A 227,849-nucleotide genomic window follows, 5' to 3' on the forward strand; every position below is an offset into this window, starting at 1 on the left:
GAGGCGGCCAAGGACCCGCAGGCCTTCGCGAACTCCTGCTACGACCTGGTCGAGAACTCCAAGTGGAAGGACGTCTTCGACGGGATCGACATCGACTGGGAGTACCCCAACGCCTGCGGCCTCACCTGCGACACCAGCGGCAGCGAGGCCTTCGAGGACATGATGGCGGCCCTGCGCAAGCGATTCGGCAAGAAGGAGCTGGTCACCGCCGCGATCACCGCCGACGCCAAGCCGGGCGGCAGGATCGACGCGGCGGACTACGCGGGCGCCGCGAAGTACGTCGACTGGTACAACCCGATGACGTACGACTACTTCGGCTCATGGGACGCGACCACCGCCCCGCACTCGCCGCTGTACCCGTACCCGGGCATCGCCGACAAGCACTTCAACTCCGCCGCGACCATCAGGAAGCTGCGGGGCCTCGGCATCCCGGCCTCCAAGCTGCTGCTCGGCATCGGCTTCTACGGGCGCGGCTGGACCGGCGTCACCCAGTCGGCGCCCGGCGGAACCGCGGCCGGCCCGGCGGCGGGGACGTACGAGGCGGGCTACGAGGACTACAAGGTGCTCAAGAAGACGTGCCCGGCCAACGGGATCGTCGGCGGCACCGCGTACGCCAAGTGCGGTGACGACTGGTGGAGTTACGACACCCCGCGGACCATCAAGGGGAAGATGGCGTACAAGGACGCCCAGGGCCTCGGCGGCACCTTCTTCTGGGAGCTGAGCGGCGACACGGCGAACGGTGAGCTGATCAAGGCGATCAAGTAGCCGACGCTACGGGGGACTTGGGGTGGGGGTCGGTCGGCGGACCCCCACCCCCGGTGCGTTTCCCGGGTGTTGTCCGGCCGGCGGGGCGCCGGCGGGTCAGGTGTCGCGGCGGGCGGGCGCGGGGGCGAGATAGGCCGGGGCCAGTTCCTCGATGGCCCGCAGGGAGCCGCCCAGCATCTTGACGAGCAGATCGCGCATGGTGTCGCGGGGCAGCTCCGGGCGGTCGATCCAGTCGAGCGTGGCACCCTCGACCGCGCAGACCCAGCCGAACAGGCCCATCCGGACCACCGGTTCGATGTCGCTCCTGCCGTACGCGCCCTCGGCGATGGTGGTGACGATCGCCTCGCGGACGCCGTCGCGGATCGCGTGCACCTGGGCGTCGAAGCCGACTCCGCCACTGACGATCGTGCGGTAGGCGGCCTGGTTGTCCTCCGCGTACCGCAGATAGCACTCTATGGTCCGGTGCACCCGCTCCACGGACGGGAGTTGGAGGCCGCTCGCGGCGAACGTGATCAGATCGGCCACCGAGTCCTCGACGATGGCGAGGTAGTAGCCGCGCTTGGACTTGAAGTAGTAGTAGATCAGTCCCTTGGCCACCCGCGCCTGCCGCGCGATGTCGTCCATCGACAACGTGTCGTACGACGTGTCGGCGAACAACTTGCGCCCGATGGAGATGAGTTCGGCGCGGCGCGCCAACGATCGGTCGGTGCCGCGCGCCCGCGGCGGTTCGACTCCACGCTGTTGACTACTATTCAATTTCGGTCCTGGTCTCCAACTGCCAGCGGGACAACCGCAGTATGGCAGACCCTCACCACCAGCTTGTTCGACTCTGATCGACAGAATCGGCCGGTGGATCAGGTCACAGCAGACCCAGCTGGGTCACCAGCATCGCGACGACCACGACCAGGACCCAGCCCGCCAGATGTTCGACGACCTTGGGGCCGTCGTCCTTCGGGCCGCCCGTGCCGGTGCGGACGCGGGCGGTGGGGGCGGAGGTCGCGGTCATGGCAGCTCGTTGGTGTGATCGGTGTGTGGTGGGCTCCCCCGTTCCGTCCACCTTGCCACCGCGTGGGCGGTTCGCGGCCGAGAGCTTGGTCACACGACGCCCACCGCGGCGAGCGCCGCACGCTGGCGGGACGTGGGCCGCGCCGGGAAGTACAGATAGCAGACGCCGCCGGTGCCGGAGACGATCTTGCCCGCGGCGTTGTACCGCTTGGTCCGCAGCCAGATGTTCTCCCACTCGCGCCGCCGGTAGACCCGGCGCACCGCCTCGTTGGTCGGGGAGTTCGGGTCGTTGGCGATGATGTCGCCGTCGGCGGTGAAGCCGATCACCGTCATCAGATGCCCGGCCGTGCCGTAGCCCGCGCCCGTCAGCTCCTCCGCCAGGAACGACTGGGAGGTGATCGCCGGGATGCCCGCCGCGATCAGGGTCTCCAGCTCGGTGAGCGAGCCCAGCCGGGTCACCACGCCCTGGATGTCCTGGTAGGTGGCGGCGTACGCGGCGTTGAACGGCCAGTTGCCACAGCCCTCGTACTGGTAGTCGAAGGTGAACCGGGCCGCGTGGCACACCTGCGGGTCCGCGAACGCCGGGTTCACCCAGGCCAGCTCCGCGGCGCTGGGCCTGCGGCCCCAGAACTCTATGATCATCTGCGAGGAGGTCGGGCTGCACCAGGCCTCGCCCCCGTTGTCGTACTCGGGGTACTGGCCCTTGTGGGTCTCCTGGGAGTAGCGCGGGACGTTCAGCTCCCGGGCGAGGCCGGGCGCCGAGGCCGGGACGGTGAAGCGGTCGGGCACGTCGGAGCCCATCGCGCCGAGCCGCCACACCGTGGGGGTGAGCCGGGTGCCGGGTGTGCGGTGGAGGGTCAGCCGCAGCCGGTAGGAGGCGAGACGCAGGCCCGTGGCCGGGTCGTCGATCGCGAAGGTGTCCGTCCAGACACTGCTCCTGCCGTCCTCCTGGCCGTCGACGGACGTCCTTCTGATGTCCTGGTCGCCGGCCGCCCACCGCCCCAGCACGTACCAGGGCGTGTCCGAGCCGTCGGAGTACGTGCCCTTCATCTCGACGGCGATCCAGGTGCCGGCCGGGGTGCGGGCGTTCCAGGACGCGATGACCTCGACGGCGGGCACGGTGAGCGTGTGGACCGGTGAGGTCCAGGTCGCGTACTCCCAGGCGGCCGTCCGCCCGGTGTGCGGGTCGGTGTAGTCGGTGGTGCCGAGCGGCGCGTCGATCACCAGCCCCGGCCGCTCCCCCGCCTGGGCGCAGGTGCCCTCGGCGCCGCCGGAGCGCCAGTCGGCGTACGAGGTCCAGAAGCGGTTGTCCACGAGGCGGGCCGGTGCCCGGACGGCTCCGGCGGGAGCGTCGGTCCGGGCGCTCGTGGTGTCGGCGGCGGCCTGCGCCGTCGGTCCTCCGGCCGCCGCGGCGGCGGTGGCGACGGCTGCGGTCAGGACGGTTCTGCGGGACGGCTCGGAAAGGCTCGTCATCTGCGGGAGACCCCCAGTGATCCGGAAGAAACGGTTCAGACGCACGGCTGTTCGCCCACTATGGACGTCGGGCGAGGACTTCTGCCAGCACCTCGCGCATCGGCGCGCCCACCGATATTGGTCGACACCACTGGCGTGCGCCGGGATCTCCCGGCACGGTGTTCAATCCACGTATGCACGCCTTCCCCGCCCCCTCGGACTCCAAGGATCCCGCCGTCGAGGACCTCGCCTCCCGGCTCCGCACACTGCCGCCCTCCTGCGGGCCGGTCCGGCTGATGGGGGTCGACGGGCACGCCGGGTCCGGGAAGAGCACCCTCGCCGGGCGCCTGGCCGTCGCGCTCGGCGGTGCCCCGGTGCTGCACCTCGACGACATCGCCACCCACGAGGAGCTGTTCGCGTGGACCGGACGACTCCTGGACCAGGTCATCGAGCCGCTGCGGGACGGGCGGAGCGCGCGCTACGCCCCGTACGACTGGCGTGCGCGCGGTTTCGGCCCCGCGCGCACGCTGCCGGCGGCGCCCGTGATCGTGGTCGAGGGGGTGGGTGCGGGCCGGCGTGCGCTCCGGCCGTATCTGGCGCGGCTGGTGTGGATGGAGGTGCCGGAGGAGCGTGCCTGGGCGCGAGGGCAGGCGCGGGACGGGGAGGAGCAGAGTGAGTTCTGGGCCGGGTGGGTCAGGGCGGAACGCCGGCATTTCGCCGAGGATCCTTCTCGGCCGTTCGCCGATCTTCTGATTCGGCCGGGAAACACGGGGTACGAGGTGCTGGCGGGACCTGCGACGACTCCCGGATCGGCATCGCATCTCACTCAGGGTGACGGACCATCCGCAATGTGCTGAACTTGTGAAGACGACTGTCCGGGAAGTTCCGCGAGTGCCCCAACTCGGCTTGACCGGGGGGCCGTACAGGTCTTACGTTCTGAATGTGCGGTGATTCTTCACCGCCCAGAGACGCGAAGCCCCCGGTTGTTCCCCCGTGATCGGGGGCTTCGTTCTGCCCTCTTCCGGCTTTTCCGGAACTGCTGGGACACGATTTCTTCACCCTCGGTCACCGTCCGCAATGCGCCCCGTCTGCTCCCACCTCGTAAGACGAGGGCTGCGGCACCCTTCGAAGGGCGACCGACCCGCAGGTACGATGCCCAAGGTGCGACCTTCGGACGGCAGCGGCAGCGCGTCGGCGCAACTCCCGTCCGCGGCACAGCGGTTCGACGAAGGCTGCCGACGGGCACCGGCCCGTTCGGTTTCCAGCGGGGGCACGGTTTGTGGGGGACGGGATGGACTTCGGCTCGCGGGGCCCCGAGGCCCCGGCCGACCTCGCCTGGCTGCGAGGCGTGGACGCCTACACGATGGGCGCCTATCCGCAGGCGGAGGAGGAGTTCCGCACCGCGGTGCGGATGGACCCGGGGATGGCCGACGGCTGGCTCGGGCTGCACGCGCTGCGCGTGGACACGACGACCGCCCTGCTGCGGATGTTCCGGCACCGGGAGCGCTTCGGGGAGCAGCGCTCACGGCACCGGCGCACCCTCAACTCCTGGTACTGGCTGGGCTGGTGGGTACAGCCCGTGCTGGAGAGCCCGCGTGATCTGCTCCTCGCGCACGCCTCGCACTGGCTGGACGGGCGCCATGTGCCCGAGCTGGACCGGGCGCTCGCGGGGCTGCCGCCGGTCGACGCGGACCACCATGTGCGCTTTCTGCACGCCTGCCGCGCCTATCTGGTCAAGGACTGGGAGCAGTTGGTCCGGCACACCGATCCGCTGATCGACGATCCCCTGCTGGGCATCGAGGCCGGCCTCTTCGGCGGGATGGCCCGGGTCCGGCTGGAGACGTACGGACAGGCCGAGCCACTGCTCTCCGCCGCGCTGATGCGCTGCCGCAGCGAGCAGCCGCAGCGCAAGGAGCTGCGGTACTGGCTGGCCCGCGCCCACGAGGGCACCGGGCGCAGCGCCGCCGCGCTGCCGCTGTACCGGGCGGTGCACCGGGTCGACCCCGCCTTCATGGACACCTCCGCGCGGCTCGCGGCGATCGCCGAGGGCGACGGGTACGACGACGACGCGAGCGACTTCGCGGCGATCGCGCTCGCCGGGATCGGGCAGGACGTGCTCGACGGCGACGGGCTGGAGCCGTTCTTCGACCCCGAGGGCCGGGACCTGAAGGTCTCCGATCCCGGGCTGCCGCCGACGGGCGGGCTGCCGCCCGAGGCCGGCGACACCTTCGTCCGGGAGAAGTCCGTGGTGCCGGTGGAGCCGCTGTCGCTGCCGACCGGGCCGACGGATCCGGAGCTGCTGGAGGAGGCGCTCGCCGAGCTGGAGCGGATGGTCGGTCTCGAACCGGTGAAACGGCAGGTCAAGGCGTTGTCCGCGCAGCTGAACATGGCGCGGCTGCGGGCCGGGCAGGGGTTGCCGGTGCAGCCGCCCAAGCGGCACTTCGTCTTCTCCGGGCCGTCCGGGACCGGGAAGACGACCGTGGCGCGAATACTGGGCCGGGTGTTCTACGCGCTCGGGCTGCTGGGCGGCGATCATCTCGTCGAGGCGCAGCGGGCGGATCTCGTGGGCGAGTATCTCGGGCAGACCGCGGTGAAGGCCAACGAGCTGATCGACTCGGCGATCGGTGGGGTGCTGTTCGTGGACGAGGCGTACTCGCTGTCGAACACGGGGTACGGGAAGGGCGATGCGTACGGGGACGAGGCGCTTCAGGTGCTGCTGAAGCGGGCCGAGGACAACCGGGATCATCTGGTCGTGATCCTCGCGGGGTATCCGGAGGGGATGGATCGGCTGCTGGCCGCGAATCCCGGGCTGTCGTCTCGCTTCACGACGCGGGTGGATTTTCCGTCCTACCGGCCGTTGGAGCTGACCTCCATCGGGGAGGTGCTCGCGGCGGAGAACGGGGATGTGTGGGACGAGGAGGCGCTCGACGAACTGCGGTCCGTCGCCGGGCATGTCGTCGAGCAGGGGTGGATCGACGAGTTGGGGAACGGGCGGTTCCTGCGGACCCTGTACGAGAAGAGCTGTGCGTATCGGGATCTGCGGTTGTCGGGGTATCCGACGATTCCCACGCGGGATGATCTGTCGACGTTGCGGCTGCCGGATCTGATGCAGGCGTATGGGGAGGTTCTGTCGGGGCGGGGGCCCGGGGGGCCGTCGGCGGTGTGACTTCCGCCCCCGCCACCCCTACCCGTCCCATCCCCAGGGGCTGCGCCCCTTCGACCCGCCAGGGTGGTGCGTGGTCGGGTGCGGGTGGGTGGGGCTTCTCGCGCAGTTCCCCGCGCCCCTGACAAGCAGGCGCGGGGAACTGCGCGACCAGCCCCCGCCGGACCCGCGCGTACCCGCCCCCGGCCGCCCCTGGCCGGGGCGGCCGGGGGCGGGGTCAGCCGGCCAGGGCCTCCTCCGGGGTTTCGCTGGCTCGTGGTTCTGTCACCCGGGTCGGCGGGACCTCTCGGTGGGCGGGGTCCCGGACCTCGCCGACCAGGAGTTCCAGCACGTCTTCCAGGGCGACCAGGCCGAGCACCTTGCCGGAGGCGTCCGCGACCTGGGCGAGGTGTGTGGCGGCGCGGCGCATGACCGTGAGGGCGTCGTCCAGGGGGAGTTCCGCGCGCAGGGTGGTCATGGGGCGCCAGATCTGCTGGGGGACGGCGCGGTCGGAGTCCTCCAGGTCGAGGACGTCCTTGACGTGGAGGTAGCGGCCCATGAAGGCGCCGGTCTCCGCGACCACCGGGAAACGGGAGTAGCCGGTGCGTGCGGTCAGGGCGACGACCTGGGCGGGGGTCACGGAGGGGACCACCGTCACCAGGGAGTCGCGCTTGAGGAGGACGTCCGTCACCGGGCGGGAGCCCAGCTCCAGCGCGTCCTCCAGCCGTTCCTGCTCCTCCGGGTCGAGCAGCCCGGCCTGCCCGGAGTCCTCGACCAGCCGGCCCAGCTGGACGCTGGTGAAGACGGCCTCGACCTCGTCCTTGGGCTCGACGTGGAAGAGCCTGAGGACGACCCGGGCGCAGGCGCCGAGGCCGACCGTGACCGGCTTGCAGAGACGGGCGAAGGCCACCAGCGCGGGGCTCAGCCACAGCGCCGTCTTCTCGGGCGCGGCCATCGCCAGGTTCTTCGGCAGCATCTCGCCGATGACGAGGTGCAGGAAGACGACGACGGCCAGGGCGATGACGTACCCCAGGGGGTGGATCATCCCGTGCGGGAGGTGGATCGCCTCGAACAGCGGCTCAAGAAGCTTCGCCACCGTCGGCTCGGCCACCGCGCCCAGCGTCAGCGAGCAGACGGTGATGCCGAACTGGGCCGCCGCCATCATCTGCGGCAGGTTCTCCAGGCCGTAGAGGACCTGGCGGGCCCGCGCGGTCCCCAGCGGTTCGATCTGGCTGCGGCGGACGGAGACCAGGGCGAACTCGGCGCCGACGAAGAAGCCGTTGGCAAGCACGAGGAGCAGGGCGAACAGGAGTTGGAGCACGCTCATCGGGCCGCCTCCACCACAGGGGCGGGGGTGGTGCGGACGAGGCGTACGCGCTCCGCCCGGTAGTGCCCGACCTGCCGTACCGCGAGCCGCCAGCCGGGCAGCTCCGCCCTGTCGCCGGGCGCCGGGATACGGCCGAGGAGGTCGGCGACGAGACCGGCGACCGTCTCGTACGGGCCCTCCGGGACGTCGAGGCCGATGCGCTGGAGCAGGTCGACCCGGCAACTGCCGTCGACGTCCCAGGCGGGGCGGCCGTCCTCGGGCGGGGCCGCGGCCAGTTCGGGCAGGTCGTGCCCGTCGTGCTCGTCGCGGACCTCGCCGACCAGTTCCTCGACGATGTCCTCCAGGGTGACGACCCCGGCCGTGCCGCCGTACTCGTCGACGACGACGGCGATGGGCTGCTCGCTGCGCAGCCGGGCCAGCAGCGGCTGCACGGGCAGCGACTCGGGGACGAGGAGCGGGGACTTGGCGATCCGGCCGACCGGGGTGTGCAGCCGGTCCTGGGCCGGGATCGCGAGGGCGTCCTTGAGGTGGGCCATGCCAACGATCTCGTCGATCCGCTCCCGGTAGACGGGGAAGCGGGAGAGGCCGGTGGCCCGGGTCAGGTTGACCACGTCCTCCGCGGTCGCCGAGGACTGCAGGGCGCTGACCTTGACTCGGGGCGTCATCACGTTCTCCGCGGTCAGGTCGCCGAGGGAGAGGGTGCGGACGAAGAGGTCGGCGGTGTCCTGCTCCAGGGCGCCGGCCTGGGCCGAGTGCCGGGCGAGGGAGACCAGTTCGCCGGGGGTGCGGGCGGAGGCCAGTTCGTCGGTGGGCTCGACGCCGAAGGCGCGGACCAGACGGTTGGCGACCGCGTTGAGGGCGGCGATGACCGGGCGGAAGAGACGGGAGAAGACATGCTGGGGTCCCGCGACGAAGCGGGCGACCTGCATCGGCTTGGACACCGCCCAGTTCTTGGGCACCAGCTCGCCGATCACCATCTGCACGGCGGAGGCCAGCAGCATGCCGACGACGACGGAGACTCCGGAGACGGCTCCTTCGGGTATGCCGACGGCGGTGAAGGGGCCGTTCAGTATCTCCGCGAGCGCCGGTTCGGCGAGCATGCCGACGACCAGGGAGGTGATGGTGATGCCGAGCTGGGTGCCGGAGAGCTGGAACGACAGCTCCTTGAGCGCGCCCACCACCTTGTGGGCCCGGCGGTCGCCCTCGGCGGCGGCCTTCTCGGCCTCCGGCCGCTCGACCGTGACGAGGCCGAACTCGGCGGCCACGAAGAAGCCGTTGGCGAGGATCAGCAGGAACGCGGCTCCGAGGAGCAGCAGGGGGATGGTCATGCCGCCGCCTCGATAGGTCGGGAGGGGGCGGCGCAGGTACTACAGGACGATCCGTCCATCGCTGGAGGGAGTCACTCCTCGAATAGCAGGGAGCCCCCGCCTTCCGGTGGTGCTGTGGAAGCGGAGGCGGAGGCGCAACGAAAACGCCTCCGCCAACAGATTAATCAAGACAGGGCCCGGTGCGGCAGGGGCGGCGGCCCCGAGTCGTCCCCGATCTTGTCCGGGGTCAGCCCTGGGGCCGCTCGGGCTCGGTGACCGACCGGGCCTCCACCAGCGCACGGAGGGCCCGGGCGTCCTCGATGGCACGCTGCCTGGCGATGCCCGGCTGGATGCCGAGCGCGGGCAGGCTGGTGCCGTCGGTGAGGTCGAGGAAGACCCAGGGGTCGCCGACCCGCAGGTTCACCTGCACGATCTCCGCCCACCCCAGCTGCCGCCTGGCGGTGATGTTGACCACGGTCACCCCGGACTCGTCGGCGACCACCCGGGGCCGGGAGAGCAGACCCAGCACCCCGGCGAGCAGGGCCGCCGTGAAGACGAAGCTGAGGCGCTCCCCGGGACCGAGCGTCGGCAGCAGCAGCGCGACCACCGTGATGACCACGAACATCGCGCCCGCGGCGGTGAGCAGCACGGCCCGGGTGCGGCCCGGCCGAAAAGTGACCGGCAGGGCGGGCAGGGAGGAGTGGGTGGGCAGGGAGGACTGGTCCGGCATGGCGTACGACTCCCCGGCCGTCAGAGGCGGCAGGCGTGGATGGCGGTGGTCAGGATGGCCCGCGCGCCGATGTCGTACAGGTCGTCCATGATCCGCTGGGCCTCCTTGGCCGGGACCATGGCGCGGACGGCGACCCAGCCCTCGTTGTGCAGCGGGGAGACGGTCGGGGACTCCAGGCCGGGGGTGAGCGCGACGGCCTTCTCCAGCTGCTCGACGCGGCAGTCGTAGTCCATCATCACGTAGGTCCGGGCGACCAGGACACCCTGGAGACGGCGCAGGAACTGCTGCACCTTGGGCTCGTTCTCCGAGTTCTCCTCGGAGGTGTCGGCGCCGACGCGGCGGATGACGATGGCCTCGGACTTCATGATCGGCTCGCCGAAGACCTCCAGGCCCGCGTTGCGCAGGGAGGTGCCGGTCTCGACGACGTCGGCGATGACCTCGGCGACCCCCAGCTCGATCGCGGTCTCGACGGCGCCGTCGAGGTGGACGACGGAAGCGTCGATGCCGTTGTCGGCGAGGTGCCTCGCGACGATGCCCTCGTAGGAGGTGGCGACCGTCTTGCCCTTGAGGTCGGCGACACCGGTCGCCGCGCCGGGCCTGGAGGCGAAGCGGAACGTGGAGCGGGCGAAGCCGAGGGGGAGGATCTCCTCGGCCCGGGCGCCGGAGTCGATCAGCAGATCGCGGCCGGTGATGCCGATGTCGAGGCGGCCGGAGGAGACGTAGATCGCGATGTCGCGGGGGCGGAGGTAGAAGAACTCCACCTCGTTGACCGGGTCGACGATCCGCAGTTCCTTGGACTCCCGGCGCTGCTGGTAGCCGGCCTCATGCAGCATCTCCCCCGCAGGTCCGGACAGGGAACCCTTGTTGGGGACGGCGATGCGCAGCATGAGGTCGGCTTCCTTTGCGTGGGGCGTGGGCGGGGAGGGTGCGGAACGGACTGGCTTACAGGTGGGCGTACACGTCGTCCAGGGAGATGCCGCGGGCGACCATCATCACCTGGACGTGGTAGAGCAGCTGCGAGATCTCCTCGGCGGCGGCTTCCTTGCCCTCGTACTCGGCGGCCATCCAGACCTCGGCGGCCTCTTCGACGACCTTCTTGCCGATGGCATGGACGCCCTTCCCGACCAGTTCGGCGGTGCGGGAGGTGGCGGGGTCGCCGGTGGCGGCCTTCTGCTGGAGCTCGGTGAAGAGCTCCTCGAACGTCTTCTTGGACATGGTGACGCTCAGCCTATGCCACACCCGCGTTTCGTCAGCGCCACGGTTCAGATACTGAGCGGAGGGTGGCCGCCGTCGCCACCGCCGCCGTCACCGCCTCGTGGCCCTTGTCCTCGTTCGAGCCCTCGATGCCCGCGCGGTCCAGGGCCTGTTCCTCGGTGTCGCAGGTGAGGACGCCCATCCCGATGGGGACGCCGGTGTCGACGGAGACCTGGGTGAGGCCCTGGGTGACGCCCTGGCACACGTACTCGAAGTGGGGGGTGCCGCCGCGGATGACGACACCGAGGGCGACGATGGCGTCGTAGCCGCGGCCCGCGAGGACCTTGGCGACGACCGGGAGTTCCCAGCTGCCGGGGACCCTGAGGAGGGTCGGCTCGGTGATGCCCAGGTCGCGCAGGGCGCGCAGGGCGCCGTCCACCAGACCGTCCATCACCTTCTCGTGCCACTGCGCCGCGATGACGGCGACCCGGAGGTCGCCCACGTTGCGTACGGACAGTTCGGGTGCGCCCTTGCCGCTCACGTTCTCTTGTCTCCTCGACGTGCGATTGCTCTGGGTACTTTTACTGGTTGCCGCAGGTGGACGCGGTGGTCGTGTCCAGCCACGGCAGATCGTGGCCCATCCGGTCCCGCTTGGTGCGCAGGTAGCGGAGGTTGTGCTCGCCCGCGCGGACGGGCATCGGCTCGCGGTCGGTGACCGTGAGGCCGTGCCGGACGAGGGCGTCGGTCTTCTCGGGGTTGTTGGTCATCAGCCGGAGGCTGCGGACACCGAGGTCCTTGAGGATCTGCGCGCCGGCGCCGTAGTCCCGGGCGTCGGCGGGCAGGCCCAGCTCCAGGTTGGCGTCGAGGGTGTCGCGGCCGCGCTCCTGGAGTTCGTAGGCGCGCAGCTTGGACAGCAGTCCGATGCCGCGGCCCTCGTGGCCGCGCAGATAGACGACGACGCCCCGGCCCTCGGCGGCGATGCGTTCCAGGGAGGTGCCCAGCTGGGGACCGCAGTCGCAGCGCAGCGAGTGGAAGATGTCGCCGGTGAGGCATTCGGAGTGGACGCGGACGAGGACGTCCTCGCCGTCGCCGATCTCGCCGTGGACGAGGGCGACGTGCTCGACGCCGTCGACCGTGGAGCGGTAGCCGTACGCGGTGAAGTCGCCGTACTCGGTGGGGAGTTGGGTCCTGGCCTCACGCTCGACGGTGGGTTCGGCGGAGCGGCGGTAGGCGATCAGGTCCTCGATGGAGATGATCGTCAGACCGTGCTTGCGGGCGAACGGGATCAGCTCGGGCAGGCGCAGCATCCGGCCGTCCTCGCCGGCGATCTCGACGATCGCGCCGGCCGGGCGCAGCCCCGCGAGGCGGGCGAGGTCGACGGCGGCCTCGGTGTGGCCGTCGCGTACGAGCACCCCGCCGGTACGGGCGCGCAGCGGGAAGATGTGGCCGGGGCGGACGAAGTCGCCGGGCTCGGCGGTGCCGCTCGCCAGGAGCTGGAGGGTGGTGGCGCGGTCGGCGGCGGAGATTCCGGTGGTGACGCCGTACTGCGGGGCGGCGTCGACGGTGACGGTGAAGGCGGTGCGCATGGACTCGGTGTTCTGCTGTACCATCTGCGGCAGTTCGAGCCGGTCCAGCTCGTCCGCCTCCATGGGGGCGCAGATCATGCCCCGGCACTCGCTCATCATGAAGGCGATGATCTCGGGGGTGGCCTTCTCCGCGGCGATGACGAGGTCGCCCTCGTTCTCGCGGTTCTCGTCGTCGACGACCACGACCGGGCGGCCGGCCGCGATGTCGGCGATGGCCCGCTCGACCGGGTCCAGCGCGAAGTTCTCGATGTCGCTGGTGCTGTAGAGGATCGGCGCCGTGGTCATGCCGGGGCTCCTTCCAGGGCGGGCTTGCGGGAGCGCAGCCACCAGTCGCGCATGCCCCACAGGACGAGCGCGCCGTAGATGATGTAGACGAATCCGGAGAACGCGTAGCCGTTGGCGAAGTTGAGGGGGACGCCGACCAGGTCGACCAGCAGCCAGGCGAACCAGAACTCGACCATGCCGCGCGCCTGGGCGTACATGGCGACGACGGTGCCGGTGAAGATGTACGCGTCCGGCCAGGGGTCCCAGGACAGGGTGGGGAAGGCGGTGAAGAGTCCGCCGACGGCGAGGGTGCCGAGCACCGCGCCGGCGATCAGGTAGCCGCGCTCGCGCCAGGTGGCGAAGCGCGGGGCGATGGCGCCGTCCGCCGTCTGCTTCTTCGTACGGTTCCACTGCCACCAGCCGTACGCGGCGACGGCCATGACGATGACCTGCTTGCCGGCGCTGCCGGTGAGGTGGCCGACGAAGGCGCCGAAGAGGACGAGGCCGGAGAGGAACTGCACGGGCCAGTTCCACAGGGAGCGGATCGCGCCGAGGGCGAGGGCGACCAGTCCGAGGACGTTGCCGATCATGTCCGACCAGAGGATCTGCTGGCCGAAGGCGGTGAAGGCGACGGTGTTCAGGGAGTTCACCGTCCCGCTCCCTCGGTGTTCGCCGCTCCCTGGTGGCCCAGCAGGCGCTCGACGTACTTGGCGATCACGTCGACCTCGAGGTTGACCGGGTCGCCGGGCTGCTTGCGGCCGAGCGTGGTCAGGTCGAGGGTGGTCGGGATGAGGCTGACCGTGAAGTGGTCGGGGCCGGCGTCGACGACGGTGAGGCTGATGCCGTCGACGGTGATGGAGCCCTTCTCGACGACGTACCGGGTGAGCTCCGCGGGGAGCGAGATCTTGACGATCTCCCAGTTCTCGGAGGGCTTGCGCTCGATGACCTGGCCCGTGCCGTCGACATGGCCCTGCACGATGTGGCCGCCGAGGCGGTCGCCGACGGCCATGGGGCGTTCGAGGTTGACGCGGGAGCCGACGCCGAGGGCGCCGAGGCTGGAGCGTTCGAGGGTCTCCGCCATGACGTCGGCGGTGAACCAGTCGTCCTCGTGCTCCACGACCGTGAGACAGACGCCGTTGACGGCGATGGAGTCGCCGTGCTTCGCGCCCTGGGTGACGACGGCGCCGCGCAGACGGAAGCGGGAGGAGTCGCCGAGATTCTCTACGGCGGTGACCTCACCCAGCTCTTCGACGATTCCGGTGAACACTTCCCGGGTCCTCCTGCCTCGTGGGGCACGGACTCCGGGGCTGTCGAAGACGACAGAATTCAGCGGACAGCGGCACAGGGAGCGACGCCGTGTGTGGACCCACCTCTGTCGAGGTAGGCCGAAAACAGACGGCGGCGCGCACGAATGCCCGCCCGCCGCGCACTGCCTCCCATCCGGACTTTAACCGTCGGTCCAGGAATTCCACCTGGTCAACCGGTCGCTGGAAGCGACCGGGTCGCGGACTATAACCGCCGGTTCGGACTTTCACCGACCCCGGAGTGCGCTGCTTCTGGTACATGGCCAGTGTGCCACGCCCGGTCGGCACCCATGCGGGTGAGCACTGTGGGGTGGCTCACAGAGCGTGTCCCTGGACTTCCCCGGCGGGCGCCGACCTCTTTCGGCTATCACTGACCAAGGGTCAACTTCCGCAGCGGTGGACCCACTCGAACGGGTAAGGACCATTGACCAGCTTGGTCTAGTCCTTTTAAAGTCTGCGGTCGCGGTACCCGCCTCGAACGGCCCGGCGGCGGTGACGACGGCCCTTGCCCCGTCGCCGGGTCCCACCTCCGTGTCCGCGGTGACCACCGGGAGGGCGCGGACGGGCCCTCCGAGCGTGCGCGGGCGGGCTCTCTGGGAGGGTGGGAGGCGTGACGACCACCACCACCGCCGACGAGTTCGAAGCACACCGACCCCGCCTGTTCGGCCTGGCCTACCGCATGCTGGGCTCCGCCGCCGACGCCGAGGACGCCGTACAGGACGTGTATCTGCGCTTCAGCGGCGCGGACCGTACGGTCATCGAGCAGCCCGCGGCCTGGCTCGCGAAGGCCGTCACCAATCTCTGTCTGACCCGGCTGACCTCCGCTCGGGCCCGCCGGGAGCGGTACACGGGGACCTGGCTGCCGGAGCCGGTCCTCACCGGCGACGGCACCCTCGGCCCGCTGGAGTCGGCCGAGCAGCGCGACGCGGTCTCCCTGGCGCTCCTGGTGCTGCTGGAGCGGCTCACCCCGACCGAGCGGGCCGTGTACGTGCTGCGGGAGGCCTTCGCGTACAGCTACCGGGAGATCTCGGGCGTCCTGGATCTGACCGAGGCCAACTGCCGTCAGCTGCACCGGCGGGCGACGGCCCGGCTGGAGGTGCCCGAGGCCCGGTTCGAGCCGACGCCGGAGCGGCGGTCGGGGCTGGTGGAGTCCTTCCTCGCGGCGGCCCAGGAGGGGGACATGGCCGGACTGGAGAAGATCCTCGCCGAGGACGTGGTCTGGTGGTCCGACGGCGGTGGCAAGGTCAGCGCGGCGGTGCGGCCCGTCGAGGGACGCGAGAAGGTGCTGCGGCTGCTGGTCGGGGGCTGGGGGAAGTGGGCGGACGGCCTGGACTTCTCCCTGGCCGAGGTCAACGGCTCCCCCGCGCTGCTCGCCCGGTCCGGGGACACGCTCGCGTTCACCGTGTCCTTCGCGTTCCGGGGCGGTGTCGTCACGGACGTGCGGGCCGTGCTGAATCCGGACAAGCTGGAGTTCGCGGGACGGCAGCTGACCGACGCGTGACCGGACGGGCGCGCCGGCGGCCGTAGGGCGACTCCGGCCGGGAGCGTCGGGGTGTACGAAGGGCGGGACAGCATGAGCACGATCCTGGTGACCGGTGGCACCGGCGTCCTCGGCCGGCCCCTCACCGAGCGGCTGCGGGCCGCCGGGCACGAGGTGCGGGTGCTCAGCCGGCGCACCCAGCCGTACGCCGTCGATCTCGTCGCGGGCGGGAGCGGGCTGGACACGGCCGTGGCGGGGGTCGACACGATCGTGCACTGTGCGACGTCGCAGCACCGGGGTGACGACGAGCGGGCCGCGGCACATCTGATCGCGGCGGCGCGGCGGGCCGGGGTGCGGCACCTGGTCTACATCTCGATCGTCGGGGTGGACCGGGTGCCGTACGGCTACTACCGGTCCAAGCTGGCCGTCGAGCGGCTGGTCGAGGGGTCGGGGCTGGGGTGGACGATCCTGCGCGCGACCCAGTTCCACGACCTCCTCGTGCTGCTCTTCCAGACCCTCGCCAAGCCGCCGGTCATGATGCTTCCCGCCGGGGTGAGCGATCAGCCCGTCGCCGTCACCGAGGTCGCGGCGCGGCTGGCGGAGCTGGCCTCGGGCGCCCCCGCCGGCCGCGTCGAGGACCTCGGCGGCCCCGAGGTCCTCACCCTCCCCCAGCTGGCCCGCGCCTACCTGGCCGCCACCGGCCGCCGCCGTCCCCTGCTGAACGTCCCCCTGTTCGGCAGGGCGTACCAGGCCTTCAGGGCCGGGCACCATCTCGCTCCGGGGCGGGCCGTGGGGAGGGGGACGTTCGGGGAGTACGTGGGGGAGCGGTTCGGGGAGGTGCGGGAGAAGGGGAAAGGGTGACCCCTTAGCGCGCGGGCGGTGCGAACAGCTCGTCCTGTGCCGCGTCCCTGGCCATGAGCAGCGCGCCGCGCAGTACGGCGGCTCCGCCCAGGCCACTGGCCCGGACCTCGGTGGGCAGCGGCGACATGGCCGCCAGCCGCGCCCCCACCCGGACGGCGAACTCCTCGCCACCGGCCTGCCCGACCTCACCCCCGAGCACCACGCGACCGGGGTCCAGTACGGCCACGACCGAGGCGGCGCCCACGGCCACACGGTCGGCGAGGGCGTCGAGGAAGCGGGCCTCGGGCGCCGCCGAGGCGTGGGATCCGTCCGCCGGTGTCACGCCCGGGGCGGCCGTCGACGCGGCTGAGGCGGCGGTCGGCAGCCCGGCCGCCGCCGCTCGTACCAGCGTCGCCGCGTGCGGTTCGCTCGGGGTGGCCTCGGCCGTGATGCCGTGGGCGGTGGCCAGGGCGGTCACCGCCGCCGCGCCGGCGAGGGAGTGGAAGCCGCCCTCGCAGTCGGTGGCCGAGGGGACCGTGGGCGTGCCCGGGACCGGGAGGAAGCCGATCTCGCCGGTACCGCCGGAGGCGCCCCGGCGGAGGTGACCGTCGAGGACGACGGCGGCGCCGGTGCCGAGGCCGAGCCAGAGGAGGACGAAGGTGTCGCGGTCGCGGGCGGCGCCGTCCCGCTGTTCGGCAAGGGCGGCCAGGTTGGTCTCGTTCTCGACGAGGACGCGGGCGCCGAGCCGTTCGCCGAGCGCGGCCGCCAGGCGGCGGTGCCACTCGGGGAGGCCACTGGAGTTCCGGAGTTCACCCGTGGCCGGGTCGATCAGGCCGGGCGCGCCGATCGCCACCGTGTGCAGCCGGTCGGCGCCCGCCTCCTTCGCGGCCCGCTCCACCAGGGTGACCGCCTGCTCGACCGCGGGGCCGGTGCCGGTGTCGTCCGCGATCGGGACGGACGCCCTCGCCAGCTCCGTACCGACCAGGTCGGCGACGACGACCGTGACGCCCTCGGTGCGCACATCGAGCGCGGCGAGGTGCGCGCGGTCCGCGACGATGCCGTGGAGGCGGGCGTTGGGCCCGCGCCGCTGTTCCCCGGACTCCCCCACGACCTCGATCAGCCCGGCGGCCGTGAGGCGCTCCACGAGGTCGGCGACCGTCGGCCGGGACAGACCCGTGAGCCGCTTCAACTGCCCGGCCGTCAGCGGTCCTTCCTGCTGCAGCAGCCGCAGGGCGAGCCGGTCGTTGATGGCTCGGGCGGTGCTGGGTGATGCGGGCATGCCGGGATCCTTCCAGATCGGCGCCGCCGTACGGGCGTGGGGCCTCGGGCTCAGGCTCTCTTTCTATCAGGCAGGGTTCCTGATAGTTTACGGCGTCGTGACGGGGGCGGGGTGGGCCGAGCCCCTCGGGGAACCGGGAATCCGAGACCCCCTCGGGGCCCGACATCAGGGAGGCGGAGAATGAGTGCGGTGGTCTACGAGCAGCGCGAGGTGAGGCGGGCACGGTACGCCGTGGCGGCCGTGTTCGCCGTGCACGGCGCCGTCACCGGCTCGTTCGCGACCCGCGTGCCGTGGATCGCGGACCACTCCGGGGTCAGCGCGGGTCAGCTGGGCCTGGCTCTGGCGTTCCCGGCGATCGGCGCGTCCCTGGCCATGCCGCTCGCGGGCCGGATCAGCCACCGTTTCGGGGCCCGTGCCGCGCTGCGCGGGCTGCTGTCGATGTGGACGCTCGCGCTGATCCTTCCGTCGCTGGCGCCGAACCTCTGGACGCTCTGCTTCGCCCTGTTCGTCTACGGCGCCTCGGCCGGTATGGCGGACGTCGCCATGAACGCGCTCGGCGTGGAGGTCGAGAGCCGCCTCGGCAAGTCGATCATGTCCGGTCTGCACGGCATGTGGAGCGCGGGCGCCCTCGTCGGCTCGGCGGCCGGCACCCTCGCCGCCCATCTGGGCTCGGACGCCCGGCTGCACCACGCGCTCGCGGCGGCCGTGCTCACCGCCCTCGGCCTCGTCTCCTGCCAGTGGGTGCTGGATCTGCGGCCCACCGAGGACGAGGAGCCGCCGCCCCGGTTCGCACTGCCGCCGAAGTCGGCGCTGCTGATCGGCGCGGTCGGGTTCTGCGCGGTGTTCGCGGAGGGGGCGGCACTGGACTGGTCGGCGGTCTATCTGCGGGACCAGTTGGAGACGTCGGCCGGGCTGGCGGCGGCGTGCACCACCGGCTTCATGCTGACCATGGCGGTGGCCCGGCTCGCGGGCGACGCGGTGGTGAACCGCTTCGGCTCGGTCCGTACCGTGCGGGCGAGCGGGGTCCTGGCCGCGCTCGGCGGGGTCCTCATCGTCGTCGCGGAGCAGCCGGCGGTCGCGATGGCCGGGTTCGCGCTGATGGGCCTCGGTATCGCGGTCGTCGTACCGCTCTGCTTCGCCGCCGCCGGCCGCAGCGGGCCGAACCCCAGTCTGGCCATCGCGGGCGTCGCGACCATCACGTACACCTCCGGGCTGGTGGCGCCGAGCGCGATCGGCGGTCTGGCCCAGCTGACCAGCCTGGTGGTGTCGTTCGGCCTGGTGACCGTGCTGGCGTGCGGTCTGGTCGCCTTCGCGGGCGTGCTGCGCACCAGCGACCGGGACCGCCCGCGGGTGACCCGGACGGACCTGCCCGTTCCGGACCCGAAGCCCTGACGACCCGAAGCCCTGACACGGCCGGGCCGCTCCTCGTCGCCCGGCCGGCTCACCCCCGCGCCAGCTCGTACGCGTACCCCGGTGAGAAGGCCCCCGCGCTCCCCCGGCACCCGTCGGACTCGCCCGGCAGTTTCACCCACAGGTAGGCGTCGATGCGGGACTCTCCGGTGCCGAGGGTCGGTGGGCGGCCGAGGCCGCGGCCGGCGGGGTCGCACCACTCGCCGTCGGCCGGGGCTCCGTTGCCGTTGCGGCTGGTGTCGATGACGGCGCCGAGACCCGCGGGGCCGCCGAGCGCGTCGAGGACCCGGCGGTCGTAGGCGACCTCGGCCTCGGTGCGGTTGAAGTTGGAGACATTGCTGAAGACGCCGTCGGAGCCGTCCGGCGAGGCGGCGCCCGCGCGGCGGAGGAGAGCGGCCTGCTCGGCGGGGGTGTTCCATTCCGAGTGCCCGGCGTCGTAGTAGACGCGGGCGTCGCGGTTGGCCGCCTTGATGACGCGGCCCGCGCGGGCGAGCGAGGCGAAGCGGTCGGCTCGGGCGTCGGCGGAGAGGCAGTCCGACTGGGCGATCGCGTCCGGCTCCAGGATCACGATGACGTCGTCCGAGCCGAGCCCGGCGGCGAACGCGTCGATCCAGGTGTCGTAGGCGGTGAGGCTCGGCGCCCCGCCCTGCGAGGCCCCTCCGCAGTCGCGGTCGGGGATCGCGTACGCCACGAGGACGGGCACCTGGTCCCGCGCCGCGCCCCCGGAGGCGACCGCCGCGACCCGGGAGGTGGTGGTGGCCGGGTTGGGGTCGGTGAACCAGACGGCGGCCGGCCGGTCCGCGATCCCCGTCTCGATGGCGGTGCCGCGCGGGTCGTCCGGGTGGTCCCGGACCCAGTCGAGGACCTGCGATTCCGGGTGGCGGTACAGCTCACCGGGCTCGGCCCCGGGCCCGGTCCCCGGCGCCGTCCGCCGTTCGGTCCGCTCCGCCGAGGGCCGTACCCCGGCCGTCCTGGAGGGTTCGAACACCTCCGACCGGGAGGGCGGGACGGCCGACGGCGAGGGCGAGCCCGGCGTGGGCCCGGTGGGCCCGCCCCGGTCCGACGGGTCCGACGGGAGTCCCGTCGAGCGGCTGGTCAACGGACGGGCCTCGTCCGCGGCGCCTCGCTCGCCGCCCATCGCGGCCACCATCCCGGTGACGGTTCCGACGACGGCCACGACCGATGCCGCCGCCAGCAGGGCGCCGCGCCTCGCCGCCCGCCTGCGCTCGGCCCGGCGTGCGGCCAGACGCTGGGCGCGTAAGCCTGACACGTGGTGCTCCCCCTCTGCTCCCCGGGCCGCGCTCCTTCGGCTTCCCGGTCCCCTCCCGCCGGTCCCGCGTTACCCCGTTCCGGGGACGCGTCGGGCACGGCGGCACCGGCATCAGCGTAGGACTGGGACCCTGCCCCCTATGGCGCAGTTGGAACATTTCACCAATTCTGTGGACTCGTCCACCGAGTCAGTGGACACGGTCGTCTCCCGTATGCGCGCCATCGACGCGCTCCTGCCGGACGGGGACGGGATCGCCGTCTTCAACCGTGTCTATCTGACCGTCACGGAGGACATCGACCGGCGGCTGGACGCCGGTCACTTCCCGGACGCCGAGGCCGCGATCACCCTGGACGTGCTCTTCGCCGAGCGGTATCTGCGGGTCGCCGAGGGCGGTGGCGCGCCCGCCTGCTGGCGGCCCCTGCTGCAGTTCCGGCGCCATCCCGGGGTACGGCCGCTGCAGTTCGCCCTCTGCGGCATCAATGCGCACATCGGGCACGATCTCGCGCTGGCCGTCGTGGACACCTGTCGTACGCTCGGCTGCGAACCGGCCGATCTGGAGGACGAGTTCGAGCATGTGGGCGATGTCCTCGTGTCGCTGGAGGAACGTATCCGCGAGGAGTTGATGCCGGGTCCCGATCTCCTCCAGATCGCCGATCCGCTGACGCATCTGCTCAGCGCGTGGAGCCTGGAGCGCGCCCGTGAGGCCACGTGGTCCTCCGCCCGCGCGCTGTGGGCGCTGCGCGGACTGCCCGCTCTCGCCGAGGAGTTCGCCCGCCATCTGGACGCGGCGGTGGGGCTGACGGGCCGCATGCTGCTGACGCCCCTGCCCGAGTGACGCCTCCGCCCGGCCGCCCCTCTCCGGCCGAGCCGCCTGCCGTACTCCCGTGTGAACGTATTACGTTCGACTTGAGAAGATCCCTCGCAGAGGAGCACACGGCATGGCGTTACGGCTCGGGCTCGCCCTTCCCCAGATGCGGCAGTACGACATCGGAAAGGACGTGCCCGACGTGGCGCGGGCGGCCGAGGACATCGGCTACGACAGCCTGTGGGTCTTCGAACGGGCCCTGTTCCCGGAACCACCGTCGCAGGGTCTGTACGGCCTGGAGGGGCTGCCCTGGCCGGACCACTACCGGCATGTGGCCGAGCCGCTCGTCACGCTCACCCTGGCCGCGGCGGTCACCGAGCGGGCCCGGCTGGGCACCAGCCTGATCGCCCCGCTGCACGTGCCGTTCCAACTCGCCAAGTCGCTCGCCTCGTTGGACGCGGCGAGCGGCGGCCGGGTGGTCGCGGGCCTCGGCACCGGCTGGTCCCTCGACGAGTACGCGGCGGCGGCCGTCCGGCCCTTCGAGGAGCGCGGCCAGGTGCTGGAGGAGCTGATCGGGGTCTGCCGCGCGGTCTGGGGCCCGGACCCGGTGTCGTACGACGGCAGGATCACGAAGATCACGTCCGCCGTGGTCGGCCCCAAGCCCCGCCGGCCGATCCCCATCCTGCTGTCGGGGTCCACCGCGCGCGCCCGGCGGCGGCTCGTCGACCACGCCGACGGCTGGCTGCCGGTCGGGCTGGGCGTCGACGAACTGGCCGCCCAGTGGCGTCAGTTGCGCGCTCTGGCCGCCGAGCGCCGCCGTATCGGACCGCTGCGCTCGGTGCTGCGGGTCAACGTCCAGTACCAGACCAAGCCCTACGAGGGCACCGACCGCCACCCCTTCCAGGGCAACGCGGAGCAGCTCGCCGAGGATCTCGCCTCCCATGCCGCGATCGGCCTCGACGAGATCTTCCTCGACCTGCAGTACGGCCTGCGGGACGCCGGCGAACTCAAGGACGTGGCCGCCGAGGTGTACGCCGCGGCACGGGCGGCCGGAGTGTAGGCGACTTCAACTCGCCCTAGTCCTCCGGGAGTTCGACGGGCGCGATCTCGTCGTAGACGTCCCCGGGGCCGGGGTTGGTCGCGTCCGTGGCGCCGCCGAAGTGGTGCATGACGCCCCAGACCGCGTTGAGCGCGGTCTGGATCGCGCCCTCGGCCCAGCCCGCCGTCCAGGAGATGTCGTCGCCGGCGAGGAAGATGCCCCGCTTGTCCTCGGGCAGCCGGTCCTGCATGAAGTGGGTGAACAGGCGGCGCTGGTAGCGGTAGTGGCCGGGCAGGTTGGCCTTGAACGCGCCCATGAAGTAGGGCTCGTTCTCCCAGGAGACGGTCACCGGGCTGCCGATGATGTGGCTGCGGATGTCGACCTTGGGGTAGATCTCGCCGAGCGACTTCAGCATGACCTCCATCCGCTCGTTCGCGGACAGCGGCAGCCACTTGAGGCTGTCGTCGCACCAGGTGTAGGAGAGGCAGATGACGGCCGGCTTGTCCGGGCCGTCGTCGAGGAGGTACGTCCCGCGCGTCATCCGGTCGGTGAGCGTCATCGACATCACGTCCCGCCCGGTCGGGTCTCCCTTGTCGTCGACGGCCTTGTCGAGCCAGAACGGCCGGTCGACGGGGACGAAGAGCTTGCTGGACTCCATGTAGTGGGTGCGCTCGATGGCGGTCCAGTGGTCGATCGGGAAGAGCGAGTCGTCGCAGGCGATCTTCGACAGCAGCATCCAGGACTGGGCGGTGAAGACCGCCGCCTGGTACGTACGGATGTCACCGGCGGCGTCCGTCACGGTGATCCGGTTGCCGGCGGTCCGGTGCAGCCGGGTCACGGCGGGCCGGGGCTCGCCCAGGGCGTGCAGGGACTTCAGGGAGGTCCCGTACGGCCAGTGCACGATCTTCTCCGGCTCGCGCTCCCACAGCCGCAGCGGGAGCTGCTGGCTGCCGCCGACGATGCCGCGGTGGTGGTCGTCGGCCTCGGTGTAGACGACCCGCAGGATCTCCAGGATGGAATTGGGGAAGTCGGTGTCCCAGCCGCCCGTGCCGAAGCCGACCTGCCCGAAGATCTCGCGGTGCCGGAAGGACTTGAAGGCCTCGGAGTCACACAGGAAGCCGTAGAAGGTCTGGTTGTCGAGCCGCTCGACGAGCTTCGCCCAGATCTCCCGGATGCGGGGCACGTCCCGCTCGCGCAGGGCCCGGTTCATGTCGGAGAAGTCGGCGCCCTCTTCGAGACAGGCGTTCCAGGCGGCGGCGACGTCCCGGTAGACCTGCGGCAGGTCGTCGATCGTCTCGGCGTAGTGGGACTCGCCCTTGAGGTCGACGACGGTCGAGGGCGTCGTCTCGGCGAGGGGGTTCGGGAAGGGCCTGGTCTCCAGGCCCGCCAGGTCGATGTAGTGCTGGAGCGCGGTGGAGGACGGCGGGAACCGCATCGCCCCCATCTCGGCGGTGAGCGCCGGATCGCACCCCTCGAACCCGACGGTCCGCAGCCGCCCGCCGATCCGGTCGGCCTCGTACACGACCGGCTTGAGCCCCATCTTCATCAGCTCGTACGCCGCCACGATGCCGGACAGACCGCCGCCGATCACCGCGACCTCGGTGCCGTGCTCGGTCGCCGGTATCTGGCCGAGGCCCGCCGGGTGGGCGAGGAAGTCGTCGTACGCGTACGGGAAGTCCGGACCGAACATGGTGATCGGCGGCTGCTGCTCGTCTGCGTGCTCGATGGCGTTGGGCACGGTGGACGTCATGGGGTACGGACTCCTTGCGAAAGCTGAGGGGGAGGGAGGTTCAGACGAGGGACCGGTAGAGGCCGGGGCGCCGGTCCTGGAGGTACGGGTTCGTCTCGCGTGAGGCGGCGAGGAAGGCGGGGTCGACCTCGGCGAGGACGAGTTCCTCGTCGCGTCCGGCGCGGGTGCGGGCGACGCCGTCGGGCCCGGCCAGCGTGGACAGTCCGACGAACTCGAACTCCCCCTCGTGGCCGGTCCGGTTGACGTAGGCGACGTACATCTGGTTCTCGAAGGCCCGCACCGGGATCATCGACTCGGCGACGAACTGGAACGGATGCATCTGGGCCGTCGGCACGAGGAGCAGGTCGGTGCCGGCGAGGGCGTGGGCGCGGACGTTCTCCGGGAACTCCACGTCGTAGCAGATCAGGAGGCCGACGCGGAGCCCGCCCAGTTCGGCCTGGACGACGGACCGCTCGCCGGGGGTGAAGTGGTCGCGTTCGAAGCAGCCGAAGAGATGGGTCTTGCGGTAGTTCGCCAGCCGGACGCCCTCGGCGGAGACGAGCTGCGCCGAGTTGAAGACCGCGGCACCGTCGCGCTCGGGGTACCCGTAGGCGATCGCGACCCCGTGCCGCCCGGCGATCTCGGCGACCGCGTCGGCCGAGTCCCCGTCGGCCGCCTCGGCGATCCGCGCGATGTCGTCGCCGATCGCGTACCCGGTCAGGAACATCTCCGGCGCCACCAGCAGCCCGGCTCCGGCCGCCGCGGCCCGCGCCGCCGCCTCGTCGAGCACCTTGAGGTTCCCGACGACCGAGCCGGGCAGACCGGAGCTCTGGAGCAGGGCGGTACGCATGCGTGATCCTCACCGGGACAAAGGGGGTTCGGGGGCCACATGAACGGTACGGTCGTCGCGCCGACCCGGACAAGCGGCCGCCATTGCGCACCGACGAACGATTCATTGCGTGCGGCCGGGCCCGCACGACGATTCGTTGCGCGCCGGGCGAAGGGTGTCATCCGCGCCCCTCCGCACCACCAGCACCGCCGCCGTCACCAGATACGGCACGGCGAACACGGCGAACACGACCCCGTGCGCGAAGGACGCCCCGATCGTGGCGTACAGGGCGAACACGGCGACGGTCGCCGTCTCGGTCCCCATGCTCGCCACGGACGTGAGCGTCGCCCGCCGGGCCCCCTCGATCCGGTCCTGCAACCGCGCGTCGGCGAGCACATTGACCAGCTGGAAGCCACCGAAGGCGACGGCGACGAGCCCGATCCCGGCCGGCGTCCCCATCAGCGCCCCCACGGCCAGCGCGCACGCCGACCCCGCCAGCACCACCCCCAGCCCGGCGGCGCGCAACCGCTCCGCCGCCCCGGTCAGCAGGCTGCCGATCGCCGGCCCCACCCAGATCAGCAGCAGCAGATACGGCACCGTCCGCTCAGCCACCCCGGTGTCCCGGGCCAGCAGCGGCGTGTACTCGTCGAGCGCGCCCCACACGGCGCCCACGGCGGGGACGAGCAGCATCGCGCCCCGGATCGACCGGTCCCGGCGCACCTCGGCGAGCCCGGCGCGCAGCGTGGCGAGGGTGGAGGCCGCCGCGTCCTCGCCCGGGGCCACGGGCTCGCGGTGCTCGGGGAAGCGGACGGCGACCAGCGAGGTCAGCACACAGACGAGCACGCTGGCCGCGCCCACGGCCGGATAGCCGCCGAGGTCGAGGACCGGCCCCGCCAGCCCCATCGCCGCCATCACGGCGACCATGCCGACCGCCTGGGCCCGGCCGTTGATCCGGGCGTACCGGTCGGCCGCGCCGAGCCGGTCCAGCTCGTCGTAGACCAGCGCCTCCAGCGCCCCGGAGCCGAGTGCGCCGCGCACGCCCCAGAGCACGAAACCGAGGGCGAACGCCCAGTACGACGGGACGATCACCCACAGGGCGAAGCCGGCGGCGGTGAGCAGCGGCCCCACCCACAGCAGCAGCCGCCGGGAGACGGTGTCGGCCCAGGCACCGGAGGGCACCTCCAGCACGATCCCGGTGATCGACCACAGGGCGAACAGCGAGGAGATCTGCCAGATGGACAGTCCGGTGTCGCTGAACAGCAGCGCGTACACCGGGTAGAGCAGGACGAAGTCGTCGAGGAACGCGTAACCGTACAGCGTGGCCGTGAGCCGTCGGACACCACTGGTCCGGACACCGGGCACGCGCGCGGGTGAGAGAGTCATGAGGCCTTCCCGAGGGGGCGGATCGGACGTCGGGGACACGACGTCCGAGGCGGTCCTCGGGCGGCACGGCTGGTGGATCAATGTCGCCAGGTCATGGCACCGATGCTAGCCGGGGCAACCCGTCCGGCCCAGCGGAATACGGGGATCAGTCCCGGACGTGGGCCGGTACCGGCGCGAACGTGGTGATCACCGCGGCGTGGTCGGACGGCCAGTCGTTGTCCTCCACCTCCGGCCAGGGGCGGGGCGTGCCGCTGACACAGGTCCGGGAGTCGAGGACCGCGAGGCCCCGGTGCAGGACGAAGTCGATGCGGTCCTGCGGCTCGGGCCGGCCGCTGCCGTCCTCGTGTTCGGCGTGGACCGGCGACCAGGTGTGACCGGGCTCCCGCACCGGGTCGGGGTGGGCCTCGCGGTAGGAGTCGCGCAGGCCGCTCGCCTCGGCGGCCCTGGTCACCGGCCAGTCGACGTCCGGCCGGTCGAGGTGCGAGGGGCTGTTGAAATCGCCGACGAGCACGACCGGCACGGCGGGCACGCTGCCGTCGATCCGGCGCAGGCAGTCCCGCAGCTGGGCGAGCCGCACCTCCTCGTGGGCGATCAGCTCGGCGGCGGGCAGCCCGTCGAAGGCGGCCTCGTAGGGCCCGTACGGCGTGTAGTCCAGGTGGACGGTCCAGATGTCCACCTCACCGCCGGAGTCCGTCCGGATCCGTACGCCCGCCGCGCCGTAGAACCCGACGTCCGGGTCGCCGAGGCGGGCCGTGATCGGGTGGCGGCTGATGATGCCGAGGTTGTCGCCGGCCCGGTGGTGGTACCAGCCGAGGGCGTCGGCGAGTTCCTGGGCGGCGGTGCCGTACGTCTCCTGGAGGCCGACCACGTCGACGCCGGTCTCGGTGATGACCTTGAGCTGCTTGGCCCGGTGGTCGCGGACCTTGGTGCCGCCGTGCCAGAGGTTCCAGGTCATCACCCGCAGCGGCGCCCCGTCGGGGGCGGGTCCCTCGCCGGCGACCAGGCGGCGCAGGCTCGCCGGGGTCACGTCCTCCAGGCTCTCCCGTACGGTCCGGCCCGGGGCCTCGTCGATGGGCGCGAGCGAGGGCACGGCCAGCACCGCGCAGCCCGCCGCCTCGGCGGAGGTGACACCGGTCCGGGTGTCCTCGACGGCCACACAGGCGGCGGGGTCGACGCCGAGGGCCCGGCAGGCGGCGAGGTAGGGGTCGGGGGCGGGCTTGGTGTGCTCGGTGTCGTCGGCGGTGACGGAGACGGCGAACAGGTCGCGGCCGAGGACGTCGAGGACGGTGTCGGCGACGGCGCGGGGGGACGCGGTGACCAGGGCGGTGGGGACGCCCTCGCGGGCCAGCGCCCGCAGCAGCTCCAGCGCGCCGGGCCGGGGCACGATCCCGGTGCGGACCCGGTCGGCGAACTCCCGGTGCAGTGCGGCGGCCAGGGTCTCGTCGGAGGCGTCCGTGACGGCGGCGAGCCAGGCTGCGGTGTGCTCGACCGGGCGGCCCAGGACGTCCGGCTGGTCGGCCTCGGTCAGCGCGTGCCCGAGGCCGGCGGCCACCTCGTCCACCGCCTCCCACCAGAGCCGCTCGGTGTCGACGAGCGTGCCGTCCATGTCGAACAGGGCGGCCTGGAGCGGGGGTCGGGACACGGGTTTCCCTTTCCGTGGGGGGTGCGGGGATGTCGGGTGCCGCCCGGCGGTGGGAGCCGGGCGAACGGGGGCGGACGGTCAGCGGGGGGCGCGCTCGGCGACCAGCACGGGCCGTTCCGGGAGGCTCACGGTCACCGCCGCTCCCGCGCCGAGCGTCGCCGCCTCGTGCGTGGGCAGGTCGGCCTTGACCTCGGTGCCGTCGGCGAGCCGTACGGTGAGGCGGGTGGCGGCGCCCAGGAACGCGGTGGCGACCAGCCGGGCCTGACCGGTGGCGTCCGCCCGTACCTCGACCGCCTCCGGCCGCACCAGCACGTCCACCTCGGCGGCGGTGGGCGCCGGCCCGTCCACGGGCAGCCGCCGGCCCAGCACCTCGACCGTGGTGCCGTCCAGCCGTCCCGGGATCCGGCTCATCGTGCCGACGAACTCGGCGACGAAGGCGGTGGCCGGGCGGCCGTACAACTCGACGGGTGTCGCGCACTGTTCGAGCCGTCCGGCGCGCATCACGGCGACCCGGTCGGCCATGGACAGCGCCTCCTCCTGGTCATGCGTGACGAAGAGGGTGGTGATGCCGAGCTCCCGCTGGAGCCGGCGGATCTCCTCGCGGAGGGTGAGCCGTACCTTGGCGTCCAGGGCCGAGAGGGGTTCGTCGAGCAGCAGGACCCGGGGGCGCAGGGCGAGCGCGCGGGCGAGGGCGACGCGCTGCTGCTGGCCGCCGGAGAGCTGATGGGGGTACTGGGGACCCTTGTCGGCGAGGCCCACCAGGTCGAGCAACTCGGCGGCCCGGGACCGCCGTTCGACCGTGCGCACCTTGCGCATCCGCAGCCCGAAGGCCACGTTGTCGAGGGCGCTGAGGTGCGGGAAGAGGCTGTACGACTGGAAGACCATCCCGGCGTCGCGGCGGTGGGCCGGGACGCGGGTGACATCGGCCCCGTCGACCAGCACCTCGCCGGAGTCGGGGTGTTCGAAGCCGGCGAGCATCCGCAGCGCGGTGGTCTTGCCGCAGCCGGACGGGCCGAGCAGGGCGAGCAGTTCTCCGGGCCGGACGGTGAGGTCGAGTCCGTCGAGGGCGACGGTCGTACCGAACTCCCGGCGCAGACCCCGGAATTCGACGGTCGCGGCGGTGTCGGTGGCGGTTTTCGCGGGATTCTCAAGCACGGTCATGGTTCATCCCCGGGAGGCGGAAGCGGTTCGGGTACGGCCGCCGAAGGAGGCGAGCGCGAGGAGCATGGCCCAGGTGACGAGCAGGCTGAGCACCGAGACGGCGACGGAGAGCTGGGCCTGTGAGCCGCTGACGTTGACGATCCACACGGCGAACGGCCGGAAGCCGAGCAGCTGGGCCACGGTGAACTCGCCCAGCACCAGCGCCAGGGTGAGGAACGCGGAGTTGAGCAGCGCCCCGCGCAGATTGGGCAGCACGGCCCGCACCAGCGCCTGCGGCCAACTCGCCCCGCAGCTGCGGGCGGCCTCGACGAGGGTGCGTACGTCCATGGCGCGCAGCCCCGCGTCCAGCGCCCGGTACACGAAGGGCAGCGCCATCACGACGTAGGCGAGGACGAGCACCACGGGGAAGTCGGGGTTCTGGACCGCCACGAAGGTCTGGAACAGCGGGGTCCGGGAGAGGTGTTCGGGCCCCCACTTCAGCACGGTCCCGAGCCCGGCGACGAACGCGATCGGCGGCACCACCAGCGGCAGGGAGCACACCACCTCGACGACGGGCCGCAGCCGGGGCGCGCCGAGCCGCAGGGCGACCATGGCGGGCACCATCAGCAGCAGCACGACGGCGATGGTGGCGGCGGCCAGCTCCAGCGAGAGCAGCAGACTGGTGGTGAACCCGTCGGTGCCGAGGATCTGCCCGTAGGCGGCGAAGGTGATCCCCTCCCCCGGCACATCGACGGTGAAGATCACGGAGGCGGCGAGCGGGACGAGGAAGTACAGCCCGGCGCAGACGAGGACGAGCGGGCGCCAGAGAGCCGTCCGGCGCGGGGCCGGGCGTACCGCGTTCAGGCCAGCCATCGCGCACTCCGTCGTTGCAGGGGCAGGTAGACGGCCATGACCAGTCCGGCGATCAGGACCATGTCGAGGCTGAGGGCGAGCGCCACGTTCTCCTGGCCGACGAGGACGTTGCCGGAGATGGCGTCGGCGATCTGCAGGGTGACCAGCGGGATCGAGCTGCCGACCATGGCCGCGGCGGTGGCGTACGCGGCGAAGGCGCTGCCGAAGAGCAGGACGAGCCCGCCGAGCAGCGAGGGGGCGAGCACGGGCAGGGCGACATGCACCCAGTACTGGAGGCCGGTGGCGCCGTTGTTCCGGGCTGCCTCCCGCCACTGGACGCGCAGTCCGTCGAGGGCGGGGGTGATGGTGAGGACCATCAGCGGGATCAGGAAGTACAGATAGACGATGACCAGTCCCCAGAAGCTGTAGAGGTCCCAGCCCTTGTCGGTCAGCCCGAACTGCCGGGTGAGGACGCCCGCGTTGCCGAGGGTGGCGACGAACGCGAAGGCGAGCGGGACGCCGCCGAAGTTGGCGAGCACCCCGGACGCGGTGAGGACGGCCTCGCGCAGCGCCGGGAAGCGGGAGGTCACCACGGCCTGGGCGAGCGGCAGCCCCAGGAGGGCCGCGAGCCCGGCCGAGACGGCGGACAGCTTCACACTGCCGAGGAGGGCGGTGAGGTAGGCCCCCTGCACGGAGGCGGTCATGTTCGCCGTGGTGTACGAGGTGGCGCCGGTGGCCGGGTCCTTGACGGTGAAGGCGCCGTTCAGCATGGCGACGGCGGGCAGTCCGAAGGCGACCGCCACGAAGGCCAGCAGCGGGAGCACGGCGAGCCAGCCGCCGGGGCGGGGCCGCCGCTTCGGGGAAGCGGCGGCCACCGGTCGTGGGTCGGCCTCGGTGACGACGGCGGTCACCCGGAGACCGCCTTGGCCCAGCCCTGGCCGAGCACGTCCTTGGCCTTGGTCTGCTGGTCCTCGGTCGGGAACTCGGGGGTGCCGGACACCTTCGGCAGCTTGGCCGCGGCCGTCGCGTCCAGCGTGCCGGCCTTCTCCATGGCGGGCATCAGGGCCGGTCGGGCGTACCCGGCGAGCCACAGGTTCTGTCCCTCGGCGCTGTAGAGGTACTCCTGCCAGAGGCGGGCGGCGGCCGGATGGGGCGCGTCCTTGTTGATGGCCTGGGAGTAGTACTGCGAGAACTTGCCGTCCTCGGGGACGACGACCTTCCAGTCGACGCCCTTGGACTTGAACTCGTCGGCGTACCCGGCGTTGAGGTAGTCCCAGTCGATGCTGATGGGCGTCTCGCCCTTCTCGACGGTGGCCGGGGTGGACTCGACGGGCGTGTAGTTGCCGTTCTTCTTCAGCTTGGCGAAGAAGTCGAGGCCGGGCTGGATGTCGTCGAAGGAGCCGCCGCTCGCCAGCGACGCCGCCCACACCCCGCCGAAGGCCGAACCGGACTTGGTGGGGTTGCCGTTGAGCGCGACCTGCCCCTTGTACTTCGGCTTCAGCAGGTCGGCGAAGGTCTCCGGGCACTCCTTGACCCGCTTGGCGTCGCAGCCGATGGATATGTAGCCGCCGTAGTCGTTGTACCACTGGCCCTTCGGGTCCTTCTGGCCCTCGGGGATGTCGCCGAACGCGGCCACCTTGTACGGCGCGAGCAGGCCCTGCTGGGCGGCGCTGATGGCGAAGGAGCTGCCGAGGTCGAGCACGTCGGGCGCCCGGTCCTGGCCCTTGCGGGAGGTGACGGCGTTGATCTCGTCCTGGCTGGCCCCGTCCGGGTTCTCGACCTCGATCTTGATCCCGTACTTCTTCTGGAACCCGTCGATCAGGGCTCCGTAGTTGGCCCAGTCGCGGGGCAGGGCGATCGCGTTGAGCTTGCCCTCCTTCTTGGCCGCCGTGACGAGGGCGTCCATCCCGCCGAAGTCCTTGGCCGAGGTCGCGGTGGCCGCGCTCTTGCCGGTGGTGGTGGTCGAGGTCTCGGGGGCGGCGCCACAGGCGCCGAGGGTGAGTGCGGCGGCGACGGCGAGGCCGCCGCCGAGAACGGCGGTTCTCGGCAGGAAGGGGGTCACTGGCTCTCCAGGGGTACGCGCAGGGACGATCTGGGTGGAGCACTTGTCCGAACAAGTTGGCCTCATTAGGTCCGCGCTTCATATCACGCACGTAAACTCCGGCGAAACACTCGTGCACGATTCCCTGTGCAATCAAAGGCCGTCCCCAGGATGCGGCGGCCCCTTCCCCGGCTGGTTAGGCTGGTCACGCTGTAGACAGTCGGAGTGCGGGACGGACGGAGGGGCCATGGCGGCGCGACACGAGGAGATCGCCGAGGCGCTGCGGCGCGCGATCGACCGTGAGGACTACACGGTGGGCAGCCTGCTGCCCCCGGAGACCGAACTCGCGGCCCGCTACGGCGTCTCGCGCGGCACCGTACGGCAGGCGGTGGCGACCCTGACCGCCGAGGGACTCATCGGCTCACGCCAGGGCGCCCGCCGGGTGGTCCTGGCCGGCCGCCGCAGCCAGAGCTTCGAGGAGCTGCGCAGTTTCGCCCAGTGGGCGCGCGCGATGGGCCGCGAGGCGACGGGCCGGATGATCACCCAGGAGTACCGGACCGCGACCGCCGAGGACCGGGTCCGTCTCCAACTCGACGCAGGCGCCCGGGTACTGCACGTGCTCCGGCTGCGCGGTCTCGACGGACAGCCGGTCCTGCTGGAGCGCACGGTCTACGCCGACTGGATCTCCCCGGCCGTCGAGCCCATCGAGGCGGACTGCCCGTCCGTCACCCAGCGTCTGCTCGACGACACCGGTCTGGTCTTCGCCTACGGCGAGCATGTCATCGACGCCGTGGGCGCCGGCGCCCGCGACGCCGAACTGCTGGCCGTACGCCGGACCAGCCCCCTCCTGCGCGTCCGCCGCGTCACCACCACCCGCGAGGGCCGCCCGGTGGAATGGTCCGACGACCGCTACCGCCCGGACGCGGTCACCTTCAGCGTCCACAACTCGATCGGCAACAACGCCCTGGCGAGAAAGACCGCGGAGTGACTCGAGACCCCGCGGCCGTTCAAGGGGCGCGGGGAACTGCGCGACAAGCCACGACGAACCCGCACCCGCCGACGAACGGAACCCCCCGAGCTCTCAGGCGGGCGACCCGGAAGAAAACCGCCGCAGCAGAGGCGAGAGAACGAGCACGGACTTCGTCCGCTCGACGAACGGCTCCCCCGCGATCCGCTCCAACACCCGCTCGAAGTGCCGCATATCAGAGGCGAACACCTGAACCACCGCGTCGGCCTCCCCGGTGACGGTCGACGCCGCCACCACCTCCTGGTACCGCTCCAGCCCCCGCTGGATCGTCTCCGGAGAGGTGTTCCGCCGGCAGTAGATCTCGACGAACCCCTCGGTCTCCCACCCGAGCGCGGCGGGATCCACCCGCACCGTGAACCCGGTGATCGCGCCGGTCGCCCGGAGCCGGTCCACCCGGCGTTTGACCGCGGGCGCGGACAGCCCGACGAGCTGGCCGATGTCGGAATAGGAGCGGCGGGCGTCCTCGGCGAGGGCGTGCACGATGCGTTCGTCGAGATCGTTCAGCACTGCGGGTGGATCACTTCTCTGGAGTCGCGACGGGGTTCGGGAGAGGGTCTGCGAGACGGGACCGGCGATAGCCGTAACTGAAGTAGAACACGAGCCCGGCGGCCATCCAGACCCCGAAGACGACCCAGGTGACGGTGTCGAGGCTGCCCATCATCCAGACGCAGAACGCGAATCCCAGCGCGGGCAGCACCGGCGACAACGGCACCCGGAACGTGCGCGGCATCTCCGGCCGGGTCCGCCGCAGCACCACGACGGCCACATTGACCAGCGCGAACGCGAAGAGCGTACCGATGCTCGTGGCGTCCGCGAGCTGCCCCAGCGGGATCGCGGCGGCGAGCACACCGCAGAACAGCGAGACGATCACGGTGTTGACGCGCGGCGTGCCCGTCTTCGGGTGTACCCGTGAGAACACCTTGGGCACGAGCCCGTCGCGGGACATGGCGAACAGGATGCGGGTCTGCCCGTACAGCACCGTCAGCACCACGCTGGCGATGGCGATGACGGCCCCGGCCGCCAGCAGCGTCCCCCAGAACGCGTCCCCGGTGACGTCCTCCATGATCCCGGCGAGCGCGGCCTCGGACTCGCCGAACCCCTCCCAGGGCCGCGCCCCGATCGCGACGGCGGCGACCAGGACGTACAGCGCGGTGACGATGACCAGCGACAGCATGATGGCGCGCGGCAGATCGCGCTGCGCGTTCTTCGCCTCCTCACCGGCGGTGGAGGCGGCGTCGAAGCCGATGTACGAGAAGAAGAGCGTGGCCCCGGCCGCGCTGACGCCGGCCATGCCGAGCGGCATGAAGTTCTCGTAGTTGCCGGACCGGAAGCCCTGGAGGCCGATGAGGCAGAAGAGCAGCAGGGCGGCGATCTTCACCACGACCATGACCGTGTTGGCCCGCGCGGACTCCCGGGCGCCGCCCAGCAGGAACGCCATCGCGAGCAGGACCACGATCAGCGCGGGCAGGTTGAAGATGCCCCCGTCGCCGGGCGGCGCGGAGAGCGCGGCCGGAATGGTCACGCCGAGGGTCCCGTCCAGCAGCTCGTTGAGGTACTCACCCCACCCCACGGCGACCGCCGACACCGACACCCCGTACTCCAGCACCAGACACCAGCCGCACACCCAGGCGACCAGCTCGCCCATCGTTGCGTACGCGTACGAGTACGAGGAGCCGGAGACCGGGATGGTGCCGGCCAGTTCCGCGTACGACAGGGCCGAGAACAGCGCGGTGAGACCGGCGATCACGAAGGAGAGGGTGACGGCGGGCCCGGCCTTGGGGACGGCCTCGCCGAGGACGACGAAGATGCCGGTGCCGAGCGTGGCACCGATGCTGATCATCGTCAGCTGCCACAGTCCGAGGGACCGCCGCAGCGCCCCTCCCTCGCCCTGGCCACCCTCCGCGACCAGGCGTTCCACGGGCTTGCGGCGCATCAGCCGCGCCCCGACGCCTCCGGAGGGCGGGGCGGGCCGATTCTCTCGCTGCGGGGGTGCGCCTTGGTCGAGCACGCGTGGCTCCTTCATCGCTGCCGGTCAGGGCGGGGTGAGGACCGACAGCACCGAACAGCAGGGGGCCACCGAGCAGGAGGTCCCCGCCACGCCACGTACAGCGCCTGACCCTATGGGTCAGAGGTTCACGAGCGTAATGCGGCAACCTTGCGCGCCGACGCAAGATCGTTGCGTTACTCCCGGGTGCGCGACGCTTCGTTGCACGGCCACTTGGAACAATTGCGCGCCACCGGCGGAGTCAGGGGCGCGGGGCTGCATCGGATGTGCGGCTCCGCCGTGTGAGCGCGACAAGCCACAACGAACCCGCATCCGCCAACGAACCGACCGCCCCGCGCTCAGGCGCCGCCCAAGCCCTAACTCCAGCTCGCGTGCAACGGCTTGCCCTCCGCATATCCCGCCGCGCTCTGGATCCCCACGACCGCCCGCTCCGCGAACTCCTCCAGCGACCCGGCCCCGGCGTACGTGCACGACGACCGCACTCCGGCGATGACCGAGTCGATCAGGTCCTCGACCCCCGGCCGCGCCGGATCGAGGTACATCCGCGACGTGGAGATGCCCTCCTCGAACAGCGCCTTGCGCGCCCGGTCGTAGGCCGACTCCTCGCTCGTACGGTTACGGACGGCCCGCGCCGACGCCATCCCGAACGACTCCTTGTACAGCCGCCCGCTCGCGTCCTGCTGAAGGTCCCCCGGCGACTCGTACGTCCCGGCGAACCAGGACCCGATCATCACGTTGGACGCGCCCGCCGCCAGTGCCATGGCGACATCGCGGGGGTGCCGTACGCCCCCGTCGGCCCACACGTGCTTGCCGTACTTCTTCGCCTCGGCCGCGCACTCCAGCACCGCGGAGAACTGCGGGCGTCCGACGCCGGTCATCATGCGGGTCGTGCACATGGCACCCGGCCCGACGCCGACCTTGATGATGTCCGCGCCGGCCTCGATCAGGTCCCGCACACCCTCCGCGGCGACGATGTTGCCGGCCACGAGGGGGACGTGGGGGTCGAGGTCGCGGACCTGCCTGATCGCGGTGATCATCGACTCCTGGTGGCCGTGCGCGGTGTCGATGACGAGCGTGTCGACGCCCGCGTCGAGCAGCTGCTTGGCCTTGCCCACGAAGTCGCCGTTGACGCCGACGGCGGCGGCGACCCGCAGCTTGCCGTTCCCGTCGACCGCGGGGCTGTACAGCGTGGCGCGGAGCGCGCCCCTGCGGGTCAGGATGCCCGCGAGACGGCCGTCCTTGTCGACGGCGGGCGCGTACCGGCGGTTGGCGGTGTCGAGGCGGTTGAAGGCCTCACGCGGGTCGATGTCGGCGTCGAGGAGCAACAGGTCCCGGGACATGACGACTTCGAGCTGGGTGAAGCGGTCGACCCCGCTGAGGTCCGCGTCGGTGACGACACCGACGGGCCGGAGCGCCTCGTCGACCACGACGCCCGCGTTGTGCGCGCGCTTCGGCAGCAGGGCCAGCGCGTCGGCGACCGTCTGGTGCGGGTTGAGCACGATCGGGGTGTCGAGGACGAGGTGCCGGCTCTTCACCCAGGAGATGACGTCGGTGACGACCTCGATCGGGATGTCCTGGGGGATGACCACCAGACCGCCGCGGCGGGCGACCGTCTCGGCCATCCGGCGGCCCGCGATGGCGGTCATGTTGGCGACGACCAGCGGGATGGTGGTGCCCGTGCCGTCGGGAGAGGACAGGTCCACGCCCTGCCGCGATCCGACGGCGCTACGGCTCGGGACCATGAAGACGTCGTCGTACGTCAGGTCGTACGGGGGCTGGATGTCATTGAGGAAACGCACGTGCCGCACATCCCGGTCGATCAGAGGTGACCCCCTGACAGGACCGCCAGGGGGAAGAGCACGTACCTCATTGTCCCATGTCGGCGGGTATGAGCGTCCCCGACGGATCATCCAGAGGGGCGGTGGGCCGCCTAGGAGGATCCTCCGAGCGCCAGCACGATCCGCAGCTCGACGCCGGTGAGGGCGCTGCGGCCGGAGGCGTCGGCGAACACCTCCCGCGCGATGCTCCAGTCGTTCGGCTCGGCCCCCGCGTACTCCTGCCAGCCGGTGACCTCGACCAGCCGCCCGCGTACGGGCGGGGCCCACGACAGGTCGGTGAGGCAGTCCGCGAGGGCGTCCCAGTTGCGGCCGAAGTAGTCGGGCAGGTCGAAGGCGCGGGTGCAGCGGTCCATGAAGGCGGGCTTGTCCGTGACGCCGGTCAGATCGAGCCCGATGTGCGCCCAGCCACCCGCGGCCAGCGCTTCGGCGAGTGTGCCGTCACCCATCGCAACACCGTCCTGTACGTGTCGTACCTGTCACCTGTCACCTGTCACCCGTCGCCGCGGTCGCCCGTCGCCGGCCGGGCCGTGCCCTGAGGGGCGCGTGGAGCGCCCCGTCAGGGCCCGTCAGGATCCGTCCGGGTCCGCCCGGTTGAGCGCCGGCCTGGGCGTCTGACCGGCCATCAGCAGATAGTCCGCCGCGGACGTGTCGGTGACGAGGCTGGTCACCAGCCCCGACCGCAGCACGGCGTCGATCGCCGCCGCCTTGCGCTGCCCGCCCGCGATCGCCACGACCTCGGGGATACGGCGGAGCTGGTCGGCCTTGACCGTGATGCACCGCTCGCCGAGGTCCCGCCCGACGCGGCGGCCGTCGGCGTCGAAGAGGTGCGCGGACATCTCGGCGGCGACCCCGAGGGAGGCGTAGTGGCTGCGCTCCTCGTCGCTGAGCATGTCGTGCACCGTGGAGATGCCCGCCTCCCAGGAGCCGATGGAGACACAGGCGACCGTGACCTTGTCGAAGTACTCGAAGGCCCGCGCGATCCCTGTCTGGTGGCGCAGCGCGGCGGCGGTGGCCGCGTCCGGCAGCAGCATGGGCGCGTAGATGGGGTGGGCGTCGCCGCCCGACACCTGCGCGGCCCGCCGTACCGCCTCGACCGAGCCGCGCTCGGCGGTCCCGGCGTCGTACACCCCTGTCAGCTGCACCACCGTGCAGGGCGGCAGCCGGTCGAGGGCCGCCGCCATGTGGATGGTGGAGCGGCCCCAGGCGAGGCCGAGGATGTCGCCCTCGGTGACCAGTTCGCCGAGCAGGTCCGCCGCGACCTCGCCGAGGTTCTCCGGGTCGGGCGACTCCTCGGCGTCGGCCGGGGACTCCACGACCACGGCGTGCCGGAGCCCGTACCGGGCGCGCAGCGCGTCGGAGCGCTCGGCGTCCAGTTCCGCGGGGACACGGATCTCGATGCGTACGAGATCCCGTTCGAGGGCGGTCTCCAGGACCCGGGCCACCTTGAAGCGGCTCACGCCGAACTCCTCGGCGATCTGGATCTTGGACTTGCCCTCTAGGTAGAAACGGCGTGCCATGGCCGCCGCCTGAACCAGCTCAGCGGGTCCCATCCGCATGGCTGACCGGCCCGCCGACATACCCGACACGGTCATCTCCTCACTGCTCTTTCACACATGGATACGCCGTTCATCCTTGCAGATCCGACGTTTTCGATCAGCCTGAAGGAACGCCGTTCACGTTCCCTTGGTTCTCTGGACGCACGACGTGCCCCGCTCGCCTCGGCGTTCGCACAGTCGTACCCCATTCGGTCAGTGGGCGCAGGCCCAGCCGGCGGTCGCCGTCACGGCGTCCGCCCGCGCCCGCAGCGCGCGTACGGCCTCGGCCGGGTCCTCCGCCCCGTACACCGCGGAACCGGCGACGAAGACGTCGGCGCCCGCCTCGGCGCAGCGCTCGATGGTGGAGGCGGCGACGCCGCCGTCGACCTGGAGCCACAGGTCGAGGCCGTGCTTGCTGATCAACTCGCGGGTCCGGCGGATCTTGGGGAGCATGATGTCGAGAAAGGCCTGGCCACCGAAGCCCGGTTCGACGGTCATGATCAGCACCATGTCGAGTTCGGGCAGCAGGTCCTCGTACGGCTCGATCGGCGTCGCGGGCCTGAGCGCCATGGAGGCCCGGGCGCCCTTGGCCCGGATCTCACGGGCGAGCCGCACCGGTGCGGCGGCCGCCTCGACATGGAAGGTGACGGAACCGGCACCCGCTTCCACGTACTGGGGCGCCCACCGATCAGGGGCCTCGATCATCAGATGACAGTCCAGCGGCGTCTCCGTCGCACGGGCCAGGGACTCTACGACCGGCACACCGAGCGTGAGGTTCGGGACGAAATGGTTGTCCATCACGTCTACATGGAGCCAGTCGGCGCCTTCGACCGCCTTCGCCTCGTCGGCGAGACGGGCGAAGTCGGCGGACAGGATGCTGGGGTTGATCTGCGCGGCCATGGGCCAAGCCTGCCATGCCCTCCGGGGGTTGCGGGCATCGGTCCGGGGTGTAGACGGTGGTTCGTCGGCCGCGGGCCCATCGTGGTTGCTCGCGCAGTTCCCCGCGCCCCTCACAGGGCGCGACCCTGGAGGTGGGCATGACAGGCAACCGGGGCATCGGTCATCTCGTCTGCGGGCGGCGGGCGAAGTGGGTCGTACTGGGGCTGTGGCTGGTGGTGCTGTTCGTGGTGGCGCCGTTCGCCACGAAGCTCACCGACGCGCAGGACAACGACGCGGCCTCCTGGCTGCCGGGCTCGGCGGAGTCCACCCAGGTCCTGGAGATCTCCGAGGGCTTCCGGCCCGAGCAGATCCCGGCCGTGGTCGTGTACGCCCGCGAGAGCGGTCTGACCGCCGAGGACCGGGCGACGATCGAGGCGGACGTACGCGAGCTCAAGCAGCTCACCGCCCACGGGATCATCGGCGACCAGACACGCGGCCCGGTCTACGACCGTGCGGTGGACCCGAGGGCCGCCCAGGTCCTGGTGCCGATCACCATGGACGAGAAGGGCTGGGAGCGGATCGCGCCGGCCGTCGACTCGATCCGCGACGACGTCGGTGAGGGCGACGACGGGATGTCCGTGCACATCACGGGCCCGGGCGGTACGTCCGCCGACTTCTCGGAGGCCTTCGAGGGCATCGACTCCACACTGCTGATGTCGGCGATGGCCGTCGTCATCGTGATGCTCCTGCTCACCTACCGCAGTCCGACGCTGATCCTGGTGCCCCTGCTCGCGGTCATCGCCGCCCTGTTCACGGCCCAGGCCCTGATCTATCTGCTGGCGGAACACGCCGGCCTGACCGTGAACGGCCAGAGCGCGGGCATCCTGACCGTCCTGGTGTTCGGCGCGGGCACCGACTACGCCCTGCTGCTGGTGGCCCGCTACCGCGAGGAGCTGCGCCGTCACGAGGACCGCCACGAGGCGATGGCCCTCGCCCTGCACCGGGCGGGCCCGGCGGTGCTGGCGTCCGGTGCCACGGTCGTCCTGAGCATGCTGGTGCTGCTGGCCGCCGAGATGAACTCGACGAGCGGCCTCGGACCGGTGGCGGCCATCGGGGTCGCCGTCGCCCTGCTCGCGATGATGACGCTGTTCCCCGCGCTCCTGGTGATCTTCGGCCGCTGGATCTTCTGGCCGGTGATCCCGCACCTCGGCAGCCCCGATCCGACCGAGAGCGGTGTGTGGTCCCGGATGGGCCGCCGCTTCGCCCGCCGGCCGCGCACGGTCTGGGTCGCCACGGCCGCCGCCCTCGCCCTGTGCTCGCTGGGCCTGATCCAGCTCCGCGCGGAGGGCATCGGCAACGCGGACGCCTTCACCGGCAAACCGGACTCGATCGTCGGCCAGGAGGTCTCCGCACGCTACTTCCCGGCGGGCAGCGGCGACCCCCTCGTGATCATCAGCAACCAGGAACAGGCCCGGGAGGTGGGACGCGTCGTCGCCGACACGGAAGGCGTCGTCGCGGACTCGCTCGGCCTGCCGCCGGGCACGAAACCCGCCCATGACGGCCAGGTCCTCTTCGAGGCCACGATGTCCGACCCCGCCGACAGCGAGGCCGCGAAGCAGACCGTGGAACGGGTCCGCGACGCCGTGCACGCGGTGCCGGACGCCGACGCCCAGGTGGGCGGCGGTACCGCGGCCCTGCTGGACGCGGACGAGGCGACCACCCACGACAACATCCTGATCATCCCGCTGGTGCTGCTGGTCGTCCTGCTGATCCTCTGCGCCCTGCTCCGCGCCCTGATCGCCCCGCTGCTGCTGATCGGGACGGTGATCCTGTCCTTCGCCGCCGCACTGGGCATCAGCGCGCTCGCCTTCAGACACATCTTCGACTACGCGGGCGAGTCGACCGACTTCCCGCTGTTCGTCTTCGTGTTCCTGGTCGCCCTGGGCATCGACTACAACATCTTCCTGACCACCCGTATCCGCGAGGAGGCCGCCCGCCAGGGCACCCGCAAGGCCGTGGTGACGGGCCTCGCGACCACGGGCGCGGTGATCACCTCGGCCGGCCTGGTGCTCGCCGGCACCTTCGCCGCCCTCGGCACCCTCCCCATGGTCGCCTTCGCCGAGATCGGCTTCGCGGTCGCCCTGGGTGTCCTCCTGGACACCTTCATCGTGCGGTCCGTGCTGGTCACCTCGCTGTTCCTGGACATCGGCCCGAAGGTCTGGTGGCCCCACCGGCTCGCCCACGAGGACGGCGGCGCCGCCCCGCCCGCGCCCAGGGAACCGGTGGCTACGCCACCCGGCGGATGAGGGCCAGATACATGGCGTCCGTGCCGTGCAGATGCGGCCACAGCTGGACGTCCGGCCCCTCGCCCAGCGCCGGGACGCCCTCCAGCAGCGGCCGCGCGTCGATGAGGTCGGCCGCGTCGCCGTAGCTCTTGAGCACGTCGTCGACGACCGCGCGGGTCTCGGCGAGATGCGGCGAGCAGGTGGCGTAGCCGACGACTCCGCCGACCCGTACGGACTCCAGCGCGGTCCGCAGCAGCGCCCGCTGGAGCGGGGCGAACCCGTCCAGGTCCTCAGGCCGCCGCCGCCAGCGCGCCTCGGGCCGCCGCCGCAGGGCGCCCAGCCCGGTGCAGGGCACGTCCATCAGCACCCGGTCGAAGGACCCCGGCCGCCAGGGCGGACGGGTCCCGTCGGCGGCGATCACCTGGTACGGCCCGGGGTTGCCGTGCAGCGCCTTCGCGACCAGCCCCGCCCGGTGCGGCTGCTTCTCGGAGGCGAGGAGTACGGCCCCGCGCTCGGCGGCGAGGGCGGCGAGCAGCGCGGCCTTGCCACCGGGCCCGGCACACCCGTCGAGCCATGCCTTGTCGGGACCCTCCAACGGAGCGTTGGCGAGGGCGATCGCCACCAGCTGGCTGCCCTCGTCCTGCACCCCGGCACGGCCCTCCCGTACGGCGTCCACGGCACCCGGTTCCCCGCCCTCGGAGAGCCGCACGGCGTACGGAGACCAGCGCCCCGCCACCGCGGCCTCCTCCCGCAGGAGTTCCTCGGCGGTGGACCGGCCGGGACGGGCGACCAGGGTGACCTCGGGCCGCTCATTGTCGGCCTCCAACAGATCCTCGATACCGGCCCGTCCGCCGCCCAGGGAGTCCCAGAGCGCGGAGACGACCCAGCGGGGATGCGAGTGGACGACGGCGAGGTGGTCCTCGGGGTCCTCGTCGTAGGGCGGCGCGACCCGCTCCAGCCAGCCGTCGAGGTCATGCTGTGCGATCTTGCGCAGCACGGCGTTCACGAACTTGGCCCGCCCGTCCCCGAGCACGACCCGCGCGAGATCCACCGAGGCGGACACGGCGGCATGGGTGGGAATCCGCGTCCCGAGCAACTGGTGCGCGCCGAGGCTCAGCACATCGAGCACCGGCGGGTCGACCTCGCGCAACGGCCGGTCCACACACTCCGCGATCACCGCGTCGTAGGTGCCCTGCCGCCGCAGCGTCCCGTACACCAGCTCGGTCGCCAGCGCCGCGTCCCGCCCGTCGAACTTCTCGGGCCCCTCCTTCTCCCGCGCCCGGCGCAGCAGCGGCGGCAGAACGAGGTTCGCGTACGCGTCCCGTTCGTCGACGGCCCGGAGCGCCTCGAAGGCGAGCATACGGACGGGGTCCCTGTGGGGACGGCGGTACGGCTTGCCCGGCTTGCGCGGACGGGACTGCTCACTCACGAAAAAGGTGCTCCGGGTACGGGACGAGATGCCAGGCCCAGGGTACGCCGCGGGGGCGGACTCACCGGGCGGCGGTCTGACGGTGCCACGGCCTGCGGGCAGGGAGGCGGCTGAGGGGATGGGAACCGGGGCGGCCCCGCGCCCTCGATCGGGTCAGTCCCCGACGGACTCGCCGGACTCGATGCGCACCCCGCGCGCCCAGTCGGCGGCCCGCATCGGCTTCTTGCCCTGCGCCTGCACCCAGAGCAGTTCCACGGCGTACGACCCGGTACCGGCGTACACGTGGTTCTTGCCGACCTCCAGCGCCCCCGGGGCGAGTTCGGCGTGGTCGGGCACGGGCGCGACCTGGATGAGCTTCAGCCGTTCGCCGCGGAACGTCGTCCAGGCGCCCGGCGCGGGCGTGCAGCCGCGCACCACCCGGTCGACGCGCAGGGCGGGGGCGGCCCAGTCGATCTGCGCGTCCTCCACGGTGATCTTCGGCGCGAGGGTGATCCCGTCCCCGGGCTGGGGCACGGCCTTCAGGGTCCCGTCCTCGATGCCGTCCATCGTGGCGGCGAGCAGCCCGGACCCCGCGAAGGCGAGCCGGGTCAGCAGGTCGCCGCTGGTGTCCGTCGGCCGGATCACCTCGGTGACCGTCCCGTACACCGGCCCGGAGTCGAGCCCCTCCTCGATCAGGAAGGTGGACGCGCCGGTGATCTCGTCCCCGGCCATGATCGAGTGCTGTACGGGGGCGGCGCCCCGCCAGGCGGGCAGCAGGGAGAAGTGCAGGTTGACCCAGCCGTGGGCGGGGACGTCGAGGGCGACACGGGGCAGGAGCGCGCCGTACGCGACGACCGGGCAGCAGTCGGGCGCGATCTCCCTCAGCCGCGCGAGGAACTCCTCGTCCCGGGGCCGGTGCGGCTTCAGCACCTCGATGCCCGCCTCCTCGGCCCGCTGCGCCACCGGGCTCGCGACCAGCCGCCGCCCCCGCCCCGCCGGCGCGTCCGGCCGCGTCACGACCGCGGCCACCTCATGCCTTCCCGACGCGATCAACGCGTCCAGCGCGGGAACAGCGACCTCTGGGGTACCAGCGAAGACAAGCTTCATGGATGACTGACGGCCTCTCACACGGAATTTCGCCCGCCCCGCACACGACGCGGGACAACACCCCAGTCTATGTTCCGCCCCCGACGGCCCGCAGACTCCGGCGGCGAGGCACCCCCACCGGAGACCCGTACCCGTCGGCCCACCCACATGGCGGCGCGCGGGTGGCAGGACAAGGCGAAATCCCCGCGGCAGCGGGGGCGCACCCCCACCCACGCGCCCCACGCATATGCCCCCACGCCCCCACCCCGTTACCAGCGGAGCGAATTCGCGTTGGTCAAGAAAGAGTTGACCACTACGGGCCGCACATCGCGGCACCTCCCCTTTTTCAACGCCGGTTCGAGAGGCTTGTTCATGGCCGACCACGCAACCCACGACGCCCAGGCTCGGGCCAGCCTGCACTTGCTGGTGCGGGACATCGAGCGGGTCCGCCGGCAGGTGGACGCACTGCGCACCCTCACCGCCCAGTTGGGCAACGTCTACCGCCCGCGCCGCTCCGGCCCCTCCACGGGCTTCGTCGTCTACGGACGTGCCCCCGCCCCGACCGTCCGCCTCGCCCAGGAGCTGCGGGACAGCGTCGAGACCCTGGTCACGGCCGCCGTGGACTTCGACCGCTCACTCGGTTTCTCGTGGGACGCGGTGGGCTCGGCCCTCGGCGTCACCAAACAAGCCGTACACCGCCGTTACGGCGCCCGCCGCGCCGCCGCCCAGGCCGCGGCGGAGGCGGAGCGCACGGGAGAGCCCCAGGGCACCCGGACCGTCAACGTCGGCGGCGGCATCCCCACGGTCCCCGCGGCCCGCTCGATGCCCGCTCCTCTGCCGGCCTCGATGCCCGCTCCGATGCCCGCGCAAATGCCGACCCAGCCGACGGCCGGCAGTCCCACCCTCCGCGAGGACGTCAGACCGACGGCCTTCCCCGGTCCGCGCAACGGCTGACCCGTCCCGAACTGCCTCCCGGTGTCCGACCGGGAGGCAGTCGCACACCGACGGCACCCGTCCTCCCGCACCAGGCATGGGGACGTCGCACTGCCGTCGGCCGATGGTTGAGCGGCTCACCCGATGTCCGAGGGATCCACTCGAATCCGTACCCGCGCCTCCTCGCTCATCCCCCGCGCCATCCGCGCCGCCTGCGCGCTCTTCAACGCACCGGCCAGCGCCGCCCCGCTCCCGGGCGGCACCCGGATCAACGCCCGCTCCCACGGCTCCCCCGCGGGCGGCGCCCCGCCCCGCCGCGCCCTCCGCGCGCCCGCGCCCTCACCCGCGACGGGCCCGGCCCCCGCCCCCACTCCGGGGAGCGGCGGCGCGGCCACCGGCACCGGCCCCAACACCTCGGCGTCCGACGGCAGTTCGACCGCGCCCAGAAAGTCGACCACGGCCCGGGCCGGCCCGGACACCGCCGCCATCCTCGACACGGGCGGGAACCCCAGCTCGGCCCGCTCGGCGAGTTCCCGTACCGCATGCCCCACAGGATCCCAACGCACCAGTGCCTGCACGGGCCGCAGGGTCGGCTCGGCGACCACGACGACCGTGCCGCCCGCCCCCTGGTTCCGGACGAGCGCGGCGGCGCCGATCCACCGGCGCAGCGCGTCCTCCCCGGCCCGCAGATCGGGCCGTCCGAGCATGGCCCAGCCGTCGAGCAGCAGCGCGGCGGCGTACCCGCCCTCGGCGACCGGCTCGGCCCCCGGCGTGCTCACGACCAGCGCGGGCGTCCCCGGGACGGTGTCGAGCACATGCTCCCGCCCGGAGGTCCGCACGGGCACGGCGGGAAAGGCCCGCCCCAGCTCCTCGGCGGTCCGCCGCGCCCCCACGATCTGTGCCCGCAGCCGGAAGCCACCGCACTCGGGGCAGTGCCAGCCGGCCTCCTCCCGTCCGCACCACCCGCACAGCAGGGCCCCGGCGCCGTCCCGGGCCTCCAACGGCCCCGCGCAGTGCCGGCAGCGGGCGGGCTCCCGGCACCGCGCGCAGGCCATCCGCGGCACATAACCGCGCCGGGGCACCTGCACCAGCACGGGCCCGTCCCGCAAGCCGTCCCTGGCGACCTGCCAGGCCAGGCTGGGCAGCCGCGCCGCCCGGGCCGCCTCGTCCCGCGCGAGATCCCCGTCCCCCACGGTCCGCACCCTCGGCGCGGCGGCCCGCACCTGCTCCCGGCCGGCGACGATCGGCGCGGCCCAGCCGCTCTCGACGAGCTGCGCGGCCTCGACCGTGCAGCTCCAGCCGCCCAGCAGGAACGCGCACCTGTCCCGGGTCGCCCTCAGCTCCAGCACCTCCCGCACATGCGGGAACGGGGCGTTGTCATCACTGTGACCGGCGTCGCCGTCGTCCCAGACGACGACCAGCCCGAGGTCACGCACGGGCGCGAACATGGCCGCCCGGGTCCCGACCACGGCCCGGACGGCGCCCCGCCGGACGGCGAGCCACTCCCGGTACCGCTTCTCCTGCCCGGCGTCGGCGGTCAGCAGCGCGTGCCGTCCCTCGCCGAGCAGCGCCCCGAGCGCCTCGTCCACCCGGGCGGCGGGCCGCCCGGCCGGGACGACGACGAGCGCCCCGCGCCCGGAGGCGAGCGTCGCCTGCACGGCACGCGCGATCTCCTCGGCCCACTCCGGCCCCGGCAGCGCGGTCCACACGGCCCGGGGCGCACCCCCGCCGGCCAGTGCCCGCAGGAATCCCTCGCCCCGTCCGTACCGCAGCCATGTCCCCGGCTCGGGCGCGCCCGGAGGCGGCGCCGGCTCCCCCGTCTCCACGGCCTCCGCCCGAGCGTGCCGGGGCGGAACGGCCAGCTGCAGCACGTCCGCGAGACTCCCCGCGTACCGGTCGGCCACCGCCCGCGCCAGCCCCAGCAGCTCCGGCCCCAGCACCGGCTCCGGCGAGACGACCTGCGCGAGCGCGGCCAAGGGCCCGGAGTACTCCGACTCGGCGACCCGCTCGACGAGAAACCCGTCGATCAGCGAGCCGCCCTCCCGCCGGCCCTCCCTGACATTGCGCCCCCCGGCCCCGAACCGCACCCGCACCCGCACCCCGGGCTGCGCGACGGCGTCCAGCTCCTCCGGCACCGCATAGTCGAAGTACCGATCAAGATGCAGCACCCCCTTGTCGACCAGCACCCGGGCGACCGGCAACTCCTTCGCCAGCGCCGCCCCCCGCCAGGTCCGCGGCTTGGCCCGCGGCACCTTCGCCTTCCGCACCGCCTCCCGCACGAGCGCGAGCTGCTCCGGCACCGCGTCCCCCACCGCGCCGCCACCCCTCTGCCCGTCCTCGTCGCTCACACCACGCATTCTCCCAAACACCACTGACAGCCGACGCCGTCCGAGATCACGGAACACCGATCGCGAAACACCGAGGCCCGGCGTCCCCAGGGGGACGCCGGGCCTCGGTGAGGTGAAGCGGCAGAGAGCCGTGGGCCCTACAGCCCCGCCGCCGTGCGCAGCGCCTCGACGCGGTCCGTGCGCTCCCAGGTGAACTCGGGGAGCTCTCGGCCGAAGTGGCCGTACGCGGCGGTCTGGCCGTAGATCGGGCGGAGCAGGTCGAGGTCGCGGATGATGGCGGCCGGGCGGAGGTCGAAGACCTCGTCGATCGCCTTCTCGATCCGGTCGGTGTCGACCTTGGCGGTGCCGAAGGTCTCGACGAAGAGACCGACGGGCTCGGCCTTTCCGATCGCGTAGGCGACCTGGACCTCGCAGCGCGAGGCGAGACCGGCCGCGACCACGTTCTTGGCGACCCAGCGCATCGCGTACGCCGCCGAGCGGTCGACCTTGGACGGGTCCTTGCCGGAGAAGGCGCCGCCGCCGTGGCGGGCCATGCCGCCGTAGGTGTCGATGATGATCTTGCGACCGGTGAGGCCGGCGTCGCCCATCGGGCCGCCGATCTCGAAGCGGCCGGTCGGGTTGACCAGCAGGCGGTAGCCCTCGGTGTCCAGCTTGATGCCGTCGTCCAGCAGGGCCTTCAGTTCCGGCTCCACGACGAACTCGCGGATGTCGGGGGCGAGGAGGGACTCCAGGTCGATGTCGCTGGCGTGCTGCGAGGAGACGACGACCGTGTCCAGGCGGACCGCCTTGTCACCGTCGTACTCGATGGTGACCTGGGTCTTTCCGTCGGGACGGAGGTAGGGGATCGTGCCGTTCTTGCGGACCTCGGAGAGGCGCTTCGACAGGCGGTGCGCCAGGAAGATCGGGAGCGGCATCAGGGTCGGCGTCTCGTCCGACGCGTAGCCGAACATCAGGCCCTGGTCGCCGGCGCCCTGCTTGTCCAGCTCGTCCTCGTCACCCTCGACACGTGACTCGTAGGCCGTGTCCACACCCTGCGCGATGTCCGGGGACTGTGCGCCGATCGACACCGACACACCGCAGGAGGCGCCGTCGAAGCCCTTCTTCGAAGAGTCGTAGCCGATGTCCAGGATGGTGTCGCGCACCAGCTGGGCGATCGGCGCGTACGCCTTGGTCGTGACCTCGCCGGCCACGTGCACCAGGCCGGTGGTGATGAGCGTCTCCACTGCGACACGGGACGTGGGGTCCTCGCGCAGGAGCGCATCGAGAATGGCATCGCTGATCTGGTCAGCGATCTTGTCGGGGTGACCCTCGGTCACGGACTCCGAGGTGAACAGACGACGGGACACAACGCTCCCTGGGTTTGCAGCGGCTGCTGGCTGATCATGGGCGGACGGGCTCGGGGGCTGCGCCCGGCGTCGTCCGAGAACAGTTTATCTGTCGGGCTCGGCCACCGGCTCACCTGTCTCGCCTCTCGGGAGCCCTGTGACCTGCGGCACGTGCATTCTGCCCAATGGCCGTCGCTGTCCGCCAGGGTCGCCACGCCTCAATGTGCGAGGTTCGACGCGGACGTGACGCGAATGGCACTGTCAGCCGAGCCGGTCCGCGACCAGGTCCCACACCGTTTCGGCCAGGGCCTCCTTGGGGCCGTACGGCACGGGCGTGTCGCTTCCGTCGGCCCCCAGCACCACGGCCTCGTTCTCCTCGGAGCCGAAGGTCTTGCGCTCCCCCACCTCGTTCACCACGAGCAGGTCGCATCCCTTGCGTGCCAGTTTGGCGCGGCCGTTGGCGAGGACGTCGTCGGTCTCGGCGGCGAAGCCGACGATCACCTGGCCGGGGCGGGGGCGATCCGCCGAGATCTCCGCGAGGATGTCCGGATTACGCACCAGGACGATCGGCTCGGGCTCCTGTCCGTCCTTTTTCTTGATCTTGCCGGATGCGTACGTCCGGGGACGGAAGTCCGCCACCGCCGCCGCCATGACCACGACGTCCGCGTCCGGTGCCGCCTTGAGCACCGCCTCGCGCAGCTGGACCGCCGTGCCGATCCGGACGATGTCCACGCCCGCGGGGTCCGGCAGTCCGGTGCCCGCCTCGATCAGGGTGACCCGGGCGCCCCGTGCGGCGGCCGTGCGGGCGAGGGCGTACCCCTGTTTGCCGGAGGAACGGTTGCCGAGGAAGCGGACCGGGTCGAGGGGCTCGCGGGTGCCCCCGGCGGTGACCACGACATGCCGGCCGACGAGGTCGGGCTCGGTGACACCGCGGGCCAGCACCCGGCGGCAGACCTCGAAGATCTCCACGGGGTCGGGCAGCCGTCCCTTGCCGGTGTCGACGCCGGTGAGGCGGCCCACGGCGGGGTCGATGACGAGGGCGCCCCGGCGGCGGAGCGTCGCCACGTTCTCCTGGGTGGCCGGGTGTTCCCACATCTCGGTGTGCATCGCGGGGGCGAAGACGACCGGGCAGCGGGCGGTGAGCAGGGTGTTGGTGAGGAGGTCGTCGGCGAGGCCGTGCGCGGCCTTGGCCAGCATGTCGGCGGTCGCGGGGGCGACGACCACGAGGGCGGCCTCCTGCCCGATGCGGACGTGCGGCACCTGGTGGACGCTGTCCCAGACCTCGGTGGAGACGGGGTTGCCGGAGAGCGCGGACCAGGTGGCGGCGCCCACGAAGTGCAGCGCGGAGTCGGTCGGCACGACCCGGACGTCATGCCCGGACTCGGTCAGTCGGCGGAGCAGCTCGCACGCCTTGTAGGCGGCGATCCCACCACTGACCCCCAGAACGACCTTGGGCTTGCCCACTGTGCCTCCCCGCACTCGGAAAACGTCCGGCTCCGTACGACATGAACGTCCGACTCCGTGCGACGTCCGACTCCATGACACACCACAGGCCCGGCAGGAGCACTGCCGGGCCTGTGGAAAAACCCACTGCGATCTGCAAATAAGACTTACGCGGGGCCCTCGACGGCCTCGGACGTCAGCAGACCCGCGTTGATCTCGCGCAGGGCGATCGAGAGCGGCTTCTCGTGGACGTGGGTGTCGACGAGGGGACCGACGTACTCGAGCAGGCCCTCGCCGAGCTGCGAGTAGTACGCGTTGATCTGACGGGCACGCTTGGCCGCGTAGATCACGAGGCTGTACTTCGAGTCGGTGGCCTCAAGCAACTCGTCGATCGGCGGGTTGATGATGCCCTCGGGCGCGGAGATGGAAGAGGACACGCTCTACCTTCCGATGGATGGGAAAAGATCGGTCGTGATCACAGATCGGTCGCGATCACGGAAAACGGACAGATGCCGTGATCACACAACATCCATCAAGGCTAGCAGCTCGCGGGCCACGTCCTCGACGGAGGTGTTGACCAGGGTCACGTCGAACTCCGGCTCGGCCGCCAGCTCGATCTTGGCCGCCTCCAGGCGGCGTTCGATCACGTCGGGCGGTTCGGTGCCCCGCCCGGTGAGCCTGCGCACCAGCTCCTCCCAGGAGGGCGGGGCCAGGAAGACCAGTTGGGCGTCCGGCATGGTCTCGCGGACCTGCCGTGCACCCTGGAGATCGATCTCCAGCAGGACCGGCTCGCCCCGCTCCAGGCGTTCGAGCACGGCAGCCCGGGGTGTGCCGTAGCGGTTGCCGGCGAACTCGGCCCACTCCAGCAGTTCGCTGTTGGCGATCAGCTTGTCCATCTCGTCGTCGGAGACGAAGAAGTAGTGGACTCCGTGCTGCTCGCCGGGGCGTGGCTTGCGGGTCGTCGCCGACACCGAGAGCCAGACCTCGGGGTGTGCCTTGCGCATATGGGCGACGACCGTGCTCTTACCGACCCCTGAGGGGCCGGAGAGCACGGTCAGCCGCGGACGTACGTCCGGGGGCTCGGGGGTCGTCCCCCGGAATGTTGCAGCCATGCAGCGATTATTCCAGCAATCCCGGACTGTCCGGGACTCCCTTCCCGCCAGGGGGCGGGATCAGGAACCGGTGCTGCCGAATTCACGCTCCAGGGAAGCGATCTGGTTGGAACCGAGGCCGCGAACACGACGGCTCTCGGAGATGCCGAGTCGCTCCATGATCTGCTTGGCGCGGACCTTGCCCACGCCGGGCAGCGACTCGAGCAGCGCGGAGACCTTCATCTTGCCGATGACGTCGTTCTCCTGGCCCTGCTTGATGACCTCGTGCAGGGAGGCGCCGGAGTGCTTGAGTCGATTCTTGACCTCGGCCCGCTCCCGGCGAGCCGCGGCGGCCTTTTCGAGCGCGGCTGCGCGCTGTTCAGGGGTAAGGGGCGGAAGAGCCACGCCTACGTCACCTCGGATGTCGAACTGTCGGATACGGACCGGTGAGGAACCTAGTCGCCCCACACCTGGGGAGCCACGAGCAACACGCTTGCCCGTTCACCCTGCTCGGAGACTAGCGGCCAAGTCCGCCAGAGTCAGCGAGAACAGCGGAAAAGTCCTGGTCAGCCTCCATGGAGTCGGACATAAGCCTCATATCGCCCCGGATTTGAGAATGTATTCAGACTCGAGGCGGCCGGGAACCGACCCCCGGGCACTCATCGGAGGTCTCGGGCGGCCTCCGTCGCGGTGCGGATCTGGTCCGCGAAACGATCCGAGGCGTCACGCAGCGCGACAATGTAGGGACCGTGACGAAGGACACCCCGGCTGACGTTCGGCACCACATGGCGCACGGCGGCCCCGAAGACCCCCGGAAGATCGGCCGGCGTGGCTCCCTGGGCGCCGATCCCGGGCGCGAGGAGAGGTCCGTTGATGTCGAGGTCGTACGACGACAGGTCACCCAGCGTGGCGCCGACGACCGCGCCGAAGGACCCCAGGGGCTCCTCCCCCGCGTTCTCGGCGGCCAGGTGCGCCAGCATGGTCGCGCCGACGTTCCGCCCGTCGCCGCGCACCGCGTGCTGCACCTCGCCGCCCTCCGGGTTGGAGGTGAGCGCCAGTACGAAGAGCCCGGCGCCGTTCTCGCGGGCCAGGTCCACGGCGGGCTTCAGGGAGCCGTAGCCCAGGTACGGCGAGACCGTCAGCGCGTCCGAGAACAGGGGCGCGTCCTGGTGCAGGAAGGTCTCGGCGTACGCGGCCATGGTGGAGCCGATGTCTCCGCGCTTGGCGTCCATGACGACCAGCGCCCCGGCCGCCCGCGCCTCCTGGACCGACTTCTCCAGCACGGCCACGCCGCGCGAGCCGAAGCGCTCGAAGAACGCGCTCTGCGGCTTGAGGACGGCCACCCGGTCCGCGAGTGCCTCGACGACCGTGCGGCTGAAGCGCTCCAGTCCGGCGATGTCGTCGTCCAGGCCCCAGTCGGCGAGCAGGGAGGCGTGCGGGTCGATGCCGACGCACAGCGGCCCCCGCTCATCCATGGCACGGCGCAGGCGCGCGCCGAAGGGCTCGGTCATACCGTCTTCCTCACGTCGGCGCCGACCGCGTCGGCGAGGGTGGCGTACGGGCTCGTACGGAGGCGGGCGGCGAGGCCCTTGTGGATGGCGCGCGACCAAAAGGGGCCCTCGTAGACGAAGGCGCTGTAACCCTGGACCAGCGTGGCGCCCGCCAGGATGCGCTGCCAGGCGTCCTCGGCGTTCTCGACGCCACCGACGCCGACCAGGGTGATCCGGTCGCCCACGCGCGCGTAGAGGCGGCGCAGGACCGCCAGGGAGCGGGCCTTGACGGGGGCGCCGGAGAGCCCGCCCGTCTCCTTCACCAGGGTGGGTTCGGATGCCAGACCGAGTCCCTCGCGCGCGATGGTGGTGTTGGTGGCGATGATGCCGTCCAGGCCGAGTTCCACGGCGAGGTCGGCGACGGCGTCGATGTCCTCGTCGGCGAGGTCCGGCGCGATCTTCACCAGCAGCGGGACCCGGCGGGTGCGGACCGTGCGGTCGGCGGCCTCGCGGACGGCCGTGAGCAGGGGGCGCAGCGCCTCGGTGGCCTGGAGGTTGCGCAGGCCGGGTGTGTTGGGCGAGGAGACGTTGACGACCAGGTAGTCGGCGTACGGCGCGAGGCGCTCGGTGGACGTCACGTAGTCCCCGGCGGCCTCGTCCTCCGGGACGACCTTGGTCTTGCCGATGTTGACGCCCACGACCGTCCTGAAGACGGGCGTACGGGAGGCCAGACGGGCGGCTACGGCGAGGGAGCCCTCGTTGTTGAAGCCCATGCGGTTGATCAGGGCGCGGTCCGCGACCAGGCGGAACAGCCGCTTCCTGGGGTTGCCGGGCTGGGCCTCGCCGGTGACCGTGCCGATCTCGACGTGGTCGAAGCCGAGCATCGACATCCCGTCGATCGCGACGGCGTTCTTGTCGAAGCCGGCGGCCAGCCCGAACGGGCCGTGCATCCGCAGACCGAACGCCTCGGTGCGCAGTTCCTTGTAGCGGGGCGCGAGCGCGGCGGCCACGAAGGTGCGCAGCACGGGGACGCGGACGGCGAGACGGATCCAGCGGAAGGCCAGGTAGTGGGCCTTCTCGGGATCCATCCGGGTGAAGACGAGCCGGAAGAAGAGCTTGTACATGTTCATGTCCTCGAAGGAGCGCCTCATGGAGAGGTCTCGCGAAGAGGGGGACACCGTTTCCGGTGTCCCCCTCAGGGCTGCTAGTCGCGGGCCGCGATCAGGTGTTCGGCGTGTTCCTGCAGCGAGCGCACGCCCACGTCGCCGTGGTTGAGCGCGTCGATGCCCTGGACGGCCGCCGCGAGCGCCTGGACCGTCGTCAGGCACGGCACGGAGCGGGCCACGGCCGCCGTACGGATGTCGTAGCCGTCGAGGCGGCCGCCGGTGCCGTACGGGGTGTTGACGATGAGGTCGACCTCGCCGTCGTGGATGAGCTGGACGATCGTCTTCTCGCCGTTCGGGCCGGTGCCCTCGGACTGCTTGCGGACGACGGTGGCGTTGATGCCGTTGCGCCGGAGCACCTCGGCCGTGCCGGAGGTGGCGAGCAGCTCGAAGCCGTGGGCGACCAGCTCGCGCGCCGGGAAGATCATCGAACGCTTGTCGCGGTTGGCGACCGAGATGAACGCGCGCCCCTTGGTCGGCAGCGGCCCGTACGCGCCGGCCTGCGACTTGGCGTACGCCGTGCCGAAGACCGAGTCGATGCCCATGACCTCGCCGGTGGAGCGCATCTCCGGGCCGAGGATGGTGTCGACGCCGCGCCCGTGGATGTCGCGGAAGCGCGACCAGGGCATCACGGCCTCCTTGACGGAGATCGGCGCGTCCAGCGGCAGCTCGCCGCCGTCGCCGACCGCCGGGAGCAGCCCCTCCGTCCGCAGTTCGGCGATGGTCGCGCCGAGCGAGATCCGCGCGGCGGCCTTGGCAAGCGGCACCGCGGTCGCCTTCGAGGTGAAGGGGACGGTGCGGGAGGCGCGCGGGTTGGCTTCGAGGACGTAGAGGATGTCCCCGGCCATCGCGAACTGGATGTTGATCAGACCGCGCACCCCGACGCCCTTGGCGATGGCCTCGGTGGAGGCGCGCAGCCGCTTGATGTCGAAGCCTCCGAGGGTGATCGGGGGCAGGGCGCACGCCGAGTCGCCGGAGTGGATGCCGGCCTCCTCGATGTGCTCCATGACGCCGCCGAGGTACAGCTCGTGGCCGTCGTACAGGGCGTCGACGTCGATCTCGATGGCGTCGTCGAGGAAGCGGTCGACGAGGACCGGCCGGGAGGGGCTGATCTCGGTCGACTCGGCGATGTACGACTCCAGTCGCGTCTCGTCGTACACGATCTCCATGCCGCGGCCGCCGAGCACGTACGACGGGCGGACCAGGACCGGGTAGCCGATCTCGTCGGCGATGGCCTTGGCGCCGGCGAAGGTGGTCGCGGTGCCGTGCTTGGGCGCGGGGAGCCCGGCCTCGGCGAGGACCTGGCCGAAGGCGCCGCGGTCCTCGGCGGCGTGGATGGCCTCCGGAGGGGTGCCGACGACCGGGACGCCGTTGTCCTTGAGCGCCTGCGACAGGCCCAGCGGGGTCTGGCCGCCGAGCTGGACGACGACGCCCGCGATCGGGCCGGCCAGCGACTCGGCGTGGACGATCTCCAGCACGTCTTCGAGGGTCAGCGGCTCGAAGTACAGGCGGTCGGAGGTGTCGTAGTCCGTGGAGACGGTCTCGGGGTTGCAGTTGACCATCACGGTCTCGTAGCCGGCGTCGCTGAGCGCGAAGGAGGCGTGGACGCAGGAGTAGTCGAACTCGATGCCCTGGCCGATGCGGTTGGGGCCGGAGCCCAGGATGATCACGGCCGGCTTCTCGCGGGAGGCCACCTCGGTCTCCTCGTCGTACGAGGAGTAGAAGTACGGCGTCTTCGCCGCGAACTCGGCGGCGCAGGTGTCGACCGTCTTGTACACCGGGCGTACGCCCAGCGCGTGCCGGACCTCGCGCACGACGTCCTCGCGCAGTCCGCGGATCTCGGCGATCTGCTGGTCGGAGAAGCCGTGCCGCTTGGCCTCGGCGAGCAGCTCGGGGTCGAGCTTGTCGGCGGCGGCCAGCTCGTCGGCGATCTCCTTGATCAGGAACAGCTGGTCGACGAACCACGGGTCGATCTTGGTGAACTCGAAGACCTCCTCGGGCGTGGCGCCCGCGCGGATGGCCTGCATGACCGTGTTGATGCGCCCGTCGGTCGGCCGGACCGACTCCTCCAGGAGCAGCGCCTTGTCGCCGGGCTCGCCGACGAACGTGAACTGGCTTCCCTTCTTCTCCAGCGAGCGCAGCGCCTTCTGCAGCGCCTCGGTGAAGTTGCGGCCGATCGCCATGGCCTCGCCGACCGACTTCATGGTCGTGGTCAGGGAGGAGTCTGCGGAGGGGAACTTCTCGAAGGCGAAGCGCGGGGCCTTGACGACCACGTAGTCGAGCGTCGGTTCGAAGGAGGCCGGGGTCTGCTCGGTGATGTCGTTGGGGATCTCGTCGAGCGTGTAGCCGACGGCCAGCTTCGCGGCGATCTTGGCGATCGGGAAGCCGGTCGCCTTGGAGGCCAGCGCCGAGGACCGCGACACGCGCGGGTTCATCTCGATGACGATGACCCGGCCGTCGTCGGGGTTGACCGCGAACTGGATGTTGCAGCCACCGGTGTCGACGCCGACCTCGCGGATGATCGCGATGCCGACGTCCCGCAGCACCTGGTACTCGCGGTCGGTGAGGGTCATCGCCGGCGCGACCGTGATCGAGTCGCCGGTGTGCACGCCCATGGGGTCGAAGTTCTCGATGGAGCAGACGACCACGACGTTGTCGTTCTTGTCGCGCATCAGCTCCAGCTCGTACTCCTTCCAGCCGAGGATGGACTCCTCCAGGAGCACCTCGGTGGTCGGCGAGAGGGTGAGGCCCTGCCCGGCGATGCGGCGCAGCTCCTCCTCGTCGTGCGCGAAGCCGGAGCCGGCGCCGCCCATGGTGAAGGAGGGGCGGACGACGACGGGGTAGCCGCCGAGCGTCTCGACGCCGGCGAGGACGTCCTCCATGGAGTGGCAGATCACGGACCGGGCGGACTCGCCGTGGCCGATCTTGGCGCGGACGGCCTCGACGACGTCCTTGAAGAGGTCGCGGTCCTCGCCCTTGTTGATGGCCTCGACGTTGGCGCCGATCAGTTCGACGCCGTACTTCTCCAGCGTCCCGGCCTCGTGCAGCGAGATGGCCGTGTTGAGGGCCGTCTGACCGCCGAGGGTGGGCAGGAGCACGTCGGGGCGCTCCTTGGCGATGATCTTCTCGACGAACTCGGGGGTGATCGGCTCGACGTAGGTGGCGTCGGCGATCTCCGGGTCGGTCATGATCGTCGCCGGGTTGGAGTTGACGAGGATCACGCGCAGGCCCTCGGCGCGCAGGACGCGGCACGCCTGGGTGCCGGAGTAGTCGAACTCGGCGGCCTGGCCGATGACGATCGGGCCGGAGCCGATGACCAGGACGGACTGGATATCGGTGCGCTTAGGCACGCTGGCCCTCCATCAGGGATACGAAGCGGTCGAACAGGTAGGCGGCGTCGTGCGGGCCCGCTGCCGCTTCGGGGTGGTACTGGACGCTGAAGGCGGGGCGGTCGAGGAGCTGGAGCCCCTCCACCACGTTGTCGTTGAGGCAGACATGGGAGACCTCGGCGCGGCCGTAGGGGGTCTCGGAGACCTGGTCAAGCGGAGCGTCGACGGCGAAGCCGTGGTTGTGCGCGGTGACCTCGACCTTGCCGGTCGTACGGTCCTGCACCGGCTGGTTGATGCCCCGGTGGCCGTACTTCAGCTTGTAGGTGCCGAAGCCGAGCGCGCGGCCGAGGATCTGGTTGCCGAAGCAGATGCCGAAGAGCGGGGTGGAGCGCTCCAGGACCGCCCGCATGACGGAGACCGGGTGGTCGGCGGTGGCCGGGTCGCCGGGGCCGTTGGAGAAGAACACGCCGTCGGGGTTCACGGCATAGACGTCCTCGGCGGTCGCCGTGGCGGGCAGCACGTGCACCTCGATGCCGCGCTCGGCCATGCGGTGCGGGGTCATGCCCTTGATGCCGAGGTCGACGGCGGCGACGGTGAACTTCTTGGTGCCGATCGCGGGGACGACGTACGTCTCCTTGGTGGCGACCTCGGCGGAGAGGTTCGCGCCCTTCATCTCGGGGGCCTCGCGGACCTCGGTGAGCATGACGCCCTCGTCGGGCAGCGCGTTGCCGGAGAAGATGCCGACGCGCATGGCGCCGCGCTCACGGAGGTGGCGGGTGAGGGCGCGGGTGTCGATGCCGGAGATCCCGACGACGCCCTGGGCGCGCAGTTCGTCGTCCAGGGAGCGCCGGGAGCGCCAGTTGGAGGACACGCGCGCGGGGTCGCGGACGACGTAGCCGGAGACCCAGATCCTCTTGGACTCGGGGTCCTCGTCGTTGACGCCGGTGTTGCCGACGTGCGGGGCGGTCATGACGACGACCTGGCGGTGGTACGACGGGTCGGTGAGCGTCTCCTGGTAGCCGGTCATCCCGGTGGAGAACACGGCCTCGCCGAAGGTCACCCCCACGGCCCCGTAGGCACGGCCGCGGAAGATCCGGCCGTCCTCCAGGACGAGTACGGCGGGAACCCTGGTGGCTCCCCGGGTGGAGGTCGTCATCGTGCGCCTTCCGTTTCCGTCTTGTTGATCATCTGGTTCAGGGTCTCGACCCACTCGTTGTGCTCGGCCGCGCGGTCGGAGCGGAACCCGGAGTCGAGCGGCTTGCCGCCGTGCTCCCAGGTGACGACCAGCAGTCCGCCCTCGGTGAGCACCTTGCCGGCGATGCCCTTGTCGAGCCGGGCCTCGCGCAGGGCCTCGGCCGGGACGAAGAAGTCACTCGCTCCGGGGCGTACGACGTCCAGGCCCGCGTCCGTCAGCGTCAGCTCGACCCGGCTGCGGGTGCCCAGGCCGTGCGCCACGATCCGGTCGAGCCAGTGCCCGGCGGTGGTGGAGCCGTGGTAGCGGCCGTTCATGCTCAGTCTCACCTCACCGGGCTCGTCCGGCATTCCAGGCAGCGGCGGCTTGCCGCCTCCGTTGAGGGTGGTGGTGGGCGACGGGCGGGTGGGCAGCTCGGGCAGATCGCCCTGGAGCGTGCCCCGCCACTTCCAGCCCTCGCGCATCAGCCAGTAGACGAGCGCGACGAAGAGAGCGAGTCCGACGACCCAGCCGATGCGCGCGGCCCAGTCGGTGACCTCGGCCGATTCCTTCTCGGCGGCCAGCAGAATTACAGGTGTCACGTGAGCTTCCCGTCGACGAGCGTGGCCTTGCCCCGCAGCCACGTGTGCGTGACACGGCCCGGCAGCTCGCGGCCCTCGTAGGGGGTGTTGCGGCTGCGCGAGGCGAAGCCCGCGGGATCCACCGACCCACGGTATGCCGTGTCGACGAGGGTGAGGTTGGCGGGCTCACCTGCCGAGACGGGACGTCCGTGACCGGACGCCTGTCCGATCTTCGCGGGCTTGACGGACATGCGGTCCGCGACGCCCGCCCAGTCGAGCAGACCGGTGGTGACCATCGTCTCCTGGACCACGGACAGCGCGGTCTCCAGGCCGACCATGCCCATGGCGGCGGCGGCCCACTCGCAGTCCTTGTCCTCGTGCGGGTGCGGGGCGTGGTCGGTGGCGACGATGTCGATGGTGCCGTCGGCGAGCGCCTCGCGCAGGGCCAGCACGTCGCGCTCGGTGCGCAGCGGCGGGTTGACCTTGTAGACCGGGTTGTAGCTGCGCACCAGCTCGTCGGTGAGGAGGAGGTGGTGCGGGGTGACCTCGGCGGTGACGTCGATGCCCCGGGACTTGGCCCAGCGGACGATCTCCACCGACCCGGCGGTCGAGAGGTGGCAGATGTGGACGCGGGAGCCGACGTGCTCGGCGAGCAGGACATCCCGGGCGATGATCGATTCTTCGGCCACCGCCGGCCAGCCCCCGAGGCCCAGCTCGGCGGAGACGATGCCCTCGTTCATCTGGGCGCCCTCGGTGAGGCGCGGCTCCTGCGCGTGCTGGGCGACGACCCCGCCGAAGGCCTTCACGTACTCCAGGGCCCGGCGCATGATCACCGCGTCGTCGACGCACTTGCCGTCGTCCGAGAAGACGGTGACCCCGGCGGCCGACTCGTGCATGGCGCCCAGCTCGGCGAGCTTCCTGCCCTCCAGGCCGACGGTGACGGCGCCGATGGGCTGGACGTCGCAGTAGCCGTGCTCCTGTCCGAGCCGGTAGACCTGCTCGACCACACCGGCGGTGTCGGCGACGGGGAAGGTGTTGGCCATGGCGAAGACGGCCGTGTAGCCGCCGGAGGCCGCCGCGCGCGTGCCGGTGAGCACGGTCTCGGAGTCCTCGCGGCCGGGTTCGCGCAGATGGGTGTGGAGATCGACGAGGCCCGGCAGCAGCACCTTGCCCTCGGCCTCGACGACCACCGCGCCCTCGTCGGACAGCCCGGCGCCCACCTCGGCGATGATCTCGCCGTCGATCAGCACGTCCTGCGGCTCGCCGCCCAGCACCTTCGCACCACGGATCAGGATCTTGCTCATGGACTTACTTCTCCTCGGTGGTGCGGGTGTGGGTGACGGCGGGCTCGTTGCCGCCCAGCAGGAGGTACAGCACGGCCATCCGGATGGAGACGCCGTTGGCTACCTGCTCGACGACGGTGCAGCGGTCGGAGTCGGCGACCTCGGCGGTGATCTCCATGCCGCGGACCATCGGGCCGGGGTGCATCACGATGGCGTGCTCGGGCATCCGCGCCATCCGGTCTCCGTCGAGGCCGTAGCGCCGTGAGTACTCGCGCTCGGTGGGGAAGAACGCGGCGTTCATCCGCTCCCGCTGCACGCGCAGCATCATCACCGCGTCGGACTTGGCGAGCGTGCTGTCGAGGTCGTAGCTCACCTCGCAGGGCCAGGTCTCGACGCCGACCGGGACCAGGGTGGGCGGGGCGACGAGGGTGACCTCGGCGCCGAGGGTGTGCAGCAGGTCGACGTTGGAGCGGGCGACCCGGCTGTGCAGGACGTCGCCGACGAGCGTGATCCGCTTGCCGGACAGGTCCTGCCCGAGCCCGGCGTCCCGGCCGACGAGGCGGCGGCGCATGGTGAAGGCGTCCAGCAGGGCCTGGGTGGGGTGCTGGTGGGTGCCGTCGCCCGCGTTGATCACGGCGGCGTCGATCCAGCCGGAGGTCGCCAGCCGGTACGGGGCCCCCGAGGCGCCGTGCCGGATGACGACGGCGTCCACGCCCATGGCCTCCAGCGTCTGGGCGGTGTCCTTCAGGGACTCGCCCTTCGAGACGCTCGATCCCTTGGCGGTGAAGTTGATGACGTCCGCCGAGAGGCGCTTCTCGGCGGCCTCGAAGGAGATCCGGGTGCGGGTGGAGTCCTCGAAGAAGAGGTTGACGACGGTGCGGCCGCGCAGGGTCGGCAGTTTCTTGATCGGCCGGTCGGCGACCCGGGCCATCTCCTCGGCGGTGTCGAGGATCAGGACGGCGTCGTCACGGGTGAGGTCGGCGGCCGAGATGAGATGACGCTGCATCTTTCAGGCTCCGTAAGGCAGTTCGGGAGATTACGGGCAGTCAGGGGCATCACGAGGAGACGTACGGCGCGAGGCCGCACGCGCGCGTGCTACTGCTGGGCGGTCCGCTTCGCACCGAGCAGGACGGTGTCCCGACCGTCCTCCTCGGCGAGCTGGACCTTGACCGTCTCCCGCAGCGACGTGGGGAGGTTCTTGCCGACGTAGTCGGCGCGGATGGGCAGTTCGCGGTGGCCCCGGTCGACGAGGACCGCGAGCTGCACCGCGCGCGGCCGGCCGATGTCGTTCAGCGCGTCGAGCGCCGCGCGGATCGTCCGGCCGGAGAAGAGCACGTCGTCGACGAGGACGACCAGTCGGCCGTCGATGCCGTCACCGGGGATCTCGGTGCGGGCCAGCGCACGCGGCGGGTGCATGCGCAGGTCGTCGCGGTACATGGTGATGTCGAGCGAGCCGACCGGGATCTTGCGGTCGGTGATCTCCGCGAGCTTGGCGGCGAGCCGCTGGGCGAGGAAGACGCCCCGGGTCGGAATGCCGAGGAGCACCACGTCGTCGGCGCCCTTGGCGCGCTCGACGATCTCGTGGGCGATCCGCGTCAGTACGCGCGCGATGTCGGGGCCTTCGAGAACGGGCCGCGCATCGGACGACTGCGGTTCCTGGGGCAGGTTCTGCCCCGAGGGCAGCGGGTTCTGCGGGTCTTGCGTGTCCATACGAAACGGACCTCCTTCTCCGCCTCACGGGACGGACCTTAAAGGACGTCGGATTTGCGCCGTCAACGTTAGCAGGCCCCGGCAACGCCCCTGATCACCCCCCTGGCCCAAGGGAACGCGGTTACCACGGAAGAGTCGGTCCGGACCATTCGGCTTGACGGGGCAGAGTCACGCTGCGTAACCTCACAGTGAGTCACCAGCCTTCGTCCGGGGAGCTATATGTCCAGCGAATACGCCAAACAGCTCGGGGCCAAGCTCCGGGCCATCCGCACCCAGCAGGGCCTTTCCCTCCACGGTGTCGAGGAGAAGTCCCAGGGACGCTGGAAGGCGGTCGTGGTCGGTTCGTACGAGCGCGGCGACCGCGCCGTCACCGTGCAGCGCCTCGCGGAGCTGGCGGACTTCTACGGGGTCCCTGTGCAGGAGCTGCTTCCTGGGACGACCCCCGGCGGCGCCGCGGAGCCGCCGCCGAAGCTCGTCCTCGACCTTGAGCGCCTGGCCCATGTGCCGGCGGAGAAGGCGGGCCCGCTGCAGCGTTACGCGGCGACGATCCAGTCCCAGCGCGGTGACTACAACGGCAAGGTGCTCTCGATCCGCCAGGACGACCTGCGCACACTCGCCGTCATCTACGACCAGTCCCCCTCGGTCCTCACCGAGCAGCTGATCAGCTGGGGCGTCCTGGACGCGGATGCGCGTCGCGCGGTCTCCCACGAGGACAGCTGACACGGCCGACGCTCCGGGCAGCACCCAGCAGAAACGTGCCGCCGGTGTGCTCCGAACCGATTGGTTCGGAGCACACCGGCGGTTTTCTGCTCTTTGGGGGCTCCCCCGCGGTCGTACCTGCGCGGCTGTCGCCTCTACGCGTCGTCCCTGCGCAGCGAGGGCTTCAGGTCCTTCAGACGCCCCAGCAGGCCGTTCACGAACGACGGCGAGTCGTCCGTGGAGAACTCCTTCGCCAGCTGCACCATCTCGTCCAGCACCACCGCGTCGGGAGTCGCGTCGACCCAGATCAGTTCGTACGCCCCGAGGCGCAGGATGTTCCGGTCCACGACCGGCATCCGGTCGAGCGTCCAGCCCACCGAGTACTGCGCGATCAGCTCGTCGATCCGCTTCGCGTACTCCGCATAGCCCTCGACGAGCTGCATCGTGTACTCGCTGACCGGCGGCTGCCGGGTGTCGCTGTGGGCGTGCCGGATCCAGTCCGCGAGGACGGTCAGGACGTCGACCCCGCGCTGGTCGCCCTCGAAGAGGATCTGGAAGGCGCGCTTACGGGCCGTGTTACGGGCAGCCACGGTTAGCTGTTCACCCGGCCGAGGTAGTCGCTGGTACGGGTGTCGACCTTGATCTTCTCGCCGGTGGTGATGAAGAGCGGCACCTGGATCTGGTGGCCGGTCTCCAGGGTGGCGGGCTTGGTGCCACCGGTGGAGCGGTCGCCCTGGACGCCCGGCTCGGTCTCCTGGATCACGAGCTCGACGGCGGCCGGCAGCTCCACGAAGAGCACCTCGCCCTCGTGCTGCGCGACGGTGGCGGTGAAGCCCTCGATCAGGAAGTTGGCGGCGTCGCCGACGGCCTTGCGGTCGACCATGAGCTGGTCGTAGGTCTCCATGTCCATGAAGACGAAGTACTCGCCGTCCATGTAGGAGAACTGCATGTCGCGCTTGTCGACAGTGGCCGTCTCGACCTTGACGCCGGCGTTGAACGTCTTGTCGACGACCTTGCCGGAGAGCACGTTCTTGAGCTTGGTGCGCACGAAGGCCGGGCCCTTGCCGGGCTTGACGTGCTGGAACTCGACGACGGACCAGAGCTGGCCCCCGTCGAGCTTGAGCACCAGGCCGTTCTTGAGGTCGTTCGTGGAAGCCACGGTTGCGGAATCTCCTGGACTGACGTGGACGACCCCGGGCCACGCGCCCAGCCGATGAGCTAGAGCGCGAGCAGCTCCTTGGTCGTGATGGTGAGTAGCTCGGGTCCGCCGTCCGCCTCGGGGCGTACGACGAGCGTGTCATCGATCCGGACACCGCCCCGGCCCGGGAGGTGGACCCCCGGTTCGACGGTGACCGGCACGCAAGCGTCCAGTTTACCCATGGCCGCGGGGGCCAACTGCGGGTCCTCGTCGATTTCGAGTCCGACCCCGTGCCCCATCAGTACCGGGAGGCCTTCTCCGTACCCCGAGGAGTCCAGCACCTGGCGGGCCGCGCGGTCCACGGCACGGTAGGCCGCGCCGGGCGCCAGTGCCTCCCGTCCGGCCCGCTGGGCTGCGAAGACCAGGTCGTACAGCTCGATCTGCCAGTCGGCGGGCGAGGTCCCGATCACGAACGTCCGGCCGATCTCACAGCGGTAGCCGCGATACGTCGCGCCGAGGCAGACGGAGAGGAAGTCGCCCTCCTCGACCCTGCGGTCGGTGGGAATGTGACCGGGACGACCGGAGTTCGGCCCGGCGGCGACGGAGGTCGCGAAGGCCGGGCCGTCGGCGCCGTGGTCGACGAGGCGGCGCTCCAGCTCCAGGGCCAGATGGCGTTCGGTGCGGCCGACGAGGATCGATTCGAGGAGTTCGCCCAGTGCCTGGTCGGCGATCTCCGCGCCGATCCGCAGACAGGAGATCTCCTCCTCGTCCTTGATCACTCTGAGCTGCTCGACCGCGCCGCCGAGATCGGCCAGCCGCAGCCGGGGCGCGACCGAGCGGATCGCCCGGTGCCGGCCCACGGTGAGGTGGTGTTCCTCCACGGCGAGCGACTCGGCGCCGAAGGCCGTGGCGAGGTCGGCGGCGGCGACCGCCGGGTCGCCGCCGGGACTCGGCAGCACGTGGACGCGTACGGCGTCGTCGGGGCGGCCCTCACCGATCTCGCCGCTCGGCGGGGCACCGCAGACGAGGATGTCCTCGCTGCGGCCCAGCAGCAGCACGGCCCCCTTGGGCGCCGCGCCCGCCAGGTACCGGACGTTGGCGGGGTGGGTCACCAGGGCGGTGGCGCTGCCGCCGGAGTGACAGCGTTCTCTCAGCCGAGCGCGGCGGGCCGCGTACACCTCTGACATGTGCCGAGCGTATGAGCTTCGCTGGTGGGGCGCCGGTCGAGTGCGGCCGAGTGGGGGGCGCTCCGCGGGGAACGGGGGGCGTACTTGAGGCCGTGTTCCGAGTACGCGCCGGTGGGGGTTGTTCGCGCGGTTCCCCGCGCCCCTGAAAGGTCGGCTCAGGCCGTCGAGGCCACCAGTGCCGTCCGCTCCCGTCCGACTACCACTTCGGGGGGCTGGCGATCGATCGTGCCAGGACCTCGTCCAGGACCCTCGCCGTGGCCGGGACATCCAGCTGGGAGTTGTCGATGATCGGCAGTCCCGAGCCGTACCAGCCCGCCATCCGGCCGTGGATGCGGGCGACCTCTTCGTCGGTCAGGCGACGGTTGCCCGAGCGCTCGGCGTTGCGTTCGAGGACAATCTCCAGGCCCGGGAGGAGGACGACGGGCAGCAGGCCGGGGCCGACGTGCCGCTTCCAGCCGCCGAGGCCGACGACCGGGCGGTCGGGGAACACGGCGTCGTCGAGGATGCAGGAGATGCCGTTGGCCAGGAAGTTCCGGGCAGAGAAGCCGCAGGTGCGGCGGGCGAGACGATACTGCGCCTCGGAGTTGTCGTTCCAGCCGGACTGCGGGTCAGCGAAGCCCGAGCGCACCCACTCCCGTACGTCGTCCAGGCTGATGTGCGCGGTGGGCACCCGGCGGTGGTCCGCCCAGTACTTGGCGACGCTGGTCTTGCCCGCCCCGGCGGGGCCGATGAGCAGCACCGCGAGGGTGGTGGTCGTGACGTCGGGCGCGCCGGTGGCGGGCGGCGGCATGGTGACGGGGCCGCCCGGCGGCAGTTGCACGTGTCCGGTGGTGTCGCGCGGGACACCCGGCTGCTGCGGGGCCGAGGTGGGCGGATGCCCGGGGCTGCCGGCGAAGCCCGGCGCGGGCGGAGGCGCCGGGACGGGCGGTCCGGCCGGAGTGGGCGGGGCCATGGGAGCGGGCGGGGGCGGCGGCACCGGGCCGGGGTGCGAGCCCGGGGGTGGCGGGTGGCCGGCGCCCGGGTGTCCCGGAGGGTTCGCGCCCGGCGCTCCCGGGTGAGGTGGCGCCGGGTGTCCCTGCTGGTTCGCGGGTGGCGACCAGGGGGCCGCCGGGTCCTGCCCCGGCCGATGGGGCGGCGGCAGCGGAGCTCCCACTGCGTGCTGCATCCGGTGCCACTCCGTCTCGTACAGTCACATCGACACTGGCGGGCGGGGCCTTTCGACCCCGCCCTTACCGAACGGTACCGTCCCCGGCCACCGTTTGGTGAACGGCCGGGGGCAGCCCGAAGTGCCCAAGTGGCCATGGACACAAGGCGAATCGGGCAAGTCATGCCCGAGCGGGCGTTACTGGCCCACTTCGCCGTAGGCGGCGAGGAGGATCGCCGGGTCGGGCCCTTCGAGGACGGTGGGCTTGGCCAGTCCGTCCAGGACGATGAAGCGGAGCAGATCGCCCCGGGACTTCTTGTCGACCTTCATCGTCTCCAGCAGCCGGGGCCACTGGTCGTAACGGTAGGTCAGCGGCAGCCCGACCGCTTCGAGGACCGTGCGGTGGCGGTCGGCGGTCGCGTCGTCCAACCGGCCCGCGAGACGGCCCAGTTCGGCCGCGAAGTGCATCCCCACCGACACCGCCGCGCCGTGCCGCCACTGGTAGCGCTCGTTCTTCTCGATCGCGTGCGCCAGTGTGTGCCCGTAGTTGAGGATCTCCCGGCGCCCCGACTCCTTCAGATCGCCGGAGACGACCTCCGCCTTGACCCGGATCGACCGCTCGATCAGCTCCGAGGTGTGCGGCCCGGCCGGTGTACGGGCGGCCTGCGGGTCGGCCTCGATCAGGTCGAGGATCACCGGGTCGGCGATGAAGCCGGCCTTGATGATCTCGGCGAGGCCGGAGACGTAGTCGTTGACGGGCAGTGAGTCCAGCGCGGCCAGGTCGCACAGGACACCGGCCGGCGGGTGGAAGGAGCCGACCAGGTTCTTGCCCTCGGCGGTGTTGATCCCGGTCTTGCCGCCCACGGCCGCGTCCACCATGGCGAGGACGGTGGTGGGGATGGCGATCCAGCGGACCCCGCGCAGCCAGGTGGCCGCCACGAACCCGGCGAGGTCCGTGGTGGCACCGCCACCGACGCCCACGATCACATCGGTGCGGGTGAACCCGGACTGCCCCAGCGCCTTCCAGCAGTACGCGGCGACCTCGGCGGTCTTGGCCTCCTCCGCGTTCGGCACCTGGATGGCGACCGCCTCGAAGCCCTGCTCCGCCAGATCGGCGCGCAGGGCCTCACCGGTGTCGGCCAGCGCCTCCGGGTGGACCACCGCGACCCGCTTGGCCCGGTTGCCGATCAACCCGCCCAGTTCGCCGAGGAGTTGACGCCCCACCAGGACCTCGTACGGCTCGGTGCCCGCCGTACCGCCGACCTGGATACGGGTCACTGTCTCGCTCATGCTTCCTTCAACTCCAGTGCGTCCAGGGCCGCTCGGGTGACTTCCTCGGGTGTACGGCCGTCGGTGGCGACGACGGCCGTGGCGACCTCCTCGTAGAGGGCGCGCCGGGCCTCCATCAACTCCCGCCACTGTTTACGGGGGTTGACCGCCAACAGCGGGCGGGCGGCGTTGAGGCCGGTGCGCTTGACCGCCTCCTCGACGTCCATGGAGAGGTAGACGACCCGCTGCCCGGCCAGCAGGGCACGGGTGTCGGCGTCGAGGATCGCGCCGCCGCCGAGGGCGAGGACGCCGTCGTGGCCGGCGAGTGCGGTCTGCACGGCCCGCTTCTCGATGGCACGGAAGGCGGGCTCGCCCTCGTCGACGAAGATCTCCGCGATCGTGCGGCCCTGCTCGGCCACGATGTCGTCGTCGGTGTCGCGGTAGACGACGCCGAGACGCTCGGCGAGCAGCTGTCCGACGGTGGACTTGCCGACGCCCATGGGGCCGACGAGGACGACCAGAGGAACCGGGCTCACCGGATCGCGAGGTGGTCGAGGTAGGAGCGGACGTTGCGGGCCGTCTCGACGACGTTGTCGCCGCCGAACTTCTCCGCGACCGCGTCCGCGAGGACGAGGGCGACCATGGCCTCGGCGACGATGCCCGCGGCCGGGACCGCCGAGACGTCGGAGCGCTGGTGGTGGGCCTGCGTGGCCTCGCCCGTGGTCACGTCGACGGTCTGCAGGGCGCGCGGGACGGTGGCGATCGGCTTCATCGCCGCCCGTACGCGCAGCAGCTCGCCCGTGGTCAGACCGCCCTCGGTGCCGCCGGAGCGGCCCGAGACGCGCCGAATGCCCTCGGGGGTGTTCACGATCTCGTCGTGCGCCTTCGAACCCGGGACACGGGCGAGTTCGAAGCCGTCGCCGATCTCGACCCCCTTGATCGCCTGGATGCCCATCAGCGCACCCGCCAGGCGGGCGTCCAGCTTCCGGTCCCAGTGCACGTGCGAGCCGAGGCCCACGGGCACGCCGTACGCCAGGATCTCGACCACGCCACCGAGGGTGTCGCCGTCCTTGTGGGCCTGGTCGACCTCGGCGACCATCGCCTTCGACGCGTCCGCGTCGAGGCAGCGCAGCGGGTCCTCGTCCAGCTTCTCCACGTCGGCCGGGGTCGGGTAGACGCCCTGCGGGGCCTTCACCGAGCACAGCTCGACGACATGGCTGACGATCTCGATCCCGGCCGTCTCCTTCAGGTACGACCGGGCCACCGCGCCGAGGGCCACACGGGCAGCGGTCTCCCGCGCCGAGGCGCGCTCCAGGACCGGCCGGGCCTCGTCGAAGCCGTACTTCTGCATACCGGCCAGATCCGCGTGCCCGGGGCGGGGGCGGGTGAGCGGGGCGTTGCGGGCGAGCCCGGCCAGGATCTCGGGGTCGACCGGGTCGGCCGCCATGACCTGCTCCCACTTCGGCCACTCGGTGTTCCCGACCATGATCGCCACCGGCGAACCCATGGTCAGACCGTGCCGCACACCGCCGAGGAAGGTGACCTCGTCGCGCTCGAACTTCATCCGGGCACCGCGTCCATAGCCCAGGCGCCGCCGGGCCAGGTGGTCCGCCACCATCTCCGTGGTGATCGGCACGCCGGCGGGAAGGCCCTCCAGCGTCGCGACAAGTGCGGGACCGTGGGACTCCCCCGCGGTCAGCCAGCGCAACCTGCTCAACGGTGCTCCTCAGTGCTCGCGCCCGGTACTGCGTCCTGCCTGCGTGTACGCGCGTCCTCGCGTACGGCGACGGATACCGGGTGCGCGGCCCCGGCCCGCCGTCTCCGATCCTCCCACGTCCGGGGCGTGACCCGGTCATGGGTCCAGCAGACGGACGGGTGGGCTCCGGGGCCGGGCAGGGGCTCCGGGCACCGGGCGGCGTCACGCCGTCTTCGCCGCCGCGCTCCTGATCATCCCGCGGACACGGACGTACGTGCCGCGGCGGCGCACCCTGACGCTCAGCCCCGCTCGGCCAGCGCCCGCTCCCCCGCCGTCCGCATCGCCGCCACCGGGGCCGTCTTGCACCCGGTCATCTGCTCGACCTGAAGCACCGCCTGGTGGACCAGCAGATCGAGCCCGCTGACCACGGCACCGCCGTACGCGGACCAGCGCGCCGCCAGCTCCGTGGGCCAGGGGTGGTACAGCACGTCGAACAGCGTCGTCGGCCGCTCGGGCACCGTCCCGGAGAGCGCGTCCGTCGCCCCGGCCGGCGTCGTGGCGATGACCAGCGGAGCGTTCAGCGCCCGCTCTGCCTCGGCCCAGTCCGCCGTACGCACCTCGACGTCCAGCCGCTCGCCCCACTGCCGCATCTCGGCGGCACGGGCCTCGCTGCGTACGTACGCCACGACCTCGCCGGTGCAGATCCGGGCGAGCGCGGCCAGCGCGGACGACGCTGTGGCGCCGGCGCCGAGAATCGCGGCCGACTCCACCTGCTCGATGCCCCGCTCCCGCAGGGCGGCGACCATCCCGGGGATGTCGGTGTTGTCGCCGACCCGCCGCCCGTCCTCGGTGAACACCAGCGTGTTGACCGCCTCGACCGAGGTCGCCGTCTCGCTGATCTCGTCCAGCAGCGGAATGACCGCCCGCTTGAGCGGCATCGTCAGCGACAGCCCCGCCCACTCCGGCCCCAGTTCCTCGACGAACCCGGGCAACGCCTCCTCGTCGACCTCGAAGCGGTCGTACGACCAGTCGGCGAGCCCGAGTTCGGCGTACGCGGCGCGGTGCAGCACCGGGGAGAGCGAGTGGGCGATCGGCGAACCGAGCACGGCGGCGCGGCGGTTGGTGGTGGTGCGGCTCATCTATCCGTTCTGCGCTTCCTGGTACTTCTGGCGGTTCCGGTTGTGCTCCGCGTTGGTGACCGCGAAGAGCGTCTCGTCCTTGCTGATCGACACGAAGTAGTACCAGTCACCCTTGGCGGGCTTGAGAGCTCCCTCGATCGCCTCGCCACCGGGGTTACCGATCGGTCCGGGCGGCAATCCGTACACCTTGTATGTGTTGTACGGGTCATTGATCTGACGCAGCGAGTCGACCGATCCGGTGGCCAACTTGGATTCACCACGCAGGTAATTGACCGTCGAGTCGAAGTCGAGCAGGCCGGCCGTCTCCGCATTGTTGGGCTCAAGCCGGTTGTAGACGACCCGCGCGATCTTCCTGTAGTCCTTCTTGTTGTTCCCCTCGGCCTGCACGAGGCTCGCGACAGTGAGCACCTGAAGCGGATTCTCCAGCTTCAGCCCCTTGGCCTTGCCCTCAAGGTCGAATTCCTTGTACTTGACCTTGGCGAGGTCGATCATTTCCTTCAGGACGGCTTCGGGCTTCATCCCCTTGGCGACCGGATAGGTCGACGGGTAGAGGAATCCTTCCAGCGGGTCCTTGATGTCGTCGTTGTCGTTCGCCCAGTCGGGGAGGCCGAGGGAATTCCACTTCTTCTCGGCGATGTCCTCGGTCGTGCCCTTCTTGAGCCCGAGTTCCTTGTCGATCTTTGCGTAGACCGCGTTGTTCCGCTCGCCCTCGATGACAGTGAAATTGTTCTGGCTCTTCGGGTCGAGCATCAGGGCGATAGCGCTTTCAGCGGACATCTCCTTCTTAAGGAGATAGACACCCGCCTGAATTTTCTTATCCGGGTTCTTCGCCAGTGCGGCGGTGAAGGCATCCACGCTCTTCACAACCCCGGCCGCCTTCAGTTTCTGCCCGATCACCGAGCCGAATTCACCCTTGGCAACCGTGATCGAGGCAGTCTCGTCCGTGCCGTTACCCGAGTAATCAGGAGCCTCGCCGAAGCGGCTCTGGAAGAACTGGTACCCGAAATAGCTGACCCCGGCGAATCCACCGCCGAACACCATCACGACCACCAGGCAGGCACACCCGCTGCGGCGCTTCTTGCCGCCCTTGCCCGGCTTCTTGGACTTTCCGCCGCGGCCTTTGCGATCACCTCGGCCGGTACGCCCCTCCGACTCGTCCTCGTCATCGTCGTCATCCGCGCCGCCGGCGAAGAACGCGTGTTCGCCCTGGTCGGGCCCGGGGTCCCAGTCGGTGCGCTCGGCGGTCGGCGGCTTCTCCGCCTCGGGCTCCGGGGCGGGTGTGGCCGCGGGCGTGGTCTCCGCGCGGCGGCGCGAGGGCGGCTCCGGCGGTGGGTACGCGTCGGGCGTGCCGTAGAAGTCCTGCTGGCCGGCGCCGTAGGCCATCGCCTGCTGCTGACCGTAGGGGTCGGCCGGGTCCGGGACGTAAGCACCCTGCGCGTGCTGGTGTGTTCCGTTGTTCCAGCCGCCGTTGGCCTGGTCGTACTGCTGCTGGCCGTGACCCGTGTACTGCTGCTGATGCTGGTTCTGGCCGGGGTACTGCTGCCCGGGGTCGCCGTACTCCTGCTGGTACTGCTGCTGGGCGTAGGCGTCCTGATGGCCCTGGTGCCCCTGGTGACCGTTGTTCCAGCCGCCGTTGCCGTTGCCGTCGGTGTACTGCTGCTGGTACTGCTGCTGCTCCGGGTAGTGCTGGTGCGGCTGGCCGCCGTAGCCGGACTGCGGGCCCCCCTGGGCCTGCTGTCCGTCCCATCCGCCGTCCCCGTACAACGGGTCGTCCGGATGCCACGGTTCGGAGCCTGGGCCCCGGCCATACTCAGTCATCGATCCCCTAGAGCCGCGAGGCGGCGGTCACGCGGGGCCTGTGGCTCGGCTTTCGTCCCCGCCTCTTTTTGTGCGGTGGCTGTTCGAAGGCCACCACATCGCGCGGAACGTTACCGTATCGCGATCAGATGACCACTTCGACGCCCTCGCCCGGAGCTTTACCTGACACCCGTTCGGATTCCAGCGCCTGTTGCAGGATGATCACGGCTGCCGCCTGGTCAATGACCGACCTGCCCTTTTTGGATTTCACACCTGAGGCACGCAGTCCTTGACTCGCCGTCACCGTGGTCATCCTCTCGTCGAGAAGTCTGACCGGAACGGGCGCGATCATGCGCGCCAACTCCTGGGCGAACCCCCGCACCTTGACCGCGGCCGGGCCCTCTCCTCCCTTGAGGGAGCGCGGGAGTCCGATGATTACCTCGATAGGTACGTACTCGTCGATCAATTGTCTCAATCGACGCTGAGCTGCGGGGACATCGCGCCCCGGTACGGTCTCGACGGGGGTGGCGAGGATCCCGTCGGGGTCGCAGGAGGCGACCCCGATCCGGGCGTCGCCGACATCGAGCGCGAGCCGACGGCCGCGGCGCATGACCGGGCCGCCGTCTTCGCTGCTGTGATCGTTCGTACTCACTTGGCCGTCTCGGCGACCAGGCGTTCGACCGCATCCACGGCCTCGCCGATGGCGGCCGGGTTCTGGCCACCGCCCTGGGCGACGTCCGGCTTGCCGCCACCGCCGCCGCCGAGGGTCTTGGCGGCCGTACGGACCAGGTCACCGGCCTTGAGACCACGCTCGCGGGCGGCCTCGTTGGTGGCGATGACCGTCAGCGGCTTGCCGTTCACGGCGGTGAACAGGGCGACCACGGCGGCCCGTCCGCCCTGGATGCGTCCGCGCACGTCGAGCACCAGCTTGCGCAGGTCGTCGGCGGTGGTGCCGTCCGGGACCTGGCCGGTCACCAGGGCGACTCCGGAGACGTCCTTGGCGGACTCGGCGAGCCCGGCGGCGGCCTGCAGCACCTTCTCGGCGCGGAACTTCTCGATCTCCTTCTCGGCGTCCTTCAGCTTGCCGAGCATGGCGGAGACCTTCTCCGGAAGCTCCTCCGGACGGCCCTTGATCAGCTCCTGGAGCTGGGCGACGACCGTGTGCTCACGGGCCAGGAAGTTGTAGGCGTCCACGCCGACCAGGGCCTCGATACGGCGCACACCGGAGCCGATGGAGGACTCACCGAGCAGCTTGACCAGGCCGAGCTGCGAGGTGTTGTGGACGTGTGTACCGCCGCACAGCTCCTTGGAGAAGTCGCCGATGGTGACGACACGGACGCGCTCGCCGTACTTCTCGCCGAACTCGGCGATGGCACCCTGCTTCTTGGCCTCGTCGATGCTCAGGATCTCCGCGTGGACGTCCAGGTCGCGGGAGAGCACCTCGTTGATCTTCTGCTCGACGTCGGTCATCACGGCCGTCGGCACGGCGGACGGGGAGCCGAAGTCGAAGCGGAAGCGGCCGGGCTGGTTCTCGGAACCGGCCTGGGCGGCCGTCGGGCCGAGGGCGTCGCGCAGGGCCTGGTGGGTGAGGTGGGTGGCCGAGTGGGCGCGGGCGATGGCCGTACGGCGGCGGCCGTCGATCGAGGCCTGGGCCTTGGCGCCGACGGTCACCTCGCCGACCTGGACGACGCCCTTGTGGACGTAGACGCCCGGGACGGGCTTCTGGCAGTCGCGGATCTCGATGACGGCACCGGAGTCGACCTTGATCCGGCCGGTGTCGCCGATCTGGCCGCCGCCCTCGGCGTAGAACGGGGTGCGGTCGAGGACGATCTCGACCTCGTCGCCCTCGGTGGCGGCGGGCGAGGCGAGGCCGTCGACGAGGATGCCGACGACCGTGGACTCGCCCTCGGTGCTGTCGTACCCGAAGAACTCGGTCTCACCGGCGGTGTCGGCGATCTCGCGGTAGGCGCCCAGGTCGGCGTGGCCGGTCTTCTTGGCCCTGGCGTCGGCCTTGGCGCGGTCCCGCTGCTCCTTCATCAGGCGCCGGAAGCCGTCCTCGTCCACGGAAAGGCCCTGTTCGGCGGCCATTTCGAGAGTGAGGTCGATCGGGAAGCCCCAGGTGTCGTGGAGCAGGAAGGCCTTGTCGCCGGAGAGGACCCGGCCGCCGGCGGCCTTGGTCTCGGTGACGGCGGTGTCGAGGATGTTGGTGCCGCCCTTGAGGGCCTTGAGGAAGGCGGCCTCCTCGGCGAGGGCCACGGTCTCGATGCGCTTGCGGTCGGTGATGAGCTCCGGGTACTGCTGGCCCATCGTCTTGATGACGACGTCGACGAGGTCGGCGACGACCGGTCCGGAGGCACCCATCAGGCGCATGTTGCGGATGGCGCGGCGCATGATGCGGCGCAGGACGTAGCCGCGCCCCTCGTTGCCGGGTGTGACGCCGTCGCCGATGAGCATGACGGAGGTGCGGATGTGGTCGGCGACCACGCGCATGGAGACGTCGGAGTCGTGCTTGTCGCCGTAGCGCACACCGGTCAGCTCGGTGGCCTTGTCCATGACGACGCGCAGGGTGTCGGTCTCGTACATGTTCTGTACGCCCTGCAGGATCATGGCGAGTCGTTCGAGGCCGAGACCGGTGTCGATGTTCTGCGACGGCAGGTCCCCGAGGATCGGGAAGTCCTCCTTGCCCTCGCCGGCCCCGCGCTCGTACTGCATGAAGACCAGGTTCCAGATCTCCACGTACCGCTCGTCGTTGACGGCCGGGCCGCCCTCGACGCCGAACTCGGGGCCGCGGTCGTAGTTGATCTCGGAGCAGGGTCCGCACGGTCCGGGGACGCCCATGGACCAGAAGTTGTCCTTCTTGCCCAGGCGCTGGATGCGCTCGGCCGGGACGCCGATCTTCTCGCGCCAGATCTGCTCGGCCTCGTCGTCGTCGAGGTAGACGGTGATCCAGAGCTTCTCGGGCTCAAGGCCGTAGCCACCGTCGGCGACGGGGTTGGTGAGCAGGTCCCAGGCGTACTTGATGGCTCCTTCCTTGAAGTAGTCCCCGAAGGAGAAGTTGCCGCACATCTGGAAGAAGGTGCCGTGCCGGGTGGTCTTGCCGACCTCTTCGATATCGGGCGTGCGCACGCACTTCTGCACGCTGGTGGCGCGCGGGGCGGGCGGCTTCGTCTCACCGAGGAAGTACGGCTTGAAGGGGACCATGCCGGCGTTGACCAGGAGCAGAGTCGGGTCGTCCGCGATGAGCGACGCCGAAGGGACAACGGTGTGACCGCGCTCCTCGAAGAAGCTCAACCAGCGGCGACGAATCTCGGCCGACTCCATCAGTGGTCCTCATTCCGGTTGTACGGGTAAGTCGAGGTCTCGATGTACCTCGTGGGTGTGCGGTTCTCGATGGCGGTGTACCGCCGGGGGGCGGGGAGTTCGGGGGTCTCCTGGATGCCGAGCGCGTCCGAGAGTTCCGCCTCGCGCTGCGCCATGTTGTCGCGGACGTCGAGTGCGAAGCCGACCGCGCGGTCCTTGAAGCGCGTCCCCGTCTCCAGTGCCTTGTTGGCCGCGGTCGCGGCGAGGCTCTCGGGGGTCAGCTGCTTCAGCTTGCGGTTGACCTTGGTGGTGGCCCAGACGCCGGCGGCGACGCCGGTGGTGAACCAGAAGGTGCGACGGAACATGGCTGGCTCTCAGTCCCTCTTTCCACGGGCGCCGCGCTTCTCCCGCCGGGAGAGGGTCCGGCCCACGATCACGGTGCTCCGGGGCTCCCTGGCGGGCGCTTCGTCCTTGCGGCCGAGGGCGCGGCGGACGCCGTACCCGAAGGCGGCGACCTTCACCAGGGGGCCGCCGAAGGTGGACGCGACGGTCGTGGAGAGCGCCGAGGCGTTCGACGTGACCTCCTGGACGTCGGTCGCGATGGCGTCGACCCGCTCGATCTGGGTCTGCGCGGAGCGGACGGCGGTGGACGCCTCGGCGAGGAGGGGGACGGCCTGGTCGGTCACGTCCGCCACGAGCTTGGTGGTCGCCTTGAGCGTCTGGGCCAGCCTCGCCAGCGCGACGGCGAGGAAGGAGACCAGGATCGCCCAGAAGACGGCCACCAGGATCCCGGCCACCTCGCCACCGGACACTGTGCGCACCCGCTCCCTGGAACTCGCCTGAACGTCGGAAAGTCGTGCCCCGAGCCTATCGCGCCGGGGCGATCGCTCAGTACCGCATTAATGCCGACCGGAACACCGGCCGCAGCAAGGCGAGAGCCCGCCGCCCCGCCCGCCGGAAGGGGCGGGGAGACGACGGGCTGACGCTCGGTGCGTGTGTTCTACGACCGGTGAAGACCCTGGGAAGGGATCAACGGGCGTAGTACTCGACGACGAGCTGCTCGTCGCAGATGACCGGAACTTCCTTGCGGTTCGGCTCGCGGTCCAGGCGGAACGCCAGGGCCTTGAGGTTCACCTGGAGGTAGCGCGGGGTCTCACCGTCGGCGGCGAAGCCACCCTCACGGGCGACCTCGAACAGCGGCTTCTGACGGCTGCGCTCACGGACCATGACGACGTCGTCCGGCTTGACGCGGAAGGACGGCTTGTCGACCTTGTGGCCGTTGACCTCGATGTGGCCGTGGACGACCATCTGGCGGGCCTGGTAGATCGTGCGGGCGATGCCCGAACGCAGGACCAGGGCGTCGAGACGACGCTCCAGCTCGATGATCAGGGCCTCACCGGTCTTGCCCTGGACCTTGGAGGCACGCTCGTAGGCGCGGACGAGCTGGCGCTCGGACACGTCGTACTGCGCGCGCAGACGCTGCTTCTCGAGCAGACGGACCTTGTAGTCCGAGTTCTGCTTGCGGCCGCGGCCGTGCTCGCCCGGCGGGTAGGGGCGGGCCTCGAAGTACTTGACGGCCTTCGGGGTCAGCGCGATGCCGAGGGCACGCGACTTCTTGACCTTGGGGCGGGACTGGTTCGCCACTTCTTTTCCTTTTCCTTTTCGGCTGCCTCAGGGTTACGGGAGGTCGCATCCGCAGCCGGGGAATCCCGTCAGGTCCACGAGGGACAGGTCGGGTAGCCGCTCCCCTGGTCTGGGCACATACGTGCAGCACACGAACGGCCCACCGACCGGTCCCGGGAATCCGAGTGGTGGTGGGCTGCCCGCGACACCTACGACGGTGCGCGACGCTCCTGGATCATGAAGATCCGGCTGGATGTCCCGCCTGAGGCGCCGACCGGGGCCGGACACGGGACGCAGCACTGTGGAGGAGTCTACAGGGGGTTCAGGACTGCTTCCGACCGAGGTTCTTCCTGGTCCACTCGACCGCGTCGGCGTACCGGGCCTCGGCGCCGTGTCTGGTCGGGGTGTAGTACTCCCGCCCGTCGATCGCGTCCGGCGCGTACTGCTGGGCGGCGATCCCCTCGGGCAGGTCGTGCGGGTACACATACCCCTGCGCGTGCCCCAGCTTGGCCGCGCCCTTGTAGTGGCCGTCCCGCAGATGCGCGGGCACGGGCCCGGCGAGGCCCTTGCGTACGTCCTCCATGGCGGCGCCGATGGCGGTCGTCGCGGCGTTGGACTTCGGGGCCAGGGCGAGGGCGATCGTGGCGTGGCTGAGGGTGAGCGCGGCCTCGGGGAAGCCGATCATGGCGACGGCCTGGGCGGCGGCGACGGCTATGGGCAGCGCGTTCGGGTCGGCGAGGCCGATGTCCTCGCTGGCGGAGATCATCAGCCGGCGGGCGATGAAGCGGGGGTCCTCGCCCGCCTCGATCATGCGGGCCAGATAGTGCAGGGCCGCGTCCACGTCCGAACCGCGGATGGACTTGATGAGGGCGCTGGCCACGTCGTAGTGCTGGTCGCCGTCGCGGTCGTACTTCACGGCGGCGCGGTCGACGGTCTCCTCCAGGGTGGTGAGGGAGATCTCCGGCTCGGCCTTGTCCAGGGCGGCCCCGGCGGCGGCCTCCAGGGCGGTCAGGGCGCGGCGGGCGTCGCCGCCGGCGATGCGCAGGAGGTGGTCCTCGGCCTCTTCGGGGAGGCCGACCGTGCCCTTCAGGCCGCGCTCGTCGGTGAGCGCCCGCTTCAGCAGACCCCGCAGGTCGTCGTCGGTGAGGGGCTCCAGGGTGAGCAGGAGCGAGCGGGACAGCAGCGGCGAGATCACCGAGAAGTACGGGTTCTCCGTGGTGGCCGCGATCAGGGTGACCCAGCGGTTCTCGACGGCCGGGAGGAGGGAGTCCTGCTGGGCCTTGCTGAAGCGGTGGATCTCGTCGAGGAAGAGGACGGTCTCCTTGCCGTACCCGCCGGTGGCGCGGCGGGCGCCCTCGATGACCGCGCGGACCTCCTTGACTCCGGCGGTGATCGCGGAGAGCTCCACGAACCGCTTGTTGGTGGCCTTGGAGACGACGTAGGCGAGGGTGGTCTTGCCGGTGCCGGGCGGGCCCCAGAGGATCACCGAGGAGGGGCCGGCCGGGCCGCCGCCGGACTCGCCCACCAGTCGGCGCAGCGGGGAGCCGGGCTTGAGCAGGTGCTGCTGGCCCACCACCTCGTCGAGGGTGCGCGGGCGCATACGGACGGCCAGGGGGCTGCTCGTCGGGTCCTTCTCCTGGCGTTCTTCGGCTGCGGCGGTGAACAGATCGGGCTCCACGCCTGAAACCCTAAATCACCGCACTGACAATCCTCTCCGGGCCGTCGGCCGCTCCGGTACGGGCCGGTCCGGTACGGGTTGTCAGCTGGTCCAGAAGTCCCACCAGCGGGTCAGGATCAGCATGCCGATGATCCCGATGTGCATCACGGGCAGGACCCAGGTGAACTCGCCGAAGAAGTTCCTGAGCCAGTTCGGCGCGGGCAGGAAGCCGTTGCGGATGTTGGAGGAGGTGACGTACCAGAACATCAGGATGGTGGCGACCCAGGCGAGGCAGCACCACAGGCAGAGCGAGTTGATGTTGTACAGCGACTGGTACTGCAGCCAGGTCACGAAGCCGACGCCGAAGAGGGTGCCCGCGTTGAAGGTCAGCCAGTACCAGCGGGGGTAGGTCGCGCGGGCGAGCAGGCTGACGCCGACGCAGATCACGATGCCGTAGGCGACGAGGCCGAGCATCGGGTTGGGGAACCCGAAGGCCGAGGCCTGGTCGCTCTTCATGATGTTGCCGCAGGAGACGACCGGGTTGAGGCTGCACCCGGGGGTGAAGTTCGGGTCCTCCAGCAGCTTGAACTTGTCGAGCGTGATGACCCAGGAGGCGAGCAGTCCGGCCGCGCCGGTGATCAGCAGGAGCACCGCGAACGCACGACTGCCGCCGACCGTGCGCGGGACCTCGGTGTGTTCCCGCCGGGCGGCCGGGACGTCCTTGACTGTCGTCTTGCTCATCACGTCGATTCCGTAGCGTCGAAGGGGCCGCGGGGGCACGGCCATTGTGCCGTACACCCTCATGTATCCGCCGTTCACTACGCATAAGTTCCTCGCCCCCGCCGCCCCTGCCCGTCCCATCCGCGGGGGCTGCGCCCCCAGACCCCCGCTTCGGCCTGAACGGCCTCGTCCTCAAACGCCGGACGGCTGGAGATGCTCGCCTTGGCTGCGAGAAATCCAGCCCCTCCGGCGTTTGAGGAGCGGGGTCCGGGGCGGAGCCCCGGGGATGGGACGGGTAGGGGCGGCGGGGGCGAGGGAAACCCGGGCTCAGCCCAGGCGTACTTCCAGTTCCGCCACGATCTCGTTCACCCCGATCGCCACCTGCTCCCCGGACTCCATGTCCTTGAGCTGGACGACGCCCTCGGCGAGGTCTCGCTCGCCGGCCACGAGCGCGTAGCGGGCACCGGAGCGGTTGGCCGCCTTCATCGCCGCCTTCAGCCCCTTGCCGCCGAACGAGAAGTCCGCCGCGATGCCCACCTTGCGCAACTCGGTGACCTTGGCGAAGAGCAGACGGCGGGCCTCGTCGCCGAGGGGGACGGCGAACACGCTGGTGGCGGCGGGGAGTTCGAGCTCGACGCCCTCCGCCTCCAGGGCGAGGACGGTGCGGTCGACGCCGAGGGCCCAGCCGACCGAGGGCAGCGCGGGGCCGCCGATCATCTCGGAGAGCCCGTCGTAGCGTCCGCCGCCGCCCACCGCGGACTGGGAGCCGAGACCGTCGTGGACGAACTCGAAGGTCGTGCGGGTGTAGTAGTCCAGGCCGCGCACCAGCTTGGGGTCGTCCTCGAAGGCGACGCCCGCGGCCTTGATCAGCTCGCGCACCTCCTCGTGGTACGCCTTGCAGGCGTCGCAGAGGTAGTCGCGCAGCAGCGGGGCGTCCCCGAGCTGCTTCTGGACCGACTCGCGCTTGTCGTCGAGGACCCTCAGCGGGTTGATCTCCGCGCGAGCGAGGGTGTCCTCGTCGAGGTCGAGGCCGCGCAGGAACTCCTGCAGCGCGGCCCGGTAGACGGGGCGGCACTCCTTGTCGCCCAGGCTGTTGAGCAGGATGCGGAAGTTCCTGAGGCCCAGCGAGCGGTACGCCTGGTCGGCCAGGATGATCAACTCGGCGTCCAGGGCCGGGTCCTCGGCGCCGATGGCCTCGGCGCCGACCTGGGAGAAGTGGCGGTAGCGGCCCTTCTGGGGGCGCTCGTAGCGGTAGTACGAGCCGGAGTACCAGAGCTTGACCGGGAGGTTGCCGAGCTTGTGGAGGTTGCCCTCCAGCGCGGCGCGCAGGACGGAGGCGGTGCCCTCGGGGCGCAGGGCGAGCCGGTCGCCGCCCTTGGTCTCGAAGGCGTACATCTCCTTGGTCACGATGTCGGTGGACTCACCGACCCCGCGCGCGAACAGTTCGACGTTCTCGAAGCCGGGCGTCTCGACGTAGCCGTAGCCGGAGTCGCGCAGCGGGGCGGCGATGGCCTCGCGGACGGCCAGGTACTTGGCGCTGTCCGGGGGCAGCAGGTCGTACGTGCCCTTGGGGGCCTGAAAGGTGCTCACGGAAGGTCTCTCGTCACATTCCTCGTCGGGGAGGGGTCGTCGGACCCGCTCCCTGGCTGCCAGCGGCCACCTGCCGCAGATACGGGTTGGTGGCGCGCTCCTGGCCGATGGTCGTCTGGGGGCCGTGGCCGGACAGCACCACGGTCGAGTCGTCGAGCGGCAGGCACACACGGGCCAGCGAGTCGAGCATCTCGGCCATGTCACCGCCGGGCAGGTCGGTGCGTCCGATGGAGCCGGCGAAGAGCAGATCCCCGGAGAAGAACACGGACGGGATCTCCGTGTTCTCGGGCATCCGGAACGTCACCGACCCCTTGGTATGGCCCGGCGCGTGCGCGACGGACAGCTCCAGACCGGCCAGCTCCAGCCTCGCACCGTCGGTCAGCTCCCTGACGTCCCCGGGCTCCCCCACGGTCAGCTCGCCCATGAGCGGCATGCCGATGGAACGGCCGAGCGCCTTCTCGGGGTCGCTCATCATGTACCGGTCGTCGGGGTGGATCCACGCCGGTACGTCGTGCGCGCCGCACACGGGGACGACCGAGGCCACATGATCGATGTGGCCATGGGTGAGGACGACGGCGACGGGCTTGAGCCGATGCTTCTTCAGCGTCTCCTCGACACCCTGGGTGGCCTCGTGGCCCGGGTCGATGATCACGCACTCCTCACCGGCGGCGGGGGCGACCAGATAACAGTTGGTCCCCCAGGCCCCGGCTGGGAACCCGGCAATGAGCACGATCGTCCTTCTTGTGTCGTACGAGGGTGGTGGGTTGCTGTGGATCAGAGCCTACCGGCGCTGCCGTTTCCTCAGCGAACCCATATACGGTACGGGTCACACGCAAACAGTCGACTCAATGGACGCGCGACGCACCCGTCGACGTACGAGACGTATGAGGAGAGAACCCCGTGGTCAGCCAGGATCAGCGGCGGCGTCAGCTCGCCCGGGAGAAGTTCTTGCGGCAGCAGCAGCGGCGGACGTCCGCGCGGCGCAAGGCACGAGTCCGTAACGCCGCTATCGCTTCGGTGCTCGGTGTGATCCTGGTGGGCAGCGTGGCGCTGTACACGACCGACGTCCTCAAGGGCGACGACAAGAAGGACAACGTGAACGCGGAGGCGAGCCCCAGCGCCTCGCCCAGCAAGGCACCGGACCCCTGTGAGAAGGCGGCCGCGGGCAAGGTGAAGGAGCTCACCTTCAAGAAGGAACCCGCGATCACCATCGACAAGACCGCGAAGTACACGATGGATCTGCAGACGACCTGCGGTTCCATCCCCATAACGATGGACGCGGCGAAGGCCCCGCACACCGTCAACTCGTTCGACTTCCTCGTCAACAAGGGCTACTTGGACCACACCAAGTGCCACCGGCTCACCACCCAGGGCATCTACGTCCTGCAGTGCGGTGACCCGCAGGGCACCGGCATGGGCGGTCCCGGCTACACGATCCCGGACGAGAACCTCAAGGACTCCCGGCTGAAGGGCGATGTGTACCCGGCGGGGACGGTCGCGATGGCGAACCAGTTCAACGCGCAGACGGGCGAGGGCAAGAACAGCGGCGGCAGCCAGTTCTTCCTGGTCTTCCAGGACAGTCCGCTGCCGGCCAACTACACGCCGTTCGGCACGATCTCCAAGGCCGGTATGAAGGTCCTGACCAAGATCGCCAAGGCCGGTGAGAACACGGGGATGGGTGATGGGACGCCCAATGCGACCGTGGTGATCAACAAGGCGACGGTCAAGAAGTCCTGACCCTCAACAGCGAAATTTCGGTCGCGCGGGATGCGGACAGGCAACCCGCCGGTCGCCTATGTTGGCCGTGACGAAACTGTGGACGATGCCCGGGGGCGCTGAGGCCCCTTGCAGGCATCATGTGGAGGAGGCGCTGTGAGCAGCGACCCGTGGGGCCGCGTCGACGAGACGGGGACCGTGTACGTGCGTACGGCCGACGGCGAGCAGGTCGTCGGTTCCTGGCAGGCCGGCTCCCCTGAGGAAGCGCTGGCCTACTTCGAGCGCAAGTACGAGGGCTTGGTCGTCGAAATCGGCCTCCTCGAGAAGCGGGTGAAGACCACCGACCTGTCGGCCAAGGACGCGCAGGTCGCGATCGACCACATTCGCGAGCAGGTGGACGCCCACCACGCGGTCGGTGACCTGGACGCGCTCAAGGTCCGGCTGGACAAGCTCGTCTCGACGGTCGAGGCGCGCCGCGAGGAGCGCAAGCAGCAGCGGGCGAAGCAGTCGGACGAGGCCAGGCACGCCAAGGAGGCCCTGGTCACCGAGGCGGAGGAGCTGGCCCAGTCCGACCAGTGGCGGTCCGCGGGTGAGCGGCTGCGGGCGCTGGTGGACACCTGGAAGGGTCTGCCGCGACTGGACCGCAAGTCCGACGACGAGCTGTGGCACCGCTTCTCGCACGCCCGCTCGGCGTTCTCCAAGCGTCGCAAGGCCCACTTCGCGCAGCTCGACGCACAGCGCGAGGACGCCCGCAAGACCAAGGAGAAGCTGGTCGCGGAGGCCGAGTCGCTGTCGAACTCGACGGACTGGGGTCCGACGGCGGCGCGCTACCGCGAGCTGATGGCCGACTGGAAGGCCGCCGGCCGCGCCCAGCGTGAGCACGAGGACGACCTGTGGAACCGCTTCCGCGGGGCCCAGGACGTCTTCTTCGCCGCCCGCAGCTCGGTGTTCGCCGAGCGTGACGCGGAGCAGACGGAGAACCTCAAGCTCAAGGAGGAGCTGGCCGGGGAGGCGGAGAAGATCCTGCCGGTCACGGATCTGAAGACGGCCCGTGCCGCCTTCCGCTCGGTCAACGAGCGCTGGGAGGCCATCGGCCACGTCCCGCGTGACGCCCGCCCGAAGGTCGAGGGCCGGATGCACGCGGTGGAGCGGGCGATCCAGGAGGCCGAGGAGGCCGAGTGGCGCCGTACCAACCCGGAGGCCCGCGCCCGCGCGGCCGGTCTCACGGGCCAGCTCCAGGCCGCCGTGGACAAGCTGACGGCCCAGATCGAGGCGGCCCGTGCCCAGGGCAACAACGCCAAGGCCGACAAGCTCCAGCGTGAGCTGGACGGCCGCCAGGCCCTGCTGGACCAGGCGCTGAAGGGTCTGCAGGAGTTCGGCGGCTGACGCCGACGGCACGACACGAGAGGGGCTCCCGTACGGTGCGTACGGGAGCCCCTCTCGTGTGTGTCGTGGTTACGGCCTGCGCGCCGACGTCACCCGGTACACGTCGTAGACGCCCTCCACGCCGCGTACGGCCTTCAGGACGTGGCCCAGGTGTTTCGGGTCGCCCATCTCGAAGGTGAAGCGGGAGGTGGCGACGCGGTCGCGGGAGGTCTGGACGGCCGCCGACAGGATGTTGACGTGCTGGTCGGACAGGACGCGGGTGACGTCCGAGAGGAGTCGGCTGCGGTCCAGGGCCTCGACCTGGATGGCGACGAGGAAGACCGAGGACTGGGTCGGGGCCCACTCGACGTCGAGGATGCGCTCGGGCTCACGGGACAGCGACTCGACATTGACGCAGTCGCTGCGGTGAACCGATACGCCACTGCCTCGGGTGACGAACCCGATGATGGGGTCGCCGGGGACGGGCGTGCAGCAGCGGGCGAGCTTGACCCAGACGTCGTCGACGCCCTTGACGACGACACCGGGGTCGTTGCTGCCGCGCCGCTTGCGGCTCCGGCCGCGGGTGGGCGGTACGGCCTCGTCGATCTCCTCGGTGGCCGCCTCCTCGCCGCCGAGGGCCTGGACGAGTTTCTGCACGACGCTCTGCGCGGAGACATGGCCTTCGCCGATGGCCGCGTAGAGGGCGGAGATGTCCGGGTAGCGCATCTCGTGCGCGAGGGTGACGAGGGAGTCGCCGGTGAGGATGCGCTGGATCGGCAGGTTCTGCTTGCGCATCGCGCGGACGATGGCGTCCTTGCCCTGCTCGATGGCCTCGTCGCGGCGCTCCTTGGAGAACCAGGCGCGGATCTTGTTGCGGGCGCGCGGCGACTTCACGAAGCCGAGCCAGTCGCGGGAGGGGCCCGCGCCGGACGCCTTGGAGGTGAAGACCTCCACCAGGTCGCCGTTGTCGAGGGTGGATTCGAGCGGGACGAGGCGGCCGTTGACGCGGGCGCCTATCGTGCGGTGACCGACCTCGGTGTGGACCGCGTACGCGAAGTCGACGGGGGTCGCGCTGGCCGGCAGCGCTATGACGTCGCCCTTCGGGGTGAAGACGAAGACCTCGTTGCGGGACAGGTCGAAGCGCAGGGACTCCAGGAACTCGCCGGGGTCCTCGGTCTCCTTCTGCCAGTCCAGCAGCTGGCGCAGCCACGCCATGTCGTTGAGGTGGTCGTCCTTGCCGGAGGTCCGGGGAGCGTCGGTGCGGACCTTGGAGGCGCCGGCGACGGCCTCCTGCTTGTACTTCCAGTGCGCGGCGATGCCGTACTCGGCGCGGCGGTGCATGTCGAACGTACGGATCTGGAGTTCGACGGGCTTGCCGTTGGGGCCGATGACCGTCGTGTGCAGCGACTGGTACATGTTGAACTTGGGCATCGCGATGTAGTCCTTGAACCGCCCCGGAACCGGGTTCCAGCGGGCGTGGACGGTGCCCAGGGCCGCGTAGCAGTCGCGGACGGTGTCCACCAGGACGCGGATGCCGACCAGGTCGTAGATCTCCGCGAAGTCTCGGCCGCGGACGATCATCTTCTGGTAGACGCTGTAGTAGTGCTTCGGGCGGCCGGTGACCGTCGCCTTGATACGGGCCGCGCGCAGGTCCTGCTGGACCTCGTCGGTCACTATGGCGAGGTACTCGTCGCGCTTGGGCGCGCGCTCGGCGACGAGGCGGACGATCTCGTCGTACATCTTCGGGTAGAGGATCGCGAAGGCGAGGTCCTCCAGCTCCCACTTGATGGTGTTCATGCCCAGGCGGTGGGCGAGCGGCGCGTAGATCTCCAGGGTCTCGCGCGCCTTCTTCTCCTGCTTCTCGCGCTTGAGGTAGCGCATGGTGCGCATGTTGTGCAGGCGGTCGGCGAGCTTGATGACCAGGACACGGGGGTCCTTGGCCATGGCGACGACCATCTTGCGCACGGTCTCGGCCTGGGCCGCCTCGCCGAACTTCACCTTGTCGAGCTTGGTGACGCCGTCGACGAGGAGGGCGACGGAGTCGCCGAAGTCGCGGCGGAGCTGGTCGAGGCCGTACTCGGTGTCCTCGACCGTGTCGTGCAGGAGACCCGCCATCAGGGTCGCCGGGTCCATGCCGAGCTCGGCGAGGATCGTGGTGACGGCGAGGGGGTGGGTGATGTACGGGTCGCCGCTCTTGCGCTTCTGGCCCCGGTGCCAGCGCTCGGCGACCTGGTAGGCCTTCTCGATCTGGCGGAGCGTGGCCGTCTCGATCTTCGGGTCGTTGCCGCGGACGATGCGCAGCAGGGGTTCGAGGACCGGGTTGTACGGGTTGGAGCGCTGGACGCCGAGGCGGGCGAGCCGGGCTCGTACGCGGTTGGAGGATCCTCCGGTGCGCGCGGGCTGGCCGGTGGGGGCGGGGCAGGGCGGGGGTGCCGGGGCGGGGCTCTCCGCGGGGTCCGGCTTGGGGCGCGAGGGGCCTGCGGTCTTCTCGGCGGGCGCGGACTGGGCGTGCTCGACGGAGCCCTGCGCGGACGGCGCGGGGGTCGCGGGGTTCGCCTTCGCCGTGTTCTGCGCGGGCTTGGCCGCGGGGCCCGAGGCGGGCTCGGGCTTGGCGGCGGTCAGGTGCTGGGCCTCGTCTGCCAAGAGGGCTCCTCGTGCGCGATCCGGGTCCCCCGGTCAGGCTCCGGAGCACCCATGGTAGCGATCCCGGGGCTGGGGATCGCCTTCAGGCCACTGTGAGGGCGGTCTACCTGTGGAACACGAGGGGTGTGCGGTGGATTCCTGCGGTCGTCTCCGGGAGTGCGCCCGCCGCGGCGACGGGGGGCGTCCGCATGGTGGGTCGGGGGCGTGCCGGGGGGTGTCCGTCCTCGGAACGGCGCGGAATCGGTTGGCTGGGAAGTGGGACGGGTTGACGCGCCAACCGCTGCGGGCGGACACCCCCCGGCACGCCCCCTTCTCGCCGTGCGCCGCTGTCCCGCCGTCGGGGTGCTGATTGAGGGGATACGGCGACGGGCGCCCCAGGTGGTCCCGGGGCGCCCGTCGGATGGTGTGTCGTCTGTCAGACGGTGATCAGGGCCTCCAAGGGGGCTCCTGCCAGTGCGGTCTCCAGGCGTTGGCGGCCCGGGAGGAAAGAGAGCTCCATCAGGACCGCTACGCCGGCCACCTGGGCGCCCGCGCGGCGGATCAGCTGGAGGGAGGCCTCGGCGGTGCCGCCGGTGGCGAGGACGTCGTCGATGACCATGACGCGGTCGCCCGCGCTCAGGTCCTCGGCGTGGACCTCGATCTCGGCGGAGCCGTACTCCAGGTCGTAGGCCTGGCTGAGCGTGGCTCCGGGGAGCTTGCCCGCCTTGCGTACGGGGATGAAGCCGACGCCCGCGCGGACGGCGGCCGGGGCGCCCAGGATGAAGCCCCGGGCCTCCAGGCCGACGATCTTCGTGGCGCCGTGCCGCACGGTCAGCTCCGCCAGCGCGTCCGTCAGCGCGGTGAACGCCGCCGGGTCGGCCAGCAGCGGGGTGATGTCCTTGAACAGCACGCCCGGCTCCGGGTAGTCCGCGACATCGCGGATACGGCTGAGCAGCAGCTCCTTGATGTCCGTCATCGCCGCTTACCGCCCCGGCCGCGGCTGCGGCTGCCGGACTGGGCGCGCGGGCCGACCACCGCGGGGGTGGCGTCCGCCGGCTCGTCGTCGTACGAGCCGTCGGCCTCCGGCTCCGCGTCGTCGTGCTCGGCCTGGGCCCGCTTGGCGAGGACGCGCTTCTTGAGGGCCTTCAGCTGCGGCTCGCGCTCCTTGAGGTCGGCGACGAGCGGTGTGGCGATGAAGATCGACGAGTACGCGCCGGCCGCGAGACCGACGAACAGCGACAGCGAGATGTCGTTGAGCATGCCCGCGCCGAGGACGCCGCCACCGATGAAGAGCAGGCCGGCGACCGGGAGGAGAGCGACCACCGTGGTGTTGATGGAGCGCACCAGGGTGCTGTTGATCGAGCGGTTGGCGATCTCGGCGTACGTCCAGCGGCTCTGCTTGGTGATGTCCTTCGTCTGCTCCTTGAGGCTGTCGAAGACGACGACCGTGTCGTAGAGCGAGTAACCGAGGATGGTGAGCAGACCGATCACCGTGCCGGGCGTGACCTCGAAGCCCACGAGGGCGTAGATGCCGATCGTGATGGTGATGTCGTGGATCAGGGCGACGAAGGCGGCGATGGCCATGCGCAGCTCGAACGCGATCGCCAGATAGATCACCACGAGGACCAGGAAGATCGCGAGGCCCTGCCAGGCCTTGCTGGCGACCTGCTCACCCCAACTGGGGCCGACCAGATCGGCGTTGATCGTGTCCGCGTCGACCTTGAGGTCCTTGGCCAGCTGCTTCTGGATCTCGTCGGACTTGGCCGTGTCCACACCGGAGATCTGGATGCGCAGGGTGTCGTTGCCGAGCTTCTGGACGATCGCGTCGTGGCCGGAGGCCTTCTCCGCGTAGGTCTCGGCCTGGCTGACCGAGACACTCGTCTTCTCCGTGGTGAAGACCGCGCCGCCCTGGAACTCGATACCCATGCTGAGGCCGCGGACGGCGAGGCCCACGATGGCCGTGATGGTGATGAGGATCGAGACGCCGTACCAGATCTTGCGGTTGCGGACGAAGTCGTAGCCGATCTCGCCGCGGTGGAGTCGGGCTCCGAGGTCACCGAGCTTCGACATCTCAGGCCTCCTTCGGGTCGGAGGGGACGGCGGGACGGCGGGTACGGCGCAGCGGGGGCCGGGCACCCAGTCGCTGGGGGTCGAGGCCGGACCACTTGTGGCCACCGCCGAAGAACTTCGTACGGGCCAGCAGCGTCAGCAGCGGCTTGGTGAAGAAGAAGACCACCACGACGTCGAGCAGCGTGGTCAGGCCCAGCGTGAACGCGAAGCCCTGGACCTTGCCGACGGTGACGACGAAGAGCACCGCGGCGGAGAGGAACGACACGAAGTCGGAGACCAGGATGGTGCGCCGGGCACGCGGCCAGGCACGCTCGACGGCGGGGCGCAGCGAACGGCCTTCGCGGATCTCGTCCCGGACGCGTTCGAAGTACACGATGAACGAGTCCGCGGTGATGCCGATCGCGACGATCGCGCCGCAGACCGCCGGGAGGTTCAGCGCGAAGCCGATGGCCGGGCCGAGCAGGGCCATGAGGACATAGGTCAGGGCCGCGGAGACCAGCAGCGAGGCGATGGCGATCAGCGACAGGCCGCGGTAGTAGACGACCAGGTAGATCATGACCAGGGCCAGACCGATCGCACCGGCGATCAGACCCGCGTGCAGCTGGTCGTCGCCGAGCGCGGGGCTGACGGTGGTGACGCTGGACTCCTTGAAGGTCAGCGGGAGCGCGCCGTACGACAGCATGTTGGCGAGGTTCTGGGCCTCCTCCTGCGTGAAGCTGCCGGAGATCTCGGCCTTGCCGCCGGTGACCGCCGCGCGCACGTAGGGGTGGGAGACGACCTCGTCGTCGAGGACGATCGCGAACTCGTTCTGCGGGGAGGTCTGGGTCGCCAGCTGGCCGGTGATGTCGGCGAACTTCTTCTCACCCTTGGAGTCGAAGTCCATGACGACCTGCCAGCCGGTGCCGCTCTGGGTGTCCAGCAGCGCCTGGGCCTTCTCGACCTCGGTGCCGTCGACGCCGACCGGGCCGAGCACGAACTTGCTCCAGCTGCCGTTGTCCTGGCCACAGGCCACGACGACGTCGCTGGTCTTGCCCTTGCCGGCGGCGGCGCGCTGCTTGGGGTCGTTGCAGTCGAGGGCGGCGAACTTGGCCTGGAGCGCCTGGGTCTCCGGGTCGACGCTGGGGCTCGCCGAGGGCGAGGCGCTGTCGGAGGCCTTGGCGGAGGCGGAGCCGCTGCCGGAGGGCGTGGGGTCGGCCTTCAGCGCGTCGGTGAGCGCACGGCCCTGGGACGTGGCGGAGGACGACGGGCTGGCGGAGTCATCGGCGGGCGGGTTCGCCTCGTCCTTGCCGTCGGAGCTGGACGGGCTCGGTGACCCGCTGCCACTGGCGCTGGTGCTCGGCGAGGCGCTCGGCGTCTCGGTCGCGCCGGAGCCGACCTGGCTCTGCAGGACCGGACGGAAGTACAGCTTCGCGGTGGTGCCTACCTGATCCCTGGCCTCTTCGGAATCCGTGCCCTTGGGAATGTTGACAATGATGTTCTCATTGCCCTGGGTCTGGACCTCCGCCTCGGACACGCCCAGACCGTTGACACGGCGGTTCATGATCTCGACCGCGGTGTCCATGTTGGTCTTGTTGATCGCGTTGGGCTGGCCGGGCTCGTTGATCGCCGTGAGCGTGATGCTCGTACCACCGGCGAGGTCGATGCCGAGACGCGGCTTGGTGTGTCCGGAGGCGAACATTCCCCCGGTGAGCGCCACAAGGGCGATCAGGATGAGGGCCAGCGCGCGCCCAGGCTTGCTCTGGGCGCTCGCGCTCCGGCCCTTCTTCGGTGCTGCCACCTTCTCGTACTCCCTCTCGGGCCGCCGGGCGCGGGGTCAGCGCGGGGACGGCCATGACTTGTGTCGGGAAGCCGGGCGAAAACGGCACGTGCCCGGGGCGCGGGCGGTTCTCGCTCGCACTCCCGGGACGTGACTACTTCGCGTCGGACTCGCCGTCGGTCTTCTTCGGCTCTGCTTCGACGGACTTGGTGTCCTCGGCCTTGACCTCGTCGGTCTTCGACTCGGCGGGCTCGTCGGCGGCGTCGTCGGCCGCGTCCTTCTTGCCGAGGTCGATGGGCTTGTCGTCGGAAGCGGCGGAAGCGTCGTCGGAGGGCTCGTCGGTCTCGGTGAGGGAGGAGGCGTCGTCCGGGACGACGTCGGACTTCAGGTCGTGCTCGATGCCGTGGACGATGCGGTTGTACTCCTCGTCACTGAGGACGGCACCGATGGAGTTCTTGGCGAACAGCAGCTCGACGCCCGGCCCGGCGTCGAGGAGGACCGTGTCCTCGCTGACCTCCTTGACGGTCGCGTACATGCCCCCGATCGTGCGGACGCCGGAACCGGGCTGCATCTGGTTCCGCATGTCGACGGCCTGCTGCTGCTTCTTCTTGGCCGATCGGGTCATCAGGATCATGGCCCCGATGAGCACGATGAACGGGAGGAGGGTCACGAGACTCACGGGTCGGAACTTCCTTCACACGACCGCGATGGCGAGCGGCCTGATGGTTGGGGGTATGTGTGCTGCCGACAAGGGCGGCATCGGCGGAGTCTAAGCGAGTCCGCCGCAATGGAACAACGCACAGCATGTCACCGGGGTTCCATGCCGGGCGAGTACCGCGCCGTCACGAGACGGTCACGCCCCGAACAGGTCCTGTTGTCCGTTTCCGCCGGTCGTACCGCGTGGCGGGGTGAGTCCGAGGTGGGCCCAGGCGGCGGGGGTGGCGACCCGGCCGCGGGGGGTGCGGGCGAGCAGTCCCTCGCGGACGAGGAAGGGTTCGGCGACCTCCTCGACGGTCTCGCGCTCCTCCCCCACGGCGACGGCGAGCGTGGACAGGCCGACCGGTCCGCCGCCGAAGAGCTTGAGCAGGGCTTCGAGGACGCCCCGGTCGAGGCGGTCGAGGCCGCGGGCGTCCACCTCGTAGACGGCGAGGGCGGCTCCGGCGATGTCACGGGTGATGAAGCCGTCGGCCTTGACCTGGGCGTAGTCCCGTACGCGGCGCAGCAGACGGTTGGCGATACGGGGGGTGCCGCGGGAGCGGCCGGCGATCTCGGCGGCGCCGGCCGTGTCGATCTCGACGTCGAGGAGGTTCGCCGAGCGGTGGATGACGCGCTCCAGTTCGGCGGGCTCGTAGAACTCCATGTGCGCGGTGAAGCCGAAGCGGTCGCGCAGCGGCGGGGGCAGCAGGCCCGCGCGCGTGGTGGCGCCGACCAGGGTGAAGGGCGGCAGTTCGAGGGGGATCGCGGTGGCGCCGGGGCCCTTGCCGACGATCACGTCGACGCGGAAGTCCTCCATGGCCATGTACAGCATCTCCTCGGCGGGCCGGGACATGCGGTGGATCTCGTCGAGGAAGAGGACCTCGCCCTCCTGGAGCGAGGAGAGGATCGCGGCGAGGTCGCCGGCGTGCTGGATGGCGGGGCCGGAGGTGATGCGGATGGGGGCGCCCATCTCGGCCGCGATGATCATCGAGAGCGTGGTCTTGCCGAGGCCGGGGGCGCCGGAGAGCAGGACGTGGTCGGCGGTGGCGCCACGCGCGCGTGCCGCCCGCAGCACCAGGTCGAGTTGCTCACGGACCTTCTCCTGGCCGATGAACTCGCCCAGGTCCTTGGGGCGCAGGGCGGCCTCGACGGCCTGGTCCTCACGGTCGGCGACAGAGCCCACCAGCCGGTCGGGGGCGGTGTCGTCGGTCGTGTCGTCCCAGTTCATTGCGTGTGCCTCGTGGTCGCGGTCGGATGGGCGGAGCTGCGGTGGGTGGGGCGGGATTCGCCGAGGACCCCGGTCTTCGGCGGCCGACCTCAGCGGGTCCTGTTGAGGGTCTGGAGTGCGGCCTTCAGCAACTGGCCCACCTGGGGCGTGCCTTGGGCGGCCTCCGCCTGGGGGGTCACGGCCGACACGGCCTCGTCGGCCTCACGGGTGGCGTACCCGAGGCCGATCAGGGCGGCGTGCAGCTGGTCGCGCCAGCCCTGGGTGACCGGGGCGCCGATCGCGGGGGCGCCGACCGGTTCGCCGAGGCGGTCCTTCAGTTCGAGCAGCAGCTTCTGGGCGCCCTTCCTGCCGATGCCGGGGACGGCGATCAGGGCCTTCTCGTCGCCGGTGGCGACCGCGCGGCGCAGGGCGTCGGGGGTGTGCACCGCCAGCATCGCCTGGGCCAGGCGGGGGCCGACGCCGCTCGCGGTCTGGAGCAGTTCGAAGACCTGGCGCTCGTCGTCGTCCACGAAGCCGTAGAGGGTGAGCGAGTCCTCGCGGACCACCAGGGACGTGGCCAGCTTGGCCGGCTGTCCCATGCGCAGCCCGGAGAGGGTGTTGGGCGTGCACTGGACCATGATGCCGATGCCGCCCACCTCGACCACGGCGGAGTCGGGGGCGAGGGCGGCGACCGGGCCGGTGAGAGAAGCGATCATGCCGTTCGGCCTTTCGAAGCGTGCAGGGCGACGGCCTGCTGCAGGCGGTTCTGTGCGGGGGCCCGCCAGATGTGGCAGATGGCGAGGGCGAGGGCGTCGGCGGCGTCCGCCGGCTTCGGGGGTGCGTCGAGCCGGAGGAGACGGGTGACCATGGCGCCGACCTGGGCCTTGTCGGCGCGGCCACTGCCGGTGACGGCGGCCTTGACCTCGCTGGGGGTGTGCAGGGCGACGGGGATGCCGCGGCGGGCGGCGCACAGCATCGCGACGGCGCTGGCCTGGGCGGTGCCCATGACCGTCCGTACGTTGTGCTGGCTGAACACCCGCTCCACGGCGACGCATTCGGGACGGTGTTCGTCGAGCCACTGCTCGATGCCCTGCTCGATCGCGACGAGCCGGTGGCCCAACTCGGCGTCGGCGGGCGTCCGGACGACTCCGACACCGATCATGGTGAGCGGCCGTCCGGCGACGCCCTCGACGACACCCACGCCACACCGCGTGAGTCCGGGGTCCACCCCGAGTACGCGCACCGCGCCCCCTCCCCTCTTTGCGGCTAAACCGCCGCCGCTCTCGCGGACCTGGCTGAGCACCGTCGGGGTCCTCAATTGATGGCTGCGGCCCGTGGGCGGCGATCACTGACTGCCGTCAGGCTATCCGCTGCCACCGACAACGGCGGCGGGCCGGTGGGTGTGTCCCCACCGGCCCGCCGAATCCGCTCGGTTCGCGGCAGCGCTACGCGTCGACCTTGGCCATCACGTCGTCGCTCACGTCGAAGTTGGCGAAGACGTTCTGGACGTCGTCGCTGTCCTCCAGCGCGTCGATCAGCTTGAAGATCTTCCGGGCGCCCTCCTCGTCCAGCTCGACCTGCATGGTCGGGACGAAGTTGGCCTCGGCGGAGTCGTAGTCGATCCCGGCGTCCTGGAGGGAGGTGCGGACCGCGACCATGTCGGTGGCCTCGCTGAGCACCTCGAAGGACTCGCCCAGGTCGTTGACCTCCTCGGCGCCCGCGTCGAGCACGACCTCCAGGACGTCGTCCTCGGACAGCTCGCCCTTGGGGACGATCACGACGCCCTTGCGGTTGAAGAGGTACGAGACGGAACCGGGGTCGGCCATCGAGCCGCCGTTGCGGGTCATGGCGACGCGGACGTCGGAGGCGGCGCGGTTGCGGTTGTCGGTGAGGCACTCGATGAGCACCGCGACGCCGTTCGGGCCGTAGCCCTCGTACATGATCGTCTCGTAGTCGGCGCCGCCGGCCTCCAGGCCGCCGCCGCGCTTGACCGCGGAGTCGATGTTCTTGTTCGGGACCGACTGCTTCTTCGCCTTCTGGATGGCGTCGTAGAGCGTCGGGTTGCCCTCGATGTCGACGCCGCCCATCCGGGCCGCGACCTCGATGTTCTTGATGAGCTTCGCGAAGAGCTTGCCGCGCTTGGCGTCGATCACGGCCTTCTTGTGCTTCGTCGTAGCCCATTTAGAGTGGCCGGACATCTGCCTGTCTCCTTCGCGTAACCCATCTCTGCAACGAACCCCAGAGATCCTACAAGGACTCCGCCGGCTGGTTCGCGCGCACCATGTCGACGAACAGCGCGTGCAGCCGGTGGTCGCCGGTCAGCTCCGGGTGGAACGACGTGGCGAGGGCGTTGCCCTGGCGTACGGCGACGATGTGGCCCTCGTGCTCGGCCAGCACCTCGGTCTGCGCGCCCACGGACTCCACCCAGGGGGCGCGGATGAAGACGCCCTCCACGGGGTCGCCCTCGACGCCCCTGACGTCGACCGCCGCCTCGAAGGACTCGTTCTGGCGTCCGAAGGCGTTACGGCGCACGATCATGTCGATGCCGCCGATCGTCTCCTGGCCCGAGCGCGGGTCGAGGATCTTGTCGGCGAGCATGATCAGGCCGGCGCAGGTGCCGTACACGGGCAGACCGCCGCGCACGCGCGCGCGGAGGGGCTCCATCACGCCGAACAGAACGGCCAGCTTGGAGATGGTGGTGGACTCGCCGCCGGGGATGACGAGGCCGTCCACCTCGGCGAGTTCCTCGGGGCGCCGCACCGGCCTGGCCACGGCGTCGGCCGCGGCCAGGGCGACGAGGTGCTCCCGTACGTCGCCCTGGAGGGCCAGGACGCCAATGACGGGGGTGTCGCTCATGGGTGCCTACCAGCCCCGGTTCGCGTAGCGCTCGGCCTCGGGGAGGGTGTCGCAGTTGATGCCCACCATGGCCTCGCCCAGGTTGCGGGAGGCGTCCGCGATGATCTTCGGGTCGTCGTAGAAGGTGGTGGCCTTCACGATGGCGGCGGCGCGCTTGGCCGGGTCGCCGGACTTGAAGATGCCGGAACCGACGAAGACGCCCTCGGCGCCGAGCTGGCGCATCAGCGCGGCGTCGGCGGGGGTGGCGACGCCACCGGCGGAGAACAGCACCACCGGGAGCTTGCCCAGCTCGGAGACCTCCTTGACCAGCTCGTACGGGGCGCGCAGCTCCTTGGCGGCGGCGTACAGCTCGTTGTTGTCGAAGCCGCGCAGCCTGGCGATCTCGTTCTTGATCTGGCGCAGGTGGCGGACGGCCTCGACGACGTTGCCGGTGCCGGCCTCGCCCTTGGAGCGGATCATGGCCGCGCCCTCGGCGATACGGCGCAGGGCCTCACCGAGGTTGGTGGCGCCGCAGACGAAGGGGGTGGTGAAGGCGAACTTGTCGCTGTGGTTGACCTCGTCGGCCGGGGTGAGGACCTCGGACTCGTCGATGTAGTCGACGCCGAGGGACTGCAGGACCTGGGCCTCGACGAAGTGGCCGATGCGGGACTTGGCCATGACCGGGATGGAGACGGCCTCGATGATGCCCTCGATCATGTCCGGGTCGGACATCCGGGCCACGCCGCCGTCCTTGCGGATGTCGGCCGGGACCCGCTCCAGGGCCATGACCGCGACCGCGCCCGCGTCCTCGGCGATCTTGGCCTGCTCCGGGGTGACGACGTCCATGATCACCCCGCCCTTGAGCTGCTCGGCCATGCCGCGCTTCACACGGGCGGTACCGGTCTCGGGGGTCTGGGCGGTGGGGTTGGAGAGCGTGCTGGACACGGGGTTGACCTCGCTCGGGGAAGAGGGTTCGTGCGATCTGTGCAGTCACCGAGGAAACGCGAGAGGTGCGGGCCACTGCAAGGGCCAATGGGGAGGCGGTGGATCGTTTTGGCCGGGCGAGTGGTCAGCTGCGGGCCGGTGGGGCTTCTCGCGCAGTTCCCCGCGCCCCTGAAAGACCAGGCCCCTGCAGGCCTGAAAAGCACGGGGCGCGGGCGTGGAAGGCTACGGGTGGGCGGGGGAAAAGCACGGGGCGCGGCCCCTGCTTTTCAGGGGCGCGGGGAACTGCGCGACCAGCCCCCACCGGGCCGGCGGTCGCCGGCGAACCCACGCCCCCGTCCCATCAGGCGCCCGGAGCCAAAGAAACCGGCGGCTCGTCGTCCATCTCGAAGGCCATCGGGAACGGCGCGTGCCCGGCGAGCCGGAACCACCGGACCTTGCGGTGCCGCCGCAACGCCCGCGCCGCCCGCACCGCGTCGTTGTGGAAGCGCCGAGCCATCGGCACCCGGCGAACCGCCTGCGCGAGCTCGTTCGCGGCGTCCTCCCCGCCCGGCGCCTCGCGCACCACCTCCACCTGCTGCGCGTCCGCGAACACGGCCCGCAGGGCCTGGCTCAGCTCGCTCTCGGCGACCTCGCGCTGCTCCTCCTCGGCCTGCCGCGCCGCGTGCGCCGCCTCGTAGAGGACGATCGAGGCGGCCGGGTCCAGCACCCCGGAGGTGGCCAGCTCCTGGGCGACCGACGCGCGGCGCAGCAACTGCGCGTCGAGCGCCGCGCGGGCGGCGTCGATGCGCGCGTGCAGTCGGTCCAGTCGTCCCGCGGTCCAGCTCAGGTAGAGACCGATCGCGAAGAGGACGACCGCGATCCAGATGAGTGTCGAAGTCACGGGCGGCAAGGCTACTACCGGCCCCGCTCACCTCCGCCGCCCCGACTCCCCCCTCAGTCCCGGACGAACCCCAACCGCGCCCGCAGCCCCGCCCGTTCGTCCGCCGCCACCGATGCCGCGCCCTCGGTGACCGTCTCGTAGACACCGAGGATGTCGGCGCCGACCGTCGACCAGTCGAAGCGCCGGACGTGCGCGCTGCCGCGTTCGCTCAGCTCGGCGCGGCGGGCCGGGTCGCCGAGCAGCCGTACGGCGGCGGTCGCGAGGGCGTCCGCGTCCTCGTTGGCGAACAGTTCGCCCGCGCTGCCCTGGTCGAGGACCTGGGCGAAGGCGTCGAGGTCGGAGGCGAGGACGGGCGCCCCGGCGGACATCGCCTCGACGAGGATGATGCCGAAGCTCTCGCCCCCGGTGTTGGGGGCGACATAGACGTCGACGCTGCGCAGGAAGCGGGCCTTGTCCTCGTCGCTGACCATGCCGAGGAACTCGACGCGGGAGCGCAGCTCCTTGGGCAGGGTCTCGACCGCCTCCTCCTCGTCCCCGCGCCCGGCGACCAGCAGCCGGGCCTTCGGGCGCTCGGCGAAGATCCTCGGGAGGGCCTTCATCAGCACCGGCAGTCCCTTGCGGGGTTCGTCGATGCGGCCGACGAAGCCGAGGGTGTCGCCCTGCCAGTCGGGGTTGGGCTTGGCGCGGGCGAAGAAGTCGACGTCGACGCCGTTCGGGATGACGACCGCGTCGCCGCCCAGGTGTTCGACGAGGGTGCGGCGGGCGTACTCGCTCACCGCGATCCGCGCGCTGATCTTCTCCAGGGCGGGCTGGAGGATCGGGTAGGCCGCGATCATCGCCCGGGAGCGCGGGTTGGAGGTGTGGAAGGTGGCGACGATCGGTCCCTGCGCGGCCCAGCAGGCGAGCAGACCGAGCGACGGGGAGGCCGGTTCGTGGATGTGGATCACGTCGAACGTGCCGTCGTGCAGCCAGCGCCGTACCCGGGCCGCCGACAGGAAGCCGAAGTTGAGGCGGGCCACCGAGCCGTTGTACGGCACCGGGACCGCGCGGCCCGCGGAGACGACGTACGGCGGCAGGGGTGTGTCGTCGTCGGCGGGGGCGAGCACCGACACCTCGTGGCCGAGGCGGATGAGGTGGTCGGCCAGGTCGCGGATGTGGAACTGGACTCCCCCGGGCACGTCCCAGGAGTACGGGCAGACGATCCCGATCTTCACGGGCGTCCCTTCTCGGAGTCCGTCGCGGCATCGGTCGGCACGGCTGTCGGCTCGTCCGTCGGCGCGCCCGGCGCGGGGACGTCGGGGCGCTTCGCGGGGTCCAGGTCCGCGAGCCACAAGCGCTGGAGCATGTGCCAGTCCTCCGGGTGGTCGGCGATGCCGGTGGCGAAGGCGTCGGCCAGCGCCTGTGTCATGACAGACGTCTTCTCGGCCCGGGTACCTGCCTCGGGTACCTCGATCGGGGCGTGCACGCGGCCGCGCATGACGGGCGAGTCGTCGTACCAGAGCGTCACCGGCAGCAGCAGAGCTCCGGTCTGCTGGGCGAGGAGGGCCGGTCCGGCGGGCATCCGGGTCGGCTCGCCGAAGAAGTCGACCTCGACGCCGGACGCGGAGAGATCGCGGTCGGCGACCAGGCAGACCAGGCCGCCGTCGCGCAGCCGCCGGGCGAGGGTGCCGAAGGCGGAGGCGCCGCTGTGCGGCAGGACCTCCATGCCGAGGCCCTCGCGGTAGGCGACGAAGCGGTCGTAGAGCGTCTCGGGCTTGAGGCGTTCGGCGACCGTGGTGAACGGGGTCTTCAGCTCGGTGGTGACCCACGCGCCGGCGAGGTCCCAGTTGGCCAGGTGCGGCAGCGCGAGGACGACGCCCCGGCCGGAGGCGAGGCCGTCGGTGAGATGGTGCAGGTCCTTGGGGTCGAAGCCGGTCCTGACGCGCTCCTCGCTCCAGGCGGGAAGCCGGAACGACTCCATCCAGTAGCGCAGATAGGAACGCATGCCCGCGCGGGACAGCTCGGCCAGGCGCTCGGGGCTCGCGTCGGGGACCACGCGCGCGTAGTTGGATTCCAGGCGGCGTACGAGGGGGCCGCGCCGCTTCCAGGTCGCGTCGGCGATCGTCCGGCCGAGGCGTACGGCGACGGGCTCCGGGAGCTTCTTGACGGTGCCCCAGCCGAGGCCGTACAGCCCGTCGGTCAGCCGGTCCCGCAGAGCGCTCACGGAGTGGCCTCGCTGTTGCGGGCGGTGTCCGGGGCCTCCTGGGCAGCTGCCGCGGCGGCCTCCGCCTCCGCCTCGGCGGACTCGCGGCGGACCGTGACGACCCGCTGGATCAGCGTGACGAAGCTGCCGACGGCGACGATCCACAGGGCGACGGGCAGCAGGACGTCGATCCCGGGCACACCGAACGCGTGCAGGCCCGCGAGCCCGGCGGCGACCAGCGAGATCACCAGGCGCTCGGCCCGCTCCACCAGGCCGTTCACCGCCACCGGCAGTCCGATCGACTCACCGCGCGCCTTGGTGTACGACACCACCTGGCCGCTCGCCAGACAGAAGATCGAGACGGCGCACAGCACGTTGTCGTTGCCGTTGCCCGCGTACCACAGGGCGAAGCCCCCGAAGATCGCGCCGTCGGCGACCCGGTCGAGCGTGGAGTCGAGGAAGGCGCCCCAGCGGCTGGAGCGGCCCATCTGACGGGCCATGTTGCCGTCGACGAGGTCCGAGAACACGAAGAGCGTGATGACGATCGTGCCCCAGAAGAACTCCCCCCGGGGGTAGAAGACCAGCGCGCCCGCGATCACTCCGGCGGTGCCGAGGAGCGTGACCGTGTCGGGGCTGACGCCCCTGCGGATCAGAAACGCGGCGAACGGTGTGAGGACACGCGTGAAGAATGCACGCGCGTACTTGTTCAGCATGGCCTTCCCGAGGGTCGGTGTCGCCGCGTGGCCCCTGCTGGCCATCCGGCTGGCCCATCGTAGCCACGCGCGCGCGTGTGCGACCGTCGGGCACCAGCCCGCCGTGTCCCTGTCCGGATCGCGTCGGTGGCGGGTGCGTCGCGACGCCGGCGCCCTAGGGCCTGTCTTCAAATTCCCGCCTGCCCCGCGACGCCATGCACGCTCCCCACTCTCGGCTTCGCTCGAGCGGGAGGTACCCCACCGCCGCACCGGGCCCTGACCCGAGTACGTCCAGTACGCGGATCAGGGCCCGGCACGCCGAGAGCACGCACCTGACGCCGCGGGGCCGCCCTTCGGGCGACGACGGGAATTTGAAGACAGGCCCTAGCCCTCGCCCGCCGCGCCGAGCGATCGCGTCCCTCGTATGGACGCGCGGTGACGCGAGTGCAAAGCTCGAAGACACCGCGGGCGTCATCGGAGCCGCCACCGCGGATCCGCATGTCCGCGCCCACAGTGACCTCACCGTGCACGGGAGGCAGGACCATGGGCGACAAGGCGAACGCACATCCGGAGCCGCCGGCAGGGCAGACTACGGCGGCCGACCACCCCGCGTCCGTACGGAATGTGGTGCTGGTCGGCCACTCCGGTTCGGGCAAGACGACTCTGGTGGAGGCTCTCGCGCTGACGGCGGGAGCGGTGAACCGGGCGGGCCGTGTGGAGGACGGCGGCACCGTCTCCGACTACGACGAGATCGAACACCGGCAGCAACGCTCGGTGCAGCTCTCCCTCGTCCCCGTCGAATGGGGCGGGTACAAGATCAATCTGCTGGACACTCCCGGATACGCCGACTTCGTCGGGAACTCAGGGCCGGTCTGCGAGCGGCGGACGCGGCCCTTTCGTCGTCTCGGCCTCCGACGGCGTGGACGGCTCGACCCGCATGGTGTGGGAGGAGTGCGCGGCGGTCGGGATGCCCCGGGCGATCGTGGTGACGCATCTGGAGGCCGCGCGGGCGGACTTCGAGGAGATGACCAGGATCTGCGCGGAGACGTTCGGCGGGGACGACCCCGACGCCGTACTGCCGCTCTATCTGCCGCTGCACGGCCGCAGGGGCCGGACGGGCACGCGCCCGTGACCGGCCTGACCGGGCTGCTGTCGCAGAAGCTGTTCGACTACTCCTCCGGTGAGCGCAAGGAGTCCGAGCCGGGCCCCGAGCAGCTGCCGGCGATCGAGGAGGCCCGTAACCGGCTCATCGAGGGGATCATCGCCGAGAGCGAGGACGAGACCCTCATGGACCGCTATCTCGGCGGCGAGGAGATCGACGTCAAGACGCTCGTCGACGACCTGGAACGGGCCGTCGCGCGCGGGGTCTTCCATCCCGTGCTGGCCGCGCCCGCCGCCGACGGCGCGAAACAGGGCCTCGGCACGGTCGAGCTGCTCGAACTGGTCACCGGTGGCTTCCCCACCCCCTGGAGCGCGAGACGCCCGCGGTCACCACCCCCGAAGGCCTCCCCGTGAGATCCGGGCGACCTGCGATCCGGACGGCCCCCTGGTCGCCGAGGTCGTGAAGACGGCCAGCGACCCCTATGTGGGCCGTATCTCGCTGGTGCGGGTCTTCTCCGGGACCCTGCACCCCGACGAGACGGTGCATGTCTCCGGGCACGGGCTCGCTCGCCGACCGGGGGCACGAGGACCATGACGTCGACGAACGGATCGGCGCCCTGTCCACACCGTTCGGCAAGCAGCAGCGGACCCTCACGCACTGCATCGCGGGCGACCTCGCGTGCGTGGCGAAGCTGAGCCGCGCGGAGACCGGGGACACGCTCTCGGCCAAGGACGACCCGCTGCTCATGGAGCCGTGGGAGATGCCCGACCCGCTGCTACCGCTCGCCATCCAGGCGCACAGCAAGGCCGACGAGGACAAGCTCTCCCAGGGGCTCGCCCGGCTGGTCGCCGAGGACCCGACCATGCGGCTCGAACAGAACCAGGACACCCACCAGGTGGTCCTGTGGTGCCTGGGCGAGGCACACGCCGACGTGGCCCTCGAACGGCTGCGCAGCCGCTACGGCGTCCAGGTCGACGTCGTCCCGCACCTGGTCTCCCTGCGCGAGACGTTCGCCGACAGGTCGGCCGGGCGCGGCCGGCATGTGAAGCAGTCCGGCGGGCACGGGCAGTACGCGATCTGCGAGATCGAGGTGGAGCCGCTGCCCGGCGGCTCGGGCATCGAGTTCGTGGACAAGGTCGTCGGCGGCGCGGTGCCGAGGCAGTTCATCCCGTCCGTCGAGAAGGGCGTACGGGCGCAGGCCGCCAAGGGCGTCGCGGCCGGCTATCCGCTCATCGACGTCCGGATCACGCTGCGGGACGGCAAGGCGCACTCGGTGGACTCCTCCGACGCCGCTTTCCAGACGGCGGGCGCGCTCGCGCTGCGCGAGGCCGCGGTGGACGCGAAGATCCATCTGCTGGAGCCGGTCGCCGAGGTGTCCGTGCTGGTCGGGGACTCGTACGTGGGCCCGGTGATGAGCGATCTGTCCGGGCGGCGCGGCCGGGTCGTCGGTACCGAGCAGGCCGGCGGCGGACGCACGCTCGTCCGGGCCGAGGTACCGGAGATCGAGATCGACCGGTACGCCGTCGATCTGCGCTCCCTCTCCCACGGCACCGCGCGCTTCGGCCGCCGGTACACACGGCACGAGCCGATGCCCTCCCACGTGGCCGAGAAGGTCCGCGAGCGGACGAAGGAGCACTGAGGAGTACTGAGGGGCACGGAAGAGGCACGCGGGACCCGGTGGGCGGCGGCCCCGGCCGTCCGCCACCGGGTGCGGGCCCAAGTACCGTCCACGGCCGGTGGGTTCCGTGAATGTCCGTTCTTCGCACCGCGCGATGTCTCCTGCTGCGGATACGCTGATCACCTGATCGACAAGTATGGCTCGATCAGGACCGGATCGGGTTATGACCTGATCAACAGGTGTGCGGAGCACGGAAGTCGGGAAGAGCCGCAGGAGCGAGTGTGCGGCGATGGGGGCGGCGGCGGTGGCGGACGAATTCGATTTCACTCCCGGGGCACAGGTGCCGCTGACGGGCACCGCGGGCCAGACCGCGGCGACGTACGCCCTGGCGTCCGCGGCCTACCGGGACAACGAGATCGCGGAGATCCTCAAGGCCAACAACGACTGGCACAAGTCCACGGTCAAACCGGGCCGCAAGTGGGCGACCATCTTCCGGCCGAACCTCGGGGAGGCGTTCTCCAACGCGGTCCGGGACCGCATGGTCGGCGCCGGCCGCAAACCGCTCATCCAGTCCTTCGGCATGGAACCCCAGGTCGTCGTCGAGCACTGCCTCGCGGCGAACAACATCCGCCGGGACCGCGACAACTGGCTGTCGGCGGTGATGGTCCTGTGCGGACTGCTCTTCCTGCCCGGACTGCTGCTGTGGCTGCTGGTCTTCCAGATCCGTACGACGATCGCCAAGCGGGACGACAAGCGGGCCGGTGCCCTCGGCACCACTCTGCTGGTCGCCGTGGGCGCCCTCGCCGTGATCTTCCTGCTCAAGATGCCGTTCGACGGCTTCTGGGCCTGGTACGCGCGTGCGTGCGTCGTGCTGCCCGTGGTCGGCTGGTTCTGGGCCAAGCAGATCTGCGAGCGCGCCGCAAGGACCTGCGGGAGCGCTGGTCCGCCCTGCTGGCCGGCGGCGGCATCGGCGCCAAGATCCCCGAGGCCGTGCCCGGCAGCCCCGGCGAGACCAAGGCCGAGCAGCTGCGCAAGGAGCTGGCCCGGCTCAGCGCCGAGCAGCGCTCCAACCTCGTCTTCTACGCCGGCCCCAAGGGCATCCTCGGCATGGGCACCCGCTGGGGCGCCTGGCAGCTCGCCGAGGATCTCGTACCGGCCGACTCCGGCAAGGAGATCCACCCGTTCCGCAGCTGGGACGTCATACGCGCCATCCACGATCAGCTGCGGATGCTGGAGCGCACCCCCTCAACACCGGTGGTTTCACGGCGCCTTCCATCAAACACTGGATCGTCAGCCCCATCGGCGAGGGCGCCGGCGGTGTGGCCCGCCCCGACAGCACCGACGTGGACGCCTACCAGTACAAGAACCACGCCATACAGGAGATCTGCAACAAGCAGCACTTCGGCAGCGGCAACCGCCACTACCTGGGCGTCCAGTGGACGCTCTGGGACGGCCAGTTGATCATCACCATGCTGGTCACGGTCACCGTCCTGCACCAGACGCTCCGCATCGAGGTCACCGGGCACGCCCTGGGCCCGGTGCACGGCCTGTTCACCACCGGGCGGCCGCCAAGGAGAAGGAAGTCCAGAAGTCGGTGCGGTTCTGGGAGACTCGCAAGATCAAGCTCCCCCTCGTCGACACCGACGAGGTCGTACAACTCGCCGCCGCGCGCCCCGCTGACCTGGTACCCGCCGCTGCTCAACTGGCTCGGCGGCTCCATCGGGCTGCCCGAGCCGTTCGGTCTGCGGCACGCCTGGGCCGACCAGCCGTGGCGGCACCGCTTCATGGCCGACGACGCGCTGCGCGCCGCCACGCCCGTGCTCCGCGTGGTGCACAACGCCGCGATCAAGGTGCTGAAGGAGAACGGCGTCGACACCGACAAGTTCGGGTCGCGGGCCGGGTTCCTCAGCGGGGCGGTACAGGACGCTTCGCCGCGGAAGGCTGACCTCTACGACGCGTGAGCGCTGCGCTCGCTCGGGCGGGGGTGCGTGGGGGTGGGGGCCGTTTTCGTCCGCGGGCCCGGTGGGGGCTTCTCGCGCAGTTCCCCGCGCCCCTGAAAGAGGCCTGCGGCCCTTTCGGGACGAAAGCACGGGGCGCAGCCCCTGCTTTTCAGGGGCGCGGGGAACTGCGCGGCCAGCCCCCACCGGGCCGCGGACGAAGAACGAGTGAACCCGTGGCTACGCCGTCGGCCAGGCGTCCGCGAGCATTTTCCTCGTGTCGGCCAGGAGCTGCGGCAGGATGCGGGTGTGGCCGACGACGGGCATGAAATTGGTGTCGCCGCCCCAGCGGGGCACGATGTGCTGGTGGAGGTGGGCCGCGATGCCCGCCCCGGCGACCGTCCCCTGGTTCATGCCGATGTTGAAACCGTGCGCGCCGGAGGCGGTGCGCAGGGCCGTCATGGACTGCTTGGTCAGCTCGGCCAGCTCGACGGTCTCCGGTCCGGTGAGATCCGTGTAGTCGGCGACGTGCCGGTAGGGCACGACCATGAGGTGGCCGCCGTTGTACGGGTAGAGGTTGAGCACCGCGTACACATGCTCCCCGCGCCTGATGACCAGGCCGTCCTCGTCCGATTTCGCCGGGATCGAGCAGAACGGACAGCCGTCGTCGGCGCCGGGGCCGGTCGGCTTGTTCTCACCCTGGATGTACGCCATCCGGTGGGGCGTCCACAGGCGCTGGAACGCGTCCTGCGTTCCCACTCCGATCTGCTGCTCCGGCTCACTCGTCATGCAGTGCAGCATATGGCTTCGCCCGTTCGCGGCGTGTCGCCGGGTACCGGGGCGGCAGGGGCGGGGCGAAGCTGAGGCGATGGACCACGACAGCCGCGCGTTCCGCTGGGAACAACGCCACGGACGCCTCCTCGCCGGAGCCTCGGGCCTCTTCCTCGCCTCGTACGCGGTAAGGGTGCTGGCCCACGATCTCCCCCAGGGCTGGCTCGACCTCTGTCTCGCGGTGACCCTGCTGTGCTGGGCGGTCTTCGTCCTCGACTACGGGGTGCGCTGGCGGCTGAGCGGGCTCGGCCCGAAGTTCGTGCGCGTTCACTGGCTGGACACCGTCGTGCTGGTGCTGCCGCTGCTGCGACCGCTGCGCGTCGTGCAGATCCACGACGCCGTACAGCGTCACCACGAGCGGCCCCGGCTCTCGCTGCACGCGCGCGTGGCCGTCTACGCGGGCCTGTCGGTGACCCTGCTCGGGTTCACCGGCGCCCTCGCCGTCTACCAGCAGGAGCACGACGCACCGGGCGCGACGATCCTGACCTTCGGGGACGCCGTGTGGTGGACCTGCTCCACGCTCGCCACGGTGGGGTACGGGGACGTCACCCCCGTGACCCCGATGGGCCGGACCATCGCCGTGTTCCTGATGGCCTGCGGTCTCGCCCTGCTCGGCACGGTGACGGGGTCGTTCGGGTCGTGGCTGATCCAGGTGTTCGCGCGGGAGGACGAGCGGAGGCCCCCGGAGAGCTGAACTCTCCGGGGGCCTCGCCCCAGCCGCTGCGGCGCGGGTACGCCTCAGATCTGGACGCGGTCCGCCACGACCTTCGCGATCTTGGCGATGGCCTCCTCGACGGGGATGCCGTTCTCCTGGGAGCCGTCGCGGTAGCGGAAGGAGACGGCGCCGGCCGCCATGTCCTCGTCGCCCGCGATGACCATGAAGGGCACCTTCGACTTCTGGGCGTTGCGGATCTTCTTCTGCATACGGTCGGAGGAGGCGTCGACGTCGACCCGCAGGCCCTGCTTCTTCGCCTCGGCGGCGAACTTCTGCAGGTACTCCACGTGCGCGTCGCCGATCGGGATGCCGACCGCCTGGACGGGCGCCAGCCACGCCGGGAACGCGCCCGCGTAGTGCTCCAGGAGCACGGCGAAGAACCGCTCGATCGAGCCGAACAGCGCGCGGTGGATCATGACCGGGCGCTGCTTGGAGCCGTCCGGGCCGGTGTACTCCAGGTCGAAGCGCTCGGGCAGGTTGAAGTCGAGCTGGACCGTGGACATCTGCCAGGTGCGGCCGATCGCGTCCTTGGCCTGGACGGAGATCTTCGGCCCGTAGAACGCGGCGCCGCCCGGGTCCGGGACCAGCGGGAGACCCTGCTTCTCGGCGACCTGGCGGAGCGTCTCGGTGGCCTCCTCCCACGCCTCGTCCGAGCCGACGAACTTCTCCGGGTCCTTGGTGGACAGTTCCAGGTAGAAGTCGGTGAGGCCGTAGTCGCGCAGCAGGTTCAGGACGAAGGTGAGCGTCTTGTCCAGCTCGTCGGCCATCTGCTCGCGGGTGCAGTAGATGTGCGCGTCGTCCTGGGTGAAGCCGCGGGCCCGGGTGAGGCCGTGCACGACGCCGGACTTCTCGTAGCGGTACACGGTGCCGAACTCGAAGAGCCGCAGCGGCAGTTCACGGTACGAACGGCCGCGCGCGTCGAAGATCAGGTTGTGCATCGGGCAGTTCATGGGCTTGAGGTAGTAGTCCACGCCCTCGTCGAGCTGCATGGGCGGGTACATGCCGTCGGCGTACCAGTCCAGGTGGCCCGAGACCTCGAAGAGCTTCCCCTTCGTGGCGTGCGGGGTGTAGACGAACTCGTAGCCCTCCTCCTCGTGCCGGCGGCGCGAGTAGTCCTCCATGACGCGGCGGATGATGCCGCCCTTGGGGTGGAAGACGGCGAGGCCGGAACCGATCTCGTCCGGGATGGAGAACAGGTCGAGTTCGTTGCCCAGCTTGCGGTGGTCGCGCTTCTCGGCCTCGGCGAGGAAGTCGAGGTGCGCCTTCAGCTCCTCCTTGGAGGGCCAGGCGGTGCCGTAGATGCGCTGGAGCATCGGGTTCTTCTCGCTGCCGCGCCAGTAGGCGGCGGCGTTGCGCATCAGCTTGAACGCCGGGATGTTGCGGGTGGTGGGCAGGTGGGGGCCTCGGCAGAGGTCCTTCCAGCACAGGTCACCGGTCTTGGCGTCGAGGTTGTCGTAGATCGTCAGCTCGCCGGCGCCGACCTCGACGTCCGCGCCGTCGTCGGAGGAGGCCGAGCCCTTCAGGCCGATCAGCTCCAGCTTGTACGGCTCGTCCGCCAGTTCCTCGCGGGCGGCCTCGTCGGTGACGACGCGGCGCGAGAAGCGCTGGCCGCGCTTCTGGATCTCCTGCATCTTCTTCTCGACGGCCTTGAGGTCCTCGGGCGTGAACGGCTTCTCGACGTCGAAGTCGTAGTAGAAGCCGTCCCGGACCGGCGGGCCGATGCCCAGCTTCGCCTCGGGGAACAGCTCCTGCACGGCCTGGGCCATGACGTGCGCGGTGGAGTGGCGGAGGATGTTGAGGCCGTCCTCGGAGGAGATCTCCACGGCCTCGACGGTCTCGCCGTCCCGCACCTCGTACGCGAGGTCCTTCAGCTCGCCCGCCACCCGGGCGGCGACGATGGTCCGCTCGCCGGCGAAGAGGTCGGCGGCCGTAGTGCCCGTCGTCACCACACGCTCGTCCCGCTCGGAATCGCGTTGGATGATCACACGGACGTCGGACACCGGTCTCTCCTGACTGAAGGGGACCACCTCCGGATTTCCGGAGGTGGTCCCCGAATCGTACCGAGCCGGGGGTGCCCACTGCGAAACGGTTACGGGCGGAGGCGGTCAGTCCCCTCCGCAGGCCTCCTCGAAGAAGGCGGTGATCTCCGCGGTCTCCTGGAGCGACTTCATCAGCCGGTCCCGCTCGGCCTCGTCGACCTGTACGGGCGCGACCCCGTCGGCGTCGGTGAGCCGCCGGAAGCCGCCCCGGCTCTCCAGCCTGCCGTGCACCCGGACCGGCAGTCCGACGAGATGGGCCTGGCCCGCGATCCGGTACGCCTCCTCGTCGAGGGTCATCCGGACGTGCGGGACCTCGGCGCCGGCGATGACCCGCAGCCGTACCGTGCCCTCGCCGCGCGCTGCCGACCGGCGCATCCGCACGACGGCCCCGGTGATCCGGACCGGCATGGAGGGCTCCTCGCGCAGATAGCGGGCCCCGGCCTCGCGCAGCACGGGCAGGTCGCCCGGGGAGAACTCGACGGGCTCGGCCGGGGGCGCGCCGCCCTCGGGGATCCCGGCGGCGGGCGCCCAGTCGACGGCGACGCGGGCGCCCTCGGTGCCGCGGACCAGGGCGACGAGGGCCTCGGTCAGTTCATGGCTGACGCCGGCCTCGACGGCTCCGTCGAAGGCGTCCATGCCGCCGGTGGCGCGTTGGTAGTCGATGGCCTCACGGGTGGCGTACAGGGCCTGGTGGAGGCGTAAGGCGAGGGGGCGGCCGGTGGCCACGGGGACGAAGGCGGTCAGGCGGCGACCGCCGGGGGCGGCGCCGACGAGGACGCCGTCGAGGGAGGCGGCGGCGGGTCCGCGGTGCCGGGCGCCGTAGTAACCGGCGCGGGCACGGGTGGCCAGGGCCGCCGCGAGGAGCATCTGGCGGGCGGCCGAGCGCAGTTGGTCCTCGACGACCCAGGAGGCGGTGCCCAGCGGGCCGGTCGGCACGTCCCGCCACCAGTGGATCTCGTCGCTGGGCACGGCGAGGGCGACCAGTACGTCCCGGGCGGCGGGCGAACCGCTGCGGGACAGCGCGGTGAGGGCCTCGCCGAGCAGGTCGTCGCTGTCGGGGAAGGCCCGGTTCTCGGGTACGAGCAGGCTCACGCCCCGCCCGGTGGGCCCGGGCGGGGTCCAGCGGCCGTACCGTCCGGCGGCCCCGCCGCGCCGTTGCCAGCCGTGCCGGCGCAGCAGGGCGCCGAGGACGGCCGGGTCGACCTGGGCGGGGTCGGGCGGCTGGGTCCAGGTGGGCTCGACGGGGTGGGGGCGCACGGGACGTACGGGCTCGCCGATGGGACGGCGGACGGACCGGTCCTCCCCGTGCGGGCGTCGGCCGGTGTCGTCGTCGATGGGGCCGTGGATCACGGTCTGCCTCCCGTTCCGACCCGCGTCATGATCTCGCAGAGCGCTCGGTCGTCGAAGATGCGCGAGGTCGGTATGCGCACGGTGGTGCGGCGCCTACCGGTGATCGGGTGTCCGGCGAGGTTGACCCAGTAGCAGCAGTGCCGCAGGTCGAGCCGGTCGTGGCCGGCGCGCAGCCACTGCTCCTGTGACCTGGGGACGATCATCACGACCAGGATCTTGTGCACCGAGACGGGGGTGCGGGCGAGCTTCGCCAGGTGCTGGTTGTCCAGGGTGAAGGAGAAGGTCCTGCCCGGCGGGTCGGGCGCGAGCTGGTAGGTGGCCTTGAGCTGCACCTTGATGGTGACTTCGTCGTCGACGGTGTGGCCGGGCGAGCCGTGGCTGACGTGCCAGTCGATGCCGTTGTCCGGAAAGGGCTGGGAGAGCGAGCAGCCGGCCGCGGCGGCCACGGCGTGCAGATAGCCCACCTGCAGGGTCTCCATGCAGGCGGTGGTGGCGAGGGAGCCGCGGTGCGGTGCCGCGTGCTCGGGCAGCAGCCCGCCCCGCTCGGGCTGCGCAATGGCCATGACCAACAGCCTTCCCCTACTGGCGCTTCCCCGTGCCGGGCCTCTGAACTGCACGGACCCGTACTTCTGTTGTCTCCTTCCGGCGTACGGCGCAAACAGCCCGGGTATCACCAAACAGGCAGAAGACGGGACGTCAGCTGCCGTGGGTGAACGAGGAGTTGTGGACACATGACGTGTTGGTACGAGGGGCCCTTGGCGGCGTTCGACACGGAGACCACCGGCGTGGACGTCGAGACCGACCGGATCGTGTCGGCCGCCGTCGTCGTCCAGGACGCGCCCGGCAGCCGCCCCCGGGTGACCCGGTGGCTGGTGAACCCGGGCGTGCCGGTGCCCGCCGGGGCGACGGCGGTGCACGGGCTGACGGACGAGCGGTTGCAGCGCGACGGCCGGTGGCCGGCGCCGGTGATGGAGGAGATAGCCAGGGCGCTGGCCGAGCAGGCGGTGCGCGGCCGTCCGCTGGTCGTGATGAACGCGCCGTTCGATCTGACCATGCTGGACCGTGAGTTGCGGCGGCATCGCGCCTCGTCGCTGGATCGCTGGTTCGAGACGACGCCGTTGCGGGTGCTCGATCCGCGGGTCCTGGACAAGCATCTGGACCGCTACCGCAAGGGCCGGCGCACACTCACCGATCTGTGCGCGCACTACGAGGTCGTGCTGGAGGGCGCGCACGACGCGGCGGCCGACGCTCAGGCGGCGATGGACGTCGTCCGCGCGGTCGGGCGCCGCTTCACGACCCGTCTCGAACGTCTCTCCCCCGCCGAACTGCACACCTTGCAGGCCGTCTGGCACGCGGCACAGGCCCGCGGCCTCCAGGCCTGGTTCGCGCGGAGCGGCACGGAGGAGGCGGTCGACCCGGCGTGGCCGTTGCGCCCGGAGCTGCCGGCGGCGGCCTGAGCGTGCCGGTATCCGGCACTCGGCATGAAAAAAGCCGGTCCGCTCGATGCGGACCGGCCTTTACCCGGTGGGCGATACTGGGTTCGAACCAGTGACCTCTTCGGTGTGAACGAAGCGCTCTCCCACTGAGCTAATCGCCCGGGAACGGACTGAACAATACAGGCCCCGACGGGTCTGGTTCAAACCGCTTGGCCCTGGGCCGTGAGGTACGTGAGGAGTCCTCGTCGTCCCGCCCGCATCATCAGCGCGTGGTTGGCGCGGAACACGGGCCGCCCCGGCACGGCGAACCGTCTCATCAGGGGCTTGGTGACGTCGACCTCCTGGTCGTAGCGGGCGTGGGTGCGGGTCCCGTCGGCGGTGAGCGTCCAGCGGGCCCAGCCGTCCAGGTCGCCGCTCATCTCGATCTCCAGGATGCCGGCGGCCTGGTCACGCCGTACCTCCCGCGCGGTGAAGACGAGGTCGTACGGCAGGAAGGAGCGGATCCGGACGGTGCCGGTGGTGTCGTCGATCCGGGTCACCTCGCGGACCTGGGGCCACCAGCGCGGGTAGTCGTCGGCCCGCCGGAGCACGTCGTACACGGCGGCGGGCGGCGCGGGCAGGTTCCAGTGGGCGCGGAAGCGGTAGTGGCACCAGTCCATGGGCGGATTCTGCCTGCACAGGGGCTGTTCGCGCGGGATCTGAGTACGTCCTCTGAGTATCCGCACTCATGCTCGTCACGCGTGACCGGGGCCACACTGCGGCGCATGACGCATTTTCCGTCCCCTGCCGAGGAGTTGCGAGTCCTCGACGCCGAACTGCGGCAGCTCGACGCCCGCCGCGCCTTCCTGCTGGCACGGCGCGCCTGGCTGGTGAACGCGCTGTACGCGGCGCGGCCCGCGCCCGTCGCGCCGCCCGCGCGGCGCCCCGAGGCGTCGGCGCCCGGCGTCCAGAATGTGCTGCTGGTGCTCGGTGGCGTGCTGCTGGCCGTCGCGGCGCTCGCGTTCACGCTGGTCAGCTGGGGGCACATGGGAATCGCCGGCCGGGCGCTGGTGCTCGGCGCGGTCACCGTGGCCGCGCTCGGCGCTCCCGTACCGCTGCTCCGTCGTGGTCTGCGCTCGACCGCCGAGGCGCTGTCCGGCCTCGGGCTCGCGCTGACGGTCCTCGACGCGTACGCGCTGCACGAGGTCGCGTTCGCCGGGGCGGACGGCACGGCGTACGCGGCGGCCGCGGCGGCGGTCCTCGCGATGACGTGGGCGGCGTACGGGCTGGGCCTGCGCGCGCCGGCGCCCGAGCCGGCGGACACCGGCACGGCGCTCCCCCGCACCGCCCTCGCCCTGCCCCTCCCCCTGGCCCTGATCTCCGCTCAACTCCCCCTGCTGCTGTGGTCGTTCGCGGTGAACGCGAGCGTGGAGACGGTCACGGCCGTGCTGCTGGTGACAGCGGCGGCCGACACCGCGATCGCGCTCCGGGTGCCCCTGAGGCCGGTACGGATCGTCGCCACGGTGGGCGGGTTCGGCTGGGGTGCCTGGGGTGTACTGGCGGCCGGGTGGCTCTCGTGGGCCGCCGACGGCCCGGGCGCCGCCGCCCGTGCGGCGGCGCTCCTCGCCCTCGCGGCGGCGCTCGCCCTGACGGTCGCCCGGCTCACCCCGAAGCCTTCCCTGGCCCTCGGCGCCGCCCTCACCGGCGGACTCCTCGCGGTGGCCGGTCTCGGTGGCATCGCCCGCGCGGTCCTGCCCGAGGGATGGACGGTCCCCGGCTATCTCCTCTGCGGGCTGGCCCTGTTGACAGCCGTACGGGCCCACGCCCCCGAGCCCGTACGGCGCGGTCTCCTGCACGCCTCTGCGGTCGTCCAGGGGCTCGCCCTGGTCACCGCGCTGCCGGTGGTGGCCGTCGCGCTGCTGGGGCCGGCCGGCCTGCTGGAGCGCGTCTGGTCCGGTGCGCCGGCCGACGCCCGCGCGGCGGTGACGCTCGACGCGCCCTGGCCGCCGGACACGGCGCCCGTGCCCCTCGTGCTCGCCGTCGTCGCCGGGGTGCTGGCCCTGTCCGCGCGGAGCGTGGCCGCGGGCACCGCGCCCTGGCGTACGCCGGCCCGGGTCGGCGCCCTCGTCCTCGCCTGGGCGACGGCTCTGGTCCTCCCCGCGGTCCTCGAACTGCCGTACGCGGCCGGTCTGGTGACGGACGGTCTGCTGGTCGTCGCGCTGCTCGCCTTCGCGGGATGCGCACGCTCGACCGAGTCCGCCTCGCACCAGCCGACCGGACCCGGCCTCGCCAAGTCGCCGCGACCCGGGCCGCTCACGTCGGCGATCCCCGCACGCCTCCGGGCGCCCCTCCCCCTCACCGCCACCCTCCTGGCCCTGGTCACCTCCCTGAGCCTGGCGCTCGCCTCCCTCGCCGCGGAACCGGCGACCCTGACGGTCCTCGCCCTGTCGACCGCCCTGTTCGCGACGGCGTCCTGGCTCCGGCGCACGGACCTCGGCGCTCTCACCGGGCCCGTCGCCCTTGTCCACGCCACCGCCCTGACCTGCGCGATCGGTGCCTCCGCCGGCTGGGAACCACAGCACACGGCCCTGCTCGTCCTCACCGTCCCGACCGTCGCCGCGCTGCTCGCGGCCCGCCTCGGCGACTCGCCCATGACCGTCCCGGTCGAGGCGACCGGCGCGGCGGCCGGCCTTCTGGCCATCGCCCTCTCCGCAACGCACCCGCCCCTGCTGGCCCTGACCCTGGCGCTCTGCGGAGTGATCGTCACGGGAACGGCCCTGCGACCGGACCGCCGGCACCTCGGTCACGTGGCCGCCGCGCTCTTCGTCCTGGCCTCCTGGGTGCGGCTCGCGGTCTGGGAGGTCGGCTCACCGGAGGCGTACACCCTGCCGGTGACCGTCCCGGCCCTGGTCGTCGGTCAGCTGCGCCGGCGCCGGGACCCGGCGGCCTCGTCCTGGACGGCGTACGGCCCGGGGCTCGCCGTCACCCTCGTCCCGAGCCTTGTCGCGGCCTGGGGCGACACCCACTGGCTCCGCCCCCTGCTGCTGGGCATCGCCGCCCTGGCCGTCACCCTGCTCGGCGCCCGCCACCGCCTCCAGGCCCCGCTCCTCCTCGGCGGCGCCACCCTCACCCTGGTCGCCCTGCACGAACTGGCGCCCTACATCGCCCAGGTCGTGGACGCCCTCCCCCGCTGGGTCCCCCCGGCCCTGGCCGGCCTGGTCCTGCTCACCCTGGGCGCCACGTACGAGCATCGTCTGCGCGACGCCCGCCACCTACGGGACCGGCTCGGAAAGCTCAGCTGAAGAGCGCCCCGTAAGGGGCGCGGGGAACTGCGCGACCAGCCACGACGATCCCGCAGTTCCCCACCGACCCCAGGCACCCCAAAGCCCCCCGCTCGACCCAGCGGAGCGCTACGGCATCTTGTCGCCCACCAGCGCCAGGTTCTGGATCGCCGCCAGCCCGTACAGCGCCGTCGCGTTGGTCGACACCCAGGCCGCCTCGCTGCCCGGTACGAGCGCCGTCGGCCCCTCGATCTTCTTCGTGGACCAGTCGGTCGACTCCTTGTAGTCCCAGGTGTCGGCGCTGTTGTAGAACTGCCGCCACGCACGGGCCGCGAGCTTGTCGTCCTTCAACTGCACGGCGGCGTAGGCGTCCTGACGCGAGTGGCCCTGGAACAGCAGCAGGCTCCCGAAGTTGGAGCCGTACCGCGCGGCCTGCTCCGCCTTCGTCGCGTTGAAGTAGCGGCAGTAGTCGAGCCAGGCCTCCTTGAACCTGGGCATGTCGATCTGGTCGAGGAGTTCCGCGCACATCTCGACCAGGCCGAACATGGCCGACAGATGCGAGACCCCGACGACGGGCTTGTCCGCGACGGCGAACTTCCCGGTGTCCAGGTCGTACAGCCCGCTGCCCTGGACGAAGCCGTTGGGCTGGGCGGCGATCGTCTCCATGGTGGACAGGACGCGCGCCTTGGCCTTCTCCCACTTGGGGCCGCGCCGCTCCCACTCGGTGAGCCACGCCGAGACCAGGCCCGACCAGTCGGTGCCGAAGCCGATCGACAGCGCGTTGCGGTCGGGGGTGTAGGGCTCGGTGCGGATCTTGCGGATGGGGTCGAGGACGAGGAAGGTCTCGTCGGAGTCGACGTTGGCGTGCATGAGGTCGCCGACGCGTTCGTCGGCGGTGAGGAAGTAGTAGTAGCGGCGGTAGGTGGTGTTGGCGATCCGCTGCTGCTTGGCGCTGTCGGCGTAGTGCTGGACGCCGTGGCGGGTGCCGAGGCCCGCCCACTTCCCCAGGTGGTAGACGTCGACCTCGCCGGTGTGGCGGGTCATGGCCTCGGCGAAACGGAAGACGTCGGCGCGGCCGGAGCGCATGTACGCGAACCACAGCCACAGGTCGGGCGAGAGCTCGGAGTTGTCCCAGGCGTAGCCGCCGACGTCGTAGCACCACTGGTGGCGGCTGGGGTCGTAGCTGTGCATGATGTCGCCGTAGTCCCAGAAGCCGTACCACCGGCGCATCTCCACCTGGTCCTTGTAATAGGTGAAGAGGAAGTCGAGGTGGTCCTCGATCTTGGCCTTGGCGGCGGTGGAGCGGTCCGGCTCGGCGAACAGCCGGCCGAAGACGCCCGCCTTGACGAGCTGCTTGGGCGGGGCGGCGAGCTGCGGGGGCGTGCGGACGGCCTCGACCTGCTTGGCCATGTCCTCGGCGCCCGGGGTGGAGTCATGGGCCCAGAAGAGGAGTTCGCTGGTACGGGCGATGCCGTAGGGGGTGCCGAACCCGGGCTCGTAGTCCTCGTAGGTGATGTTGAGGCCTTCGAGCTGCTCGGGGTAGGTGTCCTGGCCCATGCCGTCGTGGTAGAAGCGCAGGTCCATGGGCTGGGACTCGGGCGACCAGAGCCAGAGGGTGACCTCGGCGGCGTCGGTGTGGGCGTCGCGGATGTCGAGCTGGGCGGGGAACTTCTCCCAGAAGTCCCGCAGCCCGAAGGCGAACCCGCCGGACGCGCCGCCGACGTACCCGAAGCCGCTGGCCCGCCTGCCGCCGCCGGCCGGGATCCAGCCGTGGCCCTTCTTGGTGCGCTTGCGGACCCCGAAGCCGTCGGCGGACAGCTGCGAGAGCGTGTAGTCGCCCCACTCCGGGATGTACTGGAGTCGCGTGGTGACCCGCTGGTCCCAGGTGGAGGGGTCGGGCAGCTTCTTCCCCTCGAACTGGGCGGTGCGCACGGCCGCGCCCGGGTCGCGCCGCAGCCCGGTGATGCCCTTGACCGCCTCCCGCAGCAGACCCGTGCCCTCGCCGCCGATCCGGATGTGCCGGTCGTACGCGGCGTCGCGCATCGGCACCTCGAAGCGGACGCCGATGCCGCGGACGAAGTCGCCGCCGGCCTTTCCGGGCTCCTGGTTGCCGTCGAAGGTGATGGTGTGCACCATGCGGAACGACTCGGCGCCCGCGTAGAAGTAGAGGCGGATCGAGAAGGGCAGCCAGCTGTGGCTTCCCTTGCGGTGCTTGCCGTCGATGCGGACCACGGCACGTACCGGGCCCTCCTGCTCGACCTCGGCCTTGTCGATGAGGCTCTCGTAGCGCTGGGTCTTCTCCGTGCCCTGGTCGCCGTCCTCGATCTCGGGCTGGCGCAGCAGCACCAGATGACCCTTCTGAGCGATCTCGGTGGAGCCGCGCAGCACGGACTTCACGAGCGTCGAGCCGGACTTGCCGATCTTGACGGTGATGACACCGGTCGACACGTCGATGGTGCCGCCGCTCTTGTCGACGGTGACCTTCTTCTCCGGCGCGGCCGCCGTGCCCGCCGCGAGGGTGAGCTTGCCGGAGCCGGCGCCCGCGCCCACCGCGTGCGCGGTCCACTTCACGGAGCCGTCGGGCCAGTAGCCGATCGGCCAGGACTGCACGGCCACGGCCTTGCCGTCGCCGTCGGTCAAGGAAAACGACTGTTCTTTTTCGTACGCGCCCTTCGGCCAGGGCACACCCACCGTCGAACCGGGCGCGGCGCCGAGTCCGCCGTCCTCCAGCCAGTCCAGCGTCACGGGCTCGGCCTCGGCCGTCTCGGCTCTGGGCGCGGCCTGTGCGTTCGAACTCCCTAGCGCCCAGCTGAACTGCGTGGCGGCTCCGGCGACGGCGGCCGCCTTGAGAAGGGACCTGCGGTCGATGGGGGACATGGCCTTTCCTTTCCGAACGGGAAGTCGTACGTGCGGGTGGTCAGGGGCATGACAGAGAGAGGTTCGGCGTCTTCCGGAGACGCCGACCCGGGTGCGGGGCACCGCCGCGGTCAGCGGCGGCGCCGCTGCCGCTCCTCCACGGCGAGGGCCGCCGCCGCGACGGCCCCGAGGACCGGGACCGCCAGCGGGGCGACGAACCAGGCGGAACAGGCCACCACAGCCAGCCCGCCGACGAGCAGAAAGGATCCGGCGGGGTCGAGCACGGTCCGCCGCCCGGCCGCGCCGAGCAGCGCCCGCCAGGTGGTGCCGGGCCGCCACACCGCCGCCGCGCGCAGCCCGGCGACGACGGCGCCGATCAGCGCGAGCACCCCGATCGCGCCGACCAGCGGCCCGCCCGGGAGTCCGGCGCGTACGGCCCGGACGTCCACCCAGACCGCCGCGAGGGCCGCCCATCCGGCGAGCCCGACGAGCCAGCCGCCGCGCACCGCCGCCCGGAAGTCGGCCACGAACTCCCGCCAGCCGCCGCCCTCATGCACCGTGCGGCGTCTCAGGTGCCGGGCCCCGGCGGCGAACGCGGCGGGGTACGTCACCAGCGGCAGCGAGGCCAGCGCGATCCACACCCCGGTGAGCAGACACTCGGCGAACAGCGCGAACCGCTGGGCGAGCAGGGACTCCTCACGGGGTGCGGCGGACTTCGCGGGGATCCGGGTACGGCTACGGGTGCGGGCCAGGGCCATGGTCAGCTCACCTCAGCCCTTCAGGCCCGAGGTGGCCATGCCGTCGATCAGATAGCGCTGGAAGGCGAGGAAGAAGGCGAGCACCGGCAGCAGTGCCACCAGCGACATCGCGATCATGCCGCCGTAGTTGGCCACGGCGTCCTGGTCCACGAACATCTTCAGCCCGAGCGAGACCGTGTACTTGTCGGGCTCGTTCAGATAGATCAGCGGGCCCATGAAGTCGTTCCAGGCGTTGATGAAGGTGAAGATCGCGCTGGTGATGAGTGCGGGCCGGCACAGCGGCAGCACGATCGACCAGTAGATCCGGAAGTGCCCGCAGCCGTCGAGCCGGGCCGCCTCGTCGAGCTCCCTGGGCAGGTTCCGCATGAACTGCACCATCAGGAAGACGAAGAACGCCTCCGTGGCCAGGTACTTCGGCAGCAGCAGCGGGGTGTAGGTGTTGATCAGGTCCATGTTGCGGAACAGCACGTACTGCGGGATCAGCAGCACGTGGTAGGGCAGCAGGAGCGTGCCGATCATCAGCGTGAAGAGCAGATTGCGCCCGGCGAACTTGATCTTCGAGAAGGCGTACGCCGTCAGCGAGCAGGACACCAGGATCCCGACCACCGAACCGAGCGCGAGCGTGAGCGAGTTGACGAAGAAGGTGGAGATCGGGATGTCGGCGATGCCGTCGGAGAGCCGGGTGTAGTTGGCGATGATCGGGTCGCTCGGGAGCAGATCCAGGCTGCCGACGATGTCGTCGCTGTCCTTGAAGGAGCCGCCGATCACCCAGATCACCGGGTAGAGGATCACCGCGAGGATCAGCAGGGAGCCGATGTGCCAGGCGAGGGAGCCGGGCAGCTTGCGACGGAGGGCGCCTCCCTTCGTGGACCGGCCCGGGGCCGGGCTGATCTCGGTGGCCTGTGCGCTCATCGGGCACCCTCCTCGTAGTGCACCCAGCGCTTCTGGGACCAGAACAGCACCGCCGTCACCAGGGCGACCGCGACCAGCAGCACCCAGGCCATGGCGGAGGCCATGCCCATGCGGCTGTTCTCGAAGCCCTGGACGTACAGATAACAGGTGTAGACCATCGAGCCGTCGGCCGGACCGCAGGCGCTGCCGCCGGCGCCGCCACCGACGATGTACGCCGAGCTGAAGATCTGGAAGGAGTGGATCGTCTCCAGCAGGACGTTGAAGAAGAGGACCGGGGAGATCATCGGCAGGGTGATGTTCCAGAACCGCCGGAACGTACCCGCCCCGTCGACCTCGGCCGCCTCGTACAGCTCGCGCGGAACCTGCTTGAGACCGGCCAGGAAGATCACCATCGGGGCACCGAACTGCCAGACGGTGAGGGCCACCAGGCTGTAGATGATCAGGTCCGGGTCACCGGTCCAGCCGCCGGCATCGATCCCGAAGAGCTTCTGCGTACGGTCGACGATGGCGTCGTCCGAGAAGATCGCCTTCCACACGATCGCGATGGAGACGCTCGCCCCGATCAGCGACGGCGCGTAGAACGCGGCCCGGTAGAACGCCTGCCCGCGCCGCTTCTGCGCCAGCAGCAGCGCCACGCCCAGGGCGGCGACCAGCTTGATCGGCGTGCCGACGACGACGTACCAGAGCGTCACCTGTACCGAGTTCTGCCAGCGGGGATCGGCGAACATCTCGGAGAAGTTGTCGAGGCCGATCCAGCTGGGCGCGTCGAACAGGTTGTAGTCGGTGAAGGCGAAGTAGAGCGAGGCGACCATCGGGCCCGCTGTCAGCAGCAGGAACCCGGCGATCCACGGGGACATGAAGAGATAGCCGGCCAGGTTCTCCCGGCGGCCCCGCCGCTTGAGGGCGGCGGGGCGCGGAGACTTGGCCGGACGGTGCCGCGGCTCGGAGTCCTTGGTCAGGTCCTCCATCGCAGGGGCGTGTGTCACGGCGGTTCCCATCAGCTGCCGAGAGCCGTCTTCGACTCGGTGAAGAACTGCTTGACGGCGTCGTCGACGGACCGCTTGCCCAGGGCGAGCTCCTCGGCGATGCGCATGAAGGCGGCCTCGCAGATGTCCGCGCCGTTCGGATGCGGGGTGATGGGCTCCAGGACGCCCGCCGCGACGAGGGACTCCTCGTACTCGGCGATGGCCTTGTTCACCGGGTCGGTCGGCTTGAACGCGTCGTACTGGGCCTGTGTCGCGGGAACACCGCGGTCGTAGCCCATGATCTCGGCGACCCCGGGCTCGTGCACCATGAAGTCGATGAACTGCGCGACCTCCTTGGGGTGCTGGGTGCGCTTGGAGGCGCTGAGCATGAGGGAGCCGAGGTACTGGCCGGTCTTCTTGCCGTCGGTGGTCGGGATGGGGGCGAGGCCGTACTCGCTCTTGCCCTCGGAGGTGTAGCGGACGGTGAAGTTGTCCCAGGTGAACTCACCGGCGGCGAGTTCCGCGGCGACCGCCGACTTGGGCTTGGTCTGGGCGACCTTCTTCGGGTCGGCGTAGATGCCCTCCTCCAGGCCCTTCTCGGCCTTCGTCCACCAGGCCTTCAGATCGGCCTCGGCGAAGCCGAGCCCGTCCTCGGTGAAGAACGCCTTGCCGTTCTGGCGCAGATACAGGTCGTAGAGGTACATGACGCCGTACATGCCGCTGTCGCCGGCCCGGCCCGCCTTCTCCCGGATCTTCTTCATCGCGGCGTCGAAGTCGTCCCAGGTCCAGCCCTGCTCCGGCTTCACACCGGACTTGGTGTAGACGGGCTTGTCGATCACCAGGGCCATCGAGTTCGAGCCGACCGGGACGCCGAGCAGTTTTCCGTCGACCTCACCGAACTTCTCCAGGCCCGCTCTGAAGCCGTCCATGGAGAGGTTGCCCGCCTCGACCTGTGGGCTCAGATCGAGCAGCACATTCTTCGCGTCATATTTCCGCAGGAAGCCGATGGCATTCTGGAACACATCCGGCGGATTTCCACCGGAGGCCTGGGTGTTGAACTTCTTCCAGAAGTCCGGATAGACCTGGAAGTCGGTCTTCACCTTGATCTTCGGGTACTTCTTCTCGAAAAGCGCGATGGTCTTCTTGATGCGCTCCGCACGGTCCTCGGCGCCCCACCAGGCGTAACGGATCGTCACCGTCCCGTCCCCCGCGCCACCTGCTCCGCCACAGGCCGTGGCCGTCGCTCCCAGCCCCGCGACGGCGAGCGAGGCTCCCGCCGCCTTGAGGACCGTTCGCCTCTCAACGTTCCTGTTTTGCTGCATGGTTGAGCCTCCCCGCGACGCCGAGTCCCGCGCCATGAATCGTTTCAAGTAAGCGCTTGCTGGCACAAGGTACGGAGCCCCTCAGGTGACGTCAATGATTCGGACAGGAATTGATGGAAAGCGGAGCGTCCGCCACGCAGGGCCCGACGGCACCGCAGGTGACGGCAGCTCAACCGAAAGCCCAGGTAGGGGAGTTGCGATCGACAGGCCGAACATGACAGGGGCCGAAGGACCACGAACGGACGAGGCTGAAAGGAGTCAGTGGGAACACCCCCGGCCGCCCCCGCCGAACCATGCCCGAAGCCCGACGGCCTGACCGGACGCGGCGCCGGACCGGGGGTATCGAAGCACCGGATCCGGCCAAATGACGACGGATCCGAAGGCGCCAGCGCGGCCTCTCACGGCCACCGGCCGGCCCGTTCAGCCGCCTGTCGGTCCGCGCCGGCCGCCGGGCCGCCGGGAGGCGCACGGCCCGGCCGGCCGCCCCGGGCACCACGGCCGGACCCCGACGAAAAAGCGGCCCGGTCCACGTTTCCGTGGACCGAGCCGCCATCATCCGGTGGGCGATACTGGGTTCGAACCAGTGACCTCTTCGGTGTGAACGAAGCGCTCTCCCACTGAGCTAATCGCCCGGACGCAGGAAGAACATTACCCCATGTCAGGGAGTGCCCCCGACCACGTTCCGGGTCCCCGCGCCGACCCGTCCGGGATCACTGCTCCTTGATGTTCCAGGGCATCTCGAAGCCGAACTTCCAGACATAGAAACCGACGAGAACGGCCACGATCACCAGGCCGATCGACGTCAGGATGATGTTGCGCCGCCGAACCCTGGGATCGAGTGCGCGCTCGGTGGCCTCGCTGACCTTGCGCTTGGTCCAGCGGAGCACCAGCTGGGCCCAGACGAATTCGGTCGCCCAGATCGCCATACCGGCGAAGATCACAAGCCAGCCGGGGCCGGGCAGCACCAGCATCATCACACCGGCGGCCACCACCGCCAGCCCGACGACGAAGATGGCCACCTGCCAGCTGAGGTGCAGCATCCGCCGGGCTCTGACGAATTCCGGCGCACGAGATCCGAGCGGCGCTTCGTTCTTGGCCACATCGGCCTCACTGTTCGCTACGTTTGTGTCACTCTTCGTTCCTTCGGTCGCCACGGCGACCTCCCCCGTTCCGTAACTCCCCGTGTCCATACGGCCAAACCCTACCCGAGAGAAACCGGTCACCGGAATGGTCGTACCCACAGAAGACGGTCTCGGCCGGATGAGCTACCAAAAGCGACGCAAAACTCCCAGAGGGGTTTACAACGGCACCGTAGGTGGCATGTCGATTTCGCCGACGTGCGAATCCCCGAGCGCACACTGAGCGAAAGGCCTTGGCGCTTATGAACACCACGGTCAGCTGCGAGCTGCACCTGCGCCTCGTTGTGTCGAGCGAGTCCTCACTGCCTGTTCCCGCGGGACTGCGGTATGACACGGCCGATCCCTACGCCGTGCACGCCACCTTCCACACCGGAGCAGAGGAAACGGTCGAATGGGTGTTCGCCCGCGACCTCCTCGCCGAGGGCCTGCACCGGCCCACCGGCACCGGCGACGTCCGTGTCTGGCCGTCGCGCAGCCATGGCCAGGGCGTCGTGTGCATCGCCCTGAGCTCCCCGGAGGGCGAGGCCCTCCTCGAAGCCCCGGCGCGGGCCCTGGAGTCCTTCCTGAAGCGCACAGACGCCGCCGTGCCACCCGGCACGGAGCACCGGCACTTCGACCTCGATCAGGAGCTCTCGCACATCCTGGCCGAGAGCTAGGGCGAGGCCCACAGAGCCGCCCGGCGCCGTCCACTCGGGGAGACGGCTCGGGCCAAGACAACCGAATACGGCTTCAGGCCGACCCAACGACGCCGTCGTCGCGGACCCACCGCGCGGCGGCGTCGCCCTGTCGTCACCGAGCGCGACGATCGGGCACCGATCGCGCCTCTGGCCCGTTCCGCACGTAGCAGGGTGTCCCGGGGCCGGTCCGTACCGGTCCACCGCCGCGCCGAGCGATTACCATCGGCCAGCATCGGCGGGCGCCCGCCCGACCCTCGCAGGCCAGGGAGCGAAACGTGCTGATCACCCACGACACCCGGTGTTCCCTAGACGCCGTGGTGGATCTGGTGAACACCGTGCCGGAGAACGACACGGCGACCGACGGGCTCGCGACTGTCGCGGCGCTCGCCGACTTCGTACGACAGCACGACATCAGCGAGGTCGGTGCGCTGTCCGAGTTCGACCTCGCGGCCGTGCGCAAGATCCGCGGTCGGTTCACGGAGGTGTTCGCCGCCTCCGACGCGACCTCGGCGGCTTCGGTCATCAACGATCTGATCGCCGCGGCGGGCACCACGCCCCGGCTCACCGATCACGACGGCTACGACTGGCATGTGCACTACTTCGCGCCCGGCGCGTCGCTGGCCGACCATCTCGCGGCCGACTGCGGCATGGCCCTCGCCTTCTTCGTGGTCGCCGGTGAGCAGGAGCGGCTGCGGCGCTGTGAGGCCCCCGACTGCCGGCGCGCTTTCGTCGACCTCTCCCGCAACCGCTCGCGCCGCTACTGCGACAGCCGCACCTGCGGCAACCGTCTGCATGTGGCCGCGTACCGGGCACGCCGCAAGGAGGCGGCGGGCTGAGGCGACGGCCGGCCGGGTGGGTGGAGTGTGAGGGTGCGGGGCTGACGGAGCCCTCGACGGGTGGCGTCAGGGGCTCCGTTTACGGCTCAGAGCATCAGCAGATCGTGCAGTGACGCCATGAGCAGCAGGCAGCCGATCACCGCTAGGAAGATCATCAGCGGTGGCTGGGAGAGAGCGAAGAGACAACCTCGCCGCTCCTCCGGTGGGACGACGGTGTCGCTCTGTGTTGTTGTGTCCAGCATCTCGCCGTGATGATGACGCAGCGGAGGCCCTCCGCGCGATCAACCCACCCGGAATGACGGAGAGTTCGCCGATATCCACAACGTACGGAGCGAACGTGATCACTTCGGCGTCGTGGCCCGACCTACTGTGTCGTTTCAGTCCGCGGGCGCCCCGGCGGCCCGACCACGTGTCTCTTCGAGCCTCTCGGGGTCAGATGCCGTGCTTCTTGAGGATCGCCTCGATGTCGCTGAAGTCGTCCGCCGCGGGCTTCGCCGCGCCACCGGTCCGGGGCGACGCCGCCGGGCGGGCCGCAGGCCGGGTGCCCTGCCCCAGCGAGGGTGCCGAGGCCGTCGGGGCTATCGCGTCCGTGCGGGACGCCTTGGCGGCCTTGCGGTCCTTGCCGGTGACGCCGCGGCGCCGCTCCACGCCGCGGGTGGTCATGAACAGCAGCCAGGCGGCGCCCAGCACCCCGAAACCGGCCCACGCGGTCGGGCTGAAGGCGGTGTCGGCCACCCACTCGACGACCCCGGTCATCACCAGGCCGAGCGGGACCAGTGAGTAGGCGGCGATACGGGTCGCCCTGAGGAAACGCTTCCGGTACGCCGTGATCGCGGCGATGCCCAGGCCTGCCGCGGCCACGGCGGCACAGACTGTCTCGGCAATCATCCGGTCCTCCAGGCGGTGCTCGGTCGGGCGGTGTCGTTCCGTCCCTTCCATCCTGCACCGCCGCGCGTCCGATATGCCATGGTCCCGGGAGACCTCAGGGACATCTCCGGGTCGTCTCGGGGTCGGTGCGACGTCCGGCCCATGCCCCGGAGGCTGGGAGACTGGCCCCATGAGCGACTCCTCCCCCGTACCGTCCGCCGTCGTCCTGGACGTCTGGTGCGAACTCCAGTGTCCCGACTGCCGCGGCGCCCTGGACGACATCCGCGCGCTGCGGGCCCGCTACGGCGACCGGCTCGACGTACGGCTGCGGCACTTCCCGCTGGAGAAGCACAAGCACGCCTTCGCCGCCGCGCAGGCCGCCGAGGAGGCCGCGGAGCAGGGGCGGGCCTGGCCGTACGTCGAGGCCGTGCTCGGCCGGGTCGAGGAGCTGGACCGGACCGGCGAGCCGTTCCTGGTCGAGGCGGCGCGTGAACTCGGGCTGGACGCCGAGGAGTTCGACACCGCCCTGATCGACGGTCGGCACATCCTGATCGTCGACGCCGACCAGGCCGAGGGCAAGGCGATCGGTGTGACCGGCACCCCGACGTACGTCATCGGCGGCGAGCGCCTGGACGGCGGCAAGAGCCAGGCGGGGCTGCGCGAGCGGATCGAGGAGATCGCCGACCGGCTGCTGGCCGGGGGCGCCTGACCCCGCCGGGCACCCCCGGCCGCCCGTCAGAGCAGGGGCTTGGACAGGTGGTGGACCGTCGTCTCGTAGCCGAGCGAGTCGTAGAGGCATTCGGCCCGGACGTTCCCCGCGAAGACGTTGAGCGCGATGACGGGTTTCCCGGCCGCCACCGCCTGGGCCTCGGCCAGCAGCATGAGCGTACGGCCGTGTCCTCGGCCCCGGTGTGCGGCGTCCGTCTCCACGTCGTAGACGGATGCCTCGCCGTCGGTCAGCCACAGCCAGAGGGTGCCGACCCGTGTGCCCTCGTGTTCCAGCACGCTGAGGAGGCTGCCGGCGGAGGCCACGCCCCTCGGCAGGCACCGCACGTAGTCCTCGGCGGCCCGGCCGTACGCCTCCGCCTCGGGCACGCCGCGGGTGATCAGGTCCTGTGCGTAGCCCTCCAGCCCGTTCGCCTTCCACGGCTCGTACTCGGCCTCGGTCATGGGCCGGCCCCGGCTGCCCTCGGGCAGGGCGGGCGGGGTGCCGTCGAGGGGCTTGGTCATGCTCCGGTTGCGCAGGACGTAGCCGAGCGTCTGGGTCAGCCGCAGGGCGGGGCCGGCGTCGGCCGGGACGCTGGTCTCGATCCGTCGGCAGCCCCAGCCCCGGGCCACCTCCTCGGCGGCGAGCGCGGCGACCGTGGCCCGGCCGCGCCGCCGGTCCGGTTCGTCGATCCGCAGGTCCAGGACGCGGGCGACCGCGGCACCGGGGTCGGGGCGTGTACCGAGGTGTATCCGGCCGACGGGACGGCTGTTCACACACACCTGGTAGCGGCGCGAACGGGACCCGTCGGCGGCGTGCTGAAGCGGCTCGATGGGCCGCAGGGTGGTGGTCATCAGGGGTGTTCTACCCGCCCCGGCGCGTGGAGTCCGCCGAATATCCCCAGCCTTTGCGGTTCAGGGGATCACGAGCCTCTTCGGACGCGGCTACGGATCGAGGTCGTCGCCCGAGCGCTCGTCGAAGATCCGCATCGCCTTGGCCGTCACGGGGCCCAGCGTGGTGGAGAGTTCACGGGCGTCGACGCGGTGCACGGACTGCACGTCGCGCAGGCTCGACGTCAGGAAGATCTCGTCGGCGCGGTCCAGGACGTCCAGCGGCAGATCGGTCTCGCGGGCGCCGGTCCACTCGACGACCAGGGCGCGGGTGATGCCCGCGAGACAGCCCGAGGCGACCGGCGGCGTGTGGATCTCGCCGTCGAGGACGACGAAGACATTGGAGCCCGTGCCCTCGCAGAGCTGCCCCACGGTGTTGGCGAACAGGGCCTCGGTGGCGCCCTGGTCGTGGGCGCGGGCGAGGGCGACGACGTTCTCGGCGTACGAGGTGGTCTTCAGGCCGGTGAGGGCGCCGCGCTCGTTGCGGGTCCACGGGACGGTGATCGTGGCGGTGGAGTCGGCGCGCCGGGCGGTCTCGCCGACGGCGACGACGAGGGTCGGGCCGTGGTCGCCGCGGTCGGAGCCGAGCGGGGAGACCCCGCCGGTGTAGGTGATGCGCAGCCGGCCGAGGGCCGTCGGGTTGGCCTCCAGGACGGCGGCGCAGGCGCGGCGGACCTCGTCGAGGTCGGGCTCGGGCAGGCCGAGGCCGCGGGCCGAGCGCGCCAGCCGGTCGAGGTGGCGGGTGAGCGCGAACGCCCGCCCGTCGACCGCCTTCGCGGTCTCGAAGACGCCGTCGCCCACGGTCAGCCCGTGGTCGAGGACGGAGACACGGGCGGAGTCGATGTCCTGCAGTCCGCCGTCGAGCCAGATCTTCACGTAGGGGTCCTCCCACTCGCCTCGTACGTCCCCGACGCTACCGCGAGCAGCCGGGCGGCCTTCAGCTCGGTCTCCCGCCACTCCGCCTCGGGGTCGGATCCCCAGGTGATCCCCGCGCCCGTGCCGAAGCGCAGTTCGCCGGCCGCCCGGTCGATCCAGAAGGTGCGGATGCCGACGGCCAGCTCTCCGGTGCGCCGGTCGGCGTCGACCCAGCCGACGCCGCCGGTGTACGGGCCGCGCGGGGCGGTCTCCAGGGCGTCGATGATCCGCAGGGCGCTGGACTTGGGCGCGCCGGTGACGGAGCCGGGCGGGAAGGCGGCGGCGAGCAGTTCGGGCCAGCCGGCGGCCTCGGGCAGTGCGCCGCGGACGAGCGAGACGAGGTGGACCAGTCCGGGGTGCTTCTCGACGGCGCAGAGGTCGGGCACGGTGACCGAGCCGGTGGCGCAGACCTGGCCGAGGTCGTTGCGGACCAGGTCGACGATCATGACGTTCTCGGCGTAGTCCTTCTCCAGGAGGTCCGCCTCGGTGCGTCCGGTGCCCTTGATCGGGCCGGACTCGACGGTCCGGCCGTCGCGGCGCAGGAAGAGCTCGGGGGAGGCGGTGGCCAGCTCGACGCCGTGCGCCGGGAGGCGAATCGTTCCTGCAAAGGGTGCCGGGTTGCCGCGGGCCAGCAGCGCGGTCAGGGCGTCCACGTCGGCGTCCGGGGCGACGGGCGCGGACAGCACCCGGCAGAGGTTCGCCTGGTACACCTCGCCGGCCGCGATGTGCTCACGGATCCGGCGTACGCCCGCCGTGTACGCGGCGCGGTCGAGGGACGACGTCCAGTCGCCGACGCCCGGCCCGCGCCACTCCCCCGGCACCGGGGCGGGCGCGGGCTCGCGACGTACGTCACGGAAGCGCGCGCACACCAGACGGCCCTCGTAGTCCGCGCACACGGCCCAGAAGCCGGAGGAGTCCAGGGCGGTGGCGTCGCTGGTCACATCGGTGAGACCGGTGGCCACGAGGTTGCCGAAGCGGGCGAGCGGAGGGAGGTCGTGCACACCGCCGAGTCTAGGACGGGTGCCCTGGTGGGCGGGCCCGGCCGGGTCTCGGACCGCACGTACCGCAGCACGCTGCACAAACGCGTTTTTGTGCTGGCCCCGGAATCCGCTAGAGTTCAACTCGTCGCCGGGACGCGGAAGCGGAACGGAAACGACAAGCGGACGTAGCTCAGTTGGTAGAGCGCAACCTTGCCAAGGTTGAGGTCGCCAGTTCGAACCTGGTCGTCCGCTCGCAGGAACGTGGGGGATCTTCCCGACCCCCGCACTCCTGGTGGAGTGGCCGAGAGGCGAGGCAACGGCCTGCAAAGCCGTCTACACGGGTTCAAATCCCGTCTCCACCTCCAAGGACGATTAGCTCAGCGGGAGAGCGCTTCCCTGACACGGAAGAGGTCACTGGTTCAATCCCAGTATCGTCCACTGATCCGTTTCATCGGGTCCCCGCGCGATTAGCTCAGCGGGAGAGCGCTTCCCTGACACGGAAGAGGTCACTGGTTCAATCCCAGTATCGCGCACGCAAGATCCACCGCCTCCGGGCAGTGATCCCGAGGACGATTAGCTCAGCGGGAGAGCGCTTCCCTGACACGGAAGAGGTCACTGGTTCAATCCCAGTATCGTCCACGCACCGAAGCCCCCGGCCGTCTCGTACGGCCGGGGGCTTCGTCGTCAGCTGGAGAACAGCATGTGGCCGAAGCCGCGGTTGTGGTGGCCGTGGCCCCCGTGGTGGCCTCCGTGATGACCGCCGTGCGGGGCGCCCCAGGCCGGGGCGTTGTGGCCGCCGCCCGCCGGGTACTGCGGAGCGGCCGGCGGCGGGGGAACGCCCGGGCCGCCCGCCCACTGGCCCTCGAGGCGGGTCAGCGCCTCCAGCTCGCCGTAGTCGAGGAATATCCCGCGGCATCCGCTGCACTGCTCGATCTGGACGCCATTGCGGTTGTAGGTGTGCATCGGCGCATGGCACTTCGGACACTGCATGTGCATGGTTCGGCTCAACTCCTCGCCGTTCGGTCCTGCTTCGCGTTACGCCAGGACAGACACTGTCCGGCTGCGGTCGGTTGCACCCTACTTCGGGAAAGGCTCCACCAACTCCGGCGGGATGCCTCCCATTCGGTCACATGCGTCCACAACGGACTGCTGCGCCTCGTCGAGGGGGTGTCCGGCGGTGGTGGACTTCGCGACCGCCAGGGCCGCGGTCTGCACGGTGAGCGCGCGGGCCGGTACGTCCAGTGACGGCCAGGGGTCGCCGTCGGCGGCGACCGCGGGGCCGCCGGCCCGCCGGTACGCGGTGAGGAAGCGGGTCCACTCCTCTGGGTGGAGCAGGCCGCAGGCGTACCAGGCGGCGGGGCGGGCGAGGTCCCAGGCGGGGACGCCCACCCCGAGGTCGTCGACGTCGATGAGGCGCCAGGGGCCGGTGGTGGCGGGGTGGCGGACGAGCTGGCCGAGGTGCAGATCGCCGTGGCAGAGGGCGGTCGTGTCGGGCATGGGGGTCTCGGACCTGGCCCAGGCGGGGAGGGTGCGCCAGGCGCGGAGGATCGAGGCCGTGGCGGGGTGGTCGGGTGCCGCGGCTTCGAGGCGGGCGACAGCCCGGGCGGCCTTGGCCGGGCCGCGCATGGGCGCCAGCCCCGGGGGCGGGGCCTGGCGGTGGAGACGGGCCAGGAGGGTGGCGGTCTCCTCCCAGGGGGCGGCCTCCGGGGTGTCGGGGTCGACCGGGGTGCCGTACGGCCAGCATGTGACGAGGCGGCCGTGGAGGAGGGCGGGCGTGGTGTCGAGGGGCGCCAGGAGGATCTCGGGGTGGGAGGCGGCGACGGTCAGGCGGAGTGCCAGCCGGGTGGGGTCCGTGCCGGGGGCGTGAGCCTTGGCGACCGTGTCCGCGTGGCGGACGACCGTGCCGTCGGCGCGTTCCGCGAGGACCGTGTCCGGGTGCGAGCAGGGGGCGGACTCGGGGTGGGCCGTGCCGCGCAGCTTCGCCCTGAGGGCGGGGAGTACGGAGGGGTCCGTGCCGGTGGTGGTCATGGGTCCCCCCGCATGCTGCGTCGTCGTACGGCCGCTGTCGTACGGCGCCGGAGCCGAGCCTACGTTTCGGGTGCGCCATGCGCCGCCCCTCCCCCATCGCCCCATCGCCCCATCGCCCCATCGGCACGGTGGCCCGCAGTTCGCGACGCGGGGAGTGGGGCTCGGGAAAAGACAACGCCCGCGCAGCTCCCCAGCTGCGCGGGCGTTTATTTGCCGTCCGCCGCACCCCCGTCCCCACGGGGTTTCATGGATGGATGTCCCCGCCCGGACCGCTCTTCCGGGCCTGGGGTCGCCGCTCAGCGCCCCAGCATCACACCCACGGACGACGCCTGTGTGACCACTGCTTCCCAGCCGCCGAAGGCGTACACGAGCAGGGCCGCCAGAGGGAGGACCATCGCGGTCGCCACCAAGGGGTGGCGACGACCCGGACGGCGGTCGGCGGTGAACGTCCTGCGCTCCCGTGTGCGGATCGCGGTCCGCGGTGCCGTGTGGGCCATGGTCCCTCCTCTGACCTTCTGTCGGTCTTGTGTTGTGGTTGGCAGCGGCGGGTGCCTGACCTCGGGGGACGAGTGCTGCACCCGCCGCTTGACCTCAAATCTAGGCGCGCGGCGGGTGCGGGTCGTCATGCCCTCGTACCGATTGGCGGGCCTCCCGGAGGATGAGCGATGACCTGCGGTGTACTCCCCAGGGTGGAGACGAGGTCCTAGGTCTCGGGGTCTTCCCGGAAGGGACGCCCGGTCTGCCCCTTCTGTTACGCGATCCGTTACGCGCCGCGCTCCGAGTCGGCCTCTCGGGGCACCGGCTGTTCGACGAGGGCCAGGACCCTGTTCGCCATGAACCTGGCCGTCCGCACCACCGTGCCGCTGCGGGTGACTTCGCTCACTTCCACGACACCTCGGCGTACCGCGGTCTCCACCCGTCGGCCCGCCCTGCTCGCGATCACCTCGTACGTCCGTGTTGTGTCCCCGGCGTCCACGACTATCTCCACACGGTCACCCTTCACGGGTTCAATCCCCCTTCTGTGGCGGGTGGTTGGGATCACAGGCAGCCCAACACCGGCCCGAACTCCTGTTCCCTGACCACCCTTCAAGTTTCCCACCCGGCACTGACAATCCATCGAGTCGTGAGGGCGCGGCCTCTGCGCGCCCCCGGCCGCGGAAACGTAAGCTGTGGCTCGTCAGACGGAACGGGCAGCGGGGATGGACATGGCGATGATGCGCCTGAGGCGCGAGGACCCGCGCGTCGTCGGCTCGTTCAGGATCCACAGACGGCTCGGCGCGGGCGGAATGGGCGTCGTCTACCTGGGCTCCGACCGGCGCGGACAGCGTGTCGCGCTCAAGGTGATCCGGCCGGATCTGGCGGAGGATCAGGAGTTCCGGTCGCGGTTCGCGCGAGAGGTGTCCGCGGCGCGGCGGATCAGGGGCGGGTGCACCGCCCGGCTGGTCGCCGCCGATCTGGAGGCGGACCGTCCGTGGTTCGCCACGCAGTACGTTCCGGGGCCCTCGCTGCACGACAAGATCGCCGAGGAAGGACCCATGACGGCCGCCGACGTGGCCGCCGTCGGTGCCGCGCTCTCCGAGGGGCTCGTGGCGGTGCACGAGGCCGGTGTCGTACACCGGGATCTGAAGCCGTCCAACATCCTGCTGTCCCCGAAGGGGCCGCGGATCATCGACTTCGGTATCGCGTGGGCGACCGGGGCCTCGACCCTGACCCATGTCGGTACGGCCGTGGGCTCGCCCGGCTTCCTCGCGCCCGAACAGGTGCGCGGGGCCGCCGTCACCCCGGCCACCGACGTCTTCTCCCTCGGCGCCACGCTCGCCTACGCGGCCACCTCCGACTCGCCCTTCGGACACGGCAGTTCGGAGGTCATGCTCTACCGGGTGGTGCACGAGGAGCCGCAGCTGCGCGGGGTGCCCGACGCGCTGGCCCCCCTGGTGCGGGCCTGTCTGGCGAAGGACCCGGAGGAGCGGCCCAGCACGCTGCAACTGTCGCTGCGGCTCAAGGAGATCGCCGCGCGTGAGGCGCAGGGGATGGCGGATGTACGGCCCCCCGCGCCGCGTACGGATCCGGACCGGCCCTCGGGGCGGCTCGCGGAGCAGTACGTGGAGCAGCGCACGTTGCGGCAGCCGCCGGAGACCCGCAGGACACAGCCGGGGCAGTCCGGGGCGCCCGGCACACCGGCGCCCCGGAACGGTTCCCGCACCGGCGGCGGTTCACGGACCGCGGGCGGATCACGTACGGGTGGCGGGTCGCGGCCGGGGGCCCGGCCCGTGCCGTCGCGCAACACCACCGGGTCCGGGAAGCGGCCCGCTCCGCGCAGTGGGGCGGGGCGGCCGGGGCCGCGGAACACGGGGACCGGGCGGCGGCCCGCCAATCCTCGGCTGCTGCGGCAGCGGATCTTCGTGTTCGTGGTGGTGACCCTGCTGGCGGCGATCGGGATCGCCACGGCGCAGGGGTGCCAGGGGCCGTCCCGGGGGCTGGGCGGGGACGGCCTCCGACCCGAGTGGACGATCGTGGAGTCGGGCGGCAGTTGAGGGGGTGCTCCGGGCAGCGCAAAGGCAGGGCTCGGGCCTGCCGCTCGTCTGCTCGCCGCGGAGACGTGGGGGCTTGTCGCGCAGTTCCCCGCGCCCCCCTACGGGGCGCGCCGTTTCCGGGACGCGTCGGCTTACTGGGCCGGGCGGCCCGTCGCCACCGCGTAGAAGGCGACCGCCGCCGCCGCGCCCACGTTGAGGGAGTCGACTCCGTGGGCCATGGGGATGCGGACCCATTCATCGGCGGACATCAGGGCCTTGGTGGAGAGGCCGTCGCCCTCCGCGCCGAGCATCAGGGCGACGCGGTCCATCCGGTGCGGGGCGGCCTCGTCCAGTGACCTGGCCTTCTCGTCCGGGGTGAGGGCGAGCAGGGTGAAGCCGGCGTCACGGACCGCGTCGAGGCCCTTGGGCCAGGCGTCGAGACGGGCGTACGGAACGGAGAAGACGGCGCCCATGGAGACCTTGACGCTCCGGCGGTAGAGCGGGTCGGCGCAGTCCGGGGAGAGCAGGACCGCGTCCATGCCGAGGGCGGCGGCCGAACGGAAGATCGCGCCGATGTTGGTGTGGTCGTTGACCGACTCCATGATCACCACCCGGCGGGCGGCACCCAGGAGTTGGTCGGCCGTCGGGAGGGGCCTGCGCTGCATGGAGGCGAGGGCGCCCCGGTGCACGTGGTAGCCGGTGACCCGTTCGGCCAGCTCGGGGCTGACCGCGTAGACGGGGGCCGGCAGTTCGTCGATGACATCGCGCATGACGTCGACCCACTTGGCGGAGAGCAGCATCGAGCGCATCTCGTAGCCGGCTTCCTTGGCCCGTCTGATGACCTTCTCGCCCTCGGCGATGAACAGGCCCTCGGCGGGTTCGCGCCGTCGGCGCAGCTCCACGTCGGTCAGGCCGGTGTAGTCGCGCAGGCGCGGGTCGTCGGGGTCCTCAACGGTGATGAGATCGGCCACAGGGTGATACTGCCTTGTCCTGGGTGTGGTGCCAACGGCTTGGGACGGGTTGGGTTACCGGTGGTTACGGTTCCGCTCCGCTACGGTCCGGGATCGTCTCCCGGGGATCACACGTCCGTCCCGGGCCCCACCTTCACGACCTCGCCGACGACGATCACCGCCGGCGGCTTGACCTCGCGCGTGCGCACGGTCTCGGCGACGGTGGCGAGGGTCGCGTCGACCCGGCGCTGCGCGGCCGTGGTGCCCTCCTGGATCAGGGCGACCGGGGTGTCCGGGGACTTGCCGCCGGCCACCAGCGCCTCGGCGATCCGGCCGATCTTGTCGACACCCATCAGGATCACCAGGGTGCCGGTGAGCCGGGCGAGGGCGGGCCAGTCGACCAGGGAACGCTCGTCGTCGGGGGCCACATGGCCGCTGACCACGGTGAACTCATGGGCCACCCCCCGGTGGGTGACCGGGATACCGGCCGCGCTCGGGACCGAGATCGAGCTGGAGATGCCGGGGACGACCGTGCAGGGGATGCCCGCCTCCGCGAGGGCCTGCAGTTCCTCCATGCCGCGGCCGAAGACGTACGGGTCGCCGCCCTTGAGGCGGACGACCGACTTGCCCTGCTTGGCGTGCTCGATCAGCGCGTTGTTGATCGCCTCCTGGGCCATGAAACGGCCGTACGGGATCTTCGCCGCGTCGATCACCTCGACGTGCGGCGGGAGTTCGGCGAGCAGGTCGCGCGGGCCGAGGCGGTCGGCGATGACGACATCGGCCTCGGCGAGGAGACGGCGGCCGCGCACGGTGATCAGGTCCGGGTCGCCGGGGCCGCCGCCGACGAGGGCGACACCGGGGGCGCGGGTGCGGTGGTGGGGGGCGACGAGGGTGCCGTCGCGCAGGCCCTCGACGACCGCGTCCCGGATGGCGGCGGTGTGGCGGGGGTCGCGGCCCTCGGCGCGGGCGGTCAGGACCGCGACCGTGACGCCCTCGCTGTGGCCGGTCGCCGGGGTCCAGGCGGTGGCCTCCTCCGCGTTGTCGGAGCGGACGCACCAGATGCGGTGGCGCTCCGCCTCGGCGGAGGCGCGGGCGTTGGCCTCCGGGTCGCCGGTGGCGATGAGGACGTACCAGGCCTCGGCGAGGTCGCCCTCCGCGTAGCGGCGCCGCTCCCAGGTCAGCTCGCCCGCGTCCACCATCGCCTCCACGGACGGGGTCGCCGACGGGGAGACGAGGACGATGGCGGCGCCGGCCGCGATGAGGGCGGGGAGGCGGCGCTGGGCGACCTGGCCGCCGCCGATGACGACCACTCGGCGGCCGTTGAGGCGGAGGCCTACGGGGTAGGCGGGGTGTTCGGCCATGAGGGTGCGGCTCCTCGGGCTGGCGGCGGTGCGGTGGGGGCGCTGCGGCATTGGAGCGGACCCTGACGTGCGGATTCTAAGGGGCGGGCGGGGGCGCGGCTCAGCAGGTGTGCCGGCTGAGCACCCTTGCCGAGTGCCGACCGGTGAGGGCCGGCCCCGCCCTCCCCCCTACTTCTCGGTGACCCCCGCCGAGTCGAACGTCGCCACCTCGTGCATCGCTCTGGCCGCGCTCTGCACGACCGGGAGCGCGAGGAGGGCGCCCGTGCCCTCGCCGAGGCGGAGATCGAGGTCGACCAGGGGGCGCAGGCCCAGCTTCTGGAGAGCCGCGACATGGCCCGGCTCGGCGCTGCGGTGGCCCGCGATGCAGGCGGCGAGGACCTCGGGGGCGATGGCGCGGGCCACCAGGGCGGCGGCGCCGGCGCTGACGCCGTCGAGGATCACCGGCGTACGCAGGGAGGCGCCGCCGAGGAGGAGGCCGACGATGGCGGCGTGTTCGAAGCCGCCGATCGCCGCCAGGACACCGATGGGGTCCGCCGGGTCCGGCTGGTGCAGCTCGATGGCACGGCGGACGACCTCGGTCTTGCGGGCGAGGGTCTCGTCGTTGATGCCGGTGCCGCGGCCGGTGACCTCGGTGGGGTCCGCGCCGGTGAAGACGGCGATCAGGGCGGCGGATGCCGTGGTGTTGGCGATGCCCATCTCGCCCGTGAGCAGGGCCTTGTTGCCGGCCGCGACGAGGTCGCGGGCCGTCTCGATGCCGACCTCGATGGCCTGCTTGGCCTCCTCGCGGGTCATCGCGGGACCGGTCGTCATGTCGGACGTACCGGCGCGGACCTTGCGCGGCAGCAGTCCCGGGGTGGCCGGGAGGTCGCTCGCCACGCCCACGTCCACGACGCAGACCTCGGCGCCCACCTGGGCGGCGAAGGCGTTGCAGACCGCTCCCCCGCCGAGGAAGTTGGCGACCATCTGGGCCGTCACCTCCTGCGGCCAGGGGGTGACGCCCTGGGCGTGGACGCCGTGGTCGCCCGCGAAGATCGCGACGGCCGCGGGCTCCGGGATCGGCGGCGGGCACTGGCGGGAGAGGCCGGAGAGCTGGGCGGAGATGATCTCCAGCATGCCGAGCGCGCCCGCCGGCTTGGTCATGCGCTTCTGGCGTTCCCAGGCCTCGCCGAGCGCCTTGGCGTCCAGCGGGCGGATTCCGGCGACGGTCTCGGCGAGCAGGTCGTGCGGCTCGGCGCCGGGCAGGGCGCGGCGGCCGTACGTCTCCTCGTGGACGACCCAGGACAGCGGGCGGCGCTTGGCCCAGCCCGCCTGCATCAGCTCGGGCTCCTCCGGGAACTCGTCCACATACCCGACGCACAGGTAGGCCACGACCTCCAGGTGCTCGGGCAGGCCGAGGGCGCGGACCATCTCGCGCTCGTCGAAGAAGCTGACCCAGCCGACACCGAGGCCCTCGGCGCGGGCCGCGAGCCAGAGGTTCTCGACCGCGAGCGCGGAGGAGTACGGGGCCATCTGCGGCTGGGTGTGGCGGCCCAGGGTGTGACGGCCGCCGCGGGTCGGGTCGGCGGTGACGACGATGTTGACCGGGGTGTCGAGGATGGCCTCGATCTTCAGTTCCTTGAACTGCTTGGCCCGGCCCTTCGGCAGCGACTTCGCGTACGCCTCGCGCTGGCGCTGGGCCAGTTCGTGCATGGTGCGGCGGGTCTCGGCGGACCGGATGACGACGAAGTCCCAGGGCTGCGAGTGGCCGACGGAGGGTGCCGTGTGGGCTGCCTCCAGGACGCGGAGCAGCACGTCGTGCGGGATCGGGTCGCCGCGGAAGCCGTTGCGGATGTCGCGGCGCTCGCGCATGACCTTCAGGACGGCTTCGCGTTCGGCGTCGTCGTAGGCGGGTGCGGCGGGGCCGGTGGGCTGCCGGACCACGTCCGGTACGTCTTGCGGTGCGTCTTGCGTCACGCCGTCCGGTGCTTCGTCCGGTGCTCTTTCCGGTGCTTCTTCCGTCACCGCGTAGGGTACGTCGTCCGGGGCGGCCTCCGGTACGGCGTCCGTCGTGTCTCGCGCGTCTTCGGGTGCTTCTTCCACCGGGGCCGTGCTCTCTTCGGCTGCTGCTGTCGGTGCTGCTTCCACGTCGGCCGCGGTCCGCGCCGCCGCCTCGCCGTCCTCCTGGTCGGCGGCCCGGGTGTCCAGGTCCTCGGCGTTCTGGAGGACGTCCGGGTGCGCGTCGGCCGTCGCCGCGACCGGGTGCGGTACGACGATGGTCTCGGCCTCGGAGTCCCGGGGGGCGGGGACCGTGGCCACGCGCTCCCCTTCCGGCTCGGGGGCGTCCTCGGCCGCGGGGAACGCGGCGGCGGGTGCCGGCGAGTCGTCGACGGTCTCGGGCCCGCCCAGCGGTTGGTCCTCTGCGTCGGCCTCGGTCACGGGCTCCGCGAGCGGGGCGTCGGGGGTGTGCTCGGCCGGGGTCCGCACCACGGCGCCCTGGGGGGCGTCGATCCGGGAGGCCACCGGGACCTGGACCGGTGCCTCGGCCGCCGGGTCCGCGACGGGCGCGGAAGGGTCGGGCGAGGTCTCGTCGGCCGGTCGCTCGGTGGGCGCGGGTTCCGGAGCGGCCGTGCTGTCGGCCGACGGGTCCGGGGCGTTCGCCTCCGTGGTGCCGGGCCCTACCAGGGCGTCCAGGGCGGAGGGCGGCGTGGCTTCCGGGAGAGGGGCGGGGTCGGTGGCTTGCGGCGGCACGGCTTGGGGGTGGTCCGTGTTCGCGGTCTCGGTCGGGGCCTCGTTCGGAGACTCGTTCGAGCCGCCGTCCGGGGTCTCGTTCTGGACGTGAACCTGGTCCTGGTCCTGGCCCGAGTCCTGCTCCGGGTCCTGGTCCTGGTCCTCGACGAGCGCGATCGGCTCGGCGGCGCCCGGGTTCTGCGCGACGGGCTGGGGCTCCGGCTGGGCGGGGTCCAGCGGCGGGGGCTCCTCGGCCACCGCGTCCGCCTCCGTCACGGGGTCGGCCACGGGCTCGGGCTGCGTGGCCTCCTCCTGGGCCTCCGGCGTCGGTGCCTCGGCTGTCCCGGCCTCCGCCGGCTGGGGCTCCTCCTCCGTGACCGGGGCCTCGGCCGAGTGCTGGAGGTCCTGGGCGAGGGCGGCGTCCGGGGCCGGTGCGGCGGTCGCGAGCTGGGGGTCGGGCAGGTCGGCGGGGGGCTGCTCGTCGGCCCCGGGGGCCGTCGCCTGCTGCTCGGGCTCGGGGGAGGCGGCCTCGGCCTCCGGTGCGTCGGCCTGGGCGGGCACGACGGCCGCCGTGTCGGCCTGCGGCACCTCGTCGGCCTCGGGCTCCTGCGGGGTCTGGGGGACCTCCTGGGCCTCGGCGACCGTCTGGGCCGGGACCGGCTCGGGGTCCTCGGCGGCCGGGGGGAACGGGGTCGTGTCCGGCGGCTGCGCGGCGGGCGGGGCCTCCTCGGCGGCGGGCGCCTCGGGGGCCTGCGGCTCCTCGGCCGGGGGCAGCTGCTCGGCGTCCACGACGGCCGTGGCTTCGGCGGCCTCGGACGCCGAGGGCTCGGCGGGTGCCTCCACGGGCGCCTGGCCGGCGGCCGGCTCCTCGACGGGCTCCGGGGCCTGGGGCTCCGCGGCGGCCGGGACTCCGACCGCCTCCGGGCCCTGGGTGTCGAGCGCGGCCGGCGCCTCCACGGCCACCGGGTCCTGGGTCTGTCCCAGGGCCTCGGCCTCTTCCGGTGCCTCGGTCGCCTGGACCTGCGCGGCGACCGGGGTCCCCACGGCCTCCGGGGTCCGGAACTGCGCGACCGCGGCCTCCTGGGCCAGGGCGTAGGCGGCGTCCTGGGCCTGGTGCAGGGCCTCGGGGTCCTGCAGCTCCTCCGGCGCCTCCGCGACCTGGGCCGCCAGGGGCGTGTCCGCCACGGCCACGGAGAGCTGCGCCTCCTGCGGAGCGACCGTTTCTGCGGCCGCACCCCCCGCGGGCACTCCAGGCGCCGGGGCGGCCGGGGCGCCGACCCACTGCGACACGGGCTGCTGGGGCACGTCGAGGTACTCGGGGCCCGTGGTGGGCGGGCCGGGGTGGCGCATGGCGCCGGGCGGGACGGGGGCACCGGCCGGGCCCCGGTCGGCGAGGGAGCGGACCGGGCTGGCGGAGGCGTCGGGCGTGGGCGGGCCGAGGTGCAGCGGGCGGCGGGCCACCGGCGGCTGCGGGACGGGGGTCGCGACGGGGGCGCGGACGGCGCTGAGGTCGTGCGAGCCGCTGTCGCGGCCGGACATCTCGTGCGGGCCCGGCTCGTGGACGACCTGGACGACGGGCTCGGGAGCGGGCGGCGGCATCTCGTTGCCCCAGGCGCCCTGGGCGCCCGGCAGCAGGAGGTCCTCGTCCTCGGCGGCGGTTTCGGAGAGGTAGGTGTACGCACCCGGCGCGGGGACGCCCGGCTGCTCCACCATGCCTGCGCTCTCCGGCAGTCCCTCGCCCGGGACCTGGCCGGTGTCGGTCATGCGTACCCCTCGCCCATCGGTTAGTGCCTCCATGCCAGCTGGCCCGGGAACGGCGCACCTACCGCCCCGCTGTGGAGAACGAGCGTGCGTGCCCAGCGGCACGTGACGACCCGGCTGCATGTCGACAAAGCCATTGAATGGCCATTGTCGCGGTCGTACCCCCGTCGCGACAGCTTGATCCGCGACGGTCCGCTGTGGACTGCGCCACGTTGCGCGTCCTCCCCGTTTCGCCGTACCACACACGCCCTCAAAACGGGCGCGCTTTTAGGACATTGACCGACGAAGTGCCGGATGCCGAAGTGCGGTACAACAGTCGGCCAGCTTACCGCGCCGGTACGACAACCGGATCACAGGGAACGTTCGGGCAGAGTCCCACTGAGCAGGAACGCGACGCTCCGTTCGCGTTCCGTCCAAGCCCTTGTATCGAGTTCGACGGACTGGACGAAGTCGCAGCGGACCTCGTATCCGTGCTCGGTGAGGTCCCGTCCGACGCGCTCGGCGGCGGGGCGGGTGAGGGCGTGGGTGACGATGCGCTGCGGGCGGCGGTCGGCGACGGCGGAGACCACGGCCGCTCCCCCGCCTCCGACGCGGACGACGTCGGGTTCGGGGAGGTTCTCCAGGATGTGCGGGGCGGCGCCGTGGACGACCTGGAGCCGGACGCCGAAACGGCGGGCGGCGAGGGTCGTACGGCCGCAGGCCTCGGGGTCGCGGTCGACGGCGATGACGGCGGCGCCGCTGCGGGCCGCCTCGGTGGCGAAGGCACCGCTGCCGGAGCCGATGTCCCACACCAGGTCGCCCACGCGCGGGCCCAGACGGGCCAGTTGGGAGGAGCGCAGCAGTTCTGCCTCGCCCTCGCCCAGGTGGTGGCCGTAGACGCCGGAGGGCTGGGCCCAGCCGCGTGGTCCGGTGCCGGGGTCGCGGCCGGCGAGCCAGCCGCCGCCCTCGGCGGAGCCCGCGTGGCCGCCTATGACGATGACGAGGTTCGGGTCGCGCCAGGTGCGGTCGACCGCCTTGTCGGAGGCGACGATGGTGACCCGCTCGCGTTCCGTGCCGAGTTCCTCGCAGACCACGAAGGTGCGGTGGACCCCGTCGAGGAGCAGCCCCAGTTCGGCGGGTCCGGCGCCGGGCGAGGTGAGGACGGCGACCTTGCCGTGGGCGCGGCAGACGTTCACCGCGCGGCGCAGCGTACGGCGGTGGGCGACGACCACCTGGGCGTCGTCCCAGGGCATGCCGGCGCGGGCGAAGGCGGCGGCCACGGAGGAGACGCCGGGCACGACCTCGACCTCCAGGCCGAACTCGGGGGCCCTGAGGGTGCGGACGACACCGAAGAAGCCCGGGTCGCCGTCGGCGAGGACCACGGCGGTGCCGCGGTGGCCGGCGATCCGGCGGGCGGCGAGGGCGGCGCTGCCGAGCCGGATGCGTTCGGCGTTCGGGGGCACCTCGGGCAGGGCGAGGTGATGGGCCGCGCCGGCGACCAGGGTGGCCGCCGCGAGGGCGGAGCGCGCCGCGGCGGTCAGGGGGGAGCCGTCCCAGCCGATCACCGTGACCCGGTCGGCCATCGTCGTCAGTCTCCAGAGGTCTTCGCAGGTCGTCGGAGATGCCCGCGGAGGTCCCGTGAGACTACCTGGTGACGTGCGGGGCTCCGGCGGCCGGGCGTGCGGCCGCGCATGCCCGTGGGTGGTTCAGTTCCAGTCCGGGTAGGAGCCGAAACCACCACTGTCGGCCAGTTCCTCGCCGACGCCCTCGATGTCCTCCGGGAGGAGGCTCCAGACGATGAAGTCGGTGCGGACCTCGGTCCAGCCGTCCTCGGCGGTGCGGGCGCGCGCTATGCAGGCGTTGCGCAGCACGCCCTCGCTGATACAGCCGATCTTCTGCGCGACCTGCTGCGAGGCGGTGTTGTCGGCGGCGGTGCGCAGCTCGATGCGTTCGAACTTCTGCTCACGGAACAGCCATTGGGCGGTGGCGAGGGCGGCTTCGGAGGCGTAGCCCTCGCCGCGGGCCCAGGGGGCGACGACGTACGACAGTTCCGTCGCTCGCACGTGCCAGTCGGTCTTGGTCAACTGGATGACGCCGACCAGGCGCTGGGTGAGGAACTCCGTGACGGCGAGGTCGAGGCCGCGGCCGGAGGTGCGTTCGGTGGGCGCGTACTCGGTGATCCAGGTACGCGCCTCGCGTTCGGTGAAGGGCTGCGGGACCTCGGTCCAGGTCATCACCTGTTCGTCGTTCATCATCTCGGTGAACGCCTGGATGTCGTCCTCGTCGAACGGGCGCAGAACCAACCGATCCGTGCTGATGGAGATGTCGGGAAAGGTGCTCATCATGCGCCGCTCCGTAACCTTCGAAAACTTTGAGAGCTTGCTGAACTGCCCAGCATGCAGCATGAAAGCACTGAATCGCACCACAGGGGTCCACTCCCCGTGAGGGAGCGGACCCCATGCGTGGCGATACGCCGTATACGTACGGTCGGAATATGTCCGGACCGGAGAACGCATCGGAGAACGGACCGGAGAACCGATCGCGGGACGGTCAGAAGGACGGGACGACGGAGCCGTTGCTCCACTTGTCCTCGATGAACTTCCTGACCTCGTCCGAGGTGAGGAGCTTGGCGAGCTTCTCGACGCGCGGGTCGTCCTCGTTGCCCTCCTTGACGGCGAGGAAGTTGCCGTTCGGGTTGTCCTCGGCGGGCTCGACGGCGAGGGCGTCGTCGGCGGGCGAGAGGTCGGCCTCCAGGGCGTAGTTGCCGTTGATCACCGCGGCGTCGACGTCGTCGAGGGAGCGCGGGGTCTGGGCCGCCTCCAACTCCTTGAACGTGAGCTTCTTCGGGTTCCCGGTGATGTCGGCGGGGGTCGCGTCGGTGCCGACGCCGTCCTTGAGCGTGATGATCCCGGCGGAGTCGAGGAGCTTGAGGGCGCGCGCCTCGTTGACGGTGTCGTTCGGGACGGCGACGGTCGCGCCGGTCCTGAGGTCGTCCTTGCTCTTGACCTTGTTCGAGTAGAGGCCGAGCGGCTCCAGGTGCACGGTGACGACGGGCACGATGTGGGTGCCCCGCTGCTTGTTGAAGTCGTCGAGGTACGGCTGGTTCTGGAAGTAGTTGGCGTCCACGGAGCCGTCCTCGGTCGCCGTGTTCGGCAGGACGTAGTCGGTGAACTCCTTGACCTCCAGGTCGAGGCCCGCCTTCTCCGCCAGGTTGTCCTTGACGAAGTTCAGGATCTCGGCGTGCGGGGTGGGGCTGGCGGCGACGACCAGCGGGCCGCTCGTGTCGGACGCGCTGTCGGCCTTGTCCGCGCCGCACGCGGTGAGCCCGAGGGTGAGGGCTCCGGCGGCGAGGACGGCGGTGGTGAGCTTGGCGGTGTTACGCACGAAAAGTGCCTTTCCTTTTGGGTGGAGCGATCCCGTCTTGGGTGGGACGGGACATCTGTGAGCGTGCGGGGACCCGGGTGTCAGGCCTTGGCGGCCCGGCCGACGCGCCGGTGCAGGACACGGGCTGCTTGGTCGCCGGCGAACTGGATGGCGGAGATGACGACCGCGAGCACCGCCACGGTGATCCACATCAGTTCGGTCTCGAAACGCTGGTAGCCGTACCGGATGGCGATGTCGCCGAGGCCGCCCGCGCCGACGGTGCCGGCCATGGCCGAGTAGCCGATGAGGGCGACGACGGTGGTGGTGGCGGAGGAGATCAGCGAGGGCAGGGACTCGGGCACGAGGACCCTGCGGACGACCGTCCAGGTGTTGCCGCCCATGGCCTGCACGGCCTCGACGAGCCCGTGGTCCACTTCGCGGACGGACGTCTCGACGAGACGGGCGAAGAACGGGATCGCGCCGATGGCGAGCGGCACGATGGCGGCCTCACGGCCGATGGTCGAGCCGGTGACCCAGCGGGTGAAGCCCATCAGCGCGACCATCAGGATGATGAACGGCATCGAGCGGGCGATGTTCACGATCTGCCCGATGATCTTGTTGGCGAGGACGTTCTGCAGCAGGCCGCCCCGGTCGGTGAGGACGAGCAGGATGCCGAGCGGGAGTCCGCCGACGATCGCGATGAGGGTGGACCAGCCGACCATGTAGAGCGTGTCCCAACACGCCTGCTCCAGCAGCGGCCGCATCTCGGACCAGGTCACTTGGCACCTTCCTTCACCGGCGCGGACGTGGCGGCGGACGTCCGGGCGTCCCGGCCGACCACGTCGATCTGGAGGCCCTGTTCGCGCAGGAACCCGACGGGGACCACGTTGTCCTCGTAGCGGCCGGGCAGTTCGATGCGCATCCGGCCGATCTGGAGGCCGCCGACGGTGTCGATGGCGGCGCCGAGGATCGAGATGTCGATGTTGTACGTACGGGACAGCTGGGAGATGACCGGCTGGGTGGCGGTCTCGCCCTGGAAGGTGACGTCGAGGACCGTGCGGTCGTCACCGGTGGCCTCGCCGCCGACGGGGAAGAGTGCGGCGGCCAGTTCGGAACCGGGGGTGGCGAGCAGTTCGCCGACCGTGCCGGACTCCACGATGCGGCCCCTGTCCATGAGGGCGGCCGAGTCGCAGACGGTCTTGACGACGTCCATCTCGTGCGTGATGAGCAGGACGGTCAGGCCCAGCTGCCGGTTCAGGTCGCGCAGCAGGTGGAGGATCGAGCGGGTGGTCTCCGGGTCGAGGGCGCTGGTGGCCTCGTCGGAGAGCAGCACCTCGGGGTCGCCGGCCAGGGCGCGGGCGATGCCGACGCGCTGCTTCTGGCCGCCGGAGAGCTGGGCCGGGTAGACCTTGGCCTTGTCGGCGAGACCGACGAGGTCGAGCAGGTCGAGGGCCTTGCGGGAGCGCTCCTTGCCGGACCTGCCGAGGATGTCGAGCGGCAGTTCGACGTTCTCCTGGACGGTGCGGGAGGAGAGCAGGTTGAAGTGCTGGAAGACCATGCCGATACGGCTGCGCGCCCGGCGGAGTTCGCGGCTCGCGCGGGGGCCGCGCCCGGCCAGGGCGGTGAGGTCCCGGCCGGCGACGGTCACGGTTCCGGAGGTGGGGCGTTCGAGGAGGTTGACGCAGCGGATCAGCGAGGACTTGCCGGCGCCGGACTGGCCGATCACGCCGTACACCTCGCCCTCGCGGACATGCAGATCGACGCCGTCGAGGGCGGTGACCTCGCGGCCTCGACCTCGGTCGGCCCGATAGATCTTCGTCAGGCCCGATGTGGTGATCACTGGATTTCCGTCACTGTCGAGTGCGCGGGCGTGGGTGTGCCCGGGCACGGGTGCAAGCGGTCAGGGACGCGACACGGTTCTCGCGGTGGCGATGGAACCGGGGGAGAACATGTGCGCGGGGCGGCTCGGTCCGTCGGACGGAGCGGCGTGCGGGGCCCTTTGTCAGGCTCTAGCAGGCGCACATTCGACACATACAACGAGCACCGGGCGTCATCGTCGCCTCGGTCGCAGGAGTGCGGTAGCTCGTCGTGGTCATGAGATCAGTAAAGCAGATGTATGGAGCAGGCGAGAGAGGGCTGTCCGTATAGCGGACGGGTCTGAGAGACATAACCGCAGGTGTGACGCGGTGGCGTCCACCCTGTGGGCACTTGCCGTTGTGGCCAAGGCCACCATGGGCGGACCTCCGGGCGGGGAGGTCCGGGGCCGGACGCGGCGGGGTTTTGGGCCGTAATAGGGTCGCGGCATGCTTGTAGCCCTGACGGTGACGACCGCCGTCGCCGCGCTTCTGCTCGCCGCCTGGTGCGGCTGGGCCGCGTATCGCGATCAGCCGACCAAGGACTGGCACTTCATCGGCATGGCCGTGGTGTCGGTGCTCGCCCTGGTGCAACTGGTCGTCGGCGTCGTGCAGTTGGCGCGCGGGGAGAAGCCGGAGCAGGGGACCACGATCTTCGTCTCCTATCTCCTCGGGGCCTTCGCCTGTGTTCCGGTGACCGGGTTCATGTCACTGGCGGAGCGCACCCGCTGGGGCAGCGTGACCGTCGCGGCGGGCGGCGTGGTGCTGGCCGTGCTGCAGGTACGGCTCTATGACATCTGGGGAGGCTGAGATGACGGCCACGGACGACCGCCTGCCGCAGGACGGGAAGCGGGCGCGGCTCATCAGCGGGCCGGGGATGCTGCTGGTGTGGCTGTACGGCGTGATGGTCGTCGGGGCCGTGTCGCGGTCCGCCGTGCAGATCTCGACCGAGTTCGAGCACGCGCCGCTCGCCTACTCGCTGTCCGCGCTGGCCGGGGTCGTGTACGGCTTCATCACGTACTCGCTGGTGCGGGGCGGGGAGTTCGCCCGGCGGGCCGCGCGGGTCTGCTGCGCGGTGGAGCTGGCGGGCGTGCTGATCGTGGGGACGTGGACGCTGGTGGAGCCGTCGGCGTTCCCGGACAAGACGGTGTGGTCGGACTACGGGATCGGGTATCTGTTCATTCCGGTGATCCTGCCGGTCACGGCGCTGTACTGGCTGCGCAAGGGTGCGCGGGCGCCCCGTTAGGGGCGCGGCACGCTTCCTCACGCGGTCGTCGCGTACGCCTCCGCCGGTTTCTCCAGCACGACCATCGGTACGCCGTCCTGGCCCTGGCTCGTGCCCACGGTCTCGTACCCCACCCGGCGGTACAACCGCAGGTTGCCCTCGCTGCGGTGGCCCGCGCTCAGCCGGAACCTGGTGGCGCCGTGCTGCTCGGCGAGGGCCGACTCGGCGGCGCGGAGGAGCCGGGCGCCGATGCCGTGGCCCTGGAGGCGCGGGTGGACGCAGAGCTTGCCGATGGCGGCGGCGCCGTCGTCGTCGAGGGCGCCGCGCACGGAGCCGACCACCTCGTCACCCAGCCGGGCCACGAACACGCAGTCCGAGGCGACCTCCGCACGGACGGAGTCGAGCCTCTGCACGAGCGGATCGATGCGGTAGTTGCCGTACAGTGCCGCCTCGCTCTGGAAGCACAGGTACTGCAGCCTGAAGATCTGCTCGGCGTCCTGCTCGGTCGCCACCGAGATGGTCACGCTCATGCCCATGTGTGCACGCCTCCCGCTCACCTGCTCACCCGATGTCCTTCACTCCTATCCCCGTGGTTCGCGTGCCGCAACCTCCGCGGTCAGCAATCGCCGAAGACATCCGAGACATCTGGAGCGTTCCGGACCGAGGCTGCCCTGTGAGATACCCAACTCGCCCGCGATCTCGCGGTAGGTGAGGTCCTGCGGGGAGAGCAGCGCGGCGAGGAGCCGGGGGCAGCGGCCGGGGAGCCGGCGTACGGCCGCGTACAGCGCGCGGCGGCGGGCTGCCGTGAGGGCCTGCTGCTCGGGGCCGGGCGCGCGGTCGTCGGCGGGTTCGGCGGCGTAGGGCTGTTCGAGGCGGGCCTTGCGGCGGCTGAGGCGGGCCTCGAAGCGGACGGCGCTGCGCAGCCAGCTCTCCGGGTCCTCGGGCGGGCCGTCGGCGTCGAGCCGTTCCAGCAGGCGCAGCCAGACCGCCTGTTCCAGGTCTCCCGCCTCGGCGCCGGCCGCGGAGGCCTCGGCCGACACCTCCGCGACCAGCAGGGGGCGGAGGCCGGTGAGCATGTCGTGTGTCATATGCCCCGGGACGCCGCCGCCCCGGCAGGGGTTGCCGGGGCGGACGGGAGTCACCCCAATCGGGGGACGGGGCTCAGCCGTTGACGGTCGGGGCCACCGGGCCGCCTCCGGAGCCCGAGGGCGGCCGTCAGTCGCCGACGAAGTCCGCGTGGGCCAGCAGACCGGTGTCCGGGTTGTCGGTGAAGATGCCGTCGATGCCGGTGTCGAAGTACACCTTGAACGCGCCGAAGGCGTCGCCGTAGGCGTTGGCGTCCGTGCCGCTGCGGAAGTTCGCGGGCAGGAAGGTGTTCTCGTTGCGCATCGTGTAGGGGTGCAGGATCAGGCCCTCGGCGTGCGCGTCGGCGACGAGCGTGGTCGGCGTGGTGAGGTTGCCGGCCGAGTCGCGCGGGATGATCAGGTCGAGCGTGGGGCCGATGCCGCCCGCGTACGAAGCGATCCAGGCGAGCCCGGCCGGCTTGACCAGGTCGGCGACGGTGCGCGGGTCGCCGGCCTCGACGAAGTCCCAGGGGCGGGTGGCGGCGCCGGAGAGCAGCACGACGAGGGGGCTGTCGACCAGACGGTTCAGCCGCTGGATGCTGCTCGGCTCGAAGGACTGCAGGAAGACGGGCGAGTTCTTCTTGTGCCGGTCGTACTTGCGCAGCAGCTTGGCGAGCGGCTCCTCCAGGCCGAGGCCCAGCTTGCGGAAGTAGGTGGGGTGCTTGGTCTCGACGTGCAGCCAGATCCGCCTGCCCCGCTTCCTGCCCTCCTTGTCGGCCCAGCGCAGGACCTCCTCGAAGGAGGGGATCTCCCAGCGGCCGTCGTAGAGGGTGTTCTCCTGGCGGTTGCCCGGGATGCGCTCCTTGGCGCGCAGGGTCTTCAGCTCGGCGAGGGTGAAGTCCTCGGTGAACCAGCCGGTGTAGGTGACCCCGTCGACGACCTTCGTGGCCTTGCGGCCCGCGAACTCGGGGTGCGCGGCGACGTCGGTCGTGCCGGTGATGTCGTTCTCGTGACGGCATACGAGATGGCCGTCCTTGGTGGGCACCAGGTCCTGCTCGATGACGTGCGCGCCCATGTCGAGGGCGAGCTGGTACGAGCCGAGCGTGTGCTCCGGGCGGTAGCCGCTGGCCCCGCGGTGGGCGATGATCGTCGGCACCGGCAGACTCCGGTACCCGCCGCGCGAGTGACCGGCCGTCTTCGCTTCCGCCTTCGCGCTCGTCCCCGCCTCGTCGGCCCGCGCCGTGGCCGGCAGCCCGAGGACCGCTCCGCCCGCGCCGAGCACCGCGGCACCGAGCAGCGCCCGCCGGCCCGATCCGCGTCCCTGCTCGTCCGAGTCCTGCGACTGCCGCGACTCCTGCGTCCCCATGAACGGCTCCTCCACCGTGATGCCCTGCACCTGTCAAAGCGGGACGATCGTAGGTGTCCTGAGGTGACTGCCGGGAGACCTGGGACCGAACACGCGGAAGACGCCTTATGTCGCACCGAAGGCAGAAGTTGACGGAGTATCGGTTCAGGGACGCGACATACGTCACATGTCACGCCCGGGTGACAACCCGCCACCTCTGCGTCACCGCAGGTAAAACAGCGTCAACAGTTGGTATCCACTCGGTGAACCCGATGTGCGCGGGCCTGTGAGCCGGGAGTATCGTCCTCACCTGCACAGACTTGTACCGGAACGCTTGACATGGGAGGGCCCGTTGTCCCGCTTCGTGCTCATCAAGGCAGTGCTCGGACCGATCATGCGCCTGATGTTCCGCCCCCGGGTGGAGGGTGCGGAGAACATTCCGGGGGACGGTCCGGTGATCCTCGCCGGCAACCATCTGACCTTCATCGACTCGATGGTCCTGCCGCTGGTCTGCGACCGGCAGGTCTTCTTCATCGGCAAGGACGAGTACGTCACCGGCAAGGGGTTCAAGGGCCGGCTGATGGCCTGGTTCTTCACCGGGGTCGGCATGATCCCCGTCGACCGCGACGGCGGCCGGGGCGGGGTCGCCGCGCTGATGACCGGGCGGTGGATCCTGGACGAGGGCAAGGTGTTCGGCATCTACCCCGAGGGGACCCGGTCGCCCGACGGCCGGCTGTACCGGGGGCGGACCGGGATCGCCCGGCTGACGCTGATGACCGGGGCGCCGGTGGTGCCGTTCGCGATGATCGGGACGGACAAGCTCCAGCCGGGTGGTGCGGGGTTGCCCCGGCCGGGGCGGGTCACGGTGCGGTTCGGCGAGGCGATGGAGTTCTCCCGGTACGAGGGGATGGACCGGGACCGCTATGTGCTGCGCGCGGTGACCGATTCCGTGATGGCCGAGGTCATGCGGTTGTCGGGGCAGGAGTACGTGGACATGTACGCGTCCAAGGCGAAAGAGGCGGCCTAGCTCCGCGGTGGCGCTCCGCTGGGGGTGCCGGGGACTTCGGTCGTTTGTCGGGTGCGGGTCGGTGGGGGCTGGTCGCGCAGTTCCCCGCGCCCCTGACCATGCTGGCCCTGAGCCGCGCTTTCCAGGCGCCGGCCGCGCAGCATGAACCAGGCCGCCACCGACGTGGCCAGCAGAACCACCGCACCCGCGATCGGTCGTTTGTCGGGTGCGCGTCGGCGGAGGCTTCTCGCGCCGTTCCCCGCGCCCCTGACCATGCTGGCCCTGAGCCGCGCATTCCAGACGCCGGCCGCGCAGCATGAACCAAGCCGCCACCGACATGGCCAGCAGAACCACCGCACCCGCGACCGCCGCGATCGGTCGTTCGTCGGGTGCGCGTCGGCGGAGGCTTCTCGCGCAGTTCCCCGCGCCCCTGACCATGCTGGCCCTGAGCCGCGCATTCCAGACGCCGGCCGCGCAGCATGAACCAAGCCGCCACCGACGTGGCCAGCAGAACCACCGCACCCGCGACCGCCGCGATCGGTCGTTCGTCGGGTGCAGGTCGGTGGAGGCTTCTCGCGCAGTTCCCCGCGCCCCTGACCATGCTGGCCCTGAGCCGCGCATTCCAGGCGCCGGCCGCGCAGCATGAACCAAGCCGCCACCGACGTGGCCAGCAGAACCACCGCACCCGCGACCGCCGCGATCGGTCGTTCGTCGGGTGCGGGGCGGTGAGGGCTTCTCGCGCAGTTCCCCCGCGCCCCTGGTCGCGCTGTCCTAAGCGGCGCTTTCCAGGCGCTGGCCGCGCAGCATGAACCAGGCCGCCACCGATGTGGCGAAGAGGACCGCCGCGCCCGCGCCCGCCGCGATCGTGAGGCCGTCCACGAAGGACTCCCGCGCGGAGGACAGCAGGGCCTGGGCCGTGTCCGACGGCATGCCTCCCGCCGCGTCGACCGCGCCGCCCAGTGATTCGTACGCGCCTTCCGGTGTGCCCGCCGGTGCCGTGAAGTCGCGGTACACGCCCGTCACGATCGAGCCGAGGACCGCGATGCCCAGGGCCGCGCCCAGTTCGTAGGCCGTCTCCGAGACCGCCGAGGCCGCGCCCGCCTGTTCCTTGGGGACGCTGGAGAGGATGACGTCGGCGGTGACGGTGAAGGAGAAGCCGGCGCCGATGCCGACGATCAGCAGGGCGGCGCCGATCAGGGGGTAGCCCGTGGACCGGTCGACGACGGTGAGCAGGGCGAGGGCCAGGCCGATGGCGGCCAGGCCGCCCGCGACCACGGAGCGGACGGAGAGACGGCGGGCGGCGGCTCCGGCGATCAGGCCCGCGACCACCGCGCCGATCGCCGCCGGGAGTTCCGCGAGACCCGCCTCCAACGGGCGCCTGTCCTGGACCAGTTGCAGGAACTGGGAGAGGAAGAAGACCAGCCCGGACAGGCCGAGGATGGTCAGCAGGTCGGCGAGGACGGCTCCGGAGAAGCCCCGGTTGCGGAAGAGCCGCATGTCCAGCAGCGGGTGCGGCAGGGTGAGCTGACGGCGTACGAAGAAGAACAGCCCGGCGATGCCGAAGAGGCCCGCGGCGAGCGCGTTGCCGTCGACGCCGTGGGTGGCGATCTCCTTCACCGCGTACACGACACCGATCATGCCGACCAGCGACAGGCCGACGCTGAGCATGTCCCAGGGGCCCGGGTTCGGGTGGCGGGACTCGGGGAGCAGCTTGATGCCGACGAGGACCAGGACGGCCATCACGGGCAGGTTGATGAGGAAGACCGAGCCCCACCAGAAGTGTTCGAGCAGGAAACCGCCGACGACCGGGCCGACCGCCGTACCGGCGGAGGCCGTGGCGCCCCAGATGCCGATGGCGAGGCTGCGTTCGCGCGGGTCGTGGAAGAGGTTGCGGATCAGGGCGAGGGTGGCGGGCATCAGGGTCGCGCCCGCGACACCGAGCAGGGCCCGCGCGACGATCATCATCTCGGGTGTCGTCGCGTACGCGTTGAGCACGGATATCGCGCCGAACGCCGTGGCGCCGATCAGCAGCAGCTTCTTGCGGCCGATGCGGTCGCCGAGGCTGCCGGCCGAGACGAGCAGGCCCGCGATGACGAACGAGTAGACGTCGCCGATCCACAGGAGCTGGGTGCCCGAGGGCTGGAGGTCCTCGCTGATGTAGGGGGTCGCGAGACCGAGGACGGTCGCGTCGACGGCCACCAGCAGCACGGCGAGCACGAGGACGGCGAGCGCGAGCCAGCGGCCCGGCCTCTTCTCCGCCTCCACGGTGCGGGCCGGCCGCAGGGTGCTGGTCATGATTCCTCTCTCGGTCGTACGGATACGGAGTGGTCGGGGTGTCCCGGCTGATCGGGGTGTGCCGGTCGTTCGGGGTGGCGCAGGGCGCCGCCGAGCAGCAGCTCGGTGATCATGAAGGTGAAGTCGTTCGGGGCCACACGGCCTTCCGAGACCGCCCAGGCGCCGGAGGCCAGCAGGCCGTACAGCGCCTCGGTGAGCCAGGCCGGGGTGAGGTCGATACGGAACTCGCCCGCCGCCTGGCCGCGTTTGAAGAGGGCCGCGACACCGGCGTCGATCCGGGCCCAGCCCTCGTGCTGCTCCTCGCCCTCGAACAGCTGGTTCTCGGTGTAGAGGAAGGCGAGGAGGCCCGCGGCCGGCTCGATCTCGCGCACCAGCCGCCGTACGGCGTCGCGCGCCGGGCCCTCGGCCGGGCGGGCCGCGGCCAGTGCGGCCTCGCACTCCTCGATGCCGAGCGCCTCCAGCGCCCGGACGAGCGCGTCACGCCCGGCGAAGTGGCGGTGCAGCGTGGCCCGGCTGATCCCGGCGGCCTTCGCGACCTCGTCCATCGTCGCGGTGGACTTACGGGTCAGCAGGGCGGCTGCGCTGCGCAGCACATGTTCACGATCGACGGCCATGAGACAACCATAGCCCATGTGAGACATTCATGTCTCATTACGAGCATGGACGTCTCATCACGGGCATGGATGTGTCAGGACTGGGAGGTCAGAGGGGTGCCTCCGGGCGGGTCAGTGCCAGGGGAGGCTGCCGCGCTTCTCCCAGTACGTGCGCGGGTCCTCGGCGAGGTCCGCCAGACGGGCCAGCTGGTCGTCGTCGAGGTCGACGACCGCCGCGTGCAGGTTGGAGGCGAGCTGGTTGACCGTGGCCGCACCGGAGAGGACGACGCCCGCCCACGGCTGTCGCAGGACGACCGCGAGGGCGACCGCGTCGCAGCCGAGGCCCGTCCGTTCGGCCACGGCCCTGAGCGCGTCCGGGGCGTGCGGGCCCGCGAGCCGGCCGTTGGCCATGCCCTCCTTGACGATCACGGTCAGACCGGCGTCGTGCGCCTCGGCGAGGGCGGGGGCGGCGGAGGTCTCCAGCGCGTTGTACGTCGACTGGACGGTACGGAAGAGGGGTTCGCCGTCGACGGTCACGGTGAGGGCGGTGCGGATGGCGTCCGCCTGGGCCGGGCCGCTGGTGGAGAAGCCGATGGTGACACCCTGGGCGGCGGCCTCCGCCAGCCTGGCGTGGAGTTCCTTGTCGGTGAGGGCCGGGCTGTCTGGGGTCACCGAGTGGATCTGGTAGAGATCGAGGCGGTCGCCGAGCAGGTCGGCGGTCTCGGCGCGCTGACGCTCGTACGTCGGGAGGGTGTGGTCCTTGACCTCGTGCTGCTCGGCGTCGGTGGTCCAGTCGGCGGTGTAGGTGTAGCCCCATTTGCTGCCGATGACCACGTCGTCGAGGCCGGGGCGGGCGGTGAGCCAGCCGGCGAGGAACTCCTCGGAGAGGCCGTAGGAGCGGGCCGCGTCGAAGTAGCGGACGCCCTGGGCGTAGGCGGCGTCGAGGAGTTCGTGGGTGCGGGTGCGCAGGGCCTCGACGGTGCGGGTCTCGCCGAGGTCGGTGTCGCGGTCGAGGGTGATGTAGCCGGGGCGGGCGACTGCGGCGAGGCCGAAACCGATGTGGCAGGTGGGGGTGGTGGCTGCGGCCAGTCGGGCGAAGGGCATCGCGGGCTCCGTTCGGTCGGATCCTTGGGGCTTCCGACCAACGTAACCCTCGATGACCTTCGTGGGGTGGGGTGGGGAGGGTGGGGCGGGGAGTTGTTCGCCCCCGCCGCCCCTACCCGTCCCATCCCCCAAGGGCTGCGCCCCTTCGGCCCCCATCTATTCGCGCTCCGCGCCGGGGTGGGTGGGTACGTGCGGGTTCGGTGGGGGCTGGTCGCGCAGTTCCCCGCGCCCCTTTCGGGGCGCTTCGGCTCAGCTCTTCTTTGCCGTTGCCCACGTGTGCTGGATCGCCACGTCCTTCTTGATGTCGGCCAGTTGGATCGCCACCGCGCTCGGGGCCGTGCCGCCTCGGCCGTTGCGGGAGGCGAGGGCGCCGGGGACGTTGAGGACCGTGCGGACCTCGGGGGTGAGGTGGGAGGAGATCTTGGCGAACTGGTCGTCCGTCAGGTCGTTCAATTCCTTGTTCTCGGCCTCGGCGGCCTTGACGCACTCACCGGCGACCTCGTGGGCGACGCGGAAGGGGACGCCCTGCTTGACGAGCCACTCGGCGACGTCGGTGGCGAGGGAGAAGCCGGCGGGGGCCAGTTCCTCCATGCGCTCGCGGTGGACGGTGAGGGTGGCCATCATGCCGGTGAAGGCGGGGAGCAGGATCTCCAGCTGGTCGATGGAGTCGAAGACCGGCTCCTTGTCCTCCTGGAGGTCGCGGTTGTAGGCCAGCGGGAGCGCCTTCAGCGTGGCCATCAGGCCCGTGAGGTTGCCGATCAGACGGCCGGACTTGCCGCGCGCCAGCTCCGCGATGTCCGGGTTCTTCTTCTGCGGCATGATCGACGAGCCCGTGGAGAACGCGTCGTGGAGGGTGACGAAGGAGAACTCCTTCGTGTTCCAGATGATGACCTCCTCGGCGATCCGGGAGAGGTTCACGCCGATCATCGCGGTGATGAAGGCGAACTCGGCGACGAAGTCACGGGAGGCCGTGCCGTCGATGGAGTTCGCCGAGCTGCCGTGCTCGAAGCCCAGGTCCTTCGCGACGGCCTCCGGGTCCAGGCCCAGGGAGGAGCCCGCGAGGGCGCCGGAGCCGTACGGGGAGACGGCCGTGCGCTCGTCCCACTGGCGCAGCCGCTCCGCGTCCCGGGACAGGGACTGGACGTGCGCGAGGACATGGTGGGCGAAGAGGACCGGCTGGGCGTGCTGGAGGTGGGTGCGGCCGGGCATCGCGACGTCGGGGTGGGCCTCGGCCAGGCCGATCAGCGCGTCCTGGAGGTCGGCGATCAGGCCGCCGACCGTGCGGGCGTGGTCGCGCAGGTACATCCGGAAGAGGGTGGCGACCTGGTCGTTGCGGGACCGGCCGGCGCGCAGCTTGCCGCCGAGGTCGGGGCCGAGGCGCTCCAGGAGACCGCGCTCCAGGGCGGTGTGCACGTCCTCGTCGGCGACCGTGCCGACGAACTCGCCCGAGGCCACGTCCGTTTCGAGCTGGTCGAGACCCGCGATCATCCGGGTCAGCTCGTCCTCGGTGAGCAGGCCCGCCTTGTGCAGCACGCGCGCGTGGGCGCGGGAGCCCGCGATGTCGTACGGGGCCAGCCGCCAGTCGAAGTGGACGGACGCGGACAGCTTCGCCAGGGCCTCGGCGGGACCGTCGGCGAAACGGGCGCCCCAGAGCCGTACGTCACCGCTGTTGCTGCTCACTCGCGTTGCTCCTAGAGAGGGTCGGTCGGCCTCACACCGTGTGCGCTGCCCTGCGTGATCTGCCATCTACGATCCGCCATGCATGATTATGCAGAACTCTGCATGAATCGTCAATCTGGGAGAACTTTGAGAGATGCGGAGAAAGGTTTGAACAAACGAAACCGCTTACCCGTAACTCTCCCCGAACGCAGGCGCCGCGTTTGTAAACGACGACCACACCCGACCCTAGTGAGGCATCCGCATGTCCAGGGCTCTTCCGAAGTACAACAAGCGTCGCGTAGGGATCATCGGCGGCGCCGCCGCTGTCGTGCTCTCCGGAGCGGTCATCGCGGGTTCCGCTCTTGCCGGTGAGGGTGCCGACAACGGCCAGGACGCGGCGGGGGCCGCCTCTCCCGGCACCATCTCCTGCCCGGCCGTCGAGGGCAGCCTGCCGGCGATCCCGGCGTCCGCGCAGGCCGAGGTCGACCGCAATCTCGCCCAGCTGCAGACCCAGATCCAGGAGGCCAACCAGCGCCTCATCGACACGGTCGGCCAGGGCGGCCCGAACTTCGTCCAGAACGCCATCCTCGGCCCGCTGGAGGACAAGCGCGTCGCCGCGCTGAACCGCATCGAGACCGCCATCGGCCGCGCCGCCGCCAAGCCCGAGGGCCTCGAAGCCCTCGCCCCCTGCCAGCTCAACCAGGGCGGCGCCGCGGGCGCCGGCCAGGAGACCGGGGCTGCCGCGGGCGGGGCCGCCGACGCGGGCGCGGGCGCCGACGCCGGGGACGCGGGCAACGCGGGTGCCCCGGGCACCATCTCCTGCCCGGCAGTCGAGGGCAGCCTGCCCGCGATCCCGGCCTCCGCGCAGGCCGAGGTCGACCGCAACCTGGCCCTCCTCGACACGCAGATCCAGGAGGCCAACCAGCGCCTCATCGACACCGTCGGCCAGGGCGGCGCCAACTTCGTCCAGAACGCCATCCTCGGCCCGCTGGAGGACAAGCGCGTCGCGACGCTGAACCGCATCGAGACCGCCATCGGCCGCGCCGCCGCCAAGCCCGAGGGCCTCGAAGCCCTCGCCCCCTGCGAGCTGAACGAGGGCGCCGCCGCCGGTGCCGGTGAGCAGGCGGACGCCGGTGCCGAGGCGGGCGCCGAGGCCGGTGCGGGCGAGGAAGCCGGCGCGGGCGCCGACGAGGGTGCCGCCGACGCGGGCAACGCCGGTGCCGCGGGCACCATCTCCTGCCCGGCCGTCGAGGGCAGCCTGCCCGCGATCCCGGCCTCCGCGCAGGCCGAGGTCGACCGCAACCTGGCCCTCCTCGACACGCAGATCCAGGAGGCCAACCAGCGCCTCATCGACACCGTCGGCCAGGGCGGCCCGAACTTCGTCGACAACGCCATCCTCGGCCCGCTGGAGGACAAGCGCGTCGCCGCGCTGAACCGCATCGAGACCGCCATCGGCCGCGCCGCCGCCAAGCCCGAGGGCCTCGAAGCCCTCGCCCCCTGCCAGCTCAACCAGTAGTCCACGGACTCGATCGGAGTGACCTCCTGCGCCCCCAGCGGGTGACAGGGGCCGTGGCCGCCCCGCGCGCCGGCCGGGGCGGCCATGGAAGACCTGGTTCCGGGTGGATCCCAGCGATGGGACCCACCCGGAATCCGTGTTTTCCGGGCCCGGCCCCCGGAGCCGGGCCAAATCCTTAGACAGACGAAGCGTTTCCGTCGATAATCGTTAGACATGGGAAAGACTTATGAGCGCATCGACGGCCGCCTGCGTACGTTCATCGAGGCCCAGCCCCTCTTCTTCACCGCGACCGCGCCGCTGTCCGGCGACGGCACGGTCAACCTCTCCCCCAAGGGCCTCAAGGGCTCGTTCGCGATCCTCGACGAACTGACCGTCGCCTACCTGGACTTCGCCGGGTCCAACGCGGAGACCATCGCGCATCTGCGCGAGAACGGCCGGATCACCCTGATGTGGTGCGCCTTCCAGGGCCCGCCGAACATCGTGCGGGTGCACGGCACCGGCGAGGCCGTCCTGCGCGACGACCCGCGGTTCGCGGGACTCCTGGCCCGCTTCCCCGACATCGACCCCACCGCCCACGGACTGCGCGCGATCGTCGTGGTCCACGCCCGGCGGATCCGCGACAGCTGCGGCTACTCCGTGCCGTTCATGGCGTACGAGGAGGACCGCGACCTGCACGGCCGGCGCTTCGCACGCGAGGACGACGACTCGCTCAGCGCCTACTTCGCCTCCAAGGAACACATCGCGACCAGCCTGGACGGACTGCCGGGACTCCCCCTGCCGCTGCCCCCCTCGGCCCTCTGACGGTGTCCGCCGAAGCGGGACGCGCGGCCGGCGTCGGGCATCGCACCCGGTACCACGCGTTCCGCAAGGCAGTTGTACACATCTTTGAACACGCGGCACTCCCAGCACGTACGTGTGGGCCAAGGGTCCAGCCCACCACGGAGGAACCGTGTCCACGATCGCCGGAGGTCGCGCCGCGCGCCGCCAGACGATGCGCCGCATCCGCCCTCGTCGTTCTCCCGCCGTCCCGCTGCTGATCGCCTTCTGGGCGGGCGCGGCCGCGGTGGTGTGGCTGTGGTGGGACAACACACCGTCCATCGCGGACCAGGGCAGCAAGATGGTCAACGCCGGGCGGATCACCGGTCTGCTCGGCGGGTACCTGATGGCCCTGGTGGTGCTCCAGATGGCCCGGGTGCCCGCGCTGGAGCGCCGGGTCGGCTCCGACCGGGTGGCCCGCTGGCACGCGATGACCGGCCGCTACACGCTCTGCCTGGTCGTCGCGCACGTCGTCCTCACGATGTACGGGTACGCCCTGCAGGCCGGTCTGACCCACACCGCGATCCTGCAGCAGACCATCGACTCCATCAACCAGCTGCCGGACATGGGCAAGGCCGCCATCGGCACCGGTCTGCTGGTGTTCATCGGGCTCATCTCGATCGGCCCGGTGCGCAAGCGGATCCCCTACGACCTCTGGTACCACACGCACCTGCTGACGTACGCGGCCACGTTCCTGACGTTCTGGCACCAGATCACCACCGGCAACGAGTTCGCCGCCACACCGGCCGCGAAGACCGCCTGGTACGGGCTGTACGGGGCGGTGACCGCGCTGGTGGTCTGGTACCGGATCATCTGCCCGATCAAGCTGAACATGAAGCACCGGCTGCGGGTCGAGGCGGTCATCGAGGAGTCGCCCGGCATCGTCTCCGTGCTGATGAGCGGGCGCAAGCTGCACCGGATGGGCGCGGAGGCCGGGCAGTTCTTCCGCTGGCGGTTCCTCGCGCCGGGCATGCGGTTCAGCTCACACCCGTACTCGCTCTCGGCGGCGCCCCGCCCCAACATGCTGCGCATCACGGTCAAGGCGATCGGTGACCACAGCTCGGCCCTGCGCGATCTGGAGCCCGGCGTCCGGGTCTGGGCCGAGGGCCCGTACGGGGCGCTCACGGCCGGCAAGCGCAGCCGGGGCAAGGTGCTGCTGGTGGCCGGCGGGGTGGGCATCACCCCGATGAGAGCCCTGTTCGAGACGCTGCCCGGCGCGGCCGGCGACCTGACCCTGCTCTACCGGGCCAACACCACCCAGGACCTGGCGCTGTGGGACGAGCTCGCGCAGATCGCCGAGGAGCGCGGGGCGCGGCTGATGTACGCGGTGAACAGCCCGGAGGGCGAGCGCCCGGACATCTCGCCCGACTCCCTGCGCCGCAAGATCCCGGACATCGAGAGCCACGACGTCTTCCTGTGCGGGCCGCCCGGATTCTCCCAGGGTGTGTTCGAGGCGCTGCGCGGCGCGGGCGTACCGACCCGCCGTATCCACCACGAGTCGTTCGAGATGTGAGCGACGGGACCGCACCGCGCCGGTCCCACCCGACCGGGACTCCGGGCCCACCGGAACCCCGGGTCCACCCGCACGACCGTCCCAGCCGCAGGTCCCCGCGACCTCCCACCCCGACTTCTGGCCATGGGATTCCCACGGGTTCGCCCCCGGGAACTCCCCCGCGAGACTTCACACTTCAGGAGCTGAAGGAGCGATGAAGAAGAGCCACCCCATCCGGCGGACCCTGCTCGCCACCGCCGCCACCGTGTCCGGCATCGTGCTGTTGCTGTCGCTGAAGCCGGCCTCGGACGCCGGTTCGGTACAGGCCGGAGCGGCCGGGGGCGCGCCTTCGGCACAGGGCGGGGTGGCGGCCGGGGCGCAGACCCTGACGGGTACCGCCGTCGAGACCGAGTACGGCCCGGTGCAGGTCCGGATCACCGTCGACGGCGGCAAGATCACCGGCGCCGAGGCCGTCCAGCAGCCCAGCGGCGGCCGGTCCACCCAGATCAGCGGCACCGCCATCCCCCAGCTCAACCAGGCGGCCGTGGCGGCGGGCAGCGCCGAGATCGACGCGGTCTCGGGCGCGACCTACACCAGCGCCGGCTACAAGGAGTCCCTCCAGTCCGCCCTGGACCAGGCCGGCAGCGGCCAGGGCGGCGGCGCGCAGGTGCTCACGGGTACGACCGTGCAGACCGACTACGGGCCGGTGCAGGTCCGGATCACGGTCGCCGGCGGCAAGATCACCGGCGCGGAGGCCGTCCAGGCGCCGAGCGGCGGCCGGTCCACCCAGGTCACCGCCGACTCGGTGCCCAAGCTCAACCAGGCGGCCGTGGCGGCGGGCAGCGCCGAGATCGACGCCGTGTCGGGCGCGACCTACACCAGCGCCGGCTACAAGGAGTCCCTCCAGTCCGCCCTGGACCAGGCCGGCAGCGGCCAGGGCACGGGCACCGAGGTCGAGGCGGGCGGCTCGCAGGACGCGGGCGGCGGCGCCGAGGACGGCGGGGACGCGGCGGGCTCCGGGGCCGGGCAGGCGACGGGCACCCAGGTGCTGACCGGCTCCGCCATCCAGACCGACTACGGGCCGGTCCAGGTCCGTGTGACGGTCACCGACGGCAAGGTCACCAATGCCGAGGCCCTGCAGCAGCCCAGCGGTGGCCGGTCCACCCAGATCAGCGGTACCGCCATCCCCCAGCTCAACAAGAACGCCGTCTCGGCAGGGAGCGCTGACATCGATGCTGTCTCGGGCGCCACTTACACCAGCGGTGGCTACAAGCAGTCCCTCCAGTCCGCCCTGGACCAGGCCGGCTGATCCGGTGGCCGAACCCGCCGGGGCCGCCGCGCCCGCCCAGCTGCGGCACGTCGAGGAGGTCATGGGCACCGTCTTCTCGTTCGACGTGCGGGGAGGCGAGCCCGAAGTGGTCAGGGCCGCGCTCGCGGAGGCGGTGGCCGGGCTCCACACCGTGGACGAGGTGTTCAGCACCTACCGCGAGAACAGCCAGATCTCCCGGCTCGACCGGGGTGAGGTGACGATCGAGGAGTGCGGTCCCGAGGTCGGTGAGGTACTCCGGCTGTGCGCCGAGGCCGAGCGGTCGAGCCACGGCTGGTTCAGCGCGACGTACGAGGGCCGCTTCGACCCGACGGGACTGGTGAAGGGGTGGGCCACCGAGCGGGCGGCCCAGCGGCTGGTCGAGGCGGGCGCGGTCGGGGTGAGCGTCAACGGCGGCGGTGACGTGCAGCTGTGCGGTGTGCCCGGCCCCGAGCGGCCGTGGCGGGTCGGGGTGGCCGATCCCCTGCGGCCCGGGGGGCTGGCGGCCGTCGTCACGGCGGCCGGTGCGGACCGGCTCGCCGTCGCCACGTCGGGGACGGCGGAGCGGGGCGCCCATATCGTCGACCCGCGCACCCGAAAGTCCGCCGTGACGGACCTGGTCTCGGTGACGGTCGTGGCCCCCAGCCTCACCTGGGCCGACTGCTGGGCCACCGCCGCCTTCGCCATGGGCTCCCGCGAGGGCCTGGCCTGGCTGGAGTCCCTGGACGACGCCGAGGCCCTGCTGATCACGGCGGGCGACGAGGTCCGTTGCACGGGAGGGTTGGCGGCGCGGCTGGGCTGAGCGGGCCGCCGACCGGCGAAAGGCGGGCGCGGCCCGTCCTTTTCAGGGGCGCGGGGAACGGCGCGGCCGGCCACGGCGGACCCGCGGCCGGCCTCCCCGCGAAACGCACTCCTTCAGTGGCCGTTGCCGTTCTGGGCCAGCCGCAGCAGATGGTCCGCCAGCGCCTGCCCGCCCACCGGATCCCGGCTGATCAGCAGCAGCGTGTCGTCGCCCGCGATCGTCCCCAGGATGTCGTGCAGTTCTGCCTGGTCGATGGCCGAGGCGAGGAACTGGGCCGCGCCCGGCGGGGTCCGGAGCACCACCAGGTTCGCCGAGGCCTCCGCGGAGATCAGCAGCTCCGCGGAGAGCCGCCGCATCCGCTCCTCCTTCGCCGACTCCCCCAGCGGCGCCCGGGGGGTCCGGAAACCCCCCTCGCTCGGCACCGCGTAGATCAGGTCGCCGTCGGTGTTGCGGATCTTCACCGCGTTCAGCTCGTCCAGGTCCCGGCTGAGCGTCGCCTGGGTGACGCTCAGGCCGTCGTCGGACAGCAGCTTCGCCAACTGGCTCTGCGAGCGCACCGGTTGCCGGTTGAGGATGTCCACGATCCGCCGGTGGCGTGCGGTGCGGGTCTGCGGTACGGCGGGCCCCGCCTGGTCGTGCTCCTGCGCCTGGCTCATCGTCGTCTCATTCTCCGGCTCGTCCGTCCCCGCTGGCTTCGTGCGCCGCCCGCGCCGCGTCGAGGATGCCGGGCAGCGCCTGGAGGAGGGCGTCCACCTCCACGTCACCGATATTGAGCGCCGGCATCAGCCGTACGACATCGGGGGCGGGCGCGTTCACCAGGAAACCGGCGTCCTGAGCGGCCTGTTGCGCCAGGGGCGCGAGTGGCTCGGTGAGCACGATACCCAGCAGCAGGCCCGCGCCACGGACATGGTCGATCATCGGGTCGCCGAGGGACTCGATTCCGTTCCGCAGCTTCTCGCTCTGCCGCTTGACGTTCTCCAGCAGCCCTTCCGCCCGGATGGTCTCCAGAACGGCGAGTCCGGCGGCGCAGGCGACCGGGTTGCCCCCGAAGGTCGTCCCGTGGTGTCCGGGCTGGAGCAGGTCGGCGGCGCGGCCGAAGGCGACGGTCGCGGCGAGCGGCAGTCCGCCGCCGATGCCCTTGGCGAGGGTGACGACGTCCGGCAGGACGCCCTCGTGCGCCTGGTACTCGAACCAGTGGCCGGTCCGGCCGATGCCGGTCTGCACCTCGTCGAGGACCAGCAGCGAGCCGGTGGCGGCCGTGATGGCGCGCGCGGCCTTGAGATAGCCGGGCGGCGGGACGACGACGCCCTTCTCGCCCTGGACGGGCTCGATGATGACGAGGGCGGTCTCCTCGGTGACCGCGGCGGCCAGGGCCTGCGCGTCGCCGTAGGGGACGTGGGTGACGTCGCCGGGCAGCGGGTGGAAGCCGGTCTGCTTGCCGGGCTGCCCGGTGAGGGCGAGGGCGCCCATGGTGCGGCCGTGGAAGGCGCCCTGGGTGGCGACCATATGGGTCCGCCCGGTCAGCCGGCCGATCTTGAAGGCGCCCTCGTTGGCCTCGGCGCCCGAGTTGCAGAAGAAGACCTTGCCGTCGCGCCCGAAGTGCTCCAGGAGCCGTTCGGCGAGGGCGACGGGCGGCTCGGCGACGAACAGGTTGGAGACATGGCCGAGGGAGGCGATCTGGTTGCTGACGGCCTCGACGATCGCCGGGTGGGCGTGGCCGAGGGCGTTGACCGCGATACCGCCGACGTAGTCGACGTACTCCTTGCCGTCGGCGTCCCACACCCGGGAGCCCGTGCCGCGGACCAGGGAGAGCTTCGGGGTGCCGTAGTTGTTCATGAGCGAGCCCTGCCAGCGCCGGGTCAGCTCGGTGTTCGCGGTCATGCGGCGTCCCCCTCTTGGTCGGCGTCGGGCACGACCATCGTGCCGATGCCCTCGTCGGTGAAGATCTCCAGCAGGATCGAGTGCTGGACCCGGCCGTCGATGACGCGGGCCGTCTGCACGCCGTTGCACACGGCGTGCAGGCAGCCCTGCATCTTCGGCACCATGCCGGAGGACAACTCCGGCAGCAGTTTCTCCAGTTGGGAAGCGGTGAGGCGGCTGATCACCTCGTCGCTGTGCGGCCAGTCCTCATAGAGACCTTCGACGTCCGTGAGGACCATGAGCGTCTCGGCGCCCAGAGCAGCAGCGAGTGCCGCAGCCGCCGTATCAGCATTGACGTTGTAGACATGTCCGTCGTCCTGGCTACGGGCGATCGAGGAGACGACCGGGATGCGGCCGTCGGCGAGCAGTGCCTCGATCGCGCCCGTGTCGATCGAGGTGATCTCGCCCACCCGCCCGATGTCGACCAACTCGCCGTCGATCTCGGGCTGGTGCTTGGTGGCGGTGATGGTGTGCGCGTCCTCGCCGGTCAGTCCGACGGCGAGCGGTCCGTGCTGGTTGAGCAGCCCGACCAGCTCACGCTGCACCTGTCCGGCGAGCACCATGCGTACGACGTCCATGGCGTCCTCGGTGGTGACGCGCAGACCCGCCTTGAACTCGCTGACGATGCCGTGCCGGTCGAGGGCGGCGCTGATCTGCGGGCCGCCGCCGTGCACGACGACGACGTTGAGGCCGGCGTGCCGCAGGAAGACGACGTCCTGGGCGAAGGCGGCCTTGAGGTCCTCGTCGATCATGGCGTTGCCGCCGAACTTGATGACGACCGTCCTGCCGTTGTGACGGGTCAGCCAGGGCAGCGCCTCGATGAGGATCTGCGCCTTGGGGAGAGCGGTGTGCTTCCGCGTGGTGCTCATGAGGAGTAGGCGCTGTTCTCGTGGACGTAGTCGGCGGTGAGGTCGTTGGTCCAGATGGTGGCGGTCTCGGACCCGGCGGCGAGGTCGGCGACGATGTGCACCTCGCGGTAGCGCATGTCGACCTGGTCGCGGTCCTCGCCGACGCCGCCGTTCTTGCAGACCCAGACGCCGTTGATGGCGACGTTGAGCCGGTCGGCCTCGAAGGCGGCGGACGTGGTGCCGATGGCGGACAGGACGCGGCCCCAGTTGGGGTCCTCGCCGTGCAGGGCGCACTTGAGGAGGTTGTTGCGGGCGATGGAGCGGCCCACCTCGACGGCGTCGTCCTCGGTCGCGGCGTTCACGACCTCGATCCTGATGTCCTTGCTGGCGCCCTCGGCGTCCCGGATCAGCTGCTGTCCGAGGTCGTCGCAGACCTGGCGTACGGCTTCCGCGAACTCGGCGTGGTCCGGGGCGACTTCGGAGGCGCCGGAGGCGAGCAGCAGCACGGTGTCGTTGGTGGACATGCAGCCGTCGGAGTCGACGCGGTCGAAGGTGGTGCGGGTGGCGGCCCGCAGGGCACCGTCGAGCACGTCGCTGTCCAGGTCGGCGTCGGTGGTGAGGACGACGAGCATGGTGGCGAGGCCGGGGGCGAGCATGCCCGCGCCCTTCGCCATACCGCCGACCGTCCAGCCGTCCTTGGTCACGACGGACGTCTTGTGCACGGTGTCGGTGGTCTTGATGGCGATGGCGGCCTTCTCGCCGCCGTGCTCGGAGAGCTGCGCGGCGGCCTTCTCCACCCCGGGGAGCAGCTTGTCCATGGGCAGGAGTACGCCGATGAGGCCGGTGGAGGCGACGGCGATCTCGCCCGCGCTGTGCCCGTCGAGGACCTCGGCGGCCTTCTCGGCGGTGGCGTGGGTGTCCTGGAAGCCCTTGGGGCCCGTACAGGCGTTGGCGCCACCGGAGTTGAGGACGACGGCGGAGACCCGGCCGCCCTTGAGGACCTGCTCGGACCACAGGACCGGCGCGGCTTTGACGCGGTTGGAGGTGAAGACGCCCGCGGCGGCGAGGCGGGGCCCGGTGTTGACCACGAGGGCCAGGTCCGGGTTGCCGTTCTCCTTGATTCCGGCGGCGATGCCCGCCGCCGTGAATCCCTTGGCTGCCGTCACGCTCACGGTGCGACTCCGATCGTGGAAAGCCCCGTCGTCTCGTCGAGTCCGAGGGCGATGTTCATGCTCTGGAGGGCGCCGCCGGCGGTGCCCTTGGTGAGGTTGTCGATGGCGCTGATCGCGATGATCCTGCCCGCGGCCTCGTCGAACGCAACCTGCACCTGAACCGCGTTGGAACCGTAGACGGACGCCGTGGCGGGCCACCGCCCCTCGGGCAGGAGGTGGACGAACGGCTCGTCGGCGAAGGCCTTCTCGTACGCGGCGCGCACGGACTCGGCGGTCACGCCGGGTCGGGCCTTGGCGCTGCATGTGGCGAGGATGCCGCGGGGCATGGGCGCGAGGGTCGGCGTGAAGGACACGGTGACCGGCTCACCGGCGACGCCGCCGAGGTTCTGCATCATCTCGGGGGTGTGCCGGTGGCCGCCGCCGACGCCGTACGGGGACATGGAGCCCATGACCTCGGAGCCCAGCAGATGCGGTTTGGCCGCCTTGCCCGCGCCGGAGGTGCCGGAGGCGGCGACGATCACGGCCTCGTGCTCGGCGAGGTCCGCCGCGTATGCCGGGAACAGGGCGAGGGTGACGGCCGTGGGGTAGCAACCGGGTACCGCGATGCGCTTGGACCCCTCCAGCGCGGCGCGGGCACCCGGCAGTTCGGGGAGGCCGTAGGGCCAGGTCCCGGCGTGCGGGGAGCCGTAGAACCGCTCCCAGTCGGCCGCGTCCCTCAGCCGGAAGTCGGCGCCCATGTCGACGACGAGCACCTCCGGGCCGAGCTGCTCGGCCACGGCGGCGGACTGCCCGTGCGGCAGCGCGAGGAACACGACATCATGTCCCGCGAGCACCTCGGCGGTCGTCTCCTCGAGCACCCGGTCGGCCAGCGGCAGCAGATGCGGCTGGAGTCCGCCCAGGCGTTGGCCCGCGTTGGAGTTGCCGGTCAGTGCACCGATCTCGACCTCGGGGTGCGCGAGCAGCAGGCGCAGCACTTCGCCGCCCGCGTAACCACTCGCTCCCGCCACCGCCACACGTACCGCCATGGAACCCTCCTCCTGGATGGCATGACTATACGTTTCGCTGCACGTTTATGCAATCTGTGGAGGGTGCCGTGCGCGGGCCGCCGACGTGCCCGGCGTTCAGGCGGGCTGGACCTCGTCGAAGAGGGCGAGGGCTTCGGCGGGGTCCGGGCTCACGAGGCGGTCCAGACCGGCTGTCGTGATCCTCGCCCATCTGCCGGCCCGTGACCACATCCGCTCCTCGTGGGCGCGGACCACGTCGTCCGGATCCCCGGGCGCGGCGGCGAGGGACTCGGCGAGTTCGGCGCCGTCCAGCATCGCGAGGTTCGCGCCCGCTCCCAAGGGGGGCATCAGATGGGCGGCGTCGCCCAGGAGTGTCACTCCGGGGACATGGGTCCAGGTGTGGGCGACGGGCAGGGCGTGGAAGGGGCGGTGGACGAAGGCGGCGCCGTGGCGGAGGAGGTCGAGGACGGGGGCGGCCCAGCCGTCGAACAGCGCGAGCAGGCCCGATCGCACGGCCTCGGCATCGGCCGGGTCCAGGCTCTCGTGCCAGTCCAGCGGCGCGCGGAACTTGGCGTACACCTTGACGTGGCCGCCGCTGTTGCGCTGGGCGACGAGGGAGCGGTTCACGCCGTACACGGCCACGGAACCGTCGCCGATCAGCCGGGCGAGGCCGGGATGGCGGGTGTCGACGTCGTCGAGGGAGGTCTCGACCGAGGTGACGCCGGTGTAGTGCGGTGTCGCCGCCGAGACCGCCGGGCGGACCCGGGACCAGGCACCGTCCGCACCGACGACGAGGTCGAACGTCTCCTGCCGCCCGTCCGTGAAGTGGACCCGTACGCCGTCCCCGGTTCCCGGCACCACCCGTGCCACGCCCTGCCCCCATCGGACGTCGAGCGGGCCGAGCAGCAGGTCACGGAGGTGCCGGCGGTCGATCTCGGGGTTGGCCCGGTCGTCCGGACCGGGTCGCCAGTCGCGCAGGACGGTCCCGTCCGGGTCCAGGATGCGCATGGCCTGCCCCTCGGGACGGGACAGCGCCTCGAACTCCGCCAGCAACCCCGCCTTCTCCAGCGCGAGTTGCCCCAGCCCCTCGTGGAGGTCCAAGGTGCCGCCCGGCGGACGGGCGTCGGGGGCGGGATCGCGCTCCAGGACGACGGCGGGAAGGCCGTGGCGGTGCAGGACGCGGGCGAAGGTGAGGCCGGCCGGACCGCTCCCGACCACGGCGATGCGGTGTCTCATGTCGATACACTGCATTGCTCCATGACAACGTATCGCAACAGTACGGTGGGGCCATGACTGTCTGGGACCGACCGGAGCCGCCGACCCGCCCCGTGCCGCTCGACCGGGAGCGGATCGTCGCCGCCGCCGTCGCGCTGGCCGACGAGGGCGGGCTGGAGGCGGTGTCACTGCGTAAGGTCGCCGCCCGGCTCGACGCCGGCCCGATGCGGCTGTACGGCTTCATCTCCACCAAGGAGGAGCTGTTCGACCTCATGGTGGACGAGGTCCAGGCCGAGATCCTCCCCGAGGAGCGGGCCGGCGACTGGCGAGAGGCACTGCGCGTCCTCGCCCACCGCACCAGAGAGACCGCTCTCCGGCATGAGTGGCTGGCCGACCTGCTCGGCAACCGCCCGACCCTGGGTCCGAACGGCCTCGCCGTGACCGAGGCCACGCTGGCCGCCCTCGACGGTCACGCCGACGTCGACACCGTCATGCGTGCCGTGGAGACCGTCGGCGCCTACTTCACCGGCGCCATCAGACGCGAGATCGCGCACCTGCGGGCCGAGCGCGCCACCGGCCTGTCCGAGCGCGACTGGCAGCGCGCCCACGGCCCCCATGTGACGAGAATGCTGGCCACGGGCCGCTTCCCGGCGCTGGCCAGGGCCGTGCACGACGGCACGGACGTGGACGCCGGGACCTCGTTCTCGACCGGCCTGGAGTGGGTCCTCGACGCCGTCGCCACGAAACTCGACCGGCCGCCGGTGTGAGAGTCAGGGGCGGCACGAGGCGTCCGTGCCATCGGTGCTTGCTTGTGACCGCTTCGGTGACCACCGCTGGGGCCGGCTCGCCCCGGTGTGCCGTCCCAGCAGTCGCGGCATCGCCGTGAGGGGGAGCGCGGGGTTGGCAGCCGCGGCCTGCGCCACCTGCTCGTCGGTGTCGGAGAGCAGTTCCACGACGATCGCCGGCGGGAGGGCCGAGTGAGCGGCGGCGAGGGGCCGTGCCCGGTCGTCCGTCAGACAGGACAGGAGCGCCGGGGCGGTCGCCCGGGGATGCCGGGCGACCTCGCGGAGCGCCTTCCGTACCGGTGGCCGGTGCCGGGCCACACGCTCCAGGAGCGCCGGGGTCGCGTCCGGATTGGCCGCCACCCCGGTGAGGACCTGGACGCCGAGCCGGTCGACCATGGCGTGCAGCCGGGTCTCGGAGAGGCCGGGGTGCGAGGCGACGGCGCTGACCACCTGGGCGTCGGGGTCGTCGGCCAGCGCGTCCCGGATCCCGGCCGGCAGATCACGCCGCCGGGCCAGGAGCATGCGTACGACGGCCTGCGGCGACCGCGCCAGCCCCTGGACCTCGGCCGCCGTCGCGGCGGCGATCCGGGACAGCGGTGTGCCGCCGGTCCTGGTGGTGGCCGCCAGGCCGGTGAGCACGTCGAGCGGGACCCTCGGGTGCTGCGCGACCCGGCGCCGTACGTCGGGATCCGGGTCGCCGGCCAGCACGCGGAGCGGGGTGCCGTCGACCGCCGGGTTCTCGGCGAGGTCGGCGCGGACCCCGGGCGCCGGGTCCACCGCGAGCCGTGCGTACGCCTCCGGGGGAAGACGGGGGTGGGTGGCGAGCGCCCGGCGCAGCGGTGTCGACGGGTGGTCGGTGAAGCGCACGGCCACCTCCGCCGGGGTGGCCGGGTTCGCCAGGGCGGCCCGCACCACGTCGTACGCGGTGGAGCCGTGGAAGTCGTCGCAAGGGTCGCCCGGGACCGGGCCCGACCCTGTGACGAGGGCCGCCAGGACCTCCGGGGGCGTCGCCTCGTTGTGCGCCACCGCGCGGCGGACCCCGGGATGCGGATGCCCGCCGAGCCGGGCGGCCACGTCCGGCCCGGCCCACAGGGCCAGTTCCGCGACGACCTCCGTGTCGGGGTCCGAGGCGAGGGTCTCCACCACGTCCGGGGGCAGGCCGGGGCAGGCGGCCAGCTTCTCGCGGTGCCGGACCACGGGGTCCGCCGCGAGGAGGCGAGCCCATCGCGGGTCGCCCCGGCCCTCGTCGAGCAGGGCCAGGGCGACGAGCGGTTGTGCCGTGGGGTCGACGTCCGCGGTGGTCAGCACGCCTTCGTACGCCAGGCGCACCCCCGCTCCCTCGTCCCGCGAGGCCAGCGCGACCGCCTGCGCCCGGCTGAGATCCGCGCGGCGGGCGAGGCAGAAGGCGAGATCGTCGAAGGCGAGATCGTCGAAGGCCGGATCGCCGGAGACGGCATTGGTGTCCGCCATCGCCACCTCGATCAGCCGGTCCAGCAGGCCGGACGGCAGCGCGGGATTGGCGGCGAGCCCGCACAGGAGAGAGTCCACGGAGGGCATCCTGCCCGGCCGCTCACCGAACGGCTCGTGGATTTTCGACGGTCAGGAACGCCGGTCGTCCGCCTCGGCCGCCCGCTCCGCGTTCCGCTTCTTGATGCGGGCGCCTTCCTTGCGGACCTCGGCCTGGGTGGCGCGCTCCTTGCGCAGCCACTCGGGGCCGTCCTGCTTCAGGGCCTCGATCTGCTCGGTGGTGAGGGCCTCGGTGACTCCGCCGCGGGCGAGCCCCGCGATGGAGACGCCCAGCTTCTCGGCGACCACGGGACGGGGGTGCGGGCCGTTGCGGCGCAGCTCCTCCAGCCAGGCGGGCGGGTCCGTCTGGAGCGCGGTCAGCTCGGCACGCGAGACGACGCCCTCCTGGAACTCCGCGGGGGTGGCCTGGAGGTACACACCCAGCTTCTTCGCCGCGGTGGCGGGCTTCATGGTCTGGGCGGTCTGGTGCGACGTCATGGGGTCAAGGGTATCGACCGTGCGCACGACCGCCGACCACGTCCCCGACCGGACCGCTGTCCGCGGCCCGTTAGCCTGGTCATGTGACAGGCTCGGATGCACCTTCTTCGTCCCCCTCGTTCCGGTTGGCGTACGTCCCGGGAGTGACCCCCACCAAGTGGGTGCGGATCTGGAACGAGCGGTTGCCCGACATCCCCCTGACCCTGCTCCAGGTGACGGCCACCGAGGCGTTCGGTGTGCTGCGCGACCGTGGCGCGGACGCCGGCTTCGTACGGCTGCCCGTGGACGACACCGACCTCAGCGCGATCCCCCTCTACACCGAGACCACCGTGGTCGTGATCCCCAAGGACCACGTCGTCGCGGCGGTCGAGGAGGTGACCTGCGAGGACCTGGCGGACGAGGTCGTCCTGCACCCGCTGGACGACACCCTCGGCTGGGAGCGCCCCCCGGGGGAGCCCGCGTTCGAGCGCCCCGCCACCACGGCGGACGCGATCGAGCTGGTGGCGGCCGGGATCGGGCTGCTCGTCGTGCCGCAGTCCCTCGCCCGGCTCCACCACCGCAAGGACCTCACCTACCGCCCGGTCACGGACGCCCCCGAGTCCCGCATCGCCCTCTCCTGGCCCCAGGACGCGACCACCGACCTGGTCGAGGACTTCATCGGCATCGTCCGGGGCCGCACGGTCAACAGCTCGCGGGGCCGCGCCAAGCCCGCGGAGGAGAAGAAGCCCCAACAGAAGCCCAAGCGCCCCACGACGAACACCCCCCGCCGCCAGCCCACGGCAGCCCGGGGCCAGCGGAACGCGAAGAGCGGCGGCAGGCCAGGAAAGCCCCGCCGCCGCTCCTGAGAAGCGCTTCGGGCCGCAGGCCCGCGAGGGGGTGCCCGGCTCACCAGGCCCAGGCACCCCCACCCTCACCGCTCCCTGATCCTCAGGAACGTCACCGAGTTCGCCGGGAACGTGTAGCTGAACTTCTCGGCCACCCCACTGAACGTGGACGTCACCGGCGCCACCGGCGTGGCCGTCTCCGTGTTCACCGCGTCGGGCGCGGCGGCCAGCGTGGTGACCCGCGCCTTGGAGCGGACGTCCGCGCCGCCGAGGTCGATCGCCGCCCGCGCGGCGACCCCCTGCGCGTTGACGACCTTGACGATCAGGTCACCGGTCTTGGCGTCCCGCGTCACGACCTGCCGGAACGGCTCCGCCGGCTTGTCGTCCTTGAAGCTCCCCCACTCCTTGCCGTCCAGCAGTAGGGTCACCTGCCGGCCGCGCACCTTGACCTCGACGTCGTACGTACGGCCCGTCTCGATCGTGCCCGGCTTGGAGATCAGCGAGGACTTGCCGCCGTCGACGGCCTGCTCGACCGCGCTGGTGGTGTTGTTCCAGCCGCCGAGGTTCCACCAGTAGAAGTTCCCGGTGTCCTTGACGCCGAAGGCGACGAGGAAGCCCTCCTTGCCGGCCTTCTTCGTGGCCTTCACCTTGAGGTCGTAGTCGTGCCAGGCGGTGTCACCGGCCGAGACCATGGTGTTCTCGGCGGCCACGTCGGTCTGGACGTACTGCCCGTCCTGGACGGTCCAGCTGCCCTTGCCGGTGTGGGTCCACTTCGAGGCGTCACCGCCGAAGTCGTCGCTGAGCAGGCTCGTGCCGTCCTCGGCCGTGACCGTCACATCGTCGTACGCCGCTGTCGTCGCCCAGGTGGAGAGGCCCACGGCGCCGGTGATCGGGCCGGTCAGCGCGGGTGTGCCGGTGGCCGTGGACGGGACCACGCGGTCTCCGACGTTGGTCATGAAGAGCTTCTGGGTCTCGTAGTTGGCGGAGTTCCACGAGGCGTGGTTGTTGAACCAGATCATGTCGGGGCTCCACTGCACATAGTCCTCGTTGGCGAGGAGCGGTGCGTAGGAGGCGAGTTTCACGATGTCGGCGTTGCGCTCCAGGCCGGTCATGAACGCGGCTTCGGAGAGGGCGTTCTTGAAGGCGTTGCCCTGGGAGGCGTACTCGCCGAGGAAGACCTTCGGACCGCTGCGGTCGTAGGAGTCGTAGCGGTCGTTGTTCTGGAGGAACCACTGGGGGCTGTTGTAGTAGTGCTCGTCGACCATGGCGACGTGTCCGTCGCGGTTCAGCTTCCAGGCGGTGTCGAAGGTGGTGCCCGTGTCGTCGGGGCCGGAGTTCGAGATCACCTTGATGTCCGGGTACTTCGCCGCGATGGCGGCCCGGAACTTCTGGAAGCGGGCGAAGAACTCGTTCGGCAGGTTCTCCTCGTTGCCGACGCCGAGGTGGGTGAGGTGGAAGGGCTCGGGGTGGCCCATCTGGGCCCGCTTCTTGCCCCACTCGCTGGTGACCGGCCCGTTGGCGAACTCGATGAGGTCCAGGGTGTCCTGGATGTGCCGCTGGAGGAGGGCCTCGTCGTCGGTGGCCTTGTTCTGGCCGCAGCCGGTGACGAGGGCGGGCACCACGGGCAGCGGCATGGCGCCGATGTCCTCGGAGAACTGGAAGTACTCGTAGTAGCCGAGGCCGTAACTCTGGTTGTAGCCCCAGAAGTTGGAATTGGTGGCGCGCTGCTCGACGGGGCCTATGGTGTCCTTCCACTGGTACGAGCGCTTGCGCTCCCAGTTGGAGGCCTCGCTGTAGTCCTGCATGGAGCCGGTGTTGACGAGGCAGCCGCCGGGGAAGCGGACGAAGCCCGGCTCCAGGGCGGCGATCTTCTCGGCGAGGTCCTTGCGCAGGCCGTTCTTGTGGCCCTTGTAGGTGTCGCGGGGGAAGAGGGACACCTCGTCGAGGGCGACGGCACCGGCGGAGGCGACGGTGAGACGGCCGTCGGAGCTGGTCCGTGTCGCCCTGAACGAGAACTTGTGCCTGGCCCAGCCGCCCTTGACCACGACCTGGCCGGCCTCGGCGAGCGGGCCGTCCGCGTCCTGGAGGGTGACGGTCAGTGACGTGCGGGCGTCGGCGCGCGCCCACACCGAGAAGTTGTACCTCTCGCCCTCCTCGACGTGGACACCGGTGTTGTAGCCGGCGTTGGTGACGGCCGAACCGGCGCCCAGGGAGAGGTAGTTGCGGTTGCGTTCGTTGAGGCGGCCGACGTCGTTCACGACCTGCGCGGTGCCGTCGACCGCCCATGAGGTGAGGGGGGTGTAGGCGCGGTTGTCGGCGGTCGAGTACTCGAAGGACCGGTTCTGCACGAGTTCGGCGTAGAGACCGCCGTCGGCGGCCCGGTTGATGTCCTCGAAGAAGACGCCGTACATCGTGTCGTCGATGTCCGCGCCCTTCGCGGACGGGTCGACGGTGATCGCGTAGTCGGTGACGTCCTCGGCGTGTGCGGGGGCCGGGACGGAGGCGGCGGCCACCAGGAAGGCGGTGGCGGTGAGGCCGAGTCTCCAACGGGTGCGGGTGCTGCGTGACATGGATACTCCGCGGCTCGGGGTGGGGGTCTGGAGCTATTCGAGATGTCGAACAATGATCAGCACTTCGAACGGCAAGATAGGGAGGCGACCCGGACAGCGTCAACGGGTCGCACAGCACCGAAAGTGTCGGAAGTGATCGGAGATGCGGGGCGGATGGGCGATTTCCTGCCGGTGCCCGATGTACTGGCCCATCTCGCTGGCCGCTGGCGCGTCCTGAGGTCCGTGCGGGATCTCGCCGGCGGTGCGGAAGGGGAGTTCTCCGGGACGACCGTCTTCGGCCCGCCGGACGACGACGGCGACGTCCGCGACCTCGACGGCGTCCGCGACCTCGGCGACCTCGGCGGCGGCCTGCTCCACCGGGAGGCCGGTACCTTCGTCTGGCAGGGCGTCCCGCGCCCCGCCGAACGCACCCTGCGTTTCCTGCCGGGCCCCGCCCCCGGCACGGCGGACGTCCGCTTCGCCGACGGCCGCCCGTTCCACGACCTGGATCTGACCACCGGCCACTGGCGCACGGACCACCCCTGCGTCGCCGACCTCTACCGGGGCGAGTTCGAGGTGTACGACGAGGACCGCTGGCGGACCACCTGGCGGGTCGGCGGCCCCGCGAAGGACCTGCTCCTGGTCACCGACCACACCCGCGAGCCCCCGGGCCGAGGCCGAGGGCCTACCGCGCGGCGCCCAGCCTGAGGTTCCAGCGGCCCGCGTGCCCCGCGACCGTGACCGTCGACAGGGGGCGGATGTCCATGTTCCAGTAGGACGAGGGCGGCGCCTTCAGCGCGAAGACCAGGGCGGCGCGCAGCACGGACGGCTCGGCCACGGCGACGATACGGCCGCCGTCGTCCGCCGGACGGGTGTCGAGCCAGCCGCCGATACGGGAGATGAAGCCGGTCAGCGACTCGCCGCCGTGCGGGGTGGCGTACGGGTCGGCGAGCCAGGCGTCGACGGCCGAGGGCTCCCGGGCCATGGCCTCGCCCAGGGTGAAGCCCCGCCAGCGGCCCATGTCGCAGTCCCGCAGCGCGGGCTGGGCCAGCGGCGCGTAGCCGAGGGCGTCACCCGTGGCCCGGCTGCGGGGCGTCGGCGAGCAGTAGCGCAGCTCGGCCGCCGCCAACGGCACCAGCTCATGGGCGGCGCGCTGCACTTCGTCCCATCCGGCCTGGTCCAGCGGCCGGTCGTCCTCGAAACGCTCCGCGAGCAGCGAGGAGCAGCGCGCGGCGGCGACGAACGTGACCCGAAGATGCATGCGGCGATGGTGGAACGGGGTTCTGCGCAGGTCAAGAGGCGTTACTCAGGAGTTACCCGGGGTATCGCGGCGCGCACTCCGGGCACGCGTCACCTTGCTCCACCCCTCACTCGAACACCAGCGCCATCCACTGGCCGGGCTCGGCGAGCGGCTCGAACCCGAGCTTGGCGTAGACGCCGTGCGCGTCGTGCGTGGCCAGCACGACGCGCCGCAGCCCGTCCGACCGCAGCCGCTCGCACACGGCCGCGACCAGCGTGGTGCCGAGCCCCTTCCCCCGCGCCGACGGGGCGACGTACACGTCGCAGAGCCAGGCGAACGTGGTCCGGTCGGTCACCACCCGCGCGTACGCCACCTGCTCCCCCGAACCCGTCTCGTACACACCGAAGTTGAGGGACCCCCGGATCGCGCGCTCCTGCTTCTCCCGGGAGCGGCCGAGGGCCCAGTACGCGTCGGTGGACAGCCATCCGTGGACCCGTCCGACATCGACGCGGCCGGGGTCGTCGGACAGTTCGTAGCCCTCGGGCAGGCCCGGGTTCGGCTCTTCGCTCATGGCTGGACGTTCGCAGGCCAGGGGGCTCCTGTCGAACCGTTTACGGCCTCCTTCAGCCGTCGTACGCCCTCCACGATCTCCCCCGCTCCCGCGACCCCGGCGAAGCTCAACCGCAGGTGCCCGGCCGGGGGTTCGGCGCTGAAGTAGGGGCGCCCGGGGGTGACGGCGACGCCCGCGCGGAGGGCGGCGGCGACCAGCGAGGGCTCTCCTCCGATGCCGTCCGGCAGGCGCAGCCACAGGTGGTAGCCGCCGGAGGGGATGTGGGGCAGGGCGAGTTCGGGCAGGCGCAGTCGCAGCTCGGTCGTGAGGGTGTCCCGGCGGTTCTTCAACTCCCTGGACACCGAACGGAGATGGCGGGGCCAGGCGGGAGAGCCGACCAGTTCGAGGGCGGCCTCCTGAAGAGGGCGCGGCACGAAGAAGGTGTCGACGACCTGGATGGCGCGCAGCCGTTCCAGCACCGGCCCGCGCGCGGCCAGGGCGCCGACCCGGAAGCTGGGCGAGGTCGCCTTGGTCAGCGAGGAGACATGGACGACCACTCCGTCGGGGTCGTCCGCCGCCAGCGGCCTGGGCAGGGGGCCGGCGTCCTCGTGCACGAGCCGGCGCACGAAGTCGTCCTCGACGACGAAGGCCCCCGCCTCCCGCGCGATCCGCAGCACCTCGCCCCGGCGGTCGGCGGACAGGACGGCGCCGGTGGGGTTCTGGAACAGCGGCTGGCAGACGAGGACTCGGGCGCCGGACGCCTTGAACGCGTCGGCGAGCAGGGCGGGCCGTACCCCGTCCGCGTCCACCGGCACCGGGACGGGCCGCAGCCCGGCCGCCCGCGCGATCGCCAGCATGCCCGGATAGGTCGGCGACTCGACCAGCACGGGCGCCCCGGGCGGCGCGAGCGCGCGCAGGGCGGTGGTCAGCGCGGACTGGCCGCCCGCCGCGACGATCACCTCGGCCGCGGTGATCGCCCCGCCGATGCTCCGGGCGAACCACTCGCGCAGTTCCGGCACGCCCTCGACCGGTGGTCTCGCCCACACGCCGGGACGCCGCCCGGCCCTCGACAGGGCCGCGCCCATCGCCTGTTCCGGCTGGAGCGAGGGGTGCAGATAGCCGCCGTTGAACTCGATCACGCCGGGTGGCGGGGAGGCCAGCGAGACCAGCACCCCGGAGGCGTCCACCGTGCGGGGCGAGGGCTCGGCGCTGCCGTCCGCGCTCAGCGCGACCTCCTGCCAGGAGGTGTCCCCCACGACCGCCGTCCCGCTCTCGCGCGGCCGGGCCCGGAAGGCGCCCGCGCCCGGCCGGGTCACCACGAGCCCCTCGGCGGCGAGGTGCGCCAGGGCCCGCGAGACCGTCACCGGGCTCACCCGGAAGCGCTCGACCAGAGCCCGACTCGACGGCAGTTTTCCACCGGGAGAGTAGCGGTCCAGCTCCTTCCGCAGGTGTTCCACCAGTTCCGCGACACTGCTACGCTCGTGCATGAGAGCAGAGAGTAGCGCTATCACGCGGGATTCAGTAGCGGTCCCGGCCAGGGTCACCGAGGCCGGCGCGTCCGGGCCGCACCGCGCCCGCACCGGCGGCACCCTGCAGGCCGCCCTCGGGGTCATCGCCTTCTCCCTCACCTTCCCGGCCACCGCCTGGGGTCTGGAGAGCTTCGGCCCCTGGTCGCTGGTCGCCGTGCGCAGCGTCCTCGCGGCCGTCATCGCGGGCGGCTGTCTGCTGGCCCTCGGGGTGCGACCGCCGGGCCGCCGGCACTGGGCGGGGCTCGCGGTCGTGGCCGCCGGAGTGGTCGTCGGCTTTCCCCTGCTGACCACGCTCGCGCTGCGGACCTCGACCACCGCGCACGCCGCCGTCGTGGTCGGTCTGCTCCCGCTGACGACCGCCCTGTTCTCGGCGCTGCGCATGGGCACCCGCCCCTCGCGCACCTTCTGGGCCGCCGCCCTCGCCGGGGCCGCCGCCGTCCTCGCGTTCACCGTGGCGCAGAGCGGCGGCGCGCTCACCGCGGCCGACCTCTATCTCTTCGGCGCCCTGCTGGTGTGCGCGGCCGGCTACACCGAGGGCGGCCGGCTGGCCCGGGTGATGCCCGGCTGGCAGGTCATCGGCTGGGCCCTGGTGCTCTGTCTGCCGCTGACCCTGCCGGGCGCGCTGCTGGCCCTGTCGTACGAACCGGTCCGGCTGACCGCGCACGGTGTGGCCGGGCTGCTGTGGGTGGCGGCCGGGTCCCAGTTCCTGGGGCTGGTCGTCTGGTACCGGGGCATGGCGGCGATCGGCATACCGAAGGCCAGCCAGTTGCAGCTGGCGCAGCCGCTGCTCACACTGGTGTGGTCGGTGCTGCTCCTCGGTGAGCAGCTCACCCCGGCCGCGCCCCTGACGGCCGCCGCCGTGCTGGTCTGTATCGCGGTCACCCAGCGCTCCTCCGCCTGAGGACGCCGGAGAACCCGTACGCACACCGGTCCAACCGGCGCCGCCCGCAATAGACTGCGGTCACGGACCGCCACTCCCGTGCGAGACGAGGAGGCCCCCGATGCAGGCAGCTGTAGGCGACACCCTGCTGGTGCACGGCAGGACCGTCGGGCACCACGACCGGACCGCGGAGGTCCTGGAGGTGCTCGGCCAGAACGGGAACCCGCCCTACCGGGTCAGGTTCGAGGACGACGGTCATGAGGCGCTGATGTCCCCCGGCCCGGACACGGTCGTCCGCCACCCCGGGGACCCGAGGTAGCCGACCCGCGTCCGTCACCCCGGTCCCGCCGGTTCACCCCGGCCCCGTCAGCGCGGTGGTTCCGCCGGCCGCCGGTAGTGGTCGGCGACCACGCGTGCCATCGCGCCGATCCGGTCGAGCCCGACCTCCTTGGCCGAGAAGAACACGTGTCCGCGTACCTCCGGGACGTCCCGGGCCAGGGTGAGGTGCTTCGACAGCTCGGCCGGGTCCTGCCAGGCCGCGGGCTGCGCCGGGTCGCCCGCCTTGTACAGGGCCTCCCCGAGGTACAGCCGTGTCCCGCTGTCCCGCGCGGTCTCCGCCCACCAGGACAGCAGCTTCGCGTAGTCGGCGGCGGCGAAGCCGATGATCCAGTACAGCTGCGGGCAGAAGTCTCACGTCAGCCCGGTCACCCCGGGGGGGGCTCTCACGGAAGTCGGTCGGCACGCCGTGGCGGGAACCAGGTCCGGGGTGGTGTGCGGGGAGAGGTTGTCCGGCACGATAGGGACTTCCTGGCCGGCGCACGGCTTCACCGCCTTCTCCAGGAAGGCCAGGAAGGTCGCGCCGTTCCGGTTCGGACTGCACGCGCCGAACACCGCGCCGGCGGCGAACGGGTTCGTGCTGCCGTGCCGCACGTGGTCGTGGGTGCGGGATCGCTCCTGGTTCCACCCATGGTGTACGGGTCCTGAGCGTCGTGTGAACCGGGCGCTCTCGGGAAACTGACCGAGCGCGGGTCGAGATCACGGTCGGTGATGTCGAGGGTGACCTGCGACAGCGAACAGTCACGCAGGTCAGCACATGACCGTCGGCTTTCCGTGGGCGAGATGGCGGAGGATCTTGGCGCGCAGCCGGGCTGCCTTCGGGTGGCCGAGTTCGTCGAAGATGGTCAGCGCCCGTGTCCAGGCTTCGTGGGCGGCTGTGGGCTCGGAGGCGGTGTGGTGGGTGTCGCCGACGTCGGCGAAACTGGTGGCCTCGTGGTATCTGTCGCCGGTCTCGCGGAACAGGTCGAGAGCTTTCCGATAGCAGCCGATCGCTTGCCGGCACTGGCCGAGATGGTGGTGGACGTAGCCAAGGGCGTCCCAGGAGTACGCCTGACCGTCGAGATCCATGATCTCCTCGGCCAGCGCGAGGGCCTGCCGACCATGGGTGAGGGCCTGTCGGCGTTCGCCGAGCCTGGCGTGATACCGGCCGATGTGGTTGAGGGCGATGACCTGTCCGCCACGGTTGTGCACGGCCCGGTAGTGCACGAGGGCCTGGTGCGCGTGACCGAGTGCGTCCCGGAAGCGGCCGTGGTGCAGGGAGATCCGGCCGAGTTCCTGGTGGATACGGGCCTGGCCGGCGGGGTCTGCGAGTTCACTGAACAGGTCCAGCGCGAGCGCGTACTGGGTATGTGCAGCGTCCGGGTGGCCCAGCCTGGTGTGGATGAATCCGAGAGCACGATGGGAGTTGGCTTGACCGGCCCTGTCGTCGTGGCGCCGTGCGGCGTCCAGGGCTGTGGTGAGGGCTGCGGCCTGCGCGTGCCAGTGTCCCTGCCGGTCGAGGAAGGTGGTGAGGGCGGCGGCGAGCCGCCAGGTGTGGGCGTCGAATCCGCCAGGGGTCTGCTTGATGGCGGTGAGGAGGACGGAGCGCTCGGTGGTGAGCCAGGTAAGCGCCTGCCGGTGGTCGGTGAGTTCCTCGGCGGCGGCGCCCGGCCGTGCCGGGGCAAGGGGGATCGGGTCGCGTGTGCAGGTCAGCAGCGAGTCGGCGGAATGGGCGGTATGCAGGTAGTGGTCGAGCAGGCGATGCGTCGCGCTGCGGCGTTCGTGATCGCTGTCGTGGACGCCGACGAGTTCCGTGGCGTAGGCGCGGAGCAGGTCGTGAAAGATGTATCGGCCGGGTTTGTGTTCGGTGAGCAGGTGTCCGCGGATCAACTCGGTCACCAGGGCGCGGGTACGGGTCAGCGGCAGACCGGCCAGCGCGGCCACGGCCCGCAGGGCCGTGTCGGGGCCGGGGTGGAGGCCGAGGAGCCTGAAGAGCCGGGCGGCGTCGGTGCTCAGTGCCTGGTAGGAGGAGGAGAACACCGCCCGTAGCCGGGTTGTCGGGTCTCCGCCGTCCAGCGCGTCCAGAGGACTGCTGTCCTCCTGGAGTTCCTCGGCGAAAACGGTGAGCGCGACATCGGGGTGGGCGGCGGCGCGGGCGGCCACGATCGCCAGCGCCAGCGGCAACCCTGCGCACCGGGCGATGATCTGATCCGCGGCGGCGGATTCGCCGGCCGTTCGGCGAACGCCGAGGCGGCTGGTCAGCAGATCCCGTGCTTCGGCCGGGGCGAGCAGGTCCAGGGCCAGCGCCTGTGCGTTTTCCGCCACGGCCAGGCCGGTGAGCCGGTCACGGCTGGTCACCAGTGCCAGACAGCCGCGTGCGCCGGGCAGCAGCGGGCGCACCTGCTGGACGTCACGGGCGTTGTCGAGCAGCACGAGTACCCGTCTGTCGTCCAACAGACTGCGGTAGAGACCGACCTGTGCTTCCAGGGTGGGCGGTACACGGTCTGGGGATATTCCGAAGGCGTCCAGGAACCCCCGGACCGCCTCAGCCGGGCTCACCATCGGTCCGCTGGGGTCGAACCCGCGCAGGTTCACATACAGCTGCCCGTCGGGAAAGGCTTCCCGTACCCGGTGGGCCCAGTGCACGGCAAGTGTGGACTTGCCGACCCCGGCCGTGCCCGAAACCGACGCGACGACCGCCGAAGCCGCTCGGGCGATGCCCTGTTCCTCGCCGCGCGGCGAGGGCGCGGACACGGCGGTCAGGAGGCCGTCGAGCTGGGCCATTTCGCTGAAGCGCCCGGTGAAGTCAGCTGCTGCCAGGGGAAGTTGGGCAGGACGCGGGCTCTGCCACACCGGCGTTCCGGACAGCGAGGCAGGGGTGGAGTCCTGCTGGAGGATGGCGGTCTGGATGTCCCGAAGCGCCTGGCCGGGGCCGATGCCGAGTTCGTCGGCCAGGCGGCGGTGGATTCGCCGGTAGTGATCCAGTGCCTCGGCGGGGCGTCCGCAGCGGTGCTGTGCGAGCATCAGTTGGCCGTTCACCCGTTCGTCCAACGGGTACATCGCGGCACGAGCCGACAGCTCCGGCAGCAGAGCGGCGTGGCGCCCCATGCCTAATCGCAGGTCTGCCAGGTCCAGTTGGGCCGCAAGCCGTTCCTGGTCGAGGGTGTCGCGCAGGGCGTTGATCCAGGGGGTGTCCAGGTCGGCGAAGGCCTCGGCCCGCCACAGCCTCAGCGCTTGTTCGAACAGGGATTCCGCGTGGCTTCCGTCGTTGCTGGCGCCTGCTTGTGCGACCAGGTGACGGAAGGAATGCAGGTCCACGCTCGCGGTCTCGGCGAGGGTGAGAACATAGCCGCCGGGCTGCCGCGCGATGGCCGCCTCGCTGGTGGCGTCGAGAGACCGTCTCAGCCGGGAGAGATAGCTGTGCAGAGTGGCCCTCGCCCGCTTGGGCGGGCGGTCGCCCCATATACGGTCCGCCAGCTGATCGGGCGTCACCAAGCAGTTGACGTCCACCAGGAGTACCGCCAGTACGCCACGCTGCCGAGTATGGCCCAGCATCGCGGACTGCCCGTCGATGCTGGCTTCGACGCTTCCCAGCACCCCGAATTCCACCGTCACCCTGACCGCACTCCCCCCGAGGCCGGACATCACACGTTCGTTCCTACTGCGTTCGGATCCCCGATTCAAGGATTGTCCAAGGAGTGTCCTCGGCCGGCCCGACACATTGATACAGCCACCACGCAAACCCGCTGCTCTGCTCGGCAGGGCACCGTGAGTACAGTCCCGGAAAGGCAGTCACTGATGAACGATCGAAGAAAAATCGCCTCACGTATCGTCCTCGCACTGATCCTGGCGGCCTGCACGCTCCTGGGTTCGGTCGGGGTCGCCCAGGCCGCGTCGTCAGCCGCGCCCACCGTGCTGGCGCAGCGCGTCGTCACCATCACCCAGGCCAGCTCCAACCGGTTCCTGGACGCCCATGAGATCGAGAGTCTCGACTTCAGGGTGGTCACCCGACCGTTCCAGAACAACACCACCCAGCGTTGGCTGTTGACCGACCTGGGGAACGGTCTCTCCACGATCCAGCAGGTGAGCAACGGGCGGTACCTCGACGCCCACGAGTACTCCGGGATGGACTTCCGCGTCGTCACCCGCCCCGCGCAGGACAACGCGACCCAGGCATGGGTGATTCTTCCGTCCCTCAACGGGACGTTCACGATCCAGCAGGCCAGCAACAGCCGGTACCTCGACGCCTACGAGAACTCCGGCGACGACTTCCAGGTCGTGACCCGGCCGCGGAAGAACGCCGACCAGCAGCGCTGGCGGATCATCAACGTCTGAACCGCACCGGTCGGCGATCTCACCCGCGCTCGGACGATCTGCCGGTTCCCCGGCAGATCGTTTCGCTTGTCCCGAGCACCCCGCAGGGGCGTGCCCCTCGATCATCGGGGCGTCGGCGCCGTCCGCCGGTAGTGGTCGGCGACCACCCGGGCCATGGCCCCGATCTTGTCCTCCTCGACCTCCTTGGCCGAGAAGAACACGTGCCCCCGTGCTTCCGGATGCTCCTTGGCGAGAGTGAGGTGGCGGGACAGTTCGGCCGCGTCCTGCCAGGCCGCGGGCTGCGCCGGGTCGCCCGCCTTGTACAGGGCCTCCCCGAGGTACAGCCGTGTCCCGCTGTCCCGCGCGGTCTCCGCCCACCAGGTCAGCAGCTTCGCGTAGTCGGCGGCGGCGAAGCCGATGTTCCAGTACAGCTGCGGCACGATGTAGTCGATCCAGTTCTCCTGGACCCATTTCCGGGTGTCCGCGTGCAGATCGTCGTACGTCTGCACGCCGGCCCGGGTGTCCGAGCCGGCCGCGTCCGTCGTGGCGTTGCGCCACACCCCGAACGGGCTGATCCCGAACTGCGTGCCGGGGCGGACGGCCTTGATCTGGGCCGCCGTCTCCCGCACCAGCCGGTCGATGTTGTCGCGCCGCCAGGCCGCCCGGTTGGGGAAGCCCCCGCCGTACGCGTCGTACGCCGCGTCGTCGTCGAAGACCTGGCCGGCCACCGGGTACGGGTAGAAGTAGTCGTCGAAGTGCACGGCGTCGACGGCGTACTTCCGTACGGCGTCGAGCATGGCCTTCTCCACGAAGGCGCGGACGGCGGGGATGCCGGGGTTGTAGTAGAGCTTGCCGCCGTAGGGGACGACCCAGTCGGGGTGCACCCGGGCCGGGTGCGAGGCGACGAGCCGGCTCGGGTCGGTGTGGACGGCGACCCGGTACGGGTTGAACCAGGCGTGCAGTTCGAGTCCCCGGGCGTGGGCCTCCTCGACCGCCGTGCCCAGCGGGTCCCAGCCGGGGTCCTTGCCCTGGGTGCCGGTGAGGACCTGCGACCAGGGCTCGTACGGGGAGGGCCAGAGCGCGTCGGCGGTGGGGCGGACCTGGAAGATCACCGCGTTGAGCCGGCGCTCCACGGCGGTGTCGAGGTGGACGCGGAGTTCGGCGAGCTGTTGGGCGGCGGTGAGGCCGGGTGCGGAGGGCCAGTCCCGGTTGACGACGGTGGCCAGCCACATGCCGCGCAGTTCGCCCTCGGCGGCCCGGCGGCGGGGGCCCGGGTCCCCGCCGGCGATGGCGGTGCCCGCCGCCACCCCGCCGGCCGCCACGAGGGTCGCCGCCGCGGTCGCCCAGAACGCCCGTCGTGACATCCGTGGCCTGCGATGCATCCTTCTACCTCCGCGTACCGCGTCCCGCGGGTCCGCTCCGTCGCGGACCGGTCCGTCGCGGGCCGTTCCCGGATCCAGCCTTCCATGTGACACCCGGAATACTGATCAGTAGACGTCGCGGGTAACGTGCGGGTTTGGCGCAGGCCCACACCCCGGGTATCTGCCAGGCACGTAGACCAGTGAAAGGGACGATGTGACGGACTTCCCAACGGGAGATCTCGCACGGGTCGGAGTCGTGGGCTGCGGCCAGATGGGAGCGGGCATCGCCGAGGTGTGCGCCCGCGCCGGACTGGACGTGAAGGTCGCCGAGACCAGCGGCGAGGCTCTGGAGATCGGCCGTACCCGGCTGTTCAACTCCCTGTCCAAGGCCGCCGAGCGCGGCAAGATCAGTGAGGCGGAGCGGGACGACACCCAGGCCCGGCTGAGCTTCACCACGGACCTCGGCGAGTTCGCCGACCGGGACCTCGTCATCGAGGCGGTCGTGGAGAACGAGCAGGTGAAGACGCAGATCTTCCAGGTGCTCGACCAGGTGGTGACCCGCCCGGACGCGATCCTCGCCTCCAACACCTCCTCCATCCCGCTGGTGAAGCTCGCGGTCGCCACCTCGCGGCCCGACCATGTCATCGGCATCCACTTCTTCAACCCGGCCCCGGTGCAGAAGCTCGTCGAGCTGATCCCGGCGCTCACCACCTCCGAGGGCACGCTCAGCCGGGCGCAGCTGTTCGCCGAGAAGGTGCTCGGCAAGCACGCCGTGCGCGCCCAGGACCGCTCGGGCTTCGTGGTCAACGCGCTGCTCGTGCCGTATCTGCTCTCCGCGATCCGGATGTTCGAGTCGGGCATCGCGGGCCGTGAGGACATCGACAACGGCATGGAGCTGGGCTGCGCCCACCCGATGGGTCCGCTGAAGCTCTCGGACCTGATCGGTCTGGACACCATCGTCTCCATCGCCAACAGCATGTACGAGGAGTACAAGGAGCCGCTGTACGCCGCTCCCCCGCTGCTCCAGCGCATGGTGGACGCGGGCCGGCTCGGCCGCAAGTCGGGGTCGGGCTTCTACTCGTACGCCTGATCACCGAAGGACCGGCTACGGACGGTCAGTTCGCCGTCCCGCACGGGCCCGGCACCGGAAACGGTGCCGGGCCCGTCGTATTCACACACCGTGTGCGCGGCGGACACGCATATGCCGTCCGCACACTCTCCCCACCCGCCCACCAGGCGAGTTGACTTCACGTGCGCATGCAAGGGATGCGCTGACTACAGAAAGGAGCGGACTCGTGGCCATCGACCCCGAGCATCCCGTGCACCACGGCGAACTCGCAGAGTTACGCCGCCGCCTGGATGTGGCGCACACACGCGTCGAAGGAGGGCTGACCCTGCTGAGCCACCGCGCCGAACAGAGCGCCAAGGAACTCGACGACCTGCACACGCGGGTCGTCACGCTGGAGCACGCCCGCTGGCCCCTGCCGGCGGTGGCGGCCCTCACGGCCCTGGGCGCCCTGGTGGTGTCCGTCTGGCAGGCGCTGGGCCGCTAGGTGTATTGAGCCGCAGCGTTGTTGACGCGGCTGATGGGTGGCTGGCCGCCGAGTGCGGTGTGGCAGCGGTGGTGGTTGTAGGTGTGCAGGAAGTCTGCCAGGGCGTCGGCGCGTTCGGTGTTGCTGGTGTAGGGCCGCAGGTAGGCCCATTCGTCGAGCAGGGTGCGGTTGAAGCGTTCGACCTTGCCGTTGGTCTGCGGCCGGTAGGCGCGGGTGAGCTTGCCGGTCGCGCCGAGGTCGGCCAGCGCCTGCTGCCAGGCGAAGCTCTTGCGGTAGGGCCAGGCGTTGTCGGTCAGGACCCGCTCGATGCGGTCGATGCCCGATGCGGCGAAGAAGGCCGCGGCCCGGCGCAGGAAGGCGGCGCAGGTGTCGGCCTTCTCGTCCGGGTGGATCTCGCTGTAGGCGACGCGAGTGTGGTCGTCGACGGCGGAGTGGACGTAGTCGAAGCCCATGCCGCTGCGCGTGGTCCGGCCCGCCCGGCGGCCCAGCACCTTGTGGCCGCCGCCGTCGGGGATCCGGCCGAGCTTCTTGACGTCGACGTGGATCAGTTCGCCGGGGCGGTCGCGTTCGTAGCGGCGGATCACGGCGCCGGTGGGGCGGTCCAGCCAGGCCAGGCGGTTGAGGCCGTGGCGGGTCAGGATCCGGTGCACGGTGGAGGTGGGCAGGCCCAGGACCGGGCCGATGCGGGCCGGGCCGGGCTTGCGCTCCCGCCGCAGCCGGCACACCCGGTCCTCCGCCGTCGCCGGGGTGCGGTGCGGCGTCCGATGCGGCCTGCTCGAACGGTCAAGAAGCCCGGCCTCGCCTTCACAGCGCCAGCGGCGGATCCACTTGTGGGCCGTGGCGCGTGAGATGCCCATCTCTGCGGCCACGTGCGCCACGGGACGACCCGAGCGGACACGTTCGACGAGCAGCCGCCTGCCGTGAACGGTCAGCCGGGCATTACGGTGGGACACGAAGACCTCCGAGCGGTGTGTTCCTAGACAGCTCCACCACATCGGAGGTCTTCGCCATGTTCAAGACCCGCCAGTGTCAACAACGCTCATGCTCAATACAGCTAGGGCCTGTCGAGCCTGAGATGGTGCAGCAGGAGCAGGGCGGCCGCCATGTTGGCGGCCGGGACCTCGCCGCGGGCGACCATGTCGGGGACGAGCTTGAGGGGAACCCATTCCCTGCGGTCCGACTCGAAGTCGTCCACCGGGTGACCGACATACGCGCCCTCGTCGGCCCAGTAGATGTGGTGCCGGGCGTCGGTGAGCCCGTTGGAGGGCTCGACGCTCATCAGGTGGTGCAGGGGTCCCGGCCGCCATCCGGTCTCCTCCTCCAGTTCGCGGGCGGCGGCCTCCACGACGGGTTCGCCGTCCTCGACGACACCCGCCGCGAGTTCCCACCCCCAGCTGTCGGTGATGAAGCGGTGCCGCCACAGCAGCAGCACCTCGTTGGCCTCATTGACCACGGTGGCCACGGCCACAGGCCGCAGCCGGATCAGGAAGTGGTCGAGGTGCCGCCCGTCCGGCAATGCGACATCCGCGAGATTGACGCTGAACCAGCGGTTCGAGTACACAGTTTGTTCGCTCTGTTTCGCCCATTGCATGGTTCTGCCACCTTCCGCCGAGTAAGTGGCAATATCGCAGCAGGAGCTTGGTGACAGCAGGCGCACGGCCGGTGCACGGCCGCGCCCCCGGGACACTGTCAGAGCGGTACGCGCAGCGCTCCGTCGATGAGTTCGGCGGCCTCGGAGGTCCCCGCGCAGCCGCTGCGCACGAGGTGTTCGCGTACCGCCCGGAGTCTTTCGCGCAGGCGCATGGACTCCATTCCGCGCGCCCGTTCGGCCATTTCGACGGCCGTCGCCGCCGCCTTGTCCGCGTTTCCCTGCCGCAGTTCGATCTGGCTGAGCATCGCCAGCCGGTGCACCCGGCCCCGGTCGTGCGCCGGGGTGCCGACGGCCGCCGCCGCGTGCTCCGCCGCGGCCGTCAGGTCGCCGAGGCTGAGCAGCGCCTCCGCCACCTGTACGTTCACCAGGCCGGGTTGGACATAGCCGGTCTCATCGGGTTCGTACCCGCGCCGGATGCGCTCGGCGGCCTGCTCGGCCCGCCGGATGCAGGAGAGCGCGCTCGTGCCGTCGCCCAGGTGCGCGTACGCCTTCGCCTGCATCGCGTAGAGGTCGGAGGAGAGCGCCGGGGTGATGTGCTTGCCCGCCGTGCGCAGCGCCGCCTCGGCGAAGGCGACGGCCTGCCGGTGCTCCCGCATGAACAGCGACTGGTTGACGAGGAGCGCGATGACGTACGCCCCGAGCCCCCGGTCCCCGCTGGCCTTCGCCAGCCGCAGCGCCTGGTGGAAGTAGCGCTGGGCCAGTCCGTGGGCGTCGGAGTCGTAGGCGCAGATCCCGGCGATCGCGACCAAACCGCCGGTGGCCCGGTGCAGTTGACGGCCGGTGGCGTCGGTGTAGCTGCCCCGCAGCAGCGGCGCGGCCTCGGAGTTGAGGAAGCCGACGATCCGGGCGCGCGTGGCGACTCCCCCGGCCTTGCGGTACAGCTGCTCGTAGTGGGTCCGGGCCGCGCGCAGCATCTCGATGTCGGCGATGCTGACGCGGTGCCGTCCGCCCCGGGACACATCGACGTCCTCGGGCGGGTTCTCCCACTCCCAGACCGGCATCACGGCGGGCGTCCCGGTGACGGCGGGGGCGCCGAGGACATGGGGGCGCTGCTGTTCGTCGGAGCGCCACAGGGCGGTGGCCCGCTCCACGAAACCGGAGAGCCCGGCGCCGTGCGGGGAGGTCAGCTCGCCGGGGACGCCGAGTCCTATGTCGTCGAGGGTGACGGTCCGGCGCAGCCGTCCGGCGAGCACCTCGCAGATCAGGTCGGGCACCTGACCGCGCGGGCGCTGGCCCTTCAGCCACCGGGCCACGGCGGTGTGCTCGTACCGCAGCGCCAGCCCCCGGGCGCGCCCCGCCTGGTTCACGTGCGCGGCCAGACCGGCGTGGGAGATACCGGCCTCGTCGAGGATCGCGTCGAGCAGGGTGTTGGGCTGCATGGGCCCTCCGGTGGCTCGGTGGAGACACCCGCCGGGGAAGGGCCGGGCGCCTAGGGGGTGGGAGCGAGAGGAGGGTTGTCGGCCGCGGGTCGTCCGTGGCCGGTGGCGCCGTTCCTCGCGCCCCTGAGGGTGAGTGGGCGGTCGTTGCGCAGCACCAGTATCGCGATGTCGTCCTTGGGGCGTCCCCGTGTGTGGCGAAGGAGTTGGGTGAACACGGCCCGCAGTACGGAGTGGGGGGAGATCGGCCGGCCGCGCACGGCTTCGGCGAGCACGCTCTCCAGCGGGAAGAACCGGCGCTCGGCGTCCCGCGCGTCCGGCACCCCGTCCGTGTGGAGGAACAGTGCCTCGCCGGGGAGGAGCCGACCGCAGGGCGTGACCGGCAGGTCTCCGGGGAGAGGGAACGCGCCCAGCGGGGGCAGCGGCTCCGCGGGGGCCACGAGTTCCGCCCGGCCGCCGCTGAGCAGATAGGGCCAGGGATGGCCGCAGTTGAGGGCGTGGAGGGCGCCGTCGGGGGCGATCTCCAGAAGGAGGACGGTGACGAAGTCCTCGGTGTCCTCGGCGTGGGCGCGGGCGCGGTGGTGCCGGGCGAGGGCGCGGTCGAGGCGGGTGAGGACCCCGGCGAGCTCGGCCTCGTCGTGGACGGCCTCGCGGAAACTGCCCAGCACGGCGGCGACGGTGCCTACGGCGGCGAGGCCGTGCCCCCGTACGTCGCCCATCACCACCCGTACGCCGTGTTCGGTGGAGATCACCTCGTAGAGGTCGCCGCCCGCGTGCGCTCCCCGGTCGGCGGAGAGCTGCGCGGCGGCGGTGGCCAGTCCGTCGACCCGTGCGGGCGGCGGCCTGAGCAGCACGCCCCGCACCGCGCAGGCGGCCTCACGGGCCTGCCGCACTTCCCGCAGCATCACCTGCCTGACGTGCAGCATCAGCCCCGTGCCGACCGCGAGGAACACGGCCCCGCCGACGATCCGGACCCCGCCCAGCGCCCGCCGTACGTGCCGTCGGCCGGAACGCCGAGGAGCCCCGGCCCTGCTTCGAATCATGCCGTTGGCCCCCCATCAGGCCCGGACAGCGCAGAAGGCCCCGAGAGGCCGGTCCGATTCTGTCCACCGGATGCCTCGACAGGGGCCTTCACAGGAAGTTGTCACCCAAATGAGTGAGGTGACTACGGAGGGGGCGATGGGGGTGGGAGGTTCGCCCCCACCCCCCAAGCGCCCTAACTCCGCAGAACCGCCCCGGTGCGCTCGCCAGCGAGGGCAACCGCCGCGTCCCGCGCCGCCGAGGCCTCGTCCACGGTCAGCGTCCGGTCCCCGGCCCGGAAGCGGAGCGCGTACGCCAGCGACTTCCGCCCGTCGCCGAGCTGCTCCGCGTTCTCGTAGACGTCGAACAGCCGGATGCCCTCCAGCAGTTCACCCGCCCCCTCGCGCAGCGCGGCCTCCACGTCGGCGTGCGGCACGAACGCGTCGACGACGAGCGCGACGTCCTGCGTGGCGACGGGGAACGTGGAGATGCCGGGCGCCCGCGGGGTGTCGTCGCCGACCCGCTCCAGGGCGTCCAGGTCCAGTTCCATCGCGGCGGTGCGGGCCGGCAGTCCGAGCGCCTTGAGGACTCGCGGGTGCAGCTCACCGGCGTGGCCGACGACCTGCTCGACGCCGTCCGCGACGACCACGAGCTCGGCGCACCGGCCCGGGTGCCAGGGGCCGTACTGCCCCTTGCGGACGATCAGTTCGGCACCGGCCTCGCGGGCGACCGCGCGACCGGCCTCGACGGTGTCGGCCCAGTCGGCGGCGCGCCCCTTGCCCCACCAGCCGGCCTGCTCACGGGCCCCGGCGACGACGACGGCGACGTGGCGCGGCTGCTCGGGCAGCGCGGCGTTCAGCGACGCGATCTCCTCGTCGGTCGGCCGGCGGTCGACCGGCGGCGACGCGGCGATCCGCTGCTCCTCGCGCGGGAGGAACACCAGCCCGGTCTCGAACAGGGCCAGGTCGTGCGTGCCCCGGCCGTCGTTGCGCCGCAGCGCGCCCAGCAGGCCCGGCAGCAGCGAGGTGCGGAGCGCGGGCTCCTCGTCGTTGAGCGGGTTGGTGAGCCGGACGACACGGCGGGCCGGGTCGTCGGCGTCCAGGCCGAGCTGGTCGAAGACCTGCTCGCCGATGAACGGGTAGTTCGGCGCCTCGACGTAGCCGGCTCCGGCCAGCGCCCGGCCGACGCGGCGGTGCAGCCGCTGCCGGTGGGTGAGGCCGCGGCCCGAGGGGGGCTTGGGGAGCGTGGAGGGCAGGTTCTCGTAGCCCTCCAGCCGGATGACCTCCTCCGCGAGGTCGTTGACCTCGGTGAGGTCGGGCCGCCAGGACGGCACGGTGACGATCAGCTCGTCCGCCCCGTAGACGTCGCAGCCGACCTCCTGGAGGCGGCGTACGACGGTCTCGCGGCCGTAGTGGACGCCCGCGACCTTGTCCGGGTGGTCCGCCGGGACGGTGATGGTGTGCGGCGCGGACGGGGCGACGACCTCGGTGACGCCCGCGTCGGCGGTGCCGCCCGCGAGGAGCACCAGCAGGTCGACGGTGCGCTGGGCGGCGGCAGCGGCGGCCTGCGGGTCGACGCCGCGCTCGAAGCGGCGGGACGCCTCCGACGACAGCTTGTGGCGGCGGGCCGTGCGTGCGATGGCGACCTGGTCGAAGTGGGCGGCCTCGATGACGACGTCGCTGGAGGCCTTCTCCAGGTCGTCATGGTCGGCGATCTCCGTGTCGGCGCCGCCCATGACCCCGGCGAGGCCGATGGGCCCGCGCTCGTCGGTGATCACCAGGTCCTCGGCGTGCAGCTTCCGCGTGACGCCGTCGAGGGTGACGATCTTCTCGCCCTCCTCGGCCCGGCGCACGCCGATGGTGCCCTGGACGAGGGAGCGGTCGTAGGCGTGCAGCGGCTGGCCCAGCTCCATCATCACGTAGTTGGTGATGTCGACGGCGAGCGAGATCGGGCGCATGCCGACCTTCTGCAGCCGGCGCTTCAGCCAGATCGGGGAGCGCGTCTCGGGGTCGAGCCCGGTGACGGTGCGGGCCGTGAAGCGGTCGCAGCCGAGCGGGTCCGAGACCTGGACGGCGTACCCGAACGCGTTGGGGCCGGGGACGTCGAGGAGCGCCGGGTCGCGCAGCGGCAGACCGTAGGCGATGGCGGTCTCGCGGGCGACGCCACGGATCGACAGGCAGTCGCCGCGGTTGGCGGTGACGGCGATGTCGAGGACCTCGTCGACCAGCTCCAGCAGCTCGATCGCGTCCTTGCCGACCTCGGTCTCGGGCGGCAGCACGATGATGCCCTTGGTGCCGTCGTCGCCCATGCCCAGCTCGTCGCTGGAGCAGATCATGCCGTGGGAGGTCTTGCCGTACGTCTTGCGGGCGGAGATGGCGAAGCCGCCGGGCAGTTCGGCACCGGGCAGGACGACCACGACCTTGTCGCCGACGGCGAAGTTGCGGGCGCCGCAGACGATCTCCTGGGGCTCACCGGTGCCGTTGGCCGTGGAGACGTCGACGGTGCAGAAGCGGATGGGCTTCTTGAACTCCGTCAGCTCCTCGATGGTCAGCACCTGACCGACGACGAGGGGGCCCTTGAGGCCGTCGCCGAGCTGCTCGACCGTCTCGACCTCCAGACCGGCCGAGATCAGCTTGGCCTGGACGTCACGACCGGTCTCGGTGGCCGGCAGGTCGACGTACTCCCGCAGCCAGGAAAGCGGGACCCGCATCAGATCTCCATCCCGAACGGCCGGGTGAACCGGACGTCACCCTCGACCATGTCTCGCATGTCTTCGACGTTGTGGCGGAACATCAGCATCCGTTCGATGCCGAACCCGAAGGCGAATCCGCTGTACTTCTCGGGGTCGACCCCGCAGGCGGTGAGGACCTTGGGGTTGACCATGCCGCAGCCGCCCAGCTCGATCCAGCCCTCGCTGGAGCAGGTGCGGCAGGGGCGGTCGGGGTTGCCGACGGACTCGCCGCGGCAGACGTAGCAGACCATGTCCATCTCGGCGGACGGCTCGGTGAACGGGAAGAAGTTCGGCCGCAGCCGGGTCTTCATGCCCTCCCCGAACAGCGCCTGGACCATGTGGTCCATCGTGCCCTTGAGGTCGGCCATGGTCAGGCCCTCGTCGACGGCGAGCAACTCGACCTGGCGGAAGACCGGGGTGTGCGTGGCGTCCAGCTCGTCGGTGCGGTACACGACACCGGGGCAGATCACGTACACCGGCAGCTCGCGGCTGAGCAGGGAGCGGATCTGCACGGGCGAGGTGTGGGTGCGCAGCACGACACCGGACTCGGTGCCGCCTTCCGGGCCCTGGACGAAGAAGGTGTCGGCCTCGCCGCGGGCCGGGTGGTCCGGGCCGATGTTGAGGGCGTCGAAGTTGAACCACTCGGCCTCGGCCTGGGGGCCCTCGGCGACCTCGTAGCCCATGGCCACGAAGACGTCCTCGATGCGCTCGGAGAGGGTGGTGAGCGGATGGCGGGCGCCGGCCGGTACGCGGTCGTACGGCAGCGTGACGTCCACGGCCTCCTCGACCAGCACCCGGGCGTCGCGCTCGGCCTCCAGCTCGCTCTGGCGGGCGGCGAGGCCCTTGTTGACCGCGCCCCGGGCCTGGCCGACGAGCTTGCCTGCGGCGGCCTTCGCCTGCGGGGGCAGGGCGCCGATCTCGCGGTTGGCGAGGGCCAGCGGGGAGGTGCCGCCGGTGTGGGCGACCTTGGCCTCCTGGAGGGCGTCGAGTGAGTCCGCGGCGGCGAAGGCGGCGAGCGCCTCGTCCCGCATGCGCTCGATCTCTTCGGGTTTCAGGGCCTCGACCTCTACAGGGTCGTACGACTTGTTCGGTGCCGACATCTCTTCCCGTGCTTCCGATTGGCTGGCGATAGGTCCCCGTGACCGGCGCTCAGGGCCGTGTGCAGGACACAAAGGTGCCAAAGGCCGAGTCTAACGGGGTGGAGGTGGACGAACGCGCCCGTGGTGCTCAGGCCAGGTAGGCCGGTGCCGCCACGGGCAACGTAAATCGGAACTCGGCGCCGCCGACGGGGGCGCGTCCGACCGTGATGGTGCCGCCGTGGGCCTCGACGATGCCCTTGACGATGTAGAGCCCCAGACCGGTGCCGCCGCGCTTGCTGCCCCGCCAGAAGCGGGTGAAGACGCGGTTCATGGACTCCTCCGGGATGCCGGCGCCCTCGTCGCTCACCGTGACCGATGTACCGGTGTCCTCGCCCTCGCGGGGGGACGCCGTGGGCGTGACGTCAATCGTGACGGTTCCCTCGCCGTGCCGCACCGCATTTTCGAGGAGGTTGCTGAGCACCTGGTCGATCTTGTCCGGGTCGGCCCACAGGGCGGGCAGCGGCTGCTCGATCCGCAGCAGGAACCGGTCGGCGGGCTGCCCGGCGGCGACGTACGCCTGGATGTGCCGTCCGACGGCCGCGCCTATGTCGACGGGCTGCCTGCGCACTTCGAGCCGCCCGGAGTCGATCCGGGAGATGTCGAGCAGTTCGGCGATGAGCCGGGTGACGCGGTTGGCGTCGGCGTCCACGGTCTCCAGCATCAGCTTCTTCTGGTCGTCCGTGAACCGCTCCCACTTGGCGAGCAGGGTGGCGGTGAACCCCTTGACCGAGGTCAGCGGCGACCGCAGCTCATGGGCGACGGTGGCGATCAGCTCGGCGTGACTGCGCTCGGTGCGGCGCCGGGCCTCGGTGTCCCGCAGGGAGACGACGACCCGGCGGACGGGCCCGGTCGGCTCCGTCCGGACGTAGCGGGCCGATACGAGGATCTCGCGCGCCCCGGGCAGCAGCAGGTTCCGCTCGGGCTGCCCGACCCGGATGGCGAGCCCCCCGTACGGGTCGGTCAGCTGCCACCAGCGGCGGCCTTCGAGGTCCTCTAACGGGAGGGCCCATTCGAGGGGGCGGCCGAGGGCGTCGGCGGCGGGGGTGGCGGTGATCCGGGCGGCGGCGGCGTTGAAGCAGATCACCCGGCCGTTCTCGTCGGCCACGACCAGTCCGTCGGGGAGGTCGTCGGGGTCGATGCCCAGCTCGGCGAGATCGTCGTGCCGGGCCGCGGACGGGGCGAGCACGTCACGTGCCCCCAGTGTGCTGCTCCTGCCGACCCTCATCCCCGTACCCCACCTCTCGCGTTGTGCAGTGGGCCCCCGAGCCCGTCACCCTACTAGCTGGGCGTGACGGTGCGGCACCCTCCGAAGGCGCGCTGTGCACGGGCGGACGCATAGAGACATACGGCGGCGGCGGTCGCCAGGTTCAGGCTCTCGGCCTTTCCGTGGATCGGCACCCGGACGACCGCGTCGGCAAGCGCCCTCGTCTCCTCGGGCAGCCCCCACGCCTCGTTCCCGAACACCCAGGCCGTGGGCCCGCCCATGGTGCCCTTGTCCAACTCGTCGTCGAGGTCGTCCCGGCCCGCGCCGTCGGCGGCGAGGACGCGTACACCGACGCCCCTGAGCCCCGCGACGGCCTCCTCGACGGGGACGCCGACCGCCACCGGCAGATGGAACAGCGACCCGACGGAGGCGCGGACGGCCTTGGGGTTGTACAGGTCCACGGACGCGTCGGTGAACACGACCGCCTCGGCCCCGGCGGCGTCCGCGCAGCGCAGTACGGTGCCGGCGTTCCCGGGGTCGCGGACATGGGCGAGCACGGCGACGAGCTTCGGCCGGGCGGCGAGGATCTCGTCGAACGGGGTGTCCAGGAACCGGCAGATCCCGACGAGGCCCTGCGGGGTGACGGTCGTCGAGATGTCGGCGATGACCGCCTCGTCGGCGAGGTGCACCCGGGCGCCGGCGGCGCGGGCCGCGTCGAGGATCTCGGTGTAGCGCTCCGCGGCGTCGACCGTGGTGAACAGCTCGGTCAAGGTGTCCGCGCGCCCGGTGGCCTCCCGGACGGCCTGCGGGCCCTCCGCCAGGAACAGCCGGTCCTTCCCCCGGAAGTTCCGCCTCGCCAGCCGCCGGGCGGCGGCGACGCGGGCGGACCGGGGGGAGATCAACTCGGGGGCGGGGGGCATGGGTCACCTTTGGGTCTTGGGTCTTGGGTCGGAGAGCTCGGGGGGTTCGGTGCGTCAGCGGGTGCGGGTCCGTGGGGCTTCTCGCGCAGTTCCCCGCGCCCCTGAAAAGCAGGGGCTGCGCCCCGTGCTTTTCAGGCCCGCCGCCGGTCGCCTTCCAGGCCGCGGGGACCTGGTCTTCCAGGCCCGCAGGGGCCTGGTCTTTCAGGGGCGCGGGGAACTGCGCGAGAAGCCCCACCGGACCCGCACCCGACAACGCACCCAAAACACCCGGACCCGCAGGCGGCAAGCACCTGCGGGTCCGGGTCACATCTCACACGGCTCAGGCCAGCGCGAGCGTCACGCCGCCTTGGGCGCGTTGACGTCCGCCGGCAGCGCCTTCTGCGCGACCTCGACGAGCGCCGCGAAGGCGGTCGCGTCGTTGACGGCCAGCTCCGCGAGGATCTTGCGGTCGACCTCGATGTTCGCGGCCTTCAGACCCTGGATGAGGCGGTTGTACGTCATGCCGTTCTGGCGGGCAGCGGCGTTGATGCGCTGGATCCACAGCTGACGGAAGTCGCCCTTGCGCTTCTTGCGGTCGTTGTAGTTGTAGACCAGCGAGTGGGTGACCTGCTCCTTGGCCTTGCGGTACAGGCGCGAACGCTGACCGCGGTAGCCGGAGGCCGCCTCGAGGATCGCCCGGCGCTTCTTGTGGGCGTTTACCGCCCGCTTGACGCGTGCCACTTTTTAACTCCTTGTAGCGGGGCCGTGGTTGTCGTCACACGACCCGGAATCGATGGGGTCCCGGTCCTGACGTACGGCGCTCACGAGGGGCGCCGCGTACGTCACTTGCCGAGAAGCTTCTTGATCTTCGCGGCGTCGCCCGGGGCCATCTCGGCGTTGCCGGTGAGGCGACGCGTCACGCGGGACGACTTGTGCTCGAGCAGGTGGCGCTTGCCGGCGCGCTCACGGAGCACCTTGCCGGAGCCGGTGATCTTGAAGCGCTTGCTGGCACCGCTGTGCGACTTGTTCTTCGGCATAGCGCCGTTCTCTCCTCGTCAGTGGCGCTCCGGTGCCCGGTCGTGAAACCGGGCACGACGGAACGTCATTTCTTTCGGTTGACACCCTGGAGTTGTGTCCAGGGCTTCCCCCGGACTCGCGTCCCGGGGACTTACGCCTCGGCAGGCTCCTCGGCCGGCGCCTCGGCTTCGACGTGCTCGGCGTCGGAGTGCTCGGTCTCGGCGGCGTTCTGCGACTTGCCGGGGTTGGCCTTCGCTTCCGCCTTCCGGGCTTCCTGCGCCTGCCGGGCCTCGGCCATCGCCTCGGTCTTCTTCTTGTGCGGACCGAGAACCATGATCATGTTTCGGCCGTCCTGCTTCGGGTTCGACTCGACGAACCCGAGGTCCTCGACGTCCGAGGCGAGACGCTGCAGCAGTCGGTAGCCCAGCTCGGGCCGGGACTGCTCGCGACCACGGAACATGATCGTGATCTTGACCTTGTCGCCCTGCTTGAGGAACCGGACGACGTGACCCTTTTTGGTGTCGTAGTCGTGCGGGTCGATCTTCGGCCGGAGCTTCATCTCCTTGATGACCGTGTGCGCCTGGTTCTTGCGCGCCTCACGGGCCTTCATGGCCGACTCGTACTTGAACTTCCCGTAGTCCATGAGCTTGCAGACCGGCGGACGTGCGTTCGCGGCCACCTCGACCAGGTCGAGGTCGTACTCCTGCGCAAGCTCCAGGGCCTTGGCAAGCGGAACAATCCCGACCTGCTCGCCGCTGGGACCGACAAGTCGCACCTCGGGAACGCGAATCCGGTCGTTGATGCGGGGCTCGGCGCTGATGGATCCTCCTCGGTAGCACCAACACGACGGTCTGGCGGACCGCCGCGTCATGTCTGGTTGACATCAGGACCAACCATCGCGGCGCATGAAAAATGCCCCGGACAGGACACAGGCGGGGCTCCATATGCTGCCGGAGCACCGCCGCGGGTGTCCCGCGGGGCGCAGTATCGGACGACTCCACCGTCCGTACGGAACGGTGGGGGCCGCCTGACCGGTGACCTGCCGTCCCGAAGGACGATCAGGTGGGAGTTCGGAGCCTCCACTTGCGGGCCGGGCACACAGGTGTCCAGCCGGTCGTGGAAACAACCATACCGGGTTCAAACCTGACGTGCCAATCGGGGTGCGGCGGCTCCCGCAGGTCGGGGCGTGCGCGCCGGGGCCTATCGTGTGGGGCATGAGTGACACCCCTCCTGAGAGCCCCGACTTCGACTCGATGACCCGCGACATCGCCGAGGTCCCCGCGGTCGAGGTGATCGTGACGGTCGCCGTCAATCTGATGAGCGCCGCCGCGGTGAAGCTCGGTCTGACCGAGGAGGGCGACAAGTACAAGGACCTGGACGAGGCCCGCAAGCTGGTCACCGCCCTCGCCGGTCTGCTGGACGCGTCCGCGACCGAGATCAGCTCCTTCCACGCGGCCCCGCTGCGCGACGGCCTGAAGTCACTGCAGCTGGCGTTCCGCGAGGCCTCCGTCGTCCCGGACGAGCCGGGCCAGGGCCCGGGCGAGAAGTACACGGGTCCGGTCTACGGCTAGGGCCTGTCTTCAAATTCCCGTCGTCGCCCGAAGGGCGGCCCCGCGGCGTCGTGGGGGTACCTCCCGGTCGAGCGAAGCCGAGACTGGGGGAGCGTGCTCTCGGCGTGCCGGGCCCTGACCCGCGTACTGGACGTACTCGGGTCAGGGCCCGGTGCGGCGGTGGGGGTACCTCCCGCTCGAGCGAAGCCGAGAGTGGGGGAGCGTGCATGGCGTCGCGGGGCAGGCGGGAATTTGAAGACAGGCCCTAGGCCGGACACGACCTGGCCGCTCACCGCACGTACAAGGGCTCGCCCGGAGGCGTCGCCCCGGCCGGCAGCAGTGCCAGGTCGAGGCCGCGCACCAGGCGGGCCCGCAGTGTGTCGTCGGCGGCGAGGCGTCGGGCGACCGCGTGGACGCTCGCGTCGTCCGGCATGCCGGGGTGCAGGACCAGGGCGAGGGTGCCGTCCCCCTGGCCGGGTCCGAGGTACGCCCGCTCCACCGCGCCCACGGCGGCGACGGCGGCGCGCACCGCCTCGATCACCGCCGGGTCGGCCAGCGGGTCCGTGGTCGTACGTCCCTCGGCGAGGGCGAGCAGCCCGGGGCCGGTCAGCTCGAACGGCACCGGTCCGGCCAGGTCCAGGACGACCGTGTCCGCCTTCTCGTGCGCGGCGGCCTGGAGCGCCTGGTGCAGCGGTACGGCGACGGGGCGGGCCGCCGGGTCCCAGAGCGCCAGCGAGTCGGTGGAGGTGAAGGCGGGCAGGGCGGTGCGGCCGCCGGCCTTCAGGGTGGGGACGGCCATGTCGCTGGTCTTCTCGCGGCGCAGACCGTTCTCGTCCACCTCGACCTCGCCGAGCACGGCCACGACGGGCACCAGCAGCCGGGCGCCGCCGAGGGCTTCGAGGACGGGGCCCACGGCGGTCCGGTCGGCGGCCCAGTCGGTGAGCGCGGCGCTCAGCCGGGGGTCGGCGGAGCCGTCGTCGTCGGAGAAGCCGGGGTCGGGGATGTTCTTGTTCGCCACGGTCGTCGACCCTATCGGTCCTGTCGCGGACGTTCGGCCGGGCGTTCGGCGGGACGTCCAGCCGGGCGTTCGGCGGCCGGAAACGTGGCGGTCACATCACTCACGGTTTTCTCAGCGTTCCCTGACAAGCATCTAACAATCGCCTAACCACACCCACAGCGCGGCGCACAACCATCGCCGCATGCCTTCTCCGAGAGCCCGTCGCCGCGCCCGTACGTCGGGGCGCCGTCCGCTCGTCCGCCTCGCGCTCGCCGCCGCCGTCCTGGTGGGCGGCACGGCCGCCGGGACGGTGTTCATGAGGGCCCAGGCACAGGACGGCGGGGGTTCCGCCGTATCGTCGTCGGCGTCGTCCGCGTCGTCGGCGCCCTCGCCGGTGGTCACTGAGGAGGCTGCGGTGGAACCTGTGGCGGTGCCCGAGGCCGACCACGACGGGCTGCTGGCGACGGCGCTCGCGGAGGTGACGGTCGAGGACGGGGCGGCGGTGTCCGTGGCCGTGCTCGACGTGGCGTCCGGGGACTCGGCGGTGTACGGGGACGCCCGGTTCGACACCGCGAGCATCGTGAAGGCGGACATCCTGGCGGCGTTGCTGCTCCGGGCGCAGGACGCGGGCCGGCGGCTCACCGCGCAGGAGAGGACGTACGCCTCCGCGATGATCCGCGACAGCGACAACGCCTCCGCGACGGCCCTGTGGAGGGCCATCGGGCAGGCGGACGGTCTCGACGCGGCGAACGAGCGGTTCGGTCTGACCGGCACCGAGGGCGGCGACGGGCTCTACTGGGGCCTGACCCAGACCACGGCCGCCGATCAACTCGCCCTGCTCCAGCAGGTGTTCGGGGACGACGACTCCTCCGAGCTGAGCGCTGCCTCACGGGCGTACGTCCAGGAGCTGATGGGGTCGGTCGCGGAGGGGCAGGACTGGGGTGTCTCGGCGGCGGCGACGGGTGGGGCCGGGGGGTCCGGGTTCGCGCTGAAGAACGGGTGGCTGCCGCGTACCGCCACCGGGCTGTGGGACATCAACAGCGTCGGCCGGGTCACGGTGGACGGACGCGCGTACCTGGTCGCGGTGGTGTCCGACGGCAGCACGACGAAGGCGAAGGGGATCACGCTGGTCGAGGCGGCGGCGAGGGCCGCCGTCTCGGTGTTCGAGGACACGGCGGGCACGACGGACGCGGAGGGCGTGGCGGAGGTGACGGCGGCGGCCGGTGCCGCCACGCGCTCCTAGGCCATTCCCGGGCCGGTCCTGGGCCGTGTCCGGCACAGAAGGGTCCGGTCCGGGGCGGATCAGATGACGTACTCGTCGGGGCGCCCGCGGCCCCGGCCGCGCCAGATGGCCACGGCGGTCACCAGCAGGAACACACCGAGACCGCCCGCGGCGGGGGCGGCCCAGCCGGCGATGGGGTCCTCCTCCTCGACCGGGTCCGGGCCGGAGCCGAAGTACTTGCCGCCGTACGACGCCGTCTTGAGGTCGTCGGAGGTGAGCCGGCCGCCCTCCTCGATCGCGGCGGCCGGGTCGACGAAGCCGAAGCCGCGGGAGTCGTCGCGACCGCCGGCCGGGGTCTCGCGGGCGGTCCCCTCCAGGAGGCGCTTGACCTGGGCGGGGGTCAGATCCGGGTGGGCCGCCTTGATGAGGGCGGCGGCGCCGGACACGAAGGCCGCGGCGGCGCTGGTGCCCCAGCCCTCGTAGTACTTGCGGTCCGGGTCGGCGATGACGACGTCCATGCCGGGGGCGCTGACGGTGGCGTACCAGCGGCGGGTGGAGAACGGGGCGCGGTCGCCGTCCTCGTCGACGGCGGTCACCGCGATGACGCCCGGGTAGGCCGCCGGGTACGAGATGTGGTCGCCCTTCTCGCCGCCGTTGCCTGCGGAGGCGACGACGATCGAGCCCTTCGCCAGGGCGTACTGGACGGCGGCGTCCTCGGAGGGTTCCGGGTGGGCCGACTCGGAGTCGTCGCCGAGGGAGAGGTTGATGACGTCGACGTCCTGGTCGGCGGCCCAGCGGATGCCCTCGGCGAGGGCGTTGCCGCGGGTGCTGCGGGCCTTGGAGCGGGAGGGGTCGCCGTCTTCGAGGATGACGCGGACGGGGAGGATCCTCGCCTCGGGGGCGATGCCGAGGACGCCTTCGGAGTTGTTCGCGCCGTGTCCGTGGCCGGCGATGATCCCGGCCATGGCGGTGCCGTGCCGGGCCCAGGCGCGGTTGCCGCGCGAGGCCCCGAAGCCGACCATGTCCTTCGTCGGCAGGATGTTGCCGGCCAGGTCCGGGTGCTCGTCGTCCACACCCGTGTCCAGGACGGCGACGGTGATCCCGGCGCCCTTCGTCGTACGCCACGCCTCCTGTGTGCGCATCGCGTCCAGTGCCCACTGCTGGTCCCGGATGCTGTCGGCGTGCGCCGCGGTGGAGGGCAGCAGGGCGAGGGAGGCGGCCAGGGGGACGGCGAGGAGGGCGAGGCCCAGGGGGCGGTGGGTGCGCCGGGCGGGCCGGCTTTCCTCGGCGTTCATGAAGGCTGCTCCGTGGCGGACGCGGCGGTCCTGCGCAGACCGCGTTCGACGCGGTCGGCGAGGCCCTTCGCCTCGTGACCGAGGCCGGACTGGGCGGGGGCGGTGGTGGCGCCTGCCCTCATCGCCTCCTCGGCGGGCTGTGGTTCGGTGACGGTACGGCCGTCGGCGAAGCCGGAGACGGCGTAGACGACGACGGGTACGTCGGTGAGGACGGAGATCGTCCAGGAGGCCCGCTGGCCGTCGCCGAAGCCGGCGGCGACGGTGTCCTCGGCGGCGTACGGGCGGGGCATCAGGTCGGTACGGCGGTCGAGGCCGTCCTTGGTGAAGCGGTTCCTGAGCGCGGTCATGGCGGCGGCGTCGGTCTTGGTGAACATCAGGCCGACGGTGGTGATGTTGCTCTGGGTGGCGTCGGTGTAGGTGGCGCGCAGCAGCCGCAGACAGCCGGCGGGGGCGAGGGCCTTGCGCAGCAACGGGTCGAAGGCGTCGGCGCAGCCGCTGTCGGGCGCGACGGCGATACGGGTCCAGGTGCGGTCGGTGCCGCCGGGGCCGGCGCCCTCGCCCCGGACGGTGGGCGGGAACAGGTCGTCGACGGGTACGTCGTGCCACAGTTGGCCGGCCGCCGCGAAGGTGTCGCGGGAGGTGTCGGTGCCGGAGTCGCCGGTGAGCCAGCTCCCGGCCGCCGCGCCGCCGATGAGGCCGACGCCGAGCACCACGCACACGGCGACGGTCGCCGCGCGCGCCTTGGTGGGCCGTGGCCTGCGTCGTCCGGCGTACGGCTCGGGCGGTGTCCAGGGCGAGGTGTCCGGCTGCGCGAACGTCACGAAGGGCCGCCCGGACGACGCCCCGAGAACACCGTCGAGCGCCTCGGCGGACCGCCGCGACGCCCACGTCGGCGGCTGCCAGCCCCCGGGCCTCTCAGGCGTGAGCGGCCGTGGCCGAGGCGTCCCTTCGGGCCCCGTCTCCTCGGACAGCGGACGACGAGGAGGCGCGGCCGGGGGCGGGGGCGGGTCTGCCGGGCGGGGCGAGTGCCCGCTGACGGAAGTACCGGACGAACGGGACCGGCGGCTGTCGGCGGCCGGCTCCGGGGACCGTCCTGTTCCACCGCCACCGGCTGTCCCGGCGGGCCGGGAGGAGCGCTCGCCCAGGGGCGGGGCCGATTCGGCGGACCGCGCCCCCGAGGACGGCGCGGCCCCCGCACGCCGCCCGGCGTCCCGCGCGGAGGGCGGGGCATCGGGGAAGCGGGCCGAGGCCGGGGGCGGCGTGTCGGCGGGGCGACGAGCGCCCGGCGCACCACCGGGGAAGCGCGGCGAACCCGCGGGCGGCGTGCCATCCGAACGACCGGCACCCGGCGCACCACCAGGGAAACGCGGCGAACCCGCGGGGGGCGTGCCGTCCGAACGACCAGCACCCGGCGCACCACCGGGGAAGCGTGGCGAACCCGCGGGCGGAGTGTCATCCGAACGACCGGCACCCGGCGCACCACCCGGGAAACGCGGCGAACCCCCGGGCGGAGTGTCATCCCGGCGACCGGCAGGCGACGGACCGGCCGGGCGCCGCACACTCGGCGCACCGCCCGAAACACGCGGCGAACCCCCGGGCGGCGTGCCATCCGAACGACCGGCGCTCGGCGCACCGCCCGGGAAACGCGGCGAACCCGCGGGCGGAGTGTCGTCCGGGCGGCGGGCGGGCGGGGTGTCGTCCGGGCGGTGGGGGTTCGGGCGGCCGTCCGGGAAGCGGGTCGCGGTCGGCGGGGGTGTCTTCAGCAGACGGGTCCAGGCCGCGGGTGGGGCGTCCGGGAAGCGGGCGGAGGCGGCCGGCGGAGGCGGAGTGGCCGTGGTGCCGCCGCTCTGGCTCGTGGTGCGCCGGAAGTCGGAGAAGCGCGGGTGTTCGGCGCGACGCAGGGTGGTGCCGGCGTCCGCGGCGGAGGCGCGCTCGGGGCCCGCGCTGCCCGAACTCCGGTTGTTCTCCGGGGTGTTCGGCAGATCCGCCGTGCCCGGGTGCCGTACGTCCTGGGGCGCGCCCGGCGCCGAGGACGGGCGGGGCGGTGTGCCGGCCCGGGCCGGCACACCCGCCGTCGGGGGCCGCTGCGGACGGCGCGGCACGGTCGGACCCGTCCCTGCCCGGGGCGCGCGATCCGGGCGGGGCGGCAGCGCCGTGGGCTCCTCCGTCGGCCCGGAACCGAACGAGCCAGGGGGCACGGGCGCACCCGGGGCGGACGGGCCCGGCGCCGCGCTCCCGGCGGAGACGCCCGGGGTCGCGGACCCTGATCCCGACCCCGGCGCCGTGGCGTCCGGTGTCGCGGGCGACGGGTCCTCGTGGGTCGGCGGTATGGACGGGCGGGGCGGGGCCGGTGGGCGTGGGGGGTGGGAGGCGCGGCGCGCTTCCGTGCTCATGCACCCCCCGTTTCCTCGTCCCGTGCCGACCCGGAGGTCGTCCGGGCGTCCGACCGCCCGTGGGGAGCGGTCGTCACGCATGACCGGGAGTCACCCCGCTGACGGTCCGCCGACACCACGGGCAAGCCATACCCGTGGCAGCGGATCGGCATCCCCGTCGAGGTCGTCCCTGCGTCCGCGTCACTCTACGGGTTGGCCCCGGTCGAACGGGAACCAGTCGACGGGACCGTGGCTTTAGCCCGGAACGTCCCCCTACCCTGCGGTAATCATGTCTGGCAGGCTTCGTGCATGACTGCGCGCGCCGCCGACCGGGCCCGGTACGACCGGGCCACAGCTCATCTCGACGCTCCTCTGGCGATCGTCGACCTCGACGCCTTCGACGCGAACGCCGACGACCTCCTGCGCAGGGCCGGCGGCAAGCCGATCCGCGTCGCGAGCAAGTCCGTTCGCTGCCGGGCGCTGCTGGAGCGGGTCCTGGCCCGTGAGGGCTTCCAGGGCATCATGTCGTTCACCCTCGACGAGTCCCTGTGGCTGGCCCGTTCCGGGTTCGACGACATCCTCCTCGCCTACCCGTCGGCCGACCACGAGGCGTTCGCCGAACTGGCGGGCGACCCCAAGCTCGCCGCCGCGGTGACCGTGATGGTCGACGACCCCGCCCAGCTGCAGCTGATCGACAACTCCCGGCGGGGCGGCACCGAAGTCGTCCGGGTCTGCCTGGAGTTGGACACCTCGCTTAAGCTGCTCGGCGGACGGGTGCGCGTCGGCGCGCTCCGCTCCCCGCTGCACTCCCCCGCGCAGGTCGCCGACATGGCCCGCGCGGTCGCCGAGCGCCCCGGGTTCAAGCTGGTCGGGATCATGGCGTACGAGGGTCATGTCGCCGGGGTCGGCGACTCGGTGGCGGGGCGGCCGCTCCGTTCGCGGGCGATCCGGTTGATGCAGGCCACCGCGAAGAAGGAGCTGGCGGCGCGGCGGGCCGAGGTCGTGCGCGCGGTCCGGCGGGTGGCGCCGGACCTGGAGTTCGTCAACGGCGGCGGCACGGGGAGCGTGCAGCACACGGCGGCGGAGGACGCGGTCACCGAGATCGGCGCCGGGTCGGGCCTGTACGTGCCGCGGCTCTTCGACAACTACACCTCGTTCAGCGGGCGTCCGGCCGCGCTGTTCGCGATGCCCGTCGTACGGCGCCCCGGGGTCGGGGTCGTCACCGTGCTGGGCGGCGGCTATCCGGCCTCCGGCGCGCCGGGTCCGGACCGGCTGCCGGTGCCGTATCTGCCCGAGGGGCTGAAGTACGACCCGCAGGAGGGGCCGGGCGAGGTGCAGACCCCGCTGCTGGGCGCGCCCGCGGACGATCTGCTGCTCGGCGACAAGGTGTGGTTCCGGCACGCCAAGGCGGGCGAGCTGTGCGAGCGGTTCGACGTACTGCACCTGGTCGAGGGCGAAGAGGTGACGTCGACCGTGCCGACGTACCGCGGCGAGGGGCACACCTTCCTGTAGCCGGGGAGCCGGGCAGAGCCGCGAGCGGGCGGCGGTGCCCGGGAACCGGCTCAGGACGGGCCGAGGCTGCTGCCCACCCCGCCGGTGTCGTCGTCCGCGTCGCCGCCCGTGTCCGCGTCGCCCGCCGGGCGGATGCCCCGGACGATCTCGTCGATGTCGTGGAGCGGCGGACCCTCGTCGCCCGCGTCGAGGGCGAAGCGGACCAGGACGGGGGCCTCGGAGCCGCTGGTGGAGGGGAAGACGAGGGACTGGACCCAGCCGCCGGCCCCGGCTCCGGTCGTCACCCGCCAGCGCACGTAGTAGCCGGCGCGGCCCGCGACGGCGACCGAACCGGAACCGGCGGCCTCGTGGCCGGTGATGCCGTCGTACGGCTGCTTGTCCAGGACGTCGCGGTCGAAGGCGTCGTTCGCGGCGTCCTCGATGTCGTTCTCGGCGAGGACCTTCGGGGAGGTCTCGTCGCTGCCGGTGACGGTCCGGGAGACGACGACGCCGCCCCGGCACACACTGCCCTCGCCGGGGCAGTCGAAGGTGCCGTCGGTGACGAGGACGGCGTCCTCCTCGCCGGAGCCGTCGCCGCTCTCCCAGCCGTCGGGGACCGGGAACGTGATGCCGTTGAGGTCGTCCGTGACACGGGTCGGGTCGCCGGTGGGGGACGCGGTGGCGGGCTTCGTCGGGGACGGGCCGGCGTCGCCCCCGGCGGCCGGGGAGCTCGCGGCCGTGGTGGTCTCCCGGCCACCGTCCCCGTCGCCGTCCCCGCCGAGCAGCAGGACACCGCCGGTGACCGCCCCGGCGGCCAGGACGGCCCCGGCGGCGGCCAGCGCGACGGCCTTGGTGCGTCCGGGGCCCCGGCGCGGGGGCGCCTGCGAGGGGCCCACCGGTGGCACCGGCTGCTCCGGCTGGCGCCGGTGGTCGGTCCACGCGGTCCCGTCCCACCAGCGTTCGGTGAGCGGGTAGGACGGGTCGCGGTACCAGCCGGGCGGCGGCGAACTGCTCATCCCGGCACTTTAATCACACCGGCGAGATCGGTGTTCCGGTCGCCGGCGCGTGCCGCCTACAGCGGGGTGACGTACGCGCCCGAGATACCGCCGTCGACCAGGAAGTCGGTGGCGTTGACGAACGACGAGTCGTCGCTCGCCAGGAACGCGACGGCCGCCGCGATCTCGGTGGCCTCGGCGAACCGCCCCACCGGGATGTGCACGAGCCGGCGCGCGGCCCGCTCCGGGTCCTTGGCGAACAGCTCCTGGAGCAGGGGGGTGTTGACCGGCCCCGGGCAGAGCGCGTTGACACGGATGCCCTCCCGGGCGAACTGCACGCCCAGCTCCCGGGACATCGCCAGCACACCGCCCTTGGAGGCCGTGTACGAGATCTGGGAGGTCGCCGCGCCCATCCGGGCCACGAAGGACGCGGTGTTGATGATCGAGCCCTTGCCCTGCCGCCGCATGTAGGGGATCGCGGCCTTGCAGCACAGGTACACGGAGGTGAGGTTGACCTCCTGGACCCGCTTCCAGGCCTCCAGGCCGGTTTCCAGGATGGAGTCGTCGTCGGGCGGCGAGATGCCCGCGTTGTTGAAGGCGATGTCGACGCTGCCGTAGGTGTCGAACGCGGTCTTGAACAGCGCCTCGACCTGCTCGGCGTCGGTGACGTCGACCTTCACGAAGAGCCCGCCGACCTCCTCGGCGGCCGCCTTGCCGCGCGCCTCGTCGAGGTCGCCGCAGACGACGTGCGCGCCCTCGGCGGCGAGCCGGCGCGCGGTGGCGAGGCCGATGCCGCTGCCGGCGCCGGTGATGACAGCGGTACGGCCGACGAGACGGCGGCAAACACTCTGTTCGGTCACTGTGCGGGGCCCTCCGTGCTGATGAAGACGTTCTTGGTTTCGGTGAAGGCGGTCAGGGCGTCCGGGCCCAGCTCACGGCCGATGCCGGACTGCTTGAAACCGCCGAAGGGGGTCCAGTAGCGGACGCTGGAGTGGGAGTTGACGGACAGGTTGCCCGCGCGCACGCCCTGGGAGACCCGCAGGGCGCGGCCGACGTCCCGGGTCCAGATGGAGCCGGAGAGGCCGTACGGCGTGTCGTTGGCGAGCCGTACGGCGTCCGCCTCGTCGGTGAAGGGCAGCAGGACGGCGACCGGGCCGAAGATCTCCTCGCGGGCGGCGGCGGAGTCGGGCCCCGCCCCGGTGAGCACGGTCGGCGGGAACCAGAAGCCGGGCCCCTCGGGGGCGCCGCCGCGCAGCGCGGTCGCCTCGTCGGGCACGAACTCCCGTACGCGGTCCAGCTGCTGACGGGAGATCAGCGGACCCATCTGGGTCTTCTCGTCGGCGGGGTCGCCCACCACCACGGCGGCCAGGCTCTCGGCGAGGAGGGCGTGCACCTCGTCGTACACGGACTCCTGGACCAGGATCCGGGTGCGGGCGCAGCAGTCCTGGCCGGCGTTGTCGAGGAAGGAGAACGGGTCGACGGCCGTCTTGAGGTCGGCGTCGGCGAAGACGATGTTGGGGCTCTTGCCGCCGAGTTCGAGGGTGACCTGCTTGACCTGGTCGGCACAGAGTTCCATGACGCGCTTGCCGGTCCGGGTGGAGCCGGTGAAGACGATCTTGGCGACTCCGGGGTGCCGGACGAGGGCCTCGCCGGTGATGTCGCCGCGCCCGGGCAGGACCTGGAAGAGGTGTTCCGGGAGCCCGGCCTCCAGGGCGAGTTCGGCGAGGCGCAGCGCGGTGAGCGGGGTGGTCTCGGCGGGCTTGAGGATCACGGCGTTGCCGGCGGCGAGCGCGGGCGCGGTGCCCCAGGCGGCGATCGGCATGGGGAAGTTCCAGGGCGCGATCACGCCGACGACCCCGAGCGGTTCGAGGATCGTGACGTTCAGGCCGCCGGGCACCGGGATCTGCCGGCCGGAGAGCCGTTCCACGCCACCGGCGGCGTAGTCGAGCAGGTCCCGGACGTTGCCGGCCTCCCAGCGGGCGTTGCCGAGGGTGTGGCCGGCCTCGCGGACCTCCAGACGGGCGAGTTCTTCGAGGTGGTCGTCGACCGAGGCGGCGAAGCGGCGCAGCAGCCGGGCCCGGTCGGCGGGGGCGACGGCGGCCCAGGCGCGCTGTGCCTTCGCCGCCCTGCGCACGGCCGCGTCGACGTCGTGCTCGGCGGCGCCCGCGACGGCGGCGATCACCTCCTCCGTCGCCGGGTTGAGGACGTCCAGGATGTGGTGCTGGGACAAGGGATGCCTCACAGACGTTCGAAGGAGCGGCGCAGCTCCCAGTCGGTCACGGCGGCGTCGAAGGCCGCCAGCTCGACGCGGGCCATGTTCAGGTAGTGCGCGACGACCTCGTCGCCGAAGGCGGCCTTGGCGATGGGGCTGTTCTCCCAGAGCTCGGCGGCCTCGCGGAGGGTGGTCGGCACATGGGCGTAGTCGGCGGCGTAGGCGTTGCCCGCGCACACCTCCGGCAGCTCCAGCTTCTGTTCGATGCCGTACAGGCCGGCCGCGATCAGCCCGGAGACGGCGAGGTGCGGGTTGACGTCACCGCCGGGGAGCCGGTTCTCGAAGCGCATCGAGCGGCCGTGGCCGACGACCCGCAGGGCGCAGGTGCGGTTGTCGTAGCCCCAGGCGACGGCGGTCGGGGCGAAGGAACCCGGCTGGAACCGTTTGTAGGAGTTGATGTTGGGGGCGTAGAGCAGCGAGAAGTCGCGGAGCGCGGCGAGCTGTCCGGCGAGGAAGTGGCGCATGACCTGGGACATGTCCTGTCCGTCGGCCATGACGTTGGCGCCGTCGGCGTCCGCGAGCGAGAGGTGGATGTGGCAGGAGTTGCCCTCGCGCTCGTTGTACTTCGCCATGAAGGTGAGCGAGACGCCCTCCTGCGAGGCGATCTCCTTGGCGCCGGTCTTGTAGACCGCGTGCTGGTCGCAGGTGACGAGGGCCTCGTCGTACTTGAAGGCGATCTCGTGCTGGCCGGGGTTGCACTCGCCCTTGGCGGACTCGACGGTCAGCCCGGCGGCCTCCATCTCGTTGCGGATGCGCCGCAGCAGGGGCTCGATCCGGCCGGTGCCGAGGACGGAGTAGTCGATGTTGTACTGGTTCGCCGGGGTCAGCCCCTTGTAGCCGGCGTCCCAGGCCTGCTCGTAGGTGTCCTTGAAGACGATGAACTCCAGCTCGGTGCCCACGTTGGCCGTGTAGCCCAGTTCGGCGAGGCGCTCCAGCTGGCGGCGCAGGATCTGGCGGGGCGCGGCGACGACCGGTGAGCCGTCGTTCCAGGCCAGGTCGGCGATGAGCATGGCCGTGCCCTCGTTCCACGGCACCCGGCGCAGGGTGGAGAGGTCCGGGCGCATGGCGAAGTCGCCGTAGCCGCGGTCCCAGGAGGACATCGCGTAGCCGTCGACGGTGTTCATCTCGGTGTCGACGGCGAGCAGGTAGTTGCAGCCCTCGGTGCCGTGGGCGAGTACGTCGTCGAGGAAGAAGCGCGCGGCGAACCGCTTGCCCTGGAGGCGGCCTTGCATGTCGGGGAAGGCCAGGACGACAGTGTCGATCTCACCGCCCGCGACGAGGGTGTGGAGTTCCTCGACGGTGAGCGGGGGTGTGCGGTCTGCCACGGGAAAGCCTCCTAGGGGCTTCTTCGGCCATCCGGGAGCCATTGAGCCATCCGGGAGCCATAAGGTATTACCCGTAACCATTAGTTGGGAAGGGGGAACCGCCACATGTCGCGGACAGGGGCGGAACCGCAGACTCCGTGGGCCGACGACCGACTGGCGTCCGTTCTGCGGCCGGTACGGGCGGGCAACGGCTTCGAGGAGGCCCTGGAGCAGATCCTCCAGGTGGTCCGGCTCGGGCTGGTGCCGGGCGGCGAGCGGCTGCCTGCGGAGCGGGACCTGGCCGAGCGGCTCGGGATCAGCCGGGTGACGCTGCGCGAGGTGCTGAAGGTGCTCCAGGACCAGGGTCTGATCGAGGCCCGGCGCGGGCGCTACGGCGGCACGTTCGTGCTGCCGCGCGTCGACACCCCGGGCGAGGACGAGCTGCGCCGCCGCCTGAAGGGCATCGACGTCGAGGACACCCTGCGGTTCCGTGAGGTGCTGGAGGTGGGTGCCGCCGGTCTGTGCGCGGCACATGGTCTGACCAGCGAGGAGATCGACCGGCTGCGGACGGCCCTGACCCGTACGCACAACGCGCCGCTGACGGAGTACCGCCGTCTGGACACCCTGCTGCATCTCACCATCGCGGAGCTGTCCGGCTCCCCGTCGCTGGCCGGCCAGTACGCGGCCGTGCGCGCCGGGGTCAACGACCTGCTCGACTGCATCCCGCTGCTGGTGCGGAACCTGGAACACTCCCAGCAGCAGCACACGGCCCTGGTGGAGGCGGTGCTCGACGAGGACGCGGAGGCGGCGCGGGAGATCATGCGGGAGCACTGCGCGGGCACGGCCGCCCTGCTGCGCGGCTTCCTGGGGTGAGGACGGACGCACGGCCGAGCGGGCACGAACTCCATGGATTTACGGACGCGTAACGCACGGGTATTGCTTTTCGGCCACCCCTCCCACAAAGGTATGGATCCATTCCTTTGAGTGGGGAGAGTGCGCCATGTCCTCGAAAGCCACCGACACCGCCGACGCGGCGGACGACTACCTGGAGCGTCGGACGCTCCGCCGGGGCAGCGCCGGCTGGGTGCTGCTGACCGGCCTCGGCGTCGCCTACGTCGTCTCCGGCGACTTCTCGGGCTGGAACCTCGGCCTCGCGGAGGGCGGCTTCGGAGGCCTGGCGATCGCCACGGTCCTCATGGGCACGATGTACGCCTGTATGGTCTTCGCCCTCGCCGAGCTGTCCGCGATCCTGCCCACGGCGGGCGGCGGCTACGGCTTCGCGCGCCGGGCGCTCGGCCCCTGGGGCGGCTTCCTGACCGGCACGGCGATCCTGATCGAGTACGTGCTCGCCCCCGCCGCCATCGTGATCTTCATCGGCGACTACGTCGAGTCGCTGGGCCTGTTCGGGCTGACGTCGAGCTGGCCGGTGTACCTGGTCTGCTTCGCGTTCTTCATCGGCATCCACCTCTGGGGCGTCGGCGAGGCGCTGATCGCCAGCTTCGTCGTCACCGGCATCGCGGTCTTCGCCCTGATCGTGTTCGCCCTGGGCGCGCTGCCGGACTTCAGTGTCTCCGCGCTCGACGACATCCCGGTCGACACCGCCGCGTTCGGCGCGAGTTCCTGGCTGCCCATGGGACTGCTCGGCATCTGGGCGGCGTTCCCCTTCGGCATGTGGTTCTTCCTCGGCGTCGAGGGCGTGCCGCTGGCCGCCGAGGAGACCAAGGACCCGGCCCGTACGCTGCCGAAGGCGATCCGCTGGTCGATGGGCGTCCTGGTGGTGCTGGCCGTGATCACCTTCTTCGCCGCGGCCGGCGCGCGCGGCTCGAACGCCATCCAGGCGGCCGGCAACCCGCTGGTCGAGGCGCTCCAGCCGGACGGCAAGGCGACCGCGCTCAGCCGTTTCGTGAACTACGCCGGTCTGGCCGGCCTCGTGGCCTCCTTCTTCTCCCTGATCTACGCCGGCTCCCGCCAGCTCTTCGCCCTCTCCCGGGCCGGCTACCTCCCCCGCGTCCTGTCCCTCACCAGCAGCCGCAAGGCCCCGTACCTGGGCCTGCTGGTGCCGGGCACGATCGGCTTCACCCTGGCCGCGGCCACCGGGGACGGCGGCCGGATGCTGAACATCGCCGTCTTCGGCGCCACGATCAGCTACGCCCTGATGTCCCTGTCGCACATCGTGCTGCGCCGCCGGGAGCCGAACCTGGAGCGGCCGTACCGTACGCCGGGCGGTGTGCTGACCTCCTCGGTCGCCCTCGTCCTCGCGTGCTCGGCGCTGGTGGCGACGTTCCTGGTGGACGTGACGGCGGCGGTCATCGCGCTCGTCGTGTACGCGGTCGCGGCGGCGTACTTCGGGCTCTACAGCCGCAAGCACCTGGTGGCGAAGGCGCCGGAGGAGGAATTCGCCGCGCTGGCCGCCGCCGAGGCAGAGTTGGCCCGGGACTGACCCGGTCCGTTCCGCGCGTTCCCGGGCGCCGTGAGGTCCCGGGTTCGTGAGTGGGTTCCATGAGTGGGGAGCACGTGTGACCAGGCCGTTGATCGGTGTGAGTACGTATCTGGAGTCCGGCGCGCGCTGGGGTGTCTGGGAGCTGGAGGCGGCCCTGCTGCCGGTCGGCTACCCGCGGCTCGTGCAGGCGGCGGGCGGCGTCGCCGCGATGCTGCCGCCGGACGACCCGTCGTACGCCGCCGGGGCGGTCGCCCGCCTGGACGGCCTGGTCATCGCCGGCGGCCCCGACGTGGACCCCACCCTGTACGGCGCCGAGCGCACCCCGCGCTGCGGGCCGCCCGCGCCGGAGCGCGACGCGTGGGAGCTGGCGCTGATCCGGGCGGCGCTGGACAGCGGCACACCGCTCCTCGGCATCTGCCGGGGCATGCAGCTCCTCAACGTCGCCCTGGGCGGCACGCTGGTCCAGCACCTCGACGGCCATGTCGTCGAGGCCGGCGTCTTCGGCCGCCACCCGGTGAAGCCCGTGCCGGGCACGCGGTACGCCGGCATCAACGCCGAGGAGGCCGACGTCCCGACCTACCACCACCAGGCCGTCGACCGCCTCGGCACGGGCCTCGTCCCCTCCGCGTACGCCTCCGACGGCACGGTCGAGGCGATCGAGCTGGACGCTTCCGCCTGGGTGCTGGGGGTTCAGTGGCATCCGGAGATGGGGGAGGACGTGCGGGTGATGCGGGCGCTGACGTGTGCGGCGGGGGCCGAGTTCGTGTGGGGCGCCTAGGAGAGTGGGGGGGACGGGGATCGGGCGACTGCGGGCCCGGTGGGGCTTCTCGCGCAGTTCCCCGCGCCCCTGAAAAAGCAGGGGCTGCGCCCCATGCTTTTTCGGCCCGAAGGGGCCGTAGGCCCTTCAGGGGCGCGGGGAACTGCGCGAGCAACCCCCACCGGGCCCGCGACCGCGCGACGAACCCCCGTCACCCCACCCCTCGCGTCAACCCCAACAGATCCCGCGCCGGCCCGGCCGGCCGGTGCCCCGTGGGCCACACCGCCCGGAGGGCCCGCCGCAGCCGCACCCCGTCCACCGGCACCCGCACCAGACGCCGGGCGGACAGCTCCTCGCCGAGCGCCAGCTCACTGAGCACCGCCGGCCCCGCCCCGCTCAGCGCCGACGACTTCACCGCCGTGGTCGAGGACAGCTCGATCAGAGGCCGGGCCAGCCCCCCGAGCGCGGCCTCCAGGACCTGTCGCGTACCGGACCCCTTCTCACGGAGGATCAACGGCGTGGCGGCCAGCTCGGTCGCGTCCAGCGGCTTGCGGCGGCGCGCCCAGGGATGGCTGGGCGCGGTCACCACGATCAGGTGGTCGTGGGCGATCACGGCCGCGTCCAGTCCGGCCGGGACGGTCGGCCCCTCCACGAACCCGAGGTCGGCCTCGTCCGCCAGCAGCCGTTCCGCCACGACCGTCGAGTTGCCCGCGAGGAGCGACACCGCCGTGTCCGGGCGCGCGGTGCGCAGCGCGATGAGCCAGCCGGGCAGCAGATACTCGGCGATGGTCATGCTCGCGGCGACCCGGAGCCGGGAGTCGCGCCGGTCCCGCAGCGCCTGCGCACCCACGTCGAACGCCTCGGCCGCCTCGACGATCCGCCGGGCCCAGTCCGTGACGAGCGCCCCCGCGTCGGTGAGCCGGGACCCGCGCGGCGACCGGTCGACCAGCGCGACCCCCAGCTGCCGTTCCATCGAGCGGATCCGGCTGCTCGCGGCAGGCTGGGTGATCCCCAGCTCCCGGGCCGCCCGCCCCAGCGAGCCCAGCCGGGCCACCGCCAGCAGCAGTTCGAGCGCCCCGAGATCCGGCACCCGGTGGGCCAGTCCGCCCCGCCCCTCACTCGTCTCACTCATAACCCCAGCTTATGCCCCCATACAAGCGAACTCCCTGGTGGACCCCGGGCGCCGGCGGGACGCTCGAAGCATGGCCACCGCAGTCCGACCGGTCCCCCCGGCCCACCAGGTCCGTCCCGCTCCTCCCGTGTCTCCCATTCCCCCCGCTCCTCCCGTTCCCCGCGCCCGCCCCTCCCTGCGCCACCTCGGCCCGAACTGGTACGCCCCGGTCATGGGCACCGCGATCGTCGCCTCGGCCGGTGCCGGGCTCCCCCTCGACGTGCCGGGCCTGCGGACGGCCTGCGCGGCGGTCTGGGCGCTCGCCCTGCTCTCCCTGGTCGTCGTCCTCGGCGCCCGCGCGCTGCACTGGGCCCACCACCGCGACCAGGCCCGCGCCCACCTCCTCGACCCGGCCGTGGCCCCCTTCCACGGCTGTCTCGCCATGGCGCTGCTCGCCGTCGGCGGCGGCGCCCTGGTCGTCGGCCGGGACTGGATCGGGCTGCGCGCGGCCGTCGTCCTGGACATGGTGCTCTTCGGCGCCGGGACTGCCGTGGGCCTGGCCGTCGCCGTCGTCATGCCGTATCTGATGATCGTCCGGCACCGGATCGAGCCCGCCGACGTCACTCCGGTGCTGCTCCTGCCCCTGGTCGCGCCCATGGTCTCCGCCGCGCTCGGTCCCCTGCTCGTCCCGTATCTGCCGCCGGGGCAGGCGCGGCAGACGCTGCTGCTCGGCTGTCTCGCGCTGTTCGGGCTGAGCCTGATGGCCACCCTGGTCGTGCTGCCGCTGGTGTTCGGCCGCCTGGTGACGGCGGGGCCGCTGCCGCTCGCCCTCACCCCGAGCCTCTTCCTGGTCCTGGGCCCGCTCGGGCAGTCGACCACCGCCGCCGGCCATCTCGCCGACGCGGCCCCCGGCGCCGTACCGTCCGTGTCCACCGCGTACACGCACGGCTTCTCCGCCCTCGCCGTGCTCTACGGCATCCCGGTCATGGGCTTCGCGCTGTTCTGGCTCGCGCTCGCCGCGGCGATGGTCGTGCGGGCCCGGCGGCGGGGCATGGGGTTCTCGATGGGGTGGTGGGCGTTCACCTTCCCGGTCGGCACCTGTGCGACCGGCGCGCAGGGGCTGGCCCGGCACACCGGACTCGTCGCCCTCGACGCGCTCGCCGTGGCGCTGTACGCGCTGCTGCTCACGGCCTGGCTGACGGCCACCGCGGGCACCGTGCGCGGTCTGCTCAGCGGTGAGCTGCTCGCAGCGCCGCGCCCAGCACCCGCGGCGCCTCGGCCAACGACGGCCCGTACCAGGTGAGATGACGGCCGCTCACCAAGGCGCACGGCACTCCGGGGAACGCCTCGGGCCCGTCGTCGGCGGTGAAGCGGTACGGCTCGTCGGGGAGCACCACCACATCGGGGGCGGCGGCCCGCAGCTCCTCGACGGGGACCCGGGGGTAGCGCTCCGCGTGCCCGGTGTACAGGTGGTCGACGCCGAGCCGGGCGAGCACGTCACCGGCGAAGGTGTCCCGGCCGAGGACCATCCAGGGGCGGCGCCAGACGGGCACCACGGCGGTCGTCCGGCGGCCGGGCGTCAGCGGGCCGGCCTCCTCGGGGCCCGGCGGCCGGGACCACGCCGACTCCGCCTCGTCCAGCCAGCGCGGCCGGGACCGGGCCCCGCAGGCGCGCAGCACGCGGTCCAGCTCAGCGAGGGCGCCCGGCACGTCCCGTACCTCGGTGACGAGGACCTCGATACCGGCCTCCCTGAGGGCGGTCAGGTCGGGCTCGCGGTTCTCCTCCTCGTTGGCGATCACCAGATCGGGGGCGAGGCCGGTGATGACATCGGTCCTGGGGTTCTTGGTCCCGCCGATCCGGACGGCGTCAAGATCACTCGGGTGGCTGCACCAGTCGGTCACCCCCACCAGGGCGCCGGGCAGCGTCACGGCGACCGCCTCCGTCAGCGACGGGACGAGGGAGACCACACGGGGACCGGAGGACACGGAGGGCAGGGGGCGCACGACCGGGCTCATGCGCCCTGCCGGTGCCGGTCCTCCAGGGCCTCGATGTGGTCCGCGACGGCCACCACGATCACCCGGGTCTCCGGCTCGGTGGCCCGCCAGCGGTGCCGTACGCCACCGGACATGTACAGCGTGTCACCGCGCCCGAGACGGTGGGCGCGGCCCTCGGCCTCCACCTCGACGGCGCCGTCGACGACGTACATCAGCTCGTCGTTGCGGTGCTGGACCTCGCGGCCCTCGTCGTGGTCGCCGGTGAACTCCATGGCGTGCAGTTGGTGGTGGCCGCGCACCAGGGAGCGCGAGCAGGAGTCGGGGGGCGTGAAGCCGTCCTCGTCGGCGGCGCGCACCACATCGACGCTGCACGCCGGGTCGGCCGCCGCGAGGAGTTCCACCGCGGTGGTGCCGAGGGCGTCCGCGATGCGTTCCAGGGAGGGCTTGCTGGGGCGGGCCCGTTCGTTCTCGACCTGGCTCAGGAAAGGGACCGACAGGCCGCTGCGCTCGGCCACGGCGGCGAGGGTGAGCTGCTGTGCCCGGCGCCGCCGCCGGACGGCCGCGCCCACCCGAAGGGGCTGTTCTTTGTGGTCGCCCATCGCTCCGGCTCCCTCCTTCGCTCGTCGGTCGGCTCACGGACACCCGTCGGGTGGGCTCGCGAACGCTCACAGGTCCGGTTACGGATGCCCACCCGTCCGGTACTCATCGGGCACGTTTCTCCTGAAGAGTTCTCTGCACCCTACGCATGTTCGGCAAACCGTTTCATGCGCCCGTCACATCCCTGTAAATCGCCGGAGGGTCCATGCTCACACTTCGCGCCAGTGGAGCCACCGTCCCGCCCGGGTTCCAGCGGCCCCCGGGCCCGGCGCGGCGAAGGAATCCGCCACGCCGTCGATCGCACGGGGTGGCCCTCGCGGCACACCCCGTCACCGGGCCGTCCGGGCGCGTCCGCCGCCCGCCGAAGCCGCCCCGCGCAGCCACGACACGGTCCGGCGGGGCGCACCGGCCCGGCAGCCGTGTCCCGAAGTCAACGCTCGCACAACGGAGTTGAGAAACCGAACGCGGCCCGCCCCACCGGGCCCGAGGGCCATGGAACCTGGTGGGTGCGGACCGCCACAGGGTTGTCCGGATCTATCTCGTACGCCCGTACGCGACCCGCGCCGTCCGTTCGGGGTGCCGCGTACCGGCTACTCGGCCGGGGCCAGCCTGTCGACGATGCCGGGGTTCTTCTCCAGCCAGGCCTTGACGCCGTCCTCCTGGTGTCCCTTCCCGGCGTCCTGAATCGCGCCTTCGAGGGAGGTGAGCTGGGCGTCGGTGAGCTTGAAGTCCTTCAGCCACCGGGCGACCCGCGGCTCGTCCTTCGCGAAGCCCTTCCGGCCGAGGGTGTGGATCCCGTCGCCCGCGCCGAAGGCACCCTCGGGGTCCTTCAGCTTGGTCAGTTCGTACTTGTCGTACGCCCAGTGCGGTGACCAGAGCGTGACGGCGATGGGCTCCTTCTTCTGGTACGCCCGGTCCAACTGGGCCAGCATCGCGGAGGTGTTGGACTTGACCAGCTCGTACTCGCCCTTGAGGCCGTAGGCGCTCTGGACCTTGTCCTCGTAGAGCTTGGTCTCGCCCGCGCCGGGCTCGATGCCGTAGATCTTCCCCTTGAACAGGTCGCCCTTGCCCTTGAGGTCGTCGAGGGACTTCACGCCCTTGACGTAGGAGGGGACGGCGATCTCCAGGGAGGTCTTGTCGTACCAGCTGCCGTAGTCCTCCAGCCGGTCCTGGTACTTCGCCCAGTACGAGGCGTGGGTGGCCGGCAGCCAGGAGTTGGTCTGGATGTCGACGCTGCCCTGTGCCTGGCCGTTGTAGAGGGCGCCGACCTCCAGGGACTTCGTCTCGGGGGTGAAGCCGCGCCGCTGGAGGATCTCCTTCCAGAGGTAGGTGGAGGCGACGCCCTCGGGCCAGTCGATGTAGCCCATGCTGAGGGGGCGGCCCTGACCGACGTCCGCGGTGACCTCGGCGCGGTCGTCCGACCCGCCGAAGATGTTCAGCCCGCCGGCGACCAGGGCGAGGACCAGCACGCCGGCCATGGCGACCGGCGCGGCCGGCTTCCAGCGCAGGAAGCCGAGACCGCCGAGGGATGTGTGCGCCCTGGCGAGGGCGCGGCGGCCGAGGGGCGAGACGCGCTGGTTGAGGGCGCCGGTCATCCGGTCCAGGTAGATCGCGAGGATGACCACCGCGATACCGCCCTCGAAGCCGAGGCCGACGTCGACGGAGCTGATGCCGTCGTACACGGTCGAGCCGAGGCCGCCACCGCCGACCATGCCCGCGATGACGACCATGGACAGGGCCAGCATGATCACCTGGTTGACGCCGGCCATGATCGTGGGCAGCGCCAGCGGCAGCTGGACCCGCCACAGGGTGCGGCGCGGGTGGGTGCCGAACGCCTCGGCGGCCTCGACGAGTTCGGCGTCGACCTGCCGGATGCCGAGTTCGGTGAGGCGTACGGCGGGCGGCATCGCGAAGACGATGGTGGCGACCATGCCGGGCACCGGGCCGACCCCGAAGAAGAAGATGCCCGGGATCAGATAGACCATCGCGGGCATGGTCTGCATGAAGTCGAGCACCGGGCGGATCGCGCCGCCGACCGTGCGGCTGCGGGCCGCCCAGATGCCGATGGGCACCGCGATCGCGAAGATGATCACGCAGGAGACGAGGACCAGGGCGAGGGAGTTCATCGCCGGTTCCCACTGCTCGATCGAGTCGATCAGCGCGAGCCCCGCGAAGGCCAGGACACCGGGCAGCAGACCGCGCAGCCAGCAGGCGAGCACGGCGAGGACGCCGGCGAGGAGCAGCGGGGCGGGCGCGGTGAGCACCGCGTTCGCCGCGTCGTACATGGTCTCGACGACGACCTTGATCAGGTCGAAGACCGGCCCGAGGTTGTCGCGCAGCCAGTCGACGCCGTGGGCGACCCAGTCGCCGATGTGGATCCTAGGCATCGGCCTTCACCGCCCGGACAGCGTTGTCGCGCGGCTCATGTGCCTCGCGCGGCTCACGCGGGGTGTCACAGGGCACGGGTCCGTCCGGCCCGTCGTGCCGCCCGTGCCGGGCGTGCTGCTCCTGGCGAGCGTGGTGCTCGTGCTGCTCGCCGAGGAAGCCGATCAGCCGTCGCCGGGGGACGACTCCGACGAGCGTGCCCTTCCCGTCGAGCACCGCGACCGGGTGGGAGAGACGGGCACTGAGCGCGCAGAGTTCTCCGAACGGCGTGTCCGGGGTGGCCGTCGCGCAGCCGCAGTCCGCCTCGTCGCCCCGTACGCCGGTGTCCATGACCGCCCCGGCGGTGAGCACCCGGGAGCGGTCGACGTCCTGGGTGAAGGAGGCCACGTAGTCGTCGGCGGGGCGGATCAGGATGTCCTCGGCGGTGCCGGTCTGGACGATGCGGCCGTCGCGCATGACGGCGATGCGGTCGCCCAGGCGCATGGCCTCGTTGAGGTCGTGCGTGATGAAGACGATGGTCTTCTTCAGGGTCTGCTGCAGCTCCAGCAGCTGATCCTGCATGTCACGGCGGATCAGCGGGTCCAGCGCGCTGAACGACTCGTCCATCAGCAGCAGATCGGCGTCGGTGGCGAGGGCGCGGGCCAGGCCCACGCGCTGCTGCATGCCGCCGGACAGCTCGTCCGGCCAGGACTTCTCCCAGCCGGCCAGCCCGCACAGGGCCAGCGCCTCACCGGCCCGCCGCAGCCGTTCGGCGCGCGGGACGCCCTGGACCTCCAGGCCGTAGGCGGCGTTCTCCAGGACGCTGCGGTGCGGGAACAGCGCGAAGTGCTGGAAGACCATGCTGATGCCGTGGGCGCGCACCTTCCGCAGTTCGCGGTCGCCCATCGCGGTCAGGTCCCGGCCGCCGAGACGGACATGTCCGGCGGTGGGCTCCAGGAGCCCGTTGAGCATGCGCAGCAGTGTGGACTTGCCGGACCCGGACAGGCCCATCACGACGAAGATCTGGCCCGGCTCCACCGTGAAGGAGGCGTCGATCACGGCGGCGGTGGTGCCCTCGGCACGCAGTTCCTCGCGGTCGGTGCCGGCCCTCAGCCGGTCCACCGCTTCCTCGGGCCGCCGGCCGAAGACCTTGAACAGGCCCTCGGCTTCCAGTCTGGACGATTCCTCGGCCGGCTCCTTGGCCGTCTCCCTGCCTGACACATGCACCTCTTGGATCGCAACGGAACGGCTCGCCTCCCCGCCCCGCAGGTCTGCCGTGGAGCGCGGCGGGATCGGCCCGCCCGGCCGGCGGTCCCGAGGACCGTGTCCGGCGCTGCTCCGGGGCCGCGCCTGCCCCTGCCCTCCGGCGGCAAACGTGACAGTGGCCCGCTTCACAGGGCGTTCACCGCAGGTCAGGGGTTTTCACGAACCGTGGGTGCCCGGGATGCGCGGATGCCTCGGACGGTCGCCGAACAGACGCGCGGTCGGTCCCGGACCGCCGGTGCGGGCGGCTGCGTCGGGAGTCCGGTGTCGGTGGCGTACGGCATGATGCGGGGCGTGACCCGACGCCTGATGCTCCTCGACACCGCCTCGCTGTACTTCCGCGCCTACTTCGGGGTGCCGGAATCCGTGAAGGCCCCGGACGGCACCCCGGTGAACGCCGTGCGCGGGCTGCTCGAATTCATCGACCGGCTGGTCAAGGACCACCGGCCGACGGACCTGGTCGCGTGCATGGACGCGGACTGGCGGCCGCAGTGGCGGGTCGACCTGATCCCCTCCTACAAGGCGCACCGCGTGGCCGAGGTGCGCGAGGCCGGGCCGGACGAGGAGGAGGTGCCGGACACCCTGTCGCCGCAGGTGCCGGTGATCGAGGCGGTGCTGGACGCGCTCGGCATCGCGCGCGTGGGCGTCGCCGGGTACGAGGCGGACGACGTGATCGGCACCTTCACGGCCCTGGCGAAGGACCCGGTGGACATCGTCACCGGCGACCGCGACCTGTACCAGCTGGTCGACGACGGGCGCGGGGTGCGGGTGCTGTATCCGCTGAAGGGCGTGGGCACGCTGCAGCTGACCGACGAGGCGTGGCTGCGCGAGAAGTACGGGGTGGTCGGGCGCGGGTACGCGGACCTGGCCCTGCTGCGCGGCGACCCGAGCGACGGGCTGCCGGGGGTGCCGGGCATCGGCGAGAAGACGGCGGCGAAGCTGCTCGACCAGTTCGGCGACCTGGCCGGGATCATGGCGGCGGTCGACGACCCGGCGGCGAAGCTCACCCCGTCGCAGCGCAAGCGGCTGGACGAGGCGCGGCCCTATGTCGCGGTCGCCCCCAAGGTGGTCCTGGTGGCGGCGGACGTACCCTTGCCGGACGTCGACACGGCTCTGCCGCGCGAACCGCGGGATCCGGCGGCGCTGGAGGCGCTCGCGGCCCGCTGGGGACTCGGCGGATCGCTGCAACGGCTGGTCACGACACTGGGGACGTGAAGCACGACACCGAGGTCGTGAAGTGGACGCCACCGCGAGCGGGGCGTACGCCGGAGGGTGGGGTGACACTTCGGTGGTGAGGACTCTGAGGCGCGATTCACATCGTGAAGTCCTCGAACACGCCACAGGCGTGGGGTGTTAACAAGGGGGAGATGATAACTTAGGTAAGCCTTAGCTAGGTATTTGGGAGGCCGTCATGGCAGAGCGTCCGGTACGCAGGACCCCGAAGCCCCACTCCGCGCGAGTCGTCCGCACCGAGCGGCTCACCCCGCACATGCAGCGCGTCGTACTCGGTGGCGACGGCCTCGCCGAGTTCTCTCCGCGCGGCAGCACCGATCATTACGTGAAACTCCTGTTCGGCCCCGAGGGTGTCACCTACCCGGAGCCCTTCGACATGGAGCGGATCCGCGCGGAGTTCCCCCGGGAGCAGTGGCCCGTGACCCGGACGTACACCGTGCGCGTCTGGGACGCCGAACTGCGCGAGCTGACCATCGACTTCGTGCTCCACGGCGACGAGGGCATCGCCGGCCCGTGGGCCACCCGGGTCCAGCCGGGCGAGCTGATCCGCTTCCTCGGCCCCGGTGGCGCGTACGCGCCCGATCCGGAGGCCGACTGGCATCTCCTCGTCGGCGACGAGAGCGCCCTGCCGGCGATCGGCGCGTCCCTGGAGGCCCTCCCCGACGGTGCCCGGGTCCACGCGATCGTCGAGGTCGCCGGGCCCGAGGAGGAGCAGAAGATCAACTCCGATGTGGAGGTCGTCTGGCTGCACCGCGGCGACCGTCCCGTCGGCGCCGCCCTGGTCGAGGCGGTACGCGCCCTGCGTTTCCCCGAGGGCCGTCTGCACGCCTTCGTCCACGGCGAGGCGAGCTTCGTCAAGGAACTGCGCCGCCTCCTCCGCGTCGAACTCGCCGTCCCCCGCGAGGACCTGTCCATCTCCGGCTACTGGCGCCTCGGCCACGACGAGGACGGCTGGCAGGCCTCGAAGAAGGACTGGAACGCCCGCGTCGAGGCGGAACAGGAAGACACGTCCACGACGGCGTGAACCCGCCGGCCTCCACACGACGGACTCGCGACGGGCTCGCGACGGGCTCGCGACGGGCTCGCGACGGGCTCGCGACGGGCCGAACCCCCAAGGCGCGAGCCCGAAAGGCTGAACCCGACGGCGCGCGCGTGACGGGCCGAACCTTACGGCGCGAGCCCGGCGGCACGGGCCCGTCGGCACACGCCCGACAGCACTAGCCGGGCGGGGCGAGCCCGGCGAGGTGAGCCCGCCGGCGTGAGGCGCGCGGCGTCGGCCCGACAAACAGAACCGACCGCACGAGCCACCCGGCGCGAACCCGACAAGCCGAACTCGCCGACGCGAGCCCGACGGCGCGAGCCCGACGGCGCGAGCCGCAGAGGCAGCCCCGCCGGAGTGCAAACCGCGGCAGGGCACCCGCACCCTCCCCCTCAGCCGGTCGTCAGCCCGCGGTCAGCCTGTCCACCAACCGGGCCAGCGCCTCCGCGAGGGTCTCCACGTCCGGTTCCGCCGCCGCGCCGCCCGGTTCCGCCATGTACACATCCCGGCGGATCTCGATCATCACCGCGGTCACCCTCGGGTCGTGCCCGTAGTACCTCAGCGGGACGTACGTGCCCGCGAACGGGCTGTCGATACCGGTGCCGCCGAACCCGGCGAACGCCTCCTCGGCCGCCGCCCGCAGCGCGGGCGGGGTGTGGAAGGGGTCGGTGCCCAGACAGATCGGCGGCCGGGGACCGTCGCCGTGCAGCTCGTAGGGCAGGGGCTCGCTCGGATACGAGTGGACGTCGACGACCACGACCCGCCCCGCGGCCGCCAGCCGGTCTGCCACCGCGTCGGTCATGGCGGTGGCATAGGGGTGGAAGCAGCCGTCGACGAGCGCCTGCCCGCCGTCCCGCGGCCGGCCGTCCTCCCCGGCGGGGCGCAGCACCTCCCGGTGCGTGGTCCTCGTGTAGACCGCCCCCATGCCCACCGCGAGCATCTCCTCCCGCTCGTCCGGGAACCGCTCGGGGTCGACGACGAGCCGGGACAGCCGGTTCACGAACGTCCAGGGGCGCACACCCGACCGCACGGCGGCCAGGTCGGCGGCCCGCCCGGCGATCCGGTCCGTGTACGCGTCGGTGATGTGGTCCAACTCCCGCTCCAGCGCGGCGTCGTCGAGCACGATCCCGTCCCGTACGGCCGCCGGGATCACCCGGGAGCTGTGCGGCACGTGCAGCAGCACGGGTGAGCCGGGCGCGCCCGGGAGAAGCCGGTAGGAGGCCGACACATCGTCCATCCGGCGATCCTCGCACGCCCTCGCGATTCACCCGTCTCCCTCTCTTGTCCCAACTGCCCACCGCTGCCATGGTCGTGAGGATTTGGGCTCGCACCGGACACGGTCACGTGACACGCGCGACACAGGTCTCCCCTAATTTCTGTCGCCCGACAGGAATTCGCGCCGCTCGTGCGCGAACGCTCGCGCCGCTTGTGCGAAAGCAGGTTGCCGTCATGACGAGCACCGCCCCCGACATACGCCCGGAGCCTCCCCACTCCCCCGACGACCGCTCGCTGACCGAGTTCGGCTACCGCCAGGAGCTGCACCGCAGTCTGAGCAGATACGCCTCGTTCGCCGCAGGTTTCTCCTTCATCTCGGTCCTCACGACCGTCTTCCAGTTCTTCGCCTTCGGGTACGCGTTCGGCGGCCCGGTCTTCTTCTGGACCTGGCCGGCGGTGCTGCTCGGCCAGTTGCTGGTGGCCGCGTGCTTCGCGGAGCTGGCGGCGCGCTACCCGATATCGGGCGCGATCTACCAGTGGTCCTCACGTCTGTCGAACCGGACCTTCGGCTGGTTCGCCGGCTGGATCATGGTGATCGGCCAGATCGTGGTGGTCGCGGCGGCGGCGCTCGCGCTGCAGATGGTGATGCCGGCGATCTGGCCGGGCTTCCAGCTGGTGGGCGGGGACCCGACCCCCACCTCCGCGACGGGCGCCGCCAACGCGGCCGTCCTGGGGGTGATCCTGCTGTTCCTCACCACGGTCGTGAACATCCTGGACAACCGTGTGCTGTCCATCGTCAACCGGGTGGGGGTGACCGCCGAGATCATCGGCGCGGTCCTGATCATCGTGCTCCTGCTCACCCACTCCGAGCGCACGCCCGGCATCACCTTCCACACGGCCGAGGGCAGCACCGATCTGCTGGGCGCCCTGCTGGTGGGCTCGTTCATGGCGGCGTACGTGATGATCGGCTTCGACAGCGCGGGCGAGATGAGCGAGGAGACGCACCACCCCCGCCGCACCGCGCCCCGCACGATCCTCACGGCGCTCGGCGCGGCCGGTCTCCTCGGCGGTCTGCTGGTCCTCGCCGGGCTGCTGGCCGCGCCCAGCCTCACCGACGGACGGCTGGGCGTGGACGGCCTGAGCTACGTCCTCACCAGCAGTCTCGGCGACGGGGTGGGCCGGTTCCTGCTCGCCGACGTGGTGGTGGCGATCACCGTGGCCACGCTCGCGATCCAGACGTCGGCCTGCCGCATGCTCTTCTCGATGGCCCGCGACGGCCAGCTCCCCTTCGCCGGGCGCCTGGCCAAGGTCAACACCCGTACCGGGATGCCCACCGGGCCCGCCCTGGTCGTCGGTGTCCTCGCCGCCGCCCTGCTGCTCCTCAACTTCGCCTCACCCGAGGCGTTCCTGGCCATCGGCACCACCTGCATCGTGATGCTGTACCTGGCGTACGCGATGGTCACCGGCCCGCTCCTGGTCCGACGTCTCAAGGGCACGCTCCCCACCGGCGGCACCGACGAGACCGGCAGACCCCTCTTCTCCCTGGGCCGTCTGGGCATCCCCGTCAACGCCCTCGCTCTTGTCTACGGCCTCTTCATGACGGTCAACCTGGCCTGGCCGCGTGCCGATGTGTACGACCCGGCGGGCGGACACTGGTACTTCCAGTGGTTCACCGTGCTGTTCCTGGTGGCCACGGTGGTGCTCGGGGTGGTGTACCGGCTCATACGCGCAGGACGCGTGCGCTCCACCGCGTGACGCCCCCGGGCCCACCCGGATTCGGCTCGATTCCCGCTGTGACAAGCCTTGTTGCCATGGATGGGACCGAGCACGGACGGCGCATCGGACGGAGCGTGAAACCGCGCATCCGCCTGGCGGATGGCGGCTCCATGCGCCGGGACAGCTCCATGCGCCGGGGTCGGCGCCCTTTCCGCGGACCGAAAGCCATCGCATGGTCCGAAGTATGAGCTTTTCAGGGCTACTTGACGGTGCGAAGGGATGCCGCTCCGGGCCCATGGAGGTGGTGCCCGTGTGCGCGCCCGGCCGGCCGGGCGATCCGGTGGGTCACCGGGCACACGGGACCGCCTGCCGGCCGGGGCGTACTCCGCCCTACTGCGCGACGGCGCCTTCCGCAAGGTCCGAATCGCCTCGAACAGTTGACTAAACCCGCAGGCGCATCGGAAGGTGGAGGCGATCCACGGCCGTGCCGTCGCCACCTCGGCCGACGGCCTCCGGCACACGGTCGTCGAGGCCCGCCCGACCCGACAGGTCGGCGGGCCCCCTCCCTGCACGAGTCGGCCACGCCGCGATGGCGGCGGACGGAGCACAGCGCGCGTTCACGGACTTGGTCAACTCCGCCATCCGGAGGGCAACGTGGAATTCTCTGCTCCCACCCGGTCGCCCGAGGGATTCCCCCTGTCTGAAACTCGCCGCTCATGCCAGGCCTTGAACACCCGACAGGAGACCAGCACGATGAGCACATCCTCGCTCCGAATGCTCTACTCATGGCCGGGGAACCCGAGCGTCGACCTGCTGAATCGCGAGGGCGACGTGTGGACGTACGACATGGGGCTGCTGCCCGTCGCGGCCGATCCGGACGAGTGGGCGGCCATCGGGCTCGCCGACTGCACCGCGTGGTGCTATCCCGGCGCGGCGGAGGACGAGCTGTTTCTCGCCTACCACCTCTACGCGTGGATGTTCGCCCTCGACCTGCTGTTCCCCCGGACGTTCAAGGCCCAGCGCGACCTCGCGGGAGCGCGGGCCCTGGTCGACCGGCTCCCGCTGTTCATGCCGGTGGACGGCGTCTCCCATGCGATACCGAAGCACCCCATCGAGCGGTCCCTCGCCGATTTATGGACACGGATGACGCCGACCCGGTCGAGGGACTGGAAACGCAATATGCGAAACGCCGTCCTGGAATATGCCGACGGGCAGTGCTGGGAGCTGGAATGCATGTGCGGCGGGCGCGTCCCTGATCCCGCCGAGTACCTGGTCCGCCGCCGCGGGTCGTTCGGCGGCTATGTCGGACTCTCCCTCGCCGAGCACGTGGCCGCCGCGGAAATACCGGCTCGCGTCCGTCTGTCCCGTCCGTTCCGTGCGCTGATGGACGCCTGGACGGATCTGCAGACCCTCTACAACGACGTCCGCTCCTACCGCCGGGAGGTCGAGCACGAGGACGAGACCTGCAACTTCGTCCTCGTGTTCGCGAGGTTCCTGGACACCTCCGTCGACGAGGCCGCGATCCTGGTCACCCGGCTGCGCGCGGCCCGGCAGAAGGAGTACGAGGACCTGGAGAACGTTCAGCTCCCGGCCCTGTGCGAGCGGCTGCAACTGAACGGCAGCGATCGTGAGCAGCTGTCGGCGGTCCTGGACGTGATGCGCTGCCATCTCGCCGCCGTGGACGTGTGGACGACGATCGCGGAGCGGTACCGGGCGACCGCTCCCGGGGATGTGCCGGCCCCCAGGGCGTGATCGCCGCCGGGCGCCCACCGGCCCGTACGCTTGATCGTGATGAGACGCCGCACCCCGCCCCCGCCCTCTCCCCTGCCGCAGCGCGACGGGGTGGATCCGGTGCGGGTGCGGTTGCCGGCCGGGGACGCGTGGGCGACCGTGCGTGATCATCTCGTGGCCCGGCTCTCGGCCGGTCCCGGAGTCATCGACGCCATGCTCGACGAGGGACTGATCGTGGACGTCGACGGGCGTCCGGTGGCGCGGGACAGGGAGTACGTGCCGGGGATGTACGTGTGGTTCCACCGGGAACCGCCGGTCGAGGAGCCCGTGCCGTTCCCGGTGGAGATCGTGTACCGGGACGAGCACCTGGTGGTGGCCGACAAGCCGCATTTCCTGGCCACCACCCCGCGCGGCGGCCATGTCGTCGAGACGGCCCTGGCACGGCTGCGCCGCCGGCTGGGGCTCCCGGAGCTGGGCGCGGCCCACCGGCTGGACCGGCTGACGGCCGGGCTGCTGCTGTTCGTCGTACGACCGGAGGAGCGCGGCGCGTACCAGTCGCTGTTCCGGGACCGGCGGGTGGCGAAGGAGTACGAGGCGGTGGCCCCGTACGACCCGGCGCTGGAACTGCCCCGCACCGTGCGCAGCCGGATCGTCAAGGAGCGCGGGGTGCAGGCGGCGTACGAGGTGGAGGGCGAGCCCAACGCCGTCAGCCGGGTGGAGCTGCTGGAACACCGGGGCGGACGTGCCCGGTACCGGCTGACGCCGCGTACCGGGCAGACGCACCAACTGCGGGTGCACATGAGCGCTCTGGGGGTGCCGATCCTCGGCGACCCCCTCTATCCGGTGGTGACCGCCCCCGTGGCGCCCGGGGATTTCCGGCGCCCGCTCCAACTGCTGGCGCGGGCGCTGGAGTTCACCGATCCGGTCACGGGACGCGAGCACCGCTTCGTCAGCCCTCGGGTGCTGCGGGCCTGGTCGTCGTACGACGAGTGGGCGGGGCGGGCGGGCTGACCCCGGCGGCCGGTCGGGCCGGTCGGCTCATTCGCCGCGCCACCAGCGCCGGAGACGGCCGAACACGCCCGGCCGGCGGGCCGGTTCGGGCACGGACGACGCGGCGGGCGGCGGCGTGGACGACGGGGTGGAGGACGCGGCGGGCGCCGGAGCGGGCCCGTCGGCCGGCGCGGCGGGGGCCGGTACCGTGCGCTGTGCCCGCTCGGGGCTGACCTCCCAGTCGTTCGGGCGCTGCCGCCGCACCGGGTTGACGGCGGGCCGT

General features: G+C 71.6%; 199 protein-coding genes, 7 tRNA genes, 4 pseudogenes and 1 riboswitch (2 of these 211 only partly in view). Of the genes and pseudogenes, 56 read left to right on the forward strand and 154 right to left on the reverse strand.

The genetic code is table 11. From position 1 onward, the window contains the following. Positions 1-765, forward strand: partial view of a glycoside hydrolase family 18 protein gene (locus J8M51_RS11955; RefSeq protein WP_267299155.1) — the 3' portion only. 483 nt of this gene lie to the left of the window's left edge; only the last 765 of its 1,248 coding nucleotides appear in the window; its start codon lies beyond the left edge, outside the window; it ends in the stop codon at positions 763-765. 96 nt (positions 766-861) lie between these two features. On the opposite strand, the gene J8M51_RS11960 is transcribed toward J8M51_RS11955, so the two are convergent. The 3 genes from J8M51_RS11960 to J8M51_RS11970 all read right to left on the reverse strand — a co-directional run bounded on the left by J8M51_RS11960 (position 862) and on the right by J8M51_RS11970 (position 3,243). Continuing rightward, the gene (locus J8M51_RS11960) at positions 862-1,521 is read right to left on the reverse strand and encodes a TetR/AcrR family transcriptional regulator (RefSeq protein WP_179203148.1); all 660 of its coding nucleotides are present in this window, start codon (positions 1,519-1,521) and stop codon (positions 862-864) included. A 103-nt stretch (positions 1,522-1,624) separates the two neighbouring features. Next, a complete protein-coding gene (locus tag J8M51_RS11965) occupies positions 1,625-1,771 on the reverse strand; it encodes an SCO1431 family membrane protein (RefSeq protein WP_107473737.1) in 147 nt (48 codons plus the stop codon). A gap of 89 nt (positions 1,772-1,860) precedes the next feature. Next, entirely contained in the window at positions 1,861-3,243 is a 1,383-nt protein-coding gene (locus tag J8M51_RS11970) for a peptidase C39 family protein (RefSeq protein ID WP_086756708.1), read from the reverse strand. Between the two features lie 173 nt (positions 3,244-3,416). On the opposite strand from J8M51_RS11970, the gene J8M51_RS11975 reads away from it, so the two are divergent. Both J8M51_RS11975 and J8M51_RS11980 read left to right on the forward strand, forming a co-directional pair. After that, positions 3,417-4,079, forward strand: coding sequence for a uridine kinase family protein (locus tag J8M51_RS11975; RefSeq protein ID WP_086756705.1), 663 nt, complete (start codon positions 3,417-3,419; stop codon positions 4,077-4,079). Between the two features lie 434 nt (positions 4,080-4,513). Continuing rightward, entirely contained in the window at positions 4,514-6,388 is a 1,875-nt protein-coding gene (locus tag J8M51_RS11980) for an AAA family ATPase (RefSeq protein WP_216590790.1), read from the forward strand. A 214-nt stretch (positions 6,389-6,602) separates the two neighbouring features. Here J8M51_RS11980 and J8M51_RS11985 read toward each other — a convergent pair whose 3' ends face one another. The 9 genes from J8M51_RS11985 to J8M51_RS12025 all read right to left on the reverse strand — a co-directional run bounded on the left by J8M51_RS11985 (position 6,603) and on the right by J8M51_RS12025 (position 14,039). Next, positions 6,603-7,691 (reverse strand): hemolysin family protein, encoded by a 1,089-nt coding sequence (locus J8M51_RS11985; RefSeq protein WP_086760049.1) that lies wholly within the window; start codon positions 7,689-7,691, stop codon positions 6,603-6,605. Then, positions 7,688-9,019 (reverse strand): hemolysin family protein, encoded by a 1,332-nt coding sequence (locus J8M51_RS11990; RefSeq protein ID WP_086760051.1) that lies wholly within the window; start codon positions 9,017-9,019, stop codon positions 7,688-7,690. Before J8M51_RS11990 ends, J8M51_RS11985 begins: the two co-directional genes overlap by 4 nt. Positions 9,020-9,245: 226 nt before the next feature. Next, positions 9,246-9,728: a PH domain-containing protein gene (locus J8M51_RS11995; protein WP_256965774.1), complete on the reverse strand. Its 483-nt coding sequence runs from the start codon at positions 9,726-9,728 to the stop codon at positions 9,246-9,248. A 20-nt stretch (positions 9,729-9,748) separates the two neighbouring features. Then, on the reverse strand, positions 9,749-10,615 hold the full coding sequence (hisG, locus tag J8M51_RS12000) for an ATP phosphoribosyltransferase (protein WP_086760053.1): 867 nt from the start codon (positions 10,613-10,615) through the stop codon (positions 9,749-9,751). Between the two features lie 55 nt (positions 10,616-10,670). Further along, entirely contained in the window at positions 10,671-10,943 is a 273-nt protein-coding gene (locus tag J8M51_RS12005) for a phosphoribosyl-ATP diphosphatase (RefSeq protein WP_086760055.1), read from the reverse strand. Positions 10,944-10,977: 34 nt separating this feature from the next. After that, positions 10,978-11,463, reverse strand: coding sequence for a 6,7-dimethyl-8-ribityllumazine synthase (gene ribH, locus J8M51_RS12010; protein WP_086760057.1), 486 nt, complete (start codon positions 11,461-11,463; stop codon positions 10,978-10,980). A gap of 40 nt (positions 11,464-11,503) precedes the next feature. Further along, positions 11,504-12,793: a bifunctional 3,4-dihydroxy-2-butanone-4-phosphate synthase/GTP cyclohydrolase II gene (locus tag J8M51_RS12015; protein WP_086760059.1), complete on the reverse strand. Its 1,290-nt coding sequence runs from the start codon at positions 12,791-12,793 to the stop codon at positions 11,504-11,506. Further along, positions 12,790-13,422 (reverse strand): nicotinamide mononucleotide transporter family protein, encoded by a 633-nt coding sequence (locus tag J8M51_RS12020; RefSeq protein WP_086760061.1) that lies wholly within the window; start codon positions 13,420-13,422, stop codon positions 12,790-12,792. Before J8M51_RS12020 ends, J8M51_RS12015 begins: the two co-directional genes overlap by 4 nt. Then, the gene (locus tag J8M51_RS12025; protein ID WP_086760063.1) at positions 13,419-14,039 is read right to left on the reverse strand and encodes a riboflavin synthase; all 621 of its coding nucleotides are present in this window, start codon (positions 14,037-14,039) and stop codon (positions 13,419-13,421) included. The genes J8M51_RS12020 and J8M51_RS12025 overlap by 4 nt, the downstream gene beginning before the upstream one ends. Before the next feature lie 155 nt (positions 14,040-14,194). Beyond that, positions 14,195-14,325, reverse strand: a riboswitch (FMN riboswitch). A 361-nt stretch (positions 14,326-14,686) separates the two neighbouring features. On the opposite strand from J8M51_RS12025, the gene J8M51_RS12030 reads away from it, so the two are divergent. Beyond that, positions 14,687-15,577 carry an RNA polymerase sigma-70 factor gene (locus tag J8M51_RS12030; protein WP_086760065.1) on the forward strand — a complete coding sequence of 297 codons (891 nt, stop codon included), beginning with the start codon at positions 14,687-14,689 and terminating at the stop codon, positions 15,575-15,577. 72 nt (positions 15,578-15,649) lie between these two features. Further along, positions 15,650-16,417: an SDR family oxidoreductase gene (locus tag J8M51_RS12035; RefSeq protein WP_267299156.1), complete on the forward strand. Its 768-nt coding sequence runs from the start codon at positions 15,650-15,652 to the stop codon at positions 16,415-16,417. Between the two features lie 4 nt (positions 16,418-16,421). Here J8M51_RS12035 and J8M51_RS12040 read toward each other — a convergent pair whose 3' ends face one another. Next, entirely contained in the window at positions 16,422-17,675 is a 1,254-nt protein-coding gene (locus tag J8M51_RS12040) for an ROK family transcriptional regulator (RefSeq protein WP_267299157.1), read from the reverse strand. A 180-nt stretch (positions 17,676-17,855) separates the two neighbouring features. Between J8M51_RS12040 and J8M51_RS12045 the strand changes: the two genes are divergently transcribed. Further along, on the forward strand, positions 17,856-19,067 hold the full coding sequence (locus J8M51_RS12045) for an MFS transporter (protein ID WP_086753232.1): 1,212 nt from the start codon (positions 17,856-17,858) through the stop codon (positions 19,065-19,067). Between the two features lie 49 nt (positions 19,068-19,116). Here J8M51_RS12045 and J8M51_RS12050 read toward each other — a convergent pair whose 3' ends face one another. Further along, a complete protein-coding gene (locus J8M51_RS12050; RefSeq protein ID WP_398855937.1) occupies positions 19,117-20,355 on the reverse strand; it encodes a glycoside hydrolase family 6 protein in 1,239 nt (412 codons plus the stop codon). Between the two features lie 139 nt (positions 20,356-20,494). Here J8M51_RS12050 and J8M51_RS12055 point away from each other — a divergent pair, with 139 nt between their 5' ends. Both J8M51_RS12055 and J8M51_RS12060 read left to right on the forward strand, forming a co-directional pair. After that, complete coding sequence (locus tag J8M51_RS12055) at positions 20,495-21,190, forward strand: DUF5995 family protein (protein WP_086753230.1); 696 nt, start codon at positions 20,495-20,497, stop codon at positions 21,188-21,190. A 103-nt stretch (positions 21,191-21,293) separates the two neighbouring features. Next, complete coding sequence (locus J8M51_RS12060; RefSeq protein ID WP_086753228.1) at positions 21,294-22,220, forward strand: LLM class F420-dependent oxidoreductase; 927 nt, start codon at positions 21,294-21,296, stop codon at positions 22,218-22,220. Positions 22,221-22,236: 16 nt separating this feature from the next. Here the strand turns inward: J8M51_RS12060 and J8M51_RS12065 are convergent, their stop codons facing one another. From J8M51_RS12065 to J8M51_RS12100, 8 genes are all read right to left on the reverse strand, one after another. Further along, on the reverse strand, positions 22,237-23,949 hold the full coding sequence (locus J8M51_RS12065) for a flavin monoamine oxidase family protein (protein ID WP_086753226.1): 1,713 nt from the start codon (positions 23,947-23,949) through the stop codon (positions 22,237-22,239). Between the two features lie 40 nt (positions 23,950-23,989). Next, the gene (locus J8M51_RS12070; protein WP_086753224.1) at positions 23,990-24,778 is read right to left on the reverse strand and encodes a carbon-nitrogen hydrolase family protein; all 789 of its coding nucleotides are present in this window, start codon (positions 24,776-24,778) and stop codon (positions 23,990-23,992) included. Between the two features lie 102 nt (positions 24,779-24,880). Beyond that, positions 24,881-26,140 (reverse strand): MFS transporter, encoded by a 1,260-nt coding sequence (locus J8M51_RS12075; protein WP_216587632.1) that lies wholly within the window; start codon positions 26,138-26,140, stop codon positions 24,881-24,883. A 145-nt stretch (positions 26,141-26,285) separates the two neighbouring features. Further along, positions 26,286-27,782, reverse strand: coding sequence for an HAD-IA family hydrolase (locus J8M51_RS12080; protein ID WP_086760815.1), 1,497 nt, complete (start codon positions 27,780-27,782; stop codon positions 26,286-26,288). 78 nt (positions 27,783-27,860) lie between these two features. Then, the gene (locus J8M51_RS12085) at positions 27,861-28,943 is read right to left on the reverse strand and encodes an ABC transporter ATP-binding protein (RefSeq protein WP_086760817.1); all 1,083 of its coding nucleotides are present in this window, start codon (positions 28,941-28,943) and stop codon (positions 27,861-27,863) included. A gap of 3 nt (positions 28,944-28,946) precedes the next feature. After that, a complete protein-coding gene (locus J8M51_RS12090) occupies positions 28,947-29,795 on the reverse strand; it encodes an ABC transporter permease (RefSeq protein ID WP_086760819.1) in 849 nt (282 codons plus the stop codon). Beyond that, positions 29,783-30,685 (reverse strand): ABC transporter permease, encoded by a 903-nt coding sequence (locus J8M51_RS12095; RefSeq protein WP_086760821.1) that lies wholly within the window; start codon positions 30,683-30,685, stop codon positions 29,783-29,785. The genes J8M51_RS12090 and J8M51_RS12095 overlap by 13 nt, the downstream gene beginning before the upstream one ends. Next, on the reverse strand, positions 30,682-31,836 hold the full coding sequence (locus J8M51_RS12100; protein ID WP_216587636.1) for an ABC transporter substrate-binding protein: 1,155 nt from the start codon (positions 31,834-31,836) through the stop codon (positions 30,682-30,684). The genes J8M51_RS12095 and J8M51_RS12100 overlap by 4 nt, the downstream gene beginning before the upstream one ends. Positions 31,837-32,062: 226 nt before the next feature. Between J8M51_RS12100 and J8M51_RS12105 the strand changes: the two genes are divergently transcribed. Further along, positions 32,063-32,803 (forward strand): GntR family transcriptional regulator, encoded by a 741-nt coding sequence (locus J8M51_RS12105; RefSeq protein WP_086760389.1) that lies wholly within the window; start codon positions 32,063-32,065, stop codon positions 32,801-32,803. A 93-nt stretch (positions 32,804-32,896) separates the two neighbouring features. Here the strand turns inward: J8M51_RS12105 and J8M51_RS12110 are convergent, their stop codons facing one another. The 6 genes from J8M51_RS12110 to rpe form a co-directional block, all read right to left on the reverse strand. Beyond that, positions 32,897-33,349 carry an Lrp/AsnC family transcriptional regulator gene (locus J8M51_RS12110; RefSeq protein WP_045557267.1) on the reverse strand — a complete coding sequence of 151 codons (453 nt, stop codon included), beginning with the start codon at positions 33,347-33,349 and terminating at the stop codon, positions 32,897-32,899. Positions 33,350-33,359: 10 nt separating this feature from the next. After that, positions 33,360-34,850: an amino acid permease gene (locus J8M51_RS12115; protein WP_086760392.1), complete on the reverse strand. Its 1,491-nt coding sequence runs from the start codon at positions 34,848-34,850 to the stop codon at positions 33,360-33,362. A gap of 353 nt (positions 34,851-35,203) precedes the next feature. Continuing rightward, a complete protein-coding gene (locus J8M51_RS12120; protein WP_179203320.1) occupies positions 35,204-36,646 on the reverse strand; it encodes a GuaB1 family IMP dehydrogenase-related protein in 1,443 nt (480 codons plus the stop codon). Positions 36,647-36,777: 131 nt separating this feature from the next. Continuing rightward, positions 36,778-37,131, reverse strand: a complete 354-nt coding sequence (locus tag J8M51_RS12125) for a barstar family protein (protein WP_086760396.1) — start codon at positions 37,129-37,131, stop codon at positions 36,778-36,780. Positions 37,132-37,251: 120 nt separating this feature from the next. Then, a complete protein-coding gene (locus J8M51_RS12130; RefSeq protein WP_086760397.1) occupies positions 37,252-38,277 on the reverse strand; it encodes a sugar-binding transcriptional regulator in 1,026 nt (341 codons plus the stop codon). A 156-nt stretch (positions 38,278-38,433) separates the two neighbouring features. Beyond that, a complete protein-coding gene (gene rpe, locus J8M51_RS12135; RefSeq protein WP_086760399.1) occupies positions 38,434-39,120 on the reverse strand; it encodes a ribulose-phosphate 3-epimerase in 687 nt (228 codons plus the stop codon). Positions 39,121-39,257: 137 nt separating this feature from the next. Here rpe and J8M51_RS12140 point away from each other — a divergent pair, with 137 nt between their 5' ends. Then, positions 39,258-41,405: an MMPL family transporter gene (locus J8M51_RS12140; RefSeq protein WP_086760401.1), complete on the forward strand. Its 2,148-nt coding sequence runs from the start codon at positions 39,258-39,260 to the stop codon at positions 41,403-41,405. On the opposite strand, the gene J8M51_RS12145 is transcribed toward J8M51_RS12140, so the two are convergent. Beyond that, positions 41,386-42,813 (reverse strand): RsmB/NOP family class I SAM-dependent RNA methyltransferase, encoded by a 1,428-nt coding sequence (locus J8M51_RS12145; RefSeq protein WP_086760403.1) that lies wholly within the window; start codon positions 42,811-42,813, stop codon positions 41,386-41,388. The genes J8M51_RS12140 and J8M51_RS12145 overlap by 20 nt on opposite strands. Before the next feature lie 153 nt (positions 42,814-42,966). After that, positions 42,967-43,899 carry a methionyl-tRNA formyltransferase gene (fmt, locus tag J8M51_RS12150; RefSeq protein ID WP_267299158.1) on the reverse strand — a complete coding sequence of 311 codons (933 nt, stop codon included), beginning with the start codon at positions 43,897-43,899 and terminating at the stop codon, positions 42,967-42,969. A gap of 351 nt (positions 43,900-44,250) precedes the next feature. Here fmt and J8M51_RS12155 point away from each other — a divergent pair, with 351 nt between their 5' ends. Continuing rightward, on the forward strand, positions 44,251-44,832 hold the full coding sequence (locus tag J8M51_RS12155) for a hypothetical protein (RefSeq protein WP_216587642.1): 582 nt from the start codon (positions 44,251-44,253) through the stop codon (positions 44,830-44,832). Positions 44,833-44,948: 116 nt separating this feature from the next. Here the strand turns inward: J8M51_RS12155 and J8M51_RS12160 are convergent, their stop codons facing one another. The 14 genes from J8M51_RS12160 to pyrR form a co-directional block, all read right to left on the reverse strand. Beyond that, on the reverse strand, positions 44,949-47,159 hold the full coding sequence (locus J8M51_RS12160) for a primosomal protein N' (RefSeq protein ID WP_267299159.1): 2,211 nt from the start codon (positions 47,157-47,159) through the stop codon (positions 44,949-44,951). 137 nt (positions 47,160-47,296) lie between these two features. After that, a complete protein-coding gene (metK, locus tag J8M51_RS12165; protein ID WP_086755618.1) occupies positions 47,297-48,505 on the reverse strand; it encodes a methionine adenosyltransferase in 1,209 nt (402 codons plus the stop codon). A 240-nt stretch (positions 48,506-48,745) separates the two neighbouring features. Then, the gene (gene coaBC, locus J8M51_RS12170; RefSeq protein WP_179203081.1) at positions 48,746-49,948 is read right to left on the reverse strand and encodes a bifunctional phosphopantothenoylcysteine decarboxylase/phosphopantothenate--cysteine ligase CoaBC; all 1,203 of its coding nucleotides are present in this window, start codon (positions 49,946-49,948) and stop codon (positions 48,746-48,748) included. Between the two features lie 146 nt (positions 49,949-50,094). Then, entirely contained in the window at positions 50,095-50,364 is a 270-nt protein-coding gene (rpoZ, locus tag J8M51_RS12175) for a DNA-directed RNA polymerase subunit omega (RefSeq protein ID WP_005485492.1), read from the reverse strand. An 81-nt stretch (positions 50,365-50,445) separates the two neighbouring features. After that, complete coding sequence (gmk, locus tag J8M51_RS12180; protein ID WP_086755616.1) at positions 50,446-51,039, reverse strand: guanylate kinase; 594 nt, start codon at positions 51,037-51,039, stop codon at positions 50,446-50,448. A 60-nt stretch (positions 51,040-51,099) separates the two neighbouring features. Continuing rightward, complete coding sequence (locus J8M51_RS12185; RefSeq protein ID WP_003977346.1) at positions 51,100-51,423, reverse strand: integration host factor; 324 nt, start codon at positions 51,421-51,423, stop codon at positions 51,100-51,102. A 254-nt stretch (positions 51,424-51,677) separates the two neighbouring features. Then, positions 51,678-52,529 (reverse strand): orotidine-5'-phosphate decarboxylase, encoded by an 852-nt coding sequence (gene pyrF / locus J8M51_RS12190; RefSeq protein ID WP_086755615.1) that lies wholly within the window; start codon positions 52,527-52,529, stop codon positions 51,678-51,680. Continuing rightward, positions 52,526-53,632 (reverse strand): quinone-dependent dihydroorotate dehydrogenase, encoded by a 1,107-nt coding sequence (locus J8M51_RS12195; protein ID WP_086755619.1) that lies wholly within the window; start codon positions 53,630-53,632, stop codon positions 52,526-52,528. The genes pyrF and J8M51_RS12195 overlap by 4 nt, the downstream gene beginning before the upstream one ends. A gap of 80 nt (positions 53,633-53,712) precedes the next feature. After that, entirely contained in the window at positions 53,713-57,021 is a 3,309-nt protein-coding gene (gene carB, locus J8M51_RS12200; RefSeq protein ID WP_086755614.1) for a carbamoyl-phosphate synthase large subunit, read from the reverse strand. Continuing rightward, positions 57,014-58,156 carry a glutamine-hydrolyzing carbamoyl-phosphate synthase small subunit gene (gene carA, locus J8M51_RS12205; protein WP_086755613.1) on the reverse strand — a complete coding sequence of 381 codons (1,143 nt, stop codon included), beginning with the start codon at positions 58,154-58,156 and terminating at the stop codon, positions 57,014-57,016. The genes carB and carA overlap by 8 nt, the downstream gene beginning before the upstream one ends. After that, positions 58,153-58,773, reverse strand: coding sequence for a PH-like domain-containing protein (locus J8M51_RS12210; RefSeq protein ID WP_267299160.1), 621 nt, complete (start codon positions 58,771-58,773; stop codon positions 58,153-58,155). The genes carA and J8M51_RS12210 overlap by 4 nt, the downstream gene beginning before the upstream one ends. Next, a complete protein-coding gene (locus J8M51_RS12215) occupies positions 58,770-60,056 on the reverse strand; it encodes a dihydroorotase (RefSeq protein WP_216587649.1) in 1,287 nt (428 codons plus the stop codon). The genes J8M51_RS12210 and J8M51_RS12215 overlap by 4 nt, the downstream gene beginning before the upstream one ends. Positions 60,057-60,060: 4 nt before the next feature. After that, positions 60,061-61,041: an aspartate carbamoyltransferase catalytic subunit gene (locus tag J8M51_RS12220; protein WP_216587650.1), complete on the reverse strand. Its 981-nt coding sequence runs from the start codon at positions 61,039-61,041 to the stop codon at positions 60,061-60,063. Positions 61,042-61,130: 89 nt separating this feature from the next. After that, positions 61,131-61,745, reverse strand: a complete 615-nt coding sequence (gene pyrR, locus J8M51_RS12225) for a bifunctional pyr operon transcriptional regulator/uracil phosphoribosyltransferase PyrR (RefSeq protein ID WP_086756122.1) — start codon at positions 61,743-61,745, stop codon at positions 61,131-61,133. Positions 61,746-61,964: 219 nt separating this feature from the next. On the opposite strand from pyrR, the gene bldD reads away from it, so the two are divergent. After that, positions 61,965-62,465, forward strand: a complete 501-nt coding sequence (bldD, locus tag J8M51_RS12230) for a transcriptional regulator BldD (protein ID WP_007380685.1) — start codon at positions 61,965-61,967, stop codon at positions 62,463-62,465. Between the two features lie 134 nt (positions 62,466-62,599). Here bldD and nusB read toward each other — a convergent pair whose 3' ends face one another. The 18 genes from nusB to J8M51_RS12320 form a co-directional block, all read right to left on the reverse strand. Next, positions 62,600-63,034, reverse strand: a complete 435-nt coding sequence (gene nusB / locus J8M51_RS12235; protein ID WP_086756121.1) for a transcription antitermination factor NusB — start codon at positions 63,032-63,034, stop codon at positions 62,600-62,602. 2 nt (positions 63,035-63,036) lie between these two features. Further along, positions 63,037-63,603 (reverse strand): elongation factor P, encoded by a 567-nt coding sequence (gene efp, locus J8M51_RS12240; RefSeq protein WP_005485474.1) that lies wholly within the window; start codon positions 63,601-63,603, stop codon positions 63,037-63,039. A 59-nt stretch (positions 63,604-63,662) separates the two neighbouring features. Then, entirely contained in the window at positions 63,663-64,769 is a 1,107-nt protein-coding gene (locus J8M51_RS12245) for an aminopeptidase P family protein (RefSeq protein ID WP_086756119.1), read from the reverse strand. A 196-nt stretch (positions 64,770-64,965) separates the two neighbouring features. Continuing rightward, positions 64,966-65,934: an ATP-binding protein gene (locus tag J8M51_RS12250; RefSeq protein WP_267299161.1), complete on the reverse strand. Its 969-nt coding sequence runs from the start codon at positions 65,932-65,934 to the stop codon at positions 64,966-64,968. Between the two features lie 177 nt (positions 65,935-66,111). After that, entirely contained in the window at positions 66,112-67,203 is a 1,092-nt protein-coding gene (aroB, locus tag J8M51_RS12255) for a 3-dehydroquinate synthase (RefSeq protein ID WP_086762243.1), read from the reverse strand. Then, positions 67,200-67,682, reverse strand: a complete 483-nt coding sequence (locus J8M51_RS12260) for a shikimate kinase (RefSeq protein WP_179203424.1) — start codon at positions 67,680-67,682, stop codon at positions 67,200-67,202. The genes aroB and J8M51_RS12260 overlap by 4 nt, the downstream gene beginning before the upstream one ends. 32 nt (positions 67,683-67,714) lie before the next feature. Then, entirely contained in the window at positions 67,715-68,899 is a 1,185-nt protein-coding gene (gene aroC, locus J8M51_RS12265; RefSeq protein WP_086762239.1) for a chorismate synthase, read from the reverse strand. 278 nt (positions 68,900-69,177) lie between these two features. After that, positions 69,178-70,017 carry a shikimate dehydrogenase gene (locus tag J8M51_RS12270; protein ID WP_086762237.1) on the reverse strand — a complete coding sequence of 280 codons (840 nt, stop codon included), beginning with the start codon at positions 70,015-70,017 and terminating at the stop codon, positions 69,178-69,180. Continuing rightward, complete coding sequence (mltG, locus tag J8M51_RS12275) at positions 70,018-71,835, reverse strand: endolytic transglycosylase MltG (RefSeq protein ID WP_086762235.1); 1,818 nt, start codon at positions 71,833-71,835, stop codon at positions 70,018-70,020. It lies immediately after the preceding gene. Positions 71,836-71,959: 124 nt separating this feature from the next. Then, positions 71,960-72,424: a Holliday junction resolvase RuvX gene (ruvX, locus tag J8M51_RS12280; protein WP_086762245.1), complete on the reverse strand. Its 465-nt coding sequence runs from the start codon at positions 72,422-72,424 to the stop codon at positions 71,960-71,962. A gap of 38 nt (positions 72,425-72,462) precedes the next feature. Beyond that, entirely contained in the window at positions 72,463-75,135 is a 2,673-nt protein-coding gene (gene alaS / locus J8M51_RS12285; protein WP_086762232.1) for an alanine--tRNA ligase, read from the reverse strand. Continuing rightward, complete coding sequence (locus tag J8M51_RS12290) at positions 75,135-75,479, reverse strand: hypothetical protein (protein ID WP_086762230.1); 345 nt, start codon at positions 75,477-75,479, stop codon at positions 75,135-75,137. The genes alaS and J8M51_RS12290 overlap by 1 nt, the downstream gene beginning before the upstream one ends. Before the next feature lie 9 nt (positions 75,480-75,488). Further along, positions 75,489-75,935 (reverse strand): DUF948 domain-containing protein, encoded by a 447-nt coding sequence (locus J8M51_RS12295; protein WP_179203423.1) that lies wholly within the window; start codon positions 75,933-75,935, stop codon positions 75,489-75,491. A gap of 208 nt (positions 75,936-76,143) precedes the next feature. After that, positions 76,144-76,758 carry a 30S ribosomal protein S4 gene (rpsD, locus tag J8M51_RS12300; RefSeq protein ID WP_005485453.1) on the reverse strand — a complete coding sequence of 205 codons (615 nt, stop codon included), beginning with the start codon at positions 76,756-76,758 and terminating at the stop codon, positions 76,144-76,146. Positions 76,759-77,059: 301 nt separating this feature from the next. Continuing rightward, complete coding sequence (locus tag J8M51_RS12305; RefSeq protein WP_086762226.1) at positions 77,060-78,415, reverse strand: replication-associated recombination protein A; 1,356 nt, start codon at positions 78,413-78,415, stop codon at positions 77,060-77,062. Positions 78,416-78,496: 81 nt separating this feature from the next. Further along, a complete protein-coding gene (locus J8M51_RS12310; RefSeq protein WP_086762223.1) occupies positions 78,497-79,135 on the reverse strand; it encodes a vitamin K epoxide reductase family protein in 639 nt (212 codons plus the stop codon). A 306-nt stretch (positions 79,136-79,441) separates the two neighbouring features. After that, positions 79,442-80,704, reverse strand: coding sequence for a histidine--tRNA ligase (gene hisS, locus J8M51_RS12315; RefSeq protein ID WP_216587657.1), 1,263 nt, complete (start codon positions 80,702-80,704; stop codon positions 79,442-79,444). 13 nt (positions 80,705-80,717) lie between these two features. Further along, positions 80,718-81,434, reverse strand: coding sequence for an MBL fold metallo-hydrolase (locus J8M51_RS12320; protein WP_086752967.1), 717 nt, complete (start codon positions 81,432-81,434; stop codon positions 80,718-80,720). A gap of 170 nt (positions 81,435-81,604) precedes the next feature. Between J8M51_RS12320 and J8M51_RS12325 the strand changes: the two genes are divergently transcribed. After that, positions 81,605-82,441, forward strand: coding sequence for a peptidylprolyl isomerase (locus J8M51_RS12325; protein ID WP_086752970.1), 837 nt, complete (start codon positions 81,605-81,607; stop codon positions 82,439-82,441). A gap of 135 nt (positions 82,442-82,576) precedes the next feature. Further along, complete coding sequence (locus J8M51_RS12330; RefSeq protein WP_086752972.1) at positions 82,577-83,806, forward strand: DUF349 domain-containing protein; 1,230 nt, start codon at positions 82,577-82,579, stop codon at positions 83,804-83,806. A 69-nt stretch (positions 83,807-83,875) separates the two neighbouring features. Here J8M51_RS12330 and J8M51_RS12335 read toward each other — a convergent pair whose 3' ends face one another. The 15 genes from J8M51_RS12335 to pgsA all read right to left on the reverse strand — a co-directional run bounded on the left by J8M51_RS12335 (position 83,876) and on the right by pgsA (position 99,736). Then, complete coding sequence (locus tag J8M51_RS12335; RefSeq protein ID WP_267299162.1) at positions 83,876-86,428, reverse strand: RelA/SpoT family protein; 2,553 nt, start codon at positions 86,426-86,428, stop codon at positions 83,876-83,878. 415 nt (positions 86,429-86,843) lie between these two features. Then, positions 86,844-87,383 (reverse strand): adenine phosphoribosyltransferase, encoded by a 540-nt coding sequence (locus tag J8M51_RS12340; RefSeq protein WP_086760305.1) that lies wholly within the window; start codon positions 87,381-87,383, stop codon positions 86,844-86,846. After that, complete coding sequence (gene secF, locus J8M51_RS12345; protein ID WP_086760307.1) at positions 87,380-88,477, reverse strand: protein translocase subunit SecF; 1,098 nt, start codon at positions 88,475-88,477, stop codon at positions 87,380-87,382. The genes J8M51_RS12340 and secF overlap by 4 nt, the downstream gene beginning before the upstream one ends. 1 nt (position 88,478) lies before the next feature. Next, positions 88,479-90,254: a protein translocase subunit SecD gene (secD, locus tag J8M51_RS12350; RefSeq protein ID WP_086760309.1), complete on the reverse strand. Its 1,776-nt coding sequence runs from the start codon at positions 90,252-90,254 to the stop codon at positions 88,479-88,481. A 133-nt stretch (positions 90,255-90,387) separates the two neighbouring features. Beyond that, positions 90,388-90,912 (reverse strand): preprotein translocase subunit YajC, encoded by a 525-nt coding sequence (yajC, locus tag J8M51_RS12355; RefSeq protein ID WP_086760310.1) that lies wholly within the window; start codon positions 90,910-90,912, stop codon positions 90,388-90,390. A 174-nt stretch (positions 90,913-91,086) separates the two neighbouring features. Next, the gene (ruvB, locus tag J8M51_RS12360) at positions 91,087-92,157 is read right to left on the reverse strand and encodes a Holliday junction branch migration DNA helicase RuvB (protein WP_086760312.1); all 1,071 of its coding nucleotides are present in this window, start codon (positions 92,155-92,157) and stop codon (positions 91,087-91,089) included. 89 nt (positions 92,158-92,246) lie between these two features. Continuing rightward, entirely contained in the window at positions 92,247-92,852 is a 606-nt protein-coding gene (gene ruvA, locus J8M51_RS12365; RefSeq protein WP_086760314.1) for a Holliday junction branch migration protein RuvA, read from the reverse strand. Continuing rightward, positions 92,849-93,379, reverse strand: a complete 531-nt coding sequence (gene ruvC / locus J8M51_RS12370; protein ID WP_086760315.1) for a crossover junction endodeoxyribonuclease RuvC — start codon at positions 93,377-93,379, stop codon at positions 92,849-92,851. Before ruvC ends, ruvA begins: the two co-directional genes overlap by 4 nt. Positions 93,380-93,581: 202 nt before the next feature. Then, positions 93,582-94,334, reverse strand: a complete 753-nt coding sequence (locus tag J8M51_RS12375) for a YebC/PmpR family DNA-binding transcriptional regulator (protein ID WP_086760317.1) — start codon at positions 94,332-94,334, stop codon at positions 93,582-93,584. A gap of 49 nt (positions 94,335-94,383) precedes the next feature. Further along, the gene (gene pdxT / locus J8M51_RS12380; RefSeq protein ID WP_086760319.1) at positions 94,384-94,992 is read right to left on the reverse strand and encodes a pyridoxal 5'-phosphate synthase glutaminase subunit PdxT; all 609 of its coding nucleotides are present in this window, start codon (positions 94,990-94,992) and stop codon (positions 94,384-94,386) included. Between the two features lie 6 nt (positions 94,993-94,998). Then, positions 94,999-95,916 (reverse strand): pyridoxal 5'-phosphate synthase lyase subunit PdxS, encoded by a 918-nt coding sequence (pdxS, locus tag J8M51_RS12385; protein WP_086760321.1) that lies wholly within the window; start codon positions 95,914-95,916, stop codon positions 94,999-95,001. A gap of 340 nt (positions 95,917-96,256) precedes the next feature. Beyond that, complete coding sequence (locus tag J8M51_RS12390) at positions 96,257-96,796, reverse strand: LemA family protein (RefSeq protein WP_216591786.1); 540 nt, start codon at positions 96,794-96,796, stop codon at positions 96,257-96,259. 53 nt (positions 96,797-96,849) lie between these two features. Further along, positions 96,850-98,010: a glycosyltransferase family 4 protein gene (locus tag J8M51_RS12395; protein ID WP_216591787.1), complete on the reverse strand. Its 1,161-nt coding sequence runs from the start codon at positions 98,008-98,010 to the stop codon at positions 96,850-96,852. Continuing rightward, the gene (locus tag J8M51_RS12400) at positions 98,007-98,999 is read right to left on the reverse strand and encodes a phosphatidylinositol mannoside acyltransferase (protein ID WP_256966238.1); all 993 of its coding nucleotides are present in this window, start codon (positions 98,997-98,999) and stop codon (positions 98,007-98,009) included. The genes J8M51_RS12395 and J8M51_RS12400 overlap by 4 nt, the downstream gene beginning before the upstream one ends. After that, positions 98,996-99,736: a phosphatidylinositol phosphate synthase gene (gene pgsA / locus J8M51_RS12405; protein ID WP_086762221.1), complete on the reverse strand. Its 741-nt coding sequence runs from the start codon at positions 99,734-99,736 to the stop codon at positions 98,996-98,998. Before pgsA ends, J8M51_RS12400 begins: the two co-directional genes overlap by 4 nt. A 477-nt stretch (positions 99,737-100,213) precedes the next feature. Between pgsA and J8M51_RS12410 the strand changes: the two are divergent. Further along, positions 100,214-102,411: pseudogene (locus J8M51_RS12410) on the forward strand (elongation factor G-like protein EF-G2). Between the two features lie 268 nt (positions 102,412-102,679). Next, positions 102,680-104,351: pseudogene (locus J8M51_RS12415) on the forward strand (hypothetical protein). A gap of 216 nt (positions 104,352-104,567) precedes the next feature. Here the strand turns inward: J8M51_RS12415 and J8M51_RS12420 are convergent. Further along, on the reverse strand, positions 104,568-105,116 hold the full coding sequence (locus J8M51_RS12420; RefSeq protein ID WP_256965348.1) for an HIT family protein: 549 nt from the start codon (positions 105,114-105,116) through the stop codon (positions 104,568-104,570). 79 nt (positions 105,117-105,195) lie between these two features. Between J8M51_RS12420 and J8M51_RS12425 the strand changes: the two genes are divergently transcribed. After that, complete coding sequence (locus J8M51_RS12425) at positions 105,196-105,852, forward strand: potassium channel family protein (protein WP_086758107.1); 657 nt, start codon at positions 105,196-105,198, stop codon at positions 105,850-105,852. Positions 105,853-105,896: 44 nt separating this feature from the next. Here the strand turns inward: J8M51_RS12425 and thrS are convergent, their stop codons facing one another. The 3 genes from thrS to J8M51_RS12440 all read right to left on the reverse strand — a co-directional run bounded on the left by thrS (position 105,897) and on the right by J8M51_RS12440 (position 109,825). After that, entirely contained in the window at positions 105,897-107,873 is a 1,977-nt protein-coding gene (gene thrS, locus J8M51_RS12430; protein ID WP_086758109.1) for a threonine--tRNA ligase, read from the reverse strand. Between the two features lie 105 nt (positions 107,874-107,978). Beyond that, a complete protein-coding gene (locus J8M51_RS12435; protein WP_398856313.1) occupies positions 107,979-109,190 on the reverse strand; it encodes a hypothetical protein in 1,212 nt (403 codons plus the stop codon). Positions 109,191-109,258: 68 nt separating this feature from the next. Continuing rightward, the gene (locus J8M51_RS12440; RefSeq protein WP_086758111.1) at positions 109,259-109,825 is read right to left on the reverse strand and encodes a DUF4365 domain-containing protein; all 567 of its coding nucleotides are present in this window, start codon (positions 109,823-109,825) and stop codon (positions 109,259-109,261) included. 168 nt (positions 109,826-109,993) lie between these two features. Here J8M51_RS12440 and J8M51_RS12445 point away from each other — a divergent pair, with 168 nt between their 5' ends. Next, positions 109,994-110,719 (forward strand): 3'-5' exonuclease, encoded by a 726-nt coding sequence (locus tag J8M51_RS12445; protein ID WP_086758113.1) that lies wholly within the window; start codon positions 109,994-109,996, stop codon positions 110,717-110,719. 68 nt (positions 110,720-110,787) lie between these two features. Here J8M51_RS12445 and J8M51_RS12450 read toward each other — a convergent pair. Together J8M51_RS12450 and J8M51_RS12455 are read right to left on the reverse strand one after the other, a co-directional pair. Beyond that, positions 110,788-110,859 (reverse strand) — tRNA-Val (locus tag J8M51_RS12450). 39 nt (positions 110,860-110,898) lie between these two features. Beyond that, positions 110,899-111,357 carry an SRPBCC family protein gene (locus J8M51_RS12455; RefSeq protein WP_086758115.1) on the reverse strand — a complete coding sequence of 153 codons (459 nt, stop codon included), beginning with the start codon at positions 111,355-111,357 and terminating at the stop codon, positions 110,899-110,901. A gap of 105 nt (positions 111,358-111,462) precedes the next feature. Here J8M51_RS12455 and J8M51_RS12460 point away from each other — a divergent pair, with 105 nt between their 5' ends. Then, complete coding sequence (locus J8M51_RS12460) at positions 111,463-113,979, forward strand: SCO7613 C-terminal domain-containing membrane protein (protein ID WP_086758127.1); 2,517 nt, start codon at positions 111,463-111,465, stop codon at positions 113,977-113,979. Positions 113,980-114,087: 108 nt separating this feature from the next. On the opposite strand, the gene J8M51_RS12465 is transcribed toward J8M51_RS12460, so the two are convergent. The 7 genes from J8M51_RS12465 to J8M51_RS12495 all read right to left on the reverse strand — a co-directional run bounded on the left by J8M51_RS12465 (position 114,088) and on the right by J8M51_RS12495 (position 121,961). Beyond that, positions 114,088-116,835 carry an exo-rhamnogalacturonan lyase family protein gene (locus J8M51_RS12465; RefSeq protein ID WP_086758117.1) on the reverse strand — a complete coding sequence of 916 codons (2,748 nt, stop codon included), beginning with the start codon at positions 116,833-116,835 and terminating at the stop codon, positions 114,088-114,090. Positions 116,836-116,945: 110 nt separating this feature from the next. Then, positions 116,946-117,572, reverse strand: a complete 627-nt coding sequence (locus J8M51_RS12470; RefSeq protein ID WP_086758120.1) for a hypothetical protein — start codon at positions 117,570-117,572, stop codon at positions 116,946-116,948. 12 nt (positions 117,573-117,584) lie between these two features. Further along, entirely contained in the window at positions 117,585-118,484 is a 900-nt protein-coding gene (locus J8M51_RS12475) for a carbohydrate ABC transporter permease (RefSeq protein WP_086758122.1), read from the reverse strand. Beyond that, complete coding sequence (locus tag J8M51_RS12480) at positions 118,481-119,482, reverse strand: carbohydrate ABC transporter permease (RefSeq protein ID WP_179203215.1); 1,002 nt, start codon at positions 119,480-119,482, stop codon at positions 118,481-118,483. The genes J8M51_RS12475 and J8M51_RS12480 overlap by 4 nt, the downstream gene beginning before the upstream one ends. Continuing rightward, positions 119,482-120,771, reverse strand: a complete 1,290-nt coding sequence (locus J8M51_RS12485; protein WP_267299163.1) for an ABC transporter substrate-binding protein — start codon at positions 120,769-120,771, stop codon at positions 119,482-119,484. The genes J8M51_RS12480 and J8M51_RS12485 overlap by 1 nt, the downstream gene beginning before the upstream one ends. A gap of 560 nt (positions 120,772-121,331) precedes the next feature. Further along, positions 121,332-121,403, reverse strand: a tRNA-Val gene (locus tag J8M51_RS12490). Positions 121,404-121,481: 78 nt separating this feature from the next. After that, a complete protein-coding gene (locus J8M51_RS12495) occupies positions 121,482-121,961 on the reverse strand; it encodes a TIGR02611 family protein (RefSeq protein WP_086760989.1) in 480 nt (159 codons plus the stop codon). A gap of 191 nt (positions 121,962-122,152) precedes the next feature. Between J8M51_RS12495 and J8M51_RS12500 the strand changes: the two genes are divergently transcribed. Together J8M51_RS12500 and J8M51_RS12505 are read left to right on the forward strand one after the other, a co-directional pair. After that, positions 122,153-122,566: an SsgA family sporulation/cell division regulator gene (locus tag J8M51_RS12500; protein ID WP_004002642.1), complete on the forward strand. Its 414-nt coding sequence runs from the start codon at positions 122,153-122,155 to the stop codon at positions 122,564-122,566. A gap of 296 nt (positions 122,567-122,862) precedes the next feature. Beyond that, positions 122,863-123,423: a CGNR zinc finger domain-containing protein gene (locus tag J8M51_RS12505; protein ID WP_086760987.1), complete on the forward strand. Its 561-nt coding sequence runs from the start codon at positions 122,863-122,865 to the stop codon at positions 123,421-123,423. An 86-nt stretch (positions 123,424-123,509) separates the two neighbouring features. Here the strand turns inward: J8M51_RS12505 and J8M51_RS12510 are convergent, their stop codons facing one another. Further along, entirely contained in the window at positions 123,510-123,665 is a 156-nt protein-coding gene (locus J8M51_RS12510) for a hypothetical protein (RefSeq protein WP_179203361.1), read from the reverse strand. A 190-nt stretch (positions 123,666-123,855) separates the two neighbouring features. After that, positions 123,856-124,311 carry a hypothetical protein gene (locus J8M51_RS12515; protein ID WP_086760991.1) on the reverse strand — a complete coding sequence of 152 codons (456 nt, stop codon included), beginning with the start codon at positions 124,309-124,311 and terminating at the stop codon, positions 123,856-123,858. Positions 124,312-124,480: 169 nt separating this feature from the next. On the opposite strand from J8M51_RS12515, the gene J8M51_RS12520 reads away from it, so the two are divergent. Then, positions 124,481-124,999 carry a DsbA family protein gene (locus J8M51_RS12520; RefSeq protein WP_086760985.1) on the forward strand — a complete coding sequence of 173 codons (519 nt, stop codon included), beginning with the start codon at positions 124,481-124,483 and terminating at the stop codon, positions 124,997-124,999. 26 nt (positions 125,000-125,025) lie between these two features. On the opposite strand, the gene J8M51_RS12525 is transcribed toward J8M51_RS12520, so the two are convergent. The 3 genes from J8M51_RS12525 to J8M51_RS12535 form a co-directional block, all read right to left on the reverse strand. Then, positions 125,026-125,850, reverse strand: coding sequence for a GNAT family N-acetyltransferase (locus tag J8M51_RS12525; protein ID WP_216588974.1), 825 nt, complete (start codon positions 125,848-125,850; stop codon positions 125,026-125,028). A gap of 90 nt (positions 125,851-125,940) precedes the next feature. After that, the gene (locus J8M51_RS12530) at positions 125,941-126,762 is read right to left on the reverse strand and encodes an aminotransferase class IV (RefSeq protein WP_086752949.1); all 822 of its coding nucleotides are present in this window, start codon (positions 126,760-126,762) and stop codon (positions 125,941-125,943) included. Further along, positions 126,759-127,802, reverse strand: a complete 1,044-nt coding sequence (locus tag J8M51_RS12535) for a chorismate-binding protein (RefSeq protein WP_086752947.1) — start codon at positions 127,800-127,802, stop codon at positions 126,759-126,761. The genes J8M51_RS12530 and J8M51_RS12535 overlap by 4 nt, the downstream gene beginning before the upstream one ends. 158 nt (positions 127,803-127,960) lie before the next feature. Between J8M51_RS12535 and J8M51_RS12540 the strand changes: the two genes are divergently transcribed. The 5 genes from J8M51_RS12540 (at position 127,961) to J8M51_RS12560 (ending at position 128,420) form a co-directional block, all read left to right on the forward strand. Continuing rightward, positions 127,961-128,033: transfer RNA gene (locus J8M51_RS12540), tRNA-Gly, on the forward strand. 39 nt (positions 128,034-128,072) lie between these two features. Further along, a tRNA-Cys gene (locus J8M51_RS12545) sits at positions 128,073-128,146 on the forward strand. Position 128,147: 1 nt separating this feature from the next. Next, a tRNA-Val gene (locus J8M51_RS12550) sits at positions 128,148-128,219 on the forward strand. Between the two features lie 23 nt (positions 128,220-128,242). After that, positions 128,243-128,314, forward strand: a tRNA-Val gene (locus J8M51_RS12555). A gap of 34 nt (positions 128,315-128,348) precedes the next feature. Further along, positions 128,349-128,420 (forward strand) — tRNA-Val (locus tag J8M51_RS12560). Positions 128,421-128,465: 45 nt separating this feature from the next. Here J8M51_RS12560 and J8M51_RS12565 read toward each other — a convergent pair. From J8M51_RS12565 to J8M51_RS12580, 4 genes are all read right to left on the reverse strand, one after another. Next, complete coding sequence (locus J8M51_RS12565; RefSeq protein WP_216588981.1) at positions 128,466-128,771, reverse strand: TFIIB-type zinc ribbon-containing protein; 306 nt, start codon at positions 128,769-128,771, stop codon at positions 128,466-128,468. 87 nt (positions 128,772-128,858) lie between these two features. After that, positions 128,859-129,809, reverse strand: a complete 951-nt coding sequence (locus J8M51_RS12570) for a phosphotransferase family protein (RefSeq protein WP_267299164.1) — start codon at positions 129,807-129,809, stop codon at positions 128,859-128,861. Between the two features lie 296 nt (positions 129,810-130,105). Beyond that, positions 130,106-130,306: a hypothetical protein gene (locus tag J8M51_RS12575; RefSeq protein WP_020114444.1), complete on the reverse strand. Its 201-nt coding sequence runs from the start codon at positions 130,304-130,306 to the stop codon at positions 130,106-130,108. 266 nt (positions 130,307-130,572) lie between these two features. Beyond that, complete coding sequence (locus tag J8M51_RS12580) at positions 130,573-130,812, reverse strand: hypothetical protein (RefSeq protein WP_086764275.1); 240 nt, start codon at positions 130,810-130,812, stop codon at positions 130,573-130,575. A 196-nt stretch (positions 130,813-131,008) separates the two neighbouring features. Here J8M51_RS12580 and J8M51_RS12585 point away from each other — a divergent pair, with 196 nt between their 5' ends. Next, positions 131,009-132,343: a serine/threonine-protein kinase gene (locus tag J8M51_RS12585; protein ID WP_267299298.1), complete on the forward strand. Its 1,335-nt coding sequence runs from the start codon at positions 131,009-131,011 to the stop codon at positions 132,341-132,343. A 131-nt stretch (positions 132,344-132,474) separates the two neighbouring features. Here the strand turns inward: J8M51_RS12585 and J8M51_RS12590 are convergent, their stop codons facing one another. The 8 genes from J8M51_RS12590 to J8M51_RS12625 all read right to left on the reverse strand — a co-directional run bounded on the left by J8M51_RS12590 (position 132,475) and on the right by J8M51_RS12625 (position 144,282). Then, on the reverse strand, positions 132,475-133,293 hold the full coding sequence (locus J8M51_RS12590) for a TrmH family RNA methyltransferase (RefSeq protein WP_086758318.1): 819 nt from the start codon (positions 133,291-133,293) through the stop codon (positions 132,475-132,477). A gap of 107 nt (positions 133,294-133,400) precedes the next feature. Then, complete coding sequence (gene cobA / locus J8M51_RS12595) at positions 133,401-134,633, reverse strand: uroporphyrinogen-III C-methyltransferase (RefSeq protein WP_216588971.1); 1,233 nt, start codon at positions 134,631-134,633, stop codon at positions 133,401-133,403. Positions 134,634-134,801: 168 nt separating this feature from the next. Beyond that, on the reverse strand, positions 134,802-139,103 hold the full coding sequence (cobT, locus tag J8M51_RS12600; protein WP_267299165.1) for a nicotinate-nucleotide--dimethylbenzimidazole phosphoribosyltransferase: 4,302 nt from the start codon (positions 139,101-139,103) through the stop codon (positions 134,802-134,804). Between the two features lie 347 nt (positions 139,104-139,450). Continuing rightward, complete coding sequence (cbiE, locus tag J8M51_RS12605; RefSeq protein WP_086759729.1) at positions 139,451-140,662, reverse strand: precorrin-6y C5,15-methyltransferase (decarboxylating) subunit CbiE; 1,212 nt, start codon at positions 140,660-140,662, stop codon at positions 139,451-139,453. A 123-nt stretch (positions 140,663-140,785) separates the two neighbouring features. Further along, entirely contained in the window at positions 140,786-141,424 is a 639-nt protein-coding gene (locus tag J8M51_RS12610) for a GNAT family N-acetyltransferase (protein ID WP_086759731.1), read from the reverse strand. 205 nt (positions 141,425-141,629) lie between these two features. Then, entirely contained in the window at positions 141,630-142,463 is an 834-nt protein-coding gene (locus tag J8M51_RS12615) for a MetQ/NlpA family ABC transporter substrate-binding protein (RefSeq protein ID WP_086759733.1), read from the reverse strand. A gap of 80 nt (positions 142,464-142,543) precedes the next feature. After that, a complete protein-coding gene (locus tag J8M51_RS12620) occupies positions 142,544-143,221 on the reverse strand; it encodes a methionine ABC transporter permease (RefSeq protein WP_086759735.1) in 678 nt (225 codons plus the stop codon). Then, positions 143,218-144,282 (reverse strand): methionine ABC transporter ATP-binding protein, encoded by a 1,065-nt coding sequence (locus J8M51_RS12625; RefSeq protein ID WP_086759737.1) that lies wholly within the window; start codon positions 144,280-144,282, stop codon positions 143,218-143,220. The genes J8M51_RS12620 and J8M51_RS12625 overlap by 4 nt, the downstream gene beginning before the upstream one ends. Positions 144,283-144,745: 463 nt before the next feature. On the opposite strand from J8M51_RS12625, the gene J8M51_RS12630 reads away from it, so the two are divergent. Together J8M51_RS12630 and J8M51_RS12635 are read left to right on the forward strand one after the other, a co-directional pair. Beyond that, positions 144,746-145,105: a hypothetical protein gene (locus J8M51_RS12630; protein ID WP_086759739.1), complete on the forward strand. Its 360-nt coding sequence runs from the start codon at positions 144,746-144,748 to the stop codon at positions 145,103-145,105. A 1-nt stretch (position 145,106) separates the two neighbouring features. Continuing rightward, positions 145,107-145,541, forward strand: a complete 435-nt coding sequence (locus J8M51_RS12635; protein WP_086759741.1) for a hypothetical protein — start codon at positions 145,107-145,109, stop codon at positions 145,539-145,541. Between the two features lie 17 nt (positions 145,542-145,558). On the opposite strand, the gene J8M51_RS12640 is transcribed toward J8M51_RS12635, so the two are convergent. From J8M51_RS12640 to J8M51_RS12650, 3 genes are all read right to left on the reverse strand, one after another. Further along, positions 145,559-146,056 carry a GNAT family N-acetyltransferase gene (locus J8M51_RS12640; protein ID WP_086759743.1) on the reverse strand — a complete coding sequence of 166 codons (498 nt, stop codon included), beginning with the start codon at positions 146,054-146,056 and terminating at the stop codon, positions 145,559-145,561. A 45-nt stretch (positions 146,057-146,101) separates the two neighbouring features. Then, the gene (locus J8M51_RS12645) at positions 146,102-146,608 is read right to left on the reverse strand and encodes an RNA polymerase sigma factor (protein WP_216588968.1); all 507 of its coding nucleotides are present in this window, start codon (positions 146,606-146,608) and stop codon (positions 146,102-146,104) included. A 127-nt stretch (positions 146,609-146,735) separates the two neighbouring features. After that, entirely contained in the window at positions 146,736-147,950 is a 1,215-nt protein-coding gene (locus J8M51_RS12650; protein WP_179203546.1) for a glycerophosphodiester phosphodiesterase, read from the reverse strand. A 331-nt stretch (positions 147,951-148,281) separates the two neighbouring features. On the opposite strand from J8M51_RS12650, the gene J8M51_RS12655 reads away from it, so the two are divergent. Further along, a complete protein-coding gene (locus tag J8M51_RS12655) occupies positions 148,282-148,956 on the forward strand; it encodes a lysophospholipid acyltransferase family protein (protein WP_086764504.1) in 675 nt (224 codons plus the stop codon). A 750-nt stretch (positions 148,957-149,706) separates the two neighbouring features. Here the strand turns inward: J8M51_RS12655 and J8M51_RS12660 are convergent. The 4 genes from J8M51_RS12660 to argH all read right to left on the reverse strand — a co-directional run bounded on the left by J8M51_RS12660 (position 149,707) and on the right by argH (position 154,607). Then, positions 149,707-151,230 carry an MFS transporter gene (locus J8M51_RS12660; RefSeq protein WP_086758891.1) on the reverse strand — a complete coding sequence of 508 codons (1,524 nt, stop codon included), beginning with the start codon at positions 151,228-151,230 and terminating at the stop codon, positions 149,707-149,709. Then, entirely contained in the window at positions 151,227-151,844 is a 618-nt protein-coding gene (locus J8M51_RS12665) for a TetR/AcrR family transcriptional regulator (RefSeq protein ID WP_179203253.1), read from the reverse strand. The genes J8M51_RS12660 and J8M51_RS12665 overlap by 4 nt, the downstream gene beginning before the upstream one ends. A gap of 111 nt (positions 151,845-151,955) precedes the next feature. After that, on the reverse strand, positions 151,956-152,927 hold the full coding sequence (locus J8M51_RS12670) for an aldo/keto reductase (RefSeq protein ID WP_216588964.1): 972 nt from the start codon (positions 152,925-152,927) through the stop codon (positions 151,956-151,958). A gap of 249 nt (positions 152,928-153,176) precedes the next feature. Beyond that, positions 153,177-154,607 carry an argininosuccinate lyase gene (argH, locus tag J8M51_RS12675; RefSeq protein ID WP_086761973.1) on the reverse strand — a complete coding sequence of 477 codons (1,431 nt, stop codon included), beginning with the start codon at positions 154,605-154,607 and terminating at the stop codon, positions 153,177-153,179. A gap of 241 nt (positions 154,608-154,848) precedes the next feature. Here argH and J8M51_RS12680 point away from each other — a divergent pair. The 5 genes and pseudogenes from J8M51_RS12680 to J8M51_RS12700 all read left to right on the forward strand — a co-directional run. Then, positions 154,849-155,682 (forward strand): annotated as a pseudogene (locus J8M51_RS12680) (hypothetical protein); the annotation flags it as partial. 633 nt (positions 155,683-156,315) lie between these two features. Continuing rightward, positions 156,316-156,903: a pyridoxamine 5'-phosphate oxidase family protein gene (locus tag J8M51_RS12685; RefSeq protein ID WP_086757756.1), complete on the forward strand. Its 588-nt coding sequence runs from the start codon at positions 156,316-156,318 to the stop codon at positions 156,901-156,903. A 190-nt stretch (positions 156,904-157,093) separates the two neighbouring features. Then, positions 157,094-158,431 carry a ferredoxin reductase family protein gene (locus tag J8M51_RS12690; protein ID WP_086757758.1) on the forward strand — a complete coding sequence of 446 codons (1,338 nt, stop codon included), beginning with the start codon at positions 157,094-157,096 and terminating at the stop codon, positions 158,429-158,431. A gap of 193 nt (positions 158,432-158,624) precedes the next feature. Continuing rightward, entirely contained in the window at positions 158,625-159,719 is a 1,095-nt protein-coding gene (locus tag J8M51_RS12695) for an FMN-binding protein (RefSeq protein WP_086757754.1), read from the forward strand. A 4-nt stretch (positions 159,720-159,723) separates the two neighbouring features. After that, complete coding sequence (locus J8M51_RS12700) at positions 159,724-160,518, forward strand: FAD:protein FMN transferase (protein WP_086757752.1); 795 nt, start codon at positions 159,724-159,726, stop codon at positions 160,516-160,518. A gap of 113 nt (positions 160,519-160,631) precedes the next feature. On the opposite strand, the gene J8M51_RS12705 is transcribed toward J8M51_RS12700, so the two are convergent. The 6 genes from J8M51_RS12705 to J8M51_RS12730 all read right to left on the reverse strand — a co-directional run bounded on the left by J8M51_RS12705 (position 160,632) and on the right by J8M51_RS12730 (position 166,698). Further along, positions 160,632-161,174, reverse strand: coding sequence for an arginine repressor (locus tag J8M51_RS12705; protein ID WP_184896243.1), 543 nt, complete (start codon positions 161,172-161,174; stop codon positions 160,632-160,634). 7 nt (positions 161,175-161,181) lie between these two features. After that, positions 161,182-162,399: an acetylornithine transaminase gene (locus J8M51_RS12710; protein WP_086759300.1), complete on the reverse strand. Its 1,218-nt coding sequence runs from the start codon at positions 162,397-162,399 to the stop codon at positions 161,182-161,184. After that, on the reverse strand, positions 162,396-163,307 hold the full coding sequence (gene argB / locus J8M51_RS12715) for an acetylglutamate kinase (protein ID WP_086759302.1): 912 nt from the start codon (positions 163,305-163,307) through the stop codon (positions 162,396-162,398). The genes J8M51_RS12710 and argB overlap by 4 nt, the downstream gene beginning before the upstream one ends. Further along, positions 163,304-164,458, reverse strand: a complete 1,155-nt coding sequence (argJ, locus tag J8M51_RS12720; protein ID WP_086759304.1) for a bifunctional glutamate N-acetyltransferase/amino-acid acetyltransferase ArgJ — start codon at positions 164,456-164,458, stop codon at positions 163,304-163,306. The genes argB and argJ overlap by 4 nt, the downstream gene beginning before the upstream one ends. Then, on the reverse strand, positions 164,455-165,483 hold the full coding sequence (argC, locus tag J8M51_RS12725) for an N-acetyl-gamma-glutamyl-phosphate reductase (RefSeq protein ID WP_086759306.1): 1,029 nt from the start codon (positions 165,481-165,483) through the stop codon (positions 164,455-164,457). The genes argJ and argC overlap by 4 nt, the downstream gene beginning before the upstream one ends. A gap of 96 nt (positions 165,484-165,579) precedes the next feature. After that, on the reverse strand, positions 165,580-166,698 hold the full coding sequence (locus J8M51_RS12730; protein ID WP_086759339.1) for an FAD-dependent oxidoreductase: 1,119 nt from the start codon (positions 166,696-166,698) through the stop codon (positions 165,580-165,582). 53 nt (positions 166,699-166,751) lie between these two features. On the opposite strand from J8M51_RS12730, the gene J8M51_RS12735 reads away from it, so the two are divergent. Further along, positions 166,752-167,444 carry a TetR/AcrR family transcriptional regulator gene (locus tag J8M51_RS12735; RefSeq protein ID WP_086759308.1) on the forward strand — a complete coding sequence of 231 codons (693 nt, stop codon included), beginning with the start codon at positions 166,752-166,754 and terminating at the stop codon, positions 167,442-167,444. A 3-nt stretch (positions 167,445-167,447) separates the two neighbouring features. Here J8M51_RS12735 and J8M51_RS12740 read toward each other — a convergent pair whose 3' ends face one another. Next, on the reverse strand, positions 167,448-169,010 hold the full coding sequence (locus J8M51_RS12740; RefSeq protein ID WP_256965607.1) for a DUF2336 domain-containing protein: 1,563 nt from the start codon (positions 169,008-169,010) through the stop codon (positions 167,448-167,450). Positions 169,011-169,061: 51 nt separating this feature from the next. Further along, a complete protein-coding gene (locus J8M51_RS12745) occupies positions 169,062-169,466 on the reverse strand; it encodes a DUF5997 family protein (protein ID WP_086759310.1) in 405 nt (134 codons plus the stop codon). An 83-nt stretch (positions 169,467-169,549) separates the two neighbouring features. Between J8M51_RS12745 and J8M51_RS12750 the strand changes: the two genes are divergently transcribed. Then, positions 169,550-170,311, forward strand: coding sequence for a LysR family substrate-binding domain-containing protein (locus tag J8M51_RS12750; protein ID WP_086759312.1), 762 nt, complete (start codon positions 169,550-169,552; stop codon positions 170,309-170,311). 65 nt (positions 170,312-170,376) lie between these two features. On the opposite strand, the gene J8M51_RS12755 is transcribed toward J8M51_RS12750, so the two are convergent. After that, a complete protein-coding gene (locus tag J8M51_RS12755; RefSeq protein ID WP_086759314.1) occupies positions 170,377-172,860 on the reverse strand; it encodes an alpha-L-arabinofuranosidase C-terminal domain-containing protein in 2,484 nt (827 codons plus the stop codon). Positions 172,861-173,013: 153 nt separating this feature from the next. Between J8M51_RS12755 and J8M51_RS12760 the strand changes: the two genes are divergently transcribed. Beyond that, complete coding sequence (locus J8M51_RS12760; RefSeq protein ID WP_086759316.1) at positions 173,014-173,547, forward strand: DUF6314 family protein; 534 nt, start codon at positions 173,014-173,016, stop codon at positions 173,545-173,547. On the opposite strand, the gene J8M51_RS12765 is transcribed toward J8M51_RS12760, so the two are convergent. From J8M51_RS12765 to J8M51_RS12775, 3 genes are all read right to left on the reverse strand, one after another. Next, positions 173,525-174,100 (reverse strand): histidine phosphatase family protein, encoded by a 576-nt coding sequence (locus J8M51_RS12765; protein ID WP_086759318.1) that lies wholly within the window; start codon positions 174,098-174,100, stop codon positions 173,525-173,527. The genes J8M51_RS12760 and J8M51_RS12765 overlap by 23 nt on opposite strands. Positions 174,101-174,206: 106 nt before the next feature. Then, on the reverse strand, positions 174,207-174,650 hold the full coding sequence (locus J8M51_RS12770; protein ID WP_086759319.1) for a GNAT family N-acetyltransferase: 444 nt from the start codon (positions 174,648-174,650) through the stop codon (positions 174,207-174,209). After that, entirely contained in the window at positions 174,647-176,116 is a 1,470-nt protein-coding gene (locus J8M51_RS12775; protein WP_086759321.1) for an aminotransferase-like domain-containing protein, read from the reverse strand. The genes J8M51_RS12770 and J8M51_RS12775 overlap by 4 nt, the downstream gene beginning before the upstream one ends. On the opposite strand from J8M51_RS12775, the gene J8M51_RS12780 reads away from it, so the two are divergent. Together J8M51_RS12780 and J8M51_RS12785 are read left to right on the forward strand one after the other, a co-directional pair. Continuing rightward, positions 176,115-177,059 carry a DMT family transporter gene (locus tag J8M51_RS12780; RefSeq protein WP_086759323.1) on the forward strand — a complete coding sequence of 315 codons (945 nt, stop codon included), beginning with the start codon at positions 176,115-176,117 and terminating at the stop codon, positions 177,057-177,059. The two genes, J8M51_RS12775 and J8M51_RS12780, sit on opposite strands and share 2 nt — an antisense overlap. 100 nt (positions 177,060-177,159) lie before the next feature. Further along, positions 177,160-177,357 carry a DUF1918 domain-containing protein gene (locus J8M51_RS12785; RefSeq protein WP_086759325.1) on the forward strand — a complete coding sequence of 66 codons (198 nt, stop codon included), beginning with the start codon at positions 177,160-177,162 and terminating at the stop codon, positions 177,355-177,357. Between the two features lie 47 nt (positions 177,358-177,404). On the opposite strand, the pseudogene J8M51_RS12790 reads toward J8M51_RS12785, so the two are convergent. Together J8M51_RS12790 and J8M51_RS12795 are read right to left on the reverse strand one after the other, a co-directional pair. Next, positions 177,405-177,719, reverse strand: a pseudogene (locus J8M51_RS12790) (hypothetical protein); the annotation flags it as partial. Positions 177,720-178,124: 405 nt separating this feature from the next. Further along, positions 178,125-180,968 (reverse strand): AfsR/SARP family transcriptional regulator, encoded by a 2,844-nt coding sequence (locus tag J8M51_RS12795; protein ID WP_317852978.1) that lies wholly within the window; start codon positions 180,966-180,968, stop codon positions 178,125-178,127. A 183-nt stretch (positions 180,969-181,151) separates the two neighbouring features. Between J8M51_RS12795 and J8M51_RS12800 the strand changes: the two genes are divergently transcribed. Continuing rightward, positions 181,152-181,688: an RICIN domain-containing protein gene (locus J8M51_RS12800; protein WP_086759331.1), complete on the forward strand. Its 537-nt coding sequence runs from the start codon at positions 181,152-181,154 to the stop codon at positions 181,686-181,688. A gap of 101 nt (positions 181,689-181,789) precedes the next feature. Here J8M51_RS12800 and J8M51_RS12805 read toward each other — a convergent pair whose 3' ends face one another. Next, positions 181,790-183,049, reverse strand: coding sequence for a glycoside hydrolase family 10 protein (locus J8M51_RS12805; RefSeq protein ID WP_256965608.1), 1,260 nt, complete (start codon positions 183,047-183,049; stop codon positions 181,790-181,792). A gap of 193 nt (positions 183,050-183,242) precedes the next feature. Between J8M51_RS12805 and J8M51_RS12810 the strand changes: the two genes are divergently transcribed. Both J8M51_RS12810 and J8M51_RS12815 read left to right on the forward strand, forming a co-directional pair. Next, the gene (locus tag J8M51_RS12810) at positions 183,243-184,118 is read left to right on the forward strand and encodes a 3-hydroxybutyryl-CoA dehydrogenase (protein WP_086759335.1); all 876 of its coding nucleotides are present in this window, start codon (positions 183,243-183,245) and stop codon (positions 184,116-184,118) included. Positions 184,119-184,323: 205 nt separating this feature from the next. Next, a complete protein-coding gene (locus J8M51_RS12815) occupies positions 184,324-184,581 on the forward strand; it encodes a hypothetical protein (RefSeq protein ID WP_086759337.1) in 258 nt (85 codons plus the stop codon). Here J8M51_RS12815 and J8M51_RS12820 read toward each other — a convergent pair. From J8M51_RS12820 to infC, 11 genes are all read right to left on the reverse strand, one after another. Further along, positions 184,578-185,534, reverse strand: a complete 957-nt coding sequence (locus tag J8M51_RS12820; protein WP_267299166.1) for an IS481 family transposase — start codon at positions 185,532-185,534, stop codon at positions 184,578-184,580. The two genes, J8M51_RS12815 and J8M51_RS12820, sit on opposite strands and share 4 nt — an antisense overlap. Before the next feature lie 101 nt (positions 185,535-185,635). After that, positions 185,636-186,172 carry an NUDIX domain-containing protein gene (locus J8M51_RS12825; protein ID WP_086756255.1) on the reverse strand — a complete coding sequence of 179 codons (537 nt, stop codon included), beginning with the start codon at positions 186,170-186,172 and terminating at the stop codon, positions 185,636-185,638. 98 nt (positions 186,173-186,270) lie between these two features. Next, the gene (locus J8M51_RS12830; protein ID WP_086756257.1) at positions 186,271-187,611 is read right to left on the reverse strand and encodes a transcriptional regulator; all 1,341 of its coding nucleotides are present in this window, start codon (positions 187,609-187,611) and stop codon (positions 186,271-186,273) included. Between the two features lie 50 nt (positions 187,612-187,661). Next, positions 187,662-188,651, reverse strand: a complete 990-nt coding sequence (locus tag J8M51_RS12835; protein ID WP_086756258.1) for a PP2C family protein-serine/threonine phosphatase — start codon at positions 188,649-188,651, stop codon at positions 187,662-187,664. Positions 188,652-188,824: 173 nt separating this feature from the next. Then, entirely contained in the window at positions 188,825-191,338 is a 2,514-nt protein-coding gene (pheT, locus tag J8M51_RS12840) for a phenylalanine--tRNA ligase subunit beta (protein WP_086756260.1), read from the reverse strand. After that, positions 191,338-192,459, reverse strand: coding sequence for a phenylalanine--tRNA ligase subunit alpha (gene pheS, locus J8M51_RS12845; protein ID WP_086756261.1), 1,122 nt, complete (start codon positions 192,457-192,459; stop codon positions 191,338-191,340). Before pheS ends, pheT begins: the two co-directional genes overlap by 1 nt. A gap of 127 nt (positions 192,460-192,586) precedes the next feature. Continuing rightward, complete coding sequence (locus J8M51_RS12850) at positions 192,587-193,723, reverse strand: sensor histidine kinase (RefSeq protein ID WP_216589332.1); 1,137 nt, start codon at positions 193,721-193,723, stop codon at positions 192,587-192,589. 53 nt (positions 193,724-193,776) lie between these two features. Then, on the reverse strand, positions 193,777-194,622 hold the full coding sequence (locus tag J8M51_RS12855; protein ID WP_267299167.1) for a TrmH family RNA methyltransferase: 846 nt from the start codon (positions 194,620-194,622) through the stop codon (positions 193,777-193,779). 336 nt (positions 194,623-194,958) lie between these two features. Further along, positions 194,959-195,342, reverse strand: coding sequence for a 50S ribosomal protein L20 (gene rplT / locus J8M51_RS12860; RefSeq protein WP_057580434.1), 384 nt, complete (start codon positions 195,340-195,342; stop codon positions 194,959-194,961). 101 nt (positions 195,343-195,443) lie between these two features. After that, the gene (gene rpmI / locus J8M51_RS12865; protein WP_003977225.1) at positions 195,444-195,638 is read right to left on the reverse strand and encodes a 50S ribosomal protein L35; all 195 of its coding nucleotides are present in this window, start codon (positions 195,636-195,638) and stop codon (positions 195,444-195,446) included. Positions 195,639-195,769: 131 nt separating this feature from the next. Then, positions 195,770-196,489, reverse strand: coding sequence for a translation initiation factor IF-3 (infC, locus tag J8M51_RS12870; RefSeq protein WP_179203223.1), 720 nt, complete (start codon positions 196,487-196,489; stop codon positions 195,770-195,772). 343 nt (positions 196,490-196,832) lie between these two features. Here infC and J8M51_RS12875 point away from each other — a divergent pair, with 343 nt between their 5' ends. After that, positions 196,833-197,189 carry a DUF1844 domain-containing protein gene (locus J8M51_RS12875; RefSeq protein WP_086758342.1) on the forward strand — a complete coding sequence of 119 codons (357 nt, stop codon included), beginning with the start codon at positions 196,833-196,835 and terminating at the stop codon, positions 197,187-197,189. A gap of 268 nt (positions 197,190-197,457) precedes the next feature. Here J8M51_RS12875 and J8M51_RS12880 read toward each other — a convergent pair whose 3' ends face one another. Next, the gene (locus J8M51_RS12880) at positions 197,458-198,186 is read right to left on the reverse strand and encodes an SseB family protein (protein ID WP_086764132.1); all 729 of its coding nucleotides are present in this window, start codon (positions 198,184-198,186) and stop codon (positions 197,458-197,460) included. Positions 198,187-198,367: 181 nt separating this feature from the next. Here J8M51_RS12880 and J8M51_RS12885 point away from each other — a divergent pair, with 181 nt between their 5' ends. Then, a complete protein-coding gene (locus J8M51_RS12885) occupies positions 198,368-199,408 on the forward strand; it encodes a class A beta-lactamase-related serine hydrolase (protein WP_267299168.1) in 1,041 nt (346 codons plus the stop codon). A gap of 59 nt (positions 199,409-199,467) precedes the next feature. Here the strand turns inward: J8M51_RS12885 and mycP are convergent, their stop codons facing one another. Together mycP and J8M51_RS12895 are read right to left on the reverse strand one after the other, a co-directional pair. After that, on the reverse strand, positions 199,468-200,682 hold the full coding sequence (gene mycP, locus J8M51_RS12890; protein ID WP_267299169.1) for a type VII secretion-associated serine protease mycosin: 1,215 nt from the start codon (positions 200,680-200,682) through the stop codon (positions 199,468-199,470). Next, positions 200,679-201,503 (reverse strand): hypothetical protein, encoded by an 825-nt coding sequence (locus J8M51_RS12895; RefSeq protein WP_267299170.1) that lies wholly within the window; start codon positions 201,501-201,503, stop codon positions 200,679-200,681. Before J8M51_RS12895 ends, mycP begins: the two co-directional genes overlap by 4 nt. Before the next feature lie 1,860 nt (positions 201,504-203,363). Here J8M51_RS12895 and J8M51_RS12900 point away from each other — a divergent pair. Continuing rightward, on the forward strand, positions 203,364-204,566 hold the full coding sequence (locus J8M51_RS12900) for an amino acid deaminase/aldolase (protein WP_086764913.1): 1,203 nt from the start codon (positions 203,364-203,366) through the stop codon (positions 204,564-204,566). 50 nt (positions 204,567-204,616) lie between these two features. Here the strand turns inward: J8M51_RS12900 and J8M51_RS12905 are convergent, their stop codons facing one another. From J8M51_RS12905 to J8M51_RS12920, 4 genes are read right to left on the reverse strand one after another with little or no spacing between them, the layout of a single operon-like run. Continuing rightward, positions 204,617-205,561 (reverse strand): DUF2510 domain-containing protein, encoded by a 945-nt coding sequence (locus J8M51_RS12905; RefSeq protein WP_267299171.1) that lies wholly within the window; start codon positions 205,559-205,561, stop codon positions 204,617-204,619. A 56-nt stretch (positions 205,562-205,617) separates the two neighbouring features. Then, a complete protein-coding gene (locus J8M51_RS12910; RefSeq protein ID WP_086760929.1) occupies positions 205,618-206,400 on the reverse strand; it encodes a 3-oxoacyl-ACP reductase in 783 nt (260 codons plus the stop codon). Continuing rightward, complete coding sequence (locus J8M51_RS12915) at positions 206,397-207,770, reverse strand: aldehyde dehydrogenase family protein (RefSeq protein ID WP_086760927.1); 1,374 nt, start codon at positions 207,768-207,770, stop codon at positions 206,397-206,399. Before J8M51_RS12915 ends, J8M51_RS12910 begins: the two co-directional genes overlap by 4 nt. 8 nt (positions 207,771-207,778) lie before the next feature. Next, the gene (locus J8M51_RS12920; RefSeq protein ID WP_086760925.1) at positions 207,779-209,137 is read right to left on the reverse strand and encodes a glutamine synthetase family protein; all 1,359 of its coding nucleotides are present in this window, start codon (positions 209,135-209,137) and stop codon (positions 207,779-207,781) included. 105 nt (positions 209,138-209,242) lie between these two features. Here J8M51_RS12920 and J8M51_RS12925 point away from each other — a divergent pair, with 105 nt between their 5' ends. The 3 genes from J8M51_RS12925 (at position 209,243) to J8M51_RS12935 (ending at position 212,334) form a co-directional block, all read left to right on the forward strand. Next, positions 209,243-209,989: a FadR/GntR family transcriptional regulator gene (locus tag J8M51_RS12925; protein ID WP_086760923.1), complete on the forward strand. Its 747-nt coding sequence runs from the start codon at positions 209,243-209,245 to the stop codon at positions 209,987-209,989. A gap of 127 nt (positions 209,990-210,116) precedes the next feature. Continuing rightward, positions 210,117-211,556: an ethanolamine permease gene (gene eat / locus J8M51_RS12930; RefSeq protein ID WP_086760921.1), complete on the forward strand. Its 1,440-nt coding sequence runs from the start codon at positions 210,117-210,119 to the stop codon at positions 211,554-211,556. Between the two features lie 76 nt (positions 211,557-211,632). After that, the gene (locus J8M51_RS12935) at positions 211,633-212,334 is read left to right on the forward strand and encodes a gamma-glutamyl-gamma-aminobutyrate hydrolase family protein (protein ID WP_216591402.1); all 702 of its coding nucleotides are present in this window, start codon (positions 211,633-211,635) and stop codon (positions 212,332-212,334) included. A gap of 190 nt (positions 212,335-212,524) precedes the next feature. Here J8M51_RS12935 and J8M51_RS12940 read toward each other — a convergent pair whose 3' ends face one another. Further along, positions 212,525-213,445, reverse strand: a complete 921-nt coding sequence (locus J8M51_RS12940; protein ID WP_216591889.1) for a LysR family transcriptional regulator — start codon at positions 213,443-213,445, stop codon at positions 212,525-212,527. A gap of 70 nt (positions 213,446-213,515) precedes the next feature. On the opposite strand from J8M51_RS12940, the gene J8M51_RS12945 reads away from it, so the two are divergent. Continuing rightward, entirely contained in the window at positions 213,516-214,727 is a 1,212-nt protein-coding gene (locus tag J8M51_RS12945) for a TDT family transporter (RefSeq protein WP_267299172.1), read from the forward strand. Here the strand turns inward: J8M51_RS12945 and J8M51_RS12950 are convergent. From J8M51_RS12950 to J8M51_RS12965, 4 genes are all read right to left on the reverse strand, one after another. Beyond that, positions 214,654-215,439 carry a helical backbone metal receptor gene (locus J8M51_RS12950; RefSeq protein WP_086754674.1) on the reverse strand — a complete coding sequence of 262 codons (786 nt, stop codon included), beginning with the start codon at positions 215,437-215,439 and terminating at the stop codon, positions 214,654-214,656. The genes J8M51_RS12945 and J8M51_RS12950 overlap by 74 nt on opposite strands. Next, the gene (locus J8M51_RS12955; RefSeq protein ID WP_086754673.1) at positions 215,436-216,017 is read right to left on the reverse strand and encodes a helix-turn-helix domain-containing protein; all 582 of its coding nucleotides are present in this window, start codon (positions 216,015-216,017) and stop codon (positions 215,436-215,438) included. The genes J8M51_RS12950 and J8M51_RS12955 overlap by 4 nt, the downstream gene beginning before the upstream one ends. Positions 216,018-216,605: 588 nt before the next feature. Then, complete coding sequence (locus tag J8M51_RS12960) at positions 216,606-218,402, reverse strand: ABC transporter permease/substrate binding protein (RefSeq protein WP_086754672.1); 1,797 nt, start codon at positions 218,400-218,402, stop codon at positions 216,606-216,608. Then, positions 218,395-219,600 carry a quaternary amine ABC transporter ATP-binding protein gene (locus tag J8M51_RS12965; RefSeq protein ID WP_086754671.1) on the reverse strand — a complete coding sequence of 402 codons (1,206 nt, stop codon included), beginning with the start codon at positions 219,598-219,600 and terminating at the stop codon, positions 218,395-218,397. Before J8M51_RS12965 ends, J8M51_RS12960 begins: the two co-directional genes overlap by 8 nt. A gap of 327 nt (positions 219,601-219,927) precedes the next feature. Here J8M51_RS12965 and J8M51_RS12970 point away from each other — a divergent pair, with 327 nt between their 5' ends. Together J8M51_RS12970 and J8M51_RS12975 are read left to right on the forward strand one after the other, a co-directional pair. Then, complete coding sequence (locus J8M51_RS12970) at positions 219,928-220,857, forward strand: 5'-3' exonuclease (protein WP_236067956.1); 930 nt, start codon at positions 219,928-219,930, stop codon at positions 220,855-220,857. A 196-nt stretch (positions 220,858-221,053) separates the two neighbouring features. Continuing rightward, positions 221,054-221,899: a siderophore-interacting protein gene (locus J8M51_RS12975; protein WP_086754670.1), complete on the forward strand. Its 846-nt coding sequence runs from the start codon at positions 221,054-221,056 to the stop codon at positions 221,897-221,899. A gap of 418 nt (positions 221,900-222,317) precedes the next feature. On the opposite strand, the gene J8M51_RS12980 is transcribed toward J8M51_RS12975, so the two are convergent. Beyond that, positions 222,318-223,151, reverse strand: a complete 834-nt coding sequence (locus J8M51_RS12980; protein ID WP_086754669.1) for an N-formylglutamate amidohydrolase — start codon at positions 223,149-223,151, stop codon at positions 222,318-222,320. A gap of 212 nt (positions 223,152-223,363) precedes the next feature. Here J8M51_RS12980 and J8M51_RS12985 point away from each other — a divergent pair, with 212 nt between their 5' ends. The 3 genes from J8M51_RS12985 (at position 223,364) to J8M51_RS12995 (ending at position 227,587) form a co-directional block, all read left to right on the forward strand. Next, positions 223,364-224,884, forward strand: coding sequence for an amino acid permease (locus J8M51_RS12985; RefSeq protein WP_267299173.1), 1,521 nt, complete (start codon positions 223,364-223,366; stop codon positions 224,882-224,884). Between the two features lie 714 nt (positions 224,885-225,598). Further along, on the forward strand, positions 225,599-226,597 hold the full coding sequence (locus tag J8M51_RS12990; RefSeq protein ID WP_086759588.1) for a terpene synthase family protein: 999 nt from the start codon (positions 225,599-225,601) through the stop codon (positions 226,595-226,597). A 39-nt stretch (positions 226,598-226,636) separates the two neighbouring features. After that, on the forward strand, positions 226,637-227,587 hold the full coding sequence (locus J8M51_RS12995) for a pseudouridine synthase (protein ID WP_267299174.1): 951 nt from the start codon (positions 226,637-226,639) through the stop codon (positions 227,585-227,587). A gap of 27 nt (positions 227,588-227,614) precedes the next feature. Here J8M51_RS12995 and J8M51_RS13000 read toward each other — a convergent pair whose 3' ends face one another. Beyond that, positions 227,615-227,849 carry the 3' end of a cytochrome P450 gene (locus tag J8M51_RS13000; protein ID WP_267299175.1) on the reverse strand. The gene runs 1,292 nt beyond the window's last position, so the window shows 235 of its 1,527 coding nt (coding positions 1,293-1,527); its start codon lies beyond the right edge, outside the window; the stop codon is at positions 227,615-227,617.

This window comes from Streptomyces griseiscabiei (genome assembly GCF_020010925.1).
In the GTDB taxonomy this organism is placed as follows: domain Bacteria; phylum Actinomycetota; class Actinomycetes; order Streptomycetales; family Streptomycetaceae; genus Streptomyces; species Streptomyces griseiscabiei.

What these genes read in the sequence shown, in the direction of transcription:
- hisG (WP_086760053.1), bottom strand. Translation starts at nt 10,615, where the DNA reads ATGCTGCGCATCGCCGTCCCCAACAAGGGTTCCCTGTCCGGACCTGCG.
- aroB (WP_086762243.1), bottom strand. Translation starts at nt 67,203, where the DNA reads ATGAGCGAGACAGTGACCCGTATCCAGGTCGGCGGTACGGCGGGCACC.
- J8M51_RS12500 (WP_004002642.1), top strand. Translation starts at nt 122,153, where the DNA reads ATGAACACCACGGTCAGCTGCGAGCTGCACCTGCGCCTCGTTGTGTCG.
- J8M51_RS12005 (WP_086760055.1), bottom strand. Translation starts at nt 10,943, where the DNA reads ATGTCCAAGAAGACGTTCGAGGAGCTCTTCACCGAGCTCCAGCAGAAG.
- J8M51_RS12510 (WP_179203361.1), bottom strand. Translation starts at nt 123,665, where the DNA reads ATGCTGGACACAACAACACAGAGCGACACCGTCGTCCCACCGGAGGAG.
- J8M51_RS12635 (WP_086759741.1), top strand. Translation starts at nt 145,107, where the DNA reads ATGACGGCCACGGACGACCGCCTGCCGCAGGACGGGAAGCGGGCGCGG.
- infC (WP_179203223.1), bottom strand. Translation starts at nt 196,489, where the DNA reads ATGACGCGGCGGTCCGCCAGACCGTCGTGTTGGTGCTACCGAGGAGGA.
- ruvA (WP_086760314.1), bottom strand. Translation starts at nt 92,852, where the DNA reads ATGATCGCTTCTCTCACCGGCCCGGTCGCCGCCCTCGCCCCCGACTCC.
- J8M51_RS12805 (WP_256965608.1), bottom strand. Translation starts at nt 183,049, where the DNA reads ATGCATCGCAGGCCACGGATGTCACGACGGGCGTTCTGGGCGACCGCG.
- J8M51_RS12690 (WP_086757758.1), top strand. Translation starts at nt 157,094, where the DNA reads ATGCGCCGCATCCGCCCTCGTCGTTCTCCCGCCGTCCCGCTGCTGATC.
- J8M51_RS12480 (WP_179203215.1), bottom strand. Translation starts at nt 119,482, where the DNA reads ATGGGAACCGCCGTGACACACGCCCCTGCGATGGAGGACCTGACCAAG.
- J8M51_RS12495 (WP_086760989.1), bottom strand. Translation starts at nt 121,961, where the DNA reads ATGGACACGGGGAGTTACGGAACGGGGGAGGTCGCCGTGGCGACCGAA.
- J8M51_RS11985 (WP_086760049.1), bottom strand. Translation starts at nt 7,691, where the DNA reads ATGAGCGTGCTCCAACTCCTGTTCGCCCTGCTCCTCGTGCTTGCCAAC.
- cbiE (WP_086759729.1), bottom strand. Translation starts at nt 140,662, where the DNA reads ATGGCCGACCGGGTCACGGTGATCGGCTGGGACGGCTCCCCCCTGACC.
- J8M51_RS12310 (WP_086762223.1), bottom strand. Translation starts at nt 79,135, where the DNA reads ATGAGCAAGACGACAGTCAAGGACGTCCCGGCCGCCCGGCGGGAACAC.
- pyrF (WP_086755615.1), bottom strand. Translation starts at nt 52,529, where the DNA reads ATGACCGAGCCCTTCGGCGCGCGCCTGCGCCGTGCCATGGATGAGCGG.
- J8M51_RS12035 (WP_267299156.1), top strand. Translation starts at nt 15,650, where the DNA reads ATGAGCACGATCCTGGTGACCGGTGGCACCGGCGTCCTCGGCCGGCCC.
- J8M51_RS12085 (WP_086760817.1), bottom strand. Translation starts at nt 28,943, where the DNA reads ATGACCGTGCTTGAGAATCCCGCGAAAACCGCCACCGACACCGCCGCG.
- J8M51_RS11975 (WP_086756705.1), top strand. Translation starts at nt 3,417, where the DNA reads ATGCACGCCTTCCCCGCCCCCTCGGACTCCAAGGATCCCGCCGTCGAG.
- J8M51_RS12875 (WP_086758342.1), top strand. Translation starts at nt 196,833, where the DNA reads ATGAGTGACACCCCTCCTGAGAGCCCCGACTTCGACTCGATGACCCGC.
- J8M51_RS12670 (WP_216588964.1), bottom strand. Translation starts at nt 152,927, where the DNA reads ATGCCCTTCGCCCGACTGGCCGCAGCCACCACCCCCACCTGCCACATC.
- J8M51_RS12475 (WP_086758122.1), bottom strand. Translation starts at nt 118,484, where the DNA reads ATGAGCGCACAGGCCACCGAGATCAGCCCGGCCCCGGGCCGGTCCACG.
- J8M51_RS12105 (WP_086760389.1), top strand. Translation starts at nt 32,063, where the DNA reads ATGGCGGCGCGACACGAGGAGATCGCCGAGGCGCTGCGGCGCGCGATC.
- J8M51_RS11970 (WP_086756708.1), bottom strand. Translation starts at nt 3,243, where the DNA reads ATGACGAGCCTTTCCGAGCCGTCCCGCAGAACCGTCCTGACCGCAGCC.
- ruvB (WP_086760312.1), bottom strand. Translation starts at nt 92,157, where the DNA reads ATGAACTGGGACGACACGACCGACGACACCGCCCCCGACCGGCTGGTG.
- J8M51_RS12645 (WP_216588968.1), bottom strand. Translation starts at nt 146,608, where the DNA reads ATGACACACGACATGCTCACCGGCCTCCGCCCCCTGCTGGTCGCGGAG.
- argB (WP_086759302.1), bottom strand. Translation starts at nt 163,307, where the DNA reads ATGAGCACCACGCGGAAGCACACCGCTCTCCCCAAGGCGCAGATCCTC.
- J8M51_RS12445 (WP_086758113.1), top strand. Translation starts at nt 109,994, where the DNA reads ATGACGTGTTGGTACGAGGGGCCCTTGGCGGCGTTCGACACGGAGACC.
- J8M51_RS12990 (WP_086759588.1), top strand. Translation starts at nt 225,599, where the DNA reads ATGAGCACATCCTCGCTCCGAATGCTCTACTCATGGCCGGGGAACCCG.
- J8M51_RS12260 (WP_179203424.1), bottom strand. Translation starts at nt 67,682, where the DNA reads ATGGGCGTCGGCAAGTCCACCGTCGGACAGCTGCTCGCCGAGCGTCTC.
- J8M51_RS12515 (WP_086760991.1), bottom strand. Translation starts at nt 124,311, where the DNA reads ATGATTGCCGAGACAGTCTGTGCCGCCGTGGCCGCGGCAGGCCTGGGC.
- mycP (WP_267299169.1), bottom strand. Translation starts at nt 200,682, where the DNA reads ATGAACGCCGAGGAAAGCCGGCCCGCCCGGCGCACCCACCGCCCCCTG.
- J8M51_RS12140 (WP_086760401.1), top strand. Translation starts at nt 39,258, where the DNA reads ATGACAGGCAACCGGGGCATCGGTCATCTCGTCTGCGGGCGGCGGGCG.
- J8M51_RS12575 (WP_020114444.1), bottom strand. Translation starts at nt 130,306, where the DNA reads ATGGCCCACACGGCACCGCGGACCGCGATCCGCACACGGGAGCGCAGG.
- J8M51_RS12850 (WP_216589332.1), bottom strand. Translation starts at nt 193,723, where the DNA reads ATGAGGGTCGGCAGGAGCAGCACACTGGGGGCACGTGACGTGCTCGCC.
- pyrR (WP_086756122.1), bottom strand. Translation starts at nt 61,745, where the DNA reads ATGGACACGCAAGACCCGCAGAACCCGCTGCCCTCGGGGCAGAACCTG.
- pdxT (WP_086760319.1), bottom strand. Translation starts at nt 94,992, where the DNA reads ATGAGCGACACCCCCGTCATTGGCGTCCTGGCCCTCCAGGGCGACGTA.
- J8M51_RS12090 (WP_086760819.1), bottom strand. Translation starts at nt 29,795, where the DNA reads ATGGCTGGCCTGAACGCGGTACGCCCGGCCCCGCGCCGGACGGCTCTC.
- J8M51_RS12905 (WP_267299171.1), bottom strand. Translation starts at nt 205,561, where the DNA reads ATGAGCAGTTCGCCGCCGCCCGGCTGGTACCGCGACCCGTCCTACCCG.
- J8M51_RS12565 (WP_216588981.1), bottom strand. Translation starts at nt 128,771, where the DNA reads ATGCAGTGTCCGAAGTGCCATGCGCCGATGCACACCTACAACCGCAAT.
- J8M51_RS12745 (WP_086759310.1), bottom strand. Translation starts at nt 169,466, where the DNA reads ATGACGTCGCACCAGACCGCCCAGACCATGAAGCCCGCCACCGCGGCG.
- J8M51_RS12250 (WP_267299161.1), bottom strand. Translation starts at nt 65,934, where the DNA reads ATGCAGCACGCAGTGGGAGCTCCGCTGCCGCCGCCCCATCGGCCGGGG.
- J8M51_RS12245 (WP_086756119.1), bottom strand. Translation starts at nt 64,769, where the DNA reads ATGTCAGAGGTGTACGCGGCCCGCCGCGCTCGGCTGAGAGAACGCTGT.
- J8M51_RS12970 (WP_236067956.1), top strand. Translation starts at nt 219,928, where the DNA reads ATGCGGGGCGTGACCCGACGCCTGATGCTCCTCGACACCGCCTCGCTG.
- J8M51_RS12070 (WP_086753224.1), bottom strand. Translation starts at nt 24,778, where the DNA reads ATGCGTACCGCCCTGCTCCAGAGCTCCGGTCTGCCCGGCTCGGTCGTC.
- J8M51_RS12040 (WP_267299157.1), bottom strand. Translation starts at nt 17,675, where the DNA reads ATGCCCGCATCACCCAGCACCGCCCGAGCCATCAACGACCGGCTCGCC.
- J8M51_RS12425 (WP_086758107.1), top strand. Translation starts at nt 105,196, where the DNA reads ATGGACCACGACAGCCGCGCGTTCCGCTGGGAACAACGCCACGGACGC.
- J8M51_RS12015 (WP_086760059.1), bottom strand. Translation starts at nt 12,793, where the DNA reads ATGACCACGGCGCCGATCCTCTACAGCACCAGCGACATCGAGAACTTC.
- J8M51_RS12960 (WP_086754672.1), bottom strand. Translation starts at nt 218,402, where the DNA reads ATGCCTAGGATCCACATCGGCGACTGGGTCGCCCACGGCGTCGACTGG.
- J8M51_RS12195 (WP_086755619.1), bottom strand. Translation starts at nt 53,632, where the DNA reads ATGTACAAGCTCTTCTTCCGGCTCGTCTTCACCCGGATGGATCCCGAG.
- J8M51_RS12780 (WP_086759323.1), top strand. Translation starts at nt 176,115, where the DNA reads ATGAGAGCAGAGAGTAGCGCTATCACGCGGGATTCAGTAGCGGTCCCG.
- J8M51_RS12955 (WP_086754673.1), bottom strand. Translation starts at nt 216,017, where the DNA reads ATGGGCGACCACAAAGAACAGCCCCTTCGGGTGGGCGCGGCCGTCCGG.
- J8M51_RS12980 (WP_086754669.1), bottom strand. Translation starts at nt 223,151, where the DNA reads ATGGACGATGTGTCGGCCTCCTACCGGCTTCTCCCGGGCGCGCCCGGC.
- rpe (WP_086760399.1), bottom strand. Translation starts at nt 39,120, where the DNA reads ATGGCCGCGCAGATCAACCCCAGCATCCTGTCCGCCGACTTCGCCCGT.
- J8M51_RS12215 (WP_216587649.1), bottom strand. Translation starts at nt 60,056, where the DNA reads ATGAGCAAGATCCTGATCCGTGGTGCGAAGGTGCTGGGCGGCGAGCCG.
- J8M51_RS12650 (WP_179203546.1), bottom strand. Translation starts at nt 147,950, where the DNA reads ATGGGGACGCAGGAGTCGCGGCAGTCGCAGGACTCGGACGAGCAGGGA.
- J8M51_RS12060 (WP_086753228.1), top strand. Translation starts at nt 21,294, where the DNA reads ATGGCGTTACGGCTCGGGCTCGCCCTTCCCCAGATGCGGCAGTACGAC.
- J8M51_RS12885 (WP_267299168.1), top strand. Translation starts at nt 198,368, where the DNA reads ATGCCTTCTCCGAGAGCCCGTCGCCGCGCCCGTACGTCGGGGCGCCGT.
- J8M51_RS11995 (WP_256965774.1), bottom strand. Translation starts at nt 9,728, where the DNA reads ATGCCGGACCAGTCCTCCCTGCCCACCCACTCCTCCCTGCCCGCCCTG.
- J8M51_RS12775 (WP_086759321.1), bottom strand. Translation starts at nt 176,116, where the DNA reads ATGCACGAGCGTAGCAGTGTCGCGGAACTGGTGGAACACCTGCGGAAG.
- J8M51_RS12695 (WP_086757754.1), top strand. Translation starts at nt 158,625, where the DNA reads ATGAAGAAGAGCCACCCCATCCGGCGGACCCTGCTCGCCACCGCCGCC.
- J8M51_RS12830 (WP_086756257.1), bottom strand. Translation starts at nt 187,611, where the DNA reads ATGCAGCCCAACACCCTGCTCGACGCGATCCTCGACGAGGCCGGTATC.
- J8M51_RS12785 (WP_086759325.1), top strand. Translation starts at nt 177,160, where the DNA reads ATGCAGGCAGCTGTAGGCGACACCCTGCTGGTGCACGGCAGGACCGTC.
- alaS (WP_086762232.1), bottom strand. Translation starts at nt 75,135, where the DNA reads ATGGAGTCGGCCGAGATTCGTCGCCGCTGGTTGAGCTTCTTCGAGGAG.
- eat (WP_086760921.1), top strand. Translation starts at nt 210,117, where the DNA reads ATGTCCTCGAAAGCCACCGACACCGCCGACGCGGCGGACGACTACCTG.
- J8M51_RS12855 (WP_267299167.1), bottom strand. Translation starts at nt 194,622, where the DNA reads ATGCCCCCCGCCCCCGAGTTGATCTCCCCCCGGTCCGCCCGCGTCGCC.
- J8M51_RS12075 (WP_216587632.1), bottom strand. Translation starts at nt 26,140, where the DNA reads ATGACTCTCTCACCCGCGCGCGTGCCCGGTGTCCGGACCAGTGGTGTC.
- J8M51_RS12660 (WP_086758891.1), bottom strand. Translation starts at nt 151,230, where the DNA reads ATGACCAGCACCCTGCGGCCGGCCCGCACCGTGGAGGCGGAGAAGAGG.
- J8M51_RS12995 (WP_267299174.1), top strand. Translation starts at nt 226,637, where the DNA reads ATGAGACGCCGCACCCCGCCCCCGCCCTCTCCCCTGCCGCAGCGCGAC.
- J8M51_RS12470 (WP_086758120.1), bottom strand. Translation starts at nt 117,572, where the DNA reads ATGGCCCTGGCCCGCACCCGTAGCCGTACCCGGATCCCCGCGAAGTCC.
- J8M51_RS12610 (WP_086759731.1), bottom strand. Translation starts at nt 141,424, where the DNA reads ATGATGAGCACCTTTCCCGACATCTCCATCAGCACGGATCGGTTGGTT.
- J8M51_RS11980 (WP_216590790.1), top strand. Translation starts at nt 4,514, where the DNA reads ATGGACTTCGGCTCGCGGGGCCCCGAGGCCCCGGCCGACCTCGCCTGG.
- J8M51_RS12520 (WP_086760985.1), top strand. Translation starts at nt 124,481, where the DNA reads ATGAGCGACTCCTCCCCCGTACCGTCCGCCGTCGTCCTGGACGTCTGG.
- J8M51_RS12420 (WP_256965348.1), bottom strand. Translation starts at nt 105,116, where the DNA reads ATGACGAGTGAGCCGGAGCAGCAGATCGGAGTGGGAACGCAGGACGCG.
- J8M51_RS12765 (WP_086759318.1), bottom strand. Translation starts at nt 174,100, where the DNA reads ATGCATCTTCGGGTCACGTTCGTCGCCGCCGCGCGCTGCTCCTCGCTG.
- J8M51_RS12055 (WP_086753230.1), top strand. Translation starts at nt 20,495, where the DNA reads ATGGCGCAGTTGGAACATTTCACCAATTCTGTGGACTCGTCCACCGAG.
- J8M51_RS12130 (WP_086760397.1), bottom strand. Translation starts at nt 38,277, where the DNA reads ATGACCGTGTCGGGTATGTCGGCGGGCCGGTCAGCCATGCGGATGGGA.
- J8M51_RS12900 (WP_086764913.1), top strand. Translation starts at nt 203,364, where the DNA reads ATGACTGCGCGCGCCGCCGACCGGGCCCGGTACGACCGGGCCACAGCT.
- cobA (WP_216588971.1), bottom strand. Translation starts at nt 134,633, where the DNA reads ATGGCCGAACACCCCGCCTACCCCGTAGGCCTCCGCCTCAACGGCCGC.
- J8M51_RS12735 (WP_086759308.1), top strand. Translation starts at nt 166,752, where the DNA reads ATGACTGTCTGGGACCGACCGGAGCCGCCGACCCGCCCCGTGCCGCTC.
- J8M51_RS12710 (WP_086759300.1), bottom strand. Translation starts at nt 162,399, where the DNA reads ATGACCGCGAACACCGAGCTGACCCGGCGCTGGCAGGGCTCGCTCATG.
- J8M51_RS12950 (WP_086754674.1), bottom strand. Translation starts at nt 215,439, where the DNA reads ATGAGCCCGGTCGTGCGCCCCCTGCCCTCCGTGTCCTCCGGTCCCCGT.
- gmk (WP_086755616.1), bottom strand. Translation starts at nt 51,039, where the DNA reads ATGGCTGCAACATTCCGGGGGACGACCCCCGAGCCCCCGGACGTACGT.
- J8M51_RS11965 (WP_107473737.1), bottom strand. Translation starts at nt 1,771, where the DNA reads ATGACCGCGACCTCCGCCCCCACCGCCCGCGTCCGCACCGGCACGGGC.
- J8M51_RS12460 (WP_086758127.1), top strand. Translation starts at nt 111,463, where the DNA reads ATGACGCATTTTCCGTCCCCTGCCGAGGAGTTGCGAGTCCTCGACGCC.
- J8M51_RS12640 (WP_086759743.1), bottom strand. Translation starts at nt 146,056, where the DNA reads ATGGGCATGAGCGTGACCATCTCGGTGGCGACCGAGCAGGACGCCGAG.
- carA (WP_086755613.1), bottom strand. Translation starts at nt 58,156, where the DNA reads ATGACGACCTCCACCCGGGGAGCCACCAGGGTTCCCGCCGTACTCGTC.
- J8M51_RS12270 (WP_086762237.1), bottom strand. Translation starts at nt 70,017, where the DNA reads ATGAGCCGCACCACCACCAACCGCCGCGCCGCCGTGCTCGGTTCGCCG.
- J8M51_RS12340 (WP_086760305.1), bottom strand. Translation starts at nt 87,383, where the DNA reads ATGACGGACATCAAGGAGCTGCTGCTCAGCCGTATCCGCGATGTCGCG.
- rpmI (WP_003977225.1), bottom strand. Translation starts at nt 195,638, where the DNA reads ATGCCGAAGAACAAGTCGCACAGCGGTGCCAGCAAGCGCTTCAAGATC.
- J8M51_RS12665 (WP_179203253.1), bottom strand. Translation starts at nt 151,844, where the DNA reads ATGGCCGTCGATCGTGAACATGTGCTGCGCAGCGCAGCCGCCCTGCTG.
- J8M51_RS12770 (WP_086759319.1), bottom strand. Translation starts at nt 174,650, where the DNA reads ATGAGCGAAGAGCCGAACCCGGGCCTGCCCGAGGGCTACGAACTGTCC.
- J8M51_RS12630 (WP_086759739.1), top strand. Translation starts at nt 144,746, where the DNA reads ATGCTTGTAGCCCTGACGGTGACGACCGCCGTCGCCGCGCTTCTGCTC.
- secF (WP_086760307.1), bottom strand. Translation starts at nt 88,477, where the DNA reads ATGTCGAAGCTCGGTGACCTCGGAGCCCGACTCCACCGCGGCGAGATC.
- J8M51_RS12985 (WP_267299173.1), top strand. Translation starts at nt 223,364, where the DNA reads ATGACGAGCACCGCCCCCGACATACGCCCGGAGCCTCCCCACTCCCCC.
- J8M51_RS12835 (WP_086756258.1), bottom strand. Translation starts at nt 188,651, where the DNA reads ATGATTCGAAGCAGGGCCGGGGCTCCTCGGCGTTCCGGCCGACGGCAC.
- J8M51_RS12375 (WP_086760317.1), bottom strand. Translation starts at nt 94,334, where the DNA reads ATGTCCGGCCACTCTAAATGGGCTACGACGAAGCACAAGAAGGCCGTG.
- J8M51_RS12525 (WP_216588974.1), bottom strand. Translation starts at nt 125,850, where the DNA reads ATGACCACCACCCTGCGGCCCATCGAGCCGCTTCAGCACGCCGCCGAC.
- pheT (WP_086756260.1), bottom strand. Translation starts at nt 191,338, where the DNA reads ATGCGGGTCCCGCTTTCCTGGCTGCGGGAGTACGTCGACCTGCCGGCC.
- J8M51_RS12290 (WP_086762230.1), bottom strand. Translation starts at nt 75,479, where the DNA reads ATGTTCCGTCGCACCTTCTGGTTCACCACCGGCGTCGCCGCCGGCGTC.
- J8M51_RS12485 (WP_267299163.1), bottom strand. Translation starts at nt 120,771, where the DNA reads ATGCAGCAAAACAGGAACGTTGAGAGGCGAACGGTCCTCAAGGCGGCG.
- J8M51_RS12045 (WP_086753232.1), top strand. Translation starts at nt 17,856, where the DNA reads ATGAGTGCGGTGGTCTACGAGCAGCGCGAGGTGAGGCGGGCACGGTAC.
- J8M51_RS12945 (WP_267299172.1), top strand. Translation starts at nt 213,516, where the DNA reads ATGGCCACCGCAGTCCGACCGGTCCCCCCGGCCCACCAGGTCCGTCCC.
- pgsA (WP_086762221.1), bottom strand. Translation starts at nt 99,736, where the DNA reads ATGGCCAGCAGGGGCCACGCGGCGACACCGACCCTCGGGAAGGCCATG.
- J8M51_RS12760 (WP_086759316.1), top strand. Translation starts at nt 173,014, where the DNA reads ATGGGCGATTTCCTGCCGGTGCCCGATGTACTGGCCCATCTCGCTGGC.
- ruvX (WP_086762245.1), bottom strand. Translation starts at nt 72,424, where the DNA reads ATGCGCCGCGGCCGTCGGCTCGCGCTCGATGTCGGCGACGCCCGGATC.
- bldD (WP_007380685.1), top strand. Translation starts at nt 61,965, where the DNA reads ATGTCCAGCGAATACGCCAAACAGCTCGGGGCCAAGCTCCGGGCCATC.
- J8M51_RS12065 (WP_086753226.1), bottom strand. Translation starts at nt 23,949, where the DNA reads ATGACGTCCACCGTGCCCAACGCCATCGAGCACGCAGACGAGCAGCAG.
- J8M51_RS12800 (WP_086759331.1), top strand. Translation starts at nt 181,152, where the DNA reads ATGAACGATCGAAGAAAAATCGCCTCACGTATCGTCCTCGCACTGATC.
- J8M51_RS12125 (WP_086760396.1), bottom strand. Translation starts at nt 37,131, where the DNA reads ATGGGTGACGGCACACTCGCCGAAGCGCTGGCCGCGGGTGGCTGGGCG.
- J8M51_RS12155 (WP_216587642.1), top strand. Translation starts at nt 44,251, where the DNA reads ATGGCCGACCACGCAACCCACGACGCCCAGGCTCGGGCCAGCCTGCAC.
- J8M51_RS12455 (WP_086758115.1), bottom strand. Translation starts at nt 111,357, where the DNA reads ATGGACTGGTGCCACTACCGCTTCCGCGCCCACTGGAACCTGCCCGCG.
- J8M51_RS12585 (WP_267299298.1), top strand. Translation starts at nt 131,009, where the DNA reads ATGGACATGGCGATGATGCGCCTGAGGCGCGAGGACCCGCGCGTCGTC.
- J8M51_RS12730 (WP_086759339.1), bottom strand. Translation starts at nt 166,698, where the DNA reads ATGAGACACCGCATCGCCGTGGTCGGGAGCGGTCCGGCCGGCCTCACC.
- J8M51_RS12925 (WP_086760923.1), top strand. Translation starts at nt 209,243, where the DNA reads ATGTCGCGGACAGGGGCGGAACCGCAGACTCCGTGGGCCGACGACCGA.
- pheS (WP_086756261.1), bottom strand. Translation starts at nt 192,459, where the DNA reads ATGTCGGCACCGAACAAGTCGTACGACCCTGTAGAGGTCGAGGCCCTG.
- mltG (WP_086762235.1), bottom strand. Translation starts at nt 71,835, where the DNA reads ATGACTGAGTATGGCCGGGGCCCAGGCTCCGAACCGTGGCATCCGGAC.
- J8M51_RS12705 (WP_184896243.1), bottom strand. Translation starts at nt 161,174, where the DNA reads ATGAGCCAGGCGCAGGAGCACGACCAGGCGGGGCCCGCCGTACCGCAG.
- J8M51_RS12825 (WP_086756255.1), bottom strand. Translation starts at nt 186,172, where the DNA reads ATGCAATGGGCGAAACAGAGCGAACAAACTGTGTACTCGAACCGCTGG.
- J8M51_RS12440 (WP_086758111.1), bottom strand. Translation starts at nt 109,825, where the DNA reads ATGGCCATTGCGCAGCCCGAGCGGGGCGGGCTGCTGCCCGAGCACGCG.
- J8M51_RS12975 (WP_086754670.1), top strand. Translation starts at nt 221,054, where the DNA reads ATGGCAGAGCGTCCGGTACGCAGGACCCCGAAGCCCCACTCCGCGCGA.
- J8M51_RS11990 (WP_086760051.1), bottom strand. Translation starts at nt 9,019, where the DNA reads ATGACCATCCCCCTGCTGCTCCTCGGAGCCGCGTTCCTGCTGATCCTC.
- cobT (WP_267299165.1), bottom strand. Translation starts at nt 139,103, where the DNA reads ATGACCGACACCGGCCAGGTCCCGGGCGAGGGACTGCCGGAGAGCGCA.
- J8M51_RS12755 (WP_086759314.1), bottom strand. Translation starts at nt 172,860, where the DNA reads ATGTCACGCAGCACCCGCACCCGTTGGAGACTCGGCCTCACCGCCACC.
- J8M51_RS12940 (WP_216591889.1), bottom strand. Translation starts at nt 213,445, where the DNA reads ATGAGTGAGACGAGTGAGGGGCGGGGCGGACTGGCCCACCGGGTGCCG.
- fmt (WP_267299158.1), bottom strand. Translation starts at nt 43,899, where the DNA reads ATGAAGCTTGTCTTCGCTGGTACCCCAGAGGTCGCTGTTCCCGCGCTG.
- J8M51_RS12570 (WP_267299164.1), bottom strand. Translation starts at nt 129,809, where the DNA reads ATGACCACCACCGGCACGGACCCCTCCGTACTCCCCGCCCTCAGGGCG.
- argC (WP_086759306.1), bottom strand. Translation starts at nt 165,483, where the DNA reads ATGGCGGTACGTGTGGCGGTGGCGGGAGCGAGTGGTTACGCGGGCGGC.
- J8M51_RS12685 (WP_086757756.1), top strand. Translation starts at nt 156,316, where the DNA reads ATGGGAAAGACTTATGAGCGCATCGACGGCCGCCTGCGTACGTTCATC.
- J8M51_RS12465 (WP_086758117.1), bottom strand. Translation starts at nt 116,835, where the DNA reads ATGTCCCCCATCGACCGCAGGTCCCTTCTCAAGGCGGCCGCCGTCGCC.
- J8M51_RS12220 (WP_216587650.1), bottom strand. Translation starts at nt 61,041, where the DNA reads ATGCAGCGTCATCTCATCTCGGCCGCCGACCTCACCCGTGACGACGCC.